Below are 230006 nucleotides of genomic sequence, written 5' to 3'. Positions count from 1 at the left end.
CGCAATTGCTCTGCAGCGATGGGCCGCGTCGGCTGCGTCAAAAGGTCGTTGCGCCGGAACTTCCTTTAGGACTAACCTTTCCCTTCGCGGGCGCAACATCACGCCCGTGATCCATCGGCATCCGTCGAGAAGGAAGCATTCACATGAAAAAAACTGTTGTCATTACCGGCTCCACCAGTGGGATCGGCCTTGGAATCGCCCGTGCCTTTGCCGCTGAAGGGGCCAATGTCGTGATCAACGGCTTCGGCGATGCCGCCGAAATCGAGAAGGCGCGCAAGTCTCTGGAAGCGCATGGTGGTAAGGCGCTGTACCACGGCGGCGACATGACCAAGCCGGCCGAGATCGCCGACCTGATCGCCACCGCCGAGAAAACCTTTGGCGGCGTCGATGTGCTCGTCAACAATGCCGGCATCCAGCATGTCTCCCCGGTCGAGGACTTCCCCATCGAGAAATGGGACCAGATCATCGCGATCAACCTGACCAGTTCCTTCCACACGGTGCGGGCGGTCGTGCCCGGCATGAAGGCGAAGAAAAAAGGGCGCATCATCAACATCGCCTCGGCCCACGGCCTCGTCGCCTCGCCCTACAAGTCCGCTTATGTGGCAGCCAAGCACGGCATTCTCGGCCTGACGAAGTCGGTCGCGCTCGAAGTCGCCGAATTCGGCATCACCATCAACGCGATCTGCCCCGGTTACGTGCTGACACCGCTTGTGGAAAAGCAGATCCCGGACACAGCCAAGGCCCGCGGCATCTCCGAAGAACAAGTGAAGACCGAGGTCATGCTGCGCCTGCAGGCCACCAAGGAATTCGTGTCGATCGACGAGGTCGCCCAGACCGCGATCTTCCTCGCCAGCGACGCTGCCCGCCAGATCACCGGCACATCGATCTCCATCGACGGTGGCTGGACCGCACAATAGACTTGAAAGATAACGCTGTGCCGCCCACCATTGGTCACGTGGTCGGCGCAGCGCCGGCGTTCGCAGCGAGGACGTCTCCAGGGGGACAAAAGACATAGATGGCAGACAGCATTCGTTTCATCCTGAACGGCGAGGAGATCGCCCTTTCCAGCCTCGATCCGACCGAGACGCTGCTCGACTTCCTACGGCTCAAGCGCCGGCTGAAGGGCTCCAAGGAAGGCTGCGCGGAAGGCGATTGCGGCGCCTGCACGGTGCTGGTCGGCCGGCTGGTCGGCGGCAAGCTGAGTTATGAAACGGTCAATGCCTGCATTCGCTTCGTCGGCTCGCTGAACGCCACGCATGTGGTGACGGTCGAGCACCTGGCCGCCAGGGACGGCACATTGCACCCGGTGCAGCAGGCCATGGTCGACTGTCATGGCTCGCAATGCGGCTTCTGCACGCCTGGCTTCGTCATGTCGCTCTACGGGTTGTGGCTGACCTCGGAGAACCCCAACCGTGCCCAGATCGAACGTGCACTGCAGGGCAATCTCTGTCGCTGCACCGGTTACGAGCCGATCGTGAAGGCCGCCGAACAGGTTGGCCACATCAGGCCCTCCGCCCTTTTCGACCCGCTGGAGCGTGAACGCGCCAATATCATCGCGCGGCTGGAAGAGTTGGCGACCCGCGAGACAATCGCGCTGTCAGGTCCCGATGGTCGCCGTCTCGTCGTGCCCGGCAGCGTCGAAGGCCTGGCCGAAACCTTGGCCGCCCATACCAAGGCAACCGTGGTTGCCGGTGCGACCGATGTCGGTCTCTGGGTCACCAAGCAGATGCGTGTCCTCGACCCTGTCGTCTTTATCAACCACCTGGAAGAGCTGCAGAAGATCACGGTCACGCCTGAAGGCATCACCATGGGCGCCGGCGTCAGTTACTCAAGCGCTCTGGACGTCTTGAGAAAAGAAATCCCCGCCTTCGGTCGCCTGATCGAACGCATCGGCGGCCAGCAGGTGCGCAACATGGGCACGATCGGCGGCAATGTCGCCAATGGCTCGCCGATCGGCGACAGCCCGCCGGCGCTGATCGCGCTTTCTGCCACCGTAACCCTGCGCTCAGCCTCGGGCATCCGCACCATGCCGCTCGAGGATTTCTTCATCGACTACGGCAAGCAAGACCGCCAGCCGGGCGAATTCGTCGAAAGCATGTTTGTGCCGCGCCCAAAGGCGGGCAGCCACGTGGCGATCTACAAGATCACCAAGCGCCGCGACGAGGACATCTCCGCGCTCTGCGGCGCGTTTCATATGAAAACCGATGCTGACGGCGTGGTCACCCATATCCGCATCGCATTCGGCGGCATGGCGGCAACGCCGAAACGCGCTCGCGCCGTCGAGGCAGCGCTTTACGGGAAGCCCTTTACGCAAGCGACGGTGGAAGCCGCCCGCGACGCCTTCGACCTCGACTACAAGCCGCTCACCGACTGGCGCGCAACAGCCGAATACCGCCAGCTGACGGCGAAGAACCTGCTGACGCGGTTCTTCCTCGAAGTGTCAGGCACGCCGCAAGAACTACAGCGCTTCGCGACGGAGGAGGCGTGATCATGGATAAGGCGACCTACGAGACGACCAAATACATCAAGGGGCCGATGCACCAGTCGCTCCGGCATGATTCAGCGCACAAGCATGTCGCCGGAAGTGCCGAATATATTGACGATATTCCGGAACCCGCCGGCCTCCTGCATGGTGCGCTCGGCATGGCGGACCGCGCCCATGCGGAGATCCTGTCGATCGACCTCTCGGCGGTGAAGGCCTATCCGGGCGTCGTCTGCGTGCTGACGGCCGACGACATCACCGGCGTCAACGATGTCTCCTCCGGTGGCCGGCATGACGAGCCGCTCATTGCCACCGACAGAATAGAATTCCACGGCCAGACGATCTTCGCCGTGATCGCTGAAACCCGCGATGCTGCCCGGAAGGCCGCCCGCCTCGCCAAGGTCGAATATCGCGACCTGCCCTTCTGGACCGATATCGACGGCGCACTCGACAATGGCAGCCCGCTCGTCACCCCCGGCATGACGCTGAAGCGCGGCACGCCGGAGACCGAACTCGACAAGGCGGCCCACCGCATCCAGAGCTCGATGCGCATTGGTGGTCAGGAGCATTTCTATCTCGAAAGCCACATCGCGCTCGCCATTCCCGGCGAAGACGACGACGTCACTGTCTGGTCCTCTACCCAGCACCCCTCCGAAATCCAGCACATCGTCGGCCATGTGCTCGACATCCCCTCCAACGCCATCACCGTCAACACCCGGCGCATGGGCGGCGGCTTCGGCGGCAAGGAAACCCAGGGCAACCAGTTTGCAGCCCTTGCGGCCCTGGCCGCCAAAAAGCTCAATCGCGCGGTGAAATTCCGCCCGGACCGCGACGAGGACATGGGCGTCACCGGCAAGCGCCATGACTTCAAGATGGATTTCGACGTCGCCTTCGATGGCGACGGAAAGATCCATGCGATCGAGGCCAACTTCGCCGCCCGCTGCGGCTATTCCTCCGACCTCTCCGGCCCGGTCACCGACCGCGCCCTCTTCCATGCCGATTCCAGCTATTTCTATCCGCATGTGAAGCTGACCTCGCAGCCGCTCAAAACCCACACCGTCTCCAACACCGCCTACCGCGGCTTTGGCGGCCCCCAGGGCATGCTGGGCGCCGAACGGGTGATCGAGGAGATCGCCTATGCGCTGGGCAAGGACCCGCTCGAGGTCCGCAAGGCCAATTTCTACGGCGAGAAGGGCTCAGGCCGCGACGTCACCCCCTACCACCAGCAGGTGGAAGACAACATCATCCTGAAGGTCGTCGAGGAACTCGAAACCTCCTGCGACTACCAGGCGCGCCGCCAGGCGATCATCGACTTCAACAAGACGAGCCCGGTCATCAAGAAGGGCATTGCCCTCACCCCGGTGAAATTCGGCATCTCTTTCACCATGACAGCCTTCAACCAGGCGGGCGCGCTCGTCCATATCTATCAGGACGGCTCGATCCACCTGAACCATGGCGGCACCGAGATGGGCCAGGGCCTCTATACCAAGGTTGCCCAGGTCGTCGCCGACTGTTTCCAGGTCGATGTCGACACGGTGAAGATCACGGCAACGACCACGGCCAAGGTGCCGAACACCTCCGCCACCGCCGCCTCGTCAGGCTCGGACCTGAACGGCATGGCGGCATACGACGCCGCTCGCCAGATCAAGGAACGGTTGGTCGCCTTTGCCGCTGAGAAGTATGTCGTGCCGGCCTCGGAAGTCGAGTTCCTGCCGAACCGCGTACGCGTTGGCGAGCAGATCTTCACCTTCGGCGATTTCGTCAAGCAGGCCTATTTCGGCCGCGTCCAGCTGTCTGCGGCCGGCTTCTACAAGACGCCGAAGATCCACTGGGACCGCGCCGCCGGTCGCGGTACGCCGTTCTACTACTACGCCTATGGCGCCGCCTGCACGGAAGTCTCGATCGACACGCTGACCGGCGAATATCTGATGGACCGCACCGATATCCTCCACGATGTCGGCAAGTCGCTGAACCCGGTCATCGACATCGGCCAGATCGAAGGCGGCTTCGTCCAGGGCATGGGCTGGCTGACGACGGAGGAACTCTGGTGGGACGGCAAGGGACGGCTGCGCACCCACGCCCCCTCGACCTACAAGATCCCGCTCGCCTCGGATCGGCCGAAGATCTTCAACACGCGGCTGGTGCCTTGGTCTGAGAACGCCGAGCCCACCATCGGACGCTCCAAGGCCGTCGGCGAGCCACCGTTCATGCTGGCGATCTCGGTGCTGGAGGCGCTGTCGATGGCGGTGGCCTCGGTTGCGGATTACCGTGTTTGCCCGAGACTGGATGCGCCGGCCACCCCGGAGCGAGTGCTGATGGCGGTGGAGAGGTTGAAGCGAGCCTGAAAGCTCAGCGCAGGGCGGATCGCATCAGGTACAGCATGGCTGCAAGGATCAGGATCGGCAGCACGAGCAGCTTGACCAGATAGGCCGTTGCAATGCCGATCGAGGCGGCAAACAGATCCGTCGAGATCGCGACGCCATCGCGGATGATCTGCGCATTCGCCGCAGCCGTGGCCGCCATGTCGGAAGCGGCCTGCAGGGTGCCCGTGAATGCCGTGCCGAGACGGTCAAACATGCCGTCCTCTGCCGGCGGGATCCGATCGGTGGGTGTAAGGGCGCCAGCCATTCCTGCGGCCTCGTCATCAAGGCCCGCCGCTGCATGCTGACCGCGCATCTGATCGAAAACCTCGGTCGCATGGGTCCAGGCCCGATCAGTGATTGCATCGCCGGCATAGAAGGCGATTGTATAGGATGCCGGCAACAGAACGGCGCCGAGGACACCCAGCACCATGACCGACCGCGTCAGGCGCTCCAGCATCGGCGGTACCCGCCGGGCGGTCAGCGTCATGCCGGCACAAAACAGCGCGCAGGCAGCAAGCCCGATGGAGGCGACCTTCGCCACGGGCACCAGCACCAGCGACAGGATGCCGGACACGATGGCAAGCCCGAACAGCAGATCAACCATCCGCTCGATCGTGTTGATCACGGGCTGCAGCAATTGTCCGGGGCTGGCGGTGACGGAGGCGACACCCACCCCGCCGGTGATATCCGCATCACGCGCCACGCTCATCACCGAGTTCGCCACCCGCAATGTCGTGTAAAGCGCGCCGCTTCCGAGCGTGACATCTCGGCTGAACCTCGCTGCGATATCCGCCAGCGGATTGACGAGGAAAAGCGCCCCGGCGAAAGCCGCGACAAGCAGCCATACGATCAAGCCTGTGGTTCTAGTCATTACCGCTCCTGAGCTTGCCATGCCGGACCATAACACGGCAGACATGTTACAGGTGCGGTGAAACCTTGGTGGATTAAACCCGAAGCCCTGCTGTCCAGTTCCCACTGCCTGGTGCTAGGATCAGCCCATGATAAGTGTCGCCACCCTCCCCGCCTTCCTCGTTTCCCATCCTGACGCCATTCTCGTAGAAGTCGTCGAGGCCAAAGGCTCGACGCCGCGCGAGGCCGGCACGCTGATGCTGGTGGCCGAAACAGCACTCTGGGGCACGATAGGAGGCGGCTATCTGGAATTCATGGCCATCGACTGCGCCCGCAGGATAATGGCGGGTGAAACGGTGCAAACCGAGCTGGATGTGCCGCTCGGCCCTGAAATCGGCCAGTGCTGTGGCGGGCGGGTACGCCTATCCCTCCGCAGGATCGATCCGACCGTCCCGGAGGCACTTTTGCAACGCCTCGCCGAAGAGCGGGCGCATTTCCCCGAAGTCATGGTCTTCGGCGCCGGCCATGTCGGGCTGGCACTGGCGCAGGCACTCGCCCCTCTTCCATTGAACGCCATACTGATTGACTCACGGCCGCAGATCGATGGTGACGTACCCGAAGGCATCACCTTCCGCCGCGTCGCGATGCCCGAGGCCGAGGTGGCAAAGCTGAAATCGGGCGGTGCCGCCGTCATTCTCACCCACGACCATGCATTGGATTTCCTGATCGGAAAGGAAGCGCTGGGGCGTACTGACCTCGCCTATATCGGCATGATCGGCTCGAAGACAAAGCGCGCCACCTTCGCCTCGTTTCTGGACCGTGAGGGAATTGGCCGGGCGGCAACCAAACGCCTGATCCTGCCCATTGGCGGCAGCACGGTGAAAGACAAACGTCCGGCGGTGATTGCGGCGATGGTGGCGGCTGAATTACTCGCTGTGTTGCTCCCCTGAAGCGACATCCGAACAAGCGGAATCATATCTGCAGAAATGCGTGCCAACCTGCTCTATCTATTGACCTTACATTCACAGGGCCCCGGACCGCATACGATCGAGCAGCAGCCTATGTGACTGTTCCAGCCGACGCTGCATGTCACCCTTGGCCTCCAACCCCACGTCACGTCGCAGGTCCTCCGGCAACGCATCCACGGAGAACCGCCGGCGCCGTTTGCCCGGCGAGAAGACTGCCCGCAGCCATTGTCTGATACCCTCTGATCCGGGCATGAACCGTCCTATCGCGGACACCATATCTGCCTCCACGCGCATGAATTCGTTTCTATCTGATGCGCAGATCATGCCGCCGATTGCCCGCCGGATCCAATTCAATTACGCTGGCTATGCATAAAGAGAGTTGATCCATGAAGCTGTCGCGCCAACTTCCGCTAAACGCCCTTCGTGTCTTTGAGGCCGTGGCGCGCCTGTCGAGCTTCACCAAGGCCGGCGAGGAACTGGGCATGACCCAGACGGCGGTCAGCTACCAGATCAAGCTCCTGGAGGAGCATTTGGGAGAAAGGCTTTTTCTACGTTTGCCACGCCGGATAGAAATGACCGCCACCGGCGAACGTCTCCTGCCTAAGGTGTCCGACGCCTTTACCTTGCTCCAGGAAGCAATGTCAGGCGCAGCACGCGGCGACGACGAGATCCTTGAAATCCACTCCTCGCCCACATTCGCGTCGCAATGGCTGGCCCGCACGCTTGGGGCCTTTCAGTTGCAGCATCCCAACATTGCCGTGCGCCTTTTGCGTGGATCGATCCTCACGGACTTCAATCGTCAGACGGCCGATGTCGCCATCAGGGTCGGCCAGGGTCCCTGGCCTGGCCTCACCTGTCGCGAATTGATCCGGCTTGACTACACGCCCATCCTCAGCCCCAAGCTTGCAGAGACAATAGGCGGGGTAAACGAGCCGGCAGATCTTCTGAAGCTGCCCTGGATCAGCCACGATGACCTTCGGTGGCGCTACTGGTTTCAACTCGCCGGCTTAGAAGCGCCGGCAAAATCCGCGCGACGGCTCGATGCTCTCGGCGTCCTTGATCTCGAAGCCGGTGCCGCCCTTGCCGGCCACGGCGTGGCAATGCTGAGCCCGTTCTATGTGCAGGATGATCTGTTGTCCGGCCGCCTGATTCGGCCTTTCGACATCAGCTGGACCGACGAAAACACCTATTGGCTCGTCTATCCACAGACACGCGGCAAACAGCCCAAAATCAAGGCCTTCGAGACATGGCTTATGGCCACGCTCGAAGCCGAAAAAGCGCCCTGATTTCACGGACTTCTCGGTAAGAAAAGAATCTCTGCATAAATCGCCCTGCAAGGCCCTCCCCGCGTTCGCGAGGGCTTCCCTTGCAGCGCAATATTTTCCACAGTGTCTCGCCGGGAGGACGATAAGGGGAACTTGGAATGTATGAATATGCCATCGCCTGGGAATGGCTGAACTTTGCTGTCCGCTGGCTGCATGTGATCACAGCCATCGCCTGGATCGGCTCGTCCTTCTATTTCATTGCGCTCGATCTCGGCCTGGTGAAGCGCCCAGGCCTGCCCGTCGGCGCCTATGGCGAGGAATGGCAGGTGCATGGCGGCGGCTTCTACCATATCCAGAAATATCTGGTCGCGCCCGCCTCGATGCCGGAGCATCTGACCTGGTTCAAATGGGAGAGCTACGCCACCTGGCTCTCGGGCTTTGCCCTGTTAGCCGTGGTCTATTACGGCGGCGCCGATCTGTTCCTCATCGACCGCACGGTCCTGGACATTGAACCCTGGCAGGCCATCTGTCTGTCGCTGGCGTCGCTGGCCGTCGGCTGGATCCTCTATGACCTCTTGTGCAAATCGCCGCTGGGCAAAAACACCTGGGGCCTCATGGCCTTCCTCTATGTCGTGCTGATCGCCATGGCCTGGGGCTATACGCAAGTGTTCACCGGCCGCGCCGCCTTCCTGCATCTCGGTGCGTTTACCGCCACGATCATGTCGGCCAATGTATTCTTCATCATCATCCCCAATCAGAAGATCGTCGTCGCCGACCTGATCGCCGGCCGCACGCCCGATCCGAAATACGGCGTGATCGCCAAGCAGCGCTCGCTGCACAACAACTACCTCACGCTGCCCGTCATATTCTTCATGCTGTCGAACCATTATCCGCTGGCCTTTGCCACCGAGTTCAACTGGGTGATCGCAGCGCTCGTCTTCCTGATGGGCGTCACCATCCGCCACTGGTTCAACACCACCCACGCCCGCAGGGGCAAGCCGACCTGGACCTGGCTGGTGACGGTGCTGATCTTCATCGTCATCATGTGGCTGTCGACGGTGCCGAAAGTGCTGACGGGCGAGGAAGAACAGGTGGGGCTTTCGACCCGTGAACAGACCTTTGTTGCAAACGGCCATTTCGAAGCGGTGCGCGATGTCGTACAGGGCCGCTGTTCGATGTGCCACGCAGCCGAGCCCGTCTGGGAAGGCATTGCGCGGGCACCGAAGAACGTGAAGCTGGAAACGGACGGCGAGATCGCCGCCCATGCCCGTGAAATCTATCTCCAGGCCGGCCGCAGCCATGCCATGCCGCCCGGGAACATCACCGATCTCTCGCCCGAAGAGCGCCAGTTGCTCGTCGCCTGGTACGAGACGACGGTCGAAGGCAAATGATGACAACTGAGACCCTGATCCGCGGCCGCCTCCTCTCTTTCAACCGTGCACCTGAGCATGCCGGCGACAGCGAGAGCTATCTCTACGAGGAAGACGGCGCGCTGCTGGTCCTCGATGGCAAGATTACGGCTGTAGGCGCCTATGCCGATGTGAAGTCCAAGGCGGGTGCTGATGCGACCGAGATCGACCATCACCCGCATCTGATCCTGCCCGGCCTGATCGATTGCCATGTGCATTTCCCGCAGATGCAGGTAATCGCCTCCTATGCCGCCAATCTGCTGGAATGGCTGAACACCTATACCTTCCCCGAGGAATGCCGTTTCGTCGAACGCGCCCATGCCGAGCGGATCGCCACCCAATTCTTCGACGAATTCCTGCGCCAGGGCACGACCACGGCGGTCGCCTATTGCTCCGTGCACAAGGCCTCCGCCGATGCCTTCTTTGCGGAAAGCCTGCGTCGCGGCACGCTGATGATCGGCGGCAAGGTAATGATGGACCGCAACGCCCCTCAAGGCCTCTTGGACACACCGCAGCTCGGCTATGACGAGACCCGCGCCGTCATTGAGCAATGGCATGGCAAGGGGCGCAACCATGTCGCCATCACCCCCCGTTTTGCCATCACCTCGACGCGCGAACAGATGGCAATGACGCAGAAGCTGGCAGAAGAATTTCCGGACCTGCATATCCAGACGCATCTCTCGGAGAACAAGGACGAGATCGACTTCACCTGCCAGCTTTATCCCGAAGCGACTGACTATACCGACATCTATGCCCGCTATGGCCTGCTCCGGAAAAAGGCCCTCTTCGGCCATGCGATCCACCTGTCGGAGCGCGAGGCGGATGCCATGGCGGAGAGCGGTGCGGTCGCGGTCCACTGCCCGACTTCGAACCTCTTCCTCGGCTCCGGCCTCTTTCCGCTGAAGGCAATCCAGCGGCGGGAGAAGCCCGTGACCGTCGCGGTCGCAACCGACATCGGCGGCGGCTCCAGCTATTCCATGCTGAAGACCATGGACGAGGCCTACAAGATCCAGCAGCTGTTGGGCGAGCGGCTGAACCCGCTTGAAAGCTTCTATCACATGACCCTCGGCAATGCAGTGGCACTCGATCTTGCAGACCGAATCGGCACGCTGGACGAAGGCACGGACGCCGATATCGTCGTGCTCAATGCCGCCGCGACCCCGGCCATGCGGCTCAGGATGGAAACCGTAACATCACTTACGGAAGAACTCTTCCTGCTGCAGACGCTGGGCGACGATCGCGCGGTGGTGGAAACCTATGTGGCAGGCAAGGCCTCGAAGCCCCAATCCGGCCTTTGAAGCAGCCCCGAGGGAGGGTGGGAATCCATGCTGTTGACCAACCTCGCGCTAGGCACGCTGATGATCTCCCTGACCGTGGTGATCCACACCTTCGGCCTGATGGGCGTCACACATGTCATGGCCTGGGTCACCGACCGCATTCGCTTGAATGGCCATAGAAGCCGTCTGCTCGCCATGAACACCGTTGTCATCGGCGTGTTTGCGGTTCTCACAGCCGAAGTCTGGCTTTGGGCCGCTGCCTATAGCGTGATCGGCGTCGTCGACGGTTTCGAGACAGCCCTCTATTTCTCCACCACGACCTTTTCCACCGTCGGCTTTGGCGACGTGGTCCCGCATCCGGAATGGCGCATGCTGGCAGCTCTCGAAGGTGTCAACGGCTTCCTGCTGATCGGCTGGTCGACGGCCTATCTCATTGCCGCCGGCATCCGCGTCGGACCGTTTCGCTTGGGCGAGCATTTCTGACCAGACCAAGAGGTAAAATAGTTTTACCTCTTGGTCGCAATCTCTGTTCCCAGCCGCCTTGCGGCCATGATATGGCGATGAGCAGACTTTTCCGGAGAACCTGTCGCATGGCCCCGATCCTCGAAATCGCAGATCTGAAAACCCTTGCGCGCAAGCGCGTGCCGAAGCTCTTCTTCGACTATGCCGATAGCGGCTCCTATACCGAGAGCACCTACCGGGCGAATGAGAGCGACTTTGCCAGGATCAAGCTGCGCCAGCGGGTACTCGTCGACATGAGCGGCCGCACGCTCGAAACGACCATGGTCGGCGAGAAGGTGAAGATGCCCGTGGCGCTTGCTCCGACCGGTCTCACCGGGATGCAGCATGCCGATGGCGAGATGCTGGCGGCGAAGGCGGCGGAAGAATTCGGCGTTCCCTTCACGCTCTCGACCATGAGCATCTGCTCGATCGAGGACGTCGCCTCCGTCACCACCCGCCCCTTCTGGTTCCAGCTCTATGTGATGCGCGACCGCGATTTCGTGATGAACCTGATCGAGCGTGCCAAGGCCGCCAGATGCTCCGCCCTGGTTCTCACCGCCGACCTGCAGCTGCTCGGCCAGCGCCACAAGGATATCCGCAACAGCCTCGCCGCCCCGCCAAAGCTGACGCCGAAACATCTCTACCAGATGGCGATCCGCCCCCGCTGGTGCTGGAACATGCTGCAGACCAACCGCCGCACCTTCCGCAACATCCACGGCCACGCCAAGAACGTGACCGACCTATCGTCTCTGCACTCCTGGACCGCCGAGCAGTTCGATCCCAAGCTCTCCTGGAAGGATGTCGAGTGGATCAAGAAGCAGTGGGGCGGCAAGCTGATCATCAAGGGCATTCTCGACGTCGAGGACGCCAAGATGGCGGCAAAGACCGGCGCTGACGCAATCGTGGTCTCCAACCACGGCGGACGCCAGCTCGACGGCGCGCATTCTTCCATCGCCATGTTGCCCAAGATCGTCGAGGCCGTCGGCCACAAGATCGAAGTGCATATGGATGGCGGCATCCGCTCCGGCCAGGACGTGCTGAAGGCAATCGCCCTGGGGGCCAAGGGCACCTATATCGGCCGTCCCTTCCTCTATGGCCTCGGCGCCATGGGCAAGGAGGGCGTGACCAAGGCGCTGGAGATCATCGCCAAGGAGATGGACGTGACGATGGCGCTCTGCGGCAAACGACAGCTTGCCGATGTCGACAAGTCGATCATCGCGGAATGCCCGTTCTGAGCTTGCCTCAGGCGATCCAGCCGCTGGAAAGCGCACTCACCCAATCCATCATGCCATGGCGGCGCGCAAGCTCTGCCATGGCGAGATTATCGTAGCGGACCAGCCGGAAACTCGGCTGCCAGCCGCGCTTCGTCTTCTCCAGGATTGCATAGCTGGCAAACGGCGTTGCCGCCTGAGCCTTGTGATAGACGGGCACATCGTAATCGAAGCCGGGGCAGCCGACACTACCGGGATTGACGATCAGCCTGCAATCGCTGAGTTGCACGGCACGCGGAATGTGGCTGTGTCCGCAGAGCAGAAGCCTCGCATCGATACCGTCCGCCAAGGCCTCGATCTCGGCCAGCGGCTTCAGGTGGAAGATGCCGTCGGCCGACAGCGTCTCGGTCCAATAGGTGTTGTCGTCCTCAGGCGTGGCGTGACAGAGGAACACTTCGTCGTCCATGCGCGCCGTTTCCGGCAAGCTCCTGATCCAGTCGAGATGCGCGGCGGACAATTGCGGATAGCTCGGCTTCTCCCAGTCCCCCATCGCCTCGAAGGGACGATCGATGAGCGCTCGATCATGATTGCCGCGCACAGTCAGCGCATTGAGCGGCAGCAGCAGATCGGCGGTGAGACCTGCCTCGAGCGGCCCCGAGAAACAATCGCCCAGATTGAAGACCGTATCGATCCCTTGAGCCTTGATATCGGCAAGCACCGCTTCCAGAGCCAGATGATTGCCGTGCACGTCGGCGATGGCGGCAAAACGCATGTGTCTCAGCTTCCGCGATAGGTGGAGTAGCCATAGGGCGAGAGCAACAATGGCACGTGATAATGCGCCGAGGTGTCGGAGATCCCGAAGCGGATCGGGATCACGTCAAGGAAGGGCGGATCCGTGAGCGTGGCTCCCGTCCCTTTCAGATAATCCCCGGCATGAAAGAGGAGTTCATACTGCCCGATCTGAAATTCCTCGCCGATCAGCATCGGCCCGCCATCGACGCGACCGTCGTCATTGGTGAAGACGGTCTTGATCAGCTCCGCCTCCTCGCCATTCATCCGCATCAGCTGGATGCGCAAGCCCTGGGCGGGCTTGCCGAGGGCCGTGTCGAGGACATGGGTGGTGAGGCCGGTCATATCTGGGGCTCCCGAATCACGAAAGGGGTCTCGAAGAAGAATTCCTCAAGATTGTTGCCGGGTCCGTCACGATCCACAACCAGGAAATCGCTGATCTCGCCGATCGCCATCAAGGGATGGTGCCAGGTGTTGCGCCGATAGTTCACGCCCTGATGCGCGCTCGCGAGAAACACCTGCGGCGCACCGGGCTTGCCGTCCTCATCAGGCGACACCGCGACAAGGAACGGCCGCCCCGACAGCGGTGAAAAGCTCTGGCTGCCGAAGGGATGGCGCTCCATCATGCCGATCTCATAGGGAAAGGCGCGCGGCTGGCCGCGGAAGATGTTGACGATCACCCGCGCCCCCTCGCCCGCAATCTCCGGCGAAAACAGGCCGTGAAACCGCTCGGTCGTGCCGCCATTGATCAGCCGCATGGTCGAAGGATCGGCTTCGATGACCTCGCCGAAAGGCGCGAAACTTTGAGCCGTCAGGGGACGGATGGAGAGCTCGATGGGCAAAGGGGTCTTCTCCCTGGAGATGCGGGTGGCAGCATGTCGGCGGCAAGAGCTCTTTTCCAGCCATCGCACACGATGGGAGGATCAAGACTCGCCGCCGCACCTTCGTCAACCGACAATGCGCGTCAGGCTGTGGAATCGCCAGACCAGTGCCGATGTCGCCAGTGCCAATGCGGATAGGAAGCCGAGCCAGACACCTTGCGGCCCGAGGCCGAGCGGAAAAGCGAGAGCCCATCCAAGCGGGATCGCGACAGGCCAATAGGCGAGGATGGAGATCACCGACGGGATTGCGGTATCGGACATGCCGCGCAGGGCACCCACAAGCGTCGACTGAAGACCGTCGACGACCTGGCTAAGCGCGAAAACAAAGAAGAGTGCGGCAGCCAGTTCGATGACAGCGGGATCTGACGAGATCAGGGCCGCAACCTCGGCCCCGTAGAGACCGAGCAGCAAGGCCGCCCCGGTCAGCCAGACCGTCCCCATCCCGAGCGCCGCAAAGGTGACGCTGCGGACCCGATCAAAGCGCTTCGCGCCCGCCGCCTGGGCGACACGAATGGCAACGGCTCCGGCAATCCCGAGTGGCACCATGTAGAGCAGGGTTCCGACGGAGAGCGCCACCTGATTGGCAGCGAGCGCAACCGATCCAAAGAGACCGATGAGCATGGTCGCGACCGCCATCGCAGCCGTTTCCGCAATATACATCAGGCCGAGCGGAGCCCCCTCCCGCACGAGGGACACCGTATTGACAGGGGTACGCTCGCTTCTCGTCCGCAACCGGACAGTCGACATCGACCATCGCCAGTAGGCAAAGGCCGCAAGCAGCGCAATGCTCTCGGCGACCAGTGACGCAATACCTGCCCCGACAAGGCCGAAGGCCGGCAGAGGTCCAACGCCGTAGATCAGGCAATAGTTGAGCGGGATGTTCAAAGCACAGGCGAGCGCTCCGAAACTCACCCCCATCCAGGGGCGATCAATGGCCTCGAAGGCCGATTTGAAGATCGTAAGGACCGCATAGGGAATGAGAAAGGCTGCGATCAGATGCCAGTAGGCAGTGACCTGCGAGAGCACATCGGCCGGCTGTCCGAAATAGGGCATCAGAAGGAGCGAGGCACTCATCAACAAAGCCGCGCCAGCGCCAGTCACGGCCCCCAGCACCAAACCGGCCCGCAGGAAGGCCGCCACCTGACGACCCTGGCGCGCCCCGAAAGCCATCCCGATGCGGACAGAAATCACCGACAGAAAGCCGTAGATCGCCGCCAGCATGACGGTCGCAATCGCACCCGCAAGGCCCACGGCAGCCAGGGGCACATGCCCGAGCGGCGCGATCATCAGGGAATCCGTCACGGTAATCACGGCACCGGTGCTCAGGCCCACCACGATGGGCACGGCCAGACGCGCGATATCCTTGAGTTCAGTCAAAAAGCTGGGAGTCATGGGAATTGTGTCGTCACGTTCAGGAACATTCAAGACTGCCGCGTGCCTTCTTCAGCAGACGGTCAAGGTCTTCGAGTTCGTCGGGGGTCAGCGCGCGGGAGATGCGATCAGCTGTCTCGGCATAGATCGATTTTTCTTCTGCAATGAGCGCGCTGCATTTGGCCGTCGGTGCCAGAAGCACAGAACGTCCATCGGCACTGTCAGAGAGCTTGTCGAGATAGCCAGCAAGATGCAGCTTGCGCACCATCACCGATGCGGAAGCCCTGCTCACCCGCATCTGATCGGCCAGATCTGCAAGCCGCAGCGGCTTCTCGGCAGCAATCACCAGATAGAGATAGTCGAGTTCCGTTGCGGTCAGGTCCATGGAGCCACTTTTTCGCGACTCCTCTCGCCATCGGAACCACATATGCCACTGCAGGCAGCGCAGACTTTCTTCCAGGTCCATTTCGCACACTCTATATAGTTAGACTAACTAACTATATAGAGTAGATCCGTTTCGCAAGCCCCTGCCCCAAGGATGGACTCGAACAAGCGCGACAAACGAAAACAGCGCCGGTGCTTCCACCGGCGCTGCAATCTTTGAACCTTCGCCTGAAATCAGGCGGCGTTCTTGGCGTAATCGGCCGTCGGCACTTCGGCGATCGTCTTCAGGACGACGGAAGCGATCTGGTAGGGGCAGCCCTGAGAGTTCGGGCGGCGATCTTCCAGGTAACCCTTGTAGCCGTTGTTGACGAAGGAGTGCGGAACGCGGATCGAAGCGCCACGGTCGGCAACGCCGTAGGAGAACTTGTTCCACGGAGCCGTCTCATGCTTGCCGGTCAGGCGCAGATGGTTGTCCGGACCGTAGACGTCGATGTGCTCCTGCCAGTTCTTGGCAAAGGCCGCCATGAGGGCTTCGAAGTATTCCTTGCCGCCAATCTCGCGCATGAAGGTGGTCGAGAAGTTGCAGTGCATGCCCGAGCCGTTCCAGTCGGTGTCGCCGAGCGGCTTGCAATGGAACTCGACGTCGATGCCGTAGGTTTCGCAGAGACGCAGCAGCAGGTAGCGGGCGATCCAGATCTGGTCGGCAGCCTTCTTGGAGCCCTTGCCGAACACCTGGAACTCCCACTGACCCTTGGCCACTTCGGCATTGATGCCTTCGTGGTTGATGCCGGCTTCGAGGCAAAGGTCGAGATGCTCTTCGACGATTTCACGGGCGATGGAGCCGACATTCTTGTAGCCGACGCCGGTGTAGTAAGGGCCCTGCGGAGCCGGATAGCCCTGCTCCGGGAAGCCGAGCGGACGGCCGTTTTCGTAGAAGAAGTATTCCTGTTCGAAGCCGAACCAAGCGCCTTCGTCGTCGAGGATCGTGGCGCGGCTGTTGGACGGATGCGGGGTGACGCCGTCAGGCATCATGACTTCGCACATGACGAGAGCGCCGTTGGTGCGAGCCGGGTCGGGATAGATGGCGACCGGCTTCAGCACGCAATCCGACGAGTGGCCTTCGGCCTGCATCGTGGAGGAGCCGTCAAAGCCCCAGAGCGGCAGCTGTTCCAGGGTCGGGAAGCTGTCGAATTCCTTGATCTGCGTCTTGCCACGCAGGTTCGCTACCGGCTTGTAACCGTCGAGCCAGATATACTCGAGCTTAAACTTGGTCATGGTGCTCTCTCTTCAGTCTCGCGCCATTCATGCGCAACAGAGGGGTGATTCTCCGGGTGCCCGGGAGTCGGACGATAAAAAGCAGGAAGCGTGCCAGTTTGCAGGCCGACAGCGAAATGCGGCCATTTTGTCGCAGGCGACCCACCAAATCGCCGGCATTGCAGGCCTTTCTTTAACAGATTGAGTGCATACTCATGGAACCACAGGCGCGTGTCCGGTGTTGTCAGGCCACCAACGATCACGAAAGCGCTGTGATGATTTTAAATTCATCACTTTTTCTGCTTCCATATTGCCCACAAAATAGGCATTTTGCACTTTTCGTGTGCATTTCAGTTTCAGACGTGGTAGGCATGAACCATCGAGACAACACTCGGTGAAACGAGAGGTAGTAGCATGACAACGAACATGGTTCGGGAATCGGCGAAGATCTACGAATTCCCGGTGCGTGACCTGGCCCGGCTGAACGCCATGCGTGAGCGCCAGACGCCGAAACCAGTGATCTATGAGAGCGGTTCGGCAAGCTGGTATCACGAGGAAGCGATCCGCGAAGCCGAACGGGCGCCGAAGCAGTAAGGGCGAAAGCCCAACAAGAAAGCCGCCCGCATTGCGGACGGCTAAGAGCATGCGACGAGCGGGCCTTTGCCCGCTCTTTTCGTATCTACCCTACATTCAGGCCTTGGTGCCGAACAGGCGCAGGCGCATGACGCCGCCGTCGGGATGCACGCCGATCCGCACATGCGTAACCGGACCAATCTTCTGGAGCTGGTCGCCTTCATAGAAATGCTCGGCATCCATATGCATCTTCTGTCGCGTCAGGATCGGCTTCCACTGTTCGGATGCGGCAATCTCTGCCTCACTAAAGGTATCACCTGCGTCAGGCAGATAGGCGCCGAGCAGCTCGCAGGTATCAGGATAATTGCCCTTGTAGAAATGCGTATCGATCAGCACCCGGTTGATCACGCCCGGATGGCCGAGACGGATGATCGCCCAGTCATGGCCGGGGCCACGACGACGCTTGGTTTCCCAGCCATCGCCCATATTGGTGCCGCGACCGGGCGACAGGATCTTGTCGGGATGGCCATAATGGGCATCAGACCAGGCCAGCGACTTGGCGCCATGGAAGATATAGGCGAGATCGATCTCTTCGGTTGCGCCAAACTTCGACCAGTCGAAATGGGCAGCACCATAGACACGCAACCGCGCCACGCCGCCATCCGGATAGATGTGCAGGCGCAGATGCGTCCAGACCTTCGACGTGTCGGAATTGGCAAAGAAATGCTGGGCAGACGCACCGAGTGGCGACTTGGCCACCAGTTCGGTCCAGACCGTCGCGTCGGTCGGATCGCCGCGTTCAACGAAAGCCGCCTCGATCGAGCCATGCGGTGGGTAGTTGCCGGTAAAGAAGCGCGTATCGACATCGAAGCCGAAGATGCGGCCCGGCATGGCAAGGCGGATGATCGCGTAGTCATGGCCCGGCACACGCTTGCGACGGCTTTCCCAGCCATCCATGTATTTGCCGTTGTCGTCGTAAAGGTCCGGATCGAAGGTTGCCGGATCGTCGTTCAGCATGCGCGACACCGGCGCGAAGAACTCGTCGGTCGAGTAAATGCCCACGGCACCAAGGCGGGCCGAGGCGAGATTGACGGCACCGGCAGCGAAATCCGGCAGGACGACGGTCGAGGTCTCAAGCATATCAGTGTGTCTCCGGAAGCAGGGCTTCAAGGCGAAGCCTGGCGATTTTTTCCACCTGCTGGCAGGCGGTGTCGAATTCCTGATCGCGGTTATTGGCGATACGCGTTTCGAAAGCGGCGAGAATGTCGTCCTTCGTCAGCCCTTTGACCGCGATGATGAAGGGAAAGCCGAACTTTTCGACATAGGCCGTATTCAGCTCGGTAAAGCGGGCATGCTCGTCAGCGCTCAACCGATCAAGACCGGCACCGGCCTGTTCGCGTTTGCTGTCTTCGGTCAACTCGTCGGCAACGGCGAGCTTGCCCGCCAGATCGGGATGCGCACGCAAGACGCCCAACCGCTCCTCTGCGCTCGAGGTGCGGAAGATCATCGCCATAGCATCATGCACGTCGAGCGCCGTCAGCGGCGCCTCGATCATGCCGGCGTCGAAGGCACGTTCCGCAATGAAGGGCGAATGTTCGAACACCCCGCCGAAACGCTGAACGAAGTCCGCTCTGTCCATGCCGTCAATCCAATATCATGTGAGGCCGCAGCTGTAACAGCGGCGAGGAGGGCCTGCCCGCGCATCCCGCGAAGCAGTTGATGACAAGAATTAGCCGAGCCCCCTCGTCTTGTCGAGTTTCCGAAGCCGACAGGCACTTTCAACGCAATCGCCAGGGTCCTTCGCTTGCAGGCGCCCCGGATCGACCTATCTACAGCACGCTTCTCCCATGACTTTTGAAAGGATACCCCATGCCGATTGCCAAAGGCTATGCCGCAACGGATGCCTCCAAGCCATTGGTTCCCTTCACCTTCGAGCGTCGCGAACCGAACGCCGACGACGTGGTGATCGAGATCAAGTTCTCCGGCATCTGCCATTCCGACATTCACCAGGCCCGCAACGAATGGGGTAACTCGACCTTCCCCATGGTCCCCGGCCACGAGATCGCCGGCATCGTGACAGCAGTCGGCTCAAGCGTTTCGAAATACAAGGTCGGTGACCGCGTCGGCGTCGGCTGCTTCGTCAATTCCTGCCTGCATTGCGAACGCGATCTCTACCGCGAACAGTATATGCCTGGCCTCGTCGGCACCTATAACTCCACGGAAGTCGACGGCGTGACCCCGACGCAGGGCGGCTATGCCGACTCCATCGTCGTGCAGGAAGACTATGTCCTCTCAATCCCGGACAACATCCCGCTCGACAAGGCAGCCCCGCTGCTCTGCGCCGGCATCACGCTTTACTCGCCGCTCAGCCACTGGAAGGCCGGCCCCGGCAAGAAGGTCGCCGTCATCGGCATGGGCGGTCTCGGCCATATGGGCGTCAAGATCGGCGCCGCCATGGGTGCTGACGTCACGGTACTCAGCCAGAGCCTGTCGAAGAAGGAGGACGGCCTCGCCTTTGGCGCCAAGGAATATTACGCCACCTCGGATCCGGAGACCTTCAAGACGCTCGCCGGCTCCTTTGACCTGATCCTCTGCACCGTCAGTGCCGAGATCGACTGGAACGCCTACCTGAACCTTCTGAAGGTCGACGGCACCATGGTCCTGCTCGGCGTGCCGGAAAACCCGGTCCCCGTGCATGCCTTTGCCCTGATCGCCGGCCGTCGCTCGCTCGCCGGCTCGATGATCGGCTCGATCAAGGAAACCCAGGAAATGCTGGACTTCTGCGGCAAGCACGACATCACCCCGGAGATCGAGATCATCGACATCGCCCAGGTGAACGAAGCCTATGAGCGCGTCATCAAGAGCGACGTCCGCTACCGCTTCGTCATCGACATGGCGACGCTCGACAAGGGCTGAGCTTCGAAGACCGAATGAGAAGGGCCCGGCATCGCTGCCGGGCCCTTTGTCGTTTCAGACCTGCAACTGATACCCGTTCCGCTCCGGAAACGGCCAATCCACGAGCAAGGCCATATCCGGCCGGTAGATCTCCACCTTCAGCGGATAGCACTTGGCGACGTCACTCGAATGGCTGGTGCTGCAATCGCCACCCGGACAGGCCGAGAGCGCGCCCAAGAGATCAATCTCCGCGAACATTTCAAGAAAGTCGCCGGGACGAACCGGGCTCGCCTTCATGAAATACTGCTGGGTATCGCGGGTGAAACCGGTGCACATGAATACGTTCAGCACGTCATGCACATGCGGCTCGACTGACTTGATGTCGGAACCGGCATGATGCGCCAGTGCGCGGCAGAGGTTGGAATGGCAGCAGTGATGATAGTCGCCGCCTGAGAGCAGCCGGTTGGTATAGGGGTCGCAGCGCGTGCCGATCACGTCATGTACCCCGCCGCCGAATTCGTCGAAGCCGTACCAGCCGAGCGTATCATGGCTGATCGTCGCCATGGGGCGAAGCGACGGCAAATTGCTCCAGAGACGGTTGCCGGTCGTCACATGCGTCGCATGCAGCGCCCGCGTCTTGCCGGAGAAGAAGCGCTCAGAGAGATCGTTGGCGTTCCAAAGGTTGAGGTCGCCAACCTGCGGCCCCTCGACGCTGACGATGCGGAAGAAATGCCCCTTCGGCACCTCAAAGGTATTGCCCTCTCGCGGCGGAACGATCACTTCGCCGACCTTCTCCATCGTCGCGCGCGCCCGTTCCAGAATGCTCATGTCAGGAGCAACAAGCGACTCGACCGGATAGCACACGACCGGCTTCACGGCGCGGCGGGCAGCCGCATCGGCGGGAACGGGGATGTTTGCGTTAAAGGAAGACATGCGCGGCTCCGGAGTGGGCATCAAGATTTGATCCCCAAGGTGCCCCACCTGCCCCATCAAGACAACTGCCTCTCTTCTTGCCCCATGACCAAGTCTGACTTAGTCATAGAGTCATGAAACTGCCACCGCTCCCGACACTCCGCGCCTTCGAAGCCGCCGCCCGCCGCGAGAGCTTCCTGCAGGCTGCGACCGAACTCGGCATGACGGCAACCGCCGTCAGCCAGCATGTGAAGGCGCTGGAGGATTGGCTGGGCCTGGCCCTCTTCGAACGCCGCCCACGCGGCGTGCGCCTCACCGCCGACGGACGCGAGCTCGGCGCCGCCTGCTCGGAAGGCCTCGGCCACATCGCCCGCGCCGCAGAGCGGCTGACCGGCCGCAAATCCTTGGCCCGCGCCAGCCTCGCCTGCATGCCCTCGGTGGTCACCCACTGGCTCGGCCCCCGTCTGCCCCGCTTCCGCGCAGCACATCCCGATATCCAGGTCTCTATCGTCTATCCGCTCGGCGCATTGACCCCGGACGAAGCCGGCGCAGATCTGCTGATCTGTCATGGCACCCGTCCGCCGGGTCGCGCCGAGCGTATTCTGGACGCCGCCACCCGCCCGACCTGTGCGCCGAGCTATCTGGATCGACATGGACCGATTACAACACCCGCCGACCTCCTGAAACAGGACCTGCTGCACGACGCGACCGAGGCCGCCTGGCAATCCTGGCTCGCGGCACGTGGCGTTGGAGGCTCGACACCCTCGGGACCGCTCTATGCCGATTTCAATCTGCTGGTCAGTTCGGTGCTCTCGGGCCTCGGCATCGGCCTCTGCCCGACAGCCCTGATATCAGACCATCTGGCAGCGGGCACGCTGAGCGTGCTGTTCGATGAAGCCGCCGATGAGGACAAGGCCTATTGGCTGCGATCAGGCACGGACCTGTCCGAGCCAGCTGCGGTGTTGCGGGATTTGTTGCTGACGGAAGCCGCGAGTTCGGCTTCGATCGCCTGATACTCGACGCAGGCCTTCTCATACTCGGCACGGAATGCCGGGGAATCCATGAGCTTGGACTTGAGGTCGCCGAGTGTTGTCATCAGGCCCTCACCACGCCGGTTTGTGATGCTTGTGCCAGTGTTCCGCAATCTCGATGCGCCGGGGCACCCAGACCTTCTCGTGGCCAGTCACATAATCGATGAACCGCGCCAGGGCCGCCGCCCGCCCGGGACGTCCGACGAGGCGGCAGTGGAGGCCGACGGACATCATCTTCGGGCTGCCGTTTTTCCCTTCCTCGTAGAGCACGTCGAACGCGTCCTTGAGATAGGTGAAGAACTGGTCGCCGGTGTTGAAGCCCTGCGGCGTGGCAAAGCGCATGTCATTGGTTTCGAGCGTATAGGGGATGATCAGGAAGGGTTTGCCGTCGAGATCCGGCACCCAGAACGGCAGGTCATCGGAATAGTTGTCCGAGGAATACAGGAAACCGCCTTCCTCCATCACGAGGCGCAGCGTGTTGTCAGAAGGCTTGCCCTGATACATGCCGAGCGGATGCGAGCCGGTCAGTTCCTTGTGCAGGCGAACCGCCTCGCGGATGTGCTCGCGCTCGACGTCTTCTGGGAAATCCTTGTATTCGAGCCAGCGATAGCCATGGCTGGCGATTTCCCAGTCGGCTTCCTTCATCGCGGCAACGGCTTCCGGGTTGCGCGCCATGGCGAGCGTCACGCCATAGACGGTGACCGGAACCTTGCGCTCGGTGAACATCCGCCAAAGCCGCCAGAAGCCCGCGCGTGAGCCGTATTCGTAAATCGACTCCATGTTGAGATTGCGCTGGCCGGCCCAGGGCTGTGCGCCGACGATTTCCGACAGCAGGCATTCCGAAGCTGGATCGCCGTCGAGAATGCAGCTTTCGCCGCCCTCCTCGTAATTCACCACGAACTGCACCGCGATCCGCGCATCATCAGGCCATTTCGGATCGGGAATATCGCGGCCATAGCCGATCAGGTCGCGGGGATAAGGAGCAGTCGTCATCGGTTCACCTCTCGTGTTTTGACGCGAGGCTATTGGCGAGGGCGGCGCCTGTCGAGATGGAAAACACGCATTTTGCTGCAGCGCACAGGCGTCAGGCGATCTTGCGGCTAGAAACCCGGCCCAGAGGATGCAGCGAATGTACGGTAAACGGCGCGCCACGTTCAGTTTCGACAAACAGCGCGAGATTGGTCACCACAACAGGCTCGGCCAGCACGGGATCGAAATGCGCCTTCAAGCCCTGCTCGATTCGCGGGAAATCGCGCGCCAGAAGCGGCCCCGTCAGTGTCATATGGAAACGGTATTCGTCCATCACATAAGGATGGCCCCAGCGGCTGAGATTGCTGAACTGCGGCGCAGACAAGCGGTCGGGATTGCGCCGTTCGATCTCGACTTCGGAAAGCGGCGCACGAAAACCATCAAAGGCCTGCACAACGGAGGCCGCGAGATGATCGACCTCCGGGCAGGGCCGCTGCAGGATGAGCCCGAAGACGTCGCCGATCCGGCCAACCGAAAGTCCGCGCAAGACGACCGGGTCCATCCGGCCGGCGAAATGCATCAGGTCACGTAGCAGAGAGGCCTCGTTCGAACCTTCGCTAAGGCGGAATGGCGCCTTGAAGGTCGCATGAAAACCGAAGCGTCGCGGAAGGGCCGTGTGAAAGGCAATCTCGTGCACACCAAGGCCCTTCAGCCCCGGATGCTCCTCCGCCTCGCCGGAGAACACGTTGCGGCCAAGCCAGCGCGCCGCTGCATCGGCGAGCGGATCACGGGCAGGCGGCGTAAAGCAGATGGCATAGCGCATGTCGAGCACCTCGCACTGGCTCGCGACGGCACTTTAGCAGTTGCCGTTACAACCCGGTGGATAGGTGATTTGCATGACAGTATCACGAAGCGCGCGAGGCAAATTCGCGACAGGACCCGGAGACACCCCCTTTGATTTCAGGGTATTTCGGTAAATTGCTCATCGCCTGCGCGACGCGCAGCCACTGAAAGGTGATGGGCAAGGGCAAAACCGTGAGGCAGAGATAAGGCCTCACCGCCAATCGAATCGAGAGCGGCATCCGCCAGCCGGTGCGCGATACCGAAACTCACCTTGAAGCCGCCGGTCAGCGCATGCACTTGCGGATGGTCAGGATGGGGCCCGACCATCGGATCCCGATCCACTGCCTTGGGGCGAAGCCCCGCCCAGCATTCGACCACCTCGGCTTCCCGCAGCACCGGTGCAAGCTCCCTCGCCTCGGCGATCAGAGCATCCAGCTGCGCATCCGTCGAGAATGGATCCTCGAAGGTATTTTCGCTGGTGCTGCCGATGGCGACGAGCCCGCCTTCATGCGGCACCACATAGAGACCGTCGAGATAGAGGAGCGGCAGATCCGCCGGCAGGTCCAGTTTGAGCAGCGCCGCCTGACCCTTCACACCCCGTCCGAGCGGCTTGCGAAGCGTAGGTCCGATGGCTTCGAGCAGCGGGAAGGACCCGACACCGGCCGCGACCAGCAGATCCCCGTATCCGATGACCGTCCCGTCGGCGAGCTTCACCTGGCTTGCCGGCGCATCGATCGATTGCACGGCGGCCCCGACCAGCAACCGCACACGCCCCGATCGTTCGAGACGCGCCCGGATCGTGGCCGTCAAAGCACGCGGCGAGACACGGGCCCCGAGGCGATCGAACACGACGCCGGCCTCAGAAAAATTCCGCGACGGCCAATCGGCAAAGGGGCTCTCGTCCAGGACGTCCCAGTCAAAGACCCTGCCCTCCTGGTTCCAGTTCGTCGCCGCCTCTGCCGAATGGCGTTCGGCAATTGGTCTCAGATGCGGCTTCGGCAAGGGGATAAGACGACCACAACGCCGATAGCCGGCCGAGAGCCCCGTTTCGCTCTCAAGCGCAGCAATCTCCGCCTCGAGCGACAACAGCCCCTCAAATTGCAGCTGCTTCTTCTCGTTCCACCGATCCGGCATATGCGCCATCAAGGCGCCGAGCAGGCCGCCGCTCGCACCGCTCGCAATACCGTCACCGTCGATCAGGATCGTATCGATGCCACGGCGCTCTGCCTTCAGCGCCGCCCAGAGGCCCATGATGCCGCCACCGACGATCACGAGATCGGCGCGCAATTGACCTGACATCGCAGCCGTTTTATCGGACATCACCATGACCCATTCAAATTATCCGCCAGGCACCGGCGACACTCAGGCACCGCTGGCCTGGCACGACGGCGATATGCCCTTTTCCACCGCCTTTGGCGATCATTTTTATTGCCAGACCGATGGCCGGCTCGAATGCGGCCACGTCTTCCTGGCCGGCAACGGACTGCCGGAGCGCTGGCAGACGACAGAGAGCTTCACCATCGGCGAACTCGGCTTCGGCACCGGGCTGAATGCCTGCGAGACCTGGCGGCAGTGGAAGGAGCATCGTCGTCCCGGCGCTCACCTCCACTTCGTCTCCTTCGAGCTCTTCCCCATGCAGGCGGAAGAGATCGACCGCGCACTCGCGCGCTGGCCGGAGATCGATGCCGAGCGGCAGGCGCTGGTCTCGCTCTGGCCGACGGATCCTTCAGGCGTCGTTGAAATAGATCTTGATGACAAGACGCGTCTGTCCGTCGTCTGCGGGGATGCGCTGGAGAACCTGACGGCAAGCACACTGACCTTCGATGCCTGGTTCCTCGACGGTTTTGCGCCGTCGCGCAACAGCGCCATGTGGTCGGCGGAATTGATGCAGCGGGTCCACGACACGACGAGAGAGAGCGGCAGCTTCGCGACCTATGCCGCAGCAGGCTTCGTCCGGCGCAACTTGATCGCGGCGGGTTTCGACGTCGAACGACGACCGGGTTTCGCGGGCAAGCGGGAAATGCTGTCCGGCGTCAGGCGCTCGGCCTAATCAGCCTTCGACGGCGATCCCGGTGACGGGTCTGCTGCTCCATTGCTCGATCTTGCGCATCAGAAGTTCCGGCGAGATCGGCTTGGAGAGATAGTCGTCCATGCCGGCGGCAAGGCAAGCCTCACGGTCGCTGTCGAGCGCATGGGCGGTCACGCCGATGATCGGGATCCGTCCTCCGCCGCGCGTCGCCTCTTCCGCCCGGATCGCGCCGGTCGCCTGGTGGCCGTTTATGACCGGCATCGAGACATCCATCAGAATAAGATCCGGCGGCTCGCTGCGCCAGGCCTCGACGGCCTCCTCCCCATTGCCCACAATGCGATAAGCGATGCTGCTTCCGCTGAGGATCTGCCGGAAAACGATCTGGTTCACCGCATTGTCCTCGGCGATCAGGACTCGTAGCGCACCATCATCGCGAGCGGCGACAGGCGCTGGCCTGGGCTCCACCGGCAGAGGCGCGCGGGGAGCAAGCAGCGCAGGTGACGACATACTACGCAAGCGAGGCGAGTTCACGCCATGAACGCGCGCCGTTCGCACCACATCGATGATCGCACCGCGAAGCACATTTGCCCGCGCAGGCTTCATCAGATGCGCCTGGATCTTCAGGCTTTCGAACAGCCTGTCATCGCCGACCATGTCCATCGAGGTCAGGAAGACCAGGGCAATATCGTCGAAGCGACGATCGCTGCGGATCGCCTTCGCCACGTCGATGCCGTTCATGTCGGGCATCTGGTAGTCGACGACGACGACATCGATCGCGAGCCCCTCAGCATGAGCGGCACCGAGAATATCGATGCCGGTCAGCCCGTCCGGTACAGCCAGACCGTCGAAACCCCACATCTCCAGTTGCTCGGTGATGATGCGACGATTGACGGCGTTATCATCGATGACCAGCACCCGCGCATCCTTGACGGTAGCAGGCAGTTCCTTCTGGCCGCGGCGCTCGGCAACAATGGCGAGCGGCAATTCGACGGTGAAGGCCGAGCCGCGCCCGACCTCGGATTCGACCTGCAGCTTGCCCCCGAAGAGGCGCACGAGACCGCCGGTGATCGCGAGCCCGAGACCGGTACCCTCGTGGCGACGGGTCGAAGATGTATCGACCTGTGAGAATTTTTCAAAGATCTTCGCCTGCATGTCCTGGGGGATGCCGATGCCGGTGTCCTCGATGCGCAGCTTCAGGATCGCCTGCCCCTCCGCTATGGCGTCCGCGGACACCTCGACATGCACGTGGCCCTTCTCGGTGAACTTGATCGCATTCCCGAGCAGGTTCGTGACGATCTGCCGGAAGCGCCCCGGATCGCCCATGAAGGTGTGGCGCACCTTCTGGTCACCGGAGACCACGAGTTCGATATCCTTTTCGGCAGCCGCGGCAGACAGCAGCGTCGCCACATCCTCGATGGCTTCCACCGGATCGAAGGGCGATTTGCGCAGCTTCAACTGTCCGGCATCGATCTTCGAGAAATCAAGAATGTCGTTGATGATGGTCAGCAACGCATTGCCGGACTTCACCATGATGTCGACGAAGGTCTTCTGGCGGCTGTCGAGTTCGGACTTGGAGAGCAGCTCCGCCATGCCGAGAACGCCATTCATCGGCGTGCGGATCTCGTGGCTCATATTGGCGAGGAAGTCGGACTTCGCCTTGTCGGCCGCCTCGCTGCGCGCAAGCAGGACCTCGAGCTTTGCTTCGCGCTCCTTGAGCTCAGTAAAATCGGTCAGCACCACGACGCAACTGCGGTTGCCACCGAAGGTCGCTTCCAGCTTGACCCAGGTCTTGCCATCGACGAGGAAATTGGTCGAGACGGCGTTTGCGCTCTGGAGCGCCGATTGCCACTGCTGCAAGATGCTGCTTGCATCGTCGCCGAAATCGCCGCGCGCCGCACAGTACTCGAAGATCGGCCGCCAGTTTGCGCCAGAGGTCACCAGGCTCTCGGGCAGATCCAGGATGCGGCTGAAGGACGGATTGACCTCCGCGATCCGGCCTTGCTCGATCATCATCAGGCCCTGCGTCATCATCCGCATGGATTCCTGAACGAAGCGGCCGAGCCGCTCCAGCTTTTGCTGTGCCTCGTCGATCTCGCGTTCGCGCTGGCGCATTTCGGTGAGATCGGAATAGGTGAGCAGAATCTTGCGGTCATGCAAGCGCGTGATCGTTGCCAGAACGAACTTGCCATCGTCATAGGCGAGTTCGTTGACATGCGAGCCTTCCAGCGCCTCGAACTGCGCTATGCGCGCGCGATAGCCCTCCTCGAACTCGACACCCGGCCAGGCATAGCCGAGCTTGTGGTTCTGTTCGCAATAGGACCGGAAGCTCAACCCGCTCAGCTGCATGTCAGCCGGCCAACGCCAGATGTCCCGGCACTTCTCGTTGGCGAACTCGACCATGTAGTCGGAATTGATGATCACCACGCCAACTGGCATGACCTGCAGCATCGAGACGATATCGGCGTAGAGCGCCTCGGCGCGCGCCTGTGCCGCGACCAGAGCCTCCTGCCCCTTCTTGAGCATCGAGATGTCGTTGACCGAGCCGACGAGGTAATGCTTGTTCTGCGCCGTGGTGATCCGGCTCAGGCGCGTGATGACCGAGATTTCCTGACCGTCGCGGACGACGACTTCCCGGTTCTTCTCGATCATTTCACCGGTCGCAAAGATCCGGAGGTTTTCCTCCTTCATGATCTGACCATTCTCTGGCCAGAGTTCTTCTTCTGTCAGCCCGTAGATATCTTCCCGACGCTGGCCGTGAAGGTCCTCATAGGCCTTGTTCACATAGATCATCCGGCGATCCGGATTGCGGATGAAAACAGGCACCGGCATCTGCTCGAGCGCCGCGCGATAAAGCAGCGTCTCTTCTTCGCGCTGATAGATGTCGGAGACGTCGGTATAGGTCAAAAGGATGCGTCCGCCCTCAAGGCGGCGGCTTCCGCCGGCAAGCGCCCGCCCCGACGGCGTCTTCACGTCGACCAGCGGCCCCTCGGCGAGACTGAGCACCTGTTCGATGCGATAGGCGACGCGCTCGTCGATTTCTTCCGAAGGAAGGTTGGGCATGGTGCGGACCATCGCCCGCGTCAGGAAATCCCGATAGGACATGCCCTCCAGTTTCTGCGAGGCATCGAATTCCGTCATCTCGACGGCCGCCGCATTGGCGAAGGAAATCTGCAAATCGGGATCGAGGACGATGATGCCAACCGGCAACGACGCCATCAGGCTATGAAGCTGCGATTGCAATGCTTCTGATTCCTGCCGGACGCTCTCCAGCTTCTCCTGCTCGTCCCTGAGTGGCGATAGGTCGGTGATAGAACCGACGATATAGCGCTCGCCATCCGGTCCCGTGACAGCCCCGGTGCGGCTGAGTACGGGGATTCGCGTTCCGTCAGCCCGGATGAAATTGTCCTGATATTCCTCTGTCACACCGCATTCGAGGACACGCTGGTTGCCCTCGAAATATTCCTGGCCGAGCTCGGGGAAGTTTTCTTGTTCGGTACGGCCCAGGAGATCCTCGATGGGCCGTCCGACCATCTGCGAATAGACGCAATTGGCAAAGAGCAGCCGGTGATCGGCGCTGCGAACATAGGTCGCGATGGGATATTGCTCGAGAACGGCCTGAAAGAGCGCGATGGAGGGCAGCCTGCCGAGAGCCGCGGGATCGGCCGATGGGCCGGATGGTGTCGCGGCTCTCTTCTCCTCCATGAAAGCGAAGAGATAGATCCGGTCGTCGTCGTCAAAGAAACGTTCTATATGCAGGACCCGCGTCGGTCCGCCCGGTTCAGCCCGCAGCTGCAGCGCCTCGTCTTCCCCGAACACGAGAACCCGCCGCTCGCGATCGTCGCGCAGGGCGTCCAGATCGCCGCCTAAGATTTCCCGATCGCTGCGACCGACGAAGCTCTCGACCGACAGGTTGTGCAGGTCGGCAAAGGCCGCATTGACTGCGACATAGCGCAGCTCGCTGTCCTTCACGTAGGAAGGCAGATCGAGCACCGCGATCTTGTCGCAGACCAAGTCCAGCAAGTCGCTTCCCCGGATCAAATCAGTTTCTCCCTCCTCCGATCAATGACGCGGAATGGTAAACAGCGGGTAAGCGAGCCACCATCCAAAGCTTTAAAAGCGAAGCAGAATGAACGCGTATCGCTGACCGGTCACCTCAGCCGCACCACTGTTCCAGATGAGCCGGTTTTTCGTCGCAAACGGCAATGCCTTTTGGCTTCCGAACCTGCGAGACTTGATGTCGAGATTGACACAATGGATCGACCATGAGCGACATTAGCACTCCCGCCTTGTCCGAGACTGAAACCCCATCTGCCGGCGGAGAACGCCGCAGGCGCACCGGCGGTCGGGGCGGCGACAGAAGCCGCACGGGTACTGCCGGCAAGTATCGCAATCTCGTCAATCGCCTGACCAAGACCGAGCTTCTCGATCCCGCAGCCCTCGACGACATGCATGAGGCATCGCTCACCATTCTCGAAGAGATCGGCATGGACATCATGCTGCCCGAGGCGCGCGCCATTATGAAGGCGCATGGCGCAGAGGTGACGGAGGGATCGGATCGCGTCCGCTTCGACCGCAACCTGATCATGGACATGATTGCGTCCGCCCCGCGCGAATTCCAGATGTTCGCCCGCAATCCAGAGCGCAACGTCAAGATGGGCGGCAACAATCTGGTCTTCGCCCAGATCGCTTCCGCCCCCTTCGTCGCGGATCGCGAAGGCGGTCGCCGCGCCGGCAACCAGGAAGACTTCCGCAAGCTGGTCAAACTTGCTCAGTGCTACGACGTCATCCACACGACCGGCGGTTATCCGGTCGAGCCGATCGACATCCACGCCTCGGTCCGCCACCTCGACTGCCTCTCCGACATGGTGAAGCTGACCGACAAGGTGTTCCACTGCTATTCGCTCGGCAAGCAGCGCAATCTCGACGCCATCGAGATCGCCCGCATTGGCCGTGGCGTCTCCATGGAGCAGATGGAGACCGAGCCCTCGCTCTTTACCATCATCAACTCGTCTTCGCCGCTCCGCCTAGACGGCCCGATGCTTCAGGGCATCATCGAAATGTCGTCGCGCGGCCAGGTCGTCGTCATGACGCCGTTCACGCTCGCCGGTGCCATGGCCCCCGTCACGATTGCCGGCGCTGTCGTCCAGCAGAATGCCGAAGCTCTGTGCGGCATCGCCTTCACCCAAATGATCAAGCGCGGCGCCCCTGTTGTCTATGGCGGCTTCACCTCGAATGTCGACATGAAGACCGGCGCACCGGCCTTCGGCACGCCCGAATACATGAAGGCCGTGATCGTCGGCGGCCAGCTCGCGCGCCGCTACGGCATTCCCTACCGCACCTCGAATACCAACGCTGCCAACACGCTGGACGCCCAGGCAGCCTATGAGAGCGCCTTCTCGCTCTGGGCGCTGACGCAAGGCGGCGGCAATTTCATCATGCATTCGGCCGGCTGGTCCGAGGGTGGCCTGACGGCTTCGTTCGAAAAATTCATTCTCGACGTCGACATGCTGCAGATGGTGGCGGAATTCCTGACGCCCCTCGATGTCAGCCAGGATGCGCTGGCGCTGGATGCCGTGCGCGAAGTCGGCCCGGGCGGGCACTTCTTCGGCACCGCCCACACGCTGGCCCGCTACGAGACGGCCTTCTATTCGCCGATCCTCTCGGACTGGCGCAATTTCGAGACCTGGACCGACGCCGGCCGGCCGACCACTTATGACCACGCCAACCGCGTCTTCAAGGAGAAGCTCGCCACGTACGAGCGCCCGCCGATCGACCCGGCCGTCGAGGAAGAACTCGACGCCTTCGTGGCGAAACGCAAGGCCGAGGGCGGGGTTGCGACGGATTTCTGAGGAATGGAATCCAACCGGGAAACGCGAAGATTTCCCGACAGACAAAAGCCCCGACCCGTTAAGGTCGAGGCTGCTTGGTTTTGATGTTCGAACAAGGGCTTCCGCCTAACGGAGGTCCCCTGCCTGCTACGCGGAGCGACGCATCCCAGATGCATAGCCTCTGTCGACTTGGGCATTGTTGTTGACGGCACTGATCTCAAAACGCTGAACCAGTTGGCGCAGGCGCGTACTTTCAGTGGCAAGGCCAGCACTCGCAGCACTTGTCTCCTCGACCATTGCCGCGTTCTGCTGAGTGAACTGGTCCATTTGATTGACGGCCGTGTTGACTTCGGCCAGTCCGGTCGCCTGTTCCTTTGCAGCTGTGGCAATGGCGTTCATCTGAACGTTGACGGTCGTGATAAAGCTCTCGATCGTCTTCAACGCGCCACCGGTATCGCTGACCAGTTTTACGCCATTGGACACTTCCTCGGTCGAAACCCGTATCAGGTCCTTGATTTCACGAGCAGCTTGCGCTGACCGCTGTGCAAGTTCGCGGACTTCCTGGGCGACAACCGCAAATCCCTTGCCGGCGTCGCCGGCACGGGCCGCTTCAACGCCCGCATTGAGGGCCAGAAGGTTGGTCTGGAAGGCAATCTCGTCAATCACACCGATGATGTTGGAAATCGACTGAGACGACTGCTCGATACGTCCCATGGCTTCGACGGCGTTGGCAACAACGGTGCCGGAAGTCTCGGCACTGTGTGCGGCATCCGATGCAGCGGCGCGGGCCTCCTCCACGCGGTTTGAAGCATGACGGACATTGACCGTGATTTCGTCGAGCGCAGCCGCCGTCTCTTCGAGCGATGCAGCCTGCTGCTCGGTGCGTCGTGACAGATCATTCGTGCTGCCACTGATCTCACGGCTACCAGTGTCGATCGAGTTCGTAGCGTGAGCGACGGCGGAAAGTGTTTCGGCAAGCTGCGAGACGGCTTCGTTGAAGTCCTTGCGCAATGTCTCGAATTCCTCGGCGAAAGGCTGCTCCAGGCGGACCGTGAGATTGCCCTTTGCGAGTTCTGCCAGACCGCCTGCCAAGGTTGCGGTTGCCTGGGTCATCGTCTCGGAGCGAGCCTGATCCAGTCTTGCCCGCTCGGCGCGTTCGGCCTCGGTCAAGGATTGCTGCTGCTTCGAATCGGCCTCGAGTTTCCGGGCAGCAATTGCGTTGGCGCGGAAGACTTCCACTGCGGCGGCCATGGAGCCAAGCTCATCACGACGCCCCATCGCAGGAGTGTCGATGGCGGTGTCACCTTCAGCCAGCTTGCGCATGGCGACAGTCATGCCGCGAAGCGGGGTTGCGAGGCTGCGTATCAGGAGGATGCCCATGGCAACGGCGATGAGGGCAGCGGTCAGCCCCCCGGCAATCAGGGTCTTGGTACCCGTCTCGAACGCCGCGTTCAGTGAAGCCGTTCGTTCGTCGGCAACTTTCTGGCTCGCTTCGTCGAGAGCCGTGAGCGCCTTGCGGATGTCGCTCAGGCGTGCGGTGGTCGCAATCTTGCTGCGGGTCTCTTCAATCGTCGCGGGATCGCGTGCGTTGGCGACCGTCGCATCGAGCTGAGCGTAGAACGTCTGTATCGCCTGGCGTGCCGGCGGGAGATAGGTTTCGGCTTCCGTTTTGCTGAGCTTCTGCTCAAGCTCAGTCATGAGCGGCGGCACAGCATCGCCATACTTTGCCATGCGCTCGATGAATTCCTCATTCAGACTGGCGACAAAGCCTCGCATGGCATTCTGGTGCTCGACCAGCGTCGCAAGTATCTGACTTGATAACTTCAGGACCGACTGCGTCTGCTGATTGGCCAGTGTCGCCTCATGGATCCGCTGCATCGACACAAATGCCACGGAGCAGAAGGCGATGACAACGAACAGGACAGAGGCGAATGCCAAAGTCAGCTTGCGGGAGACTCTCAGGTGTTTCATAGGCGTCTTTCGGGAGTTGCTTTCGTGCCTCCACCTATCTGCTCAGACCTGTTGATTTTTAGGGAAATTAGGAGATCTGCATAAAAAAATTTCTGCTCTGCAGCAAAACTCAGCTGAGCTGCTTCACATAAGCCTGGTATGTCTGATGCGGCTCAGGCTCGAAACGGTCCGGCATCACTTTCCAGTCCTCGACCCGGTCGAGGCGGAAGTCGCGGAAGCCGGCGCGCATCTCGCACCAGGCCGTCATCACCCAGATCGCGCCGAAGGCGGCGAGCCCCAGCGGCCAGACGACACGCTGGCTGCGCTCACCGGGCAGCGAGTGATAGGCGATCCAGACCTTGCGCTTGGCCGATAGCGCCGAGCGGACATCGCCGAGGCAGGCCGGCACCTCCGGCTGGGCCGATGACCGGAAGGCGTGGATCGGCGCGGAGATCAGCCGTTCGGCGTGCTCCTTCGGCAGCATCGCCAGCATCTTGTCCTTCGCCTCCCGCGCCGCCTGGCCGAGCCTCGGATCGCCAAGCATCTCGACGGCGCGGAGCCCAAACGCCAGCGCCTCCAGCTGCTCGAAGGTGAAGGTGAGCGGCGGGGCATCGAAGGCCTCGCGCAGCATGTAGCCGACGCCGCGCTCTCCTTCGATCGGAGCGCCCGAGGCGATCAGGTGATCCATGTCGCGGTAGATGGTGCGTGGCGCGACCTCCATCTTCTCGGCGATCTCGGCTGCCGTCATGGCGCGACCCGTCGCGCGCATAAGCTGAATGATCCGGAACAGGCGGTCGGCGGGGCGCATGTATGCCTCCCTCGAAGGTAATGGCCAGAAGGTTGTCAGTTGGGTCGTGTTAGGTCAAGCCGTGACCAACCACGGGAGAGCCAGATGACCACGAACACCATCCTCGAAATCGCCGTCTGCACCGTAACCGACAGGCCGGCGGCAGACCAGGCACGACGTGCCGCTATGGCGGCAGTCAACACCTATCCCGGCTTCGTCAGCTGGCGGGCGCTGAACTCTCTGGACCAGCGCGACATGATCGTCGATCTCGTCGAATGGACCGACAAGGAAAGCGCCGACGCGGCAGCCGCGAAAGTTCAGGCCGACCCGGCCTTCGCCCCTTACATGGCCGCGACCACGGGTGTTACCCTGATGCAGCATTTCGAAACCAAGGGAACGATCTGAGCGATCATGGCCGAGCCGCTGAAACACCTGATCGGCCCCCACACCGCCCGCGACACGGCTGATGCCCTTGCGCGGGCCTGGGGCCACTTCGATCAAGCCGCCTTCCTCGACGACATCCTGCCTTTCATCGACGGGCTGGAACTGATGCAGCGCGGCCAATGCATTGCCGATGCCCTGCACCGACATCTGCCTTCTGATTTCGATCAAGCGGCCACAATGCTGCACGCCTGCCTGCCGGCACCGGATCGCGCGGGCCTCAGCGGCTGGGCGCTCCTCTCCTTCAACCAATATGTCGCCGCCCACGGCCGGGGTCATCTGAACGCCGCACTCGGCCTCCTCAAGGCGCTGACGCCGCATTTCACCGGCGAATTCGGCATCCGCCCCTTCATCGCCGAGGAACAGGAAAAAGCGATGGCGATCATCGCCGGCTGGGTGAGCGACCCGAACCACCATGTCAGGCGTCTCGCCAGCGAAGGCACCCGCCCCCGCCTGCCCTGGGCCATGCGCCTGCCCGCCCTGGTGAAGGACCCGAAACCGATCCTGCCGATCCTCGAAGCCCTGATTGACGACCCCGAGGACTACGTCCGGCGCTCGGTCGCCAACAGTCTCAACGACATTGCCAAGGATCACCCGGATCTGGTCGCCGATTTCGTCGAGCGCCATAAGGTTGATGCTTCAAAAGATCGGCTCTGGCTGCTGAAGCACGCCTCGCGCACGCTGATCAAGAAGGGCCATGGCAAGGCCCTCGCCAACTTCGGCTTTGCGCCACTCACCGACGTGACGGCAACGCTCAGGCTCGAGAAAGACCATGTGGCTTTCCCAGGAGAGCTCGGCTTCGAGGTGCACCTCCGCAACAGCGGCAGCGAGGCACGCACGGTGCTGGTCGACTACGCCATCCATCACCAGAAGAAGGACGGATCGCTTTCGCCCAAGGTCTTCAAGGGCAAGAGCCTTCAGCTGAAGCCGGGTGAAAGCGCGACCATCGCAAAGCGCCATGCCTTTCGGCCGATCACGACGCGCGTCTATCACGCCGGAACACATGCGCTGGAGATCTTCCTCAACGGTCGCTCAGCCGCGCGGCAATCCTTCGAAGTCCATCTCGAAAATTGAGCCTCCGGAAACGGGAAAGGGCCACCCAAAGGGCGGCCCTCATTAATGTCAGGCTTCCGAAAAGCTGGCTCAGTCGTCGTGATGAGCCAGCAACGCACCGGTGACGGGATGGTAGACAGCCTCGACCCGCAAGCCGTCGCGGACACCCTTGACCTCCCAGCAACCGTCATCGAGCTCGATTTCGCGCGTCTCGATGCCCTCTGCCGCCGCTCTCTTCTCGATTTCGGCAAGCGAAAGGCGCACTTCGCCAGTGCCGAGGCGGCAGCGACGGTCGTCATCATCGGCATGAACGAAGCCCGCGCTTGCGAGGACGGCAAATGTGGATGCGGCGATCAAGATCTTCATGGTTGTCTCCTTTGTTTTCATTCAACAGGTCCGCGTGTCGCTCGAACCATGCCGTGAAGGTAGAAGACGCTGCCTGAGTGATAACTGACGCCGGATGTCAGCCAATCGTCAGCTTCACACGGCTAAACTCCGCCTATGAGTATCCGCGCGCCCACATTCCTGAACCGCTCTCGTGCCCTTGCCGTCGCCCTGCTCTGTTCTGCGCTGCTCGTGCCAGGCGCAAAGCAGGTCTTCGCCGATGACGACGACGAAAAGCTGCGTGACAAGCTGCGCGACGCCGTGGAGCGCGGCGAGATCCTGTCCCTGTCTGAGCTCCGCAGCATCGTGACTGCACGGGTTCCCGGCCGGATCATCGATACCGAACTGGACGAAGACGACGACCGGCTTATCTATGAGTTTCGTGTCCTGACCCCAAGGGGCCTCGTGGTGGAAGTCGAGGTGGACGCGGCAGAAGGCCGGATCCTGGAGATAGACGAAGACTGATGCGCATCCTCCTTGTCGAAGACGACCCACGCATTGCACGTGATGTCTCCCTGCATCTCGAACGAGCCGGATATACGGTCCTGCATGAGTGCGATGGGGAGGCTGGCCTGTTTTCCGGAATGGAGGAAGAATTCACCGCCGTGATCCTGGATCTCGGCCTTCCCGGTCTGGATGGCCTGTCGATCCTGCGACGCTGGCGGGCGGAGGGCCGCACCATGCCGGTCCTCATCCTGACGGCACGCGGCACGTGGCAGGAGAAGGTCGAAGGCATTGATGCCGGTGCAGACGACTATCTGCCGAAACCATTCCAGATACCGGAACTGCTTGCCCGGCTGCGAGCGATCGTCCGGCGAAGCGCAGGGCATGCCTCGGCGGTTTTCGATTTCGGCGACATCACGATCGACATCCGCACCAAGTCGGTCAGCCAGTCAGGGCTCCCGGTCGATCTGACACCGATGGAGTATCGCTTTCTCAGCCATCTGGCGCTGAACGCCGATCGCCACGTGTCACAGGCCGAACTGACCGAGCAGCTTTACGCCCAGGACTTTGAGCGCGACAGCAATTCGATCGAGGTTCTGGTCGGGCGTATCAGGCGCAAGCTGGGTCGTGATGTGGTTACAACGAAGCGCGGCTATGGATATCGGATCGGTGGGGCGACATGATGCGCTCGATCCGGGCGCGGTTTGTTGTCCTTTCGCTCGTCAGCGTCGGACTGCTACTCTTCCTGGCAGGGCTTGTTTTTGTGGATCTGTTCGGTCGCAGTCTCGAGCGGCGCGTTGTCGAAGAACTGGATCGCCACACAGTAGAGGTGATCGGCAACCTTCGGCTGACGCCGCAAGGCGCGCTTTCCCTGAGTGAGAGGGCGCAAGACTCACGTTTCCAGGAACCTCTGGGCGGTTTGTATTGGCAGGTCACCGACGAACGCGGCGCACTCCTGCGTTCGCCCTCGCTCTGGGACACGGAATTGGCCCTGCCGGCCGCTGAAGCTGATCCCGGTGTGCAGCGGCAGTACACCCTCTCCGGCCCTGAGGACACCGTGCTGCTTGCGCATGAGCGTGTCGTCAGCTTCGGCACCGGATCCGACACACGGATTGTGCGAACAGTCGTCGCCATCGATACAGCAGGGCTGGTGGCGGCCAGCAGAGCCTTCACGGTCGATATCATTCCCTATCTGGCTATCCTCGCAATTCTGCTCGTTGGCCTGTCACTGCTACAGCTGACTGTCGGCCTGAGACCCCTCGCCCGGCTCAATCGGGGACTACATCGGGTCAGAAGTCGACAGGCCGAGCGGTTGGAAGGGCAGTTTCCGACAGAGCTCGATGCCACGGTCGAGGCCTTGAACCGCTTGCTCGATGAGCAGCAGCGCGCCATCGACAAAGCCCGCGCGCGCGCAGCCGACCTCGCCCATGGCCTGAAGACTCCGCTCACCGTTCTGTCGAACGACGCGCAAACGCTGATTGAACGGGGCGACAGCGACCTCGGAGGAGAACTGGCCCACATTGCCCAGGTCATGGAGGCGCATGTCCAGCGTGAGTTGACGCTGAGCCGGATCGCCACCAATCGCACCGTTCGCCGAGATGACAGCTTCATTGCGCCGACTGTCGCCAGCATCGTCCGCACGCTGCGCCGCACGCCGAATGGTGAGCACCTTGATTGGATTATGGACATCCGGGACGACATCAAGGTTCCGCTGGACCGACAGGATCTCGGCGAACTGCTGGGCAACATCCTGGAAAATGCCGCAAAATGGGCGAGAACCAGCGTCCTAATCGCTGCGCGGTCAGACGCTAAGGGCCGTGTCCTGACGATATGTGATGATGGCCCGGGTGTCGCCGATGGCATGCTCGATCAGTTGAGCACGCGCGGCCTGCGCCTCGACCTGCAGACACCAGGCCATGGGCTCGGCCTTTCCATCGTTCAGGAGATCGTCGAGGTCTACGGTTTGGAGATCAAGCTTCGCAATCGAGAGACGGGTGGACTAGAAGTGGAGCTCCACTTCTGAGCGCGGATTTGTGCATTGCACTTGACTTCTCAGGCAAAAGGGATCATTAGCAGGTCAGCTTTTACCTTCCGGCCGCCGCGTGAGCGTGCCCAGCGACAACTGAGACGCGACGAAGGATAAGGCGCATGACATCCGGGCGGACATTCCGCCGATGCGCTTGGAAAGCTTTTTTTCCAACTTACAAGTTCCCAAATCACGCGGGGTTCTTGACGCCAATGCCAACCGGCTCGCGAAGAACGCGTTCCGGGGTTTGTGCATTTGGCGCCCCGAAAGGTATGACTTTGACAACTTTCGATGATCTTGGCCTCTCCAAGAATATCGTCGCGACGCTGACGACGCTCGGCTTCACGACCCCCACTCCGATCCAGGAGAAGGGTATCCCCGTCGTTCTCGGCGGTCGTGACCTGATCGGTCTCGCACAGACCGGCACCGGCAAGACAGCCGCCTTCGGCCTGCCGATGATCGAGATGCTCCTCAAGGATGAGAAGCGTCCCGACAACCGCACCACCCGTGCACTCATTCTTGCCCCGACCCGCGAACTGGTGAACCAGATCGGCGACAACCTGCGCAGCTACCTGCGTCGCCTGCCGCTGAAGATCAACCAGGTCGTCGGTGGCGCCTCGATCGGCAAGCAGCAGCTGCAGCTCGAAAAGGGCACCGACATCCTCGTCGCCACCCCGGGCCGCCTGCTTGACCTGATCGCCCGCAACGCGATCTCGCTGCGCGCCGTGCGCTACCTCGTTCTCGACGAAGCCGACCAGATGCTGGACCTCGGCTTTATCCATGACCTGCGCAAGATCTCGAAGATGGTCCCGCCGAAGCGCCAGACGCTTCTGTTCTCGGCCACCATGCCCTCGGCAATCGCCGATCTCGCATCAAGCTTCCTGACCGACCCGATCAAGGTTGCCGTGTCCCCTCCGGGCAAGGCTGCCGACAAGGTCGAACAGCACGTGCATTTCGTCGCCGGCCAGAACGCCAAGACGGAGATGCTGAAGAAGATCCTCAACGACAACCCGGATGGCCGCTCCATCGTCTTCCTGCGCACCAAGCACGGCGCGGAAAAGCTGATGAAGCACCTCGACGCCACCGGTTACTCGGTCGCCTCGATCCATGGCAACAAGAGCCAGGGCCAGCGCGAGCGCGCCTTGAAGGGTTTCCGTGACGGCGAGATCAAGACGCTGATCGCCACCGACGTTGCCGCCCGCGGCATCGACATCCCGGCCGTATCCCACGTCTTCAACTACGATCTGCCGGAAGTCCCGGATGCCTACGTCCACCGCATCGGCCGTACGGCCCGTGCCGGCCGCGACGGCATTGCGATTGCGTTCTGCGGTCCCGATGAAGGTCGTCTGCTGCGCGACGTCGAAAAGCTGATGGGCATCGACATTCCGGTCGCCTCTGGTGAACCGCCGGCAAACCTCGCACGCCCGGCCCGTCCGCAGCGTCGCGCTGGCGGCGGTGGCGGCGGCAACAACCGCAACCATCAGGCACCCGGCCAGGGTCGCGGCAAGTCCGAAGGCGGTGCCAAGGCTGACGGTCGTCCCGCCAAATCCGGTCACCGCAAGGGTGGCAATGGCGGCGGACAGAACCGCAGCGCCAATGGCGGCCAGGGTCGTCCCGGCAATGGCGGCCAGGGCCGTCCGGCCCGCTCGGGCACTGCCGGCGGACGTCGTCGCGAAGCCTGAGTTTCGCGCTCGCGCAAAACCTTGACAGTCAAAATGGCGCGGTCCCCACCGCGCCATTTTTCGTATGATCAGTCTTTGACGATGATCGGCTCGGCCGCGCTCTTGCGGTTGATCAGATAGACCCCGACCATGACCACGCAGGTGCCGATCATCATTGGCACGGTAAGCTCTTCGCCAAAGGCGATCGCAGCTTCGAGCGCTGCGAGCGGCGGCACGAGATAGATCAGCGACGCCGCCTTCGACACGTCCCCGCGACGGATAAGGTAGAGCAGCAGCGCAACAGCCCCCATCGAGATGCCGACCACCGACCAGGCGAGCGTGGCGAAGAAACCGAGGCTCCAGTCGATTCGGAGGTTTTCCAGAGCGACGGCCGCCGGAATGGTGACGATCAGCGCTCCGACATATTGCAGCGTCGCCACCGACCGGAGGTCGCCCTCTTTGACGAAACGCTTTTGGTAGAGCGTGCCGGCGGTCACGCAGGCCATGGCGAGCACGTTCACCGCAACCGCATAGGCCGGAATGCTCGAGGCATCAATGATCAGCACCTTCGGCAAGACGGCGATGGCCACACCGAGGAAACCGATCACGAGGCCCGCCCTTTGCCAGGCATTCAGGTTCTCGCCGACGAGAAAGGCCGCGGCGATCCCGGTCATCAGCGGCTGAAGGCCGGCAATGATCCCCGAAAGGGCCGCGGGCACCCCCTGCCCGATCGCCCACCAGACCATGCCGAGATAAAGGCCGTGCAGGAACATGCCGGATACGATGGCATGCAGCCAACCTGACCTCTCTTTCGGCCAGGAGACGCCGCCAATCCGACAGACAAGATAGAAGAGGACGACGGCCGTGCCGTAGCGCACCACGAGGAACGTCAGCGGATCAGCAAAGAATGTCGCATATTTGGCGGAGATCCAGCCGGTTGACCACAGGAGAACGAAGAGGACGGGCGCAAGCCGGGCAAGGGTCATGGAGAACTGTCTTTCGTGGACCGGATCGTAGCAGCCGGCGGAAAGCTTCGATACTGCGGCACCGGGCAGCGGTCAAAAGAGTTTTCCTGCAGGCAGCAGTGAATTCCGTTCAAGCCCATCTGCGGAAAAAATCTATCAAGCCTGCTTGCTTATTTTTTTGGCAGTGGCGAGCAGATTATGCCTTCCGAATTTCACGTTATGCCAAATCACGCGGGAGTAGAGCCGCCAATATCCGCAAAATAGCCGGGAACCTGCACAGGCTTTACGCGATTGCCCCATTCTCGATCACACGCGGCATGCTCTAATTATGCGACCGGAGCCCGCGAACGACCTTGCATTGCCCAATTGGTTGTATTCAAATGAACAAAAAAGGGGATGGCGCCATTGGCATTTGATGAAATGATCGCTGCGGACAACGATCCGCGTGCACCGTACCAGAACTACTTCGATTGGTATTCCAGCCAGGATCCGGCAAGGCTTCTGGCGAAGTCGCGAGATGCGGAAAACATCTTCCGCAAAACCGGCATCACCTTCGCCGTGTATGGGCATGCCGACAGCGCCGAAAAGCTGATCCCCTTCGACATCATCCCGCGCATTATTTCCGGCCGTGAGTGGCGCAAGCTGGCCCAAGGGATCGAGCAGCGCGTGCTCGCCCTCAACGCCTTTCTGGACGACATCTACCACAAGCAGGAGATCATCAAGGCCGGCCGCATTCCGCGCCAACTGATCGAGAAGAACGTTACCTTTCTGCCTGAGATGATTGGTTTCCGCCCACCGGGTGGCGTCTACACACACATCGTCGGCACCGATATCGTGCGCACTGGCGAAGACCAGTTCTACGTTCTCGAAGACAATGCCCGCACGCCCTCCGGCGTCTCCTATATGCTGGAGAACCGGGAAACCATGATGCAGATGTTCCCGGAGCTCTTTCAGCTCAACAAGGTCCAGCGCGTCGAGGACTATCCCTATCTGCTGCGTCAGTCGCTCGCATCGCTCGCCCCTCCCGGCTGCAAGGGCAAGCCGCGTGTCGCGGTCCTCACCCCCGGTATCTATAACTCCGCCTATTACGAACACTCCTTCCTCGCCGACATGATGGGGGTCGAACTGGTCGAAGGCTCGGATCTGCGTGTCATCGACGGCAAGGTGAAGATGCGCACCACGCGCGGCTACGAGGCCATCGACGTGCTCTATCGCCGCGTCGACGACGACTTCCTCGATCCGCTCACCTTCCGTCCCGATTCGGCGCTCGGCATTCCCGGCATCATGGATGTCTACCGCGCCGGCAACATCACCATCGCCAATGCGCCCGGCACAGGCATCTGCGATGACAAGGCGATCTATTCCTACATGCCGGAGATCGTCGAATTCTACACCGGCCGCAAAGCGCTACTCGAGAACGTGCCGACCTGGCGCTGTTCGGAAGCAGACAGCCTGAAATACGTGCTCGAGCACCTGGAAGAGCTGGTGGTCAAGGAAGTCCACGGCTCCGGCGGCTATGGCATGCTGGTTGGCCCGACGGCATCCAAGAAGGAGCGCGCCGAATTCGCCGAAAAGCTGAAAGCCCGCCCCTCCAACTACATCGCCCAGCCGACGCTGTCGCTCTCGACCGTTCCGATCCTCGTCAACAAGGGGATCGCGCCCCGCCACGTCGACCTACGTCCTTATGTCCTTGTCTCCGACAAGGTGCAGATCATCCCCGGCGGCTTGACCCGCGTGGCCCTCAAACAGGGTTCGCTCGTGGTCAATTCCAGCCAGGGCGGCGGCACCAAGGACACCTGGGTACTGGAGGACTGACATGGTCATGCTCGGAAGAACTGCCAACGGTCTTTTCTGGATGTTCCGCTACATCGAGAGAGCCGAAAACATCGCCCGTCTCGTCGATGCGGGTCTGCGCATGTCGCTCACACGCTCGGGCGCCTCGGACGAGGATTGGGACGCGGTCCTGAAAAGCGCCGACGTCCGGCCGCTGTTTGCCGAACGCCACGGCAAGGTAACGGCCTCTGATGCCATCGACTTCATGCTGCGCGATACCGCCAACCCGTCGAGCGTCATGTCCTGCATCGACGCTGGCCGCAACAATGCCCGCATGGTGCGAACCGCGCTCACCCGTGAGACCTGGGAAGCGACCAACGAATGCTGGATCGAATTGAAGCAGATGCTCGCCCGCAAGCTGAAGTCGTCCGACCTGCCCGAGGTCATCGACACCGTGAAGCGCCGCGCCGGCTTGATCCGCGGTGCGTTCCACGGCTCGATGCTGAGAAACGAGCTCTACAACTTCGCCCGCATCGGCACCTTCATCGAGCGGGCCGACAACACCAGCCGCATCCTCGATGTGAAATACTACGTGCTGCTGCCGGCGATCACCCATGTCGGCTCCTCGCTCGACAACATGCAGTGGGAATCGATCCTGCGGTCGGTCTCCGCCCATCGCTCCTATCGCTGGGTGTATGACGGGGAATACAAGGCGGCAAACATTGCCGACTTCCTGATTCTGAGCGGCCAGATGCCGCGCTCGCTTGCCTATTGCTACGAGAAGATCGTCTCCAATCTCGTTTACATCGGCAAGGACTACGGCGAGCGCATCGCGGCACACGACACCGCCGACACGGTCTTGGCCACCCTTCGGACGACCAGCATAGATCAGATCATGGATCAGGGGCTGCACGAGTTCCTCGACAATTTCATTGCCCTCAACAACAAGCTGGGCAGCGAGATCACCGAGGGCTACAGGTTCTACAGTTGAGCAGGATTGAGCGCATGCGTCTCCGGATTACCCACACCACCGAGTATCGCTACGACGATCCCGTTCAGTACTCTTTGCAGCGCCTGCGACTGAGCCCACAGGATGGCCCGAGCCAGAAGGTGCTGTCGTGGAATATCGTCGTCGATGGCGCGAAGGTCGAAGCGGGTTTCAAAGATCAGTTCGGCAACCACACACACCTCGTCTCCACCGAAGGCGATAGCAACAGCGTTCACATCGTCGCTTCGGGCGAGGTCGAAACAGAAGACCGGGCCGGCGTCTTCGGCCCGCATCAAGGCTACGTGCCGCTCTGGCTCTATCTGCGTGATACGCCCCTCACCAAACCGGGCAAGCTCATCCGCGAGCTCGCCCGCAGCCTGTCGGGCGACGACGAACTGGCGAAGATGCATGACCTGATGGGCAAACTCAACACACAGGTCGCCTATGAAACAGGAACGACCGGCACGGAAACCACTGCCGAGCAGGCGCTGGAAGCCGGCCACGGCGTCTGCCAGGACCACGCCCATGCCTTCATCGGCGCGGCACGGGTCTTGAGCCTGCCGGCCCGCTATGTCTCAGGCTATCTCCTGATGGACGATCGGCTGGAGCAGACGGCAACCCATGCCTGGGCGGAAGTCTATCTACAGGGCCTCGGCTGGGTCGGTTTCGACGCCGCCAACAACCACTGCCCCGACACACGATACGTCCGGATAGCAACAGGCCTGTCTTATGCCGATGCAGCCCCCGTCTCCGGCATGCGCATCGGGCTCGCTGGCGAAGACCTGACGGTCAAACTGATGGTCGAGGCGACGCAGAGCCAGAGCCAGTCCCAGAACTGATCCTCCGTGCGCGGGGATGGCTGGGACTACTCGGCGCAAGCCCCGCACCACGTCGGCCTGTTTTCCTGCAGGGAAAGCGCGGCACGGTGACCGCAGCGGAGATCTTTGCACGCATGCTGTTCGGAAAGTCGCTCTTCCAGTCGGTCGTCGACCGGCTAGATGCCGAGGCGGAGAAAGCAATTCCGGCAGAAGAATCAACGTTCCGAATCAATGGCCTGTCGACGAGTTTCCTGCCAGAGACGCCCGAGCAGGCGCCGATTCTTTCGGAACCGAGCGCAGATCCCAGGCTCGATGCCTATCTGTCCCTGATGTCCGACGAGATCCCGCCGGCAGAGCCTGAACCGCCAGCCGCCCCCCTCGAGCCCATCCCTCCGCCACCACCAGCCTGGCTGGATCGGCTTTCTCCCGAGGAGGTTGTCGAAGATCTCGGCCTCGAGCCATCGGACGATCGCGAGCGCTTACAGGAGCGCCGACGCGCTTTTGCCCGCGACAATCATCCGGACCGTCTGACCGAAGTTTTCCGCGAACAGGCAACAATCCGGATGAAAATCGCCAATCGCCTGATAGACGAGGCGATCAAGCGATATGATCTGGGATTTGGACGCTGAGAATCAGTCGTAGAGACGCCTGAGCAGGCGGTTCACCGTATCGCGCTCGGCAACGCCGCCGAGTTGCTCCAGCACCCAGCGCTCGTGATCGATCCAGATCGGCATCAACTCTTCGAGATAGGCCTCGCCGGCCGGCGTCATGTAGAGCGACTGGACTCGGCGGTCGGTTTCCGACTTGCGGCGCTCGATGTAGCCCTTGTTTTCCAGACCATCGACGATCGCGACAAAATTCGCCCGCTGGATGCCGAGCGCCTCGGCCACTTCGCTCTGCTTGGCACCCTGGTTGTCGGTCAGAAGAAGCAAAACCGCGAAGTCGGTCGGGCGAAGACCTTTTGAAGAAAAAGCTTCATTGAAATGCTGAAAAACGGCAAGCTGCGCCCGCCGCAGTCGATATCCCACAGCATCGTCCATGACTGAAAAGTCTAGCCCGGACGTGTTGGGTACCAATTCATCCATAGTAATTTCCGGCATTTCCCCGCCACTGTCATAATTGCCCCCTCGGGCGACCGCTGCCCCCGACAACGACCTTCCTGCAACGATACTAACCGTTTAAGCCGTTGCCACAAGGGCGCAAACAGCTTCAGAACGGTGTGACGAGCAATTTTTGAACGTCTAACGTTCATTTCCCCCAGGTTTGGTCAGGGTTGCAAAGGCAGGCGCAAGCATTTGATCGGCATTTGCCCACTTCGGCCGTCTCGCAACCGACGTCCCTTGATTTACCTCCTGCCGTCGACTGTTTTTCGGATTGATGCGCGCGAGCGACTGCGCTATGACCGCTCTTGGAACGGCGAGTCATCTCGCCCTCGGATGCACCCGTAGCTCAGCTGGATAGAGTGTTGGATTCCGATTCCAAAGGTCACAGGTTCGAATCCTGTCGGGTGCGCCATTTTCCACAAGCCACAAGCATTCTGCCAGCATAGGCAGACTCAGCGTGTCTTCATCAGACCGCGCCGATGAATAACGCGGACGTGATGGGGTTTCCCGAGCAAGGCGGCGCTCCTTGGCACAGCTACTCGGCCAAGCCCCCGAAAACGCTGGACTTTGACCACGGAGAAATCCATCCTCCACACGTCAAAGAGAGCCGGAATCGCTTTTGCACCCGGCCCCGAGACAGTGAAGCGCCGAAGAGCGCACCGGGGGGAGACGATATGGAACACATTTTCACGCCGCCACGACCGTGGCTGGCGGCTTACGGCACAGGCATCCCGCAGGAACTTGGCGATTTGCGCTACCGCAGCATTGCCGAACTGGTGGATCGGTCCTGCGCCGAGAACGGTCCGCGCAAGGCTTTCACCTGCGTTGTACCGAACGGCATGAACGGCAGCCTCACCTATGACCAGGTCGGCGAGATGTCTGATGCCTTCGCGGCCTTCCTTCACCATGATTGCGGCTTGCGTGCCGGCGACCGGGTCGCCGTGCAACTGCCGAACGGCCTGCCCTATCCCGTGGTCGCCTTCGGCGTCTTCAAGGCCGGCTGCATCCTCGTGAACACCAACCCGCTCTACACGCCGAGCGAAATGATCCATCAGTTCAACGATTCCGGGGCCAAGGCGCTGGTGATCGTCGACATGTTCGCCGACAAGCTGTCGGAAGTCGTGCCGAAGACGGGAATCAAGACCGTGGTTCTCGCCGGCGTGCCGGAATTCTTCCCCAAGCTGCCCGAGATCATTATTCGCGGTGTCCAGAAGGTCTGGAACAAGGTTCTCCCGCCTATCCCGAACATCGGCGTTCCCGTCCTGCGGATCAAGGAAGCGCTCGCCAAGGGCCGGGTTCACGGCGCAGACGTGAAAGCCATGTGGGCCGCGTCCGGCCCCGACGACCTCGCCCTGCTGCAATATACGGGTGGCACCACCGGCGTCGCCAAGGGCGCCATGCTCACCCATGGCAATATTCTGACCAATCTCGACCAGGTGCGTGCAGTATCCGGCGGCGTGATGGCCCGCGAGGATCAGGTGCTGACGGCGCTTCCGCTCTATCACATCTTCGCCTTCACCGCGAACCTGATGACCTTCTTCGAACTGGGCGCACGCAACATCCTGATCCCCTCGCCCCGCCCGGTACAGAACCTCCAGCGGGCGATCGAAAACTACCCGATCACCTGGATTACCGGCGTCAACACGCTGTTCAACGGCTTGATGAACGAAGAATGGTTCGCAGCTTATCCACCTAGGAAGTTGCGCGCAGCGATCGCCGGTGGCACGGCGCTGCACGAGGCAGTCGCAACCCGCTGGCGGGTGATGACGGGGACCCCGATCGCCGAGGGCTACGGGCTTAGCGAGACCTCTCCGCTGGTCAGCTTCAACCCCCTCGATGATCGTGCCAAATCCGGCAGCATCGGCATTCCTGTGCCTGGCTGCGACGTCATTCTGGTGGATGGCGACGGGAAGCTCGTTTCATCGGGCGAGCCGGGTGAACTTCTGGTTCGCGGCCGCCAGGTCATGCTCGGCTACTGGCAGCGCCCGGACGAGACGGCGACAGCCCTGCAGAACGGCTGGTTCGCCACCGGCGACATCGCCGTGATGGATGACGAAGGCTTCTTGAAAATCGTCGACCGCAAGAAGGATCTGGTCCTCGTCTCCGGCTTCAACGTCTATCCCAACGAGGTGGAGGACGTGCTCGCCAAGATGGATGCAGTCCTCGAAGCCGCCGTCGTTGCCATTCCCGACGCCAAGACCGGCGAAGCCGTGCGGGCCTATGTCGTCAAGAACCCGGATCACGACGGCGAGCTCACAGAGGAGGCGATCCGCAGCCACTGCAAGACCCTGCTCAGCGACTACAAGGTGCCAAAATCCATCGTCTTCCGGGACACGCTGCCAAAGACGCCGATCGGCAAGATCCTGCGCAAGGATCTGAAGGCCGAAGTGCAGAGCGAATTCAAGAAGTGAGGGGCAGCCACCATGTTGACGGAACTTGAAACCACCCTTCTCGGCATCATGATGATGGTGATCATGCTCGGCATGGGCGCCTCGATGACCTGGCGCGACTTCTTCATCGCCTTTCGCAAACCCAAGGGCATTCTGGTCGGGCTGCTCAGCCAATACCTGATCATGCCCTTTCTGGGTTATGCGCTGGCGATCATCCTCGGCCTTCCGGCCGGCATGGCGGCAGGCCTGATCCTGATCGCCTGCATGCCAGGCGGCACCACAAGCAACATCTTCGCCTATTTCTCCAAGGGCGTTCTGGCGCTGTCGATCATGATGACGACCGTCTCGACACTCGTCGCCGTCGTCACCGTCCCCTTTCTGCTCAGCTTCTATAGCGGCCTCGCGGGCCTCGGCGGCGACTATGTGATCCCAGCCGGCAATGTCGCGCAGGTGCTCGTGGTGCTGCTCGTGCCGACCGTGCTTGGCATGTTCCTGCGCAAGATGAACGCCAATGTCGGCGCCACGATCGAGATGATCGGCTCGCTGCTCGGCGTTGTCGTCATCCTCTTCCTGATCGCCTCCTGGGTGCCGCGCAACTACCAGATGCTGCTCGACACCCCCTTCCCCGTCTATATCGCGGCAGTCGGGATCGGGCTGACGGGAATGCTGCTCGGCTACTGGCTGGCCCGGGCGCTCCGCCAAGACAGCAACCGTGCGCGAACGATCAGCCTGGAAACAGGCATCCAGAACGGACCGCTCGCAGCACTGATCGTGACACTCTCCTTCACCGGTATTCAGCAGCAGGAGGTTCTGTTCATCCCGATCCTCTACAGCCTGTTCATCGTCATCACCTCGTCCTTCATCACCATGTTGTATCGACGAAGCGCGACAGCCGAGGCTTTGGCCCGCGATGCCGCGAAGGTTCGGGTCTGACAGCAAGAAGGCGGGTTGAGGCAACCCAGGCTGGACTAGAGCTTACCCACACGATCCAGAGTGACGCCCGTCAGCTTTTCAAGTTGGCGGGCTTTTCCATGTCCGCAAATGCGCCTGTCTTTACAGGCCCGGCTTTATGGACGTCGGCCGACAGGACGACCTCAACGAAATCTGACAGATCAGCCAAAACGAAAAGCCCCACCGCGATGGGTGGGGCTTTCCTAAGTAGTCGGTGGGAAGAAGCGCTGAGCGCCTCCCCGGATCAGAGCGACTGGTAGGCTGCGATGACCGCAGCGACCTGATCGTCGTTCAGCGCCTGGATCTGTGCCGAGGTCAGCGACTGCAGCTGTTCGCTGCTGAGATCGTCGATGTCCTGCGTAGACAGGCCAGCCAGGGCTGCCGTGTTGATCGCGGCGATATCGTCGGTCGAGAACTCGGCCAGATCTTCGCTCGACAGAGCGTTGATGCTCGCCGAATTCAGAGCCGCAACCTGGGTCGCAGTCAGAGCCTCGACCTGGTCCGTGGTCATTGCCACCAGCTGATCGGTAGAGAGGGCCGCAATGGCGCGGGTGCTCAATGCCATCACCTGGTCGGTAGTGAACGAGGCGAGATTATCGGTCGACAGCGAGCGGATCTGGCTCGATGTCAGCGCACCAATCTGGCCTGAGGTGAGACCGTCGATCTGGTCCGACGTCAGGGCGGTTACCTGGCCGGCAGTGAACGCAGCCACCTGAGCGGCGCTGAGGCCGGCAAGCTGAGCCGAGGTCAGTTCGGCGAAGTTGTCGGTCGACAGAGCTGCAATGGTCCGCGTGCTCAGCGCACCGAGTTCATCCGACGAGAAGGTCGCCATGTCTTCGGTTTCGAGACCGGCAATCGCTGCGGTGCTCAGCAATGCCAGCTGACCGGACGACAAGACGTCGATCTGGTCGGTCGTGAGCGCCGTCACCTGACCCGAGTTGAGGCTTGCGAAGACCCTGCTCGAGAGCGCCGCAATCTGCTCCGTAGAGAAGGATGCCAGGTTGTCGGTCGACATCGCGGCGATCTGGGCTGACGTAAGCGCTCCCGCCTGGCCCGGCGTCAGACCGTCGATGTCATCCGTGGTCAGAACATTGATCTGCGCGGTCGTCAGGGCTGCCACCTGGGTGGAGGTCATCCCGGCGAGCTGCGTCGAGTTCAGGGCTGCGAAGTTCTCCGTAGACAGGGCAGCCAGCGCCCGGGTGTTCATTGCCGCGAGATCCGTCGGTGCAAAGGTCGCGATATCGTCGGTCGTCAAGCCGGCGACACCCACGGAGCTGATCGCCCCGATCTGAGCGGTCGACAGGTAGTCGAACTGGTCAGACGTCATCGCTGCGATCTGGGCCGAGTTCAGGCTGGCAACACCCGAGGTCGAAAGACCCGGAAGCTGGTCGGACCGCAGCGCGGCGAGCGCCGTGTTCGACAGAGCCGCAACCTGCCTTGAGTTCAGGGAAGCGATCTGGGTCGAGGAGAGACCGGCGATCGTATCGCTGTTGAGCAGCGACACCTGGTTGGTGGTCAGTGACGCCAGCTGGCCACTCGTCAGACCCGAAAGCTGGGTCGAGGTGAGAGCCACGAAGTTGTCAGTGCTGAGAGCTGCAATGGTGCGGCTCTGCAGGACGGCAAGCTCGGCGGAGTCAAGGGTTGCGAGGTCATCGGTTCCGAGACCGGCGACTGCAGCGGAGCTGATCTGGGCCAACTGATCCGTCGAGAGCGCTGCAAACTGGTCCGTATCGAGTGCTCCGATCTGCGCCGAACTCAGGGCGCCGACCGAGCGGCTGTTAATCGCTGCAACCTGAGCCGTATCGAGACCGGCGATGGCGTCTGCCGACAGGCCGGAGATCGCGGCCGAGCTGATCACCCCGATCTCGGCAGCCGTGAAGGTGGCGATATCGTCAGACGACAGGGCAGCGAGGTCAGCCGAGCTCAGCGCGGTGATCTGGGTCGAGGTCAGTGCCTCAACCTGGTCGGTGCTCATGGCGGCGAGCTGTGTCGCTGTCAGGGCGCCGATGGCTCTGGAATTCAGCGAGGCCACCTGCTCGGTCGACAACGATGCAATGTTGTCGGTCGACAGGGCGACGATCTGGGCAGACGTCAGTGCAGCTGCCTGGTTCGGCGTAAGACCGTCGATCTGATCGGAGTCGAGGACCTCGAGCTGGCCGGTTGTCAGGGCGACGATCTGACCCGTCGTCAGACCGCTCAGCTGGAGCGAGTTGAGGGCGGCGATGTTGTCAGTCGACAGAGCAGCCAAAGCGCGAGAGTTCAGCGCCGCCAGATCGGTCGATTCGAAGACTGCCACGTCGTCGGTCGCAAGGCCGGCGACCGCTGCGGATGTCAGGGCAGCAAGCTGGTTGGTGGTCAGCACGCCGATCTGATCGGTGGACAGGGCGGCGATGGCGTCAGAGCCGAGGGCGCCGATGGCGCGGCTGCTGATCGCAGCCACCTGAGCCGTGTCAAGCGATGCCAGGGCATCGGTGGTCAGCGCCCTGACCTGCGAGCTGGAGAGCATCGCAATGAGGGCACTCGTCAGACCATCCAGCTGATCACTGACAAGGGTCTCGATCTGAGCCGTGGTAAGAGCTGTCACCTGACCGGTGGTGAGGCCAGCCAACTGAGACGAGTCGAGCAGCGCGAAGTTGTCGGTGCTCAGCGCCGCCAGAGTTCTGGAGTTGAGCGCCGCGAGTTCGGTCGAGGTCAGCGTGTCGATGGCAGAGGCATCGAGGCCGACGATGGCCGCAGATGTCAAAGCCGCAAGCTGGCTGGTTCCAAGCATCGCAAACTGGTCGGAGTCGAGTGCCCCAAGCTGGCCGGAGGACAGGCTGCCGATGGCGCGTGAGCTGAGAGCGCCGACCTGCTCGGTCGAGAAGGATGCAATCGCGTCCGTATCGAGGGCGCGGATCTGTGCACTGCTCAGTGTGGCGATCTGTCCGGCCGTCAGACCGTCGATCTGACCGGTCGACAGGCTGCCGACCTGCAAGGTGGTCAGCGAAGCCATCTGTCCGGTGGTCAAACCAGCGATCTGGTCAGAGCTGATCAGGGCCAGGTTGTCGGTCGACAGAGCGGAAATTGTGCGAGAGTTGAGAACCGCGAGTTCAGCCGATGTCAGGGTGCCGATTGCATCGGAGTTGAGGCCGCGGATGGCTGCCGACGACAAGGCCGCCAACTGTCCGGTTCCAAGTGCCGCGAACTGGTCGGAGGTCAGCACGTTCAGCTGGTCCGACTTGAGCGAAGCGATGGCGCGGGAGCTGATGGCACCGACCTGCTCGGTGGTCATCGACGCGATGCTGGCCGGGTTGATGGAGGCAAGCTGCGAGGAGGAGAATGTCGCGACCTGCGCTGCGGTGAGGCCATCGATCTGGTCGCTTGTCAGCGAGCCGACAAGCAGCGTCGACAGCGAGGCGATCTGCGCGGTCGTCAAACCGACGATCTGATCCGAACCGAGGGTGGCGAAGTTGGTGCTCGACAGGGCCGCCAACGAACGTGACTGCAGGGCAGCGAGTTCGGTCGAGGTGAAGGTGGCCACATCCTCGGCTTCGAGGGCCGCGACGGCGACCGAGGTCAGTGCTGCAAGCTGGCCGGTGGACCAGACGGCGATCTGATCCGAGGTCAAGGCGGCGACCTGAGCGGATGAGAGCGCGGCCACGGCGCGGGTGTTCATGACGGCGACCAGGTCGGTCGAGAGTTCGCCGATCACCGAGGCTGAGATGCCGCGGATGGCTGCCGAGCTGATGATCGCGAATTCGTCAGTGCTGAAGGTGTTGATGTCTTCAGACGAGAGCGCCTGCAGATCAGCCGACGAAAGTGCAGCGATCTGCGTCGAGCTGAGGGCTTCGATCTGATCGCTCGTCATGGCGGTCAGCTGGGCTGCCGTCAGGGCGCCAACCGCGCGGCTGCTGAGCGAAGCGACCTGTTCGGTGGAAAGAGAGACCACATTGTCCGTACCGAGCGCGATGACCTGGGCAGAGGTCAGGGCGCCGACCTGCGAGGGGCTCAGGCCGTCAAGCTGATCGCTGTCCAAAACAGCCACCTGCGCGGTCGTCAGCGAGGCGATCTGGCCGCTCGACAGAGCCGTCAGCTGGGCAGATGTGAGGCTCGCAATGTTGTCGGTGGAGAGGGCTGCAAGTGCACGCGAGTTGAGCGCAGCGAGTTCCGTCGACGTGAAGGTCGCGAGATCTTCAGTCTGCAGACCCTTGACGGCGACAGAGCTCAGCGAAGCGAGCTGCATCGTGGACAGAGCAGCGACCTGTTCGCTGCTCAGGGCAGCCACCTTGGCAGAGTTGAGGACTGCGATGGTGCGGCTGCTGAGCGCGCCGACCTGATCGGTCGAGAGCGACGCCAGCGTGTCCGTGGTCATCGAGTTCATCTGGGCGCTGGTCAGGCCAGAAATCTGGGTGGGGGTGAGGCCATCAGCCTGATCGGAGCTCAATACGCCGATCTGTGCTGCTGTCAGCCCAGCAATTTTCGCCGATGTCAGCCCGGTCAGCTGGTCGGAGCTGAGAGCTGCGAAGTTCGTCGTCGAAAGAGCGGCAAGCGTTCTGGAGCTGAGAGCTGCCACACCGTCCGAGGACAGCACGGCAACGTCGTCGGTACCGAGACCGGCGACGGCCGCGGAAGTCAAGGAAGCGAGCTGGCCGGTGGTCAGGACATCGATCTGGTCGGTCGAAAGCGCGGCGACCTGCGTCGCCTTCAGCACCGACAGTGCCCGGCTGTTCAGAGCAACGATCTGCTCGGTCGAGAAGGAAGCGAGGCTATCGGTCGTAAGAGCGGCAATCTGGCGCGAGTTGAGGGCCGCGATCTGCGACGCGTCCAGGCCGTCGATCTGATCCGACGTCAGCGTTGCAATTGCAGCGGTCGACAACGCAGCGACCTGGCCGGTGGTCAGGCCGGAAAGCTGGCTGGAGGTGAGTGTTGCAAAGTTGGCGGTAGAGAGCCCGCCGAGAGCGCGCGTGCTGATGACGGCGAGTTCGGCCGATGACAGAGTCGCGACGTCGTCGGTCTGGATGCCGGAGAGGGCGGCGCTGCTGAGTGAAGCGAGCTGGGTGGGCGTCAGCGCCGCGAACTGATCAGACGTCAGGGCCGTCATCTGGGTAGAGCTCAGCGCACCCAGTTGCCGGCTGCTCAGGGCCGTCATCTTGGCGCTGTCGATGACGGACAACTGGTCCACCGTCAGGCCGCGGATGCCGACGCTTGAGATCGCACTGAGCTGGTTGGCGTCGAACTGATCGATATCATCGGTCTGGAAGGCTGAAATCTGCCTGGACGAGAGCGCGGCGACCTGAGCGGAGCTCAGCGCGGCAACGTCGTCGCTCGTGAAGGAAGCGATGGTCGCCGTAGACAGCGACTTGATCTGGGTGATGCTCAGAGAAGAGATAATCGAGGTCATTTGACGCGCGCCTTCAACGTTAGCGATTGGCCGTTGCATTCCTTTGCCACCGGTCGGGGGAGCACGTCGGGTGCCTCACCGCGCGACCCAGGGAGCATCCTGCACCCCGAATGGCCACAATCCGAACGCAAGCGCAGATCGATCGCGCTTACGGTGCGGTGTCCTTACGGACGAAAGTTTTTAAGTGGAACATGGCTCGACCGAGCCTGGCGTTGGAGAGGGCATCATGCAGCAGAGCTGATCTCTGCTTCCCACACCTTTTGGAACGTCTACCCCCCGGACCCGGGAGACGACCTTGCCCCATCATTCTGCAAACACAGAAATACGATGAGACGAGTCTTGCCCAGATGATTAGGGCTCACACTCTAATTTTCTATTAACGGGCGCCCCCGGAACTCACCTGTCTATTCTTGGTAGAAAGCTACCTCGGCGCCTCTTAAGCTGAGATGCTATCACCAATAGGGACTGATTTGGCAAGTCCTAAGATAAGGCGGCCGCCCCCACGCAAGCCCAAAGCAAGCTAGGCTGATTAGGAGTTTTCTACACGCCGCTCCGCGGGAACGTAACCCGGCCCCTGGCCGATGAGAGATGTCATGTCGATGGTGATACATACCGCATTCGCCCCGGAGCAGAACGCCCAGCTCGCAACGGCTCTGGAGAAATCGAGACGCCAGCAGCTTTCGCTGCTCGACGCCCTGCAACTGGCGGAACGGTGGTCGGCGGCGGGTCAGTTCGCGCTTTCCGCCGAACTCTACAAGACCTGGACGGCTTTCAACGATCAAAGCCCGCTGCTTCACCTCGCCTTCTTCAACTATTCTGTGACGCTCAAGCAACTCGGCGACACCGCAGGCGCGGTCAACGCGTTGAAGGCAGCGCTGAAGGCTCAACCCATGATGGGTCAGGCGCACATCAATCTGGGCAGAACCTATGAGGATAGCGGTTTGGGCGCTCAGGCGATCCAGCAGTGGCGGAGCTACGTGGAGTCGACCGCCGAAATCACCCCCGACAAATCGGTTCATCGTCTGATGGCCCTGCAGCATATTGGCCGCGTCATGGAAGGCGCCGGCCTTCTGGAGGATGCCGAGAATGCTCTCTGGCAGGCAATCGAACTGCGCCCCGACAAGCCGGAAGCGGGCCAGCACTGGATCTCGGTCCGCCAGCACCAGTGCAAGTGGCCGGTGGTCCAGGGATCGGAATATGTGACGAAGCGGCAGATGCTGGACTCGATCTCGCCGCTCCCGCTCGCCTGCTATGCGGACGATCCGCTCTACCAGATGGCCAAGGCCTTTCGTTACTTCAAGATGCTCGCCGGCCGCCCGGATGCAGCACATCTCAACAAGCCTGTCCCGCGCAAGAAGGTCGGCACCGGCCAGCGTCTGCGCGTCGGCTACGTCTCCTCGGATCTGCGCGACCATGCCGTCGGCTTCGCCCTGAGTGAGGTTCTCGAACTGCACGACAAGGCGTCCGTCGAAGTCTATGCCTATTACATCGGCGAGCCGCGCACCAATGATGCGACTCAAAACCGGATGAAGGCCGTCATCGATGTCTGGCGCGACATCACCGCGCTTTCGGATCTCGATGCCGCCAAGCAGATCATGGCCGACGAGATCGACGTCCTCATCGACGTCAACGGCTATACCAAGCTTGCTCGCACGAAGATCTTCTCCTACCGCCCTGCCCCCGTCATCGTGAACTTCTGCGGCTATCCCGGCACGATGGCGAGCCCGGTCCACCAGTACATCATTGCCGACGAGCAGATCATCCCGCCCGGCAACGAACTCTACTACACCGAAAAGGTGCTCCACATTCCCTGCAACCAGCCGGTCGACCGCAAGCGCGCAATCGGGCCACGCCCGACGCGGACCGAAGCCGGCTTGCCGGAAAACGCTTTCGTCTTCGCCTGCTTCAACGGCATGCAGAAGATCACCGCACCCGTTTTCGCCCGCTGGATGGCAATCCTGACGGCGACCCCTGGCAGCATTCTCTGGCTGCTCGGCGGCTCCGATATCGTCAATCAGCGACTGCGCGACCTTGCAAAATCGGCAGGCATTGACCCGGCCCGCATCTACTTCGCCTCCAAGGTGGCAAATCCGAACCATCTGGCCCGCATCGCGATTGCAGATCTCTTCCTCGACACCTTCCCTTATGGCGCCCACTCGACGGCGTCGGATGCGCTGACGATGGGCCTGCCCGTGCTGACGCTTCCGGGCAAGGGCTTCGCCTCGCGCTTCTGCAGCAGCATCGTCAAATCGGCTGGCATTCCGGAACTGATCTGCGCAAGCCCTGAGGACTACGTCCGCAAGGCGGTGGCCCTGGCAAACGACAAGACGGGACTGGCAAGGATCCGCGCCTCCCTGCAGGCCCAGCGTGACACCTGCGCGCTTCGCGACATCCCACGCCTCGTCCGCCGGCTGGAAGAACTCTACTGGCAGATGCAGGGCGAGCGCGAGCGCGGCGAGACGCCTGTTCCGGATCTTTCCAACATGGAGATGTATTACGAAATCGGCTCGGAAGTGATGATGACCGAAGTCGAGTTCGAAGACGAGGCCGCCTATCGCAAGCGCTATCGCGACCGCATCTCCGCCTGGCACGATTTCCACCCCGTCCCAACCGACACACGTCTGTGGACGTGATGGTAGTGACGAAAGACTGCGGGCAAAGACCGAACTGGGCTGGGAGATAACTGTGGCGCCTGTAATACTAGTAACCTTTGCCGGCCGGGAACACCGGATGCAGATCCTCAACAGCTATGTCCGCAGAGCCATGGCCGATGGCCTAATTGACGAATGGCATATCTGGGACTTCACGCGGGCGGCCGCCGATCACGAATGGGTCACGCGTGAGTTCGGCCCGCTTCGCTTCATGGGCGATGCAGTGGGCTACCAGGCCTGCGGGACAGCATCCGCCCGGTCTCCGCTGCGGCTCGATGCCAGGATCAGCAACGACCTGCATCTGGCAATTTTGCCAAAGCATGACCCGGACACCTTCTACGAGGTCGTCATAGGCGGCTGGAACAATCAGCAGTCCGTCATACGCAAAGCCCCCCGTGCTCGGCTCAATGATGCAGACCGAAGCGACGCCCCGACTGTCTGGGCGAAGCTGACCCCGAGCGTTCTATCGCCAGGCCGGGCGAACGAGGTCGTCGTCTCGATCGACCACTCCGGCACACCCGAACTGATGGTCAATGGCGTCGTGCTCGGCCGTTGGCCGGACATTGCGCTGCCTGCGGGGGCCGACGTGATGGCCCGCGGCGGCTGGGGCGCCACGCTCGAACTCTGCCATGTCGACGCGCAGGTGCGCCGATACGTCGGGAACCCCGGCGAACAGATGCCCTATTTCCAGGCTTATCAGTATTACGCCCGCCGTCTGGAGGATTTCGCAGACGCACTCTTCCTGAAATGTGACGACGACATCGTCTACCTGGATCTCGACGGCCTCGCAGGCTTCATCGACCACCGTCGCAAGAACCCGCATTACTTCGTGACCTCGGCGAATGTCGTCAATAACGGGGTGTGCGCCTACTTCCAGCAGGTTTCCGGAGCGCTCCCCGCCTCGCTCGGCCATTTCGAGCGTCCGCCGGGTGGCTTCGGCGGCACGCTCTGGACCGATCCGGACAAGGCCAACAAACTCCACGATTTCTTTCTGGCGTCGCCCAACAAGGAGTTGCCGCTTCCCACCAAGGTGGTCGACTGGCAGGAACGCCAGTCGATCAACTTCATCGCCTGGCTCGGCCGCGATCTGCAGCACATGGCGCTCGCCAAGGGCGACGACGAAAAGATGCTGACGGTCGACCTGCCGGCCTTCCTGGAACGCCCGACATGCATCTATTCTGACTTCACCGTCAGCCATCTGAGCTTCGGACCGCAAGAGACCGGCGTCGACGTCAACAGGCTGATCGCCGCTTATGACACGCTGATGCGCGAGAAACTCTTGGCCTGACCACTTCATGATTCGGCCGGCGGGCAACCGCCGGTCTCTTTGCAATTGGGCAAGATGCGGCAGGCCTTGCGGCTGGAACCGCACCCGCCCCTTAAAATCGAGGAACACCCCCGGATGGCACAGGGTCAGAAAATCGGAATTGTCGGCGCGGGCCTGTCCGGCGCCGTCATCGCACGCGAACTGGCGGAAGCCGGCTTCGAGGTCGAGGTGTTCGACACGCGCCCGCATATCGGCGGCAATTGCCACACCGAGCGCGATGCCGACACGGGCGTCATGGTCCACATCTACGGCCCGCACATCTTCCATACCGATGACGCGGAGGTCTGGGACTACGTCAACAGCTATCAGACCTTCCTGCCCTACAAGAACCGGGTAAAGACGACGAGCCAGGGCCAGGTCTATTCCCTGCCGGTCAACCTGCACACGATCAACCAGTTCTTCGGCAAGACCTTCCGCCCGGAAGAGGCGCGCGCCTTCATCGAGGAACAGGCCGACAAGACCATCACCGACCCGCAGACATTCGAGGATCAGGCGCTGCGTTTCGTCGGTCGCGATCTCTACGAGGCCTTCTTCAAGGGCTATACCGAAAAGCAATGGGGCTGCTCGCCGACCGACCTGCCGGCCTCGATCCTGAAGCGGTTGCCGGTGCGCTTCAACTACGACGACAACTACTTCTTCCACAAATTCCAGGGCATGCCGGAAAACGGCTACACCGACATGATCGAGAAGATCTTCGATCATCCGAAGATCAAGGTGACGCTCGGCCAGCACTTCGATCCCCGCGCCCCGCACGACTATGCCCATCTCTTCTATTCCGGTCCGCTCGACGGCTATTTCGCCTACGAGTTCGGCCGCCTCGGCTATCGCACGCTGGATTTCGAGCGCTTCACCTATCAGGGCGACTACCAGGGCTGCGCGGTCATGAACTACGGCGATGCCTCGGTGCCCTATACCCGCATCACCGAGCACAAGCATTTCTCGCCCTGGGAAAGCCATGAGGGTTCGGTCTGCTACCGCGAATTCTCGCGTGCCTGCGGCGAAGACGACATACCCTATTATCCGATCCGTCTCGTCGAGGAAAAGGCGCAGCTCGCGGACTACGTCGCTCGCGCCAATGAAGAGAAGGCCGTGACCTTCGTCGGCCGGCTTGCGACATATCGCTATCTGGACATGGACGTGACGATCCGCGAAGCGCTCGACACCGCCCGCCTCTTCCTGGCCAAGACGAAGGATGAGGCAGCGATGCCGGCCTTCGTGCATGCCCCAATCTGATCAGAGAATGACCATGACTGCCACCCCCATCCTCGTCGTCGGCGGTGCCGGCTATATCGGCTCGCACACCTGCCTCGCGCTTTCCGAGCGCGGCTATCTGCCTGTCGTCTACGACAACTTCACCTCGGGTCATCCGGGATTCGTCAAATGGGGCCCGGCCGAACAGGGCGACATCAGAGACAAGGCGCGCCTGAAGGAAGTGCTCGCCAAATACCAGCCGAAGGCGGCCATGCACTTCGCAGGCCTGATCGAGGTCGGCCAGTCCTTCAAGGAGCCGGAGCACTTCTACGACGTCAACGTATCGGGCACGCTCAGCCTGCTGCAGGCCCTGAGCGAAGCCGACATCCGCAACTTCGTCTTCTCCTCGACCTGCGCCACCTATGGAGCGCCGGAATATCTGCCTCTGGACGAGAAGCACGGCCAGAAGCCCATCAACCCCTACGGCCGCACCAAGCATATCGTCGAACAGGCACTCGGCGACTTGAACCTTTGCGGCCGTATGCGCTCCGTCATGCTGCGCTATTTCAACGCCGCCGGCGCCGACTTCGAAGGCCGCATCGGCGAATGGCATTCGCCGGAAACCCATGCCATTCCGCTTGCAATCGAGACGGCGCTTGGCCGCCGTGAATTCTTCTCGATCTTCGGTGAGGACTACGACACCCGCGACGGCACCTGCATCCGTGACTACATCCACGTCAATGATCTCGCCGACGCCCATGTGCGCGCGGTAGAGTATCTTTTGAACGGCGGCGAGACGATCGCCATCAATCTCGGCACCGGCAACGGCACAACCGTCAAGGAACTGATCACGGCCATCGAGACGGTCTCCGGCCGGCCGATGCCGATCAAGCGCACCGAGCGCCGCCCCGGCGATCCGCCCGGCCTCGTCGCCAGCAACACGCTTGCCCGCGAGGTTCTCGGCTGGGACCCAAAGCACGGCATCGACGACATCATCCGCTCCGCCTGGACCTGGCACTCGACCTTCAACGGCCATTCGAGCTGAACGCAGACGCCACAGATCGAGCTTTCCCTAAAAAGGCGCGTGAACGGAAGGTGTTGCAGCCTGGAACCCCTTGACGCGCCATGTTCCTTCAGATTTTCGTCCTGCAGATTTTGCAGGAACCAGAACGATGACCGACAGACTGAAGACAATCCTCTCATCGAATGCGTGGGAGCGGTTCATCATAGCCGTCATTCTCATCAATTCGGTCACCTTGGGCCTTGAGACATCACCCGCGGTCATGCAGGTTATGGGGCCGTTGCTGCTGACGCTGGACAGGCTCATCCTGGCGATTTTCGTCATCGAGATCGCAGCCCGGCTCTATGCCTTCCGCCTCGCCTTTTTCCGCGATCCCTGGAGCATTTTTGATTTCTCGATCGTCGCGATCGCGCTAATCCCGGCTACCGGCCCCTTCCAGGTCCTGCGTGCGCTTCGCGTCCTGCGTATCCTGCGCCTGATTTCCATCGTGCCGTCGCTGCGGCGTGTCATCGGCGGCCTCATTGCCGCCCTTCCCGGCATGGGCTCGATCATCGTGCTGTTGGTGATGCTGTTCTATGTCTCGGCCGTCATGGCGACCAAGCTCTACGGCGCGACCTTCCCGGATTGGTTTGGCAACCTCGGCGCCTCGACCTATTCACTCTTCCAGATCATGACGCTCGAAAGCTGGTCCATGGGCATCGTCCGGCCGGTTATGGAGGTCCATCCCTATGCCTGGCTGTTCTTCGTGCCCTTCATCCTGCTCAGCACCTATTCGGTCTTGAACCTCTTCATCGGTGTCATCGTCTCCGCCATGCAGGAGCAGAGCATGGCCGACACCGACGCGGACCTGAAGTCCCTGCATGTCGACAATGGCGATTTGCTGCGCGAAATGCAGGCTCTGCGATCCGAGATTGCCGCTCTGCGGGCCGAGAGAACGGCAACTGGCGCCTAAACCGAAGCCGATATTGCTTGCCGGGCCTCAGCTTCTGAGGCCCGGTGCCTCGTGGCCCGTGCGCTCGACATACTCCGTATAGCCGCCGCCATACTGGAAGACGCCTTCGGGCGTGATCTCCAGAACGCGGTTCGACAGGGCACCCAGGAAGTGGCGGTCGTGGCTGACAAACAGCATGGTGCCTTCGAACTGCGAGAGCGCCTTGATCAGCATTTCCTTGGTGTCGAGGTCAAGGTGGTTGGTCGGCTCGTCGAGGACGAGCAGATTCGGCGGATCGAACAGCATCATCGCCATCACGAGCCGCGCCTTTTCACCGCCCGAGAGCACCCGCACGCGCTTGTCGATATCGTCGCCTGAGAAACCGAAGCAGCCGGCAAGCGCCCGCAGCGGTGCCTGACCAGCGCGCGGGAAACTCGTTTCCAGCATTTCGAAGATCGTCATGTCGCCGTCGAGCACATCCATCGCATGCTGGGCGAAATAGCCCATCTTGACGCTGGCGCCGATCGACACGGTGCCCTCGTCCGGCTTGGAATCGCCGGCCACCAGCTTCAGGAGTGTCGACTTACCGGCACCATTGATGCCCATGATGCACCAGCGCTCGCGGCGGCGGACCATGAAGTCGAAGCCGTCATAGATGACCTTGTCGCCGTAGCGCTTGGAGACGTTCTTCACGCTGACCACGTCTTCGCCCGAGCGCGGCGCCGGCTGGAATTCGAACGCGACGACCTGGCGACGCTTCGGGGGCTCGACCCGGTCGATCTTTTCCAGCTTCTTCACCCGGCTCTGCACCTGCGAGGCATGAGAAGCGCGCGCCTTAAAACGCTCGATGAACTTGATTTCCTTGGCGAGCATCGCCTGCTGGCGCTCGAACTGCGACTGCTGATGCTTCTCGTTCAAGGCACGCTGCCCCTCATAGAAGACATAGTCGCCGGAATAGCTGTTCAGCTGACCGGCATCGATCTCGATGATCTTGTTGACGATGCGGTTCATGAACTCGCGGTCATGCGAGGTCATCAGCAGCGCGCCCTCGTAGCCTTTGAGGAACTGCTCGAGCCAGATCAGGCTTTCGAGATCGAGATGGTTCGACGGTTCGTCGAGCAGCATCACGTCGGGGCGCATGAGAAGAATGCGGGCAAGCGCCACGCGCATCTTCCAGCCGCCCGAGAGCGCGCCGACATCGCCGTCCATCATGGCTTCCGAGAAGGAGAGACCGGCCAGCACCTCGCGGGCGCGGCCATCCAGCGCATAGCCGTCGAGTTCTTCGTAACGCGCCTGCACCTCGCCGTAGCGCTCGATGATCGCGTCCATCTCGTCCATACGGTCGGGATCGACCATGGCTGCCTCGAGTTCGCGCAGTTCGGCCGCAACTTCGCTGACCGGTCCTGCCCCGTCCATGACCTCAGCGACAGCCGAGCGCCCGGACATCTCGCCGACATCCTGGCTGAAATAGCCGATCGAGACACCCTTATCGACGGAGACCTGGCCCTCGTCCGGCTGTTCATGCCCGATGATCATCCGGAACAGCGAGGTCTTGCCCGCCCCGTTTGGTCCCACGAGACCGATCTTCTCGCCGCGATTGAGCGCGGCGGAGGCCTCGATAAAGAGGATACGGTGGCTGAGCTGCTTGGAGATGTTTTCGATACGGATCATGGACAAGGGCGCCTGCTGGAAATCGGCGCCCTTATGGCATGTCGAAGGCCCACTGTCCCCTGCTTTTGTTGCAAGGCGGCATCGCGGCTGCGCTGGATTGCCACGGGAACGCCACGCTGGTTGCAAGAGGGTGCCGAAAGCGCGAAAAGACCTGACGCAAGGACGACAGCATGAGTGATGAGACGATAACCCTCTACGAAGCCATCGGCGGCGACGCGACCGTCAAGGCCCTGACCCGGCGCTTCTATGAGTTGATGGACACCCTGCCCGAGGCCGCCCGTTGCCGGGCGGTTCATCCGCCGGATTTGAGCGCCAGCGAAGAGAAGTTTTACGAGTATCTGACCGGCTACCTTGGCGGTCCGCCCATCTACATGCAAAAGCGCGGCCATCCGATGCTGCGGCGTCGTCATTTCGTGGCCGAGATCGGCCCGTTGGAACGGGACGAATGGCTCTTATGCTTTCGCCGCGCGCTGGACGAAACCGTCGAGCATCCGAAACTGCGCGAACTCATCTGGCCGCCGATCGAGAAGCTGGCCTTTCACATGCAGAACAAGGAATAACGCGGATGGCAAGCGTGCAGAATTACCGCTGGGCGACCGTCGCGGCGGGATTGATCGGAGCGGCCGGTGTCGGGCTTGCCGCGGCCGCAAGCCATGCCGGTGGCGAAGCGCTCCTGCGCCCCGCTTCGATGATTTGCCTCGCCCATGCCCCGGCACTCGCAGCACTGTCCATAGCTGGCGACCGGATCAGAATGTCGGCACTGGCAGCGCTCGGCATGACGCTCGGCACATTCCTGTTTGCGGGCGATCTGGTCGCCCGGCACTTCATTGGAAGCGGGCTGTTTCCGATGGCAGCCCCAACAGGCGGGATGACGCTCATCGCGTCATGGCTGCTGCTGAGCGCAGGAGCTCTGCTTCCGGGACGCCACTGAAGCCGGCCGACCTCTGCCGGAGCTTAAGGGCCGACATCAACACCCCGAAATCAAAGTATTTGCATAGCTCAATGGGCCATGGAGGCGGAAACGGTCCCACCGAACATCAGCAGATTGCCGTGCGGATCGCGGATGTGGAAACGCACGGCTCCGCCGCACTCTCCTGAATGCTCAGAGGCACGGATCGCTTCGATGCCGCGATCACAGAAGTCCCGGTAGATCTCTGTCGGCGCTTCGGCCCTGAAGAACACCGAGCTGTTCTGGCACTGAAACGGATCGTCGCTCAGCCAGAAATGCAGTTCCATGCCACCGCGGCGGACAACGAGGTAATCAAGCCCGTCGAAGCCAACATCCTCGAAACCGAGCGTGTCGACGTAAAAATTGCGTGTTTCCGAAAGGTTAAGGGATGGGAGGATGGGCACGGCATTGAGGATCGTCTTCGCAACAGGTTGCTGAGCGTTCATGCGGAAAGTTCCTCTGCTCCCCACATCAGACTGACTGGCAAAACGGCTACGATCTGGCGTCGGCGTTTCGCTGCCATCTCGGCGCGGGAAAATCGATAACAAGGGCGGGGGCCCGGTTCAATTCAGCGTACATGGTAGCAGGTTTGCGCTCGTGCAAGCCCGGCAAAGTGATGATTTCGCAATTCATCACTTCACTTTCCTGCGAGCGTTGCAACATTGCCGCGGCGAGCTCCGGTAAAAGCCCCTCGCCGCGCTGACGTGCAAGCTCGTGGAACGAGCTGATGCCACCCTTTTCCGATCCGTCTCTGCTCATGCTTCGGTGTTCCTTTCATTCAGTGTCTGCAACGCACGCTCGAGACTGGATTTCGAGCCGTTTCGCAGTGGAATGAAAGTCTTGCCGAACTTCTTGCAACCGCTCTTCACGCGCAGACAAGCATCGTGACTGATACAGTCGATAGGGCAGAAGACGCAGTCGACCGAGGGAAGCACCGTGTCGATACGCGAAACCGCTTCGCGTAAACCCCCATCATGGTGAATTAGTTCCGCACCAAAATTGCTGGCGATCTGACGAAGATGGGCGACCTGGCAATCACGGCCGCCGACATAAAGAAAGCTGCGAACTTCCGCTTGCGTTTTCGCGGGGGAGGCCGTCGCGGAAACCTCCGCACCCGACTTCTTCGCAGCCTGCTTTTTCTTCTTCGCCATGACGTCCTGTCTCCTCGAATCCGATCAGAGGCTGCGGTTGCGAGCCCCATACAGACAGGCATACAAAACATGACAAAAAGAGTAAAGTATATAGTTGAAGTTTTCAGTCATGTTTTAACGGAGCGATATGTGACCCGATCCGGGCAAGGTGTTCGGGATTGACAGCGATCAACTTCCCATGATTTTCAGGGGTTCTGCGGCGCCAAGAGCAATTTTTTACCGTTTGATAAAAGTTTGATCCTGAGTTACGTTTCTCTGCATCGCTTCGAATATAAAAGAGGGAACTGCGATGCGAAGACTGGAACCAGGCCTCAAGGCCGGGCGGCTGGACGCTGCCGATTATGCGAAGAATTTCTCTGACCTGCATCCCCGCCTCGGCGGCCATGAGGCGCTTGTCGCCTCCGACAGATGCTACTTCTGTCACGACGCGCCGTGCATGACGGCCTGTCCCACCGCCATCGATATCCCGATGTTCATCCGGCAGATATCGACTGGCAATCCGCTCGGCGCCGCCAAGACAATTTTCGACCAGAACATTCTCGGCGGCATGTGCGCCCGCGTCTGTCCCACCGAAACGCTCTGCGAGGAAGCCTGTGTGCGCAACACGGCTGAAGAGCGCCCGGTCGAAATCGGCCGCCTGCAACGCTACGCCACTGACATCGCCATCGAAGAGGGCCGCCAGTTCTACCATCCGGCAGCGTCCTCCGGCCACACGGTGGGCATCGTTGGCGCCGGCCCCGCAGGCCTCGCCGCTGCTCATCGCCTCGCCATGCACGGCCACCAGGTCACCATCTACGAAGCGAAGGACAAGGCCGGCGGTCTGAACGAATATGGCATTGCCGCCTACAAGACCCCCAACGATTTTGCCCAGAAGGAAGTCGACTACATCCTGTCGCTCGGCAATATCGACGTGCTGGATGGCCAGATGATGGGGCGCGACTTCACGCTTGCCGACCTCCAGGCGAAACACGACGCCGTCTTCGTCGGTGCGGGTCTCGGCAACGTCAACGGGCTGAACATCCCGGGCGCCAAAATCAACGGCGTGCTCGATGCGGTCGAATTCATCGCACACCTGCGTCAGGCGGATGCCAAGGCCGATGTTCCCGTCGGCCGCGACGTCGTCGTCATCGGCGGCGGTATGACCGCGATCGATGCCGCTGTGCAGGCGAAGCTCCTTGGGGCGGAAAACGTCACGATCTGCTACCGCCGCGGCAAGGAGCACATGAACGCCTCGGAATTCGAGCAGGATCTAGCGACGTCCAAGGGTGTTAATATCCGCCATTGGCTGCAGCCGAAGGAAGTGGCCCACCACGCCGGCCAATGTTCGTCGATCACCTTCGAATACACCCATCTCGAAAACGGCATGATGAAGGGCACCGGCCACACGACCGAAATCAAGGCCGACCAGATCCTCGTCGCAGTTGGCCAGAAGCTCGACGGCCACGGTCTGGACGGGCTGAAGCTAGAAGGCGGCAAGATCGCCGTCGATGCAGAAGGTCGAACCTCACTGCCGGGCGTCTGGGCTGGCGGCGACTGTGCCTTCGGTGGCCAGGACCTGACGGTCTCTGCCGTCGCCATGGGTCGCGATGCGGCCGAAAGCATCAACCGCTCTCTCGCCGTTCAGACGGCGGGCGCAACCGCAGTCGCATGACGCACCGCTCTCGAGAGGATTTGAAACATGGCTGATCTTCGCAATAACTTCGTCGGCATCAAGTCGCCCAACCCCTTCTGGCTGGCTTCGGCCCCGCCGACCGACAAGGCCTACAATGTCGAGCGTGCCTTCAAGGCAGGCTGGGGCGGCGTCGTCTGGAAGACACTCGGCTCCGAGGGACCGCCGGTCGTAAATGTCAACGGCCCGCGCTACGGCGCGATCTGGGGTGCTGACCGCCGCCTTCTCGGCTTGAACAACATCGAACTGATCACCGATCGCCCCCTGCAGGTGAACCTGCAGGAGATGAAACAGGTCAAGATGAACTGGCCGGACCGGGCGCTTGTCGCCTCGATCATGGTCCCTTGCGTCGAGGAAGAGTGGAAGGCGATCCTGCCGCTCGTGGAAGAGACCGGTGCTGATGGCATCGAGCTCAACTTCGGCTGTCCGCACGGCATGTCCGAACGCGGCATGGGGGCCGCCGTCGGACAGGTACCGGAATATATCGAAATGGTCGTTCGCTGGTGCAAGCAGTATACCCGCATGCCCGTCATCACCAAGCTGACGCCCAACATCGCGGATATCCGCAAGCCGGCGCGTGCGGCAAAGGCGGGCGGCACGGATGCCGTCTCGCTGATCAACACGATCAACTCGATCGTCTCTGTTGATCTCGACAGCTTTGCCCCCTCGCCCACCGTCGGCGGCAAGGGCACCCATGGCGGCTATTGCGGTCCGGCGGTGAAGCCGATCGCGCTCAACATGGTCGCCGAGATCGCCCGCGATCCGGAAACCTATGGTTTGCCGATCTCAGGCATCGGCGGTGTGACAACCTGGCGCGATGCGGCTGAATTCCTGGCGCTCGGGGCCGGCAATGTGCAGGTCTGCACGGCGGCCATGACCTACGGCTTCAAGATCGTCCAGGAGATGATATCAGGCCTCAACGACTGGATGGATGCCAAGGGCCATGCCAGCCTCGACGACATCTGCGGTCGCGCAGTGCCCAACGTCACTGACTGGCAGTATCTCAACCTCAACTACATCGCCAAGGCCCATATCGACCAGGACGCCTGCATCAAATGCGGCCGCTGCCACATCGCCTGCGAGGACACCTCGCACCAGGCGATCACGAGCATGGTCGATGGCGTCAGGCATTTCGAGGTGATGGAAGACGAATGCGTCGGCTGCAATCTCTGCGTCAACGTCTGTCCCGTCGAGAACTGCATCACCATGGTCGAACTGCCAACCGGCGCCCTCGACCAGCGTACCGGCCGCCCTGTCGATCCGAATTATGCCAACTGGACGACCCATCCGAACAATCCGATGGCCGTGCAGGCGGCAGAATAGTCTCGGTCAAGCAAGTCCGGCCCGCTTGCGGGCCGGATACCTTTCGGCAGAAGAAAAACTCGAACTTTCGCCCACACCTTCAGAAATTATTCAGCGCTATACTCCACCATCCCGCCATCGGGACTGACCGCATATTCGTCAGACCGGGCCAGCCGGGCAAGGAGACCATGGCGATTAAGAGCAAGAATACGGATGGTGGATCGAGCCTGCGATCGCGCCTGCAGATCCTCATTCCGAGCGCCATCGTCCTCGTCGGCGTCGCCGTGTCTGCCTTGTATGCCGACCTTCAGCAGCAGCGATTAAGCCGCGAGGCGGCCCGCAATGCGGTCGAGGAAAACCTGGGCCTGATCCGCACCAAGCTCGAAGCCAACATCAACGCCAATATAAAGCTTTTGCAGGGCATGGTCGCGGTGATCGGGACCGAGCCTTATGTCACGCAGAGGCGTTTCGAGGCGCTGGCATCCAGCCTGCTTTCGACGCCCTCCCAGATCGGCAACATCGCCGCGGCGCCGAACTTGATCACGAGTTTCGTCCACCCTTACGAGGACAACAAATCCTTCATCGGGCATTGGATACTCCCGCCACCGAATGGCGAGGAAGAGGCGCGTCAGTTGCGCGACGAGGGCAGGACCATCATCAGCGGCCCGCTGCCGCTCAAGAATGGCGCCATGGGCCTCATCATCACACTGCCCGTGAAGATGACCAATGACGAGGGCAACCGGGTCTTTTGGGGTGGCTTGGCGGGCGTCGTCGATGTCGCGAGGCTCTATGACGACAGCGGGCTCAGAGCCCCCGATCTGCCGCTCGCCATTACCATTACCGATGACAGTCAGAAAACGGGAAGCCGGGCCGTCATCTACGGCGACAGCCACATCCTGACCGACGATCCGGTCACAATGACCGTAGATTTCGGCAACGAGAAATGGTCCATTTCGGCAGTGCCCAAGGGTGGCTGGCACGCGATGAGCCGCCCCGACATCCTGATCCGCGGCATGATTGCCGCCATGTCTGCGCTGATCGCCGGCAGCGTCATCTGGGTGGCCGGCCTGATGCGGGAGCGGCAGCGCAACTATGCGGCTTTGCGGCAACGCGAGGAGCAGTTGACAGCGGTATCACACCGATTGGGTCTCGCGCTGGACGCCTCGCGGATCGGGATCTGGGAGCTTGATCTCGCCTCCGGCCAGATCACCTGGGATGAGCGAATGTACCAGATCTATGGCGTCAACCGCGATGTTGCGGCCTGCTACGACGTCTGGAAATCCTGCGTACACCCCGACGACCTAGCCGCATCGGATGAAGCGCTCGCGAAGGCAATCGAGAAAGACACTCTCTACGAGACCCAGTTCCGCATCATCCGCGACGGCGGTGAAATCTGCCACATCCGAACCGTTGGCGCGATTTCCAGAGATGAAAAAGGACCGGTCAGCGTGCTAGGCGTTAACTGGGATGTCAGCGCCGACATCAATCTGCAGGAGAACCTCCGCAAAGCGCAGCGCGAGACGGCACAGCGCAACGAGGAACTGGAAACCGCACGGCAGCGGATGGAATACAATTCGCTGCATGATGCGCTGACTGGCCTGCCCAATCGCCGCTATCTGGACCAGCGCCTTGAGGCACTGGTTGCAGGCGCGGATCGGCCCGGCGGGAGGCTGACCGTGCTCCACATGGATCTGGATCGCTTCAAGGAAATCAACGACACGCTTGGCCATGGTGCCGGCGACGCCATTCTTCGCCATGTCGCGCAGGAACTGCAGAGCATGGTCGGTGAATGCGATTTCGTCGCGCGCATCGGCGGCGATGAATTCGTCATCGTCTGCCAGGGCTGCGATCTCTCCGAAGGCTACGAGGCCATGGGGTCGAACCTGATCTCAGCCGTTAACCGGCCCATCGTCTACAACGGACACGAATGCCGTGTCGGCGCATCGATCGGCATCGCCGACAGGATCGAGCCCGAACTGACCGCCGAACAGCTCCTCGTCAATGCGGACATCGCGCTCTACGAGGCAAAACGCCGTGGCCGCAATCGCGTCGAGCGCTTCAACGACCAGCTGCGCGCCCGTACGATCAACATCAAGCGCACCGCCGACGCCATTCTTCGATCCTTGGGCGATGACGATTTCATAGCCTGGTATCAGCCGCAATTCGATGCCCGAACGCTGGCGATCAACGGTGTCGAGGCGCTTGCCCGCTGGCGTCACCCGGAAAAAGGCATCCTCGCACCCAACGCATTTCTCGAAACGGCCGAAAACCTCAATGTCGTGTCCCAGATCGATGCGAGTATTCTCGATCAGGCACTCGAGCAGCTGGCGCACTGGAAGACCGAGGGCTTGGGCATCGAGCATGTCTCGGTCAACATCTCTGCCCAAAGGCTGTTCGAGGATAAGCTGCTTGACCACCTGACCAGGCTAGACTTCAAGCCGGGCAGCCTTTCATTCGAATTGCTGGAATCGATTTCCTTCGACGACAAGGCCGACGCCGTGGCGGAGAGCCTCGAGCGCATCCGCACTCAGGGCATTGCCATCGAAATCGATGATTTCGGCACCGGTTACGCCTCAATCCTCTCGCTGATCAAGCTATCGCCGAGCCGCTTGAAGATCGACCGGCAACTGGTGGCCCCGATCGTCAACAGCCCGGCGCAGCGCAAGCTGATCAGCTCGATCGTTGATATCGGCCGCTCCTACGGGATCGGCATCGTCGCAGAGGGCGTGGAAACCATGGAACATGCGGCGATCCTGCGCGATCTCGGTTGCCAGACGCTGCAGGGCTACGCGCTGGCGCGGCCGATGAGCCCGGACAGTTTCATCGATTTTGCAAGGAAACATGCCCTGCAGCGCGAGGACCTGCTGCAGCGAAGCGCGTGAACCGTGCTGAGGCGATGGATCAACCGAGCAGGCTCTGGCCGGCGGCGAACCCGGCATAGGCAAGCGCCGAGAAATAGACGAGCGTCAGCAGCACCATCAGGTGTCCCATGGCAACGACAATTCCGTCCCGTTGAGAAATGCCCGTCGACAGAAGCAGGATCGCCACACCGGGCAGCGTGTTCGAGAACGGAATGAAGCCGAGCGGCATCATCAAGAGCACGCCGGCGGCCGTCAGAACGACACCGTTGATACGGTTGACCAGCGCCCCGTGCGTTAGGCCCAGCAAGCGGGGACGGACATAATGGTCGACCTTTCTCAGGATCTTGAGACCTCGCTCCAGAACTGGGACGAGGCGCGCCCGATCGAGCTTGCGGTCGGCCACCTTCTTCGGCAGCCACGGAAAGCGGTTGAAGGTGATCGCGATCCCGATCAGCACGATGCCGGCACCGAAGACAGTCGAGACACCCGGGATCGAAACAGGCACCAGGAAGGGGAGAGACAACAGGCCGCAAAGCAGCAGTAGCCCGCTTTCACCCATCTTCTGAAGGATCTGCCGCAGCGTGACGTGATCCTCATCCATCGAGTCGATCACATCCTGCAGCACCGCACTGGTGCTCTTGTCGGTATCAGTGAAGCCGATCATCGTTGTCATAAGGTCCGCTTTCGATTAACTGCCGGAAGGATCTAGCGGGGCGGCGCATGGTGCGCGCATCCGCCGGGATCGCAGATGAATGAGAAAGACGGTCGGGTCAAGTCACGCAAACGGCGAGACGGGCTTGGAGCCGAAAGACATCCGATGACAGAGCAAGCCCCACCCGTCACCTCCTCCGTGAACCGACATACCGTCCATGCCAAGGGCCGGGAAAAACTGAAGGCGCATGCGGCGATGCTGCTCTTTGCCGCCCTGATCGCCGGGTCCTTCTCCTTCGGCGGCATGGCGGCGCAGCACATGAATGCCGGTCCGCTGACCCTCTGGCGTTACCTGATGACGGTCGTCGTCATGGGTGTCCTGACCTTCGGCATCCTGCGCGTTCCGTTCCGAACACCGCAGCGGATCTGGCGATTCGCCCTGCTCGGCGGCCTGATCGCCGTCTACATGCTGACCATGTTCGTGGCGCTGGAATTCACCAGCCCTGTGCAGACAGGTGCCGTCTTCACGCTGATGCCATTGATCAGCGCCGGCTTCGCGCTTCTCTTCATCGGGCAGAAAACTCGCCCGGAGGTGTTCATTGCACTCGTGATTGCAGCCCTCGGTGCGATCTGGGTTATCTTCCGCGCCGACGTCCAGGCGATCCTGTCCTTCGATGTCGGACGCGGCGAACTGATCTTTTTTGTCGGCGTCATCTGCCACGGTGCCTATGTGCCGCTGATCCGCAAGTTCAATCAGGGAGACAACCCGGTTGCCTTCGGTTTCTGGGTCGTGGTCTTTACCATCCCCTGGCTCCTGCCAACCGGTGCCGTACCACTCGCAACGGCGGATTTTGTCAGCCTGCCTCCCATGGTCTGGGCGACGATCGCCTATTTGTCGATCGTGACGACAGCGCTCACCTTCATGCTGCTGCAATACGCTTCCATGCGCCTGCCGGCACCCAAGGTTTTGGGCTACGGCTATCTAACGCCGACCTTCATCATCCTGCTGGAAGGCCTCATAGGCCACGGCTGGGCAAGCCCGGCCGTCTTCCTTGGAGCACTGGTGACAGCGGCCGGACTTCTGGTGATGGGTCTGCTCAGGGACTGACGTCAGGCTTCAGGATGAGGCCGTGCACGAAGAGACCTTCGAGGAAGGACGCGGCCGTCTCGAAGCGGTGCTCGCCTTCGCGGCCCGCTCCCAGCACGGACCGGACCTGGACGTCGAAGTCAGCATAATGCTGCGTCGTCGACCAGATCGAGAAGATCATGTGATGCGGGTCGCATTCCCGGATCTTGGCCGCGGCAATCCAGGCCCTGATGACCTCGGCCTTCTCGTCCACGAGCTCCTTCAACGGCCCTTCGAGCACGCCGGCGATATGCGGCGCACCCTGCAGGATCTCGTTGGCAAACAGCCGGCTTTCGCGCGGGAACTCCCGCGCCATCTCCAGCTTGCGGCGTATATAGGACCTGATCTCGTGTTCGGGGTCGCCGTCTGCGTCGAAGGCCTGCAGTGGCTCCAGCCAGTTCTCCAGCACACGGTCGATCAGCGCCCGGTGCATGGCTTCCTTGGTGCGGAAATAGTAGAGCAGGTTGGGCTTCGACATGCCCGCGACCTCGGCGATCTGGTCGATCGTCGAGCCGTGGAAACCCCGCTGCGAGAACACCTCCAACGCCGCCTCCAGGATGAGCTCCTCCTTCTCCTCCTGGATTCGCGTCCGCCTCTGGGTTTGCGCCGCTCTCGGTATTGCCATCTTAGAGTTGTTCCCCGCCTAAGATACTGAACTCGCTCAGCAATATTGAAGCCCAAAATCTGGGCATCTGCTTTATTTTTTGTCGCAGAATTTTGCCGATTTCGTCTTGAGTGCCGTGATGGAAGTTGTAATGTTTTACCAGTCGGTCAAATTATTGGACAGATGTCAAATAAAGGCAACTGCCGATACGACAGCGGAAAAAACAACACAAGCCGCTGCTGCTGACCCCGGGGAACATGGGAATCGGGCGGAAGATCCGGTTCTGACAAACAGGTGAGGATCTGCAATGACGGCGCAACCCGGCAACAACCTTCGCGTGAACGGCGATCGTCTGTGGGACATGCTCATGGAGATGGCGAAGATCGGCCCCGGCATTGCCGGCGGCAACAATCGCCAGACCCTGACCGATGAAGACGCCGAAGGCCGCCGCCTCTTCCAACGCTGGTGCGAGGATGCGGGGCTGACCATGGGCGTCGATACCATGGGCAACATGTTCATGACCCGCCCCGGCACCGACGCCGACGCCCTGCCCGTTTATATCGGCAGCCATCTCGACACCCAGCCGACCGGCGGCAAGTATGACGGCGTGCTCGGCGTGCTGGCAGGCCTTGAAGTGATCAGGTCGATGAACGACCTCAACATCAAGACCAAGCACCCCATCGTCGTCACCAACTGGACCAATGAGGAAGGCGCCCGTTTTGCGCCCGCCATGCTGGCATCCGGCGTCTTCGCCGGCGTGCTCACCCAGGATTACGCCTATGCCCGCAAGGACATGGACGGCAAGACCTTCGGCGACGAGCTGAAGCGCATCGGCTGGCTGGGCGACGAAGTGGTCGGCGCCCGAAAGATGCACGCCTATTTCGAGTACCACATCGAACAGGGGCCCATCCTCGAAGCCGAGGACAAGCAGATCGGCGTCGTCACCCACTGTCAGGGCCTGTGGTGGCTGGAGTTTACACTCACCGGCCGCGAAGCCCATACAGGCTCCACCCCGATGAACCTGCGCGTCAATGCCGGCCTTGCCATGGCCCGGATCATGGAGATGGTCCAGAACGTCGCGATGAGTGAACAACCCGGCGCCGTCGGCGGCGTCGGGCAGGTGAAATTCTCGCCCAACTCCCGCAATGTGCTGCCCGGCACTGTTGTCTTCACCGTCGACATTCGCACGCCGAGCCAGGAGAAGCTCGACCGCATGCGCTCGACGATCGAGGCCAAGGCCGCCGAGATCTGTTCGGCGCTCGGCGTCGGCTGTTCGGTTGAGGCCGTCGGCCATTTCGATCCGGTCACCTTCGACGAAAAGCTCGTCGCCTCCGTCCGCAAGGCGGCCGAAGACCTCGGTTATTCCCACATGAACATCATCTCCGGCGCCGGCCACGACGCCTGCTGGGCGGCCAAGGTCGCGCCGTCGACCATGATCATGTGCCCGTGCGTCGGCGGATTGAGCCACAATGAAGCGGAGGAGATTTCCAAGGAATGGGCGAGCTCGGGATGCGACGTGTTGCTGCGGGCGGTTCTGGAGACGGCGGAGATTGTGGCGTAGGATCAGGGCTTGCGAACAGTCCTGAACGGGAGCGAACCATGGGACGACCGAGGGAATTGTCACAGGAAGAGCGGGCTGACCTGTTGCGGCGTGGCTATCGAGCGATCGAACTCTGGGTGCCCGATCTCGATAACGAAACCATGCGAGCCCAGCTCGAAGAGGAGGCGCGAAGAATCGCTGAAGGTGAAGATCAGGACGACGTGACCGACTGGATCCAAGCCGTCGGCCCGATCGACTGGGACAAGCTGTGACGCTGACGCGAGGGGACATCGTGATCGCAGTCTTTCCGGGGGAATTGGGCAAACCAAGACCCGCGGTGATCCTTCAGAGGGATGAACTCCTCGGCCTATTCAGCACGATCCTCTGCTGCCCGATGACCACGCATCTGATCGACGCTCCAACGCTTCGTCCGATCATTGTTCCAAGTCCTGAGAATGGTCTGCAAGAAATCTCGCAGATCATGGTCGAAAAACTCTGCCCCTTGAGGCGGGATGTGATCCGGCAGCAGATTGGAAGACTTACGACCGGCGAATTGAAGCGGCTCGAAACCGCTCTGATCCACATTACAGGCCTCGGTCTGGCCAGCGCGCCGAGAAACGAAGGCGAAAACGGAGGAAAACAACTGCCATGACCACCACAGTCATCAAGGGCGGCACCATCGTCACCGCCGATCTGACCTACAAGGCCGACGTCAAGATCGAGGGCGGCGTGATCGTCGAGATCGGGCACAACCTCTCCGGTGACACCGTGCTGGATGCGGCCGGCTGTTACATCATGCCTGGTGGTATCGACCCGCATGTGCATCTCGAAATGCCCTTCATGGGCACTTATTCGGCGGATGATTTCGAAAGCGGCACGCGCGCCGGCCTCTCTGGCGGCACGACCATGGTTGTCGATTTCTGTCTGCCGGGGCCGGATCAGTCGCTGCTCGAAGCGCTCCAGATGTGGGATAACAAGACATCCCGCGCCACGGCCGACTATTCCTTCCACATGGCGATCACCGGCTGGAACGAACGCGTGTTCGACGAGATGAAGACGGTCGTCCAGGATCGCGGCATCAACACCTTCAAGCACTTCATGGCCTACAAGGGCGCGCTGATGGTGAATGACGACGAGATGTTCGCCTCCTTCCAGCGCTGCGCCGAACTCGGCGCGCTGCCGATGGTGCATGCCGAAAACGGCGACGTCGTCGCCTCGATGACGGCCAAGCTGCTCGCCGAAGGCAATAACGGTCCGGAAGCCCATGCCTATTCCCGTCCGCCTGAGGTCGAGGGCGAGGCCACCAACCGTGCGATCATGCTGGCCGACATGGCCGGTGTTCCGCTCTATGTGGTGCACACGTCATGCGAACAGGCGCATGAAGCCATCCGCCGCGCCCGCCAGAAAGGCATGCGCGTCTATGGCGAGCCGCTGATCCAGCACCTGACGCTCGACGAGAGCGAATATTTCAACAAGGACTGGGACCATGCCGCCCGCCGGGTCATGTCGCCCCCCTTTCGCAACAAGCAGCACCAGGATTCACTCTGGGCTGGCCTGCAGTCGGGTTCGCTCTCTGTCGTCGCCACCGACCACTGCGCCTTCACCAGCGAACAGAAGCGCTTCGGCGTCGGCAACTTTGCCAAGATCCCGAACGGCACCGGCGGGCTTGAAGACCGTATGCCGATGCTCTGGACCTATGGTGTAGCAACCGGTCGCCTGACGATGAACGAATTCGTCGCGGTCACGTCGACCAATATCGCCAAGATCCTCAACATCTACCCGAAGAAGGGCGCCGTCCTCGTCGGCGCCGATGCCGACCTCGTGGTCTGGGATCCCAAGCGCTCCAAAACCATCTCCGCCAAGTCCCAGCAATCTTCGATCGACTACAATGTCTTCGAAGGTAAGGAGGTCACCGGCCTGCCGCGCTACACGCTGACCCGTGGCTATGTCGCGATCGAGGAAAGTGCTGTAAAAACCCGCGAGGGCCACGGAAAGTTCGTCAAGCGCGAGCCGTTTACCGCCGTGAACAAGGCACTCTCCACCTGGAAGGAACTCGTGGCGCCGCGCAAGGTGGAACGCACGGGCATTCCGGCGACGGGGGTGTGAGGGTGAGGGTGACGCCAGCAAACAGGACATGGTTGCTGAAGACTGCCCGTTTCGGCCTTGGCTACGCGGCTGCCGTGTTTGTCGGCGTCATGGGCATCTGGGCAACCCTGGAGGTGACAGATGCGTTCACTTACGGCCGCCTGCCGCGCTTCATGCTCTTTCCGGGTTCGATCCTGCCGGTCCTTCGGCTGACCCTGGAGATCCTGCCGGTTGCCTTGTTGCTGGCTGCCCCTTTCACCTTGCTGGCGACCTGGGTGCTGCTGCGAATGCGTTGGAACCGCTGGTGGCATTTTGCCATCGCGGGTGCCGCCTGCCCCCTTTCCGGCATCGTCCTTTTACAACTGGCAACCTGGGGCCGCTTCTTCAATCAGAACGAGGCATCAATGGCGATGTCGCTCGCTCCGACAGGCATGATCTGCGCGATCATCTACAGGTGGATCGCCCTGCCCCAGACAGAAGGTCTGGCCAGATGAACACTGCGCTACACCTCGACCAAGCCATCCAGTTCCGGCAGCAGAACCACGCTCTCCTGCTCGTTCGGGTCGGTGCGCGCGATGATCGCCGTGCAGGGCGCGTTCGACAGGTTCGCCGGCAAATGCGGCACGCCGGCCGGAATGTAGAACAGCTCGCCCGCGTGAACCACGACATGGTTCTCCAGCCGGTCGCCATACCAGGTATGTGCCTGGCCGGAGAGCATGTAGATCGCCGTCTCGTGGCTCTCGTGCAGATGCGCCTTGGCCCGCGCGCCGGGCGGCATGGTCAGCACATGCATGCAGATGCCCTTGGCGCCCACAGTCTCGGCCGCAATGCCCTCGAAATAACTCAGCCCCTGCTTGCCCTCATAGGTGTGGCCGGGCTTCACGATCCGGCAGGTGGGCTTTGCTGATGCGTCCATTGACCTCTCCTCCTCCGTCTGGCGGCAAGTCCGCCACTCCCAGTCCGCTGCTCCCGAGCGGCCGCATGTCAAAAGAATGCAAGAGGCAGGCTGCCTTTGCAACAAACCCGATTGGTCCTAGCGCATGAATGCACCCTACTCCGTCGTCTCGGCCAAAAACCTGAGCCTCACCTTCGAGACCAATGACGGGCCGGTCCACGCCCTGTCGAATGTCGATCTCGAGGTGAAGAAGGGCGATTTCGTCTCCTTCATCGGCCCCTCCGGCTGCGGCAAGACCACCTTCCTGCGCGTCATCGCCGATCTGGAAAAACACACCGCCGGCGAGATCACGGTCAATGGCATGACACCGGAAGAGGCCCGCAAGGCGCGCTCCTACGGCTATGTCTTCCAGGCAGCGGCCCTCTATCCCTGGCGCACGATCGAAAACAACATCGCGCTCCCGCTCGAAATCATGGGCTACAGTGCGGCGGAAAAGAAGAAGCGCATCGAGCAGACGCTGGAGCTGGTCAACCTCTCGGGCTTTGCCAAGAAATATCCCTGGCAGCTCTCAGGCGGGATGCAGCAGCGGGCCTCGATCGCCCGCGCGCTCGCCTTCGACGCCGACCTTCTGCTGATGGACGAACCCTTTGGCGCGCTCGACGAAATCGTCCGCGACCACCTCAATTCCGAGCTCCTGAAGCTCTGGGACCGCACCAACAAGACGATCTGCTTTGTAACCCATTCGATCCCCGAGGCCGTCTACCTCTCCACCAAGATCGTCGTCATGAGCCCTAGGCCCGGCCGGGTAACTGATATCATCGAGTCGACGCTACCCAAGGAACGCCCGCTCGACATCCGCGAGACCCCGGAGTTTCTCGAGATCGCCCACCGGGTACGCGAGGGTCTGAAGGCGGGGCATAGCTATGAGGAATAGTTCCGTGATTAAGGGGATTACCCCATGAACCCCACCTTCCTCCTCTGGCTCGGCGCCGCCATGGCGACCTTCCTCGGTGCCGCCACCGTCTCCCGCGCCTATGTCGACAACGGCAAGCTCTGGGTGCTCGCAGCCTCTCTTGCCCTCTACTGCGTCGGCAACCTGATGATGGTGAAGCTGATGCGTGAGGGGGGCTTGGGGCTTGCCATCTCCGCCTCGGCCATCGCCCAATTGGTCCTCATCAATGTCATCGCCTTCTTCCTCTTCGGTGAACGGCTGAGCGTCGTTCAGATGGCAGGCGTGGCACTCGGCGTCGTCTCCATGGCCCTGATGCTCTTTCCTGCAAAAGGAGGCGCCTGATGACCCCGGCTCCTTCCGCATTCCGAGACAGAATCCTGCCGGTCCTGACGGTCCTCCTGGCGATCCTCGTGATCTGGCATGTCTTCGTCGTCTATCTGAACGCGCCCTTCGTGCGCGACCAGGCGGCACGTGCCGGCGAGACGATCACCTTCTCCCAAATCGTCGAGCGAACCTTCGCCCAGGAGCGCCCCGTCCTGCCGGCCCCGCACCAGATCGTCGCCGAGCTCTGGGATACGACGATCAACAAGGCCGTCACCTCCAAGCGCAGCCTTGTCTACCATGCCTGGATCACGCTTTCCGCCACGCTGATGGGCTTTGCCATGGGCACCGTGCTCGGCATCGTGCTCGCCATCGCCATCGTCCATAACAGGGCGATGGACAAGTCGCTGATGCCCTGGGTGATCGCCTCGCAGACGATCCCGATCCTCGCCATCGCGCCAATGATCATCGTCGTGCTGAATTCCATCGGCGTCTCGGGTCTCATGCCCAAAGCGCTGATTTCCACCTATCTTTCTTTCTTCCCGATCGTCGTCGGCATGGTGAAGGGCCTGCGCAGTCCGGACATCCTGCTCCTCGACCTGATGCACACCTATAATGCCAGCCAGTCTCAGACCTTCTGGAAGCTCCGCTGGCCGGCTTCGATGCCCTACCTCTTCACCTCGCTGAAGGTGGCAATCGCCATTTCGCTGGTCGGAGCCATCGTCGGTGAGCTGCCGACAGGCGCCGTCGCCGGTCTCGGTGCCCGACTGCTGTCCGGTTCCTATTACGGCCAGACCATCCAGATCTGGGCAGCGCTCTTCATGGCGGCCGGGTTGGCTGCGCTGCTCGTCTCGATCGTCGGCATGGCCCACACTCGGGTGCTGGCACGCATGGGGGTCAAGCCATGAACGGTTATCTCGTCTTCGCCTTCCTCTTCTGGCTCGGTGCCTGGGGTCTGAACCAGTGGCTGGTGGCTCGGCGTCCTAAGGACCCGTCCATCCGCCGCGCGATCGGGCTGGCCGTCCCCCTGATCTTCGGGATCACCCTGCTCGTGATCTGGGAATGCATGGTGCGCGGCTTCGAGATCCCCTCGATCCTGCTCCCTGCCCCCTCGATGATCTGGGCGCGTATCCTCACCTCCACCCATATCCTCTGGGCGGATTTCCAGCAGACCTTCCTGAAGTCTGTCATCACCGGTTATGTCGCCGGCTGCGGCCTCGGCTTCATCGTTGCCATCCTGATCGACCGCTCGCCCTTCCTGCAGAAGGGCCTGCTGCCGATCGGCAACTTCGTCTCGGCCCTTCCGGTCGTCGGCATAGCCCCGATCATGGTCATGTGGTTCGGCTTCGACTGGCAGTCCAAGGTCGCCGTGGTCGTCATCATGACCTTCTTCCCGATGCTGGTGAACACCGTGCAGGGCCTGGCCGCCGCAAGCCATAGGGAGCGCGACCTGATGCACACCTATGCCGCCTCCTGGTGGCAGACGCTGGTGCGCTTAAGGCTTCCCGCCGCCTGGCCTTTCATCTTCAATGCGCTGAAGATCAATTCCACTCTCGCGCTGATCGGTGCGATCGTGGCAGAGTTCTTCGGCACCCCGATTGTCGGCATGGGCTTCCGTATCTCGACCGAGGTCGGACGCTCGAATGTCGACATGGTCTGGGCCGAGATTGCGGTCGCCGCACTCGCCGGCTCGGTCTTCTACGGATTGGTGGCACTGGCAGAACGCCGGGTCACCTTCTGGCATCCGTCCGTCCGTGGTGGACGGGCGTGAACTGAACCAACAAAAAAAGAGGGAACTGAAATGACTGTCAAACTCACATCCATGCTGCTGGCTGCTGCGGTCTCGCTGACCGCCATGCAGGCCGCCGCCGCCGACAAGGTGACCCTCCAGCTGAAGTGGGTAACCCAGGCCCAGTTCGCCGGCTATTACGTCGCCAAGGACAAGGGCTTCTACGAAGAAGAAGGTCTCGACGTTGAAATCAAGCCGGGCGGCCCGGATATTGCTCCGCCGCAGGTTCTGGCCGGTGGCGGCGCAGACGTGATCGTCGACTGGATGCCGTCGGCTCTGGCTACCCGCGAAAAGGGCGTTCCGCTCGTCAACATCGCCCAGCCCTTCAAGTCCTCGGGCATGATGCTGACCTGCCTCAAGGAAACCGGCATCACCAAGCCTGAGGATTTCAAGGGCAAGACACTCGGCGTCTGGTTCTTCGGCAACGAGTATCCGTTCCTGTCATGGATGAGCACGCTCGGCATCAAGACCGACGGTTCGGACGGTGGCGTGACTGTCCTCAAGCAGGGCTTCAACGTCGACCCGCTGCTCCAGAAGCAGGCCGCCTGCATCTCGACCATGACCTACAACGAATACTGGCAGGTCATAGATGCCGGCATCAAGCCGGAGGAACTCGTGACCTTCAAGTATGAAGACGAAGGCGTCGCCACCCTCGAAGACGGTCTCTACGTGCTCGAAGACAAGCTCGCCGACCCGGCCTTCAAGGAAAAGATGGTCAAGTTCGTCCGCGCTTCGATGAAGGGCTGGAAGTATGCCGAGGAGAACTCGGACGAAGCGGCTGAAATCGTGCTCGAAAATGATGCGTCCGGCGCTCAGACCGAAGCCCATCAGAAGCGCATGATGAGCGAAGTCGCCAAGCTGACAGCCGGCTCTGCCGGCGCGCTCGACCAGGCCGACTATGACCGCACGGTCAAGACGCTGCTCGGTGGCGGCTCGGACCCGGTCATCACCAAGGAGCCGACCGGTGCCTTCACGACCGAGATCACCGACGCGGCCCTGAAATAGTCTTGGCGGACCACAGCGAATAAAGGACACGGGGAGCAATCCCCGTGTCTATTTGGAGGTTTTACTGATCAATTTCTATGGTCGAAACTGGCAAATCGGCAACACCATCGTTCTATATTGAACTATTTTCACGAGCGTATCGCAATTGGCCTTTAAGGCTCTTGCAAGGGGTTTTGCGATCCCCCACCTCTTCATCTGGGTTCAGATGCCGAAAAGTTGAAAACAGCGTATGAATGTCGGTAACATCGACGCTGTGAGCCGATCCGGCTGACACGACGTAATGCTTTCATAGTTGCTTTTATCATCCTCTGGGAAGGGTCTCATGTATCGAATCGCGAGCGCGAAGTCCGTGCTGATGGCTGCCACTCTGTCGCTGGCGGCCTCGGTTGCCATTGCTCAGGAACAGCCAGCAGCCCCAGCGCAGAACCTCCCGGCCATCATCGTTACCGCGGCTGAGAGCCGTGACCTCGTCGACAGGGTCGTCTCCACGGGCACGCTTCGCGCCGAGGAGGAAGTGCAGATTCAGCCTCAGGTCGAGGGTCTGCAAATCCAGTCCCTGAACGTCGATGTGGGCGACACGGTCCAGGCTGATGCGGTCGTCGCGAAGCTGAGCGAGGATACCCTCCTGCTTCAACGCAGCCAGTCTCTGGCCAACCGTGCAAAGGCAGAAGCCGCCCTTGCCCAGTATCAGGCGCAGCTGGTGGAAGCCGAAGCGAGCCTGAACGACGCCCAGCGCCAGTTTGAACGTGCAACGCGCCTGGTCTCATCAGGTTCCGTCTCCACGTCCCAAAAAGAGCAGGCGGAAACAGCGCTCGCCAGCGCCACGGCCCGGGTCGAGACCGCTCGCCAGGCAATCACCGTCGCCGAAGCAGATATTAAGGTCGTCGACAGCCAGCTTGCCGATACGGACCTTCGGCTCGCCCGCACCGATATCAAGTCGCCCGTCACAGGAACGATCTCCGTTCGCAATGCCCGGATCGGCGCCATCGCATCCGGCGCCGGCCAGCCGCTGTTCACGGTCATCCGCGACGGGCAGATCGAACTGGTGGCGGATGTCACGGAAAGTGATATCCTGCGCCTCAAGCCGGGCCAGAAGGCGGCCGTTACGATTGCCGGCAGCACCGAACCCCTGACGGGTTCCGTGCGTCTGATTTCTCCGGTCGTTGACCCCGTCACCCGTTTGGGCGCGGTTCATATCGCACTCGACGACGATCTGGCCGCCCGGTCGGGCATGTATGGCAGCGCGGCGATTATTGTCAGCGAAGCAAAGGGGATTGCCCTTCCGCTGTCCGCGATCACCACCGAAGGCGGCAAGACGACGGTGCGTAAGGTTTCCGATGGGACCGTCCAGATGGTGGAGATCCGCACCGGCATTCAGGACGGCGCCTATGTTGAGGTGACCGAAGGCCTTGATGAAGGGGACAAGGTGGTGGCCAAGGCGGGCGTCTTTGTCCGTGACGGCGACCGCATCAATCCCGTGGAAGAAACCAGCAGCGTTTCCAACTGAGAGGCGACGACGCCATGAATTTCTCTGCATGGTCCATCCGCAATCCGATTGCGCCGATACTCGGCTTCTTCCTGCTGATGGTCGTCGGCATCCAGTCGTTTTATGCACTGCCGATCACCCGCTTCCCGAACATCGACGTGCCACTTGTGGCGATCACCGTCGGCCAGAGTGGCGCCTCCCCGGCTGAACTCGAAAGCCAGGTGACGAAGGAAGTCGAAGACGCGGTGGCCTCGATCACCGGCGTCGACGAAATCAATTCGACCGTTACCGACGGCATGTCCCAGACGGTCGTCATGTTCCGCATGGAAGTGCCGACCGAACAGGCGGTGCAGGACGTCAAGGACGCGATCGATCAGATCCGTGGCGATCTTCCGGCCTCCGTCGAGGAGCCGATCGTCACGAAGATCGACGTCGAGGGCCAGGCAATCCAGAGCTTCGCCGTCTCCTCGCCCAACATGAACCTTGCCGAACTTTCCTGGTTCGTCGACGACAGCGTCAAGCGCGCCCTGCAGGGCCAGCCGGGCATTGGCCGCGTTGACCGCTACGGCGGCGCGGATCGCGAGGTGCGCGTCGAACTCGATCCCAACCGCCTCGATGCGCTGGGCGTCACCGCCTCCGACATATCGGGCCAGTTGAAGGGCACAAACGTCGATCTCGGCTCGGGCCGCGGCCAGGTGGCCGGCGCCGAGCAGTCGATCCGCACGCTCGGTGACAACCGCGACGTCGAGAGCCTTGCCAACACCACAATTGCGCTCCCCGGCGGCCGTTTCGTCAAGCTTTCCGACCTCGGCCGTGTGTATGACACCTATGAGGAACAGAGGTCCTTCGCCCGTCACGACGGCAAGCCGGTCGTGTCCTTCGCCGTGTTCCGTGCCAAGGGCGCCAGTGAAGTGACGGTGGCAGAAACCGTGGCCGAGAGCCTCGCCACGGTTCGCGCCGAGAACCCCGACGTCCAGATCGAGATGATCGACGACTCGGTCTACTTCACCTACGGCAACTACGAAGCCGCGATGCACACCCTCGTCGAGGGTGCGATCCTCGCCGTCATCGTCGTTCTGCTCTTCCTGCGCAACTGGCGTGCAACCCTGATCTCGGCCGTAGCGCTGCCCCTCTCGGCCATCCCGACCTTCTGGGTCATGGACATGATGGGCTTTTCGCTGAACCTCGTGTCCTTCCTGGCGCTGACGCTCGCGACCGGTATTCTCGTCGACGACGCGATCGTCGAGGTCGAAAACATCGCCCGCCACATCAAGATGGGCAAGACGCCCTATCGCGCGGCGATCGAGGCGGCAGACGAAATCGGTCTCGCCGTCATCGCGACCACGTTTACGATCATCGCGGTCTTCGTGCCGGTGTCGTTCATGCCGGGCATCCCGGGCCAGTACTTCATCCAGTTCGGCCTGACGGTGGCCTTCTCCGTCTTCTTCTCGCTGCTTGTGGCGCGTCTCATCACGCCGATGATGGCCGCTTATCTCATGCGGCCGGAAGACGCGATGGACGACCATCACGACAACGACAGCCTGCCGCTGAAGCTCTACACCAAGCTCGTGCGCTTCACGACACGCCGCTGGTATTCCCGCCTTGGCACGCTGGTTGCTGCGATCGCCTTTCTGATCGGCTCGATCATGCTTCTCGCAGGCGTTCCCGGCAGCTTCATTCCGCCGGAAGATGCAGGTCGTATCGTGCTCTCCGTCGAGCTTCCGCCAAATGCGACGCTCGACGAAACGGAACGCAAGACGGACGAGATCTACGCGGCCATCCAGGACGTGCCCGATGTCGCCAGCATCTTCATCCTGGGCGGCTCCTCGCCGCGCGGTGATCTGGAGCTGCGCCGTGCCAGCGTGACGCTGAACCTCGACCGGATCGAGCATTCGCTTGCCAAGACGCTCGTCAATGGCGGCCTTGGCAACATTCCGCTGATCGGCGAATATCTGCCGAAGCTTCCCGAAAACGGTCGTATCCGTCCGCAATGGGATGTCGAGGAAGAGGTCTTCGCCAAGCTTGCCGGGATTGCGGATATCCGGGTCACCAAGCTCAATGACCGCGGTGAGCGCGACATCACCTTCAACTTCCTGTCCAAGAACGAGGAAGAGTTGAACCAGGCTGTCGGCATCCTCGAAGCCAAGCTTCGCCAGGTGCCGGAACTCGCCAATGTCAGCGCCGACGGCGCCCTGCCCCGTCCGGAACTGCAGATCCGCCCTCGCGCCGATGAGGCAGCCCGCCTCGGCATCACCGCGCAGCAGATCGCCCAGACGGTTCGTGTGGCAACGATCGGTGACGTCGACGCAGCCCTGCCGAAGATCTCGCTCGACAACCGCCAGATCCCCATCCGCGTCCAGGCTTCACTGGACCTGCGCACGGATCTTGCCGCCATCCGGTCGCTGAAGGTGCGCACGGCAAGCGGCGCGACCGTACCGCTCTCCAGCGTCGCCGACATCGACTACGCAGAAGGCGTTTCGTCGATCAAGCGCAACGACCGTAACCGCGTCGTGTCGATCGGTGCCGGCCTGCCGCAAGGCGTCGCTCTCGACACCGCAACGGCTGCCTTCCGCACGACGGTGGAGAATGCCGAGATCCCGGCCAGCGTCCGCCTCGCTGAAAGCGGCGACGCCAAGATCCAGGCAGAGATGCAGCAGAGCTTCGTCAACGCCATGATCCTCGGCCTGCTCTTGGTGCTGACGGTGCTGATCCTGCTCTTCAAGGACGTCATCCAGCCCTTCACCATCCTGTTCTCGCTGCCGCTCGCGATCGGCGGCGTGGCGGTCGCGCTGATCATCACCAACAACGCGCTCTCCATGCCGGTCCTCATCGGCATCCTGATGCTGATGGGCATCGTGACGAAGAACGCCATTCTGCTCGTGGACTTCGCCATCGAAATGCGTCGACAGGGCATGCACCGGCTCGAGGCGATGGTTGAAGCGGGCCGCAAGCGCGCCCGGCCGATCATCATGACCTCTATCGCCATGTCGGCGGGCATGTTGCCCTCGGCGCTCGGTGTCGGCGAAGGCGGCTCGTTCCGCGCGCCGATGGCGATCGCTGTCATCGGCGGCATCATCGTCTCGACGGTGTTGAGCCTTGTGGTTGTGCCGGCCTTCTTCCTGATCCTCGACGACGTCTCCCGTCTCTTGGGCTGGATCTTCAGCCGCCTCGTCGGCAAGAAGGAAGAAGAGGAAGAGCCGCTCACGCCGGAAGTCCTTTCCTTCCTGGCGCGTCAGAACGTTCAGGCGCTGGAAACCATGGACCGCCGGGTCGCGGCTGTCGAACGCAGCCAGCCGGTTACGCGCAAGGGCGATGGCAACGGCAACGTCATCAACCTGCCGCCGCTCGCAGCAGAGTAGGACCGACGCTGGGTGATCAAGAAAGGCCGGGCCCTGTGCCCGGCCTTTCGCGTTTTGCAAACCGCCGGATCAGATTAGACAAACCTGATTTGCCGTTGCGCGGTTGATCGAAATCAATCCGATCTCCCCCCGCTCGCGATATTGTGACCACCAATGGAAAGGGCACGATCACCCGGACCTGCAGGCGGCGTGCACATCCGGCGAGGCGGACCTGAGCACGACGACGGCAGCGGTGCATGCCCTGATACCGCGATGGATGGGGAGCCGTGAAGACCGTGAACAAGATCCTGAGACTGAACCCGCGCGACAAGAACACGCTATTGCGGACGTCGTTCTTGTCACAACTGGGCCCCACGGCGATGGCCTCGATGATGGAGATCGCCAATATCTCCACCTACGAGGCGCGCGAAGTCCTGTTCCGCGAAGGAGAGCCCGCCGACAGCTTCTACAGCGTGCTGAGCGGCTATGTGCGGCTGTACCGGCTGAACAAGGACGGCCGCGAAGCCGATATCCGGATCTGCGGTCCCGGAGATACGTTTGCCGAATGCCTGCTGGCGATCGGCGACAAGTATCTCTACAACGCTCAGGCGGCTGAAACGGTGACGCTCGCACGCTTTGACCTGCAACGCGTCAGTGCGCTTGCCGAGCAGGAAAAGGATGTCGCAAAGGCAGTCATCCGCTGCCTCTCCGACCATCTGCGCACGACCATGGACTGTATTGCCAATGACCGGCTGCAGACCGCCCCGCAGCGCGTCGCGCATTATCTCCTGACCCATTGTGAAGCCGAGGGCGGCCCAGCCTCTATCCGCCTGCCCTTCCAGAAGAGCCTGCTCGCGGGCAAGCTGGGTCTGGCACCCGAAGCACTGTCACGAGCCTTCTCGACGCTCAAGCGCGTCGGCGTCGTGGTGCGCGGACGCACGATCCAGATCAGCGACGTCAACGCCCTCAGACAGATCTGAGGGCATCGGCACCCTGGACCCTTTGCTTCTGCTCAAAGCCCCCCACTCTGCTGCAGGAAGCTGACGATCTTTTCGACACCGGCACCCCGCTTCAGATCGGTGAAGACGAAGGGGCGCTCAGAGCGCATCCGCCCCGCATCCCGCTCCATGACCTCGAGATCGACACCGACATGCGGCGCGAGATCCGTCTTGTTGATCACAAGCAGATCCGACCTCGTGATGCCCGGCCCGCCCTTGCGCGGGATCTCCTCGCCCTGACAGACCGAGATCACGTAGAGGGTGATGTCGGCGAGGTCGGGTGAGAAGGTTGCCGCGAGATTGTCGCCGCCCGATTCGATGAAGACCACATCGAGATCGGGTATGCGGGCATTGAGGTCGGCAATGGCTTTCAGGTTGATCGAGGCATCCTCACGGATTGCCGTATGCGGACATCCGCCCGTTTCGACGCCGACGACGCGATCCGAGCTCAGGGCCTGCATGCGGATCAGCGCATCGGCATCCTCGCGCGTATAGATGTCGTTGGTCACGACCGCGACCGAATAGGTGTCGCGCATGGCCTTGCAGAGTTTCTCCGTCAGCGCCGTCTTGCCGGATCCGACGGGCCCGCCGATACCGACGCGGAGGGGACCATTCTTCGATTTCATCATCTTCGTCCTGTGTAACCGCTTTCGCCTAGGATTGGAAAAGCCGTGAGTATTGCGTCTCGTGCCGCAAGCTGAGCGTATCAGCGATGACGGTCGCCGATCCGAGATCGTCGAGGCCGAGCTCGGAATATCGGGAGGCGGCATCGAGAATGCGGCTTTCCGATGCAGCGAGGATCGCCACCCCGCGCGTCTGGCCGATCACGCCGAGGCGGATCGCGACCGAAACATATTGCGACACCTGCGCATGCAGAAAGGCAGCAAGCGCATCGGGTCGTTCGACCTCATGGGCTGACGCCACCGCACCGATGGCAACGCTGTACGGCACAGGCCCCGCCAGTGCCTCGATCACGGGATGCGGCCAGGCGGCCGCCGCCTTGACGAAGGCCTCGCCAAGCCTGGTGATTTCAGCATGGCGCTCTGCGGACCCCGCCAACGCCGTCGCGAGTGCAATGAGGTCGGCAAGAGCCCGCCCCTCACTCTGGCAGCGATGCGCTTCGGAGAGCAGGATTGCATCATTGCGCAGCCCGCCGTCGCTCATCAGCATCTGAAGCCAGGCCTCGACCGCGTCACCACCGACGACATGGCCCTCAACCACCGCGCTCTCAAAGCCCGCAGAATAAGAGAAACCGCCAACCGGAAAGGCCGGTGACAGCCAGGCCATCAGACGCAGAAGCGCCTGGCGTCCGGCAAGGCCGGCGGCGCCCAACTCAGCCGTGGCCGGCATCGTGGTGCCCCCCATGGGAACCGTGGCTACCATGCGCATGATAGGCGCCGCGCACCGGCTGGAACGGCTCGACCACCTCACTGACCTCGGCCCCGAGCCCGGCCAGCATATCGCGGATGACGTGATCGCGCTGGATCAGAATACGGTCTGCCTCGATCTGGGTCGCCAGATGCCGGTTTCCGAGATGCCAGGCAAGTTCGATCAGATGCAGAGTATCGCGCGCGCGGATCTCGAACAGCCGTTCCTCCGCCGCCTGGATCTCGATGGTCGTGCCATCGTCGAGCACGAGTCGGTCTCCATGATGGAACAGCACAGGTTCCTTAAGGTCGAGCATGACCATCTCGCCATTGTCGAGATGCAGAAGCTTGCGCCGCAGATGGCGCCCGTCATGGGGAAGAACAACGACCCCATCAGGCGCATCGGTGAGGAAACCGGCGGGTTTGAAAGACGTTGCACGCTGCATGAAAACTCCGGCATGGCTGTTTTTTGAACCATGCACAGGAATAAGGCAGACAGCAAGATCGTTCTTCAGCCCCGGCGTCCAATGGCAGCAAAAAGCTGAGCATCATCAGGGGCATGATCGCCGGGAAAAGCCTCCACAAGGGCGAGCGAATTTTCGTGGAAAACGCAATCCCGTCCGCTTTCCTTGGCAAGATACAACGCCTTGTCTGCCCAGGCATAGACGCTTTCCGGCCGCTTGCCGGGCGTAAATTCGGCAACGCCGGCGGAGACTGTGACGTGAAGCTCCGTGTCCTGGAACACGATCGTTTCGGCCGCCACACGACGTCTCGCCTGCTCGACAAGGGCGAGCCTTTCGGCAACGCTGCCGCCCCTGATGATGACGCCGAATTCCTCCCCGCCGAGGCGGGCGACGAGATGCGCTTCGCCAAAGACCTCCTTCAACAGCGAGGAGATGGACTGGATGACGCGATCCCCCGTCTGATGGCCGTAGCGGTCATTGATCGACTTGAACCGGTCGATATCGATGATCGCCAGGGAAGCTTCCCGATCCACGGCAATTGACGCCTCGTTGAAAGCACGGCGGTTGGCGAGCCCGGAAAGGGTATCGGTGCGACTAAGGCGCTCGAACTTTCGCCGCGACAGCAGAAGTTCACGCAGCACATGGCCGGCGACGAACGCGCAGGCAGCCGAAAGCACGCCGCCGAAGAGCCAGGAAAAGGCCACCATCAGTCGCATCGTCTGGTCGATCGGAGTGGCGACGACCTTGAGGACATAAAGGAGTGGCAGCAAAACGAGGCCTGCCAGACTGGTCACGATCACCGCCCGGAAACCAACCGACAGGGCAAAGCGACGGACCGCGCCGGCGCTGTCCAGCGCCCCCACATCGACCTGCCGCCAAAGCCATTTGCTGCCGCGACTCAACCGCCCGCTCCTTCATGAAGATGCCTATTGGATTAGGCAGTGTCGCTTCCTCAATCCCTAATCGAATCGCTAAAATGCGATCGATCGCCGGATTGACTTCGGAAGCACCTAAAATGGACGACAATGTCATCCGATGACGCGTGGTCAGGCGGCGATGGCAACGTTTCAGGCGCCGTGATGAAGATCGATGGAAAGATCGAGCAATTGCGGCAAGGGCGTCCACCAGCCCGTACGAACCCCACCTGCCCGCAACACCGCAGCCGTCCAGGTGTTGCAGCCGATGAGCGCGTTGAACGCGCCCTTTGCCTCAAAGAAGGCGTCGTCGAAACCATAGGCCGCACCCGGAATGCCAACCGGCAAACCGCCATCGCGAATGAAGCTGTCACGGATCGCAGCGATCATCCGTTTGCGCCCCTCTTGCGTCACCACGAGCGGGCGCACCGTGGGATGGGCAGGATCGATCGTACCGGCAACCGAGACATGCAGCACGGAGCGATCGATGGTCAGCGCCTTCAGGACCGGCAGCGGCCGGATGTCACCCCAGGTCGGCGTCTCGATGTAGAAGGACCGCCCACCCCAACCGATGATCAGATACTCGACACCGGGCATGTCGACCGGCAGGCCGGAGGGAACGAGATCAGCAAAGGCGGCCCTGATTTCGTCATCGACTGGCAGCGCGATATCGGTATGGATCGGATTGGCGAGCAGCAGGATCTGGCTCTCGCCGCCGACGGATGCCTCCGCAGGCGAGGTCAGCGGGCGGGGCACAACTGTTCCCGACACAAACAACAGGGCCAGCAAGGCGAAGCCCGAAATCAGCCATCTCAGAAGCTTCCTCACGATCGGGGCATCTCAGTCCGCAAGGTCAAGCCTGTGCTCAATTCTCCGGACCTGTTCAACCAGACGATCAAGGCGCACCCCCATCTCGGCAACGCCTCCGACATCCGCACCTTGATCGCGGCGCAAGCCGGCTAGACCAATCTCCATGCGTGTCAGGCGCTGTCCCTGTTCCTGCCTCGTATCGCGCATTCCGCGCAAATCGGCACGGATAGCTCGCAAATGCTCCAACACCAGATTGTTCACATCCTCAACCACGATGCATCTCCCGACATCATCAGGAAATGATACACCAGCCTTGAAAAGCTGCAACTCAGAATGGGTCAACGCATCAGAACAGGAAATACCGCTGCGCCATCGGCAGCTTCGTCGCCGGTTCGCAGATCAGAAGCTCCCCATCGGCGCGCACTTCATAGGTCTCCGGATCCACTTCCACATGCGGCGTCAAGTCGTTGTGGATCATCGACTTCTTCGAAATTCCGCCACGGGTGTTTTTCACCGCGACCAGCTGTTTGGCGACACCGAGACGGTTGCCAAGGCCGGAATCAATCGCGGCCTGGCTGACGAAGGTGACGGAGGTGTTGGTGCGTGCCTTGCCATAGGCGCCGAACATCGGACGGTAATGCACCGGCTGCGGCGTCGGGATCGACGCATTCGGGTCGCCCATCGGAGCGGCCGCGATCATGCCTCCCATCAGGATCATGTCGGGCTTCACGCCAAAGAAGGCCGGGTTCCAGATCACGAGGTCGGCGCGCTTGCCAACTTCAACCGACCCGATTTCATGGCTCACACCGTGAGCGATCGCCGGGTTGATCGTGTATTTCGCGATATAACGCTTGGCGCGCATGTTGTCGTTGTCGCCCGTCTCGGACGGCAATGCGCCGCGCTGGCGCTTCATCTTATCAGCTGTCTGCCAGGTGCGGATGATGACTTCTCCGACGCGGCCCATGGCCTGGCTGTCGGACGAGATGATCGAGAAGGCGCCAATGTCGTGCAGGATGTCTTCGGCCGCGATCGTTTCCTTGCGGATACGGCTTTCGGCAAACGCAATGTCTTCCGGGATGGAGGACGACAAGTGGTGGCAAACCATCAGCATGTCCAGATGTTCGGCGATCGTATTGACCGTGTAGGGCCGCGTCGGATTTGTCGACGACGGGATGACGTTCATCTGGCCGCAGATCTTGATGATATCAGGCGCATGCCCGCCACCTGCCCCTTCCGTATGGAAGGCGTGGATCGTGCGGCCACGGATGGCGTTAACGGTATCCTCGACAAAGCCGCTTTCGTTCAGCGTGTCCGTATGGATCATCACCTGGACATCGTACTGGTCGGCAACCGAGAGGCAGCAATCGATCGCACCCGGGGTCGTGCCCCAGTCTTCATGCAGCTTAAGGGACGTGGCACCACCCAGCACCATTTCTTCAAGCGCGCCCGGAAGCGAGGCATTGCCCTTGCCGGCAAAGGCGAGGTTCATCGGGAAGGCATCGGCTGCCTCGATCATCCGCGCGATATGCCAGGGGCCGGGTGTGCAGGTGGTGGCAAGCGTGCCATGCGCCGGCCCCGTGCCGCCGCCCAGCATGCAGGTGAGGCCCGACATCAGCGCCTCCTCGATCTGCTGCGGGCATATGAAGTGGATATGCGCGTCCATGCCACCGGCAGTGATGATTTTTCCTTCACCCGCTATCGCTTCGGTGCCCGGACCGACGATGATGTTGACGCCGGGCTGGGTATCCGGATTGCCGGCCTTGCCGATCGCGACGATGCGGCCGTCCTTGAGGCCGATATCGGCTTTCACGATGCCCCAGTGGTCGAGAATAAGGGCATTGGTAATGACGGTATCGACAGCGCCGTCCGCTCGCGTCACCTGGCTCTGGCCCATGCCGTCACGGATGACCTTGCCGCCACCGAACTTCACCTCTTCGCCATAGGTGGTGAAATCCTTCTCCACCTCGATGAACAGTTCCGTATCTGCAAGACGCACCTTGTCGCCCGTGGTCGGACCGAACATCGAAGCATAGGCGGCGCGGGACATCTTGTAGGACATGGGCGTCAGGTTCCTTGGGAGAGGGAGGAAGCAAAGAGAGGTTGCAGCCGCATCACGCGACCGCTGGCAATATAACGGTCCACCAGGCGGCGTTCGGCCTCGAAGGGATGACCGTCCCAGCCACTGTGGCCGAAGCCGGCGAGAATGATAGTGTCCTCGGCATGCCGGGGATCCGTGAGCAGCGCCTGGATCACCACCATGCCGCTCGACGGCACGACATAGGGCTCGGCATCAAGCGCCAAAAGTGTTGCATCCAGGGCCGTATGCACATCGGCATGGATGATCCTGTGCTGTTTGCCATTGGCTGTGGCAAAGGTCGCAAAACCATCGGTGTAGTCGTCACAGAAATCGTCGAGCTCGGGATGGCTGATCGCCAGCTGCGGCTTGAGTTCGGCGAATTTATCGGGATCACGCACGGACCAGATCGCGGCGGTACGGCGGACGGCCTCACTATCGCGCCACTCTGGATCCGCGAGCATGACAGCCCCCGGACGGCCAGTGTTGCAGACGGCGATGATGTCGGTCTTTTGTCCGGCTGAACCAAAATTCCGGCTGCCGTTGAAGCGGATCACCAGATCGGCCCCGTCGATCAGAGGCGCTGCCCCCGCATCAACAGGTCCATTGCCGACGATCATGATCTGTCTCGCCTGAGCCATCGCGTCACACCCTCAATAGAGCCCGACCAGCGATTTCAGCGCCTCGGTGCGGCGCCTGGTCAGCTCCGCAAGGCAGGATGAAATCACCAATGGCTGCATCGAACCACCTTCGACCGAGTAACCTTCGACATCGCAGGCCGTGTCGCGATAGGCGAGCCAGGCACGCTGCGAAGCCAGAAGCCGCTTGGCTGCTCCATTGTCGTCCGAGGGTGGCGTGGCCTTGTCCCATGCGAGCATGGCGGCGCGCGTCTCGGCCCATTGGGCATTCATCGCGGCATCGGCTTTTCGATAGTCCTCGGCCGCACACTGGTTCATGTCGGCCTGGGTCTGGGCATTGTTGCAATCGACGTCCCGCACGTCCTCACCCGAGGCCGGCGCGTCTTGCAGCAATACGCAACCGCACAGCATCAGGATCACGCTCCAGTTCATCGCTCGCCCCATGCCCCCGCCTCGCCCATATCAGAGGCTGCCCATGACCTGCTGGCGGAAACCGTAGACCTCGCGCTTGCCCGAGAGCGGGATCAGCGTCACCTGACGTGTCTGCCCCGGCTCGAAGCGCACGGCCGTTCCAGCTGGAATGTCGAGCCGCATGCCACGCGCCTGTTCTCGCTCGAAGATCAGCCCGGCATTGGTCTCGAAGAAATGGTAGTGACTGCCGACCTGCACCGGGCGATCGCCGCTGTTCGACACCTCGATCGTGACCGTCGGATGGCCGGCATTCAGTTCGATTTCGCCTGGTGCGGCAATGATTTGACCGGGGATCATCGATCTCTCCTTCAAAGGGTTCAGGCAGCACGCGAGGGCTGGCAACCCTCGGCCTTGAGGACGCGCCTGGTCGACGCCGGATTGTTGGCAAGCTTGGCGGCAGGACGGATCGGCCGTCGAACCAATTCACCCCCGCAATTCGGGCAGATGCCGGCAAGCGTGGTTTCGGCGCAATCGGCGCAATAGGTGCATTCGAAACTGCAGATCATCGCCAGGCTCTCGGGCGGCAGATCCTTGTCGCAGCATTCGCAATTGGGTCGAAGTTCCAGCGCCATGTCCAAGTCCTCAGCGAATGGGTTCGTGCACGGTCACGAGCTTCGTGCCGTCGGGGAAAGTCGCTTCGATCTGCACGTCGTGGATCATCTCGGCAATGCCCTCCATCACCTGGTCGCGGGTGATGACATGGGCGCCCGCCTCCATCAGATCCGCCACCATGCGGCCGTCACGCGCACCTTCAACGACGAAGTCGGTGATCAGCGCGATCGCTTCCGGATAGTTGAGCTTCACGCCCCGTTCCAGCCGACGACGGGCCACCATGGCGGCCATCGCGATCAGCAGTTTGTCCTTTTCCCGCGGCGTCAGATTCATGCGTGCTCCAATGGCGTGATCGTCAGAGATTCCAGACTTTTGGCACAGACGCGCCCCCGCGCAAGGCCGAAATGACGGGCAACAGGATTTTTCTCAAGGCAAAGCCGTCCGAGGCAGCCACACGGGCAACAAGCTTGCCTTGCCAATGACTTACGCCGCCCATTTCTTCACCGATATGCTCACGAATTGGGCGGATCAGCGCTTCAGCACGCGGGCTGACGAGGATCAGCGTGGCAAAGGCAACGCGCCCGGCCAACACCGCCGGAGATGTTACGAGGTTAGCGACATCCCCATCGAGCTTCAGCTCTTCGGCATGCAATAGCTGACCCCCACGGCGGATCCGCCAGCGGTCGCGAACCAGACCGGCAGTCATCGCCTCGCCCATGGCCTTGCGCCCGAGCAGGATCGCCTCGACGGCCAAGAATTCGGCGTCCTCGGCGAGGTCGACCTCCAGCCGGCGCGTCAGCGATGCGTTGTCGAAGAGAATGCTTTCCTGCGGCAGCCAGTGCATGCGGGCACCCTCGCCCACCTCGATGCGCGTGGTGATCTGGCCGGTACCGGCAGAAGCCTTGTAGATCTTTTCGCAGGCCTGTGTGGTCGCGGTTAGGAAGCACCCGGGACCGGCCCTGAAATTCCAGTCGAACTGGTCACCGCCGGTGATGCCGCCGGCGGTATTGATGATGACGGCCTCAAGCTCGTCGCTAAAGGTCTCAGGTAGGCGGATCTTCGCCGCCCCCTCCTGATAAAGCTCGGCGATGCGCGTGCGCCCGCCGAGCGACTTCGTTACAAGTCGTCCGACACCAACGGCGCGTTGCTGTCTGGTTTGCTGGATGGGCTGCACCTTGTCCCCTGCCCGCCATCGCTGATCCCGGCGGTTTTCTGTTTGTCGCCGCAGGCAGCATCGACCGCGACTGTCGCAATCATCTCGCCGCCCGAGGCCTTGAAGAACTCCCACATTCTATCGGTCGCATCAACCTCGCGGATCGCCTTGTCGCCATTGGAGGCGAGGCGGAAGCGCACCGTGCGGGCCGGCCAGGCGTGGTCGGCGCTGGCAATCACATAGGAGACCACGCTGGTGCCTGCCCGGCAGCCTGCATAGGTGGCCACGTCGGCATTCTCGCCGGTCTCGAGATTGGCCCGCGTCTCGCAGCGGTTCAGCTCGGCCCAGCGGTTGAGCGCCACTTCACCGCCATAACGCCAGTAGGCTCGGCCACCGCCCTCGAACGGATTGACGTGATCCTTCTTGCCCGAGAAGGCGATGATCGAGACCGGCCGGCTCGGCTGGCAACTTTCCCGCCGCGGCTGCCAGACACCGTTTTCTTCGACCGGTGTGCCGGCGCGCAAGCCCATGACGAAGCCGGCAGCGGCGAAATCGCCGAAGCCATTGCAGATATATTGTGACAGCATGCGCCCGCCGCCGGAATAGCCCGAGGCGTAAACCTTGGTGGCGTCGATGCAGAGCTTATCTTTTGCGATCTTCAGCGCCTCACGAATGGCGGCGGACTCATCCGCGCCCTCACCCGCCGTGACACCGGGCACGTTCCAGGCATAGGTGTTCGGCAATTCGCCCTTCAGGCTGCCGGCCAGCGCCATAACGACGAAGCCTTCGCGCTCGGCAACCTCGTTCCAGTGGCTGCGGCCGAGCTGGACCTTGGGATTGCTGTTGGAGCCGTGGAAGTCGAGAACCAGCGGAACCTTCTTTTTGCCCGAATAGCTCGACGGAACGATATAGATCGCCTCGCGCTCCACACCACCGGACTGGAAAGTGAGGCCATATTGGCCGGGCTCGATCGGGCTGCCGCAAGTGGCCGCCTCAGCAGCAACGGCCGAGAAGCCGAAGAGAAAGAGCCCCGCGACCGCACGAGCAAATACGCCCGTCCGAGCGCGGTGGGATACCGTGCTGGTTGTCATGGATGTGCCTTCTGTTCGCAGATGCGCGTTCAATACCACGCGTGTCCCCAGCATCAACCCGACTTCGCTAATAAATCATCAACCCTGTCTTGCAAAATTACACGGTCAGGTGACGCCGCGCCTCCGGCGTATCGAGCGTCTCCGCAGCACCCTGGTGCACGATCTCGCCGCGATCCATGATGTAAACGTGATCGGCAAGCTCCCGGCAGAAATCGAGATACTGCTCGACCAGCAGGATCGCCATGCCGGTCGTGTCGCGCAGGTAGCGGATCGCCCGACCGATATCCTTGATGATCGACGGCTGGATGCCCTCGGTCGGTTCGTCCAGCACCAGGATCTTCGGCCGCGTGACCATGGCACGCCCGATAGCCAGCTGCTGCTGCTGCCCACCGGACAAGTCGCCGCCGCGCCGCGACAGCATCGTATCCAGCACCGGGAAGAGCGCGAAGATATCATCCGGGATAAAGCGGTCTTTGCGCTCCAGCGGCGCATAGCCGGTCTCGAGGTTTTCCCTGACGGTCAAGAGCGGAAAGATCTCGCGACCCTGCGGCACATAACCGACGCCGGTCCGCGCCCGGTTGAACGGCGCCATGCCGTTGAGCTTTTGGCCGTTGAAGGTGATCGTGCCCGCCGACACCGCATGCTGGCCGGTGATGGCGCGCAAGAGCGACGACTTGCCCACCCCGTTGCGGCCGAGCACGCAGGTGATCTTGCCCATCTCGGCATTGATCGAGACGCCGCGCAGCGCCTGGGCGGCACCATAGTGAAGATTGACGTTTTCGACTGTCAGCATGGGTTTGTCCCCCGTTGTCATGTTCCGACCTCCCCTTGAGGGGGGAGGTCGCAGCGAAGCTGCGGGTGGGGTTGATCCTTGTACGACCGGTCACCCCACCCCGGCGCCTTGCGCCGACCCTCCCCCTCAAGGGGACGGTGAGCGATCACCGCCCCAGATAGTTCTCTATGACCTTCTGGTCATTCGAGACGAAATCGATCGAGCCTTCCGCCAGCACCGATCCTTCCGCCAGACACGTCACCTTGACGCCGAGGTCGCGGATGAAGCCCATGTCGTGTTCGACGACGACGACAGAGCGGGTCTTGGCGATCTCCTTGAGGAGAATGGCCGTCTCCGCCGTCTCGGCATCGGTCATGCCAGCAACGGGTTCGTCAACGAGCAGCAACTTCGGCTCCTGGGCGAGCAGCATGCCGATCTCCAGCCACTGCTTCTGTCCATGCGAAAGGTTGGCGGCGAGTTCATCCTTGCGATGGGTCAGGCGTACCGTCTCCAGGATCTCCTCGATGCGCGCCTTGTCCTCGGACGACAGGCTGTAGAACAGCGTGGCAAAGACACCGCGCTTGCGGTTCAGCGCCAGCTCCAGATTGTCCCAGACAGTATGGCTTTCGAACACCGTCGGCTTCTGGAACTTGCGGCCGATCCCGAGCTGGGCAATCTCGGCCTCGTCCTTCTTGGTGAGGTCGATCTTGCCACCATCGAAAAAGACCTCGCCGCTGTCCGGCCGGGTCTTGCCGGTGATGATGTCCATCATCGTCGTCTTGCCGGCACCGTTCGGGCCGATAATGGCTCGGAGTTCCCCGGGCTCGACGATGAAGGAGAGCGAGTTCAACGCCTTGAAGCCGTCGAAGGAAACGGAGACGCCGTTGAGATAGAGCAGGCTGGACGTGGTCTGGTCGCTCATCACATCACTCCGCAGCCACGGGGGCCGATTGGGGTTTCACGTCGGTGTTGGCTGCATCCTTGTCCGCCTCGCGGGCATAGTCCTTGCGCTTGGCAAGATAGGCCTGGACGGTGCCGACGATGCCCTTGGGCAGGAACAGCGTGACGAAGATGAAGAGGCCGCCCAGCGCAAACAGCCAGAGGTCTGGGAAGGCACCGGTAAAGTAGCTCTTGCCGACATTGACGAGAATTGCCCCGATGATCGGCCCGATCAGCGTCCCGCGCCCGCCGACAGCCGTCCAGACGACCACTTCGATGGAGTTGGCAGGCGCGAATTCGCCGGGATTGATGATGCCGACCTGCGGCACGAAGAGCGCACCGGCAATGCCCGCCATCATCGCCGAGACGACGAAGGTGAAGAGCTTGATGTTCTCCACACGGTAGCCGAGGAAGCGCACGCGGCTTTCCGCATCACGGACCCCGACCAGCACCTTGCCGAATTTCGAGCGGGTGATGCCGGACGCAATGACCAGGCAGAGCGAGAGGAAAATCGCCGAGAGCGCGAAGAGCACCGCGCGCGTGCCATCCGCCTGGACGGAGAAGCCGAGGATCTCCTTGTAGTCGGTGAGGCCGTTATTGCCGCCGAAGCCCATGTCATTGCGGAAGAAGGCGAGCATCAGCGCATAGGTCATCGCCTGGGTTATGATCGAGAGATAGACGCCGTTGACGCGGGACCGGAAAGCAAACCAACCGAAGACGAAGGCGAGCAGGCCGGGCACGATCAGCACCATCGCCATGGCAACGGGGAACATGTCCATGCCATGCCAGAACCAGGGCAGTTCCTTCCAGTTCAGGAAAACCATGAAGTCCGGCAGGATGGGATCACCGTAGACGCCGCGGGAGCCAATCTGGCGCATCAGATACATACCCATCGCATAGCCGCCGAGCGCGAAGAAGGCGCCGTGGCCGAGCGAGAGGATGCCGCAGTAGCCCCAGACGAGATCGAGCGCCAGCGCTAGCAGCGCGTAGCAGAGATACTTGCCGAGCAGTGACATGACATAGGTCGGCACATGAAGCGCGCTGTCGGGCGGCATGAGCAGGTTGAGCGCTGGAATGAGCAATGCGAAGGCGACGAGGATGCCGGCGGCAATGAGGATCTTGCCTTCGAGTGCGCGCAGAATGAAGCCGGTAATCATGCTTCCACCGCCCTTCCCTTAAGCGCGAACAGGCCGCGCGGTCGTTTCTGAATGAAGAGGATGATCAGCACGAGCACGAGGATCTTGCCGAGCACGGCGCCGACCGAGGGTTCGAGGAACTTGTTGAGGATGCCGAGCGAAAGTGCTCCGACCAGCGTGCCCCAGAGATTGCCCACCCCGCCGAAGACCACGACCATGAAACTGTCGATGATGTAGGACTGGCCAAGGTTGGGCGAGACATTGTCGATCTGGCTGAGTGCCACACCGGCAATTCCGGCGATGCCCGAGCCGAGCGCGAAGGTGAAGGCATCAACCCAGGGCGTGCGAATGCCCATGGACGAGGCCATGCGGCGGTTCTGGGTCACGGCGCGCATCTGCAGGCCGAAGGCGGAGCGCTTCATCAGCGCCAGAAGCGCAAAGAAGATGGTGAGCGAGAAGAGCACGATCCACATGCGGTTCCAGGTGATCGTCAAACCACCCAGCGCAAACGAGCCGGACATCCATGACGGGTTGCCGACTTCCTGGTTTGTCGGGCCGAAGATCGTGCGGATGGTCTGCTGCAGGATCAGGGAAATGCCCCAGGTGGCCAGCAGGGTTTCGAGCGGTCGGCCATAGAGAAAGCGGATCACGCCGCGCTCGATGACAAGCCCGATCGCGGCCGTCACCAGGAAGGCGACGGGAAGCGCGATCGCCAGCGACCAGTCGAACAGTCCAGGATAGCTGGTGCGGATCACCTGCTGCACCATGAAGGTGGAATAGGCGCCGATCATCACCATCTCGCCATGCGCCATGTTGATGATGCCCATGACACCGAAGGTGATGGCAAGGCCGATGGCGGCGAGCAGCAGCACCGAGCCGAGCGAGATACCGTACCAGACATTCTGGCCCATATCCCAGAACAGCAGGCTGTTCTCGATCTTGGCAATCGCCGAGTCGAGATCGGGCTTGAGGCTTTCGTCGAGGGTGGACGACACAGACATCAGGATGCTGATGGCTTCTCGTCCGCCAAGCGAGGCGACAGTCTCGATCGCCCCACGCTTCTCATCAACCGAGCGGTCGGAGGCGAGCACGGAGACGGCCCGCGCCTCTTCCATGCGCGCCTTGACTTGCGAGTCCTGTTCCGTGGCAAGGGCCGTTTCGACCAGGTCGAGATTTTCCGCACTCGGCGACTGCAGCACCGCCTGGGCTGCTGCCAGCCGGACGCTGCGGTCGGGGCTGAGCAGTGTGAGCCCGCCCAAGGCCGATCGGATGGCGCGGCGCAGAGTGTTGTTGACCCTGATCTTGGTAAAGGCGCCCTTCGGCTCCTCGGCGATCGTCTCGCCCGAGAGGGGATCGATGGCTGCGAGATTGCTGCCCGCAGCCTTGGTGATGACCACCTGATTGTCCGACTTGCGCAGATAGAGATCGCCTTCGGCAAAGGCTTCGAGTGCCGGCACGACACGCGGATCGCCGGTGGCGGCGATCTGGCCGAGCAGCTCTTCGGCCTGCTTGAAATTGGCCTTGCCGAGAGCGTTAAGCAGGTCCTTGGCATCGCTCTGCGCCATGGACGGCGCGGCGAAGCTGAAAAAGATGAAGAGCAGTGTGATGAAACGGATAAGCATTCTGTTGTCCCCCGGTTGGCGGGGCGGCGGAGCTTGAAAAGCCCCTCATCCGCCTGCCGGCACCTTCTCCCCGCGAACGGGGAGAAGGAGTAGTTCCGCTATGGGCGGTTCGCGAACACCCTCCCCTTGAGGAGGAGGGTCGAACTGAAGGTTCGGGGTGAAGTGAGACCTTGAATGACACCACCCCCACCCATCGCTCCGCGATGACCTCCCCCTCAAGGGGGAGGTGGGAGAAGGCTGTTATCAGCTACCCTTGCCGCCGCACTTGCCAGTGGCGACGTTGAAGTTGCCGCATTCCATCGGCTTGCGCCAATCGGAGATCAGGTCCTTGGAGTCGGGCAGGTAATCCGACCATTCGTCACCGACAACGGACGGGGTCTGCTGGACGATTTCGAACTGGCCGTCGGCCTGGATTTCACCGATCAGCACCGGCTTGGTGATGTGGTGGTTGGGCATGACGGTCGAGGTGCCGCCAGACAGGTTCGGAACGGCAACACCGATGATGCTATCGAGAACCGCGTCGGTTTCGGTCGTGCCGGCAGCTTCGACAGCAGCAACCCAGGCCTGGAAGCCGATATAGGCTGCTTCCATCGGGTCGTTGGTCACGCGCTTGTCGTTCTTGGTGAAGGCATGCCAGGTCTCGATGAACTCGGCATTGACGGGGGCATCGACGGACTGGAAGTAGTTCCAGGCGGCGAGATGGCCGACGAGCGGTGCCGTGTCGAGGCCGGCGAGTTCTTCTTCACCGACGGAGAAGGCGACGACAGGGATGTCTTCGGCCTTGATGCCCTGGTTGCCCAGTTCCTTGTAGAAGGGAACGTTGGCGTCACCGTTGATCGTCGAAACGACGGCGGTCTTCTTGCCTTCCGAGCCGAACTTCTTGATGTCGGAGACGATCGTCTGCCAGTCGGAATGACCAAACGGCGTGTAGTTGATCATGATGTCGGCTTCGGCAACGCCCTTGGACATCAGATAGGCTTTGAGGATCTTGTTGGTCGTCTGCGGATAGACGTAGTCGGTACCTGCGAGAACCCAGCGCTCGACGCCTTCGTTTTCGGCCAGGTAGTCAACGGCCGGGATTGCCTGCTGGTTCGGAGCAGCACCGGTGTAGAAGATATTGCGCGAGGATTCTTCACCCTCGTACTGGACCGGGTAGAAGAGGATCGAGTTCAACTCTTCGAAAACCGGCAGGACGGACTTGCGCGAAGACGAAGTCCAGCAACCGAAGACGGCCGCGACCTTGTCCTTTTCAATCAGCTCGCGGGCCTTTTCCGCAAACAGCGGCCAATCGGAAGCCGGGTCGACGACGACGGCTTCGAGCTTCTTGCCGAGAACGCCACCCTTCTTGTTCTGCTCTTCGACGAACATCAACATGGCGTCTTTCAGCGTCGTTTCCGAGATCGCCATCGTGCCCGACAGCGAGTGGAGAACGCCGATCTTGATCGTCTCTTCCTGCGCGAATGCGCCATGGAAAGCTGTGGTCGACAGCATGGCGCCGAGAAGCGCGCCTGTCAGTTTCATCTTCATGGACATTGTTGTGATCCCCTCTTCTTGGTCGCAACCGGTCGGTTAAAGAGTGTTAACCGTTGCTGAAGGGGACTATCCGATGCCGCAGTGCAAAACCGTATACGTCGTTTGACGTAGGTCGGGGGGTAAAAGAGGGAACACGTATGGCGGACCGATCGCAGCCTTACAAGTTCAGGGTTGTACAGATCAAAACACCACCGATATAGAGGGGCGTGTCTAGAAAGGATTGCAATGGATTTCCCGCCCCGTCGGACTGCTCTCAAAGAGGCGACTGCCGACGCTCATGCGGCGCTCGATAGCCTCGTCGGCAGTTTCCGGACCCTCGATGACTACAAGTGTTATCTGGCCGGTATCGCCGCATTCCGCATGCCGGTCGAAGCCTGGCTCTCCGAGATCGAACTACCTTTGGACCTCAAGGGCTACGAGCCTCACCGTGTCCATGCCGAGCTGGAGGCCGATCTTTCCGACCTGAACACCCGCCCGCCAACCAACCAGCCGGCGTTCACGCCCCCGGAGGGCGACGGGATCGTCGGGCTGCTTTATGTTCTGGAAGGTTCGGCGCTCGGCGCCCGCCTCCTCGCCAAGCGCGCGGAAACACTCGGTCTTTCGGCCGATTTCGGCGCGCGACATCTTTTTTCTCAAGCACGGAACTTTTCCAGCTGGCGTGCGTTGACTGAGCATATGGAGAACGTGCGTGTATACGACAACCGAGCCGCTGCGAGTTGGGCAAACACCGCTTTCGACTATGCCCGTAGTGCCTTCGAAAGCGCCCTGAATGCAGAACGTTCCATCCGTAGACCTCACCAATTGTGATCGCGAACCCATCCACATCCCCGGCTCCATCCAGCCGCACGGATGTCTCCTTGCCTGCGACCCCGGCATAAGTTCGATCCGGCTTTATTCGGCGAATGCTCCGGAAATGCTGGGCGCTGAGGGACCGATGGACGGGCTCTGGATTGCCGATCTGCTCGGCGAGGACGTGATCCATGACATCCGCAACGCCGTGGCCGCCGCACCCGAAGCCAGCCGCCCGGCAGTGATCGCCCATATGCGCCTGCCGACGGGGCAACACTTCGATATCGCGGTCCATCGCCAGAAACAGGGAGCCATCCTCGAATTCGAGCCCTCGTTCCGACGCACCCAGCCGCTGCAGCTCGCCCGTGAGATGATCGGACGAGTGAAGGATATCAACGATATCGATCTGCTGATTTCGGCATCCGCCAAGCTGGTTCGCACCGTGCTCGGCTACGACCGCGTCATGGTCTACCGCTTTGAGGAAGATGGATCGGGCAAGGTCGCGAGCGAAGCCAAGCGCCACGATCTGGAGAGTTTTCTCGGCCAGTATTTTCCGGCGACCGATATCCCGCGCCAGGCGCGCATCCTCTACATGCAGAACCCGATCCGCGTCATTTCGGATGCGAGGGGTCTGCGCGTCGATCTGCTGCCGCAGGCTGAAGAACGGGCAGCGCCACTCGATCTTTCCTTCGCCCACCTGCGCAGCGTCTCGCCGATACACTGCGAGTATCTGCGCAACATGGGCGTTTCGGCCTCCATGTCGATCTCGATCATCGTCGACGGCAAGCTCTGGGGCCTGATCGCCTGCCATCACTATGCGCCCAAGACCCTGACCATGTCCGAGCGCATCGCGGCAGAAATGTTCGGCGAGTTTTTCTCGCTCCATCTTCTGGCGCTGAAGCAGAAACGCAAGCTGGATATCTCCAACGAGGCGCGGCGCTCGCTGGACAGGTTTCTCCAGGCGGCCTCGCATCGCTCCGATCTCGACGACATCCTCACCGCCGCTCTGCCCGAGTTCCAGACACTGTTCGCCTGTGACGGCGTCGGCCTGTTGATGAATGGCCGCTGGACGGCCATCGGCAGCACGCTGCCGCCGGGCGCGGAGGAAGACTTCACTCGCTTCATCGCCGAGGTGGCAGATGGACGTATATGGTCGACAAAGGCGCTGTCTGAGGAGTACCCGCCAGCCGCCGCTTTCTTCGAAGATGTTTCCGGCGTCATGGCGGTTCCCGTCTCGCATTTGCCGCGCGACTACATCTTCTTCTTCCGTAAGGAGCGCCTGCAGACGCTGGACTGGGCCGGCAATCCGGACAAGTCCTATGAGACAGGCCCGCTTGGCGACCGCCTGACCCCACGCAAGAGCTTTGCCCTGTGGAAAGAAACGGTTCAGCGCCAGGCGACGCCGTGGCGCGACAGCGATTTCGAGATTGCCGAAGCGATCCGTTCGGCGACCGTCGAGATCGTGCTGCGTCACAACGAGCTGATGCAGGAGGAGCGCAACAAGTCCGACGTGCGCCAGCGCATGCTGAACGAGGAGCTGAACCACCGGGTGAAGAACATCCTGGCCGTGATCAAGTCGCTGGTGGCGGCGCCCTCGCAGGACCAAGTGCAGATCCAGGACTATATCGGCTCGCTGCGCGGCCGCATCCACGCGCTGTCCCATGCCCATGACCAGCTGACGCGGGGTGGTGGTGGCGGCACGCTGAACGACCTTCTGCAGGCAGAGCTCCTGCCCTATCGCGCTGGTCGTAGCGTGATCGAGGTGAACGGCCCCTCCGTCACGCTCGACGCCCGGGCCCATGCCGTGGCAGCACTGGTCATCCACGAGATGTGCACCAATGCTGCAAAATACGGCGCCCTTTCGCGCGACGGTGGCTCGCTTTCCATTTCCTGGGAGGAAACCGGAGACGGTGACTGCCGACTGCACTGGCGCGAAAGCGGCGGACCGACCATTGGCCCCATCGGCCGCAAGGGCTTTGGCTCAGCCCTCATCGAGCGTAGCATTCCCTACGACCTTGGCGGCACGAGCCGGGTCGATTATCGTTCCGAGGGACTGGATGCAGAGTTCCGGCTGCCAGGCCGATTTCTGAGCTGGGAGGCTGAAGCCGTGAGCGAAGAACCCAACCCGCATGCCGAGGCCGAAGTGGCCAGTCATCCGACCAGCATCGCCGGAATACCGGTCCTGCTGGTTGAGGACCAGGTTCTGATCGCCATGGATGCCGAAATGATGCTCGCCGACGCCGGCATCGACAATATCGTGACCGCGAGCTCGAGCAGCGACGCCTTGAACCGCCTCAAGAGTTTCACCCCGGTCATCGCAATCCTCGACATCAATCTTGGCAGCGACACATCGGTGCCCGTCGCCCTGGAGCTCATACGTCGGGGCATTCCCTTCGTCTTTGCCACGGGTTACGATGATCGCTCCTCTGTTCCAGAGGAATTGCTGTCCGTGCCTGTCGTGCGCAAGCCCTATGATGCCGGCGCCCTCGTGAAAGCACTTTCCGATCGGCTGGCCGCCCAGGTTCCGGCGGAATGATCCTCTGAAACCGTCGCAACCCCTGCGTTGCTAGGGTTGCCGGGCCGGCCCGAAGCCAATACGTTCTCATTATGTTCCGACATAAGGGAGGCGACCGTGGAGGCTTTGGAGCGTTTCATCATTGAAGCCAAGGCCGTGACCTATGTCAGCGGCAAGGTCCTTGCCCCCTCGGCAAGCCGTGCGGGCGCCAAGGACATTTCCTATGAGCGCGGACGCTTTCGTTATCTCGACAGCCATTTTGGCGGCACCGATTTTCTCGGCCAAGAAGTGGTCTGGCAGGACGAGATCCCGGTCTGGGCCATGAACTATTATGGTCGCATCCTCGATGCCGAGCGTTTCGACGGCGGGCGGGCCGGCACCGTCATCAAGCAGGCTCTGACGGCCCTTTATCAGGAAAAGCGCTTTCTCGGCGGCTTCACCTATCTGCACCCGCTCGGAGAATATGTCGACCAGTCGGTCGGGGACTACAGCAGTTTCCTCGGTGTCGAACGCATCCGAATGGGTGAGCGCGTGGTCTATCAACTCGACTATCAGGGTGGCCTCATCAAGCCCTGACGGGCCTTGCTATTCTGGACAATCGCGTGAAAATGCCTAAAGGAAAGCCACTCACAACAAGGCGCTAGAATTTAGGCATGGCCGCACGCCAACGCATCATCCCCGTTCGCCGCGAATACAATCGCTGGGTTGCGAACCAGACGCTGGAAGACTATGCGCTGCGCTTTACGGCGAAGAGCGCTCGCAAATTCTCCTCCAGCCGTATTTCACAAACCGCAATCGGCGCGATTAGTTTTCTGGCACTCGAAGCGATCGGCGGTACGATCACCATCGCCTACGGCACGACCAACGCCTTCTTCGCCATCATCGTCGCCGCGATCCTGATGCTGCTCGTCGGCATACCGATCAGCCGCTACGCAATCCGCCACGGGGTCGATATCGATCTTCTGACCCGGGGCGCCGGCTTCGGCTATATCGGATCGACCATCACCTCGCTGATCTATGCAGCCTTCACCTTCATGCTCTTTGCCATCGAGGCTTCGATCATGACCAAGGCGCTCGAGCTCGCCTTCGGCATTCCGCTCTGGCTCGGCTACATCATCTCCGCTGTCGCCGTGCTGCCGCTGGTGACCTACGGCATCCGGATGATCTCGAAGTTCCAGCTGATCACCCAGCCCTTCTGGATCGTGCTCAACATTCTGCCCTTCGTCTTCATCGCCTTTCTCGATTGGGAAAAGATCGACCTCTGGCTGGCTTTCGCCGGTGTCGGCCATTCCAACGCCCATCTGGGCGAGACCGCCCCCTTCAATCTCCTGGAATTCGGCGCCGCTTCAGCCGTCATACTGGCGCTGATGCCGCAGATCGGCGAGCAGGTCGACTTCCTGCGCTTCCTGCCCCCGGAAGGGCCCCGCAAACTGCACCACCGCATCGCGATCTTTCTTGCCGGCTCTGGCTGGGTCGTGCTCGGCGTTCCGAAACTGCTCGCCGGCTCCTTCCTCGCGGTATTGACACTCGCCACCGGCGTGCCGATCAGCGAGGCCGCCGATCCCGCCCACATGTATGTCGCGGCCTTCGGCTACATGATCCCGAATGAGATGGCCGCCATGCTGCTGATGGCAGGCTTCGTGGTGATCTCCCAGCTCAAGATCAACGTGATGAACGCCTATGCAGGCTCGCTCGCCTGGTCGAACTTCTTCTCGCGTCTGACCCACAGCCATCCGGGCCGCGTCGTCTGGCTGGTCTTCAACGTCGCGATCGCCCTGCTCTTGATGGAACTCGGCATCTATGGCCTGCTCGAAGAGACGCTCGGCATATTCTCGATCATCGCCATGAGTTGGCTTTGCGCCATCTCAGCCGATCTCTTCGTCAACAAGAAGCTGGGCTTGTCGCCGCCCGGCATCGAGTTCAAGCGCGCCCACCTCTACGACATCAATCCCGTCGGCTGCGGCACCATGGCGCTCTCGGCAGGCCTTGCCCTCGCCGCCCATTTCGGCGCCTTCGGCTCGACCATGGCTTCCCTATCGACCTACGTGACGCTGGTCGCCTTTGTGATCTCACCGCTGATCGCCTGGGCAACCGACGGCAAGTTCTACCTGGCGCGCAAGCCGCGCGACAGCTGGAAGAACCAGACCGGCATCACCTGTTCGATCTGTGAGCACCCGTTCGAGCCGGAGGACATGGCCTGGTGCCCCGCCTATGCAGCCCCGATCTGCTCGCTCTGCTGCACGCTCGACAGCCGCTGTCACGACATGTGCAAGCCGCACGCCAAGATCAATGCGCAGGCCGCGACGGTTGCCCGCGCCCTTCTGCCCGACGCAGTGATCGAGACCTTCTCGACCCGTCTCGGTCGCTACGCGCTGACCGCCATGATTTCGATTTCCGTCATCGGCATCATCCTTGCGGTCATCGCCCATCAAGTGAATGCCGCGACCCCTGCGATGACCGGTGTGGTCAACCGCACGGTCACCGTCGTCTTCTTCATCTTCGCCATCATCGCTGGCATCGTCTCCTGGTTCTACGTGCTCGCCCATGACAGCCGAGTGGTGGCGGAAGAAGAATCCTCCCGTCAGAACACGCTGCTGCTCAAGGAAATCGCCGCACACCGGAAGACCGATGCCGCACTTCAGAATGCTAAGGAGACGGCAGAAGCGGCGAACCGGGCAAAGAGCCGTTATGTCGTCGGCCTCTCCCACGAGTTGCGCACGCCGCTCAATGCCGTGCTCGGTTATGCCCAGATCCTCGAACGCGACGAGACGATCCCAGTGCCGCGCCAGTCTGCGATAAAGGTCATCCGTCGCTCCGCCGACCATCTGTCCGGCCTGATCGACGGCCTCCTCGACATCTCAAAGATCGAGGCAGGCCGCCTGCAGGTCTTCTCCAACGAGGTCAACATCCAGGATTTCCTAGACCAGCTGATCGACATGTTCGCCCCCCAGGCGGCAGCCAAGGGCATTCTCTTCGAGCACCAGCGCGCGCGCGCCCTGCCGCTCTACGTGCGCACGGACGAGCGGCGCCTGCGCCAGATCCTCGTCAATCTGCTATCGAACGCCATCAAGTTTACAGAAGAAGGCACGATCCGCTTTGCCGTGGACTATCGCAGTCAGGTTGCGACCTTCACCGTCAGCGACACCGGCCGCGGCATCTCGGAAAAGGACCTTAACCGCATCTACGAGCCCTTCCAGCGCGGCGAGGCAGACAACATACGACCGCAGCCGGGCCTCGGCCTTGGCCTCACCATCACAAAGCTCCTGACCAACACGCTTGGCGGCGAGATCTCGGTCACCAGCGAACGCGACAAGGGCTCGACCTTCAAGGTGCGCCTGATGCTGTCGGCCATCGACCGGCCGAACACAGCGCCTGCACCGGAGCGCAAGATCGTCTCCTATACCGGCCCGCGCCGCACGATCGTCGTCGTAGACGACAACGAGGACCACCGCGAACTGATGCGCGAGGTGCTCGCCCCGCTCGACTTCGTCGTGCTGACAGCCGGTGGCGGGCCCGAATGCCTGACACTCATCGAAGGCGTGAAGGCCGACCTTTTTCTTGTCGACATTTCGATGCCGGGCATGAATGGCTGGCAACTCGTTGAAAAGCTGCGTGACGCCGGCCAGAAGGCGCCGATCCTGATGCTCTCGGCAAATGTCGGCGACGCCCCTGCCCCCGGCGGCGAGGGCCATGACGACGCCATCACAAAGCCGGTCGACATCACCCGTCTACGCGACAAGCTCGCCCGCTTTCTCGGCCTCGACTGGATCTATGCCGACGACCCACGCCTGCTTCAGCCGGCAGCGCCACCGGAGCGGCCGGTCTCGCCGGGGGCGATGCATGTCGAGGAGTTGATCAGCCTCTGCGATATCGGCTATGTGCGCGGCATCGAGGCGAAGCTTGCCGAACTCGGCGGGCTGGGCAACACGACGGCCTTCGTCGACGCGGCACGCGCCTATCTGCAGGCCTTCGACCTCGCCGGCCTGCGCAGCTTCCTGACCTCATTCGAAACCGGCAGGGAGCCGATCCATGGCTGAGGCGAACCGCCGCGATATCGTGCTTCTGGTGGACGACAGTCCCGACGCGCTCGGCTTCCTCACCGAAGCGCTGGAAGCCTCTGGCTATTCCGTCCTGATCGCCACTTCGGGCCATGGCGCCCTCTCGATCGTTGCCCGCATCAGCCCCGACCTCATTCTGCTCGACGCTGTCATGCCCGGCATGGACGGGTTCGAGACCTGCCGCACCTTGAAGGCCGATCCGGTGGTTGCTCAGGTCCCGGTCATCTTCATGACCGGGCTCACTGAGACCGAACATGTGGTCAAGGCGCTGGAATCAGGCGGCGTAGACTACCTCACCAAGCCGATCAATATCGACGAGTTGCGCGCCCGCATCCGCGTTCACCTGTCGAACGCCCGCTCGGCCCAGAGCGCCCGCGTCGCCCTCGATGCCGCCGGGCGCCATCTGCTCGCCATCAGGGGGGACGGTCAGGTGCACTGGACGACGCCGCAGGCCAACCGTCTGATCGAGACGGCGATCGGTCATGCCGACGGCATCGGCAATGTGGCGAAGGCCGCCGCCGAATGGCTGGCCCATCGCCGAACCGGAACACCACAACGGGTGGAAGTGAGCTTTGCCTTTCCGGGCGCAACCGGGCTGCCGCTGACGCTGTCATTGCTCGGCACGATCGGCGCTGACGAATATCTCTTCCGCCTCACCTCAGCCAACAGGCAGAGCGAAGACGAAATGCTGCGCGAGAGCTTCGGCCTGACGCACCGGGAAAGCGAGGTCCTGCTCTGGATCGCCAAGGGCAAGGCCAATCGCGATATCGGCGAGATCCTCGGCCTGTCCTCGCGCACGGTGAACAAGCATCTGGAGCAGATCTATTCGAAGCTCGGGGTGGAGAACCGTGCATCGGCGGCTGTGAAAGCAGCGGATGTGTTGCGGGGAACGTGAGCGGCAGTAGGCAGTAGGCAGTAGGCAGTAGGCAGTAGGCAGTAGGCAGTTAAAATCGGCAAGGCGATCCGATCTTGCAAGAACCAGCTCTCAAGTCTTCGCTGTCACGCGCGACACGAGATACAAATGCCGACCTATTGGCTATTGGCTAATTCCTAAATCCTCCCCAAAACGCAGAAAGCCCGGCGCGAGGCCGGGCTTTCCGTCGGTCCGATGAAGGATCGAATTAGTCCTGGAAGTACGAGTACTTGCCGTCCTCGCCCTTCTTCCAGGTGTACATGACGTAGTCCGGACGGGTGATGTCGCCCTTGGCGTCGAACGAGAGTTCGCCGATGACGGTCGTGAACGGACCCTTTTCCTTCAGAGCCGTAGCAACGGCTTCCGAGTCGGCCGAAGCTGCAGCCTTGGCGGCGTCAGCAATGACCTGGAGGGCAGCGTAGGAGTACAGCGTGTAGGCTTCAGGCTCGAAGCCAGCATCGCGGAACTTCTTCACGGCGTCGGCAGCGTTCGGGTTCTTGCGCGGGTCCGGCGGGAAGGTCATGAGCGTACCGTCGACTGCGTCACCGGCGATCGAAGCAAGTTCGTTCGAGGTGATGCCGTCGCCAGACATCAGGGTCGCTTCCAGGCCCTGGCTGTCCATCTGACGCATGATCAGGCCGGCTTCCGTGTGCAGACCGCCGAAGTAGACGACGGTGACGCCGGCTTCCTTCATCTTGGCGATGAGGGCCGAGTAATCCTTTTCGCCGGCAGTGATGCCTTCGTAGATCACTTCGGTGATGCCCAGTTCGTTCATCGCCTTCTTGGTTTCGTCGGCAAGACCCTGGCCGTAAGGCGTCTTGTCGTGAACAACGGCAACCTTGCCGTCCTTGAAGTTGTCGGCGATGTACTTGCCGGCAACTGCGCCCTGCTGGTCGTCACGACCGCAGACGCGGAAGGTGTTCCACAGGCCGCGCTCGGTGTAGTTCGGGTTGGTCGAAGCAGGCGTGATCTGCAGGATGCCGTTTTCGGCATAGACTTCAGACGCCGGGATCGAAACGCCCGAGTTGAAGTGACCGATGACGAACTTGACGCCGTCGGCGACGAATTTGTTGGCGACCGAAACGCCCTGCTTGGCGTCGGAGACGTCATCGCCGAGCACAACCTTGATCATTTCGCCGTTGATGCCACCAGCTGCGTTGATGTCGGCAGCAGCCTGCTCGGCACCCTTCTGCAGCTGCGCACCGAAGGCAGCGTTCGGGCCAGTCAGCGGGCCGGCGACGCCGACCAGGATCTCGGCATACGCGCTGCCGCTGAAGGCAACCATGGCCGTCAGCGCAACTGCCGAAAGAAGAGACTTCTTCATATTGTAGCTCCCAAGTTTTTTGTGCGGGTTTAGGATAAAAACCCTGCGCAATACCCGCTGTGACTGCGCCGGAAAACTGTTCCACTCTTTTGTATCAGGCCGAGGCCTTGTTTTATGCCATGCCGTAGCCCTCTGTCGCCAATCTGCGACAGAAAACAACAACTTGTCAATCTTTGTTCTTCCACGAGAAATACGAAGTTCTCTCGTAGAGCCAGTAATAGTTGTCGACCATCTGCGTGGTACGGCGCGCCTGGAAACCAGCCGCTGCAAACGCCATCAGGATTACGACGTCGACGATGTAATAGAAGGGGCTCAGGAACGGTCCGGCAAACAGCGAATAGTGCAGGAAACGCATGGCAAAACCCAGCCCGAGCACATAGACGAGAACCGTGCCATAGCCGTCCCAGCCTTCCGCTGCGGCCTTGCCCGTGCGCCAGGCGGTCCAGAAGCCGAGGAGCAGAACGAGGAAACGCAGCACGAGACGAACTGTCGTGTCGCTTTCGAAAAACAAACCTTGCATGTCAAATACTCCCCGCGCTCAGTGATGGCCGCCTTCGAGATAGGCCGCGCGAACCGACGGATCGGCCAGCAGTTCCTTACCCGTACCACTCATCGTCACCTTGCCATTGACCATGACATAGGCACGGTCGGACAGCTTCAGTGCGGCGAAAGCATTCTGCTCGACGAGGAAGACGGTCAGGCCTTCTTCCTTATTGAGCCGCTTGATCTGCTCGAAGATGCCCTTGACGATCAGCGGCGCAAGACCGAGCGACGGCTCGTCCAGGAGAAGCAGCTTCGGACGCGACATCAGAGCGCGACCGATCGACAGCATCTGCTGCTCGCCACCGGAGAGCGTACCGCCGCGCTGGCTCTGGCGCTCCTTCAGACGAGGGAACATGGTGAACACCTTCTCCACGTCCTCCTTGAAGTATTTCAGGTTGTCGAGGCCGGCGCCCATCTGCAGGTTCTCGAGCACGGTCATGCGCGGGAAAATGCGGCGGCCTTCCGGCGACTGCGCAATGCGACGACGGGCAATCAGGTGCGTCGGCATCTCGGTGATGTCTTCGCCGTCGAAGACCACCTGACCGGCACGCGCCTGCGGGCTGCCGCAGATGGTCATCATCAGCGTCGACTTGCCGGCACCATTGGCACCGATCAGCGACACGATCTCACCCTTGTGCACTTCGACATCGACGCCCGCGAGCGCGCGAATGTTGCCGTAATAGGTTTCGACGCCGGAAACCTTGAGAAGCGGTTCAGAGGACATCAGTGCTCTCCTCCGGCAATCGCTTCGACTTCGTGGATCACTTCTTCCAATTCTTCATCCTCGACACCCAGATAGGCCGCGATGACCTTCGGGTCGTTCTTGACGTGATCAGGTGTGCCGTCGGAGATCTTCTGGCCGTATTCCAGGACGACGACGTGATCGGAAATCTCCATGACGACTGACATGTCGTGCTCGATGAGGAGCAGCGAGGTGCCTTCATTGCGGATAGCGCGCAACAGCGTGTTGAGCGCCAAAGACTCCTTCGGGTTGAGACCGGCAGCCGGCTCATCCAGGCACAGAAGCTCCGGACCCGTGCACATGGCACGGCAGATCTCCAGACGACGCTGGGCGCCATAGGGCAGATCGCCAGCCGGATCATCGGCGCGCTCGACCAGATCCGCTTTCTCGAGCCAATAGCGAGCCTTCTCGATCGATTCAGACTCGGCCTTCTTGTAGGCCGGCAAGCCGAGCAGGCCGAGTACGGTGTAACCGGATGCCTTCATCAGGGCATTGTGCTGCGCCACCAGAAGGTTTTCGAGAACCGTCAGACCGGAGAACAAACGGATGTTCTGGAACGTCCGCGCCACCTTTGCCTTCTTGGGGATCTCGAAGTCTGGCAGCCGCTCGAGGAGATGGCGGTCACCGGATTTCTGGATCAGGGTGATCATGCCCATGGTCGGCCGATAGAAGCCGGTGATGCAGTTGAAGACCGTGGTCTTGCCGGCACCGTTTGGCCCGATCAGCGCGGTGATTTCGCCGCGCTTGGCTTCGAAGGACAGGTCGTTGATGGCCATGAGGCCACCAAAGCGCATCGACAGATGCTCGACTTTCAGGATCGTGTCATTGCTCATTGTCGTGTTCCCGGAGGCCATTAGCCGTGACCCTCCTTGGTGAAGCTGCCCGAGACGGCCTTGCGTTCCTTGAGGAAGGCCGTCGGTTCTCTGCTGCCGACGAAACCGCGCGGCTTGAACAGCATGACGATCACCATGGCGAGGCCGAAGAGGATCATGCGGTACAGTTCCGGTGTAAATTCGGGGCCGAAGATGACCTTGAGGAACTCCATCTCACGCAGAGCTTCGGTGCCGCCGATCATAACGATCGCCGCAATCGCGATGCCCGTCAGCGATCCCATGCCGCCGAGAACGACGATGGCAAGGATGACGGCAGATTCGAGGAACACGAAGCTTTCCGGCGAAACGAAGCCCTGACGTGCAGCGAAGAAGGAGCCAGCGAAGCCGCCGAACATCGCACCGATCGCGAAAGCCGTAAGCTTGGTCGTGACGGTGTTGATGCCGAGCGAGCGGCAGGCGATCTCGTCTTCACGCAGCGCTTCCCATGCACGGCCGATCGGCATGCGGCGAAGCTTGATCGTGACATAAGCCGTCAGGCAGCACAGCGCCAGGATCACATAGAACAGGTAGATCTTGTAATAGGCTGATGACATCGGCAGGCCGAAAGTCTTGGCAAAACCGCCGGCCGAAGCATCGAAAGGCATGCCGAACAGCGTCGCCTTCGGAATGCTGGAGATACCGAAGGTACCCTTGGTAACGTCCTGCCAGTTGATCAGCACCAGTCGGATGATTTCCCCGAAGGCGAGCGTCACGATAGCCAGATAGTCCCCTCGGAGACGCAGCACCGGGAAGCCCAGGATGATACCCCAGAAGGCGGCCAGGATACCGGCGAGCGGCAGAAGCAGCCAGAAAGACAGGCCGAAATTCTGGGCAAGCAGTGCGTAGGAATAGGCACCGACTGCATAGAAGGCGACGTAACCGAGATCGAGCAGGCCAGCGAGACCGACAACGATGTTGAGCCCCCAGGCAAGCATGACGTAGATCAGGATCTGGATGCCGAAGTTATCGACATACTTGAGAGAACCCTGAACCCCGGTCAGCGCAACGATGACCGGCGGGTAGAGGATCAGCGCAAGCAGCGCGATCTTCAGGAAATGCGTCTTGAAGAATGACGGCTGCGCATCAATCTCGTGCACGGGAACGGAAGCGGACTTCTTTTCCCGGCGGGCCGCGAACCATGGCGCAATGAACGCCACCATCGCGAAGCGGCCGACTGCGGCGATCACTACGAACACTGCGAGCAGGCCGGGACGCGTGTACCAGATCAGTTCATTCGCCATATTCTGATCGGTCTTGATGCCGATGTAGAGGCTGAACAGACCAAGTGCGATGATACCGGCGAACAGGCCTTCCTTGATGGCGCGCGCCAGGGTGCCGGACGACGCGGCACCATTTACGTTTTCAGAAGTAGTCATGGGATCAAACCTTCTCGACTTCCGGACGTCCGAGGATGCCGGTGGGCTTGAAGATCAGCACGAATGCCAGGATGCCGAAAGTTGCGACATCCTTGTAAGCGATGCTGAAATAGGCGGACCAGAGCGACTCGATCAGACCGATGAGCAGACCACCAAGCACGGCGCCCGGCAGGGAACCGATGCCGCCGAGAACGGCCGCGGTGAAGGCCTTGACCCCCGGAATGAAGCCGTCGTGGAACGATGCGACACCGTAATACATCAGGTACATCGTGCCAGCGACTGCAGCGAGTGCCGCCCCCATCACGAAGGTGATGGAAATCGTCCGGTCGACATCGACGCCGAGCAGTGCCGCCATCTTGCGGTCCTGCTCCGTGGCGCGCTGAGCGCGACCCAGCGGTGTCTTGTTGACGATATACCAGAATGCGGCGAGCAGGACGACAGTCACCACGACGATGATCACCTGCTTCAGCGCGATGGTGATATTGCCGAAATGCAGAACATCACTGACCAGCGGCGGGATCGGCTTGTTGCGCGGACCCTGCGAGATCTGGATGAAGTTGGACAGAACGATCGACATGCCGATCGCCGTAATCAACGGCGCGAGGCGGAAGGAACCGCGCAGCGGCCGATAGGCGACCCGCTCGATGACCCAGTTCCACAGGCTGGTCATCAGCATCGCGACGATCAACATCACAAACAGGGCGACCGCCACGGGAACGCCAGCAAAGAAGGATGTCAGGACCAAGAATGCGATGAGAGCGGCAAAGCCGCCAAGCATGAAGATATCACCATGGGCAAAGTTGATCATGCCGATGATGCCGTAGACCATCGTATAGCCGATAGCGATAAGGCCATAGATGGAACCAAGAGTCAGCCCGTTGATGAGCTGCTGGGCAAAGTACTCCATATATTATCCCCCGGACGCGCCTTGCTGTTGCGTCTCATTTTGTTATCCCTTGCGGGCATAGGCGTCGGGGGATTCCATATCGCTTTGTCCGAAAATGTGAAGCCAAAAAGGCAGGCGTCAGACAAAATGTTACTGTTAACAGGCGCTTTCGCCCCAGAGATAACAGGTCACACAAAAAAGCAGCAGAAAAAGCTTACGAAATCAGCAGGTCGCGGGCGCGACCTGCTTTCTATTGGATGGAACTAAAGCAAGCCCATTTATGTCGAAAACGGTTCAGTTTCTCATTCGCGACCCGTTGGCGTCAAAAAGCGACTGAGGCTGGAGCCTGGCCGGCAAGATTTCCCCAAGAATCTCCACTTCCCAGCCGTCGATTTCGTCTGCGATCTCCTTCGGAACATAGCCGATTGCGACCGAGACCCCGCTCGGATGGGCAAAGCCACCCGACGTCACCCAGCCGCGCACCTCCCCCTTGTAAGAGATAGGCTCGTCACCGATCACATCCGCATCCTTAGCATCGATAATGAAGGTCCGCAGCCGGAGCGTACCGCCGGACAGCTTCTCCTCCATTGCCGCCTGCTTGCCGATGAAGCTCGCCTCTTTCTTGAGCGCGACGAAGCGCGACAGCCCCGCTTCAAGCGGCCCGTAAAGCGGACGATATTCCCGCGACCAGCTGCCGAAGCTCTTCTCCAACCTGAGTGCATTCAGCGCGCGCAGACCGAAGAGCGTGATGCCGAACTCCGCCCCTGCCTCCATCAGCGTATCGAAGACGTAGCGCTGGTATTCGGGGCGCATCCAGATCTCATAGCCGAGATCGCCGGTATAGCTGACGCGGCCGAGCATGACTGGCGCCATGCCAAGATCCATCTCGCGGATCGCCATGAAGGGCAGTGCGGTGTCGGACACTTCGAGATGGGTGAGCTTGGCGAGCACCTCGCGCGACTTCGGTCCTGCGATCGACAAGCCCACAAGGCTGAGGTTGAGGGCCTCAATATCGACGGAACCATCCTCCGGCAGATGGCTCTCGAACCAGCGCATATGATAATCCTCGGCGATGCCGGAGCCGATGATCAGGAAATCCTCGTCATCGAGATTGGCAACCGTGAAGTCACCGATCAGCTTGCCCGCCTCGTTCAGCATCGGCGCCAGCGCCATGCGGCCGACTTCCGGTAGCTTGCAGGCCAGCATGTGATCCAGCCAGGCGCGTGAGCCCACCCCGCTCACCATGTATTTGGCAAAGCCCGAGGTCTCCATCAGGCCGACGCTCTCGCGCACGGCTTTGGCCTCACGGCCCACAGCCTCGAAATCGGTGGAGCGACGCCAGGAAAAGGCGTCCTCGACACCCTCAGGTGCAAACCAGAGCGGAGTTTCCAGACCATAGGACGCGCCGAACACGGCACCGGCCGCCTTCAGCTTATCGTAGACAGGCGTTGTCAGCAGCGGGCGTGCGCCCGGAAGCTCTTCGTTCGGATAGCGGATCGAGAAGCGGCGGGAGTAATTCTCGCGAACCTTGGCGTTGGTATAGGCAAGTGTCGCATAATCGCCGTAACGGCAGACATCCATGGCAAACACATCAAAGCCCGGATCGCCCTCGATGATCCAGTTGGCAAGTGCCAAGCCCACGCCGCCGCCCTGAGAGAAGCCGGCCATGACCGCACAGGCCGACCAGAAATTCGTCATGCCGCGCACGGGGCCGACCAGCGGGTTACCGTCCGGCGAGAAGGTAAAGGGGCCGTTGATGATTTTCTTGATACCGGCATTGTTGAAGGCCGGGAAATGCCGGAAGCCGATTTCAAGCTCGTTGGTAATGCGCTCGAGGTCTTCCGCCAGAAGCTCATGGCCGAAGGTCCAGGGTGTCTCGATCGGCGACCAGGGACGGCAATCCTTTTCATAGGTGCCCATCAGCATGCCGTTGCGCTCCTGTCGGATATAGATCTCGCCATCGAAATCGACGCAGTGCATCAGCTCCTTGCCGGTCGTCTTGTTGAATTCGATGACCTCCGGCATGTCCTCGGTGATCAGATACATGTGCTCCATGGCCAGCACCGGCAGTTCCAGCCCGACCATGCGGCCGACTTCACGCGCCCAGAGGCCGGCGGCATTGACGACATGCTCGGCCCGGATCTCGCCCTTATTCGTGATCACCCGCCAGGTGCCGTCTTCCAGCTGCACCAGATCCTCGACCTTGGTGTGCAGATAGATCTCGGCACCGTTCTTCTTGGCCGACTTCGCATAGGCATGGGTGGTGCCATAAGGATCGAGATGGCCTTCATGCGGATCAAAGACCGCGCCGACAAACTGCTTGGGGTCGAGCAGCGGCATCATCTCATAGGCTTCCTGCGCCGAAATCAGCGTCGCCTCGCCGCCGGCATACTTGCCCTTGGCAAGCAGCGACTTCATCCAGTCGAAGCGCTCCTTGGTGGCCGCCAGCATCAGGCCCGAGGTCATGTGCAACCCGATGTCCTGGCCGGAATATTCCTCGATCTCCTTGTAGAGCTCGACCGTGTATTTCTGCAGCTTGGCGACGTTCGGATCACCGTTGATCGTGTGCATGCCGCCGGCCGCATGCCAGGTCGAGCCGGAGGTCAGCTCCGAACGCTCCAGAAGCACCACGTCGGTCCAGCCGAACTTGGTCAGGTGATAGAGGACCGAACACCCGACGACACCCCCGCCGATGACGACGACACGCGCATGGCTCTTCATGGAAAACGCTCCCTTGGCGGCAAAGATTGATCCGACAAAGCTAGATTGCCCGCATGAAAGCCAGAAGACCATGCTGCGACGAAACATGTCGCATCGATAACAGCGAGTGTTCTCTGGACGGCGTCGCAACCAGCAAGAAAACTGTCAACCCAACGCGACACCAGCCCCATTTTTAAGGCTTCAGTAAGTTAGCAGATATAATCGTTTCAAAGCGGCAGGTTTGCGTAGCCGCTCCAAAACTTAGAGATTTGCATGTCCCTTTTCGCCTTTGGCAGCGATGCCCGGTCCATCCTCAACGCCCTCGAAAAATCCCAGGCCATCATCGAGTTCGACCTCGAAGGCCGCATCCTCCACGCAAACGAGAATTTCCTGAAGGCGATGGGCTATCAGCCCCACGAGATCGTCGGTCAGCATCATCGCATGTTCGTCACGAAGGCGGAGGCCGGTTCCGCTGAATACAAGCAGTTCTGGCGCAATCTGGCAGCCGGCAATTTTGACCAGCGCCAATACAAGCGGGTCGCCAAGGGCGGCCGTGAAATCTGGATCGAGGCGACCTATAATCCGGTCCTCAAGGGCGGCCGCCCGCACAAGGTCGTCAAGTTTGCCACCGACATCACCGCGATGAAGCTGAAGTCGCTGGATGCCGAAGGCAAGCTTGCAGCCCTTGATCGCGCCCAGGCGATTATCGAATTCACGCCGGAGGGTGAGATCCTGCATGCCAATGCAAACTTCCTCGGCGCCATGGGCTACTCCCTGTCCGAAATCGTTGGACGCCATCATTCCATCTTCTGCGATGGGGACTATGCCGCCTCCGGCGAATACCGCGATTTCTGGCGTGGCCTTGGCGAAGGCCGGTTCGTTGCCGACCAGTTCACCCGTTTCGGCAAGGGCGGAAAGAAGATCCATATCCAGGCCTCCTACAATCCGATCATGGATGTGGACGGCAAGGTGCTGAAGGTGGTCAAGTTCGCCACCGATGTCACGGAGCGCATTCGCGTCATCGAGGAGCTTGGCGCTGGCCTCGGCCGTCTCGCCGAAAGCAATATCCGTGTTACCCTCGACCAGCCCTTCAGCACTGAGTTCGAACCACTCCGGCGTGACTTCAACGCATCGATCAGCGCCTTCCAGCAGACGCTATCCGGCGTGCTCGATCAGACCCACGAACTGGCCCGCAACGGCAGCACGATGAAGAACTCAGCCGAAGAGCTGTCCGACCGGACTCACCAGCAGGTCGTCGCTCTCGAGCAGACGGCAGCGGCCCTGTCAGAAGCGACAGTCAAACTGAGGACGGCGACCGAACAGACGCGGGAGACCCGCCAGATCGCAACGGAAGCGCGCGCCGCCGCCACGTCATCGGTTGCCGTGGTAGGCGACACCGTCAGCGCGATGCAACGGATTGAGGATGCGTCCAACGAGATCGGCAAGATCATCGGCGTGATCGACGAGATCGCCTTCCAGACCAATCTGCTCGCGCTCAATGCGGGCGTCGAGGCGGCCCGTGCAGGTGAAGCCGGCAAGGGCTTTGCCGTCGTCGCCCAGGAGGTGCGCGAACTCGCCCAGCGATCGGCCAATGCGGCGAAGGAAATCAAGACGCTGGTCAGCACCTCGGCCAACGAGGTCCAGGAAGGCGTCCGTCTTGTCGGCGAGACGGGCCGCGTGCTTCAGGAGATCGAGAAATTCGTATCGGCCATCGACAAGAATGTCGATCGCATCGCCACCTCTGCGGCAGAAGAGACGGCAGCCCTTGAAGCGATCAACGGTGCCGTCAGCGACGTCGACGGCATGACGAAGGCGAACGCCGCCATGGTCGCCCAGTCGACCGAGATCAGCCGAGCGGTATCGGATGGCGCCTCGGTGCTTGCCGAACTCGTCAATCGCTTCAAGCTCAACCGCCGCAGCGAGATCCGCGACGGCGGCAAGGAGGTCTGGACACCGGCCGAACGGGCAGCCCGGATGCGGACCACCTCCTACCGCGCTGCATCCTGACGCCTGCTCGCCAATCCTGCGAACAGAGAACGCCTCCGTCGTAACTACAAGCCGCCCGCGCTCTCCGGCGCGGGCGGTTCTCGTGTCCCTGCCCGCTCAGCCGCGCCTGAGCGTGAATTCGGTCAGTTCAGACGGCACGCCGAGGCGCAACGCGAAACCAGGCCAGAGGCCCGTACCGTTGTTGACGTAGAGCTGCATGCCGCCAATCTGGTAGAACCCCGAGACATAACCATTGTTGGCATTGGCCACGAGACGATCGAGCCCACGCACCATGCCGCCATGAGTGTGACCCGACAACTGCAGCACGACGCCGAGTTCGGCCGCACGGTCCGCCATCTTCGGTTGATGATCCAACAGAATGACCGGCACTTCGGCGGGCGCATTGCGGATCGCCGCGGCGACATCGGGCGCCGGGGCACCGGTGCGCGACGCCGACAGATCCGTGACACCGGCAACCACCAGCTGCCCCTCGCCGCGGGTGATCACCCGATGCGAATTCGACAGGATCTGCATGTTCTGGCCGGCGAAATGCGCCATCCAGCGATCGACATCGAAGAAATACTCATGATTGCCCGGAACGGTCAGAACGCCATCCCGTGCGCGCAGTTCGGCCAGTGGGCGCACATCCTCACGCCTCAGTTCGACGCCCCCGTCGATCAGGTCGCCGGTGATCACGATGAGATCCGCGTCCAGTTCATTCGTCCGTGCAACGACCGCTTCCGCCCAACGGGCCGGAAACAGGCGACTGATATGCATGTCCGTGAGCTGTATGAGCCGATACCCATCGAACTCGGGCGCCAGTCCCGGGATTTGAACATCGATGCGCTTGACCGGCGGCACACTGATCGCCTGGGCGACGCCGAGACCGGCCATCCCCAGGGCGAGGCCACCCATGGCGTAGCGCAGGCCGTTCGGCAGCACGGGAAAGCCGCCTTTGACGAAAAAGATCAAGAGGCCAACGAGATCCGCCAGCAATTGCATCACCGCCAGGAAGACCATGGCACCGAAGAGCAGGTTGAAGCCGATTACCAGTTCCCTGGCGAACTCCGGCGCGAAGACCGAGCCCGACGAGAGGCGACTGAAGAAATGATACTGCGAAGCGGCGAGCAGGATGAGCGCAAGAAGCAGTTTTGCCGGCCAGGGCCATTGCAGCGGCAGGATGAAGCGGGTCGCGACAACCAGCCAGGGCAGAGTCAGTATCAGATGAAACATCGATGGAACCAGATTTCGTTTTGATGCACGACAAATGCCAGAAGGATCCGGATCATCGTCGCAAAGGCGAGGAAGCTCCTATCAAATGGGGCCAGGGATCGCCGTAGCAAACACAAAACGAAGAAATGCCGTAAAATTTACGGGCGTCAGTGGCGACGAGGCTGCGTACGCCTTCAGGCGAAACCCGCCGTCAGTGCATATTCCCGCCCCATCTCGCGGATCTCGTCGAACAGGAAGCCCGCAAAGCTGCGCATGACAATGATCTCGAACGAGTCCTGACCTGTCCGGGAGAGGTTGGCGGCGACATGGCAGATCTGACAATTGGTCGACTGGCCGATTTCGAAGAGATCGGCATGCAGGTCGAGTGCCGTGCACTTGGCAAGGATCGCCCGGACCTTTGGCCCCTGGATGCGCAGCACCACGCGACTATCGCTCTGATCGACGAAGGACGCGCGGCTCGACCCGAGATCTGCCAGCTGCCGTGCGATCGTGTCGGCAGCAACCGTCTCGCTGACGACGAGCCATTCGCCGGGTCCGCAGACACGGACTGCCACGTCTTCGAGATTGGTCAGCGCCTCGTCGATATCGACCTCATGCCCCGGATGGGCGAGCACCGAAAAGACGGAGACGGCTCGCAGGATCGCGAGATGATGCGGATTGGGCGTCGCTTCGAAACCGGAAATGTGGTCCTCGAGCACGTGACTGATGGCATAGGTCACCGGCATGGCAGGATCCTCACAGGTTCAGTTTCTTGTTGTCGGGGTCGTAGAAGACGGGGCTGACGACCTCGGCCACGACTTCCGAGCCGCGCAAGCCGTCCCAGACGACGATCTTCTCGCCCAGCCGCTCCCGGCCGGATTTGAGGAAGGCAAGCCCGATCGTGTGCCCGAGTGTCGGCGAATGGCAGACGGAGGACACCCAGCCCTGGTCGTTCAGCGTCGATGGCTTGACGTTTTCCTTCAAGAGATGCGCGCCGGCAGCAAAGCTCTTGTCGCGATCGACAGGCTTCAGGCCGACAAGCTGCGGACGATCGGCAGCGGTGAGGCCGAAGCGGCTCGACAGCCGCTTGCCAATGAAATCCGCCTTCTGCGTCGAGAACATTTTGCCCAGGCCCACATCGTCGGGCGTCGTGCGCCCGTCGATTTCGCTGTGGGTGATGAAGCCCTTTTCGATGCGAAGCACGTTGAGCGCCTCAACGCCGCAAGCGCAGATGCCGTGCGGCTTGCCGGCCGCCATGATCGCATCGGCGACCGCCTCGCCTGTATTCGCCGGCACCGCCACTTCGAAGGCGAGTTCGCCGGAAAACGAGATGCGGAAGAGCCGCGCCTTTAAGCCCCCCTTGAGCAGCACTTCGCGGGCAGAGAGGAACGGGAAGGCCTCGTCGGAGATGTCGTCTTCGATGATCTGCTCGAGGATGATCCGCGCCTTCGGACCCGCGACCGACATCTGCGCCCACTGGTCGCTGGAGGAGACGAAGCGCACGTCGAGATCCGGCCAGAGAACCTGGGAGCAGAATTCGAGATGCGTCATCACCTCGCCGGCATAGGCCGTCGTCGTGGTCATGAAGAAATGCTGGTCCGCGAGACGGCTGGTCGTGCCGTCATCGTAGATCATCCCGTCTTCGCGCAGCATCAGCCCGTAGCGCGCCTTGCCGACCGGCAGCTTGAGGAAGGCGTTGGAATAGATACGGTTCAAGAATTCCGCGGCATCTTTGCCGAAGATTTCGATCTTGCCGAGAGTGGAGACATCGCAGATGCCGGCATTGGCGCGGACATTCAAGACTTCCCGGTCGACCGCCTCGCGCCAGGTCTTCTCGCCATCGCGCGGGAACCAGGAGGAGCGATACCAGAGGCCGGATTCGACGAAGACGGCGCCGTTTTTCTTCGCCCAGCCATGCAGCGGCGAGGTGCGCACGGGCCGCGAGTGTTCGCCCCGCGAGGTGCCGGCCATCGCGCCGAAGGAGACAGGCGTGTAGAAGGGACGGAATGTCGTGGTGCCGATCTCGGCCGGCGAAACGCCGCGCATGCCGGCCATGATGCCGATGGTAGCGACATTGCCGAGCTTGCCCTGATCGGTCGCCATGCCGCCGGTGGTGTAGCGCTTGCTATGCTCGACATGGCCCATCGCCTCGCGCTGGGCAAGGCTCAAGTCCTTCACATGCACGTCGTTCTGGAAGTCGACAAAGGCCTTGGACTTGGCGCCCGGTACATACCAGAGCGGCGCAAAGCTCGCATCGAATTCACCCTCGACCTCGGGCAGGTCGACATTGCCGACGAGGCGACCGAGATCACCGATCGCCTCATGCGCCTTGTCGGCGCCGTCACGCAGAACAGCGGCAAGCGAGGCATGACCGGCAGCGGAGCCAGCAATGCGGAGCCCCTGCCCCACATCGGGCGCCAGGAAGGCCTGGTACTCGTCGGACCAATAAGGCTTGGCGCCGCGTTGGCAGGCCAGATGCACGATCGGGCTATAGCCGCCGCTCATGGCGAGCGCATCGCAGGCGACCTCTTCCTGGTGGCCGACGCGTTCGACGAGCAGGCTCTTGATCCGAAGACGACCGCTCGTATCGATGACCGAGCCGCCTCTGACTACCCGCACGCCATCAGGCGCAACATCGGAAGACTTTGTTCGCCCGTCGATAACAGCAGCGACACCCACACCGGCAGCGACAAGATCGGCCGCCGTACGATAACCCGCACCGCCATTGGTGAAGATCGCGACGTTCTGGCCGGCGGCCACGCCATAACGATTGAGATAGGTGCGCACGGCACCCGAAGTCATCACACCCGGCTTGTCGTTGCCGCCGAACACCAGCGGCCGCTCTTCGGCACCCGAAGCCAGGATCGCTCGCTTGGCAACGATGCGCCAGACGCGCTCGACCGGCAGATCGCCCGAAGGCTGCGCCACATGCTTCTGCACTTTTTCGACGGCGCCGAAGACATTGTCGTCGTACCAGCCAAACACTGTGGTGCGCGGCATCAGCGTGACATTCGAAAGGCTCTTCAGCTCCTCGACGACGGAGGCGGCGTACTCGGCCGCCGGCACGCCGCCGACGGTGACGCGCTCGTTGAGCAGCGATCCGCCAAGTCGGAAGCCTTCATCCGCCAGGATGACGCGAAGCCCAGCGCGCGCCGCCGCCCGTGCCGCCATCAGGCCGGCCGGACCGGCGCCGATCACCAGAAGGTCGCAATGCGCCCAGGCTTTTTCATAGCGATCGGGATCGGCGATGAACGGCGTCTTGCCGAGGCCGGCGGCTTTCCGGATGATCGGCTCGTAGAGCTTTTCCCAGAAGGCTTTCGGCCACATGAAGGTCTTGTAGTAGAAGCCGGCGGACAAGAACGGCGACAAGAGGCTGTTGACCGCACCGATATCGTATTTCAGCGACGGCCAGCGGTTCTGGCTGCTGGCTTCCAGCCCCTGATAGAGCTCGGCGACGGTGGCGCGCGTATTCGGCTCTGTGCGACCGTCGGTGCCGATTGTCACCAGCGCGTTCGGTTCCGCCGAGCCTGCCGTCACGATGCCGCGCGGACGGTGATACTTGAAGGAGCGACCGATCAGCAGCTGGTCGTTGGCGATCAGGGCCGAGGCCAGCGTGTCGCCTTCATAGCCGGTATAGGTCTCACCATCGAAGGTGAAGGAGAGCGTGCGGCCGCGATTGACGAGCCCGCCGGAGGAAAGCCTGTGGCCTGTCATCGCGCGACCTCCTCTGCGTAAGCGCTCGCATCGGTGACGCTGTAGACCTCGTGACTCCCAGCATTGTCGCGCTCGACCACCAGCCACCGACGGCAGCCGGCCGAATGGTGCCAGTGCTCGATGATCCGGCCCTTCGGGTTGTCGCGGAGGAAGACGTAAGCGTTCCAGGCGTCGTCAGTCGCTGTGGGCGCCGGGCGCACCGGGCTCGCATCGCCGCGAATGCTGAACTCTTCCTTGGGACGGACGCCGCAATGCGGACAGGTGATCAGGCTTGCCATGGCGATGTCTCAATGCAGGTTCGGTTGGGGGCCCTTGCCGCCTTCGTCGACGGCAAAGCCGCGTTCGAAGCGATCAAGGCGCAAGAGGCGAGCCACGGGATGGGCCTCGTTCTTCGCGATCAGATGGGCAAAGCAGAAGCCGGAGGCCGGCGTCGCCTTGAAGCCGCCGTAACACCAGCCGCAATTCAGGTAGAGATTGTCGATCGGCGTGCGGTCGATGATCGGCGAGCCATCCATCGACATGTCCATGGCGCCACCCCAGGACCGCAGCACCCGGACCCGGGAGAGACCCGGGATCAGCGACACGCCTTCCTCGATCGTATGCTCGACGGTCGCGAGATTGCCGCGCTGGGCATAGGATGAATAGTAATCGATGTCGGCCCCGAAGACCAAGCCGCCCTTGTCGGACTGCGAGATATAGAAGTGTCCGGCGCCATAGGTGATGACGTTGTCGATCACGGGCTTGATCCCTTCCGAGACGAAGGCCTGCAGCACATGCGTCTCGATCGGCAGATCGAGCCCCGCCATTTTGCCGGTGACGGAGGTGTGGCCGGCAGTCGCCAGCGCCAGCTTGTTGCAGCCGATGAAACCCTTGCTCGTCTCGACACCGGTCACCTGGCCGAGCTCGTCGCGCCGGATGCCGGTCACTTCGCAATGCTGGATGAGATCGACGCCGCGCTCGTCCGCACCGCGCCCATAGCCCCAGGCAACGGCGTCATGGCGAGCCGTGCCGCCGCGCTTCTGCAAGAGACCCCCGAGGATCGGGAAACGGGCATGGTCGAAGTTGAGATAAGGCATCATCTGGCGCACCTGCTCGCGGTCGAGCAGTTCGGCGGCCACACCATGCATCATCATCGCATTGCCGCGCCGCGCATAGGCATCGCGCTGGCCGTCGGTATGGAAAAGATTGACGATGCCGCGCTGCGAGACCATGGCATTATAGTTGAAGTCCTGCTCGAGGCCTTCCCACAGCTTCATCGACAGTTCGTAGAAGGGCTCGTTGCCCTCCAGCATGTAGTTGGAGCGGATGATCGTGGTGTTTCGCCCGACATTGCCGCCGCCGAGATAACCCTTCTCGATGACCGCGACATTGGTGATGCCGAATTCCTTGGCGAGGTAATAGGCGGTGGACAGACCGTGCCCGCCACCGCCGACGATGATGACGTCGTAATGCGGTTTCGGCTGCGGCTCGCGCCACATCGGCGCCCAGTTCCGGTTGCCGGAAAGCGCCTGGCGGAAGATCGAAAGGGCGGAATAACGCATCGAACAACCTCTGCAAATGTCGCGTCACATTCGCATAGGCGTCACAAAGAGCAAGCGCGATCAGGACAAAATCTATGCTGTTTGAGACATGGAACACAGGTTTGATCGCAGTGCAGCACAGAAACATCACACCCCGGCAAGAGCTTGCGACATCGAGCACTTCCAAAGCGTGGGAGACGGGGATAAACCGGAGAGGATGTGATCGGGAGCCCGGTTCAGGTGCGTGACAGGCAGGACATTCTGAAGCTGTTCGAGACGAGCGCGATTGCCGCTGGCCGCGTCATTCTCGACATCTACAAGGCGGGTGCAGAGGTGCGCCTGAAGGGCGACAAGTCGCCAGTCACCGAGGCGGACGAGGCCGCCGAACGCCTGATCCTCGAGGCACTTGCCCACGCTTTGCCCGAAGTCCCCGTGGTTGCCGAGGAAGAGGTCGCCGCAGGGCGTATTCCCGACGTCAGTGGCGGGCGTTTCATCCTGGTTGATCCGCTCGATGGCACCCGCGAGTTCATCGGTGGCCATGACGACTTTACCGTCAACATCGCGCTGATCGAAGCCGGCATACCGGTCCTCGGCGTCGTCCATGCGCCAGCACTCAACACGCTTTATCTCGGCGGCGCCGGCAAGGCGGAGAAGGTGAAGCTTGATGAAAACGACAGGGTCGTGGCCCGCATGCCGATTGCTGCGCGCTTGAAGGGGACTTCCCCGTCAGCCCTGGTTTCGCGCTCTCACAATTGCGATGCGACCGACGCCTATATCCGCAAGGCAGAGATCCTGGAGCGCAAGACCGTCGGCTCCTCGCTCAAGTTCTGCCTGGTGGCCGAGGGCGTCGCCGACCTTTACCCCCGCTTCAGCCCGACCATGGAATGGGACACGGCTGCTGGCGATGCCGTGCTTCGGGCAGCCGGCGGCATGGTTGCGACCGAAGACGGCGCGCCGCTCATCTATGGCAAACGCTTGCCCGGGCTGCGCACCTTCGAAAACCCACCCTTTCTCGCCACCGGACGCCCCTCCGAGCGGGGATGAGTTTCGAAAATTCTTAAGGCTTTTCAACGGGGCGATGCGCTTTTCATCCCCCTCCTCTGCGCCTGGCTCACACTCTCCGCTTTAACCCGCGCTGCCCCGGCAGCCGAACGCGAAGGAGAAACCATGCCAGACACGACCCCCAATCTCGCCCTGCCCTTCATCCTGCCGGCGCAGGCCCAGAAGCACGTGACCCACAATGAAGCACTCCAGCGGCTCGACGCGCTGGTACAACTGGTAGTCGCCGGCAATGCGACGAGCCCACCTGCCGATCCAGCCGAAGGGGAGATCCATTGGATCACGGCACCGGACGCCGGCCTGTGGACGGGACATGCCGGGCAACTCGCCCTGCTTCAGGATGGCGCCTGGGTCTTCATGACCCCAAGGGCCGGCTGGACCGCCGTTTTCCTCGACGAGCAAAGGTTGAAGATTTTCGACGGCACGGACTGGCTCGTGCCCCCGCTGGCGGAGGAAGCGCGCTTTGAACGTCTGGGGATCGCCGCCGATGCAGATGGCCACAACAGGCTCTCCCTCTCCTCGCCAGCGGCCCTGTTCAATCACGCCGGCGACAGCCACCGGCTGGCGATCAACAAGGCGGGAACCCCGGATACGGCAAGCCTGGTCTTCCAGTCCAACTGGCAGGGTCGCGCAGAGATGGGCCTTGCCGGAGAGGATCGCTTCTCGCTGAAGGTCAATGGCGACACGACCGGCTGGCGCCAGGCCGTGAGCGTCACCCCGGAAGGCTATGTGCGCCACGACCAGCGGCCGCTGGCCCGCGCCGCCCTCACCACGACAACACTCACACCGACGGCCGGCAGCTTTACCGGCTTTGACGATCTGCACCTCTTCGGTGGCGACATGACCCTGGGCGCGCCGCTTGCATCTGGCCAAGGTCGGCCACTCGTGGTCGCCGTATCGGGTTACTATCTGCTGTCGCTCAGCGTCTCTGCCGTCAGCGCCGGTAACCACACGGTCCATGTCAGCCGCAACGGCGCCGCCGATATCGCAACCCATGTCGGTGGCGCCGGGACCTCGAGCACGGTCGCCCTGGTCTGGCTCGATGCCGGCGACACCCTGGCGCTTCGCCATCTGGGCACGATCCAATACCAATTCGGATATGGCAAGACCGAGCTCAGCCTCGCCTTTCTCTGACGACCAAAACGACGAAGGGCGCCGCTTCAACAGCTGGCGCCCTGGTTCATCTTTTGAGGATTCGGCAGTCAGAGAAGCCGATAGCGACAGGCCCGCGCCACCGCCTGCATGCGGTTCACCGCCTCAAGCTTGCGCATTGCACTCTTCAGATAGCTAACGACCGTATGGCTCGAAATGTCGAGGATGATGGCGATTTCATCGCTGCTCTTGCCGGCAGCCGACCATCGAAGACATTCGATCTCGCGCGCCGACAGCTTTTCCTTCGGCCCGAGCCGCGGCACGAGTGCCTCGATGCCCGAATCCAGGAGCTCCATAGCACTCAGCTGCAGAGCTGCGATTTCCGGACGCTCTGGCGCATGGTCACGGCCTGAAAAGACTAGCACATACTGGGTCTGGTTACGGTCGTTCAAGTTGAAGACCAGAGAACCGCCCATCTCAAACTGCTGGAAAAGCGGGGCAAGCGGCTGGCGCGCCTCCGATCCAGGCGTGCCGAGAAACAGATTGTCATGCGTGAAGAGCGGAAGGATAGACTGCTTGATCCGCGCGATCAGCAGGCTGCCGGCATAGACCTCTGCCGCCTCATAGCCAAGGCGCAATTCGTCAGGCCAGGTACAGAGGATCAGATTGGCCGAAAACTCCGGACTATCCGCCTTTGGAACCCGCGCAAGCAGCGTGTTTCGAAAGCCATGGCTGCGCCCGAGCGCAGAGAACTCTCGTCCCCATGGGCCGGTAGAGAGCGCTTCGCTCTGGAAAACGGCATCACCGTCACCAAGACCGTGACTGCCCGTCACATCAGTTGGCCTGAACATAAAACTCCTTTCGACCGGACGTTCGTCCGATCGGGATTTCGAATGTTTGTGGACATTGAATCGCTCCATGGGGAACGAGTATCAGCTGGGCCTGTCGCCGGTCTTGCGGTCCCCTAAGGAACCGCGATGCTCGACATCTGCCCTTCCGATCGACGCATCGATCGAGTTATCAGTATGCTAGGCAGCCCAATGCCACAGATCGCTTATAGGCACCAGTCGCAGTCCTCGCATAACTCCTATGCATTTGCCGCAAGTTTAATCAACTTGTCCGAAACGCGACGGCTCTCGCCCCAGCCTGATCGGGAAAATTATTATCAAATGCTTACAATGGGCTTAGGCAAATTTTAAAGCATCGGTCCTAGTATGAGGGTGTGTGGTCTTGAGTTTGTATAGAGAGTCCAATGACCGAAATGATCCGCCCACGAGTGAAATATGTCATCGGCCCCGATGGCAGCCCCCTTACGATTGCCGATCTTCCGCCGGCCAATACACGCCGCTGGGTGATCCGCCGCAAGGCTGAGGTTGTCGCGGCTGTGCGTGGTGGCCTGTTGAGCCTGGAAGAAGCCTGTGAACGCTACACCCTGACGGTCGAGGAATTCCTCTCCTGGCAGTCGTCAATCAATGATCACGGCCTGCCGGGCCTGCGCACCACCCGTATCCAGCAGTATCGCCATTAGTCCATTTTCGTACCGGCTCTCCCGGTATACTTCCATTTGCATCAGACCCATACCTGAAACCGGCAAGGCCCAGCCTGCCGGTTTCATGTTTTTCGGGCAAAGCGTCCCGCATTCAAGCCACTCAGCGCTGCAACCGCCAGGCTGGATCCGGCGTAGAACCAGAGCCCGGGCTGCGTGAAGGCTTGAGCCAGCCCGCTGGATTTCGTCGCGAAGATGACGATGGCGACCAGCAACACATCCATCATCGACCATTTCGACAGCACCGGGATTAAACGCCCAAGCATCCCCTGCCCCGGCTGCGCCTCGCCCGCGATCTCCTCGGCCGCAAGAAGCAGCAGCTTGATCAGGGGAAAGACGATGGAAACGAGCCCGACCAGAAGCGCAAGCACGCCGTCTCCGTCACCATAGAGTGAGACGATCACCTCGATCAGTGAAGCATCGGTGGAAAAGACGTAAAAACTTTCGAACCGCATTAGCGGCAGGCTAACGCCGAGCGCAATCGAGATTGAGGCTCCGACGAGGAGGAGCGCCTTCAACCAGACGACCACAATGGCTCCCTTCCTGACATCGAACACAGCGTATCCGGCAGTTGGCTTCCCGGTCGGCTCTGCCCGATGTTAAACAGAACCATCGAAACGCGGCAACAGGAGGCGTCAATGCACATCACCAGTGAGGAAGCAGGATCGGGCGGACGCTATGTCGGCCGTATCGAGGGCATCAGCGAAACTGCCGAAATGACGTATTCCCGTGCCTCCGCCAGCCTGATCATCATCGACCATACGGAAGTCCCGGGCACCATGCGCGGACAGGGCGCCGGCCAGGCGCTCGCCGAACATGCCGTCGCTGCCGCGCGTGAAGGCGGCTGGAAGATCATACCGCTTTGCCCGTTCATGAAGGCGCAAATGGACCGGCACCCGGATTGGAACGACGTGCGCAAGTGAGCACAGGCCAGTCACGGTCCAAGACGAACGAAGGCGGACGCAGAGTAACCCGCGCCCGCCTTCCTGTTTGAAATCTCAACCAGACTGAATAGCGTTATTCAGGCCCGGACACGCATCTGGCCATCGCGCTCTTCGAGAGCCGCCGCCTTCTGGTATTCCGCTTCAGCCTCTTCCAACGCCAGTTCTGCCGCTTCCTGCTGGACTTTCAGTTCCCGGATCGAGACCTGAAGATTGTCCGCGCGCTGGCGTGCCGCCTTGGCGAAGGTGGGATAGGCGAAATGATTGGGATCGGTGATGCCCGATTTCTTTTCCTCGATGCCGATCTGAGCTTCTAGCTCCTTCGCCATCCGTTCGAATTCCGACATCATTGACTGCAGCTGCTGCAATTGCCGACGCTTTTCGGTAACCTGAAATCCCTTCAGGCGTACCAGGCTCTCACGCGACTTCATACGCAATACTCCCGTGATGCGAGACCCCCCGCCACACTTGCTACTCAACACGCCCGCCACCGATTCGTCCAAAAAAAGTCCGCGGCGTTAACAAAAAGCTACCTTTGGTAACCTTTCGTTTACGGGCATCGTTAATGATAAGCCCGATCACTTAAGGGTCAGTAAATGCCAGAGCCCGAAAAGAGCTCGTGACAATGATGAGTCAAATGAATCGGTTACGGGGTTTCCCTGAGGCGCAGATTCAAGTGTGGCGATGACCGAAAACACATGAAGAATCAGGAGGCTAAAATCTTTGCTTAATAAATTCGATACACCTTGCCAGAGGGAATCAGAATTTGTTAACCAATTGGTGGCAGCCTTCAAATCAGGCAACGACTGGATCCGTATCGCGTAGGGGGCCATTCCAGACCTTTCGGCGGCGGTAAAGGGGATAAATATGCGGGTTCTACTCATTGAAGACGATAGCGCAACGGCGCAGAGCATCGAACTGATGCTCAAGTCGGAGAGCTTTAACGTCTACACCACCGATCTCGGCGAAGAAGGTGTCGATCTCGGTAAGCTCTACGACTACGACATTATTCTGCTCGACCTGAACCTGCCAGACATGTCCGGTTATGAGGTGCTGCGTACCCTTCGCCTGTCCAAGGTGAAGACGCCGATCCTGATCCTGTCCGGCATGGCAGGCATTGAAGACAAGGTGCGGGGCCTCGGCTTCGGCGCCGACGACTATATGACGAAGCCGTTCCACAAGGACGAACTCGTTGCCCGCATCCATGCGATCGTCCGCCGCTCGAAGGGCCATGCCCAGTCGATTATCATCACCGGCGAACTGATCGTGAACCTGGACGCCAAGACGGTCGAAGTCGGCGGTCAGCGCGTTCACCTGACGGGCAAGGAATACCAGATGCTGGAGCTGCTTTCGCTCCGCAAGGGTACCACGCTCACCAAGGAAATGTTCTTGAACCACCTCTATGGTGGCATGGACGAGCCGGAACTGAAGATCATCGACGTCTTCATCTGCAAGCTGCGCAAGAAGCTCGCGAACGCTGCCGGTGGCGCCAACTACATCGAAACCGTCTGGGGTCGTGGCTATGTGCTGCGCGAGCCGGATAGTGCGGAATACATGGAAACGGCGTAAGCCCATTTCCACTCCTTCAAAGAAGCCCGCGTCGACGACGCGGGCTTCTTGCATTTTGGAGCCGCAAAACGAGGGCTTCCCCGACGGCGCACGGCCGAAATGCAAAAGGCGGCGCCCCTGGGCACCGCCTCGTCACAGATGTCGTTTAGCCCCGGCAGGGAAAATCAGGCGGCAATAGCCTTGTCGCCAAAGGTCTTGGTGAGGATTTCCCGGTCGAACGGCTTCAGCAGGAAGTCGCTGGCGCCGGCCCGCTTTCCGGCCATCATCACCTTCAGTTCGGCTTCCACCACACAGTAATAGATCTTGACCGCCTTGCCTTCCGGCAGCGCACGAACATTGGAGATCAGATCAAGAGCGTCATTCATGCCGGCATCGACGATCATCACATCGGGAAGTTCGCGCTCGCAGCGAGACAGTGCCTCGCGACCGGAAGCGGCTTCCGTCACCTGGTAGCCGAGCTCCGACAGGATCTTTTTGCCGACCTTGCGAACGATGTCGGATCCATCTGCGATCATCAGGCGCTTCATGGTGGACTCCCCTCCCCAGATACGGGGGATCTGAAATGTAATGGACACCTTAACGGACCGCGCCTAAGGAAAGGTTACCGGTTGCAGCACCCGCGCGTCCCGAATCAGGACAGCTCAGCCGATCAACTCGGCAGTGAACGCGATCTCGCCTTCACTCGGCACGCATTTCAGCTCCATGCCGCATTCATCCGCGAGAAGCACCGTGTAATACGGCTGGATGGTATGGGCATCGACGGCTTCTTCGAGATGACCGGACAGGATTTCCTGGTATTTCGGCGGGACCCGAAGCATGCGCCCCTTGGCGACGATCTTGAACTTCGCGTCCGTCTCCGGGTTTTCGAGAGAAATGTCGAGCGAACCGCCACGCGGAATAGCACCATAAGCAACAAGGAAGAGGTTGAGCAGCAGCTTCACCCGGTTCTTGGCGATGATCGCGCGCGGGCCGCTCCAGGTCACCTCGGTCTTCTTCTCTGCCTGGGCGAAATCCTTTGCCGCCTTCTCCGCCTCGCCGGTATCGATCGAAGCACCGACCGAGCCGGATGCGCCGAAGGCGAGACGGGCAAATTTCAGCCGCACCGAAGCGTTGAGCGCGCTGGTCCGGATCAGGTCCATCGCATCCGCATCAGCGCCGCCTTCATCAAGCAGTTCCAGGCCGTTGTTGATCGCTCCGACAGGCGAGATCACGTCGTGGCAGACACGGCTGCAAAGCAGCGCAGCAAGATCAGGGCCTGCAAGCGTGAGGTTGGGGTTCTTCGCCATGGTCTTCTCCAGAAGATGTGGACCCTCGCAGCAACAGTCGGACATACGTCGGCTGGCTACGACTTGGTCGGATGCCGTTCGGCCATAATGACACCATATTTGGTAAACCGATTATTAAGACGATGCTCGCTAGGTTTAAATACCCCCAAGGAAGATGCCGAATCCGTCGGCATCGCATTTAGGAGGCACTATGCGTCACCTGCCCCACCGCTCCCTGCCGTTGCTGCGGTCGCTGGCCGTCGCCATTCTGGCAACGATCAGCCTCGTTTCGGCTCTGCGTCCCGCCCATGCTGCCGGCGAATACTCGATCCAGGAAGTGGTCGACGCAGGCCATGGCTTCTTCGGCGAGACCAGCGGAGCGCTCGCCAAGGTGATCGAGCAGGCCTTCGAGCAGAATGGCCTTCCCAACGGCTATATTCTCGGCCAGGAAGGTTCAGGCGCCCTCATCGCTGGCCTGACCTATGGCGAGGGCACGCTCTACACCAAGAATGTCGGCCAGCACGACGTCTTCTGGCAGGGCCCCTCCCTCGGCATCGACTACGGCGGCAACGGCACCCGCACCATGATGCTGGTCTACGACCTGCCGGATGTCGACACGCTGTATGCGCGCTATGGCGGCGTCAGCGGCTCGGCCTATATCGTTGCCGGCGTCGGCATGACGGTATTGAAGAGCCGTGACGTGGTCCTGGTACCGATTCGCACCGGCATCGGCGCACGCCTCGGCGTCAATGTCGGTTATCTGAAGCTGACCCGGACGCCGACCTGGAACCCTTTCTGACCAGCCTCGCCTTAAACCTTAAGGCTGAAGCAAGCTCGATCTGCTCTGCCGTTAGCTATATTGGTTGAAGGACGTCGCGCGTCAGGCTGTTCTGCTTGCCGGGCGACATCGTGCATGCTTAACTATCTGCTAATGCTTCCCTAGTGCTGTGGCGCCGTCGTGATTGAATATACCCTGATATTCGCAATGGGATTTATGGCGGCAGCGCTGCTTGTGATGCTCGTTGCCCCGGCCGTGCACCAGCGCGTGGTGCGCTATACGGAAAACCGGCTGAAGGCCACCATGCCGCTCAGCCCGCAGGAGATCCGCGCCCAGAAGGACATGGTGCGCGCACTCTACGCAGCAGAAAACGCCAAAACCCAACATGATCTGACCCGTGAGCGTGAAAAAACCATTGGCCTGACGCTCAAGAACGAGACACTCAGCGGTGAAGCAGCACGCCTCGTCGCGGAGGCGAAGGAGCTCAAGGTCCAGATCGAAGACATGAGCACGGAAGCCGCCGATTTGCGCTCGCGTCTGCGGCGCAGCGATGTGGAAATGTCCACGATGCGCGAGACATTGAAGCGTGTGGAGATTTCTACAGCTGCCAAGGATGTGCAGCTCGAGGAACGCGCCCATCGCATGGCCCGCCTGATCAGCGACATGGACACCATGCGCATCGAAGCCATGAGCCGCGACACCGAGATCGACACGCTTAAGACCCGCATCCAGGGCATGCGCGACGAACGCGAAGACTTGCGACGGGAAAACAAACTGCTCGGCAAGCGCGCCAAGGATGCGGAACTGCGCCTGGCTCAGGAAGAACACAAGGTTCTGCGCCTCGAAGACGTTCTGGCCCGGGATGCCGCGGAAAGAGCCGACGCAAGTTCGCTCGTCGAGCGCCGCACTCGCGAACTTCGCGATCTGCGCGCCAAGCTGAAGACGGCCAATGCCCAGCTCCGCGAAGCCCAGCGCGCCCTTCGGGAAGCCGGCATCGCGATACCCGACGCCAAGGATACGCCGATGCCAGAAGACGAGATCGCAAATTCCAACCTCGCGACCGATACGGCCGCCCTGGAAAACGACATTCGCCGGAGCCAGACGGCCCTGACCGAGCGCCTGTTGAAGGCGAAGGCATCGACCGAAGACGATGCACTGCGTGAAGAGCTCGGCGACATCGCCGCCAAGATGATCGTTCTGACAGCCGCCCGTGAAGGCGAGCAGAGCGTGATCACGGACTTTGTCGCGCCGCAACCGAAGAGCGCCGACAAGCCGAAGAGCCTGGTCGACCGGGTACTCGCCATGGACCCGTCGATCGGTCGCGGCGCCGGCATGGCAACACCGGCCGAATAAGCCGACTGTCTCGGCGATCTGAAACCGCACTCCGGAACCCGGATTAGCCGAGGCGTCCCATGGCGCGGGCAATGGCGTAGAGGGCAATGCCGCTGGCCGTGCCGACATTCAGGCTGTCGAGGCCCGGAGCCTGGGCGATGCGGGCCGATCGGAAACGATGAAGGATGGCAGCCGGAAGCCCCTCCCCCTCTGTTCCCATCACCAGCGCCACGCGCCGGCCCGGCGCAATGGCGCCGATTTCGACCACACCAGCCGGCGACAGCGCCCAGATTTCGAACCCCGCCGTGGCAAGTGCCCCGAGCACCTCTTCGGCGCTCCCTTGCCGCGCATAGGGAACCGTCAGAACCGAGCCGACAGAAACACGCAATGCCTTGCGATACAGTGGATCGCAGCAGGTTTCATCAAGGAGGACGGCATCGGCGGTGAAACCCGCTGCATTGCGGAACAGGGCACCGATATTGTCATGGTTCGAGATGCTGCACCCGACCAGCACCAGAGAGCTCTCCGGCAGGCGAGCGACCAGATCGCTGAGTTCGGGTGCCGCAGAACGGCTGCCAAGCGCGAGAACCCCGCGATGCAGGTGGAAACCGGCAATCGCATCGAGAACCGCAGCCTCGGCGACATAGATCGGAATATCAGCCGCAAATTGACCGATCAGATCGGAAAGGCCAGCGACCCGGTTCTTCAGAAGCAGAAGCTTTTCCGCCCGCACCGAGCCACCACCGGCATGTGCCTTCGCCAGCATCGAGAGCACTACGGTGCCCTCGGCGACGAATTGACCGTGACGTCCGGTCAGGTCGCGTTCGCGGATCGAGGTGAACTCGGCGATCCTCAAATCGCCGGGATCGGTGATCTCGATGAGGCGCCCCGGCTCCACGCCTGCCTCAATTGCCAGCAAGCGTGACGTCGGCAATGATACGTCCGAGCGAAAGATCGAAGACGAAGGCCTTGCGTGCGCCCTCAGCTGTTTCGCCGTAGATCAGCATCTGGCTGCCGGACAGCGAGGTCTGCACGACACGGAAGCCGGCCGGCAGGTTGGCGGTCAGGCTGAGCGGCTGATCGGATGGGACCGCGAAAGGCTGCGACGTCGTGGCGACCGGCTGGGCACCGCCTTCGTCGCGCGTCAGCTTGTAGACGATCGATACAAGCACCGCGAGGAAGAGCACGGCCATAATGCCGCCCGAGATCAGCTGCAGCTTGACCATCTTGCGGCGCACACCTTCCATGACGGGATCAAGCGGCTTGTCTTCCGGGTTCTCGTCGTCGATATGAGCCATGGCAGCAGTCGTTTCCAATCCAGGTTCGCGCTGATTTGCATGCCTTCCCCGATGCGAACGAGCCGGAGAAAATTGCCGGGTCTACCGGCTGTCGATTGTCGAAGACCCCGGTCTGTGCCAAATGGCAGCGACAAAGGCCGAGACCCTGGCCGCCGTAAGACGGGATGACATGATGACCGACCCCTTTAACGAAGCCGCCGCATCAAGGAAAGAGCTGATTGCCGAAGACGATGCCTCAGGCCGCATCGATGCCTGGCTAACGGCAGCGCTCGGTCAGGAGTTTTCCCGCAACCGTGTGAAGGCGCTGATCGAACAGGGGGCGGTGCAGCTCAACGGCAATCTGCTCGACAGTCCGAACCGCAAGATCAAGCCGGGCGACAGCGTCGTCATCGACCTGCCCGAGCCGGAAGATCCGCAGCCGAAAGGCGAGAACATCCCTCTCGAAGTCCTCTACGAGGACAAGGACCTGATCGTGATTGCCAAGCCGCCGGGCCTCGTCGTCCATCCCGGCGCCGGCAACTGGCATGGCACGCTGGTCAATGCGCTGATCTATCATTGCGGCGACACACTTTCGGGCATCGGCGGCGTCAAGCGGCCGGGCATCGTACACCGCCTCGACAAGGACACGTCGGGCGTCATGGTCGTCGCCAAGAACGACATCGCCCACCGCCATCTTGCCGACCAGTTCGCCGATCACGGCCGCACTGGTCCGCTGGAGCGCGCCTACCGTGCCGTCGTCTGGGGCCGCCCTCGTACACTTGCCGGCACGATCGATGCCGCGCTGGGCCGCTCCGGCGCCGACCGCACCAAGCGCACGGTAAAGCGCGAGGACACCGACGACGCCCGCGAGGCGATCACCCATTACACCGTGCTGGAGCGCTACGGCGAAAAGCCGGATGCCACCTGCCTTGCCTCTCTGGTCGAGTGCCGCCTGGAAACGGGCCGCACCCATCAGATCCGCGTGCACATGGCCCATATCGGCAATCCGCTGATCGGCGACCAGGAATATGGCGCCGCCTTCAAGACCAAGGCGAACCTCCTGCCGGAGGATGCCAAGCGCGCGGTGAACAAGTTCCACCGCCAGGCGCTGCATGCCTACCTGCTCGCCTTCGAGCATCCGACCACAGGCAAAACCATGCGCTTCGAAGCCCCGATCCCGGCGGACTTGCAAAAGGTGATCGATGCGCTGAAGGGGATGTGAGCCCCTGACGCTCTCAGCCTGACCGTTCCATATCGGTTGACACTCCGTCACGGCCTCGTGACGGAACACAAATCTTGTATCGCCGTTTTGCCATACTTATCTGTCATACGGATTTCTGTGGGATAGAGAGATCCACGGAGATGGGGCTCGCCGGAATTGGGAGCCCGCGAAGAAAGAGGGGTGCTATATGGCCCGCAGCAGTTTGCCATCGATCACAGCCGGAGAAGCCGGCCTCAACCGTTACCTGGACGAGATCCGCAAGTTCCCAATGCTGGAACCCCAGGAAGAATATATGCTTGCCAAGCGTTATGCCGAGCATGGCGACCGTGACGCGGCGCACCGGATGGTGACGAGCCACCTGCGTCTGGTTGCGAAGATTGCCATGGGCTATCGCGGCTACGGCCTGCCGATCGGCGAAGTCGTCTCGGAAGGCAATGTCGGCCTGATGCAGGCTGTCAAGAAGTTCGACCCCGAGCGTGGCTTCCGCCTGGCGACCTATGCCATGTGGTGGATCAAGGCCTCGATCCAGGAATACATCCTGCGCTCCTGGTCGCTGGTGAAGATGGGCACGACCGCCAACCAGAAACGCCTTTTCTTTAACCTGCGCCGCCTCAAGGGCAAGATCCAGGCAATCGAGGAAGGCGACCTGAAGCCAGACCAGGTCACCGAAATCGCGACCAAGCTGAAGGTGTCCGAGGAAGAGGTCATTTCGATGAACCGTCGCCTCTCCGGCGACGCATCTCTGAATGCACCCTTGCGCGCCGCCGAAGGCGAGAGCGGCCAATGGCAGGATTGGCTCGTCGACGACCACGAGAGCCAGGAAGCCGTGCTGATCGAGCAGGACGAGCTGGACACCCGCCGCAGCATGCTGAAGCGGGCGATGAGCGTGCTGAACGAGCGCGAGCGTCGCATCTTCGAGGCCCGACGCCTCGCAGAGGATCCCGTGACGCTGGAAGACCTCTCCACCGAGTTCGACATCAGCCGCGAGCGCGTCCGCCAGATCGAGGTCCGCGCCTTCGAAAAGGTCCAGGAAGCCGTCCAGAAGGACGCTCTTGAGCGCGCCAAGGCCTTGCGGGTAGTAGAGGCTTAAAGAGCCTGCAGTCCTGAGATAGTTGTTGAAGCCGTCCGGTCAACCGGGCGGCTTTTCCTTTGGGGAGTGGCCCTTTCTACTCCGATGCCAGTTGCTGCCGCGAGAAGACAGCGAGTCCAAGTCCCGTCAATACACAGAACCAGCCGACAAGCACTGCCAAACCAAGCAGCGCCGCCACCGGCGCACCTCCCGCCAGCAACCAGTCCCGCAGGGCCTGTGCCGCATACCCCGGCAAGGGCAGCCGGTCTGCATCCGCTCCCAAGTAGAGCTGGAGCAGTGTCGACCCGATCGCCAGCAGAAAGGCCGGGACAACGGCCGCGATCATCGACCGAAAGGCAACCACGAGCAGGGCAGCGAGGCACGCCAGAACCGCAAGCTCAAGAAATGCGATCCCGAATGCCGCCAGAAGCGCAATGAGCGAGGACGCCGTGATGTCGAGACCTTGCCCCTGCAAGACGCCAAACAGCACAGTCAGCACAATATCGCCGGCAGCAGCCAGCAACAGGGCGAATGCGAGCCATGCGAGGCAGACGAGCAGCTTGGCGACGAAGAGGTGCATGCGCGGATGCCTGGGCACCAGCAACCGCCAGGTGGAATAGCGATATTCGAGAAAGAAGACCGTGGCGATGCCGAGCGCAAAGAGCAGGTGGCCCAGCGAGTTTCCAGAGAGACTGAGGCTCTTCGCCGCCGACAGGAACACGTCGACATCGCCCGACTGCCGCCCCAGACGCAGATAGATGAAGCCCGTGATGACCAGTTTGACCAGAAGTGCCGCGAGAGGCACGGCCAGGAAGCCCCAGAAGAGTATGCCCGGCTGACGGACAAGCTTGAGCATTTCGGCAGAGAGAAGCGGGCTCATGAGCGCACCTCCCGCGTCTCTGACAGGAAAACGGTTTCCAGATCCGGCTTGATCCACTTGGCCTCGTGTATGCGAACGCCGGCATTGGCGAGCGACAGGATGAGCTCCGGAACCTCCGTCCGCTCGATCCGCACGTAAACGCCTCCGTCAGCTTCCTCGGCCTCGTCACCGAGACGGGCAAGCACCGCATCAGGCTGGTCCACCTTGAGCCAGAAGCGCCCGTCACGATCCAGCAAATCGACAACCGCACCTTCGGCGACCAGCGTCCCGCGCTGGAGGATCGCGACCCGGTCGCAGACCCGCTCCACCTCGTCCAGCAGATGGCTGGATAGAAGCACAGTCAAACCATCGCGATGCGCCAGTTCGTCGATAAGCGCCCGCATCTCCAGAATGCCATCGGGATCGAGCCCGTTGGTCGGCTCGTCGAGGACCAGTGCCTCCGGCTGCCCGATCAGCGCACAGCCGATGCCGAGCCGCTGCTTCATGCCAAGCGAGAAACCAGAAACGGCCTTGTCGGCCGCCTTTTCAAGCCCGATGCGCCGCAAGATCGGCTCCACAAGCGTTGCGGTACCCGTGGCGCGCGACAACATCTGCAAATGCTCGCGGGCCGTCAGGAAGGGGTAGAAGCTCGGCGCTTCGATCAGCATGCCGAGACGGCTGCGCTGGGCGGGGCCGGCGGGCTCGCCGAATATCCGAATCTCGCCGCGATCGGGCCTGACCAATCCAGCGAGAATGCGAAGGAGTGTGCTCTTGCCCGCCCCATTCGGACCGAGCAGGCCATAGACGACACCCTGGGGGATGGAAAGGCTCAAACCATCGAGCGCCTGGATGGCCCCGTTTCCACGCCCGAAACCCTTGCTGACGGACAGGAAGGCAATCGCGGGATCATCGCTATGATCACCAAGGGGAATGGTCGAAACTCGCTGCGACTGTACTGACATCACATCGTCCCTGCATTGGTCGCTGGCGCAAAAGACTTCCGCTGCCCTGACCCTGAACTCGAAAACAAAAATCCGCCGGGCATGCCCGACGGATCCTTGGAAAGCAGATAAAGACGCGCCTCAGTTCGCGGGCGCGGCGGGCGTCAGCGCCGCCCATTCGCGCATGACCTGCTCGAAGACATTGCCACCGGTCGTGCCTTTGTCGAGCGTGATCAGCGCGCGTCGACCATTGCGGTAGGTGACGGGAATGTCGATCCAGCCGCGCGTGGACAGAAGGTCCATATTGCGCTTCACAACATCCTCGAAGTCGTTGAGCGCCACGAGATAGGTGTCGTCGGTCACCTTGGCCGTGACGGCCACGAGCGGGTCGCCACGGTCTTGCTCGGTGCGCTTCATCGCGATCCGCTGCAGGTTCTCGACCGCACCACCCTCGAAATCCGCAGGCACGGAGAACACAACTTCGATGATGTGGCTCGCCGGCAGCGAATTGTCGGTGTTGCGCTTGAAGGTCAGGAGCGCCGAGATACCGCGCTCCGGCACGTTGATACGGCCCTGGATCTGCGGATCAGGTCGGCCGTCCGCACCGTTTTCACGCACCGCTGACCATGTGATCGAACCGGGGACCGCGACAGGCGTCGCCTGGCCAAGGCGCTCCTCGTAAAGGAAGAGCTTTTCCCCGCCGGCTACGGCTGCCGTGTTGGTCGCGGCTCCCGGCGTCTGCGTGGCAGCAGCGCCACCGGCAGCAGCCGGCGCATCGGTCGGCTCGACTGTGGACGCCACGGTCTGGGCAGAAACCGAGCGACCTTCGGCAGGCGCTCCCTCGATGGGCGCCGATCCGGCACCAGCATCGATTTCCGTTCCGTCCGCCTGCAGTCGCTGTGTGAATTTCTGGCTGCCGTCGTCGACTGCAGGTGTCGCCACTTCCGGCGCAGCCGCCGTGTCGGTCGGTGCCTCCGGCTGCTCGGCAGGTGTCGCCACGGGCGCTTCTGCGGTCTCCTCTGTCGGAGCGACTTCGCCCGTCAGGTTGGCGACCATTCCGCCGATCTGATCACGCATGCTCCAGGCGAGATAACCGCCGGCGCCGAGCACAACCAGAACCAGCGCAGCGACGATGATCGGGGCCGGATTGCGACGCTTCTTCGGCTCGAGTCGATAGGCAGGCTGCTGGCCGTAACCACCGACAAGCGCTTCCATGCCATCGGCCTGGCCCGCAACTTCGACCTGCGCACCCTTGGCGCTGGGTGCAAAGCTGTCGATATGCTCGTCCCATTCGCTGGCCGCAGGGGCGGCGGAAGCAGACGCCGGATCGCCATTGCCTTTCCGGGTTTCGCCCTGATCGACATGCTCCTGGAACCACTGGCTGAAGTCATCGGCGTCGATTGCCGGCGCCGCAGAACCGGACGCGATCTTGCCAAGCACGACCGGGTCGGCATCGGGAAGGCTCAAGCCCTCCGGCGCGACATAGTCGTTGCTGGCCTCGACGTGTACAGGTTCCTCATAGGCAGGGAACTCGTCGGTCGGCGTGTAGGAAACGGCCGGCGGCGCGGTGTCGATTTCCGGCAGCTCGGGGACGCGATTGGCGGCTGTCTCAGTCGCAGCCGGCAGGTCCCAGCTTGCGGAGGGGATGACCGGGGCCGGATCGAGTGCGCGGCTCTGCAGCCAATCCTCGACAGAATCCACCCGAATGCCAACCTCCGGCGCCTGCGGTGGGATATAAGGCTCGACCTCGACTGCCACGTCCGAGGCAAGGGGCCCTTCGGCCACAGGCTCGGCCTCGACAACAGGCACGGCATCCCAGGCGGGTGCAGCCGTTTCCGGCTCGTCACCCCGAGGCCAGGTCTCTTCGGCGGTCGGCCCTTCGCCGTAGGGTCCAGCGGCTGCGACCGTTTCGACTTCGTCCCTCGCCTCCGGCGCCGGTTCGTACTGCGGCTCCGGCTCGACGGCAGGAGCATCGTCTTCACGGCTCTCGTAGAGCCGCGCATAGTCGTTCTCCGGCTCCTGAACCGCAAAGGGTTGGTCCTGCCAGGCGGTTTCCGCCGGCCGCATCGGTTCGACGGCCTGTTCCGGAACAGCCTCTTCTACGGGCGTAATGGTTTCTTCGGCGACGTAGGCTGGTTCTTCGGGGACGTAGGCTGGCTCCTCTACCGGCGCAGGGGCCGCAGGCTCGGCCATATGCGCATCCGCCCAGTCATCACCGCTCACCCCCGCCGGTTGAGGCTCGACCGACTGTGCGGCCGGAGCAGCGTCTTCCGCCGGTTCCTGCGCCACGATGTCCTCGTTCGAAGAAGGCGCGTATTCGGGCTGCGGCTCGGCCCAGGCGGGCGCAGAGACAGCCGCTGCCGTTGCCACACCGGCAGACGCGGCTGCAGGCATGGAAGGTTCAGGCGCCTCGTCGAGCGGCGGCAAGGCATCCGCATGTTCCGCTTCGACTTCACGGATCGCCGCATCGAGCTTGTCGAGCTGACGCTGCAGCATATGCTCGGGCGGGCGCGGTGACATGTTCTCGAGCTGCCGAACGACAGCGGCGCGAGCCTTTTCATAGACCCGCGCGCGCATCTCCGGAGTATTGTTCGACAGGCCGTCCACGGCCCGTCGAATCACAGCGATAAAGTCAGCCATCAGCACTTTCTCTTGAGAGCCGGCCCGCCGCGCCGGCAAAATTTCAATAAAATCCTAGATTAATCCTCGAAGGGGTCCGTCACAAGTATGGTGTCGTCCCGTTCCGGACTTGTCGACAGAAGTGCGACCGGCGCACCGATCAGTTCTTCGACCTGACGGACATATTTGATCGCCTGAGCCGGCAGATCCGCCCATTTCCGGGCTCCGACGGTCGATTCCTTCCAGCCTTCAAGCGTGATGTAGATCGGCTCGACACGCGCCTGGGCAGCCTGCGCTGCCGGCAGATAGTCGATTTCCTGACCGTCCAGCTTGTAGCCGACGCAGATCTTCAGCTCTTCAAGACCATCCAGAACGTCGAGTTTGGTCAATGCAATACCGGTGATTCCATTGGTGGCGACCGACTGGCGCACGAGCGCCGCGTCGAACCAGCCACAACGGCGCTTGCGGCCCGTGACGGTGCCGAACTCATGCCCCTTCTCACCGAGGAACTGGCCGATCTCGTCATGCAACTCGGTCGGGAACGGACCTTCACCGACACGCGTGGTGTAGGCCTTGGTGATGCCCAGGATATAGCCGAGCGAGCCCGGGCCCATGCCGGAACCGGCCGCGGCCTGACCGGCGACGGTGTTTGACGAGGTGACGAAGGGATAGGTGCCGTGATCGATGTCGAGCAGGGAGCCCTGAGCACCTTCGAACAGGATGCGCGAGCCCTTGCGGCGCTCCTTGTCGAGCAGCACCCAGACCGAATCCATGAACGGCAGAACGCGATCGGCGATCGAGGTCAGTTCCTCCATGATCGTCTTGTGCTCGATTTCGGCAACGCCGAAACCGCGACGCAGCGCGTTGTGATGGGTCAAAATACGTTCGACCTTGCCTTCCAGCGCATCGAGATCGGCAAGATCCATGACGCGGATCGCGCGACGACCGACCTTGTCCTCATAGGCCGGGCCGATGCCGCGGCGTGTCGTACCAATCTTGGTGCCGCTGTTGGAGGCCGCATCTTCGCGCATGCCGTCCAGTTCGCGGTGCAGCGAGAGAATCAGCGTGGCGTTTTCGGCGATGCGCAGATTGTCCGGCGTGACCTCGACGCCCTGATCCTTTAGGCGGCCGATTTCGGCGATCAGCGCGTGCGGGTCGACGACGACGCCGTTGCCGATGACGGCCTTCTTGCCGGGACGCACGACGCCCGAGGGAAGCAGGGACAGCTTGTAGGAAACGCCGTCAATGACGAGCGTGTGGCCGGCATTGTGTCCGCCCTGGAAGCGGACCACGATGTCCGCACGTTCGGAGAGCCAGTCGACAATCTTGCCCTTGCCCTCGTCACCCCATTGCGAACCAATCACCACGACATTCGTCATCACATAATCCTGTATATTGCGCAGTGCCTGCGCCTACCCAAACCCGCGCATCTATACTGTGTTGTTTTTGGGAAATCGACCCGTCTTGACGGGCGATTTGGCTTTTTACGTGACAAACCACCCCCCCTCGCCTATTTCGGAGGCAATTCGCGCCGTGACGGACCGGGAGGAGACGGGTTCGGCAGCGGCCTCCGCATGCAGGGAAGAGCCGCCTTTGCCCATTCGCGCTTACACGTTTCTCGTCATCACCACTCTGCTCTGGGGCGGCAACACCATCGCCGGCAAGCTCGCACTTGGTCATGTGAGCCCGATGGTTCTGAGCTTTGGCCGCTGGGCGCTCGCGACCCTTGTCATCGCATCGATTGCAATCCCGCAGATCCGCAAGGACTGGGAGGTCCTGAAAGCCAACTGGAAGCTTCTGATCTTCTACGGCGCGGTGGGCTATGCCGCCTTCAACGGCTTCCTTTACACGGCGCTCAAGTATACGAGCGCCGTGAATGGCGCGATCGAACAAGGCGCCATCCCGGTCCTGATCTTCGTCATCAACTTCCTGCTGTTTCGCATTGCCGTCTCCGCGGTCCAGATCCTGGGCTTCATGATCAGCTTCATAGGGGCTGCCGTCACCGCCTCCCATGGCGATCTCCAGACCTTGCTCACCCTAACGCTGAATTATGGCGATCTGCTGATGCTGTTTGCCGGCATCGCTTACGCCATCTACACCGTGTCTTTACGCTGGAAGCCGCCCGTCCACTGGAAGAGCCTGATGGCGGTGCCGGCACTCGCCGCCGCCGTTACCTGTCTGCCGCTTCTCTGGTGGGAAGCGGGCCGAGGCGAACTCATCCTGCCCGATACACGCGGCTGGCTGATCATACTCTATGCCGGGCTGTTCCCCTCGTTGATCTCCCAGATCCTCTACATCAAGGGCGTCGAAGGCATCGGCGCCAACCGCGCCGGCCTCTTCATCAATCTCGTGCCGGTCTTCGGCACGCTGCTATCGGTCACCATTCTCGGCGAAAAGCTGGAAGTCTTCCATGTCGTGGCGCTGGTTCTCGTTCTCGGCGGCATCGCCATCGCCGAATGGGGCAAGCCTGCCCCTGACAAGGCTCCGCGCTGACAAGCTCAAGCAAGGTTAGCCGACCGAGAGGATTGTCACGTCTCCAGCAACAACACGCGCCGCTGTCAGCCGCCCGCTGCGATAGCAATGCGTGTCGAGACTGACCCGATCCGGACCGACATGGGCTTCCCGCATCGGCGTATGCCCGTGAAAGACACGCACAGGCAGGCCAGGACCGAGATCGAGGAAGGATCGCCTGATCCACATGAGATCGTCATCGGTCTGCTCGGAAAGCGGTCGTCCCGGCTTTAGACCGGCATGGGCGAAGACATCCGTACCCATGGTGAGCAGCACCGGCAGCGAGCGGAGAAACGCCACATGGCTGCTGGGAACTGCATTCCTAATGGCCTCGCGTAATGCAAATCGGCCCGCAGGCAGGTTGAAGCCGTCTACCTCGACCCCATAGGAGGCCAAGGTCGTCTCCGCACCATGGTCGAGCACCCAGTCACCGGCCGGATCACCGTCGAGAAAGGCGAGGAAGGCATCGTCGTGATTGCCGCGCAGGCAAATGCGTTCGAAGCCTGAGGGCGGCGACGCGGTGAGATGATAGAGGACGGCAGCGGATTTCGGGCCACGATCGACATAGTCGCCGAGCATCACGATCAGCTTGCGCCCCTCGATCGACTGCGCGTCCTCGCGGATCATGTCTTCCAGCTCCAGAAGCGCATCGAGACAGCCATGCACGTCACCGATTGCGTAGACAGCCGGATAGTCGGAAGGATCGATGACGAGACGTGGTGCGCGACCTGTGTCAGTGCTCATGAGCCCCTCATCACCCATTGGACGTTCTCCTGTCCTGTCGCTGCGCTGCACGCGTCCAGAGAAAAGCGTATCGGCACGAAAAAGGCCAGCCCCCAAAGGGGCCGGCCTCTCAGTGCATTGGCACACCGATTAAGGTGTTGTGGTCGCCGGCGGCGTATCGGTGGCACCACCGGTCGGAGCAGGTGCGGCCGGAGCCGGATCGGTTGCGGCCGGCGGGGTAACCGGATCAGCAGCCGGGGGCGTTGCAGAACCGGCAGGCGGCGTAGTCGTGTCAGCCGACGGAGCGGCCGGAGCATCGGCCGGCGGAGCTGCGGGCGCGCTGCTTTCCGTGGCGGGCGTAGCAGGCGTTTCGGCAGTGTCATTGCCACCGAAGACGAAGTATGCGCCGGCTGCGATCACCACGATCAGCAGGACTGCGATGCCCCAGGTCGCGCCGCCGCCAGAAGTGGTCTGCTGGGTGACGTGCGGACGCTGGTCGAGGCGGGGATCAGGACGTTGGTCCATGGTATTTCCTCCTGGTTTGAGCGACCGACCGCTGCGCGGCCGGCCGATAGCTTGCTTATTTATAAGGCTGGGAATCGGCGCTTACTGGACGACGCCGACGACGACGTAAGTCTGCGGGTCGACGATGACGCGCTGGTTGTTGACCACGGCATAGGCGTAAGTCGGATCCTCGGGGATCGTCGTCAGGACGACTTCCTGCGGAAGAGGTTCACCAACGACCACCTGCCGCTCGATCACGACCGGCTGGGCCGGGACCGGCTGCTGCTGGACATAGGTGACAACCCGGTCCGGCGGCGGGGCGACTGCGGTGCCGGCAATGGCGCCGACGACGCCACCCACGGCGGCACCAACGGGACCGCCGACAATGGCACCGGTCACAGCACCACCGGCAGCACCTGTGACCGTACCTTCCTGCGCCAGGACAGGAGAAGCGACGGCACCAAGTACGACTGCGCCAAGAGCGATAATCTTCGTATTCATGACTTGATCCTTTCCGTTGACTGCCATTGACGGAAAGAACGGACTTCACGCGAAATTGTTCCGCGCACCTGTCCTAAGGCTCTACTGCAAGCCTTTGGAAAAATTGGCAGAAATTAGGCAAAGAGATAACAACTGAGGCAACATTGACTGCAGGTGGCAGTTAGACAGCAGCCGCCTGCGAGGTAATCCAGGGCAGAAACTCACGAGGTCCAAGGCGCGTTCGCAGCAGGAAAGGCGGCGTCATGCTGATGTGGAAAGCCGCTCAGGCGCCCCAGCCGACGATGCCCTTGATCTCAAGAAAGTCGTGGATACCCCAGTCGGCATATTCCCGGCCATTGCCGGATTGTTTGTAGCCGCCAAACGGCGCGGACGTGTCCCAGTCCGGATAGTTTAGATAGACGGAACCCGCGCGCATCTGCCCTGCAACCCGCCGCGCATGGTCGATATCCTGCGACTGAACATAGGCAGCGAGGCCATAAACGGTGTCGTTGGCGATCTCGATTGCCTGCTCTTCCGTCTCGTAGGGCATGATCGACAACACCGGGCCGAAGATCTCTTCGCGAGCGATCGTCATATCCGGCGTCACATGGCCGAAAACTGTCGGACGGATGTAATAGCCGCGGTTCAGACCCTCTGGCCGCCCGGGACCGCCAGTGACCAGCAGCGCGCCCTCTTCGATCCCCACTTCGATCAGCCGCTGGATCTTGTTGTATTGAACGTCGCTGACGACAGGACCGAGAACAGTATCATCGGCCAGCGGGTCGCCAACCGTGTGAGCGTCCGCAGCTTCCCGTGCGATATGCAGCGCCTCGTCATGGCGATCGGCCGGGACTAGCATCCGGGTCGGCGCATCGCAGGACTGTCCCGAATTCCCGAAGCAGCCCTCCACGCCCTTGCGCACGGCAGTTTCGAAATCGGCGTCAGGAAGAATGATGTTCGCCGACTTGCCACCCAGTTCCTGCGCCACACGCTTTACCGTATCCGCCGCCGTCTTGGCGACGATGATGCCGGCGCGGGTCGAACCGGTGAACGACACCATGTCAACATCGGGATGGCCTGCCATCACCTGACCAACTTCGGGGCCGCGGCCGTTGACCAGGTTGAACACCCCATCAGGCGTCCCAGCCGCCGCCATCACCTCGGCAAAGATCAGCCCCGAGACCGGCGCGATCTCCGAGGGCTTGAGCACGACGGTGCAGCCGGCGGCAATAGCCGGCGCAACCTTGCAGACGATCTGGTTGAGCGGCCAGTTCCAGGGCGTGATCAGCGCACAGACGCCGATCGGCTCCTTGACGATGCGGGTCGAGCCGCGCTGCTCCATGAATTCGAAGCTCTTGAAGGCGGCAATCGTGGCCTCGAGATGCGCTCGTCCGGCCCAGGCTTGAGAGTCCCGTGCGAAAGTAAGCGGCGCCCCCATTTCACGGCTGACCGCCTGGGCAATGTCGTCGAAGCGCTCATTGTAAACAGCAAGGATGCGTTCGAGAAGCGCCAGACGCTCTGACCGGTCGGTCAGCGAGAAAGTGGCAAAGGCTTTTCGGGCGGCTGCCACGGCGCGGTCGACATCGCCGCGTCCGCCGATGGAGATCGTCGTAAAGGGCTCTTCGGTGGACGGATCGATTACGTCCAGAACCGCAGGCTCCAGCGGATCGACCCACGCACCGTCTATGAAGAACTTCAGATGGTTGGACATGCGGGCTCCAGCGGAGTGAAAGTAAGGTGTTTGGCACTATTGGTCACATGCCGGATCACGGCAAGCATGCAAGACGGCGTGATCAGGCTTTCCCCAACCTGAATGCGGGGATCAGCGTTCCAGTCCATCGAGCAGTCGATACCAGGCAAGATGAGCAGCGACACCGAGACGCCGGAAGCGATGCAGCGGAATGGGAACCACGGGCGTCATCGGCAGTGGCAGTGCCTCGCGGCTCCCCTCGGCCAGATACCGCGCGAGAGCCTGACCGAGCGCCATCATTAGCCCGATGCCGCGCCCCTGGCAGCCGGCCGCCATCAGAAGTCCCGGATGAGGTTCATGAAGATGCGGCAGATGGTCGGGCGTCATCGCGACACGGCCGAACCAGCGCTGTTCGATCCGCACCGAGCCAAGCATGGGAAAGAGCCGAAGCATGGCCCGCTCCAGATGCAGCCAGTCGTCGCTCGAACGCGGCACGCGCATTGCCCCTCGGCCACCGAGCACCAGACGACCGTCTGCGCTGCGGCGATAATAGACGAGGATCCGCCGGCTGTCAGAGACCGCCTGTCCGCTTGGCAAGACGAAATCGAAATCCGCCGGCAGCGGATCCGTGGCAATCTGGAAGGAATGCAGCCAGACGAGGCTCTGGGCAAGATTCGGGACCAGCCCCTTGGAATAGGCGTTGGTCGCGACAAGGACTTTCGGCGCCCGGAACGAGCGGCCGGATTGCGTTGTGACTTGCCAGAACGCTCCGTCCCTCTGCAGCGACATGGCGGCATCATTCAGAACAAGCGCCGCGCCGGCTTCCGTTGCGACACGCGCCAGTTCATGCAAGAGCGCCCGCGGATTGACGACACCGGCGCGACGGTCAAGAAAACCGCCGCGATAACCTTCGGCACCGGTCAGGAGCGCAATCTCTGCCGGATTGAGAAGCGCGACATCCGCCCCTTGCGCCCGCCATTGCCGATTGCGCTGAGCGGCCGCCTGCATGGCGGTCTCGGTATGCGCCGCCTGGATCCAGCCGGAACGCGTATGCTCGACGTCGAGACCTTCGCGGGCGATGAGATCGAAGACAAAATCTGCTGTCCGCGCCGAAAACTCAATCAGCCTTCGACCGGTCCCTTCACCGAAAAGCGCAAGCAGCGTTTCCGGATCCTGCTTCAGTCCCGGGATCACCTGGCCGCCATTCACCCCGGATGCACCGTCACCGATCCCGCCGGCTTCGATGACCTGAACCGAAAGCCCGGCCCGCGCCGCATGCAGCGCTGTCGAAAGACCCTGATACCCGGCACCGATGATAACAAGGTCGAGATCGCCCTCTTCACAGCGACAAACAAGCGGCGAAACGGGCCTTCGCCAAACGGACGAAACCGGAATTGCGGACTGCATAAAGGGAAGACCTGAACACGATTGAAAAAGCAGCGCCAATTTGCCCGTCCGCAATAAAGCGCACAATAAACGTCAGGCTGTATTTTGACCGACAGGTAGAATAACGGATTACTACTTAAGCCGTGATGGATGGTAGAACATCAGAACATTCTCATGCCTCATTGGGCAACTGCCAATCAATCGCGTTTCTGTCCTTGGAGAGAAGATACTCATTGGCTTGCGAAAAATGCCGACAGCCGAAAAAGCCGTTATATGCCGAAAGCGGCGAGGGATGCGGCGCCTTCAAGACCAGATGGCGGGACCGATCGACAAAGTCAGCCTTCTTTTGCGCATAGGAACCCCACAGCATGAAGACGACATGCTCGCAGTCCTCGTTCACGGCACGGATCACCGCATCGGTAAACCGCTCCCAGCCTTGCCCCTGATGGGAAGCAGCCCGCGCCTCCTCGACCGTCAGCACGCTGTTGAGAAGCAGTACGCCCTGTTGCGCCCAGTGCTCCAGGAAGCCGTGCCGCGCCGGCGCAATGCCGAGATCGCTCTGCAGCTCCTTGTAGATGTTGACGAGCGAAGGAGGGATGCGGACACCCGGTTGGACACTGAAGCAGAGCCCGTGTGCCTGCCCTGCCCCGTGATAGGGATCCTGGCCGAGGATCACCACCCGGACTTCGTCGAGCGGCGTCAGATCGAGCGCGCGGAAATACTCCGCCCCCTTGGGGAAGATCTGCTTGCCGGCAGCCTTTTCGGACTGCAGGAAATCCTTGAGGTTGCGCATATACGGCTGTTCAAACTCGTCTCCCAGCACCGCTTTCCAGCTATCTTCGAGCCTGACACCCGCCTCCGCCATTGCCGCCGCTCCTCGTTCTCGCTTACATGCCTTAAGACGATAGAGAGCCGGCAACCGGACCTGTCAACCTCAACCCGACCCGAGCACACAAGAGAACCGTGAAGTCATTCCTGAAACTCTGGCGCCGGCAGCGCATTCTGACCTCTGCCTTCCTGCTGGCGATGGCGCTTGCAATCTTCTTCGCCGGGCGCACGATCTTCTTCGTGGCCTACTGGAACGACCCCGCACGCCAGGACCTCCCGCCCGAGCCCTGGATGACGATCGGCTATGTCGCCCATTCCTGGCATGTGCCGGTTGAGAAGCTTGCCCGCGACCTCGATCTGCCACCGCCGCCAAAGGATGGCCCACGCCCCTCACTGGAGCGGCTGGCCGAAGAGCGTGACCAGGACTTTGAAGAGTTCAAGGCCGAGATAGAAGCCTCCCTTGCCGAACTGCGCCGGCAGGGGCCTGCGAGATGACCCTGACCGAGACGCTGCTCGCATCGCTGCCGTCCTATGGCCTGCTGCTGCTTGCGCTGGTCGTCGGCATCAGTTGCCTCGGCGCGCCGCTGCCCGCCTCGATCGTCATGATGCTGATGGGCGCATTGGCGGCCGCCGGAGACTTCACGCTGGCTTATGTCATTGCCGTCGCACTCGCCTCGGCCGTGGCGGGAGACCAGATCGGCTACATGCTGGGGCGCCTCGCCGGACAGCGCCTTGTCCCGATCGTCAGCCGCGAGCCGGCGCGCCGCAAAGCGATAGAGCGGGCGCAGCACGAGATGGATGCACGCGGCAATCTCGCCGTCTTTCTCACCCGCTGGCTGCTTTCCCCGCTCGGCCCCTATCTTAACCTGCTGGCCGGAGCCTCAGGCTTTTCCTGGGCGCGCTTCACGCTGGCAGGCCTCCTTGGAGAGATGGTCTGGGTCGGCCTCTATACCGGTCTCGGAGCGGCCTTCAGCGAGAGTGTCACGGAGATTGCCGAAATCAGCGGCAGCATCAGCGGCTTCCTCGCGGCCGGTGCCGTCGCCGCATTCCTGGGTTTCAAACTGCTTCGCACCCTCCGCAGCAAGGACTGAAGCCGCATAGCGCACCCGGCGAGGCTTCGCCGAACTGTCACACTGCGGTGCTAACCGGATACCAAAATCCGGAGACTCGCCATGACTTTTCTGATCTGGTTTGCCGCGATCGCGCTTCTCGCACAGCTTGCAAGCATCGCCGTCGTCCTCTCCGTCAAGCTGCGCCAAAAAAACCGAGAGGCTGCGCCGACGCCGCGCCCGCCGGTCACCCTCATCCGCCCGATCTGTGGACTGGAAAACAATCTCGAGCGCTGCCTCGCATCCTCCTTCCGGCTCGATTGGCCGACCTATGAAATTCTCTTTTGCGTCGCGAGAGCCGACGATCCGGCAGCATCCCTTGCCCGTCGCCTGATGGCCGAGCATCCCGACGTCCCATCGACACTTCTCGTTGGCGATGATCCCTTCAGCGCCAATCCCAAGCTGAACAACGTGGTCAAGGGCTGGCGCTCCGCCCGCCATGACTGGATCGTCATGACCGACAGCAACGTGCTGATGCCTGCAGACACCATCGAGCGCATGATCGCCCGCTGGGACAGCCAGACCGGCCTCGTCTGCTCGCCACCGGCGGGAACCGAGCCGGAGAACGCTGGCGCCCTTCTCGAAAGCGCCTGGCTCGACAGTTTCCAGGCCCGCTGGCAGCTCTTCGCCGACGCCTGTGGCTTCGGCTTTGCTCAGGGCAAATCGATGCTGTTCAACCGTCACGTGATGACGCAGCTCGGTGGTTTCGAGCGACTGGGCGACGAGGTCGCCGAGGATGCCGCCGCAACACTGCTGATCCGCAATGCGGGCCTCAAGGTCCGGATCGTTCACGAGCCCTTCCCGCAGCCGCTCGGCAAGCGGGATATCGCCGCCGTCTGGAAGCGACAGCTGCGCTGGGCGCGCCTGCGCCGCGCCTCTTTCCCGCTCTATTTCCTGCCGGAAATCCTGACAGGCGCAGCCCTTCCAATGACAGCCATGATTGCGCTCGCGGCGACAGGAACACTGCCGCTTCTCGCCCCGCTCACCTATCTTGCCGCCTGGTATGGCGCAGAAGTGCTGCTCGCCAGAACCTATGGCTGGCCGAACGGCTGGCGGATCGTTCCGGCCATGCTCGCCCGTGATCTGCTTTTGCCGGCTCTCTTCGTCGCCGCATGGTTCGGCAGCGGTTTCGAATGGCGCGGCAATGCGATGACGGTCGCCGACAACGACAACAGCCGCAGCGCACGCATCCGCGAGGCCGTTCTCCGCACCCGCAACAAGGCACGCGAGAAAGCCCGCGCACTCGTCGCCGCCCGCAGCCACTGAAGCTCTGCACTCCACGAAAAAGCGGGCAGGACCGCTCGTCGCGATCGCTGCCCGCAAGAGGGAGGTAGTTCCGCCGCTCAGATGGTGCCTTGGCCCATCTGCTCGGCGATGTAATCCGCCTGGCGGATCGCAAGAGAGACGATCGTCAGGGTCGGATTTTCGGCCGCTCCGGTGGTGAACTGGCTGCCATCGGAGACGAAAAGGTTGCTGATGTCGTGGGTCTGGCCCCACTTGTTGACAACACCGTCCTGGGCTTTCTCGCTCATGCGGTTGGTGCCGAGATTGTGGGTCGACGGATAGGGCGGCGTCGGGAAGGCACGGGTTGCACCCACCGCCTCATAGAGGGCCACGCCCTGCTTGTAGGCGTGATTGCGCATCGCCTCGTCATTCGGATGATCGGTAAACCAGACGTCCGGGATCGGCATGCCGTATTTGTCCTTGAGCTCGGCATGCAGCTTCACGGCATTCTGCTCCTGCGGCATGTCCTCGCCGACGATCCAGAGACCCGCCATATTGGCATACTGGTCCATGGCCGAGGCAAACGAGCGGCCCCAGCCACCCGGATCGAGGAAGGCCGCCATGAAGGGCACGCCGAGCGCCAGCGTCTCAAGTTCATAGCCACCGACGAAGCCGCGTGACGGATCGTGACGTGCCTCGTCCTGGATGATCCCGGCCATGGTCGTGCCGCGATAGAAATGCACCGGCTTGTCGAAGACGGCATAGACCGAGCCGGTCGTATGACGCATGTAGTTCTTGCCGACCTGGCCGGAGGAGTTGGCGAGGCCATCCGGGAACTTCGACGAAGCGGAGTTGAGCAGCAGGCGCGGGCTTTCGATCGAATTGCCGGCAACGCAGATGATGCGGGCCTTCTGGCTTTGGAGATTGCCATCCTTGTCGGCATAGACGACGGCGGTCACCTTGCCCGTGTCATCATGCTCGATCTTGACGACATGCGAGTTCGGCCGGACTTCGAGCTTGCCGGTCGCCTCGCCCTTCGGAATTTCCGTGTAGAGCGTCGACCACTTTGCGCCCCACTTGCAGCCCTGGAAGCAGAAGCCGGTCTGCTGACAGCTCATGCGGTCATCGCGATCGGCCGAATTGATCGCCATGTTGCCGGTGTGGCACTCCTTGTAACCCAGCTTGTCGGCGCCGGCCTTAAGGATCTTGAAGTTGTTGTTGCCGGGCAGGCCCTCGATCCCATTGGTACGGGTGACGCCCATCTTGTCTTCGGCCTTGGCATAGTAAGGCTCGAGATCGGCGAGTGTGATCGGCCAGTCGAGGAGATTGGCGCCCTCGACCTTGCCGTAATGGGTGAGCGTCTTGAACTCGTGCTCCTGGATTCGCAGCGAGGCACCGGCCCAGTGGGTGGTGGTGCCGCCGACGGCCTTGACGATCCAGGCCGGCAGGTTGGGGAAGTCCTTGGACACTCTCCAGCCGCCACCGGTGGTGCGGTTGTCGAGCCAGGCGAGCTGGGAGAAACTCTCCCATTCGTCGTTAATGAAGTCTTCATGTTCGATGCGGGCACCGGCTTCGAGCACGACCACGTCGATGCCCTTCTGGGCAAGCTCGTTGGCGAGCGTGCCGCCGCCTGCACCGGAACCGATGATGACGACCACGCTGTCGTCGTTGAGATCATAGGGTGCTGCCATGTTTTCCTCCCGGGAAATCGGTCAATTTGGGTAAGCGCCGCCGTTCCCATCCGCGATGGGCCTCCTTCCGGCGACGATGAATGCGTGTCTGGGGTAGCTCAGAGCCAGGTGATGTCGTCGAACCCGCGCTCGATATAGCCGCCCTTGGAATAGGACTCGCCCTCGTAGCCGAAGATCGGCCAGATCTCCTTCTGGTTATAGAGGCTGACCACGAGGTCGCCGCGCACCGCCTGGAAGAAGGGCGTCGTTTCGATGTCGCGCAGGATCGCCACGCGATCATCCTCCCAGCCAAGGCCGCGATAGCCGCCGGCACCGGCGCGTTTGTCGAGATCGGCGATGCCGTCCTCGATCAGCGCCTTGTGCTTCTCGTCCTTGCCCGCCATCGTGTCCTGCCCCTTGACGGCTGCCGCATAGAAGCGTTCGGCGAGCTGGTCATGCGGGTAGACGTCACGCGCCATCTTGATGAGCGTCGCGAGCGTATCCGGCTTCAGGGCTGTCGCCTCCAGGCCCCAGGCCTGGTCGGGACAGATTACGGCAGTGCCCGTAATCATCAGCACGGCACTCGCCGCACCGGTCTTCAGAAGCTGGCGACGGGACATGCCCCCGGTCTTGTCGAGTATCGTAACCACGTCATTCTCCTCCCATGAGATGATGCGCAACGGCGTTTTGCCGTCACCCTTGGAAGGCGCGCTGCCGCGCCCGCCGGCTGCGAAAACATACGACCGAGGGCTCCTCTTCCCCCGGCCATACGATCATTTGTACCGTCCGTGCCGCTGCAGGACCTCGATCTTGTAGCCATCGGGATCGGTGATGAAGAAGAAGCGGGCAAGCAGCGCCCCGTCGCGGTTGAACTCGACGATCTTGCCCGGGTTAAGGCCGAGATCCGTCAACCGCTTGTGTTCGGCGTCGAGGTCCGAGACGCTGACCGCAAGATGGCCGTAGCCGGTCCCAAGGTCATAGGCCTCCTCGCGGCCCTTGTTGACCGTGAGTTCAAGCTCGAACTCGCTCTCCGCATTGCTGAGATAGATCAGGGTGAAGGTCTCGAAATCGAGACGTTCTGCGACTTCCAGACCGAATGCCTGCACGTAGAAGGAAACGGATCGGACCTCTTCCAGAACTCGGATCATCGAATGGATCATTTTGGCCAATGGGCTGTTCCTCGCATGCTGACAGATGTCATGCAGAGAGGATGTCGCTATTTTCCGGACGGCTGGTAGCAGCCCATTACCGCAGCCGATTTTTTTCGCCGGCAGATGTGGCCATTCTTCGCAGCCGGGCGAGGCAGTTTAGGAAAGACGGAAATTGACCAGAGCTGCGGCGCGCAACATAATGCCCCAAAAGACCGAAAACCTAAGAAACGAAAACCAGGGAGGAGCATGCCATGTGTGAAGTCTTCGCAGGACAGGACCCGGGCCGATATCGCGCGGTGAACCGCTCCGTCCGCATCGGTGGTCATTCCACCAGCATCCAGCTTGAAGCCGCCTTCTGGGTGCTGATCGACGAGATCGCAGCCAGCCAGAATTTCTCGACATCCCGCTTCCTGTCGACGCTCCACGACGAAGCACTGGAGATCAACGGTTCGGTTTCGAACTTTGCATCCCTGCTTCGGACGAGCTGTCTGATCTACTTGATGAGCAAGGCGCAGAACCCGGCACAGCCGCCCGAATTCCACATCATCGCCGCCGAGTAGAGGCAAACAAAAAGCGCGGCCCGATGAATACCGGGCCGCGCTTCAGTTCCGATCGCCGTCTTGGGTCGGCGCGGAAGTATTATTCTGCCGGCTGCAGTTCCGGCTGGATGTCGTCCTCTTCGAGGACCTTGCCACCGAGTGCTGCATGGAAGAGCGTCTGGTCGAGTTCACCTTCCCAGCGCGCGACGACCACGGTTGCCACCGCATTGCCGATGAAGTTGGTGAGCGCCCGGCATTCCGACATGAAGCGGTCGATACCAAGGATCAGCGCCATGCCGGCAACCGGCACCGCGGGCACGACCGAAAGGGTCGCAGCCAGCGTGATGAATCCAGCGCCGGTGATGCCAGCAGCCCCCTTCGAACTCAGCATGGCGACGGCCAGCAGCAAGATCTGGTCGCCGAGCGGCAGCTGGATATCGGTCGCCTGGGCGATGAAGAGCGCCGCCAGCGTCATGTAGATATTCGTGCCGTCGAGGTTGAAGGAATAGCCGGTCGGGATGACGAGACCGACGACCGAGCGCTTGCAGCCGGCCTTTTCCATCTTGTTCATCAGGCCCGGAAGGGCTGCTTCCGACGACGACGTCCCGAGAACGAGCAGAAGCTCTTCCTTGATGTAGCGGATCAGCGCCAGGATCGAGAAGCCGTTGTAGCGGCAGACGGCGCCGAGGATGACCGCCACGAACAGGAAGGACGTTATGTAGAAGGTCCCGATCAGCATGGCGAGATTGGTGACCGAGCCGATGCCATACTTGCCGATGGTGAAGGCCATGGCGCCAAAGGCACCGATCGGTGCTGCCTTCATCAGGATGGCGACGAGCTTGAAAACGGGCGCGATAACCGCCTGCAGGAAGTCGGTGACCGGCTTGCCGCGCTCGCCGACAAGCGCCAGCGAAATACCGAACAGGATCGAGAAGAACAGCACCTGCAGGATATCGCCATCCGCAAACGCTCCGACGATCGTCGTCGGGATGATGTTCATCAGGAAGCCTGTGATCGACGAGTCATGCGCCTTCTCTGTATAGGTCGCAACGGCCGCAGCATCGAGCGTGGCCGGATCGATATGCATGCCCGCACCGGGCTGCACGACATTGGCGACCACGAGGCCGACGATGAGCGCAAGCGTCGAGAAGGTGAAGAAGTAGAGCATCGCCTTGCCGGCGACGCGGCCGACCTTCTTCATATCGCTCATGCCGGCAATGCCGGTGGCGACCGTCAGGAAGATGACCGGAGCAATGATCATCTTGACCAGCTTGATGAAGGCGTCACCCAGAGGCTTCAGCTGTGCGCCGATCTCGGGATAGAAATGGCCGAGCAGGATGCCAGCGACAATCGCGGCGAGGACCTGAACATAGAGAAGCTTATAGAAGGGCTGCCGGCCCTCGGGCGCGTGCTCTGCGGTGTCGATATGCATGTTTTCCTCCATGGTCGCCCTGACGGAACGAGTTCCGGCCTCCCGGGCGGTGGCTCAACTGACTGGGAAGCGGCGTGGCCGCTTGGAACAAAGGTTAGCAAGGCGCGTGCCACACCGAGGAAATGGATCTAAAACTCTGAAAGAACTGGATTTTATCCGCATACAGACTTGATTCACTGAATCAAGACGTGCGGTATTCCGCACAGACTTGATATGTTAGGATGCGATCTACCGCACACCTTACCAGGACCTACACACGTGATGCCGCCCTTTCGAAGCTCAAGTCGCACACTCTGGCTCATTTGTGCCGTTGTGGCAGTTCTGCTGTCAGGCCTCGCATTGTTCTACGCCGGCGAGAGGGGCAAGATCCTGGCTCTGAACAAGGTGGCAGAAGACGCGCAGACCGACGCGGAGCTGAAGCGCGCATTGTTGATTGCCGTGCTCGACCGGTCACGCACCCTGCCCTACGTGCTGGGCACGGACGCCGAACTGGCCGACACATTGCAGACACCCGGCCCCGGCAGCGTCAACCGCCTGAACGAAAAGCTGGAGGCCCTGCACTCGGGAACCGGCGCATCCGTGATCTATGTCGTCAACACCGAGGGATTGACGATCGCCGCCAGCAACTTCCGTCAGCCCGACAGCTTCGTCGGCAGCAACTATGCCTTCCGCGAATACTTCACCGGGGCGATGGCGAGCGGCACGGCCGAACAATATGCGCTGGGCAATGTCAGCCGCAGGCCGGGGCTCTACCTTTCCCGCCGCGTCGATGACGCTGCCGGTAAGCCGCTGGGCGTCGTCGTCGTCAAGGTCGAGTTCAACGAGCTGGAGCAGGACTGGCAGCGGTCCGGGCGCCCGACCTATGTCACCGACACCAGAGGCATCGTCCTGATCACCAGCCGTCCGGACTGGCGCTTTTTCACCATCACCGACATCCCGCAGCAAGATCGGCTGGCAATCCGCGACAGCCTGCAATTTGGCGAAGCCCCGCTTTTGCCAGTCCCGATCTGGTCGCTCTTCGACCTTGACGGACACACGATGGTGGCGACCGACACCTCCGGCGCTCTTCCACGCCAGCCGCATGTCGCTGAGACCCTGCCGGTGCCCGGCACGCCCTGGACCTTGCACCTGCTGGCGCCCGCCGCAGCAGCGATGGATGCCGGCACCTTGCAGGGGCGCACCACTGCGGTCGCGTTTGGCCTGCCCTTGCTCGCCGCGGCTGGCTTTTTCCTCTATCGCAGCGGTCGTGCTGCCCGCCGCACAGCAGAGGCGAAGGCCGCGCAGGCGGAACTTGAACGTCAGGTGACCCTGCGCACGGCAGAACTCACCGAAGCCCGCGACCGCCTTGAGGCCGAGATCGCCGAGCACCACGCAACCGACATCCGCCTGCAAGGCGTGCAGCAGGATCTCGTCCAGGCCAACCGTCTGGCGATCCTCGGCCAGGTAGCAGCCGGCGTGGCGCATGAGATCAACCAGCCCGTGGCCACCATCCGGGCCTATGCCGACAATGCCAAAGCCTTCCTCGATCGAGGCAAGGCAGAGACGGCAAAAGAGAATCTTGGGCTGATCGCGGAGCTCACCGACCGCATCGGCGCGATCACCGGCGAATTGAAGGGGCTTGCCCGCAAGGGCCGGCAGGCGGCCGAGCCCGTCGAACTCAAGGCCGCGATCGACGGCGCCCTCTTCCTGCTCAAGAGCCGCTTTGCCGGCAGCTTCGATCGCCTCACCATTGGCGACGTCCCCCCCGATCTCCAGGTGCTCGGCCAGCGCATCCGCCTTGAACAGGTTCTGATCAACCTCCTGCAGAATGCGCTCGAAGCTATTGAAGGCAAAGCAAATGGCGCGATCACCATTGAGCTGACGCGCCTCACCGACGACGAGCTCGATCTTGCCCTCAGCGATACTGGCCCCGGCCTACCGGCTCACGTTAGGGACAACCTGTTCATACCTTTCACCACCTCCAAGGAGGCAGGGCTCGGCCTGGGCCTCGTGATCGCCCGTGACATCGTCACTGAATACGGCGGCCGGCTTTCGGTCGAAACCAGCGCTGCAGGCACCACCTTCACCATCACCTTCAAGAGGGCACGGGCATGAGCAACGGCATCGAGATCATCCTTGTCGACGACGACCAGGCTTTGCGCCGCGCCACGCGCCAGACTCTGGAGCTGGCCGGATATGCCGTGCGCGATTTCGGCGCCGCTGCCCAGGCACTGGCGCAGCTGTCGCGGGACAGCGAGGCTGTCGTCGTCACCGACATCCGCATGGCCGGCATGGACGGGCTGGAACTCTTCGCCCGTATCCAGAGCCTCGATCCGGATCTGCCGGTCCTGCTGATCACCGGACACGGTGACGTCGACATGGCCGTAAATGCCCTCCACGACGGCGCCTACGACTTCATCGCCAAACCCTTCCCCGCCGATCGGCTCGTGCAGAGCGTTGCCCGGGCCGCCGAAAAACGTCGGCTGGTTCTCGAAAACCGCCGCCTGCGTGAGGCGGCCACGGCCACACCCGACGATCTGCCGCTGATCGGCCAGACGCCGGCCATGGAGCATCTGCGCCAGACGCTGCGCCAGATCGCGGACACCGATGTCGACGTGCTGATCGCAGGCGAAACCGGCAGCGGCAAAGAAGTGGTGGCGACTCTGCTGCACCGGTGGAGCCGCCGCGCCCGCGGCAATTTCGTGGCGCTGAATTGCGGCGCACTTCCAGAGACCGTCATCGAAAGCGAACTCTTCGGCCACGAGCCGGGCGCTTTCACCGGCGCCCAGAAGAAGCGGATCGGCCGGATCGAACATGCGAGCGGCGGCACGCTGTTTCTCGACGAGATCGAGAGCATGCCGCTTTCCACCCAGGTGAAAATGCTGCGGGTTCTGGAGATGCGCGAGGTAAGCCCGCTCGGCACCAACGTGGTGAGGCCCGTGGATCTGCGCGTCGTCGCCGCCGCCAAAGTCGATCTCGGTAACCCGGCCGAGCGCGGCGAATTCCGCGAGGACCTCTATTATCGCCTGAATGTCGTGACGATCTCGATCCCGCCGCTTCGCGAACGCCGCGCTGACATCCCGCTGCTCTTTGCCCACTTCATGACTCGCGCCGCCGGACGCTTCCGCCGCGACATACCGGTCATGACGACCGAGGTGCGCCGACATCTGGAGAGCCACGAATGGCCGGGTAATGTCCGCGAGCTCTCGCATTTTGCCGAGCGTGTCGTGCTTGGCATTACGCCGCCGCCGAAACAGACGTCAGGGACACCCGCACCGGGCCTCACCCTGCCTGAGCAGATGGAACGCCACGAGGCTGAGCTGATCCGCGAAGCACTGCGGTCGACGAAGGGCGACGTGCGCTCTACGATCGAGACGCTCGGCATTCCGCGCAAGACCTTCTACGACAAGCTCCAACGCCACGGCATCAACCGCGCTGATTTCGAATAGCTAAAGATCGTCATGTCCCGTCAGGCGATCGCCCGGATGGCCGCGACCACGTCGTCGTCGATCACGACGCCTTCGGCTTCGGCGACACGAGCCAGTCCCTGCCCGCGCCGCCCGGGAATGCGCGCGCCTTCCTGCGCCCCGATTTCATCCGCCAGCAGCGCCAGCCGAGAGAAGACGCCAGGGCCACCTGTCGCCGTTGGATCGATGGCGATGATCGTCTGGCCGAGCGCCACGGGCGGCCCCTTGTCGTCGAACAGGGACGAGGCCTCGAAAGCGTAGTTGGCACCGATCAGGCCCGCCGAGAGAATCTCGACCATCATCGCAAGCGCTGCTCCCTTCGCACCGCCGAGCGGCGCCATGAAGCCGTCCATCGCACGGTTGGCGTCCGTCGTCGGCTGGCCATCGGCATCAAAGGCCCAATCATCGGGGATGGCCTCGCCCTTTTGCCGCGCCGCCATGATCTTGCCGCGCGCCACCTTGGAGAGCGCCAGATCGACGACAATGGGCTCGCCATCCTCGATCGGCACGGCAAAGGCAATGGGGTTGGTGCCGTAAAGCGCCTTGTTGCCGCCCCAAGGGGCCATGGAGGCCGGGGCATTGGCAAACATCAGCGCCGCCAGCCCGCGCTCTGCGAAACGCCCGACCGTCAGCCCCATCACACCGGCATGGTGCGAGCGGTAAATGGTGGCGATCGCAATACCCTGCTCGCGCGCGATGCCGGGCAACATCTCGACGGCAAGATCGAGCGCCGGATAGGCGTAGCCGTTCATCGCATCGATGGCGACGACGCCCGGCCTTGGTCGCGACGCCTGCGGCTTGGCCAAGCCATCCACCTTGCCGGCCCGCGCCTGGGAACTATAGGCCTCGACCCGGCGCAAGCCGTGACCGCCTTGTCCGGCGGCTTCGGCGGCCACAAGCGCACGGGCCACGGATCGCGCATTGGTTTCATCCACGCCAGAACGGTTCAGCGCGTCGGCGACCAGCGCCTCGGCTTCTACAAGTGTGAGCTTCATCGAAGAACCATGAGAGTATCGAGGGAAAGCAAGCTCAACCGCGCATCGACGCTGCAAGATTGGCGGCGGCAGCGGAAAGCAGGCTGACATCGGTCGAAGACGCGAAGAAACGAATGCCGGCCTTGCGCGCCATCGCAAGCATGGCCGGATCGCCGGACATGATGCCGACCGGTTTGCCGGCAGCGACACCCTTGCCGATCACGGTTTCGACGGCCTGCATGACCTCTGGATGCGTGGGGTTGCCGCGATGGCCCATGTCTGCCGCAAGGTCGGCCGGCCCGATGAGGATTGCGTCAACACCCGCAATCGTGATGATGGAATCGGCGTTCTCGACGCCGAGACGGCTTTCGATCTGCGCGATCAGGCAGACCTCGGTATTGGCCGTCTCCGCGTAATCGGCGATCCGCCCGAAATCCGAGGCACGACCGAGGCTCGCCCCCATGCCGCGGATCCCCTCCGGCGGATAGCGCAGAGCCTTGGCCAGGCGCTCTGCCTCTTGCCTCGTCTCGACCATCGGGATCATCACGGTCTGCGCGCCGATATCGAGCGCCTGCTTGATCAGCCAGCTTTCGCCGACCGGCAGCCTGACGACGGGATGCGCCGGATGCCGCGCCACCGCCGCCAATTGCGCCGCCATCAGCGGAATATCGTTCGGTCCATGCTCGCCATCAATGAGAATCCAGTCGAAGCCGGCCCCGGCACAGACTTCTGCGACATGCGGGCTCGCCAGCGCCACCCAGAAGCCGACAAGCAGTTCGTTGGTGTCATAGAGGGCGGCTTTGAAGGCATTCTTGGGGGCGGGCATGGGCATTCTCCAACTGCAGGACGTGTCGACGCGGCGTGTTTGACGCTGAAGATGCGCTCTGGCGGACGCAAACCGCAAGGCCCAATCAGACGGCTTTGGTACGGATGCCGGGGCGAAGCAGGAGTTGAAGCCGAACGGTCCGTCATGATACGGGCAGAACCTTCAAGCGCAGGAATTGACCCATGCTCCCCTGGATCCAGCTCGACACGGCCAAGATACCCGGCGGCGGCGAATTGCGCCTGAAGAGCCGAGGATCAGAATTCTCCATCATGCTCGGCACCAACGAGCTGATGAACAGCCGCCTCAGCGGCTCCGAAGAAGCACTCGCCACCCTCGCCTTCGAGCGGATCGCGACCCACAAGCGCCCACACATCCTGATCGGCGGCCTCGGCATGGGCTTCACGCTGCGCGCCGCCCTCGCTGTCTTGCCTCAGGATGCGAAGGTGACCGTGGCCGAACTCGTGCCCGCCGTCGTCGACTGGGCACGCGGCCCCATGGCCGAGATCTATGCCGGCAGCCTCGACGACCCCCGCGTTGCAATTCACGTCGGCGACGTCGGCGCGCTGATCGCCAAGTCGAAGGGCCACTTCGACGCCATCCTGCTCGATGTCGATAACGGACCCGATGGCCTCACGCGCGAGGCGAATGACGGCCTCTATTCCCATGACGGGTTACGCAAATCCAAGTCGGCCCTCACCCGCGGCGGCGTGCTCGGCGTCTGGTCACAGGGTCCAGATCCCTACTTCACGCGCCGCTTGAAGGACTGCGGCTATGGCGCAGAAGAGATTCCCGTCCGCGCGGGGAGAACCGGTCGCGGCAAGAAGCATGTGATCTGGATGGCGAAGAACGGGCCGTTTGCTCCGAAGAGCTGAGCCGACACGCCAACATACCCCCTCTGGCCTGCCGGCCATCTCCCCCACAAGGGGGAAAGGACGCGCGGATGCACTTCCACCAGCTTGAGCGCAAACAACCTTCTGCCGATGGCAAAGCGGTCAACTAGAGGCGCAGACGGCAGGGCTGGGTTAAGCCCTCCCCCTTGTGGGGAGGGTTTGGGAGGGGACTTTCTTTAGCCCCACAGCCCACGCAGCGGCAGCGGCATGATCGCGCCGTCATAGGCAATCGAAGGCTCCCGATCCCGCGCCAGAAGCAGCGGCCCGTCGAGATCGACAAAAGCAGCCCCCTGGCCGATCAGAAAGGCCGGGGCCATGGCAAGCGAGGTGCCGACCATGCAGCCGACCATGATTTCGAAACCTTGTGCGACCGCCGCATCGCGCATCAGAAGCGCTTCCGTCAGCCCGCCCGTCTTGTCGAGCTTGATGTTAACAGCATCATACTTGCCCTTCAGCGAGGCGAGCGACGCCGTGTCATGGCAGCTCTCGTCAGCACAGACGGGCAGAACGCGGTCCAACCCAAGCAGCGCATTATCGGAACCCGCCGGAAACGGCTGCTCGACCAGCTTCACCCCGAGATCGAGAAAGACAGGCGCCAGCGCCTTGTATTGCTCAAGGCTCCATCCTTCATTGGCATCGACGATGATGGCGGAGTTCGGCGCACCCGCCCTGACGGCACGAATGCGTTCCACATCCCCCTCGCCGCCGAGCTTGACCTTCAGAAGCGGCCTGTGCGCCTCCTTCTCCGCCGCTGCCTGCATGCTCTCAGGCGTGCCGAGCGACAGCGTATAGGTCACCGACAGCGGCGTAGGCTCTTGTAACTTCAGAAGTTGCCAGACTGGCTTGCCCGCCCGCTTGGCCTCCAGATCCCAGAAAGCGCAGTCAAGCGCGTTGCGCGCAGCCCCCGGCTTCAGCCGGTCCTGCAGCCCAACCCGATCCAACCCTTGCGCCACCTCCGGCACGAGCGCCGTCAGCACCTCGACGACACTCTCGACCGTCTCGCCATAACGCGCATAGGGCACGCATTCGCCCTGCCCCACATGCACGCCGTCCGTCAGCCGTACGACGACTACCTTCGCCTCGGTCTTCGACCCGCGCGAAATCGTGAAGCTGCCTGCAATCGGAAAGCTCTCCGGTGTGACGGTCATCTGGATGGGCATAGTGGGGACCTCCCTGCGGGACACGCCGCGAATCGCTGCTCTTGCATGAACAAGCAATCCTTTCTATATCCGTCAACAATCAGACCGGCAGCCGCCGTGGGTGAAAAGCCCCGCAACGCTTGGCCAGGATCCCCTGAAGTGGGGGACATGATCCGGTCGCATGAAGCACAGAGACGAAGCCCGTGAACACGCTGGATTTTGACAAGAGACCGGAAGATACGCGCGTTGTCGTCGCCATGTCGGGCGGCGTGGATTCGTCCGTCGTCGCCGGCATCCTGAAGCGCGAGGGCTATGACGTCCTCGGCATCACGCTGCAGCTCTATGACCATGGCGCTGCCGTCCATCGCGCCGGCTCCTGCTGCGCCGGCCAGGACATCGACGATGCCCGCCGCGTCTGCGAAACGCTCGGCATTCCCCATTACGTGCTCGATTACGAACAGCGTTTTCGCGACACCGTGATCAACCCGTTCATGGAAAGCTATGTCGCCGGCGAAACGCCGATCCCCTGCGTGGCCTGCAACCAGACGGTCAAGTTCGCCGATCTGCTGACGACCGCACGGGAACTCGGCGCCGATGCGCTGGCAACCGGCCATTACATCCGCTCGAAGTCCGTGCCGCTCGCCAATGATCCCGGCCACCGCGCCCTCTTCCGCCCGATCGATAGCGAACGCGACCAGAGCTATTTCCTCTTTGCGACCACGCAGGAGCAGATCGACTATCTGCGCTTCCCGCTCGGCGCCATGTCGAAGGCGGAAGTCCGCGTGCTTGCCGAAGAGATGGGCCTCGTCGTCGCCCAGAAGGCCGACAGCCAGGACATCTGTTTCGTGCCCCAGGGCAAATATGCAGACGTGATCAACAAGCTGAAGCCGAATGCAGCTTTGGCCGGTGACATCGTGCATCTCGATGGTCGGGTGCTGGGCAACCACGAAGGCATCCTGCATTACACGATCGGCCAGCGGAAGGGTTTGGGCGTCGCCACCGGCGAACCGCTCTACGTCATCTATCTCGACGCCCGCTCGCGCCGCGTCATCGTCGGCCCGAAGGAAGCGCTGGAAACCCACCGCGTCTATCTGCGCGACATCAACTGGCTGGGCGACCGCACGCTGGCCGAAGACGCCGCAGACGGCATGCCCTGCTTCGCCAAGGTGCGCTCCACCCGCCCGCCGACGCCTGCCGTCCTGCATGCCGACGAGCGCGGCGTCTATGTCGATCTCGAAATCGGCGAAGCCGGTGTCGCCCCCGGCCAGGCCTGCGTGCTCTATTCGGCAACCGGCGCCGATGCCCGCGTCTATGGCGGCGGCTTCATCGAGCGGTCGGAACGCTCCGGCACCGCGGAAGCTTCGCTGAAGGCGCTTCTCGCCAGCCCCGTGGCGGCCTGAAGCAACGGCTTTCGGGCCGCTGTCAGGCTCTTCGGCCAAGCCGGTGGAAAGCCACGTTGTTTTTGGCCAGACCGCGCTTGACTTTGATCGGACCCTCGCCTTATAAGCCGCCCATCGCTTCGGACGGCGACGGCCTCAAGGCTAAAGTGTCCGATGTGTGGCGGGGTAGCTCAGGTGGTTAGAGCGTGGGATTCATAACCCCAAGGTCGGCGGTTCAAGTCCGCCCCCCGCTACCAAAATTTTCCTATTTCACTGATGCTTGAGATGGCCGATTGCATCGGCGCTACGTTAGATCGCTAGTCATCCTCTGCCATTCTTGACGCCCAACCGATTTCCCGCAAAGATTGCACCAGTCATTGTGGATACGCGATTGGATGACATGAGATGGCCAGCAATACGCCGAAACGCCGCGTTCCGATGGCAGGCGCCTTGAAAGACAGCGATGGCGGTGGCACATTTGAAGCCATGGAACAGCGCGTCAAAGCCCTAGAAGACGATATGAAGCGGGTCCTGCAGGATACCGCCGAGATCAAGGGCATGCTGCGCGCAGCACCCTCCGCGATCGAGTTCGGCGAGCTGAAAGGCCGTGTCAACAGCCTGCCGACCATGGGCAAGGCGGCCGCCATGCTGTCGATCGCCACGGCGGTGATTGTCATTCTCAACAACTGGACGGCAGTGCGGTCCTGGCTCGTCGGCTAATACGCCCTCACCGCGCCGCCCAAACCAACCCTCTCCGCACAATCTCCCGCATCTGCGGCACCTCGAACTCCGCCGCCTGATGGCCGAGGGAGGAGTAGAACACCCTGCCCTGCCCGTGGCGGCGCTTCCAGACGACCGGCATCACATGCCCGTCGATCCACTCATCGTGCTCGCCGGTAAAGGTGGTCGTCGCCAGCACTTCGTTGTTCGGGTCGACATGCATGTAATACTGCTCGGAGCGATAGGGGAAATCACTGACGCCTGTTACGAGCGGGTCGTCGGGTTTCACGATATTGACCGTGTAATCATAGATGTTGCCGGGATGGGCGACCCATTGGCCGCCGATCATGTATTGATACTGGACGCAGTCACGAAAGCTGTCGCCCGCCTGGCCGTGGAAGCCGCCGAGGCCGACGCCGCCGCGAATGGCAAGCTCCAGGTTCTCGATTTCCGGCTTCTCGATCCTGGTCATCGTCAGCATCGGCACGATGAGGCTGTAGTCGCGGATGACGGAATCGGCAAAGGCCTCGGTGCCCGCCTCGACGCGGACGGTAAAGCCTTCCGCCTGCAGCATGTCGGCGACGACGGCGGCGCATTGTTCGGGCTGGTGCCCGTCCCAGCCGCCCCAGCAAATAAGAACCTGACGCATGTGAACTTCCCTGTTGTTGTGTTCAGCGGCCGATCAGGCCATCGATGAGCGACTGTTCGAGCGGCGCCGGCCGCTCCACAGTGGTGCTGATGCCAACCGTCTCGCCCCGGTCGGAAGCCGTCTGGAAGGCTTCCATGACTTCGAGCACATGCAGCGCCAGATCCCCGTTCGCCCGATGCGGTCGGTCAGACAGGATGGCATGCGCCATGTCGGCGACGCCAAGCGAGCGCCAGTTTCCGTCGGCATAGGGAAACGTCACCGGCTTGCCTTGCGCCTCGCCCGTCAGCGGCAGGACAAACACGTCGCCGCCGAAATGATTGGGATCGGGCACGATCAGCGTGCCCTCGGTGCCATAGACCTCGAGCGGCTTGTGCCAGTGGGCCGCGACATCGAAGCTCATGGAGATCTGCACCACCGCGCCATTGGCAAAAGACATCAGCCCCGCGACATGCGTCGGCACATGCACGGGGATCGTCTCGCCCCGGCGCGGCTCGCTGCCGATCTTTCTGCTGTCCCGCACCTTGGTGGCAAAGCCCGCCACCTTCTCGACAGGGCCGAAGAGATTGACGAGATCGGTGATGTAGTAAGGCCCCATGTCGAGCATCGGCCCGCCACCGGCCTCGTAGTAGAAGTCCGGATTGGGATGCCATCGCTCATGGCCGGGGCACATGAAGAAAGCCGTGCCGCCGATCGGCTGACCGATCACACCCTGATCGATCAGCCCGCGCGCCGTCTGATGGGCGGCGCCGAGAAAGGTATCGGGGGCGGAGCCGACACGGAGATCGAGCGATCTCGCCGCCTCCACGAGCCGCTTGCCCTCGGCAAAGGTGACGCCGAGCGGCTTTTCCGAATAGACATGTTTGCCAGCGGCAAGCGCTTTCAGCCCCACCTCGACATGCGCCTTGGGGATCGTCAGGTTGACGATGATGGCAACCTCGGGATCGGCATGCAGCTCGTCGATGGTGCGCGCCGGCACGCCGAATTCCGCGGCCCGCGCTTGCGCGAGCTCTGCATTGAGGTCGGCAATTCCGCAGACCTTGAGAATGGGAAAATGCTGGAGCGCCTTGAGATAAGCGCCTGAAATATTGCCGCATCCGATGATGCCGATGCCGACCTGCTGCATGCTCTGGAAATCCTCGCTCCCGGACGAATGTCCACCTGCGATCGCCGGGCAAGAACGCAACCGTTCCTCCTCGCTGCCTAACGATCGCCCGGCAGACTGGTGGCAAATGCGACTGACGTCAACGCCTGTTTCTCGCCAGGCGAGCATGCGGGGCAGCCCTCCACCGACATCCCCACCCCTGATTGGGGGATGCGAGATCCGGGGGCGGTTAAGAAAACCTTTCGTTAAATTTTAATGAATAGGATGGTGGGCCTGTAGCGAGGTTTTGTCATGCGTACCGCTCTCATATCTGCCCTCGGCGTCATGCTGATGCTGTCGGCCTGTGCCAAGCCGCCATCCCAGACCCGCAATGCCTGCGCGATTTTCGAGCAGCGCGACGGGCTGTTCAACAACTGGCGCCGCGCGGCAATCGCCGCCGAGCGCGAATATGGCGTGCCAGTCCCGATCCTGATGGCGACGATCTATACGGAATCGAGTTTCCGCCACAACGCCAAGCCGCCGCGCAAGAAGATCCTCGGCTTCATCCCCGGCAAGCGCCAGTCGACCGCTTATGGCTATTCCCAGGCCCTCGACGGCACCTGGGAACGCTACCAGCGCGAAACCGGCCGCTGGGGCGCCCGCCGCACCGACTTCGCCGACGCCATCCGCTTCATCGGCTGGTATCACCGCGAGAGCGCGACGAAGGTCAACATCCCCTTGAACGACCCCTACAAGCTGTATCTGGCCTATCACTCCGGCCATACCGGCTATCTGCGCGGCGCCTACAACAAGCGCCCGGAGGCGCTGAGGGGTGCGAAGCGGTTTACCGACATCACCTATACCTACGCCAAGCAGTTGCAGCAGTGCCCGGGCTGAGGGAGAGCTGATCGGGCGGTTCGGCCATTCAACACTTGAGGCTAAACGCCTCAAGGTCTAAAGCTTCAGGATCGTCAGCGAGAAGGAGTTTGATGCGCAGTAACGACAGCCTTTGAACCCTATGGGAACGGCTCGACAGCCGAACGCTGTCGCATGCGCATCAACAACACGACTGACGGAACAATCATGAAATACGACCTGAAGATCCGGGCTTTTCTGCCCGAGGATACCACGCGCCTCGTCGCTATCTGGCGTGCGGCATCTGAGAAAGGGCATCCCTTCCTCGCCCGAGAGCAACTGGACGTCCAGGCGACCCTCGTGGCCGACCATTACTTGCCCCTGGCGGAGACCCATGTGGCGCTGCGGAACAGCGAGATCGTCGGCTTCATCAGCCTACTGGACCAAACCATCGGCGGCCTCTTCGTCGACCCGAGCCACCATGGGACGGGCATCGGCCGGCATCTCGTGGAGCATGCCTCGCAACTCCGCTCAAGTTTGGAGCTGGAGGTATACACCCTCAATGAAAGCGCCCGCCGCTTCTACGACCGGCTTGGGTTCATGGAGACAGGCCGCCGTCCGAACGACGACAGCGGACTTCCCTTCGAGTTGATCAAGCTCGTGCGCTGACGCAAAAAAGGCCCGGCCGAAAGGCCGGGCCCCAACATGTTTTGGGTTGCAGAGTGCCGACGCACTCAGCCTTGTTCGACACCCTGGATCGCCGAGATCTGCCACTTCGTGGCGGGACGCCGCGCGAAGGTCCAGAGCTCAACCGATTCGGTGGGCGTGTTCGGATCGCCCTCGACCACGTCGCCGCTCTGGCGGTCGACGACATAGTCGATCGCCTCATAGCGCATGGCGACGGTCGCATATTCCATCTTGTCTTCGGCCCAGCTCTCAGCCACGTCGCCCTGCACAAGGTGCACGTCGCGCACCTCGTTCTTGACACCCTTGGTGGCATTCTCGCTCAGTTCCTCGGCGAGATAGGACATGGCTTCCGGCGTCGTGATGCGGCGCAGCGAACCATAGTCCTCGGCCGCATAGGCGCGCTGCATCTCCTGCAGCAGCTCCTCGAAGCGCTCGAGATCCTGCGGCGTGATGCCGAGTTCGTCGGACTGACCGGACCGGCGAGCGGAAGCCATGGACGATACGCCGCCGCCACCGAGTTTCGGGATCTGGAAGCTCGGACGAGCCTGATCACCGCTCTGGTTGTCACGCGCCATGCCGCCAAAGCCGCCGAAACCCGGCGCATTGCCCGGACCGGACGCCGTCGCCTGCCGATTGGCAAACATGCGCATCGCAAAGCGGATCAGGAAGAAGATCAAGAGGCCCTGCAGGAGCAGGCCAAGGATGCCGAAGCCGCCGCCGAAGCCCGTGCCCATCAGCATGCCGAAGAGGCCGCCGAGCAGCAGGCCACCCATCAGACCGCCGGCGAGACCGCCGAACAGACCACCCGGACGCGCAGCCTGATTGGCCGCCGTCGACTGGGCAGCACCGGGCTGGTTCGCATTGGTGCGCGGTGTCATCGTCCGTTCGATCGGCGCGGCCGGAGTTGGCGCGGTGCGTGTTGCCGCAGGAGCGTCAAAAGTGCGCGTGCCGCGGCTGCCGAAGCCGCCGCTGGCGCGACGCGCTTCGGCAAAGTCGACGGCCACCAGCGTGACCATCATGCCAAGCGCAAGCGTCGCGAATGTTTTTGCGTATTGCCGCATCGTGTTTCCTGTCCTCCTCGAAACAGTCTTGAATGCCTTTTCAGGCTTGTCTCTCATATGGAGAGAGTTCGCTCTCTTTTGAAGAGAGAGCGAGCCGATTTCCATTGAATTTCAGGTGATCGAACTCAGGCTCCAAGCCAGAACTTGATGATCAGTCCGACGATCGTGATCGCCATCACGCCGCCGGCCCAAAGGCCGACGAACCACAGCAGGCGGCTGGCAAAGAGGCGTTTGTCCATCAGTGATAGCCCTCGTCAGGATTGAGCTTTCCACGGAAGACCCAATAGGCATAGGCCGTGTATCCGAGGATCATCGGCACGAGGATAACGGCACCGTAGAGCAGGAAGGCAAGGCTCTCGTCGGGTGCTGCAGCCTCCCAGATGGTCAGCGATGTCGGCACGATATAGGGATAGAAGCTGATCCCGATACCAGCATAGCCGAGGACGAAGAGGCCGAGTGCAGCCAGGAAGGGCCGCGCGTCATGGCCTTTGCGCAACCCGTTGACGATCACGTATAGGCAGCCGAGCACCAGAACCGGAACGATGATCGAGAAGATCAGCGTCGGGAACTTGAACCAGCGCTCGAAATAGAGCGGTTCGAGCCAGGGGGTCCAGAGGCTGAAGACGCCCATCGCCCCGACTGTGGCAAACGACAGAGGCAGCGCGAAGGACCGCGCCCGATCGGAGATCTCGCCTTCCGTCTTCATCACGAGCCAGGTCGCGCCGAGAAGCGCATATCCGATGACAAGAGCGGCACCGGTCGCCAGCGAAAACGGCGTCAGCCAGTCCCACCAACCGCCGGAATAGGCACGGTTCTCGACAGGGATCCCCTGAACCAGGGCACCAAGTGCCACGCCCTGGAAGAAGGCCGCGACGAAGGAGCCACCAGCAAAGGCCCAATTCCACAGATACTCCGCGCGCTGCGTACGCCAGCGGTATTCGAAGGCGACGCCCCGGAAGATCAGCCCAAGCAGCATGATGATCAGCGGCGCGTATAGGGCGGGCAGGATCGTCGCATAGGCGAGCGGGAAGACCGCGAGCAGCCCGCCGCCCCCGAGCACCAGCCAGGTTTCGTTGCCGTCCCAGACGGGCGCCACCGAGTTCATCATCAGATCCTTCTCGTGCTTTTCAGGAAAGAAGGGAAAGAGGATGCCCACGCCGAGATCGAAACCGTCGAGGATGACATAGGCAAGCACGGCAAAGGCGATGATGCCGGCCCAGATGAAGGGAAGATCAATGGGCATGTCTGCCTCCATGGTGTCCAGGCTGGGCGGCCGGCGTGATGCCGGAGGTGCGGATCGGGCCATCGTCGAGATCCGGCATCGGATCGCGCGGCAATCGTCCCATCAGGCGCAGGATGTAGAAGGTGCCGGCACCGAAGACGATGAAATAGACGACGATGAAAGCGATCAGCGAGGCCGCGACCGCGGGAGCTGCGATCGGCGAGATCGAATCGGCCGTTAGCAGATGGCCATAGACCGTATAGGGCTGACGCCCGACCTCGGTGGTGATCCAGCCGGCGAGCACGGCGACGAAACCCGAGGGTCCCATGACCAGGGCCGCGCGATGCAGCCATCCACTGGAATAGAGCGTGCCCTTCCAGCGACACCAGAGCGAGAAGAGACCGACACCCAGCATCGCAAAGCCAATGGCGATCATGACACGGAAGGACCAGAAGACGATGGCGACTGGCGGTTCCTTGTCGTCGGGGATCGTATCGAGGCCCGCAAGGGGGGCGTTCAAATCATGCTTCAGGATCAGGCTCGAAAGTTTGGGGATCTGGATCGCGTAGTCGATCCGCTTCTCTTCCGTATTCGGAATGCCGAAGAGGATCAGCGGCGCACCCTCCGGATGGCTGTCGAAATGGCCTTCCATGGCCATGACCTTGACCGGCTGATACTCCAGCGTGTTGAGGCCGTGCATGTCGCCAGCAAAGATCTGGATCGGCGCAACGATCGCTGCCATCCACATGGCCATGGAGAACATCTTGCCGGCGCGGCGCGGCGCCGTGCGCTTGACGAGATGCCAGGCTCCGACCGCGCCGACGACGAAGGCAGTGGTCAGATAGGCGGCGATGACCATATGAACAAGGCGATAGGGGAAGGACGGGTTGAAGACGATCTTCCACCAATCAACAGGCACGAACTGCCCGACATCGTTCATCGCGAAGCCTGCAGGCGTCTGCATCCAGGAATTAACCGAGAGGATCCAGGTTGCCGAGATCAAGGTTCCGAAGGCGACCATCAGTGTCGCGAAGAAGTGCAGCCCCGGCCCGACCCGATTGCGACCAAACAGCATGACACCGAGGAACCCCGCCTCCAGGAAGAAGGCGGTCAGGACCTCGTAACCCATCAAGGGACCGATGACCGGCCCGGCCTTGTCGGAGAAGACCGACCAGTTCGTGCCGAACTGGTAGGACATCACGATGCCCGAGACGACGCCCATGCCGAAAGCGACAGCAAAGATGGTCTTCCAGAAGTCGAAGAGCTCCAGATAGACCTTGTCCTTCTTCCAGAGATAGAGGCCTTCAAGCACGGCAAGGTAGCTCGCAAGCCCTATGGAAAAGGCGGGAAATATGATGTGGAACGACACGGTGAAGGCAAACTGTATGCGTGCCAGGAGTTGTGCGTCGAAGTGCTCGAACATGGGATGTCCCTTCCTTCTCTCCTCCCGGAGATGATAAACATCAACTATACCCTCGCACTGCATACGCAATGCGACAACCCGCCATGCGTCAGTTCAACGCATATATTTTTCCATATGTAACTTTGCGTTTGGCCGAAAGCAGCCGAAAAACAAAGACGGCGCGGGTTTGATCCCGCGCCGTCTTCGTCGATGATATCGAGAACGTCGATCAGTCTACGTTGAACACCAGAGGCTTGGCCTGCTTGACGGCCGGATTGGCGGTCAGCTGATCGAGAACCGCCTGCTCGACGGGACCGTCGACATAAAGAAGGGCGATGGCGTCGCCACCTTCCTTGTCGCGACCGAGCTGGAAGTTCGCGATGTTGACCTTGGCATTGCCGAGCGTGGTGCCCATGAAGCCGATCATGCCGGGAACGTCGGTGTTCGAGATGTAGATCATGTTCGGACCGACATCGGCGTCCATGTTGATGCCCTTGATCTGGATGAAGCGCGGCTTGCCATCCGAGAAGACAGTGCCGGCAACCGAGCGGGTCTGCTTCTCGGTGGTGACGGTGAGCTTGATGTAACCGTCATAGACGCCGGTCTTGTCACGCTTCACTTCCGAAACGATGACACCCTTTTCCTTGATCATGATCGGAGCCGAAACCATGTTGACGTCGGCCACCTGCGGGCGGATGAGACCGGCCAGCAGCGCAGACGTCAGCGCCTTGGTGTTCATGCCGGAGGTCACGCCGTCATAGAGGATCTCGATTTCCTTGATCGGATTTTCGGTCATCTGGCCGGCAAACGAGCCGAGCACGTCGGCGAGACGGATGAACGGCTTCAGGATCGGCGCTTCCTCAGCCGTAATCGACGGCATGTTGATTGCGTTGGAGACGGCACCCTTCATCAGATAGTCCGACATCTGCTCGGCAACCTGCAGAGCAACGTTTTCCTGGGCTTCCGTGGTGGAGGCGCCGAGATGCGGGGTGCAGACGACGTTTGGGAGGCCGAAGAGCGGGCTCTCGGTCGCAGGCTCGACTTCGAAGACGTCGAAGCCGGCACCGGCGACATGGCCGGACTTGATGGCGTCGGCAAGGGCTGCCTCGTCAACCAGACCGCCACGGGCGCAGTTGACGATGCGGACACCCTTCTTGGTCTTGGCAAGCGCTTCCTTCGACAGGATGCCGCGCGTCTTGTCGGTCATCGGCACATGCAGGGTGATAAAGTCAGCCTTGGCGAGCAGCTCGTCGAGTTCGACCTTGGTGACGCCCATTTCTTGGGCGCGTTCGGTCGACAGGAAGGGGTCATAGGCCAGAACATGCATGCCAAGGCCGATCGCCTTCTTGCAGACGATGCCACCGATATTGCCGGCGCCGATAACGCCGAGCGTCTTGCCGGTGATTTCGACACCCATGAACTTCGACTTTTCCCACTTACCGGCCTGGGTCGAGACGTCGGCCTGCGGGATCTGGCGTGCAACAGCGAACATAAGTGCGATGGCGTGTTCGGCCGTCGTGATCGAGTTGCCGAAGGGCGTGTTCATCACGATGATGCCACGCTTGGAGGCAGCCGGGATATCGACATTGTCGACGCCGATGCCGGCGCGGCCGATGACCTTGAGGTTGGTCGCAGCAGCGATCAGCTTTTCCGTCGCCTTCGTGGCTGAACGGATGGCGAGACCATCGTAGTTGCCGATGATTTCGGCGAGCTTTTCCTTGTCCTTGCCGAGCTTCGGCTGGAAATCCACTTCGACGCCGCGATCACGGAAGATCTGGACGGCGGTTTCAGACAATTCGTCGGATACGAGAACGCGAGGTGCCATGACGAGGCCTCCTTCAGAGAGTTCGTTTGAAGAAAATGAGGAGAATTGCTAGGCTCCGCCGGTCAGGCGGAGCCGAATTGATCAAGGATCAGGCAGCAGCCTTGGCCAGAGACGCCTTCTGCGTCTCGTAGGCGAAGGTGAGCCACGGCATCAGCGCCGCCATGTCGGCAGTCTCGATCGTGGCACCTGCCCAGATGCGAAGGCCGGCCGGTGCATCGCGATAGGCACCGATGTCATAGGCGACACCCTGCTTCTCGAGAATGCTGGCAATACCCTTGGCAAAGGCGGCCTGGGCATCGGCATCGAGTGCCGTGACTTCGGGATCCACGATCTTGACGCAGACCGAGGTGTTCGAACGTGTCGCATCGTCGACGGCGAGATTGGCGATCCAGTCATTTTTCTCGATGAAGTCGAAGATGACCTTGGCGTTGGCGTCGGCACGGGCGATCAGGGCTTCGAGGCCACCGATCGACTTTGCCCACTTCAAGGCATCGACATAGTCTTCGACGCAGAGCATCGACGGCGTGTTGATGGTTTCGCCGACGAAGATGCCTTCAATCAGCTTGCCGCCCGAAGTCATGCGGAAGATCTTCGGCAGCGGCCAGGCCGGAACGTAAGTCGTCAGGCGCTCGACGGCGCGCGGGGACAGGATGATCACGCCGTGACCGCCCTCGCCGCCCAGAACCTTCTGCCAGGAGAAGGTGGTGACATCGAGCTTGGAGAAGTCGAGGTCCTGCGCAAAGGCAGCAGACGTGGCGTCGCAGATCGTCAGGCCCTTGCGGTCAGCCGGGATGAAGTCGGCGTTCGGAACGCGCACGCCCGAGGTCGTGCCGTTCCAGGTAAAGACGACATCGCGGTCGAAATCGACTTCGGCAAGGTTCGGAAGCAGGCCGTAATCGGCATTGAACTTGCGGACATCGGCAAGCTTCAGCTGCTTCACCACATCGGTGACCCAGCCGGCGCCGAAGCTTTCCCAGGAGAGCATGTCGACGCCACGTTCGCCGAGCAGCGACCACATGGCCATTTCAACGGCGCCCGTGTCAGAGGCCGGAACGATGCCGATGCGGTAGTCAGCGGGAACGTTCAAGATTTCGCGGGTAAGGTCGATGGCCAGCTTCAGCTTTTCCTTGCCGACCTTGGCGCGGTGCGAGCGACCGAGCGGGGCATCGGAGAGAGCATCGAGCGACCAACCGGGGCGCTTCGAGCAGGGGCCAGACGAAAAATGAGAATTTGCCGGACGCGCGGCGGGGGCGACGATATCAGCCATATAGATACCCTTCCAGGTAATTAGCCTCTCGTTGGGGAGAGGTGTCCCGCCGTCGGAACTACTCCTGTCGCCCCAATCAGTCAAGCGGGTCCACGTCGCATCAGGAGAAATTTTTGTTCCGTCTGCGCCGCCTCGACTATGGGCTGCAACGCAAAAGGGCCGCCCGAAGGCAGCCCTTTGCTTGATCGTTGAATGGATCTTACTTGTAGACCGGCAGCTCTGCCGGCGGCTCGTAGGCCACGGGCGTTTCGCAGCCACCGAAGACATAACGCGCGCCAGCATGGACGCTGTGGCTATTGAAGCCCTTGTCGTAGCCAGGGCCGCCGTTCAGAGCGTAGCCGAACATGTCGCCGCCAGCGGTGTGGCGGAAGCGATAGCCAAGGTCAGCCTTGACGTTGCAGGTCACATCAATCGAGGCGCCGGCCATCAACTGATAGGCGAAGCGCCAGCTGCCCTTGCCTTCATGCTCAACGGTCGTGTCGCAGTTGGACGAGTTGTTGTCCGCGCAGGATGTATTGCGAAGCTTGTCCCACTTCACGTAGGAGCCACCGATACCGCCACCGATATAGGGCGTGAAGTAGGCATACGTGCCGAGGTCAACATAGGCGTTGGCCATCAGCGTGTAGGCGCGCATGGCCGTTACGTCCCGCGAGGTGCAGGCGGTGGAAACGCCGCAGGAGCCGCGGGTCGAACCGTGGAAGTCGGCCTTGGTCAGGTAGTCAAACGTCAGGTCCGTGCGCAGATAGCTGTTGACCTGGTAACCGACACCGCCGCCGACCCAGAAGCTGTCCTTGATCGAGGACGTGGCAAAATCGACCTGGTTATTGTTGCTGCCCTGAAAATAGTTGGCGCCGCGCAGCTTGTTGAAGCTGTAGCCGAGATCGCCGCGCAGATACCAGCCAGAGGCTTCCGCAACGGCAACCTCGGGAGCATCGACATAAACGGGCTGCGGTTCAGGCTGATAGACATCGGCGGCATAGGCGGCCGAGCTGGCGAGCAGTGCGGCCGTTGCCACGGCAAGAATGGTTTTCGTCATAACAGGATACTCCAAATCCCAGCGTTGTCGCGTCAGGCTGTCGCAGACCCAACATCCTGAATTGGGACAGATAATGGAGTGGAAAGGTTAAGTTCGGATTAACTACAGATCTTAACTTTAGACATTATCTATTTGCTTACCTTGATACTTGTGGCGAGACGACAGAGCGGAAACAAAATGCGGCCCCGCAGGGCCGCATTTCAGTATCTCGCCGGTGTGTCCGCGGAATGCTCAGGCAGCGTGGCGCGCCGTGCCGGGGCGCTCGCCCCCGAGGTTGAACAGGCCCAGCCGCTGGTCCATTTCGGCCGCCTCGCCCGCGAGGCGATGGATGGCAGCAGTCGTCTCCTCGACCATTGCGGCATTCTGCTGCGTCATCGCATCGAGCTGGTTCACCGAAGTGTTGATGTCGACGAGCGTTTGCGCCTCTTCTCGGGTGGACTCCATGATCTCGGCGATATGGCTGTTGATCGACAGCACGTGCGAGCCGATACCATCAAGGGCATTGCCGGCCTTTTCGACCAGCTTCACGCCGTGATCGACTTCGCCGCGTGACTTGGAGAGCAGACCCGCGATCTCCTTCGCCGCATTCGACGACCGCTGGGCGAGCTCGCGAACCTCCTGCGCGACAACGGCGAAACCCTTGCCGCTCTCGCCCGCACGCGCCGCCTCCACGCCGGCATTGAGCGCCAGCAGATTGGTCTGGAAAGCGATTTCGTCGATCACCGAAACGATCTTGTTGATCTCCATCGATGATCCCTGGATCGCCTCCATCGCCGCTATGGTATCGCGCATGATGTGGCCGGACATCGCGGTATCGTCCCGCGCGGCCCGGGCGATCCGCTCGGCTTCCTCGGCCCGCGCAATCTGTACCTTGACCGCACCGGTGATCTCCTGGATTGCCGTGGCGGCCTGCGAGATCGCAGCCGCCTGCCGCTCGGTCCGTTCGGCGAGCTGGTCGGCACCCGCCCGCATCTCCTCGGAGCCTTCCCGGACGGCGACCGAATTGCCGCCGATGCCGCCAAGCGTAGCGCTCAGCGTTTCGATCGCTTTGTTGAAGTTGGAACGCAAAGCTTCAAGATCCGCCGGGAAGCGGCTTTCAATACGGAAGGCGAGGTCGCCCGCAGCCAGCCTGTCCAGCCCCTGATCGAGGGTTTCGACCACCTCCTGCAGGGTTCTAGCCTCGCTGTCGCGCTCTTCCATCCGCTGGCGGCGTTCCTCTTCGGCGCGCGCCCGTTCTTCCCGGCGCTCGGCAGATTGCCGCTGCTGCTCGATCAGCGCCAGGCGGAAGCGTTCGAGCGCCCGCGCCATGCTGCCGATCTCGTCGCGCCGCTCCTGGTTCGCCACGGGATAGTCGATCTCGCCGTCGGCAACGGCACCGGTAAAGGCGACAAGGCGCTCGAGCGGCGCAAACAGGCGGCGGGTAAAGACCCAGGTTGCGGCGGCAAGCACGCCGAGCGCGATCAGACCGGTCACGAACAGGATCGTCGCAATGCGGATCGAACCGGCTCCGAGCTCTGCCATGGTCAGGCTTTCCGTCACCACGAAGCTCTGGTCACCGAAGCCAATGCGCCGGCCATAGACCATGGCCGCACCTTCGGGACGCTCGCCGGACTGCACGGAAACGCCATCGCCCGACATGGTGAAATCAGCCTTGATGTCGGTGAGTTTGCCGGAGGCGTCAAGCGCGATCCCGGTCCCCTCGCCTGAAAGAATGGCGGCCTTCTGGCTGCTTCCGGCGACAATGCCCTTGGACAGGAGGTTTTCGAAGACATCGGCCTTGACCTGGAACATCAGGCTGCCCTTGTAACCACCAAGCTTGACGAAGGGCACGGCGAAATAGATGTCCGGCGCAGCGGGATCTGCACCGACCGAAAGGCCGGAGAAGTTGACGCCGACGACATCATCGACCGCTGCTGCTGCCGCCTGCACCGACTGCTGGAACACGCGCCCGAGGTTCGTCGCGGCAAAACTCCCCTCCGCGAGATTTTCCCCGAAGGCAGCACCCTTCCTGAAGGAATAGATGACATTGCCGTTCTGGTCGGCGATCAGCATGTCGCTGAAGCTCGTCCCTTCGAGATAGGCGGCAATCTGGGCCTGCGTGGTCTCGTGCGTCGAATAGTAGAAGCCACTCGGCCCCTCGGGCTTCAAAAGCTTCTCGCGCTCGCCGGGCGGATTGGGATTTTCCGTGACAAAGACCCGCTGCAGTTCGGCTTTCGCATCGCCTGTGCTCTTGCTGATGGTGTTCCAACCGCTCTTCAGCCCGGTCATCGACTGTTGCAGTGTCTCGATCTTGGCGATGGAGGCTGCCTGGTTTTCAAGCGCCTGGAGTTTCTCTGTCAGCATGTCGCCTCGGAAGGTCAACATGCTGGTCATCGCCTTCTCGGTCTGCTCGCCGAACAGCGCGCTGGAGCTGCGATAGGCAAAGACATTAAGGAGCGCGACGGTGATGAAAGTCAGAACGAGAAAGACCGCAATGACTTTGAACGAAAGCGAGTGGATGCGAGCTGTCATGATTGTTGTTCCCCTGAGCAGCCCGGCCAGAAGACCACGCGCCCATAGTTCATGGCCTGCCAATTCGAGTCGGCAGGCTCCCCTTATGCGGGAACAATCACCCTCGGCGCTTAATCGGGGGTAAAGATCTCAGGCTAAACCCTGTAATCCAAGGGGTCAGGCCGTCTGCTCGACGCCCTGCCTGAGACCTGCAAACAGTTCGACCGAGCGCAGGCGGGCATCAAGGTCGTGTACCGGCGTCGAGACGATCACCTCGTCGGGACGAACCGCCGCGATGAAGCGCTCGAGTTTGTCCGATGCGGTTTCCCGCGAACCAACGATCGCATAACGCAAGGTATGTTCGACCCCGATGCGCTCGATATCGGTCCAGAAGCCCTCCATGGTATCGACAGGCCGCGGAAAAGGTCCCCGGATGTTGCGTCGCAGATTGACGAACTGCTGTTGTGCAGAGGTGAAGAGATGCGACGCCTGCGTATCCGTCTCGGCAACGGCGGCCATGACGCCGACCATGACATACGGCTTCTGCAGGCCCGCCGATGGCTGGAACCGTTCGCGATAGATCTCGACAGCTTCGAGGAGTTGATCGGGCGCAAAATGCGAGGCGAAGGCATAAGGCAGCCCCAGTGCCGCGGCGAGATGCGCGCTGTAGAGACTGGAACCGAGGAGCCAGATCGGCACATGACTGTTCATGCCGGGCACAGCGATCAACCCACTCTCTTCATCCGGAGTCCCGAGCAGCCGCTGCAATTCGATGATGTCATGGGGGAAGCTCTCAGCGCCGGCTTCCATGTTGCGGCGAAGGGCACGTGCCGTACGCATGTCGGTGCCCGGAGCTCGACCGAGACCGAGCTCGATGCGGCCGGGATAGAGTGCCTCCAGCGTTCCGAACTGTTCAGCGATGACGAGCGGCGAATGGTTGGGCAGCATGATGCCGCCCGACCCCACGCGGATCGTCTCGGTGCCTGCCGCAACATGGGAGATAACGAGTGCCGTCGCCGCACTTGCAATGCCCGGCATGCCATGGTGCTCGGCCAGCCAGAATCGACGGTATCCGTTTTTCTCGGCAACCTGAGCAAGCCGCCGCGATGCATCCAGCGCTTCGCGCACACTATGCCCCTCAGCAATGGGGGAGAGGTCAAGAATGGAAAACGGGATCATGGTGGCAGCCTTCGGTCTGTGAGACCTATCATGTAGGGAGGGCCGAACAGGCGCCCAAGAGGTGACGATGATAAATTATAATCACTTCGTATGTTTTTGTTTTGTTCACATTTCAGTGGCACTCCTCCCCTGACCTGCACTAGGATTTGCCATGACTTCAACGATTCGCATCATCGGCATCGATCCGGGCCTTCGCCGCTGCGGCTGGGGCGTGATCGAGACACTCGGTAACTCGCTGCGTTTCGTCGCTTCGGGTACGGTCACCTCCGATGGAGACATGGACCTGGCATCGCGCCTTTGCCAGTTGCATGACGGATTGGCCGAAGTGGTCCATGCCTACAAGCCGGACGAGGCAGCCGTCGAACAGACCTTCGTCAACAAGGACGCGGTGGCCACCCTGAAGCTCGGCCAGGCCCGCGGCATTGCCATGCTGGTTCCCGCCCGCGCCGGTCTGCCGGTTGCCGAATATGCACCGAATGCTGTGAAGAAAGCCGTCATCGGCGTTGGCCATGGCGAAAAGGCACAGATCCACATGATGCTCAAGATCCTGATGCCGAAGGCCGAATTCAAGGGCAATGACGCCGCCGATGCCCTCGCCATCGCCATCTGCCACGCCCATAACAGAGGCGGCGACCGCATGCGCAAGGTACTGGCCTCCGCCTGATTTGTTCTTGACTTGTTCCGCCAGTAAGATTTATTCTTACCTAATCGGAGGCGAGCCATGCGTGTGACATCAAAAGGCCAGGTAACCATTCCCCGCGATCTGCGTGAACTCATCGGCATTGAGCCGAATTCCGAAGTCGTGTTTACCGTCGAGGACGGCCGCTTGATGCTCACGCCGAAAAATGGAGCTGAGGCCCAGCAGGAAAAGATGCGCTTGGCAGGCCTGATGAAAACATTGGCGCGGCTGGAGGGGACCGGTGATCCGGAACTCGATGCAGACGCCCTGATGCAGATGACCAGAGATCGCTGAACGATGGCTGTTATGGTCGATACAAACGTGCTGGTCGACGTCGCCGTCCGCGATCCACAATGGCTCGCGTGGTCGCGTGGCCAGTTGATGCGGCTGGCAAAAGACGAGCCGCTTGTGATCAACCCGATCATCTATTCGGAGTTTTCGGTACGGTATTCCGATCGCGATGAAGTCGAGGAATTGCTTCCGCCGTCAGATTTCCATCGGGAAAACCTGCCCTGGGCAGCCGCCTTCGCAGCCGGCGTGGCCTTTCGCGTTTATCGCCGCGCCGGCGGCGGACGTGATCGGGTTCTCCCCGATTTCCTCATCGGCGCGCATGCCGCCATTCGCAATCACAAGATCCTGACACGGGACCCGAAGGGCTATCGCACATACTTTCCCGACGTGCCTCTCATCTCGCCCGAAACCCATCCCCTGTAACGCGACGGACGCTCCCATGATCGGCAAACTCAAAGGCACCATCGACGAGATCGGCGACGACTACGTCCTCGTCGATGTCCACGGCGTCTGTTACGTCGCGCATTGCTCGGCCCGCACCCTGTCGCGCATCGGCTCTGCCGGTGAAGCCGTCGTGCTGTTCATCGAGACATATGTGCGCGAGGATCAACTGAAGCTCTTCGGCTTCATGAGTGCGCTGGAGCAGGAGTGGTTCAACCTCCTGCAGAGCGTCCAGGGCGTCGGCGCCAAGGTGGCACTTGCCGTACTCTCCACCCTTACCCCGTCGGAACTGGCGAATGCGATCGCGCTGCAGGACAAGGCCGCGATCTCCCGCGCGCCCGGCGTCGGCCCGAAGGTCGCGCTGCGCCTGGTTACGGAGCTGAAGAACAAGGCACCCGCATTCGCCGGCGAGGCCGCCGCCAATATCGGCCTCAAGCAGGAACTTGGCGAAGGCGTGGCCTCCGCCCCCGTCGCCGATGCTGTCTCTGCACTGACAAACCTCGGTTATTCCCGAGACCAGGCCGCCAACGCCATCGCCGCAGCTTTAAAGAACGGCGGCGAAGGGGCGGACAGCGCCAAGTTGATCCGACTGGGGCTGAAGGAGCTGTCACGGTGATCATTCTGACAAAATTGATGCCTTCGGAAATTTCGAGTACAGTCGGAAAAATCGAAAAATGTCGGAGCGCTCGATGAAAGTCTGGGAAGCGACCATGTCGGCCAAGGGCCAGATCACTATTCCCAAGGAGATGCGTGAGCTTTTGAAGCTGAACCCAGGAGATCAGATGGTCTACAGCGTTGTCGACGGAGAAATCGTCATCACGCCGAAGAACATCGACATGAAGGATCTGGCGGGTTTTCTGGGGAACCCGCCCAACGGGCGCGCGACATTGGAAGAGATTGACGAAGCGATCATCCGGACGGCGGGCGCAAACGCACTGCTCACCGGAGGCGACGATCCCTCGGACATCGCGGCATGACCCTGGTCGGCATCGACACCAACATCGTTATCCGGCTTTTGACCAATGACGATCCTGACCAAAGACGACTTGCCTTGCGTTTCGCCGAAGGGCTCGGGAAGGACTATCTCGCCTTTCTCCCGCTGATCGGCGTATTGGAACTGGACTGGGCACTGCGCTCGCAACTCGGCTATTCGAGACGGGACGCATCAGCGGCCATCGCCAAGCTCCTGCAGGTTCGGGGACTGACGGTTGAAAGTCACGATCTGGTCGTAAAGGCGCTGCGACACGTCGAACAGAAAAACGCCGACTTTGCCGATGCCTTGATTGCGGCCCGATCTCTTCAAGAAGGCTGCGCCTCCATAAAGACCTTCGACAAACGCGCCGCCTCCCGCGTGCCCGGCATGGAACTTCTCGCATGAACACAAACAACCCGATCCTGACGCCGGAAAAGCGTGGCGAAGACCTGGACGCGGCGCTGCGCCCGCAGACGCTCGACGATTTCACCGGTCAGGCCGAGGCGCGCGCCAATCTGAAGATCTTCATCGAGGCGGCAAAGAACCGAGGCGAGGCGCTGGACCATGTGCTCTTCGTTGGCCCTCCCGGTCTTGGCAAGACGACGCTTGCCCAGATCATGGCCAAGGAGCTCGGCGTCAACTTCCGCTCGACCTCAGGCCCTGTGATCGCCAAGGCGGGTGACCTCGCAGCGCTTCTGACCAATCTCGAAGAGCGCGACGTGCTTTTCATCGATGAAATCCATCGCCTGAGCCCCGCCGTCGAGGAAATCCTCTATCCGGCCATGGAAGACTTCCAGCTCGATCTGATCATCGGCGAAGGCCCGGCTGCCCGCTCGGTTAAGATCGACCTGTCGAAATTCACGCTGGTGGCCGCAACCACGCGCCTTGGCCTTTTGACGACCCCGCTGCGCGACCGCTTCGGCATCCCGGTGCGCCTCAATTTCTACACCGTCGAGGAACTGGAATCGATCGTCCGCCGTGGCGCTCGCCTCTTGAACCTGCCGATGACCGAGGACGGCGCCCGCGAAGTCGCCCGCCGCGCGCGTGGTACGCCGCGTATTGCTGGTCGTCTGCTCCGCCGCGTCCGCGACTTCGCCGAAGTCGCGCGCGTCGAAGCCGTCACCCGTGAGATCGCCGACGAGGCGCTGACCCGGCTCAACGTCGACAATATGGGCCTCGACCAGCTCGACATGCGGTACCTTTTGATGATCGCTGTCAATTTCGGCGGCGGCCCCGTCGGCATCGAGACTATCGCCGCCGGCCTGTCGGAACCACGCGATGCGATCGAGGATATCATCGAGCCCTACATGATCCAGCAGGGCTTCATCCAGCGCACCCCGCGTGGCCGCGTCTTGACGGCCACCGCCTGGAAGCACCTCGGCATGACCCCGCCAAAGGATCTAGAGGCCGCACAATTCCGGCTGACGCTTGAGGATGACTGAACCCGTGTCGAAACGCACCCTGATCACCATCAAGGACGGCAAGCGGCGCTTTAACCATCGCATCGCGGGCCTTGCCTTCCGCGACGGCCATGTGCTGGTCCACCGCGCCACGCACGAGACCTTCTGGACCTTTCCGGGCGGTCGGGCAGAGATTGGCGAGACCTCGTCCGAGACGCTGGTGCGTGAAATGCAGGAGGAGCTGGGTGTGACCGCAGAGGTCCGCGAACTGCTCTGGATCGTCGAGAACTTCTTCGACTACGAACAGAAAGCCTGGCACGAACTCGGGCTCTACTATCGGATGGAGATCCCCGAAGCATTCCCCTTCCATGAGACCGACATCATCCACCGCAACGAGGATGGCAAGAACAGCCTTGAGTTCAAGTGGGTGCCGGCCACGCGGGATGCGCTGATCGCACTCGACATACCCCCCTACTTCATCGCCGACGAGATCGAGAGCCTGCCGGCGTCTCCAAAGCACATCGTCTGGCACGACGGGGATCTTGACCGGTCATGACCGCCCTTCGCTTTGTCCGCAAACTTGCCTATGCCAACATGCTGGCAAACGACCGCCTGCATGAGGCAGTCTCGCAGCTAGAGGCCGAAGAATTCGAGGCTCCCCGCACGGGCTTCTTTCCCTCGCTCGCCGCGACCCTCAATCATATCCTGATCATCGACTGGTTCTATGTCGACGCCCTTGAAGGCGGTGATCTTGGCCCGAAAGCATGGGCCAATCAGATCCCATTTCCGAACCAGGCCGAACTCCGCGAAGCGCAACTCGCATCCGACCGGCGGCTGCTCACCTTTTGTCTGGCCCTAAACCATGAAAACCTTGACCGCCCTGTGAGTATTCACCGCGCAGGGCGCATCCAGGTGGAGCGCTGCGACGACGTGCTCTCCCACCTCTTCCAGCACCAGACACATCATCGAGGCCAGGCGCATGCCATGCTGGCCGGCACCAGTATCAAGCCACCGCAGATCGACGAATTCATCGTCGCCGATGACGCGACAAGTCGTTCAGATGTTCTTCAGCGGCTGGGGATATCGGAAGCGCAGGTCATGAACCCGAGCAAAGCCTGACAACGCGGAAACACTGGATCTGCGGGGCGCGTTCATCAGACAATCCGCATATCATAATGACGCCACATGCCAGCCCCTTTTCCGTCCACATACGCCAGTAATGAGGCGGCGGACCTAAGGTTAAGTGCGGCCCCTTAAGTCGACGCGATGAGTAATTCCTAATTTCACAGTCAGCATACGCTCGGCGTTTGCGGAAATGGTTCCGCACGTCTGTAAAACTGGACAGAAGGAGGAAGTGGGGGCCTCGCACAACCTGAAGGATTCCCGTTATGGGCCTCATGTACCTTATCGATACTCTACGCCTCGATCCCGTCGCGTCCATCAAGACGGGATTGCGCATCGTCCACTTCATAGGCCTTGCCTTGGGCCTGGGGGCGGCAACCGTTCTCGACCTGATGATCCTGAAGTTTTTTCTAAAGGGCAAGGTGACGAGCGACCAGTGGAACGTCTTCCATTTCGGTTCCCGCATCGTCAATGCCGGCTTGATCCTCCTGTGGATCACAGGCCTTGGCTTTCTCGCCTATTACAGCGCCTTCGATCCGATCCGGCTCGAGAATGAAAAGGTCTGGGCCAAAATGACGATCGTCCTCATCCTGACGATCAACGGGGTCTTCCTGCATCTGGCTGTGCTCCCCAAGGTAAAAGCGCAGATCGGGCGCTCCCTGCTCGAAGGAATGTCGACCGGACAGCGCAGTCTGTTCTTTGCCTCAGGCGCCCTGTCGGCCACCTCCTGGTACGTCCCCCTGCTTCTCGGGGCGATGCCGCAGCTCAATTTCGTCGTCCCGATGACGACGATCCTGCTTGCCTATGCACTGCTGCTCACGCTGGCCTTGCTGGCGACGCAGCTCATGCTTCTGGCATTCGGTGACGACCAGCGATCCGAACACCCATCCAGCCTGCGCGATCGGTCGGAACCCGTCATGGGGCTTGCCTGATCAAGACTGAAACGAAAGGCCGGCGCTGAAGGGCCGGCCTTTCTATCTGGCGCAAGCGGACAGCCCAAGCAGGCGCAATCCCGGTTTGCGAAGCTCCCGCACTTTCTGCTATGCGCCTGAAGACAAAATCACCGGGGCAGGCACCAAGCGGTGCACGCCCATGCAGGACCAGGGACGGCAATGTCTTCGATGGAAATATCGCTCTCCGGCAGACTGGCAGCAGACGGTCATCACCTGATCCAGAGGGTCTACTACGAAGACACCGATTTTTCCGGCGCTGTTTATCACGCCCGTTACCTGCACTTTATGGAGCGCGCCCGGACCGACTATCTGCGCTGCCTCGGCGTCGAGCAATCGACCCTTTTCGAGACATCCGACGAGGGCCTCGCCTTCATGGTTCATCGGATGGAGATCGACTTCAAAGCCCCTGCCCGCATGGATGACATCATCACGGTCGTGACGCGAACGGAGAAGGCCGGGGGCGCCAAGATGATCCTGCAGCAGGAGATCCGCCGCACGGATCAGTTGCTGATCGCAGCAAAGGTCGTGATCGCTGTCGTCAATCGCAACGGCCGCCCCAGACGCCTGCCGGACGATCTCGCCAGGCAGTTCCTCACCTGACTTCACAATGCCCTGAGCGAGCTCTGCGGTAACCCCTTTTTAACCTTAATCGGGTCTTACTCGGAGGCTGGAAGTTTGTACATCGCACGCCTTCCTTTGACCAAATTTTCATACCAGAAGCACTCTGGGAGCTAAGGCGGGAAAAGGGTTTCGGCGGCTGCGACCGCACAGATTTTCCACCAGTAGAGCTCATGTCACCGCCCGGTCCAACCCACCGGGCGTTTGGATTTCGGGGAATTGAAGGCGATGGAACAAGTTGGAATGGCTGCAGCAGCGCATGATGTGAGCCTTTGGGGCCTCTTCATGCAGGCAGGCCTGATCGTCAAGCTGGTCATGATCGGCTTGGTGGCCGCCTCCGTCTGGACCTGGGCCATCGTCATCGACAAGTATGTGAGCTATGCCCGCGCCCGGCGCCAGTTCGACCAGTTCGAACAGGTCTTCTGGTCCGGCCAGTCGCTGGAAGAGCTCTACCGCACGCTTGCCGAGCGCAGCAATACCGGCCTCGCCGCCATCTTCGTCGCCGCCATGCGCGAATGGAAGAAGAGCTTCGAGCGCGGCGCCCGTTCGCCGATCGGCCTGCAGATGCGCATCGACCGCGCCATGGATGTGACCATGGCACGCGAATCCGAAGCGCTCGAATCGCGCCTGTCGTCGCTGGCCACCATCGGTTCGGCCGGCCCCTTCATCGGCCTTTTCGGTACCGTCATCGGCATCATGACCTCCTTCCAGGCCATCGCCGGCTCGAACAATGCAAGCCTTGCAGTCGTCGCCCCCGGTATCGCCGAAGCACTGCTTGCAACCGCCATCGGCCTGATCGCCGCTATCCCGGCCGTCATCGCATACAACAAGTTCTCCGGTGAGGCCGGCAAGCTCGCATCCCGCATGGAAGGCTTTGCAGACGAATTCTCGGCCATCCTCTCGCGCCAGATCGATGAGAAGCTGCAGCCGCGCCAGGCAGCACAGTAAGGCCCGGAAGGCAGGAGACGCATCATGGGTATGTCGGTTGGATCAGGGAGCAAGGGTGGCGGACGCCGCGGACGGCGGGGCGGCAAGCGCGCGCTCGTCAGCGAAATCAACGTCACGCCCTTCGTCGACGTCGTTCTCGTTCTGCTGATCATCTTCATGGTCGCAGCCCCGATGATGACCGTTGGCGTGCCGATCGACCTGCCGCAGACCCAGGCCCAGGCGATGAGCAGCGAAAATCAGCCGATCACCGTCTCGGTCAATCCGGAAGGCGAGATCTACCTGCAGGAAACGGCGATCCCGATCGAGGAAGTCGTCCCGAAACTGCAGGCGATCGCCACCACCGGCTACAGTGAACGCATCTTCGTGCGCGCCGATACCGCCGCCACCTACGGCATCGTCATGCAGGTCATGGCGCGGATTTCGGCCGCAGGTTTCACCAATATTGGTCTTGTGACCCTGCAGGAACAGCAGAACTGATCGGACGGACATGAAGGGCAGCCTCTTCACATCCTCGCTTCTGCACACTCTGGCGCTCTCGGCAGCGCTGGTGAGCCTCGGCTCGCCCGCAAAACTCGAATTCGCTCCCATGGAGACGCTCCCGGTCGATATCGTTCCGATCGAGGAGTTCACCCAGATCCAGAAGGGTTCGACAGACGCGCCGCTGGCGGAGAAATCCGCACCCGTGCCGACCCAGAAGCCGGCGATTGCCGAGCCCGCCGAGAACATCGGCGACAACGACGTCGATCTGAAATCACCACCGACCCCCTCCAAGCGTCCGGTCGAACAGGAAGTCGCGGCCGCGCCAAAGAAGGTCGAGACACCGGCGCCGACGCCTGATCCGAAGGCGAACGAGGTGAAGGAAGTGGTCAAGGAAGATACGGCCCCGCCGCCGGAGCCGGAACCTCAGCCCACTGAGCCCCAACCAGCGGAAGAAGCTGTAGCCGAAGAAATCCCCCTGCCCGAGCAGGCGCCGATCCCGGCTGCCCGCCCGAAGCCCGAGATCGCCAAGCCAGCGGAAAACAAGCCGGCGCCGAAGCCTGATGCAAAGCAGGACACCAAGGCGCAGGAAACGGCAAAATCCAAGCCGCAGATGGAAAGCGACTTCAACGCCGACGAGGTGGCAGCCCTTCTCAACAAGACGGATGCTGCCGGCGGTGGTGCTAAACGCTCCACCGATCAGGAAGCACTCGGCGGCCGCACCGATACAGGCGGCTCGAAACTGAGCCAGAGCGAACTGGACGCGCTGCGTGGCGTCATCCAGGACAACTGGCTGATCACGCCGGGTATGGCGGATGCCGCCGATGTGCGCGTCCGCGTCACCTTCCGCCTCGACCAGAATGGCGCCCTGATCGGCGAACCAGAGGCGACTGCGACTGGCGGCTCGCCCTCGGCCCAGCAGGTCCTCATGAGCGGCGCCGTGCGCGCCGTGCGCAAGTCCGCCCCCTTCACCAATCTTCCCCCGGACAAATACGACGCTTGGTCTGAAGTTGTCGTCAATTTCGACCCCAGCGAACTGATGTAAGAGCTGAAAGGCTTGATAAGCATGAAAACTCTCCTCCTCCGAATTCTGCTGGTCTGTGCCGGCATGGCATCTGCCTTCGTGGCGCCTGCAAACGCAGCCGTTGAAATCAACATCAACCGCGGCAACGTCCAACCGCTGCCGATTGCGATCACCGACTTCATTTCGGCAGACGGCATCGGCGCGCAGATTTCTGCGGTCGTGGAAGCCGACTTGAAGCGCTCGGGCCTCTTCGCCCCGGTCAACCGTGCCGCGTTCATCGAGCAGATCCAGAACCCCGACCAGGCGCCGCGCTTTCCCGACTGGACAGCCCTGAAGGCCGAGGCCCTGGTTGTCGGCCGCATCGTGCGTGAACCCGATGGCCGCCTGCGCGCCGAATTCCGCCTCTGGGATACCTTCGGCGGCCAGCAGATGACCGGTCAGCAGTTCTTCACCGATCCGAAGAACTGGCGCCGCGTCGCCCACATGATCGCCGACGCGATCTATGAGCGCATCACCGGCGAAAAGGGCTATTTCGACACCCGTGTCGTCTTCGTCTCGGAGAGCGGCCCCAAGACCGACCGCAAGCGCCAGCTGGCGATCATGGACCAGGACGGCGAGAACATCCGCATGCTGACCAACAGCAACGACATCGTCCTGACGCCGCGCTTTTCGCCGAGCCGCCAGGAAATCACCTACATGTCGTTCGAGGGCCAGCAGCCGCGCGTTTATCTCCTGCAGCTGGAAACCGGCGCCCGCGAAGTCGTGGGCAATTTCCCCGGCATGACCTTTGCGCCGCGCTTCTCTCCCGATGGCCAGCGGGTCATCATGAGCCTGCAGCAGGACGGCAACGCCAACATCTATACGATGGACCTGCGCTCGCGCACCACGACCCGCCTGACCAACACGGCCGCCATCGACACATCGCCGTCCTATTCGCCTGACGGAAGCCAGATCGTCTTTGAAAGCGACCGTGGCGGCCGCCAGCAGCTCTATGTCATGGGTGCCGACGGCTCCGGCCAGCGCCGCATCTCCTTCGGTGACGGTTCCTACTCGACACCGGTATGGTCGCCCCGCGGCGATCTGATCGCCTTCACCAAGCAGTCCGGCGGCAAGTTCTCGATCGGCGTCATGAAGACGGACGGTTCCGGCGAGCGCATCCTGACCACGGGCTTCCACAACGAAGGCCCGACCTGGGCACCGAACGGCCGCGTGCTGATGTTCTTCCGCCAGAACGCTGGCGCCGGTGGACCGCAGCTCTACTCGATCGACCTTACGGGCTACAACGAGCAGCTGGTGAAGACGCCATCCTTCGCCTCTGACCCGGCCTGGTCGCCGCTGATGGAATAGTGACTGGAAAGAGGCGCATTTGCGCCTCTTTCTCGCCTCAAAGGCCCTGCAATTGCGCTGCTTCTGACGAGAATTAACGCTTCGTTCACCATAATTGTTGGAAGCCGGTTAACCGCGATTGGTTATGCTCCGGCAACCCTAACAGAGAATTCAAGGAGACCGGCGATGAGCCGCATTCATTCCCCGGCCAAGAGCCGCCTGCAGAAGATGGCAACCAATCCGGCCATGGTCGCATTTGCCGTGGCCCTCGCTCTTGCCGGCTGTGCCAACAAGAAAAACCTGCCGAACAGCGCCGGCGAACTCGGCCTCGGCGCCGGTGGCGCTGGTGCCGCCACCCCGGGCTCTGCCCAGGACTTCACCGTCAACGTCGGCGACCGCATCTTCTTCGACACCGACTCGACCGCGATACGCGCCGATGCCGCCCAGACGCTCGATCGTCAGGCACAGTGGCTGCAGCGTTATCCGAACTACGCGATCACGATCGAAGGCCATGCCGACGAACGCGGCACCCGCGAATACAACCTGGCACTCGGTGCCCGCCGTGCAGCCGCGACCCGCGACTACCTCGCACAGCGCGGCATTCCGGCTCAGCGCCTGAAGACCATTTCCTACGGCAAGGAACGTCCGGTCGCCGTTTGCGACGACATTTCCTGCTGGTCGCAGAACCGCCGCGCGGTCACCGTTCTGGGTGGCGCCGGCATGTGATCCGGTTCACTCCGGTATCACCAGAGCTTGAAGGCGGCCCTTGGGCCGCCTTTTACATTTCTCCATACTTTGGCCGAACTTGGTTGCTTTTTGCAGGCAATTGGGAAAACTCCTGTCGGCGCTGGTTCGGCGCAATTCGTCGCGAAAACAGGAAGAAGGAACATGAACAAACTTGTGATGGCCGCTCTGCTTGCGACGGCCTCGCTGACGGGACTGAGCGGAACTGCAAACGCATTTCAGCTGTTTCCGAATGTACAGCTCGGCCAGAAAGCTGCGCCCGAGCATACGCCGAAGGCCGAAGTCCAGTTCGCTCAGGCGACGGATCCGACCTTGCGTGTCCAGCAGCTTGAAGAAGAGATCCGGGCCCTGAATGGCCGGATCGAGGAAATGACATTCCAGCTTCTGCAGATGCAGGAAGCCATCCGCAAGCAGCAGGAAGACAACGAATTCCGCTTCCAGGATCTCGAAAAGAAGAGTGGCTCGCTGACCCGTCCTGGCAACGGCGGCGGACAGCAGGATTCGGTTGCTGAAATCATCACCGAAACCCCGGACGTCGGCGTAACCGCCGACGCTTCCGGTCTCGGCCAGTCGTCGGGCACGGCACCCGGTGAACAGACGCTGGGTTCCATTGCGCTCGACGAAAACGGAATGCCGGTCACGGCCACGCTCAACCAGGATGCGCTGAACAACAGCTCAACCGCCTTGCCCGGCGTCGATACCGGTGTGACCGCGCCTTCCGCGACGCCGCAGTCCGCGCCGCAGCAGACCGCCTCGCTCAACTCCGAGAGCGATGTCTACCAGATTGCCTATGCCCATGTTCTCTCGGGCGACTATTCGCTGGCCGAAAGCGAGTTCCGCGATTTCATCGCGGCCTATCCGAGCAGCGCCAGGATCGCCGATGCCAATTTCTGGCTCGGTGAAGCGCTTTACTCCCAGGGTAACTTCAACGAGGCGGCCAAGACCTTCCTCAACGCCCATCAGACCTACAACACCTCGCCAAAAGCGCCTGAGATGCTGCTGAAGCTCGGCATGTCGCTCGCCGCCCTCGACAATACAGAGACCGCCTGCGCCACCCTTCGCGAAGTCTCCAGGCGTTACCCGAAGGCTTCCCGCGCCGTCGTCTCGAAAGTCGCGAGCGAGCAGAAGCGCCTTAGCTGCTGATGAGCACCCTGCTCGTGGCAGGATCTTATCTGCCCGAACTCTCGCCCGAAGCAGCGATCCAAGAATTTCTCCTCTCGCTCAACCGTCCCATGCGCCTTCTCGTTGCCGTATCCGGTGGTAGCGATTCGCTCGGGCTTCTCTTGTTCCTGAAGCGCGCGATCGACGGGCAGACATATCCACACCGCCACATACTCTGCGCCGCAACCATCGATCACGGCCTGAGGCCGGAAGCTGCCAAAGAGGCCGGCGAGGTCGCCGAGCTCTGCCGAGAACTCGGCATCTCTCACCGGATCGAGCGCTGGACCGGCGAGAAACCCAAGAGCGGCCTCTCCGCCGCAGCGCGCGCGGCACGTTATCGATTGCTCACCCATGCAGCAGGCATCCTCAAGGCCGACGCGATCGTCACCGGCCACACGCTGGACGATCAGATAGAGACCGTGGCCATGCGCGCGGATCGCTCCGCAGACGCAGCCCTTGGTCTTTCCGGCATGGCGCCGGCCACGCTTTATGCCGGCCGCCTCTGGATCCTCCGCCCGTTTCTGCGCACACGCCGCCCCGCGATCCGCAGCGGCCTTGCAGCCGATGGCCGGACGTGGATCGACGACCCGAGCAATGACGATCCCCGCTACGAACGGGTCCGGACCCGGCGCGCGGCTCCGACGCGCGATGCAGCCACGATTGAGGTTGCCGCCCGACAAAGAACTTCCCTTTCGGCACAAGCGGCAGACTGGCTGAAACGCCATGCGACTGCCGGCCCCGGAATGTCGGTGAGCGTGTCGCTGGATACCTCCGGACATTTGGAGAAAGGGATGCGCGATCACGCCCTCGGCACGCTGGTCGCCGTGCTCGGCGGCAAGCCACATCGTCCCGGTGCCGATAGCCTCGCACGGCTGAGCCTCAAACTGGACGAAAGCTCCGATTTTCGCCTGACACTGTCGGGTAGCCTGGTCCTTCGGCGGCGAGATCGGCTCTATCTGGTGCGCGAGAGGCGCGGTCTTTTGCCGCTATCGCTTTTGCCAGGGGCTGTCGGCATCTGGGACGGCCGCTACACAATCGTGAATTCGAGCGACAACGCGATCACGGTCACGGGCGGTCCAGCAACCGCGATTGACACTACCTTGCCCGGCTCGATCCGCTCCGCACTGCAGGGAAACGCGCCACAAATCATTGAAAACAATGAAGTTCGATACCATCAGGACACAGCGGTGACGACAACCCCGCGCCTCTCGCTCTATGCCGACTTCATGCCCTGTTTCGACCAGCCCTTGGCCGACACCATTGCCGCACTGATCGGCGCGAAACCGAGTGCCAGCTGTCCCATTTAAGACTTATTGACGGAAAACGATCTGCGACGGCCCGTTTGCCTTGGCAAGGATGCGGCGTGATCCTATGTTAGAGAGTAATTCTGCGGGGCTTCGTCCCGCACCACAGGTTCGGGGAGTTCAATGAACCCAAATTTTCGCAATTTCGCGCTCTGGGCGATTATCGCACTGTTGCTGATCGCGCTCTTCAGCATGTTCCAGACCTCGCCGTCACAGACGGCCTCCAGCGAGGTTCCCTACTCGCAGTTCCTCCGCGAGGTGGACGCGGGGCGCGTGCGTGAAGTGACGGTCACTGGCAACCGCGTTCTCGGCAAATATGTCGAGTCTGGAACAGCGTTCCAGACCTACGCCCCCGTGGTTGACGACAACCTGTTGACCAAGCTGGAAGCCAAGAACGTCATGATCGTGGCCCGCCCCGAAACGGACGGCTCCTCCGGTTTCCTGAGCTATATCGGCACGCTTCTCCCCATGCTGCTGATTCTCGGCGTCTGGCTCTTCTTCATGCGCCAGATGCAGGGTGGCTCGCGCGGTGCGATGGGCTTCGGAAAGTCCAAGGCGAAGCTGCTCACCGAAGCGCATGGCCGCGTCACCTTTGATGACGTCGCTGGCGTCGACGAAGCCAAGCAGGACCTGGAAGAAATCGTCGAATTCCTGCGCGACCCGCAGAAGTTCCAGCGTCTCGGCGGCAAGATCCCGCGCGGCGTGCTGCTCGTCGGCCCTCCGGGCACGGGTAAGACGCTGCTCGCCCGCTCGGTTGCCGGCGAAGCCAACGTGCCCTTCTTCACCATTTCCGGTTCTGACTTCGTCGAAATGTTCGTCGGTGTCGGCGCAAGCCGCGTCCGCGACATGTTCGAACAGGCCAAGAAGAATGCGCCCTGCATCATCTTCATCGACGAAATCGACGCCGTTGGCCGCCATCGTGGCGCCGGTCTCGGCGGCGGCAATGATGAACGCGAACAGACACTGAACCAGCTGCTGGTCGAGATGGACGGCTTCGAGGCCAACGAAGGCATCATCCTGATCGCCGCGACCAACCGTCCCGACGTTCTCGACCCTGCCCTTCTGCGTCCGGGCCGTTTCGATCGTCAGGTCGTCGTGCCGAACCCCGACATCATCGGTCGCGAGCGTATCCTCAAGGTCCATGCTCGCAACGTGCCGCTGGCACCGAATGTCGACCTCAAGGTTCTCGCGCGTGGTACCCCAGGCTTCTCGGGTGCCGACCTGATGAACCTTGTCAACGAAGCAGCCCTCATGGCCGCACGCCGCAACAAGCGCGTCGTCACCATGTCGGAATTCGAAGACGCCAAGGACAAGATCATGATGGGCGCCGAACGTCGCTCGTCCGCCATGACCGAGGCCGAAAAGAAGCTGACCGCCTACCACGAGGCCGGCCATGCAATCACCGCTCTGCAGGTGCCGGTGGCAGACCCCCTGCACAAGGCAACGATTATTCCCCGCGGCCGTGCGCTCGGCATGGTCATGCAGCTCCCCGAGGGCGACCGTTACTCGATGAGCTACAAGTGGATGGTCTCGCGCCTTGTCATCATGATGGGTGGCCGCGTCGCTGAAGAACTGACCTTCGGCAAGGAGAACATCACCTCCGGCGCGTCTTCCGACATCGAGCAGGCAACCAAGCTGGCCCGCGCCATGGTCACCCAGTGGGGCTTCTCGGATATCCTCGGTCAGGTCGCCTATGGTGAAAACCAGCAGGAAGTCTTCCTCGGCCATTCGGTTTCGCAGTCGAAAAACGTTTCGGAATCGACCGCCCAGAAGATCGACATGGAAGTGCGCCGCCTGATAGACGAAGCCTATACCGAGGCCCGCCGGATCCTGACCGACCACCATGACGCGTTCGTTGCGATCGCCGAAGGCTTGCTCGAATACGAGACGCTCTCGGGCGAAGAGATCAAGGGGCTGATCCGCGGCGAGAAGCCGTCGCGCGACAGCGGCGACGACAGCACACCGAGCCGCGGTTCGGCCGTACCCTCGACCGGCCGCAAGGATGCGCCCAAGGGCGGCGAACCGGAAGGTGGCCTGGAACCCCAGCCGCACTGATCGGACGCGATAGAGATCAAGCGAAAGGCCACCCTAGACGGGGTGGCCTTTTTTGTATGAAACGGGATAAGCCGCAAAATCCGGTGGAAGACCCTTCCGGCAGTAACGCCATGTAATGAGTTTTAGCGCTATTTTACGTGTTCTTCGTCGCGTTCTGTGGCATGAGCAGCCAACCGCGGGCCCCTGCACGATCGCCTGTGCTGATCACGTGCGGCGACCGCCAGCGAAATGGACTTGAAGGAACACTTGATGACACGTCGTTACTTCGGCACGGACGGTATTCGCGGCCTCTCCAACCGCTTCCCCATGACACCCGACCTCGCCATGCGTGTCGGCATTGCGGCTGGCACAATCTTCCGCCGCGGCGGACATCGCCACCGGGTGGTGATCGGCAAGGATACGCGCCTCTCCGGCTACATGCTGGAAAACGCGATGGTCGCGGGTTTCACGGCAGCCGGTCTCGACGCCTTCGTTCTGGGCCCGATCCCGACGCCTGCGGTTGCCATGCTGACGCGTTCGCTCCGCTGCGACCTCGGCGTGATGATCTCCGCCTCTCACAATCCCTTTGCCGACAATGGCATCAAGCTCTTCGGCCCCGACGGCTACAAGCTGTCGGACGAACTTGAGCAGCAGATCGAGGAACTGCTCGAGAAGGACCTTTATGGCCAGCTCGCAGCCCCCAACGACATTGGACGCGCCAAGCGCATCGACGGCGTACATGACCGCTACGTCGAATTCGCCAAGCGCACCCTGCCCCGCGACGTGACCCTGCACGGCCTGCGCGTTGCCATCGACTGTGCCAACGGCGCTGCCTACAAGGTGGCACCCGCAGCCCTCTGGGAGCTTGGTGCTGACGTGGTCACCATCGGCGACGAGCCAAACGGCACGAACATCAACCTTGAATGCGGCTCGACCCATCCAGACGCCCTGCAGAAGAAGGTCCATGAAACCCGCGCCGACATCGGCATCGCACTCGACGGCGACGCAGACCGCGTCATCATCGTCGACGAAAACGGCACCGTCATCGATGGCGATCAGCTGATGGCGGTCGTTGCCGAAACCTGGGCGCAGGACGGGCTGCTGCGCGGCGGCGGCATTGTCGCGACTGTGATGTCGAACCTCGGCCTCGAACGCTTCCTCGGCGACAAGGGCCTGACGCTCGCACGCACCAAGGTCGGCGACCGCTATGTCGTCGAGCACATGCGCAACCACGACTTCAACGTTGGCGGTGAACAGTCCGGCCATATCGTTCTCGCCGATCACGGAACCACCGGTGACGGCCTCGTGGCTGCCCTGCAGATACTGGCAGCGGTCAAGCGCACCGGCAAGACGGTCAGCCAGCTCTGCCACCGTTTCGAGCCCGTGCCGCAGCTCCTGCGCAATGTCCGCTTCTCCGGCGGCAAGCCTTTGGAAGACGCAATCGTCAAGCAGGCGATCGCTGATGCGGAAGCCGAGCTCGCCAAGTCCGGCCGTCTGGTCATCCGCCCCTCGGGCACCGAGCCCCTGATCCGCGTCATGGCCGAAGGCGACGACCGCGCTCAAGTCGAGCGCATCGTCAACGAACTCGTCGATGTCATCGGCAGCGTGCGCAGCGCCGCTGCCTGAGCCGACGGAGAAACGCTCAATAGCAAAAAGCCCGGCTGCGATGCAGCCGGGCTTTTGTTTGTCTCGATCGGTCCAGACGATCAGGCCGACAGCTTGGCCATGACTTCGTCAGAGACTTCGAAGTTTGAATAGACGTTCTGCACGTCGTCATCGTCTTCGAGTGTGTCGATGAGCTTCATCAGCGAGGTCGCCTTTTCTTCATCGACTTCGATCGTGTTCTGCGGCTTCCAGATTGCCTTCACCGATTCCGCGCCACCGAGCACGGCTTCGAGCGCCTTGGACACTTCGTTCATGTCTTCGAAGGCACAATAGATCGTGTGGCCGTCTTCATCGGACACCACGTCCTCGGCACCGGCTTCGATCGCCGCTTCCATGACCTTGTCGGCGTCACCGACAGAGGCTTTGTAGGTGATCTCGCCCACATGGTCGAAGGAGAAGGAAACAGAACCGGTCTCGCCAAGCGCACCGCCAGCCTTGGAGAAGGTCGAGCGAACGACGGACGCGGTGCGGTTGCGGTTGTCGGTCAGCGTCTCGACGATGACGGCGACGCCGCCCGGACCATAGCCCTCGTAGCGGATCGCGTCATAGGTCTCGGCATCGGCGCCCGACGCCTTCTTGATCGCGCGCTCGATATTGTCCTTCGGCATCGACTGCGCCTTGGCGTTCTGCACGGCGAGGCGAAGTGCGGCATTCATCGTAGGGTCGGGCAGACCGGTCTTTGCGGCAACGGTGATTTCGCGCGCGAGCTTGGAGAACATCTTCGAACGGATACCGTCCTGCTTGCCCTTGCGGTGCATGATGTTTTTGAACTGTGAATGGCCAGCCATGGCACCCCTGATCAGGTCTGTTTGTGGGAATGGCCGCCTTATAAGGGCGAAAGCCAGCTGTTTCAAGGCCGCTACAGCGGTTCGAAAGGCCGGAACAAGTGCCTGCCCAACTCGTTGCTGTCAGCGAACACGACAAGGAGATAGAACATGGCAAGTTTCAGCGAAGCCCGCGAAAATCCCGTCGAACAGCTTTGGGATGAAATCGATAACATCCATGCCGGCATGCTTGGCCTGATGGGTGGCAACATGCATATGCAGCCGATGGCACCGAATGCGGATCGCAAGCGTAACGCCATCTGGTTCTTCACCAAGACCGATAGCCATCTTGCGCAGGCCCTGCGTCCCGGCAGCCGCGCGCACTTCTGCGTCGTCGGCAAGGATCACGACTATCACGCCTGCCTCGCAGGCACGCTGGTCGAGAACAAGGATCCGGCGAAGATCGACGAATACTGGAACACGGTCGTTGCTGCCTGGTACGAGGGTGGAAAATCCGATCCGAAGCTGACGCTTCTGGAACTCAAGCTGGACGACGGCGAAATCTGGGCTTCCACAAACAGCTCGCTCAAGTTCGGCTGGGAAATCGCCAAGGCGAACATGAGTGACGATAAACTGCCTGACGTCGGCGTGCACCGCGAGGTGCGCTTCGCCTGAGGTCCATAGGGGGTCCTAAACCCCCTGCAAGACCAGGATCAGCGGCTTCTTCGGCAATGTCCGCATGGACACCGTGAAGCCGCGGTTTTCCGAGATCTGCGTATCGAAACTGTCGTCGAACATCGACAGGAAAGTCTCGATCGGCGGACCACGACGATGCATGGGCAGGATCACTGCGGAGCGCAGACGCTTCACGATCCGGCTCATGCTGTCGGCCCCAAGCGTCAGCCCCCCATCCACCGGCACCATGACGATATCAAGTCGGCCGATCTCGCCGTAATGGGTGTCGGTCAATTCGTGATGCAGATGCCCGAGATGGCCAATGCACAGGCCGGCGACCTCGATGATGAAGATCGAGTTGCCGTTCGACTCCATGGTGCCGCCCCAGCTTCTGATGTCCGTCGGCACGTTTCGGACATAGGCATCGCCAACGACCAGGCGATGCTCGATGGGTTCGCCCGGCTGGGCTTCGTTCCAGCCTTGCAGGACAGCCCCGATCGCCGGATCCGGGTTGAGGGTATAGTGGCTCGAATGCGCCTTGTTCATCGTCACCACGTCGGGCGTGCGCGACGTACGGAGCCAGCCGTTGAAATCGGTGGCAATCGAAATGCCGGCCGGCGTGTCGATCTGGAAGGTCGAGTGGCCAACGAAGGTGATGACAACGTCCTCCTGCACCTGCGCCAGGGTCAGTGCTGGAGCACCGGAGGCTGAGGGTGTGAAGTTGGCGTACTGAACCTTGGGAATTTTCTCGGCAATTAGCTGGCACTGGCTGACCTGCGGTCGCTGTGCCTCTTGCGCCAAGGCACCACCGGTCAGAACCGACAGTACCATCGTGGACAACACCAGTCTCAGCATCATGCCGCTCCCTGCATCCCATCCAGATCAGGAGTGGGAGCATGAGGCAGCGCTGGGAAAGCGTAAAGCGGCCTCCCCCTCTCTAAGCGTCACAATGGCGTTATCGCCGGGCCGTCAGGCCCAGAAGGGTGGGATCGTCTCGGCGAGCCGCGGCCCGAGCCGGAGTGGTGCAATCTTTTCGGCAAGCCCCGTGTTGTCGGAGATCTCGACACCGACGCCACAGATCGTGGCAGGACCGCTTGCCGCCTCGAAGCGGCCCTTGGGCATCTTCGAGATGAAGCGGTTGAGCGGCTCTTCCTTCTCCATGCCGAGCGAGGAGTCGTAGTCGCCGCACATGCCGGCATCCGACATATAGGCCGTGCCGCCGTTCAGGATCTGGTGGTCGGCCGTCGGCACATGGGTATGGGTACCGACGACGAAGCTCGCGCGACCATCGACGAAATGTCCGAAGCACTGCTTCTCGCTGGTCGCCTCGGCATGGAAATCGAAGACGATGACGTCGGCCTGCTCCTTCAGCGGGGCGGCCGCCAGGATCGTCTCGGCGGACTTGAATGGATCGTCCAGCTCTGGATGCATGAAGACGCGGCCCATGATGTTGGCGACGAGCACGCGCGCACCGTTGCGGGCGTAGAAAAGACCGGAGCCCTTGCCGGGCGTGCCGGCCGGATAGTTGGCCGGTCGAAGGAACTGGTCGTGCCGGGTGCAGAACGACACCGCCTCCTTCTGGTCCCAGACATGGTTGCCGGTCGTCACCACATCGGCACCGGCGTTGATCGTCTCGAGATAGATGTCCTCGGTGATGCCGAAGCCACCAGCGGCGTTCTCGCCGTTGACGATAACGAAATCGAGCTTCAGGTCGGAGATCAGGCCCGGCAACCGCTCCCATACAGCCGTACGTCCGGTCTTGCCCACCATGTCTCCGAGGAACAGAAGTCGCATTTTCGTCCAATCACTCCATGAATCTTCTAAGGCCGCTCTCGGTCAGCACGGCTTCCAGCCGGACGTCATGGGCCTCATAGGGCACTTCTGCCACCTCCTGACAGTCGAATGCAATGCCGATCAGCCGCGGATGCCGGCCTTTTTCCCTGAGACGGGCAATCGCGCGGTCGTAATGACCGGCACCATAGCCGATCCGGTTGCCACGAGCATCAAAGGCAGAGAGCGGAACCAGAAGCAGATCGGGATCAAGCACCGCAGCTTCAGGGCCTGGGCCCCGGGTGCCAAAACCGGTATCGACGAGCTCCGCGCCGGCTGCGAGTTCACGGAAGACGATCGTCTCCTTGTCGAGAACGACAGGCAGGCAGAGCCGCGCACCCCGGGCCTTGAGCCGCGCCATCAGCGGGCGAATATCCGCCTCGGATCGGATCGGGAAAAAGCCTGAGACGACGAGACCGGGCTCCAGCGAAAGATCGTCTCCCGCAAGCTCCGCCATGGCGAGACTGTGCTCCAGCCTCGTCTCCGCCGGGATCGCGTCCCGCACCGCCAGCCGCGCCTTCCGGATCTCGGCCTTCAATGCCCGCTTTTCCACCATCAGAAGGCTTTCTCCTTTCAACCACCCCAGATTTGGGGAGGCTCCCCAACAAAAAATCGTGTTTTTGCCCTTCGTCAACTCGGATTCGAAAACCCCTGCAAAACCAAGGATTAACTCAAAGCGCTTAGACTAACGTCCAAGTCAACGTCCAAAGGGCATTTTATAATGCAGTTCTTCTCGCGCTTCGGCATCACGAAAACAATCACTGCCACGACAGTCCTGATCCTGATCGCGGCGCTCGGAGCCGTGGCCTGGGTCATCTCCGGCAGCATCGAAACCCGCATCCAGCAGCAGGCAATTGCCGGCCAGGATGCAAGCCTTCGCACGGCGGCGACGATCATTGAACGGGATCTGCCCGGCACGACCGTGACATGGGCCGCAGACGGGAATGTCCAGCGCATCGTCATGGAAGCCATTCCGTCCGAGTTCACTGAGCACGGCATGATCGACGTCATCGGCCGCATGACCGGCCAGACGGCCACGATCTTTGCCTGGGATGCCGAAAGCAAGGACTTCTGGCGCCGCACCACCAACATCATCAAACCGGATGGCAACCGCGCCGTCGGCACCGCACTCGGCCAGACTGGCGCCGTCTACCCCTATTCCGTCAAGGGCGAGGTCTATCGCGGCGAAGCCGTCATCCTGGAGACGCCATACTACACGATTTACCAGCCGATCTTCTCGCCAGCCGGTGATGTGCTCGGCATTCTCTATGCCGGCGTGCGCAAGGCCGACATCAACAGCATCGCAACCGAGATGACCTATGCGATCGGCACCACTGCGCTGATCGTGCTTCTGATCGCCGCAACGCTGATCGCCCTGCTCGTCCGTCGCATCGTCGGCTCCTTGCCGCGCCTGACGGCCGTCGCCGATCGCCTCGCCTCCGGCCAGCTCGAAACTGAGGTGCCGGATCAGGACCTGAAGAACGAGGTCGGCGCACTTGCGCGGGCAATCAACGTCTTCCGTGAAAGCGCGATCCAGAAGATCGAGATCGAACGCCGTGCTGCCGAAGCAGCAGCCCAGGGGGATCAGGAACGTGCAGCGCGGGAAGTCGCCAAGGCTGAAGATGCCCGCCAGGTGCAGGAAGCCGTCGATGCTCTCGCCAACGGACTGAACCGTCTGAGCGACGGCGATCTGACAGTGCGCATCGATCGCGCGTTTACCGGAAACCTCGACCGTCTGCGCATCGACTTCAACGCCTCCGTCGAGAAGCTCAGCAGCACGCTCGCCGAGATCCGCGACGAAACCTCCGGCATCGAGGCGAGCTCGGCCGAGATGCGCTCCGCGACCGACGACCTGTCGAAGCGAACCGAACAGCAGGCCGCCTCTCTCGAAGAGACGTCCGCCGCCCTTGAGGAGATCACATCGACCGTGCGTGGCTCGTCGGCCAAGGCAGACGAAGCTGCAACCATGGCGACCAAGGCTCGCCAAAGCACGGAGAGCTCCAGCAAGGTCGTGTCCAACGCGATCGAGGCCATGAGCCGCATCGAGCAGGCGTCGAGCGAGATCTCGAAGATCATCAACGTCATCGACGAGATTGCCTTCCAGACCAACCTGCTGGCGCTCAATGCCGGCGTCGAGGCAGCGCGCGCTGGCGAAGCCGGCAAGGGCTTTGCCGTCGTTGCCCAGGAAGTCCGTGAACTCGCCCAGCGTTCCGCAAATGCGGCCAAGGACATCAAGGCGCTGATCAACAAGTCGGGTGAAGCCGTCGCCGGCGGTGTGTCGCTGGTTCAGCAGACCGGCAGCGCGCTCACCGAGATCTCCAACCAGGTGGCCGTCATCAACGACCATATCACCTCGATCGCCTCGGCTGCCCGTGAGCAGTCTACCGCGCTGAACGAGATCAATGGCTCGGTCAACCACATGGACCAGTTCACCCAGAAGAACGCCGCCATGGTGGAAGAGGCGACCGCCGTGACCCACCGTCTGGCCGATAGCGCTCGCAATCTGGGTGGCCTTGTCGCGCAGTTCCGTGTTGCTGCAGGAGCCGTCACTTCGAACCGTGCTCCAGCGCCGAGCTATACTGCACCGGCACCGACGGCCCGCCCGGCAGCACGCCCAGCCGCCGCTCAAGCCGAGACGCGCCCCGTAGCCTCACCGGCGCGCCGCATGGTCGGCAACCTCGCCAAGGCCTTTGGTGGCGGCAGCACGGCAGCCGCTGCCTCACAGGACAACTGGGAAGAATTCTGATCCCAGGAACCGATCAAAGAGAAAAGCCGTCGCGAGTGATCGCGGCGGCTTTTTGCATCATGTCTGATGAGAAGGGGAAGGTGCGATCCACGGCAACCGATGGAGATTTACGATCCTGGGTGCCTACAAACGTAGGTGGGCGCCATATGTCCGAGCCCACGGGCCCGGCCAGGGACAGCTCCCTTTGGATCGAGTATGGCCCCAGGGATTGTGGTTCCTGTCGTGAGGCGCAGATCGCAATTCAGATATAGGCGCTTCGCGGTCGCTGCGCCAGTGGGCTCGAAAAATAGTCCTCAAGCCTGAGGCTGGGGAGCGGGCCGCTGGGTCAGTTTGCGGGTGATGCCGTTCAAGCGATCTGCAAGGTCTGATATCGCATGCGCCACGGCTTCCTCGCGATGATGCACGCCGGAAAGGGCTGTATCGCGCCCCTCGCGGAAACCGGCAAGCTCCTCCTCGGCTGCAGCAAGCCGACGATTGATCTCGGCCATCTCGTCCATGACCATGATCCCGGCCATGACGGTAATCCTCAGATCGCCGATCTCACCGAACTGTCCCTTGAGATGGCCGACATAACGATCGAACTCGCTTGCAAGCTCCGTCAGATGGGCTTCCTGCCCCTCCTCGCACGCCATGCGATAGGCTTTTCCGTCGATCGTGACTGTGACCTGCGCCATCGGCGTTCCAACTCTCTTCTACGCGTGGTGCTCCCGCACCGTATGCAAACATGCGCCCCGCGGCCCGAATTTTACCGATCGAGCACCGCCCGGATCGTTTCCATCGCCGTCACCAGCCGACGCGAGACCTCGCGGTTGACCTCTTCGAGCCGGTTGGCCCTGAATTCCGACTGGTCAAGTTCCTGAGCAAGGCGGGCGCGATCGGCATGCACGCGCCGCACCTCGCCATCAATCTCCGTACTCTCGCGCTCCGCTTCGAAACGCATGTCGACGGCGTTCTCGAGCCCGGCGACAGCCTGCCGCAGCGCCGCGAGCGCGGCATCCACCGAATTTTCCGCCGGCATTCTCTTGCCCCTGCCTCAGTGAAGTCTGTTCGCTACACGAATCGTCATGGCCGCCCCGATCATGTGAGCCGGGACAGTAAGCCCCGCCCTTGGCACGCGTCAATAAAGCGCACGCCTCCGGAAGAAGCCAATTCTGTGGAAGACTGTCTCGTTCTTGCCGCTCCGTAAGTCATCCGGCGCCGTCGCACAGGAAAGAGGCAAAGAGATGTTTTCTTGATCCAGGAAACGCCGCAACCCGGGCCATTTGTTGACTTGCGCGATGCACCTGCTAAGGATCACCCCCGTTCAGACGGCCCGTCTCGGCGAGCCGTGTCTCGAAGCCCCGGAACAAGCGGAAAAGCCATGATTTCTCCCGAAAAACATCAACGGATGGCGAATGCGATCCGTTTCCTCGCCATGGATGCAGTGGAAAAGGCCAATTCCGGCCACCCCGGCATGCCCATGGGCTGCGCCGATGTCGCGACCGTTCTCTTTACCCGCTATCTGAGCTTCGACCCCAAGAACCCGCTGTGGCCAGACCGCGACCGCTTTGTCCTGTCGGCCGGTCACGGCTCGATGCTGATCTACTCGCTTCTCTATTTGACCGGCTACGAGGACATGACGATCGAGGACATCAAGTCCTTCCGTCAGCTCGGCGCCAAGACCGCCGGCCACCCGGAATACGGCCACGCCTCCGGCATCGAGACGACCACGGGTCCGCTCGGCCAGGGCATTGCCACGGCCGTCGGCATGGCGCTTGCCGAAAAGAAGCTCGAAGACGAGTTCGGCTCCGAGCTGCAGAACCATTACACCTATGCGCTGGCCGGTGACGGCTGCCTCATGGAAGGCATCAGCCAGGAAGCGATCACGCTCGCCGGCCATCTGAAGCTCAACAAGCTGATCGTCTTCTGGGACGACAACGGCATCTCGATCGACGGCGCGATCTCGCTGGCCGACTCGACCGACCAGCATGCCCGCTTCCGCTCGGCCGGCTGGAACACGCTCGCCATCGACGGCCATGATCCGGAAGCGATCGCCGCTGCCATCGAGACCGCCAAGAAGTCCGACAAGCCGACCATGATCGCCGCCAAGACCGTCATCGGCTTTGGCGCCCCGAACAAGGCCGGCACCCACAAGGTTCACGGCTCGCCGCTCGGCGCCGACGAGATCGCCGCCACCCGCAAGGCGCTCGGCTGGGAAGACGAAGCCTTCTCGATCCCCGCTGACGTGCTCGACGCCTGGCGTCTGGCTGGCCTGCGCTCGACCAAGACGCGCAAGGACTGGGAAGCCCGCCTTGCTGGCGCCGAAGCCGAAAAACGCGCCGAGTTCAACCGCCGCTTCGCCGGCGAACTGCCGGGCACGCTCGCCGGTGCCGTCGACGCCTACAAGAAGAAGCTCGCTGAAACCAAGCCGACGGTTGCAACCCGCAAGGCTTCGGAAGATGCGCTTGAAGTCATCAATGGTGTCGTCACCGAAACACTCGGCGGCTCCGCCGACCTGACCGGCTCGAACAACACCAAGACCAGCCAGACCAAGTCGATCACACCGACCGACTTCTCTGGCCGTTACATCCATTACGGCATCCGCGAACACGGCATGGCGGCTGCGATGAACGGGATTGCGCTTCATGGCGGTCTGATCCCCTATTCCGGCGGCTTCCTGATCTTCTCGGACTATTGCCGTCCGTCGATCCGTCTGGCTGCCCTCATGGGCATCCGCGTCATCCACGTCCTGACCCATGATTCCATCGGTCTGGGCGAAGACGGCCCGACCCACCAGCCGGTCGAGCACATGGCAGCCCTCCGCGCTATCCCGAACCTCCTGATGTTCCGCCCGGCCGACGCCACGGAAACGGTGGAATGCTGGCAGGTGGCACTTGAAACCAAGGATCGTCCGTCCGGCATCGCCCTCACGCGTCAGAACCTGATCCCGGCCCGCACCGAGTATGAAGAGCGTAACCTCTGCGCCCAGGGTGCTTACGAGCTGATTTCGGCAAGCGACGCCAAGGTCTCGATTTTCGCCTCCGGTTCGGAAGTGGAAATCGCGATGAAGGCGCAGCAGCAGCTGGAAGCCAAGGGTATTCCGGCCCGCGTCGTTTCAGTTCCCTGCTTCGAACTCTTCTTCGAGCAGGACGCCGACTATCAGGAAGCGATCATCGGCCACGCGCCGGTCAACATCGCCGTCGAAGCCGGCATCCGCCAGGGCTGGGACGCCATCATCGGTTCCGCCGGCACCTTCATCGGCATGAAGTCCTTCGGCGCCTCCGGCCCGGCCAAGGAACTCTACAAGCACTTCGGCATCACGGCTGACGCCGTCGTCGCTGCCGCCGAAGCCAAGCTTGCCTGACACAATCCCGCCAGGGCGTCGCCAAAGGCGCCCTGACATTGCCCAAGAGCTCAATATTCAATCGGGAGTGCATCAATGACTGTGAAAGTTGCCATCAACGGCTTCGGCCGTATCGGACGTAACGTTCTCCGCGCCATCGTCGAATCCGGCCGCACCGACATCGAAGTCGTCGCGATCAACGATCTCGGCCCGGTCGAGACCAACGCGCATCTGCTGCGTTACGACTCGATCCACGGCAAGTTCCCGGCCACGGTAAAGGTCGAAGGCGACACGATCATCATCGACGGCGGCAAGCCGATCAAGGTCACCGCGATCAAGGATCCGGCAACGCTTCCGCACAAGGAACTCGGCGTCGACATCGCCATGGAATGCACGGGCATCTTCACCTCGCGTGACAAGGCTGCCCTTCACCTCCAGGCTGGCGCCAAGCGCGTCATCGTTTCGGCACCGGCCGATGGTGCTGACCTCACCGTCGTCTTCGGCGTCAACCATGACCAGCTGACCAAGGACCATCTGGTCATCTCCAACGCATCCTGCACGACGAACTGCTTGGTTCCGGTCGTCAAGACGCTGGATGACGCCGTCGGCATCGACCACGGCTTCATGACCACGATCCACTCCTACACCGGTGACCAGCCGACGCTCGACACCATGCACAAGGACCTCTACCGCGCCCGCGCGGCAGCGCTCTCCATGATCCCGACCTCGACCGGTGCCGCCAAGGCTGTTGGCCTGGTCCTGCCGCACCTCAAGGGCCGTCTCGACGGCACTTCGATCCGCGTGCCGACCCCGAACGTCTCGGTCGTCGATTTCAAGTTTGTCGCCAAGCGGAACACCACGGCTCAGGAAATCAACGACGCCATCATCGCCGCCTCGGATGGCGCGTTGAAGGGCATCCTCGGCTACACCGACGAGCCGCTGGTTTCGCGCGACTTCAACCACGACAGCCACTCGTCAATCTTCGCCCTCGACCAGACCAAGGTTCTCGAAGGCAACTTCGTGCGCATCCTGACCTGGTACGACAACGAGTGGGGCTTCTCCAACCGCATGTCGGATACGGCAGTGGCACTGGCCAAGCTCATCTGATCTCAATCAACTGATCTCGCATGCAGGCGGGCCAGCGATGGCCCGCCTTTTTTTGTTTCGGGCAGACCCCCACAGGCAGGAAAAAAATCGTTCCCCACGGGAACAATAGGCCGCCTCGTCAGTTGCCCCTACGAATTGTGGCGCAAATACGGCCACCCTTGTGGTCGCTTCACCACATTCTGGCGCAGAACCTGCGCCTTCTCCGGGGGTTGTTTTGCCCCTGATGACATCGAAAGGATACCGGACCATTGGCTCTCACAACGACCGATCCCCAAACAGCCGTCGCCGAAGATGCGATACCGGCGCCCGAAGGGCGGACCGAAATCATCGACACTGATTATGAGATCGGTCAGGACAACATCAACTTCCGCCGCCGTTTCGTCTTTGAGCTCGACATTCATAATGTCGTCTTCAGCGTCTCGGCTCTGTCAATCGTACTCTTTACCTTCCTGACGCTGGCCTTCCAGACCACGCTCGAACCGGCCTTCACGGGTCTCAGGAACTTTCTGACGAGCAATCTCGACTGGTTCTTCCTGCTGACAGGCAATGTCTTCGTACTCGTCTGCATCGGCCTCATCCTGTCACCGCTCGGGCGCATCCGTCTTGGCGGACCGGAAGCAACACCGGACTACGGCAATCTCGCTTGGTTCTCGATGCTCTTTGCCGCCGGCATGGGCATTGGCCTGATGTTCTACGGGGTCTCCGAGCCCATGGGGCATTTCACGGCAGCGCTTGGCGGACCGGTTTTCGAAGACGGCGTTCGCACGGACTGGTCACCGCTGAATGGCGCTGTTGGCGATCCTGAAGCCGCCCGTCGCCTTGCCATGGCCGCCACGATCTTCCACTGGGGCCTGCATCCCTGGGCGATCTATGCCGTCGTCGCGCTTTCGCTCGCACTCTTCTCCTTCAACAAGGGCTTGCCGCTCACCTTGCGTTCGATCTTCTACCCGATCTTCGGCGAGCGCGTCTGGGGCTGGCCGGGCCATGTAATCGACATTCTCGCGGTCTTTGCCACCATCTTCGGCCTGTCGACTTCGCTCGGCATCGGAGCGCAGCAGGCAAGTGCCGGCCTGGAATTCCTCTTTGGCATTCCCTCGACCGAAACCACGATGATCCTGCTCGTGCTCGCCATCACCTGCATTGCCATCGCATCGGTGGTTGCCGGCATGGACAAGGGCGTGAAACTGCTGTCGGAGGTCAACCTCGGTCTGGCAGCCCTGTTGCTGGTCTTCATCATCGCCGTTGGCCCGACCATGCAGATCATCCAGGGCTTCTTCCTGAACCTCAAGGCCTATGCGACCTATCTGCCGGCTCTGGCCAATCCGTTCGGTCGTGAAGACACGAACTTCTCACAGGGCTGGACGGCTTTCTACTGGGCCTGGTGGATCAGCTGGTCGCCGTTTGTCGGCATGTTCATCGCCCGCGTCAGCCGTGGTCGCACGGTTCGCGGCCTTCTGACCGCAGTCCTGCTCATCCCCTCGCTCGTCTCCGTCCTCTGGATGACGGCGCTCGGCGGCACGGCGATCAGCCAGCTCGTCAACGATGGCCTGACCAGCGTTCAGGATGCAGCCCTTGAACTGCAGCTCTTCGAAATGCTGGCGCATCTGCCGATCACGGCGGTGACCTCCTTCATTGGCATCGTGCTCGTGATCGTCTTCTTCGTGACCTCGTCGGACTCCGGTTCGCTGGTCATCGACACGATCTCCGCGGGCGGCAAGGTCAACGCACCGGTTCCCCAGCGCGTCTTTTGGGCGACTTTCGAAGGCCTGGTAGCCGTTGCACTGCTTCTCGGCGGAGGGCTCGTGGCGCTCCAGGCCATGGCGGTCTCCACCGGCCTGCCCTTCGCGATCGTCTTGCTTGGCGCGAGCTATGCCTTGATCAAGGGCCTCTTGTCGGAACCCAGATAAAACTCTGTTGGGGCGGATTTAAAAATTTAAATCCGCCCTAATATCATCATGATCCCATTCCATTTTCTTCCTGCCATCCGGCAAATCTGAGTTTCATGAAATTGTCAGCCTGTAGGCATGTCGCTCGCGCAGACGCAATCGGTCTGACAGTCGCCATGCCTGTCGCAGAGCGGGATCTCGGGGATTGGAAATAGGGCGAGAGGGGAAGAGGATTGAGTGAGTTCTATGCGGTCACGCTGGTTGCGACAGCCCTGGTTTTCCTGGCCGCTTTTTCGAGCCTCATAGCCTTCCGCTTCGGTGCTCCCCTTCTCCTTCTGTTCCTGACCATCGGCCTTGGTGCCGGCGTCGATGGTCTCGGCATCGAGTTTTCCAACTTCCCGCTTGCCTACGTGATCGGCTCGCTCGCTCTGGCGGTCGTTCTTTTCGACTCCGGTTTCGGCACCTCGCTCCAGTCCTTCAGGCTCTCGGCGGGCCCTGCCCTCACTCTGGCGACACTGGGAGTGCTGCTGACCACACTTCTCGTCGGGGTCGCCGCGCATTTTCTGTTCGGCCTCAGCTATCTCGAAGGCATGTTGCTCGGCGCAATCCTTGGCTCCACCGACGCCGCAGCCGTGTTCTTCCTTCTCCGTATCGGCGGCATCAACATCCGCGACAGGGTTCGGTCCTCCCTGGAAGTCGAATCCGGCACCAACGACCCGATGGCGATCTTCCTCACAATCGCGCTTGTCGAACTGATTACAACCGGCAGCGGCTCCGAAGGGCTGTCGCTCGAACTGCTCAGGCTCTTCGTCGAACAGATGGGCATAGGTCTGATCCTTGGTCTCCTCGGTGGCGCGTCGATCGCCTTCATCTTGCGCAAGCTGCAGATCGAGCAGGGGCTCGCTCCGATTTTCATGCTGGCGATGGCGCTGATGATCTTCGCCTTCACAGGCCTGATCGGCGGCAGCGGCTTCCTCGCCGTCTATGTGGCCGGCATCTACGCAGGCTCTCGGAAATTGCCTTCAACGGTCTCGATCAAGCGCTTCCAGGACGGCATGACCTGGCTTGCCCAGATCATCATGTTCCTGGTCCTCGGACTGCTGGCGACCCCGTCGCAGTTCCCAGAAATCCTGCTGCCGGCAGTTCTGCTCGCTCTTTTCCTGGTCTTCATCGCCCGACCGATCGCTGTCTGGCTTTGCCTTTTGCCCTTCGACTTTACCCAGCGCGAAACCGGCTTCATCGCATGGGTGGGCCTGCGCGGCGCCGTCTCGATCCTGCTCGGCATCGTGCCGGTGGTCGGCAACATGGAAAACGGCCAGACCTTCTTCAACACGGCCTTCATCGTCGTCATGATCTCGCTCGTCCTGCAGGGCTGGACCATCAAGCCGCTCGCCAAACGCCTCGGCCTGATCATCCCGCCGCGCATCGGCGCGATCGACAAGGTCGAACTCGACCTGCCGGGGACGGCCAATCATGAACTGCTGGCTTATCGTGTGGTCGCCGGCAGCCCCGTGTTGGGAGGCGAGCGCGTTCCCCGCTGGGCCATGCCTTCGCTGGTCATTCGTGACGGCAAGTCCATGCGCTATCAATATGCCGGACGCCTGCGCGAGAATGATCAGGTCTATCTCTTCATTGCGCCGAGCTACTCGAAGCTCCTCGACCGCCTCTTTGCAACCGAGGCACCCGTCGAAGAGGACGATGGCGAGTTCTTCGGCACTTTTGCCATTTCGCCCTCCACCCATGTCCGCGACCTCGACGAAGCCTATGGGCCCCTGTCGATCACGGACAGTGAACGGGGCAAGACGGTTGCCGAGATGATCACCCAGCGTCTCGGCGGTCGCGCCGATTATGCCGATCGCGTCCGTCTCGGCACCATCGTGCTCATTGTTCGCGACATCGACGAACATGGCCATATTGCCACGGTTGGCGTTTCGATGGAGCCGGTGGAGCCTGCGACCACCTGGCCGATCTTTCTCAACCTGCGTGAACTTGCCCACGCGACCCGCGATTACCTGCGCCGCAAGCGGGCTGCCGCAAGAGGCGAAGTCGGCGGCGAAAAATGACGGCGCTTGCCTTGCGCCGTCACGCAAGCGGTGTAAGGTCCGGCCCGTCAGCCCCATTCAACAGCATTCAAGACGGGTAATTCCATGCCGGCTTTCAAGACACTCGACGATCTCACCGACATCGCAGGCAAGCGCGTGCTTGTCCGCGTCGACCTCAACGTGCCCGTCACCGACGGCAAGGTTTCCGACACGACGCGCATCGAGCGCGTGGCGCCGACGATCCTCGAACTGTCTGAAAAGGGCGCCAAGGTCATCCTGCTCGCACATTTCGGTCGCCCAAAGGGTGAACCGGTTGCCGACCAGTCGCTGTCGCTGATTGCACCCGCCGTCGAGGAAGTGCTCGACCAGCGCGTTGCTTTCGCCTCCGACTGCATCGGCGCCCCGGCAGCAGACGCTATCGCCAAGATGGAAAATGGCGACATCCTGCTTCTCGAAAACACCCGCTTCCACAAGGGCGAAGAAAAGAATACCCCCGAGTTTACCGCGGAGCTCGCGAAGAACGGCGACATCTACGTCAACGACGCCTTTTCAGCCGCCCACCGCGCGCACGCCTCGACGGAGGGGCTGGCCCATCACCTTCCTGCCTATGCCGGCCGCACCATGCAGGCCGAGCTTGAAGCCTTGGAAAAAGGTCTCGGACAGCCGACACGCCCGGTCGTCGCTATTGTCGGCGGTGCTAAGGTCTCGACCAAGATCGACCTCCTGTCCAACCTGGTGACCAAGGTCGATGCGCTCGTCATCGGCGGTGGCATGGCCAATACCTTTATCGCCGCCCAGGGCATTGATGTCGGCAAGTCGCTTTGCGAGCACGACCTCGCCGAGACCGCCCGCTCGATCATGGAAACGGCGAAGACTGCCGGCTGCGCGATTGTGCTTCCGGTCGACGGCGTTGTCGCTCGGGAATTCAAGGCAAACGCCCCCAACGAAACCGTCGAGATCAACGCCATCCCGGCGGATGCGATGATGCTCGATGTCGGCCCGAAGTCGGTCGAACTGATCAGTGGCTGGATCGGCAAGGCCGCGACGCTGGTCTGGAATGGCCCGCTGGGCGCCTTCGAGATCGCTCCCTTCGACAAGGCAACGGTGTCGGCCGCCTTGCACGCAGCCGAGCAGACCAGAGCCGGCAAGCTCGTTTCCGTCGCTGGCGGCGGCGACACTGTCTCGGCGCTCAACCATGCCGAGGTCGCCGACGACTTCTCCTATGTGTCGACGGCCGGCGGCGCCTTCCTGGAATGGATGGAAGGCAAGGAACTGCCGGGCGTGGCTGTCCTCACCAAGGGCTAAACGACGGCGGCTCAACCGCCCGATATCTCAAATGAACCGCGTGCCTCCCGGGCGCGCGGTTTTTCCGTGCGTCATTTGGCCGTCGACAGAGACGTGTTACCATCCCCCAAGGGAACCTCCGGCACACGCGATGGGTTTGTATCGTGAAGAACCGGATCGCGAAGAAGGCATGGGCGGACCGCGCAACGCACGTCAATTGAAAGGGATTTAAAAATCTTTGAATTTTCAAACGATTGAAATGATTTCAATCGTTTCAATAGCTTAGCAGCCCATTTTCCCCTTGGGGAAGTTCTGTTATCGCCGATGTCACCACGGTCCTGAGAGGCCGAAGAGGGTCAGGGAGTGCCCGGACGGCCAGAGTGTCCGTCCTAAGAGCAAGACAACAGTCCGGCGCCATGCGCGCCATGATCGGGATAGGAGTGAGTTATGGTGGACGCAAAGATGTTGAACAAGATCACCTCAGCGCCGGGCTTCATCGCTGCGCTGGACCAGAGTGGGGGTTCGACACCCGGCGCCCTGCGCCTCTACGGCGTTGCCGAAACCGATTATGACGGTGACGACGAGATGTACCGCCTGATCCACGCCATGCGCGTGCGCATCATGAAGGCACCGGCCTTCTCTGGCGACAAGGTCATCGGCGCCATCCTATTCGAGCGCACGATGGACGGCGACGTCGACGGCGAACCCGTCCCCTCCTTCCTCTGGGAAAAGCGTGGCGTCGTGCCCTTCCTCAAGATCGACAAGGGACTTCTCGACGAAGAGAACGGCGTCCAGTTGATGAAGCCGATGCCCGACCTCGACACGCTCCTGACCCGCGGACGCGACAAGGGCATCTTCGGCACCAAGATGCGCTCGGTCATCGCCCATGCCGACAAGGCCGGCATCGCCGCCGTCGTCAAACAGCAATTCGAAGTCGCCCGCCAGATCATCGGCCAGGGGCTTGTTCCGATCGTCGAGCCGGAAGTCTCGATCAAGAGCGCGACCAAGGCCGAGGCCGAGTCCATCCTTCGCGATGAAATCGCTGCCGAGCTGGACAAGCTGCCATCAGGCGACAAGGTCATGCTGAAGCTGACCATTCCGACGGTGGCCGATTTCTACGCCCCGCTGATGTCCCACGCTGCCGTCGTGCGCGTCGTCGCACTGTCCGGCGGTTACAGCACCGTGGATGCCTGCGAGAGACTCAGCCAGAACCACGGGATGATCGCAAGCTTCTCGCGTGCCCTGGCCGAGAAGCTGCGCGTCTCGATGAGCGATGCCGAGTTCAATGCGAGCATCGCCGCAACCATCGACCAGATTTATGCCGCAAGCGTCAAAAAGGTAGGCGCGATGGCTGCCGAGTAAGCGGCGGTCACGGCCTCCGGTTGATCCGGTGGCGCACGCGAAATCTTGTCATCAGGACACGAAAGCCCGGCCATGTGCCGGGCTTCTTGCGTTATCAGGATGTTCTAGAATCCTCTGGAGCCATCATGCCGTCCCCTTCCCGCAGCATTCCCTTCGTCACCCTCGACGTTTTCACCGACACCCGCTTCTGCGGCAATCCGCTTGCCGTGATCACCGACGCCCGGGGCTTGAGCGACAAGGAGATGCAGGAGATCGCGGCCGAGTTCGGCTATTCCGAGACCACCTTCGTGCTGCCGCCTCAGGATCCAGGCAACACAGCAGAAGTCCGCATCTTCACACCGGTCACGGAAGTGCCCTTTGCCGGACATCCCAATGTCGGCACCGCGCACGCGCTGGCCATCGAAGGCAACGTCTTCGGCAAGCCTGTCGCAGATCGCATCCGATTCGAGGAGAAGGCGGGACTCGTCGAGGTGAGCGTGAACCGTGGCGCAGACGGCACGGTGACGGCAACAACAATCCGGGCACCCGGCCCCCTGACAACAGGCACATCGGTTCCACCCGAGATCATGGCACCATGCCTCGCCCTCGCCTCCGACGACATTGTCACCAGCCGACACCAACCCACATTCGCAAGCGTCGGCCTGAAATTCATTCTGATCGAGGTGGCAAACCTCGACGCGTTGGCACGGGCTGCGTCTCGTCTGGAGCCGCTGACGGCCCTGAGGCAGATGCATGCCGGCGAAGATTGCGACTGCGCGACCTTTCTCTATACTTGGGTCGGTCCGGATCATCTGCGCGCACGCATGTTCGCGCCTTTTGACAATGTGATCGAAGACCCGGCGACCGGCAGCGCGTCAGCTGCCCTCGGCGCCTTCCTGACGACGCTCGCACCTGGACCGGAAGAGAGACACATTGTTGTCGAACAGGGCGTGGAGATGGGACGCCGCAGCCTGATCAGCCTGGCCGTACGGACAAACAACGGGGCCTTCGACCATGTCGAGATCACCGGAAGCTCCATCGTTGTCATGCGGGGTCAGCTGGCGCTCTAGTCTCCTGGACAATAATAACCGCCGAAAACTTCGACGAGCGTACCTTGCCGCCTCCGCGCCACACGACTATATCAACCTTCGAGGACGACCTCCCCACAATGGGCCTGATTGACTGCGGGACGACCCGCCTGTTTTCCCGGAGGGAAGAACATGCGGAAGACCGCAGATCGTATTCGTCACGCCATCAGCTTTGAACTCATTGGACTGGCCCTGATCGTCCCGCTGGGCACCCTGGCATTCGCAATGCCTGCCAAGGACATCGGTGTCGTCGGTGTCGTCGGCGCGACCCTCGCGACCTTCTGGAACTACATCTACAATCTCGGCTTCGACCACCTTCTGCGCCGCCTCACCGGCACGACGCTGAAGACTGTGCCTGTGCGTCTCGGTCACGCCGTCCTCTTCGAGGCCGGCCTGCTGATGATCCTGATGCCGTTCATCGCCTGGTATCTGCAGATCAGCCTCTGGCAGGCCTTCGTCATGGATGTGGCCTTCGCCCTCTTTTATCTGGTCTATGCCTTCATCTTCAACTGGGCCTATGACCGCGTCTTCCCGCTGCCGGAATGGAAGACAGAGAAGGCCGCCGCGCCCCAGTGAAAAAAGATCTCAGGGTCGAACCAGAAGCGCCACCGACCAGGTGACGAAGGCGACGATGGCGATCTTCCAGAAATCGCTGCGTCGCCTCAGGCCCGGAAGGCCGAGCGGCTTGATGATCTGCACGATCATGGCAAGGATCAGGAAGGCGGATATGGCCTTGGTCATGGAATTTCCCTGTGGAGCCCGGACGGGTTGCCGCGCCGACGGCTCTTGATGCAGCTTTGCGCCAAATCTCTACCCAGGAATGTTCCCGTCATGGAGACTTGGAGGGGCAGCCACACCACTGTCACTTTTGCCCGGCAGAAGCGTATCCTGCAAGCACCAAGGTCGCATTCAGACAACGGTAGGAAGATCCTTCTATTGTGATTCTGCCGTGCTCCTCCGATTCGGGCGCCCTCCACACCAATCGACAAGAATGCCATGAGACGTAATCTTCTGCCGGTAATGGCCCTGCTTCTGGGCACGCTCTTCCTCTTCCTCGGAAATGGCCTGCATGGTCTGCTCCTGCCAGTGCGCGGGGCAGCCGAAGGCTATTCCAACGAAGTCCTCGGCCTGCTCGGCACCACCTGGGCTGCCGGCTTCGTGCTCGGCTGCTTCGTGGCACCCAAGCTGGTCGTGCGGGTCGGCCATGTCCGGGCCTTCTCGACCTTCGTTGCCCTTATTCTGGTGAACGCGCTCCTGACCGGCATCGTTGTGGATGCGACCTGGTGGGTCGCGCTGCGCGTCATCACCGGTTTCTGTACCGCAGGCACATCGATGATCATCGAGAGCTGGCTGAACGAGCGCGCGACCAATGAGAGCCGCGGCATGATTTTCTCGTTCTACATCTCGATCACGCTGATCGGTGTGGTGGCAGGACAGATGCTGGTGGGTGTCTTTGACCCGGCAACGACCGTTCTCTTCATGATCTGCGGCATCGTCTACGGCTTCGCGATCATGCCAACCTTGATGTCGACCGCAGTCACGCCGCAGCCGCTCCGGTCCATCAAGCTCGACTTGCCACTGCTCTATCGCAACTCACCCGTTTCCTTCGTCGGGATCCTCATGATCGGCATCGCCAATGGTGCCTATGGCACGCTCGGGGCCGTCTTTGGATCACGTGTCGGCCTCGACCCATCAACCATTGCTCTGCTTCTGTCGGTCACGATCTTCCTCGGCGCCATCATGCAGTTTCCGGCCGGCAAGCTCTCCGATCGCATCGATCGCCGCTACGTCTTGGCAGCACTCTCGGCACTCGCCGCCTTCGCGGCCATCGCCATGGTCGCCATCATGCCTTCTGATCCGCTTTGGATCTTCATCTTCGTCGGCATCTACGGCGCAGCCGCCAATGCGCTCTATCCGATCGCCGTTGCCCACGCCAACGACTTCGCCAAACCCGACGAGTTCGTGAAGGTGTCCGGCGGCCTGCTGCTGCTCTTCGGCATCGGCACGATCATCGGACCGACGCTCGGCGGCCCGGTCATGACGGCGGCCGGCCCCTATGCACTGTTTGCGGTGACCGCAGTCGCGCACCTGCTGATTTCGGCCTATGCGATCTATCGCAGCCGGACACGCGCCGCGATCCCGGCCGAGGATCGTGAGAATGTGCCGAACCTGCCGATCTCGGCCTCGCCGATGAGCAGCACGCCGGAAGGCTTGAGCCTCGATCCGCGTGCTGCCCCCTTGCCGGAGCAGGACGAATTGGACGACACTCCTCCAATGGAGGCACGCACATGATCATTGATGAAGAAGCACGCAAACGCAGCACCGGCCACGAGCTTGGCTGCGAGCTCTCGGCCATATCGGCTGACGAACTTCGCCACCGCATTTCGCTTCTGGAGACCGAGATCGACCGAATCAGAGCGGAGATCAATCGCAAGGAAGCCGGCAGGAAAGCCGCCGACAGCCTATTTGGACCGAGATCTTAGCCGTCAATATTCGGTGAAACGCCTGTGATGTCTTGAAACGATCTGAATCTGATCTTGGCGTTTACCGTTTGTTAAGCCATTTCAGGGAAACTACAGTCACCCCGATCTTCGGGCTCAGCTGGTTGGTTTCATGGAAACTCCTTCTGATTTCTCCCTGTTTTACCTTGAGAGCCGCATTTGCGGCTCTTTTTTTGCCCAAAATGGCAAAGGTTTCACGAAAGTGTGGGAATTAACCCTTCCTTAAGTTTCGCCTTGCGGATTTGGGCTATTGGTAGCATCGTAGCTTCACAAAATGCGGCAGGAACAAGTTTGTAGCGCTGTCGTTACATGCCTAAGTGATGCGTTTACAGGGAAACATCCATGTCTGAACTCGGTATGAATACGGTTAGCTTTGCCGGTCGTGTGGCAGCGTCCAGCCAGTTCAAGGCGACCTATGCCGAGGGCATGGGCCTTGTTGAGGAAACCGCCGCCTATCTCGACGGCCCGGGCCGCGCAGCCGCAAAGGTATTGCCGCGCCAGGCTTCCGTTCTCTACGCGGCGGAATCGATGCGCCTGACCACGCGCCTCATGCAGATGGCCTCCTGGCTGCTGCTTCAGCGCGCCGTCAACAATGGCGAGATGAGCCGCGATCAGGTGCTCTCCGAAAAGAGCAAGGTGCGTCTTGACGGCTTCAACGTCGATCGCGCCGCACCTGGCTGGAACGACCTGCCGGAAGCCTTCCGCGATCTCGTCGAGCGGTCTCTGCGCCTGCAGAACCGCATCGCTCTGCTCGACCGCGAAATCTATCGTCCAGCGAGCGAAGAAGAATTCCAGCCGGACAACGAAAACAGCGTTCAGGCACAGCTGAACCTGCTCCGCACCGCTTTCAACGCAGGCTGATCACGCCTCAAGCACGACCTCGACCCGGCCAGCGAAAGCTGCGCCGGGTTTTTTCATGCTTGAACAAAATGGATTGCAAAGATTCACATTTACAACCTTAAATATTGTGCGACACTCTCCTGAACAGGGGGGGGGTTGAGCACATGGCAAGGTTCATTCTTTCGATTGATGGCGGCGGCATCAGGGGCACGATCCCGGCCGCTGTCCTGACCGTTCTCAAGGACAAGCTCGAGAAGCGGGACAAGCGCCTGCCACTCCATCGCTATTTCCATCTAATCGCCGGCACGTCGACCGGTGCGATTATCGCGGCGGGTCTGACCTGCCCGAAGCCAGGAAAACCCGCTGAGCCGGCCGCCGACCCCAGGACACTGCTCGATCTCTACAAGCGCAAGGGCGCCGAAATCTTCAACATCGGCCTCTTCCGCAAGATCGCCAATTTCGGCGGATTGTTCGAGGAACGCTACGATGCCGCACCGCTCGAAAAGATTCTTCGTCAGATGCTTGGGGAACGGACTGAGATCAAGGATGCGCTCGGCAAGGTGCTGATCACCGCCTATGACATCCATGCGCGGCGTGCGGTCTTCATGACCAATGCCGACAAGGATCACGAACGCTTCCTCTTCTGGCAGGCGGTGCGTGGCTCGTCGGCCGCACCGACCTATTTCGAGCCGGCAATGGTCGAGGACCTTGCCGGCCAAAGCCATGGACAGATCCCGGCCATCCCGCTGATCGATGGCGGCGTCTTCGCCAACGATCCGTCCATGGCCGCCTATGTCGAAGGCTGCAAGCTCGGCTGGCGCGACAACGACCTGGTCATCCTATCGTTGGGAACAGGCTCGGCCAACCGCAAGATCCCCTACCAGCAAGCCAAGAACTGGGGCGCGGGTGGCTGGATCAGTCCGGCCAATGACACGCCGCTGATTTCCGTGCTGATGCAGGGCCAGTCGAGCACCACATCCTATCAGCTGAACAAGCTGTTGAACGCAGACCCGCCCCGTTTTTCTGATGGTGCGACGGTGGTCACGACGGCGAACCGAAAGACGCTCAATTATTTCCGATTGGATGCGCCGCTTGTCGGGGTCAACGACGCGCTTGACGACGCGACGCCTGAGAACATTGCGAAGCTGGAGCGCTTCGGTCTGACGCTCGCTGAAAAACACGATCTCGCGCTCGAAGAGATAGCTGATCGGCTTGCAGCCATCTGATCGGCTCGGCGGCACCAGCCATAAATACAAAGAAGCCCGGCACGACGGCCGGGCTTCTTTGTATGATATCGTTCGAAACGGTCAGAGGCCGAGGCCGCCGAAGCGCTTGTTGAACTTCGAAACGCGGCCACCGCGGTCCAGCAGCTGCTGGTTGCCACCGGTCCAGGCCGGGTGCGAGGTCGGGTCGATTTCGAGGTTCATGACGGCGCCTTCCGAACCCCAGGTCGAACGCGTCTCGTATTCGGTGCCGTCGGTCATGACGACCTTGATGACGTGGTAGTCGGGATGGATGTCAGCCTTCATCGCTCTATTCCTGCTGTGCCGTGGGGTCCAAATGCCGCAATTGCCTCGGCAGGACCTATTAAATAGATGAAGCCGCAGTCCGTCTGAGCTACGGCTTCCCAATTCGATGCCGTGCCTATACATGAAGGACGCAGGGATAACAAGTGCCATGGTGCGAAAGCACCTGGGCACTGAAGGAGCATGACAGAGTGACCTTGGAAGCCGATACCACAGACAAGAAACGACGCTCTCTGAAGCCTCTGACCAGCCTCTTTCCCTATCTCAAGCGCTACCGGGGTCTGGTTGCCGGCGCGCTGATCTTCCTTTCCCTCGCGGCTGCAACGACGCTTGCGCTGCCGATCGCCATCCGTCGCATGCTGGACCACGGCTTCCAGGCCGCAGACAGCGAATTCATCAACGCATACTTCGCCATGATGATTGTCATGGCGCTCGTCCTCGCAGCCGCCAGCGCCCTTCGATATTACTACGTCATCACCATCGGCGAGCGCGTGGTCGCGGATCTGCGCCGCGACGTCTTCACCCATGTGACGAAACTGTCTCCATCCTTCTTCGACATCAACCAGTCCGGCGAGATCGTCTCGCGCCTCACCGCCGACACGACTCAGCTGAAATCGGCCGTCGGCGCCACCGCGTCGCTGGCGCTCCGCAACACGATCCTCTGTCTCGGCGCCGTCGTCATGATGATCGCGACAAGCCCGAAGCTCTCGATCATGGTGCTTGCGGCGATTCCCGTCATCGTCTTCCCGCTGGTCGGTTTCGGGCGCTCGGTCCGTCAGCGCTCGCGCGCCGCCCAGGATACGCTCGCGGAAGCCTCGTCCTATGCCGGCGAAGTCATCAGCGCCGCCCGCACCCTCCAGGCCTTCAATGCCGAGGAAGCCGCACGCACGCGTTACTCTTCCTCCGTCGAAAGTGCCTATGAAGCAGCGCGCTCCGCGATCCGTTCCCGCTCGCTCCTGACCGGCGTCGCGATCGCCCTCGTCTTCGGCAGTGTCGTCGGCGTCCTCTGGTACGGCGCGCAAAGCGTGCTCGCAGGGACGATGAGCGGTGGCACGCTCGGCCAGTTCCTTCTCTACTCGCTGATTGCTGCCGGTTCGCTCGGCACGCTTTCGGAAGTCTGGGGCGAGCTCTCCCAGGCCGCCGGTGCAGCAGAACGCCTGCATGAGCTTCTCGCCGAGCATCCGGCCATCGCGGCACCAGCCATGGCCAAGGCCCTGCCCGACCCCGCGCAAGGCAGCGTCACTTTCGAGGACGTGCACTTCAGCTACCCTTCGGCAAGGACGAAGTCCGCCCTCAACGGTCTTTCCTTCTCGGTCGCCCATGGCGAGACGGTCGCCATCGTCGGCCCCTCCGGCGCCGGCAAGAGCACGATCTTTTCGCTGATTCTGCGCTTCTACGATCCGGTATCCGGCACCATCCGGCTGGATGGCGTCGACATCCGCGAAGCTGATCCCGAGGCCGTGCGTGCCCGGATCGCCATCGTCCCGCAGGACACCACGATTTTCGCCTCGTCGATCCATGACAACATCGCCTTCGGCACGCCCAACGCCTGTCGCGGCATGGTGGAAGTTGCAGCGGAAGCGGCTCAGGCGAGCGAGTTCATCGGCCGCCTAGAGAATGGCTTCGATACGATCGTCGGCGAACGTGGCGTGACCTTGTCGGGTGGTCAGCGCCAGCGCATCGCGATTGCCCGTGCCCTGCTGCGCGACGCCCCTCTCCTGCTGCTCGATGAAGCGACGTCAGCCCTTGATGCGGAGAGCGAGACACTGGTGCAGAAGGCGCTCGATGGCCTGATGCGCGACCGCACCACGATCGTCATCGCCCACCGACTTGCAACCGTACTAAAGGCTGACCGCATTCTCGTGCTCGACGATGGCCGCATCGTTGAGGAAGGCACCCACCAGAGCCTCATCCAGCAGGGAGGCCTTTACGCCAAACTTGCCCGTCTGCAGTTCGAGACGGGTGGCCGCGACTTCACCGTAGCCGCGCAGTAAGGCCAGCCGGCTTTACCGGCCGACACTTCTTCCTGCCACGCGGCCGGAGAACAGGCAGCCACCGAGGAAGGTCCCCTCGAGCGCATTGTAGCCGTGCATGCCACCACCGCCGAAACCGGACACTTCGCCGGCGGCGTAGAGCCCCGGCACCGGCTTGTTCTCGCGGTTCAGGACGCGCCCCTCAAGATCCGTATGCAAGCCGCCCAGCGTCTTGCGGTTCAGGATGTGCAGGCGCACACCGATCAGCGGCCCGGCGGCCGGATCGAGCAGCCGGTGCGGCTTGGCCGTCCGCATCAGCTTGTCGCCGAGATAATTGCGGGCGCCACGGATCGCGGTCACCTGCGCGTCCTTGGAGAAACTGTTTCCCATCTCCCGGTCGCGCGCTTCGATCTGCGCGCGCAGATGGTGGACGCCGAGCCTGTGCTCGCCACTGAGTTCATTCATCCCAGCGACAAGATCTTCGAGATTGTCGCGCACGACAAAATCCTCGCCCTTATCCATGAAAGCCTGAACCGGGCCCGGTGGATTCTTGCCGAGACGCTTCAACAGCAGGGGAAGGTTCTTGTCCGTCAGATCGGGGTTCTGCTCCGAACCGGAGAGGGCGAACTCTTTCTTGATGATCGCCTTGTTCAGGATGAACCAGGAATATTCATGCCCGCGCGCCCGGATTGCCTTCAGGGTTCCGAGCGTATCGAAGCCAGGCATGGCCGGCGCAGGGAAACGGTTACCGTCGATATCGCACCAGAAGGAGGATGGCCCCGGAAGGATGCGAATACCATGGTTCGGCCAGATCGGATCCCAGTTCTTCAGGCCTTCTGTGTAGTGCCACATCCGGTCGCCATTGATGATCTCGCCACCGACCGCCTGGGTGATCGACAGCATGCGGCCATCAACGTGGGCCGGCACGCCTGCGACCATGTGTTTCGGCGGCGGCCCCAGGCGCTCGACCGGCCAGCTCTTGCGGACGAGATCGTGATTGCCGCCGATACCGCCCGAAGCCACGATAACGGCTCCGGCCTTGACCTCGAAGTCGCCGACGACGTTGCGGGAACTCGATCCGCCGCGCGGCGTCGCATCACCGGCCAGAAGAACGCCGGTGGCACCTGTCACCACGCCGTTGGCAACGGTCAGACGGTCGACCTGGTGGCGGAACAGGAAGGTAAGTTTGCCCTCGTCCGATGCCGCCTTGGCTCGGCGCACGAAGGGCGCGAGCACGCCGGGGCCCGTGCCCCAGGTGACATGGAAACGCGGCACGGAATTGCCATGCCCATCGGCGTGACCGCCACCGCGCTCGGCCCAGCCCACCACCGGAAACCAGCTGACACCTTGGGCTTTCAGCCAGCTACGCTTCTCGCCGGCGGCAAATTGCAGATAGGCCTCCGCCCATTGGCGAGGCCAGAAATCCTCGGTGCGGTCAAAGCCAGCCGAGCCGAACCAGTCCTGCCGTGCCAGTTCCAGACTGTCGCGAATACGCATCCGCCGCTGTTCGGGACTGTCGACAAAGAACAGGCCACCCAGTGACCAGAAAGCCTGCCCTCCGAGGTTCTGCTCCCCTTCC

The 230006-nt window shown here is 61.7% G+C and carries 213 protein-coding genes, 2 tRNA genes and 1 other RNA gene (1 of these 216 running past the window's edge); 114 read left to right on the top strand and 102 right to left on the bottom strand.

Annotated features, from left to right (window positions below):
- Nucleotides 1-143 precede the first annotated feature (143 nt).
- The 3 genes from BW978_RS09475 to xdhB all read left to right on the top strand — a co-directional run bounded on the left by BW978_RS09475 (nt 144) and on the right by xdhB (nt 4827).
- Nucleotides 144-917 carry a 3-hydroxybutyrate dehydrogenase gene (locus BW978_RS09475; RefSeq protein ID WP_076394368.1) on the top strand — a complete coding sequence of 258 codons (774 nt, stop codon included), beginning with the start codon at nt 144-146 and terminating at the stop codon, nt 915-917.
- Nucleotides 918-1015: 98 nt separating this feature from the next.
- Complete coding sequence (gene xdhA / locus BW978_RS09470; protein ID WP_076394366.1) at nt 1016-2488, top strand: xanthine dehydrogenase small subunit; 1473 nt, start codon at nt 1016-1018, stop codon at nt 2486-2488.
- 2 nt (nt 2489-2490) lie between these two features.
- A complete protein-coding gene (gene xdhB, locus BW978_RS09465) occupies nt 2491-4827 on the top strand; it encodes a xanthine dehydrogenase molybdopterin binding subunit (protein ID WP_076394364.1) in 2337 nt (778 codons plus the stop codon).
- Nucleotides 4828-4831: 4 nt separating this feature from the next.
- On the opposite strand, the gene BW978_RS09460 is transcribed toward xdhB, so the two are convergent.
- Nucleotides 4832-5716 carry a hypothetical protein gene (locus BW978_RS09460; RefSeq protein WP_139330414.1) on the bottom strand — a complete coding sequence of 295 codons (885 nt, stop codon included), beginning with the start codon at nt 5714-5716 and terminating at the stop codon, nt 4832-4834.
- 127 nt (nt 5717-5843) lie between these two features.
- Here BW978_RS09460 and xdhC point away from each other — a divergent pair, with 127 nt between their 5' ends.
- The 6 genes from xdhC (at nt 5844) to BW978_RS09425 (ending at nt 12349) form a co-directional block, all read left to right on the top strand.
- Nucleotides 5844-6644 (top strand): xanthine dehydrogenase accessory protein XdhC, encoded by an 801-nt coding sequence (gene xdhC / locus BW978_RS09455; protein ID WP_076394361.1) that lies wholly within the window; start codon nt 5844-5846, stop codon nt 6642-6644.
- A gap of 404 nt (nt 6645-7048) precedes the next feature.
- Nucleotides 7049-7948, top strand: a complete 900-nt coding sequence (locus BW978_RS09445) for a LysR substrate-binding domain-containing protein (protein ID WP_076394359.1) — start codon at nt 7049-7051, stop codon at nt 7946-7948.
- Nucleotides 7949-8085: 137 nt separating this feature from the next.
- Nucleotides 8086-9318 carry a urate hydroxylase PuuD gene (gene puuD, locus BW978_RS09440; RefSeq protein ID WP_076394358.1) on the top strand — a complete coding sequence of 411 codons (1233 nt, stop codon included), beginning with the start codon at nt 8086-8088 and terminating at the stop codon, nt 9316-9318.
- On the top strand, nt 9318-10634 hold the full coding sequence (guaD, locus tag BW978_RS09435; RefSeq protein ID WP_076394357.1) for a guanine deaminase: 1317 nt from the start codon (nt 9318-9320) through the stop codon (nt 10632-10634). Before puuD ends, guaD begins: the two co-directional genes overlap by 1 nt.
- A gap of 27 nt (nt 10635-10661) precedes the next feature.
- Nucleotides 10662-11096, top strand: a complete 435-nt coding sequence (locus BW978_RS09430; protein WP_076394356.1) for a potassium channel family protein — start codon at nt 10662-10664, stop codon at nt 11094-11096.
- A gap of 107 nt (nt 11097-11203) precedes the next feature.
- Nucleotides 11204-12349 (top strand): alpha-hydroxy acid oxidase, encoded by a 1146-nt coding sequence (locus tag BW978_RS09425; RefSeq protein ID WP_076394355.1) that lies wholly within the window; start codon nt 11204-11206, stop codon nt 12347-12349.
- A gap of 7 nt (nt 12350-12356) precedes the next feature.
- On the opposite strand, the gene BW978_RS09420 is transcribed toward BW978_RS09425, so the two are convergent.
- The 6 genes from BW978_RS09420 to BW978_RS09395 all read right to left on the bottom strand — a co-directional run bounded on the left by BW978_RS09420 (nt 12357) and on the right by BW978_RS09395 (nt 17025).
- Entirely contained in the window at nt 12357-13097 is a 741-nt protein-coding gene (locus BW978_RS09420; protein WP_076394353.1) for a metallophosphoesterase family protein, read from the bottom strand.
- A gap of 5 nt (nt 13098-13102) precedes the next feature.
- The gene (gene uraH, locus BW978_RS09415) at nt 13103-13459 is read right to left on the bottom strand and encodes a hydroxyisourate hydrolase (RefSeq protein WP_076394351.1); all 357 of its coding nucleotides are present in this window, start codon (nt 13457-13459) and stop codon (nt 13103-13105) included.
- Complete coding sequence (locus BW978_RS09410; protein ID WP_076394349.1) at nt 13456-13956, bottom strand: ureidoglycolate lyase; 501 nt, start codon at nt 13954-13956, stop codon at nt 13456-13458. Before BW978_RS09410 ends, uraH begins: the two co-directional genes overlap by 4 nt.
- A 105-nt stretch (nt 13957-14061) precedes the next feature.
- Entirely contained in the window at nt 14062-15387 is a 1326-nt protein-coding gene (locus tag BW978_RS09405) for an MATE family efflux transporter (RefSeq protein ID WP_076394347.1), read from the bottom strand.
- A 19-nt stretch (nt 15388-15406) separates the two neighbouring features.
- Nucleotides 15407-15751 (bottom strand): MarR family winged helix-turn-helix transcriptional regulator, encoded by a 345-nt coding sequence (locus BW978_RS09400; protein ID WP_210216982.1) that lies wholly within the window; start codon nt 15749-15751, stop codon nt 15407-15409.
- A gap of 233 nt (nt 15752-15984) precedes the next feature.
- A complete protein-coding gene (locus BW978_RS09395; RefSeq protein WP_054148429.1) occupies nt 15985-17025 on the bottom strand; it encodes a glutamine synthetase beta-grasp domain-containing protein in 1041 nt (346 codons plus the stop codon).
- 393 nt (nt 17026-17418) lie between these two features.
- On the opposite strand from BW978_RS09395, the gene BW978_RS09390 reads away from it, so the two are divergent.
- Entirely contained in the window at nt 17419-17598 is a 180-nt protein-coding gene (locus tag BW978_RS09390) for a DUF2735 domain-containing protein (RefSeq protein WP_054148428.1), read from the top strand.
- Between the two features lie 96 nt (nt 17599-17694).
- Here the strand turns inward: BW978_RS09390 and alc are convergent, their stop codons facing one another.
- Together alc and uraD are read right to left on the bottom strand one after the other, a co-directional pair.
- The gene (gene alc / locus BW978_RS09385; RefSeq protein WP_076394343.1) at nt 17695-18717 is read right to left on the bottom strand and encodes an allantoicase; all 1023 of its coding nucleotides are present in this window, start codon (nt 18715-18717) and stop codon (nt 17695-17697) included.
- Between the two features lies 1 nt (nt 18718).
- Nucleotides 18719-19216 carry a 2-oxo-4-hydroxy-4-carboxy-5-ureidoimidazoline decarboxylase gene (uraD, locus tag BW978_RS09380; RefSeq protein ID WP_076394341.1) on the bottom strand — a complete coding sequence of 166 codons (498 nt, stop codon included), beginning with the start codon at nt 19214-19216 and terminating at the stop codon, nt 18719-18721.
- A 230-nt stretch (nt 19217-19446) separates the two neighbouring features.
- Here uraD and BW978_RS09375 point away from each other — a divergent pair, with 230 nt between their 5' ends.
- A complete protein-coding gene (locus tag BW978_RS09375; RefSeq protein WP_076394339.1) occupies nt 19447-20493 on the top strand; it encodes an NAD(P)-dependent alcohol dehydrogenase in 1047 nt (348 codons plus the stop codon).
- A gap of 54 nt (nt 20494-20547) precedes the next feature.
- Here the strand turns inward: BW978_RS09375 and BW978_RS09370 are convergent, their stop codons facing one another.
- The gene (locus BW978_RS09370; RefSeq protein WP_076394337.1) at nt 20548-21405 is read right to left on the bottom strand and encodes an urea carboxylase-associated family protein; all 858 of its coding nucleotides are present in this window, start codon (nt 21403-21405) and stop codon (nt 20548-20550) included.
- Nucleotides 21406-21518: 113 nt separating this feature from the next.
- Here BW978_RS09370 and BW978_RS09365 point away from each other — a divergent pair, with 113 nt between their 5' ends.
- Nucleotides 21519-22397, top strand: coding sequence for a LysR substrate-binding domain-containing protein (locus BW978_RS09365; RefSeq protein WP_076394335.1), 879 nt, complete (start codon nt 21519-21521; stop codon nt 22395-22397).
- 90 nt (nt 22398-22487) lie between these two features.
- On the opposite strand, the gene puuE is transcribed toward BW978_RS09365, so the two are convergent.
- From puuE to BW978_RS09350, 3 genes are all read right to left on the bottom strand, one after another.
- Nucleotides 22488-23408, bottom strand: a complete 921-nt coding sequence (gene puuE / locus BW978_RS09360; RefSeq protein ID WP_076394333.1) for an allantoinase PuuE — start codon at nt 23406-23408, stop codon at nt 22488-22490.
- A 91-nt stretch (nt 23409-23499) separates the two neighbouring features.
- A complete protein-coding gene (locus BW978_RS09355; protein ID WP_076394331.1) occupies nt 23500-24207 on the bottom strand; it encodes a DUF1045 domain-containing protein in 708 nt (235 codons plus the stop codon).
- Between the two features lie 137 nt (nt 24208-24344).
- On the bottom strand, nt 24345-25553 hold the full coding sequence (locus BW978_RS09350; protein WP_076394329.1) for an NAD(P)/FAD-dependent oxidoreductase: 1209 nt from the start codon (nt 25551-25553) through the stop codon (nt 24345-24347).
- Between BW978_RS09350 and mnmD the strand changes: the two genes are divergently transcribed.
- Nucleotides 25552-26277 carry a tRNA (5-methylaminomethyl-2-thiouridine)(34)-methyltransferase MnmC2 gene (gene mnmD / locus BW978_RS09345; protein WP_076394327.1) on the top strand — a complete coding sequence of 242 codons (726 nt, stop codon included), beginning with the start codon at nt 25552-25554 and terminating at the stop codon, nt 26275-26277. The genes BW978_RS09350 and mnmD overlap by 2 nt on opposite strands.
- Here mnmD and BW978_RS09340 read toward each other — a convergent pair whose 3' ends face one another.
- Nucleotides 26278-30276, bottom strand: a complete 3999-nt coding sequence (locus tag BW978_RS09340) for a response regulator (RefSeq protein WP_076394325.1) — start codon at nt 30274-30276, stop codon at nt 26278-26280.
- 242 nt (nt 30277-30518) lie between these two features.
- On the opposite strand from BW978_RS09340, the gene BW978_RS09335 reads away from it, so the two are divergent.
- Nucleotides 30519-32105, top strand: a complete 1587-nt coding sequence (locus BW978_RS09335; protein ID WP_076394323.1) for a trimethylamine methyltransferase family protein — start codon at nt 30519-30521, stop codon at nt 32103-32105.
- Between the two features lie 126 nt (nt 32106-32231).
- On the opposite strand, the gene BW978_RS09330 is transcribed toward BW978_RS09335, so the two are convergent.
- Together BW978_RS09330 and BW978_RS09325 are read right to left on the bottom strand one after the other, a co-directional pair.
- On the bottom strand, nt 32232-34055 hold the full coding sequence (locus BW978_RS09330) for a methyl-accepting chemotaxis protein (protein ID WP_076394322.1): 1824 nt from the start codon (nt 34053-34055) through the stop codon (nt 32232-32234).
- A 109-nt stretch (nt 34056-34164) separates the two neighbouring features.
- Nucleotides 34165-34842 (bottom strand): helix-turn-helix transcriptional regulator, encoded by a 678-nt coding sequence (locus BW978_RS09325; RefSeq protein ID WP_076394321.1) that lies wholly within the window; start codon nt 34840-34842, stop codon nt 34165-34167.
- 84 nt (nt 34843-34926) lie between these two features.
- Here BW978_RS09325 and BW978_RS09320 point away from each other — a divergent pair, with 84 nt between their 5' ends.
- Complete coding sequence (locus BW978_RS09320; protein ID WP_076394320.1) at nt 34927-35226, top strand: hypothetical protein; 300 nt, start codon at nt 34927-34929, stop codon at nt 35224-35226.
- Between the two features lie 6 nt (nt 35227-35232).
- Nucleotides 35233-36336, top strand: coding sequence for a DNA alkylation repair protein (locus BW978_RS09315; RefSeq protein ID WP_076394319.1), 1104 nt, complete (start codon nt 35233-35235; stop codon nt 36334-36336).
- A 69-nt stretch (nt 36337-36405) separates the two neighbouring features.
- Here BW978_RS09315 and BW978_RS09310 read toward each other — a convergent pair whose 3' ends face one another.
- Nucleotides 36406-36681 carry a PepSY domain-containing protein gene (locus BW978_RS09310; RefSeq protein ID WP_076394318.1) on the bottom strand — a complete coding sequence of 92 codons (276 nt, stop codon included), beginning with the start codon at nt 36679-36681 and terminating at the stop codon, nt 36406-36408.
- A gap of 135 nt (nt 36682-36816) precedes the next feature.
- Between BW978_RS09310 and BW978_RS09305 the strand changes: the two genes are divergently transcribed.
- The 4 genes from BW978_RS09305 to BW978_RS09290 all read left to right on the top strand — a co-directional run bounded on the left by BW978_RS09305 (nt 36817) and on the right by BW978_RS09290 (nt 40851).
- Nucleotides 36817-37164: a PepSY domain-containing protein gene (locus tag BW978_RS09305; protein WP_076394317.1), complete on the top strand. Its 348-nt coding sequence runs from the start codon at nt 36817-36819 to the stop codon at nt 37162-37164.
- Nucleotides 37164-37826 (top strand): response regulator transcription factor, encoded by a 663-nt coding sequence (locus BW978_RS09300; RefSeq protein ID WP_076394315.1) that lies wholly within the window; start codon nt 37164-37166, stop codon nt 37824-37826. Before BW978_RS09305 ends, BW978_RS09300 begins: the two co-directional genes overlap by 1 nt.
- Nucleotides 37823-39166 (top strand): sensor histidine kinase, encoded by a 1344-nt coding sequence (locus BW978_RS09295; RefSeq protein ID WP_083697547.1) that lies wholly within the window; start codon nt 37823-37825, stop codon nt 39164-39166. The genes BW978_RS09300 and BW978_RS09295 overlap by 4 nt, the downstream gene beginning before the upstream one ends.
- A 275-nt stretch (nt 39167-39441) precedes the next feature.
- Entirely contained in the window at nt 39442-40851 is a 1410-nt protein-coding gene (locus BW978_RS09290; protein ID WP_076394314.1) for a DEAD/DEAH box helicase, read from the top strand.
- A 68-nt stretch (nt 40852-40919) separates the two neighbouring features.
- On the opposite strand, the gene BW978_RS09285 is transcribed toward BW978_RS09290, so the two are convergent.
- Nucleotides 40920-41816 carry a DMT family transporter gene (locus tag BW978_RS09285; protein WP_076394313.1) on the bottom strand — a complete coding sequence of 299 codons (897 nt, stop codon included), beginning with the start codon at nt 41814-41816 and terminating at the stop codon, nt 40920-40922.
- A 384-nt stretch (nt 41817-42200) separates the two neighbouring features.
- Here BW978_RS09285 and BW978_RS09280 point away from each other — a divergent pair, with 384 nt between their 5' ends.
- From BW978_RS09280 to BW978_RS09265, 4 genes are all read left to right on the top strand, one after another.
- Nucleotides 42201-43610, top strand: a complete 1410-nt coding sequence (locus BW978_RS09280; protein WP_076394955.1) for a circularly permuted type 2 ATP-grasp protein — start codon at nt 42201-42203, stop codon at nt 43608-43610.
- Nucleotides 43611-43617: 7 nt separating this feature from the next.
- Nucleotides 43618-44559 carry an alpha-E domain-containing protein gene (locus tag BW978_RS09275; RefSeq protein WP_076394957.1) on the top strand — a complete coding sequence of 314 codons (942 nt, stop codon included), beginning with the start codon at nt 43618-43620 and terminating at the stop codon, nt 44557-44559.
- Between the two features lie 14 nt (nt 44560-44573).
- A complete protein-coding gene (locus BW978_RS09270; protein WP_076394312.1) occupies nt 44574-45395 on the top strand; it encodes a transglutaminase family protein in 822 nt (273 codons plus the stop codon).
- Between the two features lie 86 nt (nt 45396-45481).
- Nucleotides 45482-46003, top strand: a complete 522-nt coding sequence (locus BW978_RS09265) for a hypothetical protein (protein ID WP_244551922.1) — start codon at nt 45482-45484, stop codon at nt 46001-46003.
- 3 nt (nt 46004-46006) lie between these two features.
- On the opposite strand, the gene BW978_RS09260 is transcribed toward BW978_RS09265, so the two are convergent.
- Complete coding sequence (locus BW978_RS09260) at nt 46007-46459, bottom strand: MarR family winged helix-turn-helix transcriptional regulator (RefSeq protein ID WP_139330410.1); 453 nt, start codon at nt 46457-46459, stop codon at nt 46007-46009.
- A 353-nt stretch (nt 46460-46812) separates the two neighbouring features.
- Here BW978_RS09260 and BW978_RS09255 point away from each other — a divergent pair.
- The 3 genes from BW978_RS09255 (at nt 46813) to BW978_RS09245 (ending at nt 49800) form a co-directional block, all read left to right on the top strand.
- Nucleotides 46813-46889: transfer RNA gene (locus BW978_RS09255), tRNA-Arg, on the top strand.
- Between the two features lie 262 nt (nt 46890-47151).
- On the top strand, nt 47152-48888 hold the full coding sequence (locus BW978_RS09250) for an AMP-binding protein (protein WP_076394310.1): 1737 nt from the start codon (nt 47152-47154) through the stop codon (nt 48886-48888).
- 12 nt (nt 48889-48900) lie between these two features.
- Nucleotides 48901-49800, top strand: a complete 900-nt coding sequence (locus BW978_RS09245) for a bile acid:sodium symporter (protein ID WP_076394309.1) — start codon at nt 48901-48903, stop codon at nt 49798-49800.
- Between the two features lie 262 nt (nt 49801-50062).
- Here the strand turns inward: BW978_RS09245 and BW978_RS09240 are convergent, their stop codons facing one another.
- Complete coding sequence (locus BW978_RS09240; protein ID WP_076394308.1) at nt 50063-55198, bottom strand: beta strand repeat-containing protein; 5136 nt, start codon at nt 55196-55198, stop codon at nt 50063-50065.
- 599 nt (nt 55199-55797) lie between these two features.
- Between BW978_RS09240 and BW978_RS09235 the strand changes: the two genes are divergently transcribed.
- The 5 genes from BW978_RS09235 to BW978_RS09215 all read left to right on the top strand — a co-directional run bounded on the left by BW978_RS09235 (nt 55798) and on the right by BW978_RS09215 (nt 62340).
- Nucleotides 55798-57831, top strand: coding sequence for an O-linked N-acetylglucosamine transferase, SPINDLY family protein (locus BW978_RS09235; protein WP_076394951.1), 2034 nt, complete (start codon nt 55798-55800; stop codon nt 57829-57831).
- A gap of 97 nt (nt 57832-57928) precedes the next feature.
- Nucleotides 57929-59137 (top strand): DUF6250 domain-containing protein, encoded by a 1209-nt coding sequence (locus tag BW978_RS09230; RefSeq protein WP_083697546.1) that lies wholly within the window; start codon nt 57929-57931, stop codon nt 59135-59137.
- 114 nt (nt 59138-59251) lie between these two features.
- Complete coding sequence (glf, locus tag BW978_RS09225) at nt 59252-60409, top strand: UDP-galactopyranose mutase (RefSeq protein ID WP_076394305.1); 1158 nt, start codon at nt 59252-59254, stop codon at nt 60407-60409.
- Nucleotides 60410-60422: 13 nt separating this feature from the next.
- Complete coding sequence (gene galE / locus BW978_RS09220) at nt 60423-61412, top strand: UDP-glucose 4-epimerase GalE (protein ID WP_076394303.1); 990 nt, start codon at nt 60423-60425, stop codon at nt 61410-61412.
- Between the two features lie 127 nt (nt 61413-61539).
- The gene (locus tag BW978_RS09215; RefSeq protein ID WP_076394300.1) at nt 61540-62340 is read left to right on the top strand and encodes an ion transporter; all 801 of its coding nucleotides are present in this window, start codon (nt 61540-61542) and stop codon (nt 62338-62340) included.
- Nucleotides 62341-62367: 27 nt separating this feature from the next.
- On the opposite strand, the gene BW978_RS09210 is transcribed toward BW978_RS09215, so the two are convergent.
- Nucleotides 62368-63990 (bottom strand): ABC-F family ATP-binding cassette domain-containing protein, encoded by a 1623-nt coding sequence (locus BW978_RS09210; protein WP_076394299.1) that lies wholly within the window; start codon nt 63988-63990, stop codon nt 62368-62370.
- A 170-nt stretch (nt 63991-64160) separates the two neighbouring features.
- Here BW978_RS09210 and BW978_RS09205 point away from each other — a divergent pair, with 170 nt between their 5' ends.
- Together BW978_RS09205 and BW978_RS09200 are read left to right on the top strand one after the other, a co-directional pair.
- Nucleotides 64161-64550: a globin domain-containing protein gene (locus tag BW978_RS09205; protein ID WP_076394297.1), complete on the top strand. Its 390-nt coding sequence runs from the start codon at nt 64161-64163 to the stop codon at nt 64548-64550.
- Between the two features lie 5 nt (nt 64551-64555).
- The gene (locus BW978_RS09200; RefSeq protein WP_076394295.1) at nt 64556-64921 is read left to right on the top strand and encodes a DUF423 domain-containing protein; all 366 of its coding nucleotides are present in this window, start codon (nt 64556-64558) and stop codon (nt 64919-64921) included.
- Between the two features lie 68 nt (nt 64922-64989).
- Here BW978_RS09200 and BW978_RS09195 read toward each other — a convergent pair whose 3' ends face one another.
- The 3 genes from BW978_RS09195 to BW978_RS09185 are packed head-to-tail and all read right to left on the bottom strand — an operon-like array spanning nt 64990 to nt 66090.
- Nucleotides 64990-65385 carry a VOC family protein gene (locus BW978_RS09195; protein WP_076394294.1) on the bottom strand — a complete coding sequence of 132 codons (396 nt, stop codon included), beginning with the start codon at nt 65383-65385 and terminating at the stop codon, nt 64990-64992.
- Between the two features lie 46 nt (nt 65386-65431).
- Entirely contained in the window at nt 65432-65698 is a 267-nt protein-coding gene (locus BW978_RS09190) for a hypothetical protein (RefSeq protein WP_076394293.1), read from the bottom strand.
- Nucleotides 65695-66090: a DUF2325 domain-containing protein gene (locus BW978_RS09185; RefSeq protein ID WP_076394292.1), complete on the bottom strand. Its 396-nt coding sequence runs from the start codon at nt 66088-66090 to the stop codon at nt 65695-65697. The genes BW978_RS09190 and BW978_RS09185 overlap by 4 nt, the downstream gene beginning before the upstream one ends.
- A gap of 289 nt (nt 66091-66379) precedes the next feature.
- Between BW978_RS09185 and BW978_RS09180 the strand changes: the two genes are divergently transcribed.
- The 3 genes from BW978_RS09180 to BW978_RS09170 all read left to right on the top strand — a co-directional run bounded on the left by BW978_RS09180 (nt 66380) and on the right by BW978_RS09170 (nt 71943).
- Nucleotides 66380-67741, top strand: a complete 1362-nt coding sequence (locus BW978_RS09180) for an NAD(P)-dependent oxidoreductase (RefSeq protein WP_076394291.1) — start codon at nt 66380-66382, stop codon at nt 67739-67741.
- A 27-nt stretch (nt 67742-67768) separates the two neighbouring features.
- Nucleotides 67769-69082 carry an NAD-dependent dihydropyrimidine dehydrogenase subunit PreA gene (gene preA / locus BW978_RS09175; protein ID WP_076394290.1) on the top strand — a complete coding sequence of 438 codons (1314 nt, stop codon included), beginning with the start codon at nt 67769-67771 and terminating at the stop codon, nt 69080-69082.
- A 167-nt stretch (nt 69083-69249) separates the two neighbouring features.
- A complete protein-coding gene (locus BW978_RS09170; protein ID WP_083697545.1) occupies nt 69250-71943 on the top strand; it encodes a bifunctional diguanylate cyclase/phosphodiesterase in 2694 nt (897 codons plus the stop codon).
- A 19-nt stretch (nt 71944-71962) separates the two neighbouring features.
- Here the strand turns inward: BW978_RS09170 and BW978_RS09165 are convergent, their stop codons facing one another.
- On the bottom strand, nt 71963-72595 hold the full coding sequence (locus BW978_RS09165; RefSeq protein WP_076394289.1) for an exopolysaccharide biosynthesis protein: 633 nt from the start codon (nt 72593-72595) through the stop codon (nt 71963-71965).
- A 144-nt stretch (nt 72596-72739) separates the two neighbouring features.
- Between BW978_RS09165 and BW978_RS09160 the strand changes: the two genes are divergently transcribed.
- Nucleotides 72740-73681 (top strand): DMT family transporter, encoded by a 942-nt coding sequence (locus BW978_RS09160; protein ID WP_076394947.1) that lies wholly within the window; start codon nt 72740-72742, stop codon nt 73679-73681.
- Here the strand turns inward: BW978_RS09160 and BW978_RS09155 are convergent.
- The gene (locus BW978_RS09155) at nt 73671-74324 is read right to left on the bottom strand and encodes a TetR family transcriptional regulator C-terminal domain-containing protein (protein ID WP_076394288.1); all 654 of its coding nucleotides are present in this window, start codon (nt 74322-74324) and stop codon (nt 73671-73673) included. The two genes, BW978_RS09160 and BW978_RS09155, sit on opposite strands and share 11 nt — an antisense overlap.
- A 286-nt stretch (nt 74325-74610) precedes the next feature.
- Between BW978_RS09155 and BW978_RS09150 the strand changes: the two genes are divergently transcribed.
- Genes BW978_RS09150 through BW978_RS09130 form a run of 5 tightly spaced genes read left to right on the top strand, consistent with a single transcriptional unit; the run spans nt 74611 to nt 78422 of the window.
- Nucleotides 74611-75864, top strand: coding sequence for a Zn-dependent hydrolase (locus tag BW978_RS09150; RefSeq protein WP_076394287.1), 1254 nt, complete (start codon nt 74611-74613; stop codon nt 75862-75864).
- Nucleotides 75865-75902: 38 nt separating this feature from the next.
- Nucleotides 75903-76115 (top strand): antitoxin MazE-like protein, encoded by a 213-nt coding sequence (locus BW978_RS09145; protein ID WP_076394286.1) that lies wholly within the window; start codon nt 75903-75905, stop codon nt 76113-76115.
- A 20-nt stretch (nt 76116-76135) separates the two neighbouring features.
- A complete protein-coding gene (locus BW978_RS09140) occupies nt 76136-76495 on the top strand; it encodes a type II toxin-antitoxin system PemK/MazF family toxin (protein ID WP_175616862.1) in 360 nt (119 codons plus the stop codon).
- Nucleotides 76492-77949: a dihydropyrimidinase gene (gene hydA, locus BW978_RS09135; protein ID WP_076394275.1), complete on the top strand. Its 1458-nt coding sequence runs from the start codon at nt 76492-76494 to the stop codon at nt 77947-77949. The genes BW978_RS09140 and hydA overlap by 4 nt, the downstream gene beginning before the upstream one ends.
- A 32-nt stretch (nt 77950-77981) precedes the next feature.
- A complete protein-coding gene (locus BW978_RS09130; protein ID WP_076394273.1) occupies nt 77982-78422 on the top strand; it encodes a hypothetical protein in 441 nt (146 codons plus the stop codon).
- 8 nt (nt 78423-78430) lie between these two features.
- Here BW978_RS09130 and BW978_RS09125 read toward each other — a convergent pair whose 3' ends face one another.
- Complete coding sequence (locus tag BW978_RS09125) at nt 78431-78844, bottom strand: cupin domain-containing protein (protein ID WP_076394271.1); 414 nt, start codon at nt 78842-78844, stop codon at nt 78431-78433.
- 124 nt (nt 78845-78968) lie between these two features.
- Between BW978_RS09125 and BW978_RS09120 the strand changes: the two genes are divergently transcribed.
- From BW978_RS09120 to BW978_RS09085, 8 genes are all read left to right on the top strand, one after another.
- The gene (locus tag BW978_RS09120) at nt 78969-79757 is read left to right on the top strand and encodes an ABC transporter ATP-binding protein (protein WP_076394269.1); all 789 of its coding nucleotides are present in this window, start codon (nt 78969-78971) and stop codon (nt 79755-79757) included.
- Nucleotides 79758-79781: 24 nt separating this feature from the next.
- Entirely contained in the window at nt 79782-80117 is a 336-nt protein-coding gene (locus BW978_RS09115) for a hypothetical protein (protein ID WP_076394267.1), read from the top strand.
- Entirely contained in the window at nt 80117-81004 is an 888-nt protein-coding gene (locus BW978_RS09110; protein ID WP_076394265.1) for an ABC transporter permease, read from the top strand. The genes BW978_RS09115 and BW978_RS09110 overlap by 1 nt, the downstream gene beginning before the upstream one ends.
- Complete coding sequence (locus tag BW978_RS09105) at nt 81001-81867, top strand: ABC transporter permease (protein ID WP_076394263.1); 867 nt, start codon at nt 81001-81003, stop codon at nt 81865-81867. Before BW978_RS09110 ends, BW978_RS09105 begins: the two co-directional genes overlap by 4 nt.
- Nucleotides 81868-81897: 30 nt before the next feature.
- Nucleotides 81898-82890 (top strand): ABC transporter substrate-binding protein, encoded by a 993-nt coding sequence (locus BW978_RS09100; RefSeq protein ID WP_076394261.1) that lies wholly within the window; start codon nt 81898-81900, stop codon nt 82888-82890.
- A 322-nt stretch (nt 82891-83212) separates the two neighbouring features.
- Nucleotides 83213-84397, top strand: a complete 1185-nt coding sequence (locus BW978_RS09095; RefSeq protein ID WP_076394259.1) for an efflux RND transporter periplasmic adaptor subunit — start codon at nt 83213-83215, stop codon at nt 84395-84397.
- Nucleotides 84398-84411: 14 nt separating this feature from the next.
- Entirely contained in the window at nt 84412-87735 is a 3324-nt protein-coding gene (locus BW978_RS09090; protein WP_076394257.1) for an efflux RND transporter permease subunit, read from the top strand.
- Between the two features lie 275 nt (nt 87736-88010).
- Entirely contained in the window at nt 88011-88694 is a 684-nt protein-coding gene (locus BW978_RS09085; protein ID WP_076394943.1) for a Crp/Fnr family transcriptional regulator, read from the top strand.
- Between the two features lie 32 nt (nt 88695-88726).
- On the opposite strand, the gene ureG is transcribed toward BW978_RS09085, so the two are convergent.
- The 19 genes from ureG to urtA all read right to left on the bottom strand — a co-directional run bounded on the left by ureG (nt 88727) and on the right by urtA (nt 104248).
- Nucleotides 88727-89338, bottom strand: a complete 612-nt coding sequence (ureG, locus tag BW978_RS09080) for an urease accessory protein UreG (protein ID WP_076394255.1) — start codon at nt 89336-89338, stop codon at nt 88727-88729.
- 28 nt (nt 89339-89366) lie between these two features.
- Complete coding sequence (locus BW978_RS09075; RefSeq protein ID WP_076394253.1) at nt 89367-90062, bottom strand: urease accessory protein UreF; 696 nt, start codon at nt 90060-90062, stop codon at nt 89367-89369.
- A complete protein-coding gene (gene ureE, locus BW978_RS09070) occupies nt 90046-90525 on the bottom strand; it encodes an urease accessory protein UreE (RefSeq protein ID WP_076394251.1) in 480 nt (159 codons plus the stop codon). The genes BW978_RS09075 and ureE overlap by 17 nt, the downstream gene beginning before the upstream one ends.
- Nucleotides 90526-90590: 65 nt before the next feature.
- Complete coding sequence (locus BW978_RS09065) at nt 90591-91445, bottom strand: GGDEF domain-containing protein (RefSeq protein ID WP_076394249.1); 855 nt, start codon at nt 91443-91445, stop codon at nt 90591-90593.
- 165 nt (nt 91446-91610) lie between these two features.
- The gene (locus BW978_RS09060) at nt 91611-92288 is read right to left on the bottom strand and encodes a TIGR02117 family protein (RefSeq protein ID WP_076394247.1); all 678 of its coding nucleotides are present in this window, start codon (nt 92286-92288) and stop codon (nt 91611-91613) included.
- Between the two features lie 9 nt (nt 92289-92297).
- Nucleotides 92298-92540 carry a hypothetical protein gene (locus tag BW978_RS09055; protein ID WP_076394245.1) on the bottom strand — a complete coding sequence of 81 codons (243 nt, stop codon included), beginning with the start codon at nt 92538-92540 and terminating at the stop codon, nt 92298-92300.
- Between the two features lie 73 nt (nt 92541-92613).
- A complete protein-coding gene (gene ureC / locus BW978_RS09050; protein WP_076394244.1) occupies nt 92614-94326 on the bottom strand; it encodes an urease subunit alpha in 1713 nt (570 codons plus the stop codon).
- 5 nt (nt 94327-94331) lie between these two features.
- The gene (locus BW978_RS09045; protein WP_076394243.1) at nt 94332-94982 is read right to left on the bottom strand and encodes a glycosyltransferase family 29 protein; all 651 of its coding nucleotides are present in this window, start codon (nt 94980-94982) and stop codon (nt 94332-94334) included.
- Between the two features lie 12 nt (nt 94983-94994).
- A complete protein-coding gene (locus tag BW978_RS09040; RefSeq protein ID WP_083697542.1) occupies nt 94995-95423 on the bottom strand; it encodes a lysozyme inhibitor LprI family protein in 429 nt (142 codons plus the stop codon).
- Between the two features lie 18 nt (nt 95424-95441).
- Nucleotides 95442-95747 (bottom strand): urease subunit beta, encoded by a 306-nt coding sequence (locus BW978_RS09035; protein WP_076394241.1) that lies wholly within the window; start codon nt 95745-95747, stop codon nt 95442-95444.
- 20 nt (nt 95748-95767) lie between these two features.
- A complete protein-coding gene (locus BW978_RS09030; protein WP_076394240.1) occupies nt 95768-96022 on the bottom strand; it encodes a DUF1272 domain-containing protein in 255 nt (84 codons plus the stop codon).
- Between the two features lie 10 nt (nt 96023-96032).
- On the bottom strand, nt 96033-96335 hold the full coding sequence (locus BW978_RS09025; protein ID WP_054148370.1) for an urease subunit gamma: 303 nt from the start codon (nt 96333-96335) through the stop codon (nt 96033-96035).
- A 22-nt stretch (nt 96336-96357) separates the two neighbouring features.
- Nucleotides 96358-97176 (bottom strand): urease accessory protein UreD, encoded by an 819-nt coding sequence (locus BW978_RS09020; RefSeq protein WP_076394239.1) that lies wholly within the window; start codon nt 97174-97176, stop codon nt 96358-96360.
- Nucleotides 97119-98246 carry a CE1 family esterase gene (locus tag BW978_RS09015; protein ID WP_076394238.1) on the bottom strand — a complete coding sequence of 376 codons (1128 nt, stop codon included), beginning with the start codon at nt 98244-98246 and terminating at the stop codon, nt 97119-97121. The genes BW978_RS09020 and BW978_RS09015 overlap by 58 nt, the downstream gene beginning before the upstream one ends.
- A 97-nt stretch (nt 98247-98343) precedes the next feature.
- Complete coding sequence (gene urtE / locus BW978_RS09010; protein ID WP_076394237.1) at nt 98344-99039, bottom strand: urea ABC transporter ATP-binding subunit UrtE; 696 nt, start codon at nt 99037-99039, stop codon at nt 98344-98346.
- A gap of 145 nt (nt 99040-99184) precedes the next feature.
- The gene (urtD, locus tag BW978_RS09005; protein ID WP_139330403.1) at nt 99185-99940 is read right to left on the bottom strand and encodes an urea ABC transporter ATP-binding protein UrtD; all 756 of its coding nucleotides are present in this window, start codon (nt 99938-99940) and stop codon (nt 99185-99187) included.
- 4 nt (nt 99941-99944) lie between these two features.
- Nucleotides 99945-101114: an urea ABC transporter permease subunit UrtC gene (gene urtC, locus BW978_RS09000; protein ID WP_076394233.1), complete on the bottom strand. Its 1170-nt coding sequence runs from the start codon at nt 101112-101114 to the stop codon at nt 99945-99947.
- Complete coding sequence (gene urtB, locus BW978_RS08995; protein ID WP_076394231.1) at nt 101111-102715, bottom strand: urea ABC transporter permease subunit UrtB; 1605 nt, start codon at nt 102713-102715, stop codon at nt 101111-101113. The genes urtC and urtB overlap by 4 nt, the downstream gene beginning before the upstream one ends.
- A 243-nt stretch (nt 102716-102958) precedes the next feature.
- The gene (gene urtA, locus BW978_RS08990; RefSeq protein ID WP_076394229.1) at nt 102959-104248 is read right to left on the bottom strand and encodes an urea ABC transporter substrate-binding protein; all 1290 of its coding nucleotides are present in this window, start codon (nt 104246-104248) and stop codon (nt 102959-102961) included.
- A gap of 225 nt (nt 104249-104473) precedes the next feature.
- Between urtA and BW978_RS08985 the strand changes: the two genes are divergently transcribed.
- The 5 genes from BW978_RS08985 to BW978_RS08965 all read left to right on the top strand — a co-directional run bounded on the left by BW978_RS08985 (nt 104474) and on the right by BW978_RS08965 (nt 112505).
- Nucleotides 104474-105055 carry a biliverdin-producing heme oxygenase gene (locus BW978_RS08985; RefSeq protein ID WP_076394227.1) on the top strand — a complete coding sequence of 194 codons (582 nt, stop codon included), beginning with the start codon at nt 104474-104476 and terminating at the stop codon, nt 105053-105055.
- Nucleotides 105018-107573 carry an HWE histidine kinase domain-containing protein gene (locus BW978_RS08980; RefSeq protein ID WP_076394225.1) on the top strand — a complete coding sequence of 852 codons (2556 nt, stop codon included), beginning with the start codon at nt 105018-105020 and terminating at the stop codon, nt 107571-107573. The genes BW978_RS08985 and BW978_RS08980 overlap by 38 nt, the downstream gene beginning before the upstream one ends.
- Before the next feature lie 105 nt (nt 107574-107678).
- Nucleotides 107679-108128, top strand: a complete 450-nt coding sequence (locus BW978_RS08975; protein WP_083697562.1) for a DUF5680 domain-containing protein — start codon at nt 107679-107681, stop codon at nt 108126-108128.
- A 77-nt stretch (nt 108129-108205) separates the two neighbouring features.
- Nucleotides 108206-111589: a hybrid sensor histidine kinase/response regulator gene (locus BW978_RS08970; protein WP_076394221.1), complete on the top strand. Its 3384-nt coding sequence runs from the start codon at nt 108206-108208 to the stop codon at nt 111587-111589.
- A complete protein-coding gene (locus BW978_RS08965; protein ID WP_076394220.1) occupies nt 111582-112505 on the top strand; it encodes a response regulator transcription factor in 924 nt (307 codons plus the stop codon). The genes BW978_RS08970 and BW978_RS08965 overlap by 8 nt, the downstream gene beginning before the upstream one ends.
- Nucleotides 112506-112731: 226 nt before the next feature.
- Here BW978_RS08965 and BW978_RS08960 read toward each other — a convergent pair whose 3' ends face one another.
- From BW978_RS08960 to BW978_RS08930, 7 genes are all read right to left on the bottom strand, one after another.
- Nucleotides 112732-113847: a branched-chain amino acid ABC transporter substrate-binding protein gene (locus BW978_RS08960; RefSeq protein WP_076394219.1), complete on the bottom strand. Its 1116-nt coding sequence runs from the start codon at nt 113845-113847 to the stop codon at nt 112732-112734.
- Between the two features lie 166 nt (nt 113848-114013).
- A complete protein-coding gene (locus tag BW978_RS08955) occupies nt 114014-114367 on the bottom strand; it encodes a DUF6867 family protein (RefSeq protein ID WP_054148355.1) in 354 nt (117 codons plus the stop codon).
- Between the two features lie 18 nt (nt 114368-114385).
- On the bottom strand, nt 114386-115114 hold the full coding sequence (locus BW978_RS08950) for an ABC transporter ATP-binding protein (RefSeq protein WP_076394218.1): 729 nt from the start codon (nt 115112-115114) through the stop codon (nt 114386-114388).
- Nucleotides 115114-115986, bottom strand: a complete 873-nt coding sequence (locus BW978_RS08945; RefSeq protein ID WP_076394217.1) for an ABC transporter ATP-binding protein — start codon at nt 115984-115986, stop codon at nt 115114-115116. Before BW978_RS08945 ends, BW978_RS08950 begins: the two co-directional genes overlap by 1 nt.
- Nucleotides 115986-117380 carry a high-affinity branched-chain amino acid ABC transporter permease LivM gene (gene livM / locus BW978_RS08940; protein WP_076394216.1) on the bottom strand — a complete coding sequence of 465 codons (1395 nt, stop codon included), beginning with the start codon at nt 117378-117380 and terminating at the stop codon, nt 115986-115988. The genes BW978_RS08945 and livM overlap by 1 nt, the downstream gene beginning before the upstream one ends.
- A gap of 4 nt (nt 117381-117384) precedes the next feature.
- On the bottom strand, nt 117385-118287 hold the full coding sequence (locus BW978_RS08935) for a branched-chain amino acid ABC transporter permease (RefSeq protein WP_076394215.1): 903 nt from the start codon (nt 118285-118287) through the stop codon (nt 117385-117387).
- Between the two features lie 273 nt (nt 118288-118560).
- Nucleotides 118561-120987: a GcvT family protein gene (locus tag BW978_RS08930; RefSeq protein WP_076394214.1), complete on the bottom strand. Its 2427-nt coding sequence runs from the start codon at nt 120985-120987 to the stop codon at nt 118561-118563.
- A 252-nt stretch (nt 120988-121239) separates the two neighbouring features.
- Here BW978_RS08930 and BW978_RS08925 point away from each other — a divergent pair, with 252 nt between their 5' ends.
- The gene (locus BW978_RS08925) at nt 121240-122973 is read left to right on the top strand and encodes a methyl-accepting chemotaxis protein (protein WP_076394213.1); all 1734 of its coding nucleotides are present in this window, start codon (nt 121240-121242) and stop codon (nt 122971-122973) included.
- A 96-nt stretch (nt 122974-123069) separates the two neighbouring features.
- Here BW978_RS08925 and BW978_RS08920 read toward each other — a convergent pair whose 3' ends face one another.
- From BW978_RS08920 to BW978_RS08900, 5 genes are all read right to left on the bottom strand, one after another.
- On the bottom strand, nt 123070-124185 hold the full coding sequence (locus tag BW978_RS08920; protein WP_076394212.1) for a metallophosphoesterase: 1116 nt from the start codon (nt 124183-124185) through the stop codon (nt 123070-123072).
- A 173-nt stretch (nt 124186-124358) separates the two neighbouring features.
- Nucleotides 124359-124910, bottom strand: coding sequence for a sarcosine oxidase subunit gamma (locus BW978_RS08915; protein ID WP_076394210.1), 552 nt, complete (start codon nt 124908-124910; stop codon nt 124359-124361).
- A gap of 10 nt (nt 124911-124920) precedes the next feature.
- Nucleotides 124921-127878: a sarcosine oxidase subunit alpha family protein gene (locus BW978_RS08910; protein WP_076394208.1), complete on the bottom strand. Its 2958-nt coding sequence runs from the start codon at nt 127876-127878 to the stop codon at nt 124921-124923.
- Nucleotides 127875-128156 (bottom strand): sarcosine oxidase subunit delta, encoded by a 282-nt coding sequence (locus BW978_RS08905; RefSeq protein WP_076394206.1) that lies wholly within the window; start codon nt 128154-128156, stop codon nt 127875-127877. Before BW978_RS08905 ends, BW978_RS08910 begins: the two co-directional genes overlap by 4 nt.
- A gap of 9 nt (nt 128157-128165) precedes the next feature.
- Complete coding sequence (locus BW978_RS08900) at nt 128166-129419, bottom strand: sarcosine oxidase subunit beta family protein (protein ID WP_076394204.1); 1254 nt, start codon at nt 129417-129419, stop codon at nt 128166-128168.
- 219 nt (nt 129420-129638) lie between these two features.
- Here BW978_RS08900 and cysQ point away from each other — a divergent pair, with 219 nt between their 5' ends.
- Nucleotides 129639-130442, top strand: coding sequence for a 3'(2'),5'-bisphosphate nucleotidase CysQ (cysQ, locus tag BW978_RS08895; protein ID WP_083697561.1), 804 nt, complete (start codon nt 129639-129641; stop codon nt 130440-130442).
- 123 nt (nt 130443-130565) lie between these two features.
- On the top strand, nt 130566-131591 hold the full coding sequence (locus BW978_RS08890; protein ID WP_076394202.1) for a DUF2793 domain-containing protein: 1026 nt from the start codon (nt 130566-130568) through the stop codon (nt 131589-131591).
- 68 nt (nt 131592-131659) lie between these two features.
- Here the strand turns inward: BW978_RS08890 and BW978_RS08885 are convergent, their stop codons facing one another.
- Nucleotides 131660-132400, bottom strand: coding sequence for a helix-turn-helix domain-containing protein (locus BW978_RS08885; protein WP_076394200.1), 741 nt, complete (start codon nt 132398-132400; stop codon nt 131660-131662).
- A gap of 401 nt (nt 132401-132801) precedes the next feature.
- Here BW978_RS08885 and BW978_RS08880 point away from each other — a divergent pair, with 401 nt between their 5' ends.
- On the top strand, nt 132802-133077 hold the full coding sequence (locus tag BW978_RS08880) for a CtrA inhibitor SciP (RefSeq protein ID WP_006725852.1): 276 nt from the start codon (nt 132802-132804) through the stop codon (nt 133075-133077).
- Nucleotides 133078-133160: 83 nt separating this feature from the next.
- Here BW978_RS08880 and BW978_RS08875 read toward each other — a convergent pair whose 3' ends face one another.
- On the bottom strand, nt 133161-133652 hold the full coding sequence (locus BW978_RS08875) for a paraquat-inducible protein A (RefSeq protein ID WP_083697541.1): 492 nt from the start codon (nt 133650-133652) through the stop codon (nt 133161-133163).
- A gap of 81 nt (nt 133653-133733) precedes the next feature.
- Here BW978_RS08875 and BW978_RS08870 point away from each other — a divergent pair, with 81 nt between their 5' ends.
- Nucleotides 133734-134018 carry a GNAT family N-acetyltransferase gene (locus tag BW978_RS08870; RefSeq protein WP_076394198.1) on the top strand — a complete coding sequence of 95 codons (285 nt, stop codon included), beginning with the start codon at nt 133734-133736 and terminating at the stop codon, nt 134016-134018.
- A gap of 98 nt (nt 134019-134116) precedes the next feature.
- Here BW978_RS08870 and BW978_RS08865 read toward each other — a convergent pair whose 3' ends face one another.
- Nucleotides 134117-134467, bottom strand: coding sequence for a hypothetical protein (locus BW978_RS08865; protein ID WP_054148339.1), 351 nt, complete (start codon nt 134465-134467; stop codon nt 134117-134119).
- Nucleotides 134468-134903: 436 nt separating this feature from the next.
- Between BW978_RS08865 and ctrA the strand changes: the two genes are divergently transcribed.
- A complete protein-coding gene (gene ctrA, locus BW978_RS08860; RefSeq protein WP_015916946.1) occupies nt 134904-135605 on the top strand; it encodes a response regulator transcription factor CtrA in 702 nt (233 codons plus the stop codon).
- Nucleotides 135606-135769: 164 nt separating this feature from the next.
- On the opposite strand, the gene BW978_RS08855 is transcribed toward ctrA, so the two are convergent.
- Both BW978_RS08855 and BW978_RS08850 read right to left on the bottom strand, forming a co-directional pair.
- Nucleotides 135770-136132, bottom strand: coding sequence for a response regulator (locus BW978_RS08855; RefSeq protein ID WP_076394196.1), 363 nt, complete (start codon nt 136130-136132; stop codon nt 135770-135772).
- Between the two features lie 114 nt (nt 136133-136246).
- Entirely contained in the window at nt 136247-136891 is a 645-nt protein-coding gene (locus BW978_RS08850; protein WP_076394194.1) for a histidine phosphotransferase ChpT, read from the bottom strand.
- Between the two features lie 190 nt (nt 136892-137081).
- Between BW978_RS08850 and BW978_RS08845 the strand changes: the two genes are divergently transcribed.
- Together BW978_RS08845 and BW978_RS08840 are read left to right on the top strand one after the other, a co-directional pair.
- Nucleotides 137082-137669 carry a DUF1134 domain-containing protein gene (locus tag BW978_RS08845; RefSeq protein WP_076394192.1) on the top strand — a complete coding sequence of 196 codons (588 nt, stop codon included), beginning with the start codon at nt 137082-137084 and terminating at the stop codon, nt 137667-137669.
- Nucleotides 137670-137855: 186 nt separating this feature from the next.
- Nucleotides 137856-139001, top strand: coding sequence for a coiled-coil domain-containing protein (locus BW978_RS08840; protein WP_244551921.1), 1146 nt, complete (start codon nt 137856-137858; stop codon nt 138999-139001).
- A gap of 43 nt (nt 139002-139044) precedes the next feature.
- On the opposite strand, the gene BW978_RS08835 is transcribed toward BW978_RS08840, so the two are convergent.
- Together BW978_RS08835 and BW978_RS08830 are read right to left on the bottom strand one after the other, a co-directional pair.
- On the bottom strand, nt 139045-139878 hold the full coding sequence (locus BW978_RS08835) for a TrmH family RNA methyltransferase (RefSeq protein WP_076394188.1): 834 nt from the start codon (nt 139876-139878) through the stop codon (nt 139045-139047).
- A gap of 7 nt (nt 139879-139885) precedes the next feature.
- Nucleotides 139886-140278, bottom strand: a complete 393-nt coding sequence (locus BW978_RS08830; RefSeq protein WP_076394187.1) for a hypothetical protein — start codon at nt 140276-140278, stop codon at nt 139886-139888.
- A gap of 172 nt (nt 140279-140450) precedes the next feature.
- Here BW978_RS08830 and BW978_RS08825 point away from each other — a divergent pair, with 172 nt between their 5' ends.
- Together BW978_RS08825 and rpoH are read left to right on the top strand one after the other, a co-directional pair.
- Nucleotides 140451-141479: an RluA family pseudouridine synthase gene (locus BW978_RS08825; protein ID WP_076394937.1), complete on the top strand. Its 1029-nt coding sequence runs from the start codon at nt 140451-140453 to the stop codon at nt 141477-141479.
- Between the two features lie 187 nt (nt 141480-141666).
- The gene (gene rpoH, locus BW978_RS08820) at nt 141667-142569 is read left to right on the top strand and encodes an RNA polymerase sigma factor RpoH (protein WP_076394186.1); all 903 of its coding nucleotides are present in this window, start codon (nt 141667-141669) and stop codon (nt 142567-142569) included.
- A gap of 76 nt (nt 142570-142645) precedes the next feature.
- Here the strand turns inward: rpoH and BW978_RS08815 are convergent, their stop codons facing one another.
- The 4 genes from BW978_RS08815 to BW978_RS08800 all read right to left on the bottom strand — a co-directional run bounded on the left by BW978_RS08815 (nt 142646) and on the right by BW978_RS08800 (nt 148346).
- Nucleotides 142646-143428, bottom strand: a complete 783-nt coding sequence (locus BW978_RS08815) for an ABC transporter permease (RefSeq protein ID WP_076394185.1) — start codon at nt 143426-143428, stop codon at nt 142646-142648.
- Complete coding sequence (locus BW978_RS08810) at nt 143425-144369, bottom strand: ABC transporter ATP-binding protein (protein ID WP_083697540.1); 945 nt, start codon at nt 144367-144369, stop codon at nt 143425-143427. Before BW978_RS08810 ends, BW978_RS08815 begins: the two co-directional genes overlap by 4 nt.
- 120 nt (nt 144370-144489) lie before the next feature.
- Nucleotides 144490-146988 carry a hypothetical protein gene (locus tag BW978_RS08805; RefSeq protein WP_076394184.1) on the bottom strand — a complete coding sequence of 833 codons (2499 nt, stop codon included), beginning with the start codon at nt 146986-146988 and terminating at the stop codon, nt 144490-144492.
- Between the two features lie 59 nt (nt 146989-147047).
- Nucleotides 147048-148346: an adenylosuccinate synthase gene (locus tag BW978_RS08800; RefSeq protein ID WP_069043514.1), complete on the bottom strand. Its 1299-nt coding sequence runs from the start codon at nt 148344-148346 to the stop codon at nt 147048-147050.
- Nucleotides 148347-148560: 214 nt separating this feature from the next.
- On the opposite strand from BW978_RS08800, the gene BW978_RS08795 reads away from it, so the two are divergent.
- Nucleotides 148561-149460 carry a DMT family transporter gene (locus BW978_RS08795; protein WP_076394183.1) on the top strand — a complete coding sequence of 300 codons (900 nt, stop codon included), beginning with the start codon at nt 148561-148563 and terminating at the stop codon, nt 149458-149460.
- A 15-nt stretch (nt 149461-149475) separates the two neighbouring features.
- Here BW978_RS08795 and BW978_RS08790 read toward each other — a convergent pair whose 3' ends face one another.
- The 6 genes from BW978_RS08790 to ung all read right to left on the bottom strand — a co-directional run bounded on the left by BW978_RS08790 (nt 149476) and on the right by ung (nt 155126).
- Entirely contained in the window at nt 149476-150222 is a 747-nt protein-coding gene (locus tag BW978_RS08790) for a metallophosphoesterase (RefSeq protein WP_175616861.1), read from the bottom strand.
- A gap of 129 nt (nt 150223-150351) precedes the next feature.
- Nucleotides 150352-150726 carry a hypothetical protein gene (locus BW978_RS08785; RefSeq protein WP_076394181.1) on the bottom strand — a complete coding sequence of 125 codons (375 nt, stop codon included), beginning with the start codon at nt 150724-150726 and terminating at the stop codon, nt 150352-150354.
- Nucleotides 150727-150807: 81 nt separating this feature from the next.
- Nucleotides 150808-151206, bottom strand: a complete 399-nt coding sequence (locus tag BW978_RS08780) for a DUF1236 domain-containing protein (RefSeq protein ID WP_054148521.1) — start codon at nt 151204-151206, stop codon at nt 150808-150810.
- A 262-nt stretch (nt 151207-151468) separates the two neighbouring features.
- On the bottom strand, nt 151469-152896 hold the full coding sequence (locus tag BW978_RS08775; protein ID WP_076394180.1) for an aldehyde dehydrogenase family protein: 1428 nt from the start codon (nt 152894-152896) through the stop codon (nt 151469-151471).
- Nucleotides 152897-153007: 111 nt separating this feature from the next.
- Nucleotides 153008-154282, bottom strand: a complete 1275-nt coding sequence (locus BW978_RS08770; protein ID WP_076394179.1) for an NAD(P)/FAD-dependent oxidoreductase — start codon at nt 154280-154282, stop codon at nt 153008-153010.
- A 151-nt stretch (nt 154283-154433) separates the two neighbouring features.
- The gene (gene ung, locus BW978_RS08765; protein WP_076394178.1) at nt 154434-155126 is read right to left on the bottom strand and encodes a uracil-DNA glycosylase; all 693 of its coding nucleotides are present in this window, start codon (nt 155124-155126) and stop codon (nt 154434-154436) included.
- 98 nt (nt 155127-155224) lie between these two features.
- Here ung and BW978_RS08760 point away from each other — a divergent pair, with 98 nt between their 5' ends.
- The 3 genes from BW978_RS08760 to BW978_RS08750 all read left to right on the top strand — a co-directional run bounded on the left by BW978_RS08760 (nt 155225) and on the right by BW978_RS08750 (nt 157464).
- Entirely contained in the window at nt 155225-155584 is a 360-nt protein-coding gene (locus BW978_RS08760) for a hypothetical protein (RefSeq protein ID WP_076394176.1), read from the top strand.
- Nucleotides 155581-156180: a DedA family protein gene (locus BW978_RS08755; protein ID WP_083697539.1), complete on the top strand. Its 600-nt coding sequence runs from the start codon at nt 155581-155583 to the stop codon at nt 156178-156180. Before BW978_RS08760 ends, BW978_RS08755 begins: the two co-directional genes overlap by 4 nt.
- An 81-nt stretch (nt 156181-156261) precedes the next feature.
- Nucleotides 156262-157464: a ceramide glucosyltransferase gene (locus BW978_RS08750; RefSeq protein WP_076394174.1), complete on the top strand. Its 1203-nt coding sequence runs from the start codon at nt 156262-156264 to the stop codon at nt 157462-157464.
- Nucleotides 157465-157541: 77 nt separating this feature from the next.
- Here BW978_RS08750 and BW978_RS08745 read toward each other — a convergent pair whose 3' ends face one another.
- From BW978_RS08745 to BW978_RS08735, 3 genes are all read right to left on the bottom strand, one after another.
- Nucleotides 157542-159113, bottom strand: coding sequence for a GMC family oxidoreductase (locus BW978_RS08745; protein ID WP_076394172.1), 1572 nt, complete (start codon nt 159111-159113; stop codon nt 157542-157544).
- A 98-nt stretch (nt 159114-159211) separates the two neighbouring features.
- Nucleotides 159212-159742, bottom strand: a complete 531-nt coding sequence (locus tag BW978_RS08740; protein WP_076394170.1) for a Twin-arginine translocation pathway signal — start codon at nt 159740-159742, stop codon at nt 159212-159214.
- Between the two features lie 123 nt (nt 159743-159865).
- Entirely contained in the window at nt 159866-160261 is a 396-nt protein-coding gene (locus BW978_RS08735) for a VOC family protein (RefSeq protein WP_076394168.1), read from the bottom strand.
- Nucleotides 160262-160494: 233 nt separating this feature from the next.
- Here BW978_RS08735 and BW978_RS08730 point away from each other — a divergent pair, with 233 nt between their 5' ends.
- Entirely contained in the window at nt 160495-160803 is a 309-nt protein-coding gene (locus BW978_RS08730) for a ribbon-helix-helix domain-containing protein (protein WP_069044070.1), read from the top strand.
- 79 nt (nt 160804-160882) lie between these two features.
- Here BW978_RS08730 and BW978_RS08725 read toward each other — a convergent pair whose 3' ends face one another.
- A complete protein-coding gene (locus BW978_RS08725; RefSeq protein ID WP_139330401.1) occupies nt 160883-162214 on the bottom strand; it encodes a dicarboxylate/amino acid:cation symporter in 1332 nt (443 codons plus the stop codon).
- Between the two features lie 312 nt (nt 162215-162526).
- Between BW978_RS08725 and BW978_RS08720 the strand changes: the two genes are divergently transcribed.
- The gene (locus tag BW978_RS08720; protein ID WP_083697559.1) at nt 162527-164308 is read left to right on the top strand and encodes a sensor histidine kinase; all 1782 of its coding nucleotides are present in this window, start codon (nt 162527-162529) and stop codon (nt 164306-164308) included.
- Nucleotides 164305-165642 (top strand): sigma-54-dependent transcriptional regulator, encoded by a 1338-nt coding sequence (locus BW978_RS08715; protein ID WP_076394162.1) that lies wholly within the window; start codon nt 164305-164307, stop codon nt 165640-165642. The genes BW978_RS08720 and BW978_RS08715 overlap by 4 nt, the downstream gene beginning before the upstream one ends.
- A gap of 20 nt (nt 165643-165662) precedes the next feature.
- Here BW978_RS08715 and BW978_RS08710 read toward each other — a convergent pair whose 3' ends face one another.
- Nucleotides 165663-166655 carry an Ldh family oxidoreductase gene (locus tag BW978_RS08710; protein ID WP_076394160.1) on the bottom strand — a complete coding sequence of 331 codons (993 nt, stop codon included), beginning with the start codon at nt 166653-166655 and terminating at the stop codon, nt 165663-165665.
- 34 nt (nt 166656-166689) lie between these two features.
- Entirely contained in the window at nt 166690-167460 is a 771-nt protein-coding gene (locus BW978_RS08705) for an HpcH/HpaI aldolase family protein (protein ID WP_076394158.1), read from the bottom strand.
- A 182-nt stretch (nt 167461-167642) separates the two neighbouring features.
- Between BW978_RS08705 and BW978_RS08700 the strand changes: the two genes are divergently transcribed.
- Nucleotides 167643-168332 carry a spermidine synthase gene (locus BW978_RS08700; protein ID WP_076394156.1) on the top strand — a complete coding sequence of 230 codons (690 nt, stop codon included), beginning with the start codon at nt 167643-167645 and terminating at the stop codon, nt 168330-168332.
- Nucleotides 168333-168526: 194 nt separating this feature from the next.
- On the opposite strand, the gene dgcA is transcribed toward BW978_RS08700, so the two are convergent.
- On the bottom strand, nt 168527-169510 hold the full coding sequence (gene dgcA / locus BW978_RS08695; RefSeq protein ID WP_175616860.1) for an N-acetyl-D-Glu racemase DgcA: 984 nt from the start codon (nt 169508-169510) through the stop codon (nt 168527-168529).
- 182 nt (nt 169511-169692) lie between these two features.
- Here dgcA and mnmA point away from each other — a divergent pair, with 182 nt between their 5' ends.
- The 3 genes from mnmA to BW978_RS08680 all read left to right on the top strand — a co-directional run bounded on the left by mnmA (nt 169693) and on the right by BW978_RS08680 (nt 171588).
- Nucleotides 169693-170889 (top strand): tRNA 2-thiouridine(34) synthase MnmA, encoded by a 1197-nt coding sequence (gene mnmA, locus BW978_RS08690; RefSeq protein WP_076394154.1) that lies wholly within the window; start codon nt 169693-169695, stop codon nt 170887-170889.
- Nucleotides 170890-171048: 159 nt separating this feature from the next.
- Nucleotides 171049-171125 (top strand) — tRNA-Met (locus tag BW978_RS08685).
- Between the two features lie 148 nt (nt 171126-171273).
- Complete coding sequence (locus BW978_RS08680; RefSeq protein ID WP_076394152.1) at nt 171274-171588, top strand: hypothetical protein; 315 nt, start codon at nt 171274-171276, stop codon at nt 171586-171588.
- Nucleotides 171589-171595: 7 nt separating this feature from the next.
- Here BW978_RS08680 and BW978_RS08675 read toward each other — a convergent pair whose 3' ends face one another.
- The gene (locus BW978_RS08675) at nt 171596-172237 is read right to left on the bottom strand and encodes a ThuA domain-containing protein (protein WP_076394150.1); all 642 of its coding nucleotides are present in this window, start codon (nt 172235-172237) and stop codon (nt 171596-171598) included.
- Between the two features lie 22 nt (nt 172238-172259).
- Nucleotides 172260-173360: a Gfo/Idh/MocA family protein gene (locus tag BW978_RS08670; RefSeq protein ID WP_076394148.1), complete on the bottom strand. Its 1101-nt coding sequence runs from the start codon at nt 173358-173360 to the stop codon at nt 172260-172262.
- A 270-nt stretch (nt 173361-173630) separates the two neighbouring features.
- On the opposite strand from BW978_RS08670, the gene BW978_RS08665 reads away from it, so the two are divergent.
- Complete coding sequence (locus BW978_RS08665) at nt 173631-174215, top strand: transglycosylase SLT domain-containing protein (RefSeq protein ID WP_076394146.1); 585 nt, start codon at nt 173631-173633, stop codon at nt 174213-174215.
- A gap of 186 nt (nt 174216-174401) precedes the next feature.
- Nucleotides 174402-174842: a GNAT family N-acetyltransferase gene (locus tag BW978_RS08660; RefSeq protein WP_076394930.1), complete on the top strand. Its 441-nt coding sequence runs from the start codon at nt 174402-174404 to the stop codon at nt 174840-174842.
- Nucleotides 174843-174907: 65 nt separating this feature from the next.
- Here BW978_RS08660 and BW978_RS08655 read toward each other — a convergent pair whose 3' ends face one another.
- The 8 genes from BW978_RS08655 to BW978_RS08620 form a co-directional block, all read right to left on the bottom strand.
- Nucleotides 174908-175921 carry a Tim44 domain-containing protein gene (locus BW978_RS08655; protein WP_076394144.1) on the bottom strand — a complete coding sequence of 338 codons (1014 nt, stop codon included), beginning with the start codon at nt 175919-175921 and terminating at the stop codon, nt 174908-174910.
- Between the two features lie 238 nt (nt 175922-176159).
- Nucleotides 176160-177164, bottom strand: a complete 1005-nt coding sequence (cydB, locus tag BW978_RS08650; protein ID WP_076394142.1) for a cytochrome d ubiquinol oxidase subunit II — start codon at nt 177162-177164, stop codon at nt 176160-176162.
- Nucleotides 177154-178566, bottom strand: coding sequence for a cytochrome ubiquinol oxidase subunit I (locus BW978_RS08645; RefSeq protein WP_076394140.1), 1413 nt, complete (start codon nt 178564-178566; stop codon nt 177154-177156). The genes cydB and BW978_RS08645 overlap by 11 nt, the downstream gene beginning before the upstream one ends.
- Before the next feature lie 208 nt (nt 178567-178774).
- Entirely contained in the window at nt 178775-180370 is a 1596-nt protein-coding gene (serA, locus tag BW978_RS08640; RefSeq protein WP_076394139.1) for a phosphoglycerate dehydrogenase, read from the bottom strand.
- A gap of 88 nt (nt 180371-180458) precedes the next feature.
- Nucleotides 180459-181637, bottom strand: a complete 1179-nt coding sequence (locus BW978_RS08635; protein WP_076394137.1) for a phosphoserine transaminase — start codon at nt 181635-181637, stop codon at nt 180459-180461.
- A 199-nt stretch (nt 181638-181836) separates the two neighbouring features.
- On the bottom strand, nt 181837-182673 hold the full coding sequence (locus tag BW978_RS08630; RefSeq protein ID WP_076394135.1) for an outer membrane protein: 837 nt from the start codon (nt 182671-182673) through the stop codon (nt 181837-181839).
- A 231-nt stretch (nt 182674-182904) separates the two neighbouring features.
- Nucleotides 182905-185184 carry a methyl-accepting chemotaxis protein gene (locus BW978_RS08625; protein ID WP_076394133.1) on the bottom strand — a complete coding sequence of 760 codons (2280 nt, stop codon included), beginning with the start codon at nt 185182-185184 and terminating at the stop codon, nt 182905-182907.
- A gap of 156 nt (nt 185185-185340) precedes the next feature.
- On the bottom strand, nt 185341-186342 hold the full coding sequence (locus tag BW978_RS08620) for an LLM class flavin-dependent oxidoreductase (RefSeq protein ID WP_076394131.1): 1002 nt from the start codon (nt 186340-186342) through the stop codon (nt 185341-185343).
- A 151-nt stretch (nt 186343-186493) separates the two neighbouring features.
- Here BW978_RS08620 and ruvC point away from each other — a divergent pair, with 151 nt between their 5' ends.
- The 20 genes from ruvC (at nt 186494) to glmM (ending at nt 203463) form a co-directional block, all read left to right on the top strand.
- Nucleotides 186494-187006 carry a crossover junction endodeoxyribonuclease RuvC gene (ruvC, locus tag BW978_RS08615; RefSeq protein ID WP_054148296.1) on the top strand — a complete coding sequence of 171 codons (513 nt, stop codon included), beginning with the start codon at nt 186494-186496 and terminating at the stop codon, nt 187004-187006.
- A 57-nt stretch (nt 187007-187063) separates the two neighbouring features.
- On the top strand, nt 187064-187315 hold the full coding sequence (locus tag BW978_RS08610; RefSeq protein WP_076394129.1) for an AbrB/MazE/SpoVT family DNA-binding domain-containing protein: 252 nt from the start codon (nt 187064-187066) through the stop codon (nt 187313-187315).
- A gap of 3 nt (nt 187316-187318) precedes the next feature.
- Entirely contained in the window at nt 187319-187735 is a 417-nt protein-coding gene (locus BW978_RS08605; RefSeq protein ID WP_076394127.1) for a type II toxin-antitoxin system VapC family toxin, read from the top strand.
- A 16-nt stretch (nt 187736-187751) separates the two neighbouring features.
- Nucleotides 187752-188369, top strand: a complete 618-nt coding sequence (gene ruvA, locus BW978_RS08600; protein WP_076394125.1) for a Holliday junction branch migration protein RuvA — start codon at nt 187752-187754, stop codon at nt 188367-188369.
- Nucleotides 188370-188442: 73 nt separating this feature from the next.
- Nucleotides 188443-188730, top strand: coding sequence for an AbrB/MazE/SpoVT family DNA-binding domain-containing protein (locus tag BW978_RS08595; protein WP_076394928.1), 288 nt, complete (start codon nt 188443-188445; stop codon nt 188728-188730).
- Nucleotides 188727-189131 (top strand): type II toxin-antitoxin system VapC family toxin, encoded by a 405-nt coding sequence (locus BW978_RS08590; protein WP_083697538.1) that lies wholly within the window; start codon nt 188727-188729, stop codon nt 189129-189131. Before BW978_RS08595 ends, BW978_RS08590 begins: the two co-directional genes overlap by 4 nt.
- Entirely contained in the window at nt 189128-190168 is a 1041-nt protein-coding gene (gene ruvB, locus BW978_RS08585) for a Holliday junction branch migration DNA helicase RuvB (RefSeq protein WP_076394123.1), read from the top strand. Before BW978_RS08590 ends, ruvB begins: the two co-directional genes overlap by 4 nt.
- 4 nt (nt 190169-190172) lie before the next feature.
- Complete coding sequence (locus BW978_RS08580; RefSeq protein WP_076394924.1) at nt 190173-190682, top strand: NUDIX hydrolase; 510 nt, start codon at nt 190173-190175, stop codon at nt 190680-190682.
- Entirely contained in the window at nt 190679-191245 is a 567-nt protein-coding gene (locus tag BW978_RS08575) for a DinB family protein (RefSeq protein WP_076394121.1), read from the top strand. Before BW978_RS08580 ends, BW978_RS08575 begins: the two co-directional genes overlap by 4 nt.
- Nucleotides 191246-191514: 269 nt before the next feature.
- Nucleotides 191515-192180 carry a hypothetical protein gene (locus BW978_RS08570; protein WP_076394119.1) on the top strand — a complete coding sequence of 222 codons (666 nt, stop codon included), beginning with the start codon at nt 191515-191517 and terminating at the stop codon, nt 192178-192180.
- Between the two features lie 180 nt (nt 192181-192360).
- Nucleotides 192361-192801: a tol-pal system-associated acyl-CoA thioesterase gene (ybgC, locus tag BW978_RS08565; RefSeq protein ID WP_076394117.1), complete on the top strand. Its 441-nt coding sequence runs from the start codon at nt 192361-192363 to the stop codon at nt 192799-192801.
- A gap of 246 nt (nt 192802-193047) precedes the next feature.
- A complete protein-coding gene (gene tolQ / locus BW978_RS08560) occupies nt 193048-193767 on the top strand; it encodes a protein TolQ (protein ID WP_054148287.1) in 720 nt (239 codons plus the stop codon).
- A gap of 24 nt (nt 193768-193791) precedes the next feature.
- Nucleotides 193792-194244 (top strand): protein TolR, encoded by a 453-nt coding sequence (tolR, locus tag BW978_RS08555; RefSeq protein ID WP_076394115.1) that lies wholly within the window; start codon nt 193792-193794, stop codon nt 194242-194244.
- 10 nt (nt 194245-194254) lie between these two features.
- Nucleotides 194255-195289 (top strand): cell envelope integrity TolA family protein, encoded by a 1035-nt coding sequence (locus tag BW978_RS08550; RefSeq protein ID WP_076394113.1) that lies wholly within the window; start codon nt 194255-194257, stop codon nt 195287-195289.
- A gap of 21 nt (nt 195290-195310) precedes the next feature.
- Nucleotides 195311-196615 carry a Tol-Pal system beta propeller repeat protein TolB gene (gene tolB, locus BW978_RS08545; RefSeq protein WP_076394111.1) on the top strand — a complete coding sequence of 435 codons (1305 nt, stop codon included), beginning with the start codon at nt 195311-195313 and terminating at the stop codon, nt 196613-196615.
- A 165-nt stretch (nt 196616-196780) separates the two neighbouring features.
- Nucleotides 196781-197320, top strand: a complete 540-nt coding sequence (gene pal, locus BW978_RS08540) for a peptidoglycan-associated lipoprotein Pal (protein WP_076394109.1) — start codon at nt 196781-196783, stop codon at nt 197318-197320.
- A gap of 162 nt (nt 197321-197482) precedes the next feature.
- Nucleotides 197483-198481, top strand: coding sequence for a tol-pal system protein YbgF (gene ybgF, locus BW978_RS08535; protein ID WP_076394107.1), 999 nt, complete (start codon nt 197483-197485; stop codon nt 198479-198481).
- Nucleotides 198481-199806 carry a tRNA lysidine(34) synthetase TilS gene (gene tilS, locus BW978_RS08530; RefSeq protein ID WP_076394105.1) on the top strand — a complete coding sequence of 442 codons (1326 nt, stop codon included), beginning with the start codon at nt 198481-198483 and terminating at the stop codon, nt 199804-199806. Before ybgF ends, tilS begins: the two co-directional genes overlap by 1 nt.
- Before the next feature lie 120 nt (nt 199807-199926).
- Nucleotides 199927-201858: an ATP-dependent zinc metalloprotease FtsH gene (gene ftsH / locus BW978_RS08525; RefSeq protein ID WP_076394103.1), complete on the top strand. Its 1932-nt coding sequence runs from the start codon at nt 199927-199929 to the stop codon at nt 201856-201858.
- 249 nt (nt 201859-202107) lie between these two features.
- A complete protein-coding gene (gene glmM / locus BW978_RS08520; RefSeq protein WP_076394101.1) occupies nt 202108-203463 on the top strand; it encodes a phosphoglucosamine mutase in 1356 nt (451 codons plus the stop codon).
- Nucleotides 203464-203543: 80 nt separating this feature from the next.
- Here glmM and BW978_RS08515 read toward each other — a convergent pair whose 3' ends face one another.
- Complete coding sequence (locus BW978_RS08515; protein WP_076394099.1) at nt 203544-204290, bottom strand: YebC/PmpR family DNA-binding transcriptional regulator; 747 nt, start codon at nt 204288-204290, stop codon at nt 203544-203546.
- Between the two features lie 147 nt (nt 204291-204437).
- Here BW978_RS08515 and BW978_RS08510 point away from each other — a divergent pair, with 147 nt between their 5' ends.
- The gene (locus tag BW978_RS08510) at nt 204438-204941 is read left to right on the top strand and encodes a pyridoxamine 5'-phosphate oxidase family protein (protein WP_076394086.1); all 504 of its coding nucleotides are present in this window, start codon (nt 204438-204440) and stop codon (nt 204939-204941) included.
- Between the two features lie 15 nt (nt 204942-204956).
- On the opposite strand, the gene BW978_RS08505 is transcribed toward BW978_RS08510, so the two are convergent.
- From BW978_RS08505 to BW978_RS08495, 3 genes are all read right to left on the bottom strand, one after another.
- A complete protein-coding gene (locus BW978_RS08505) occupies nt 204957-205799 on the bottom strand; it encodes an MBL fold metallo-hydrolase (protein WP_076394084.1) in 843 nt (280 codons plus the stop codon).
- Nucleotides 205800-205910: 111 nt separating this feature from the next.
- Entirely contained in the window at nt 205911-206735 is an 825-nt protein-coding gene (locus BW978_RS08500) for a TIGR00282 family metallophosphoesterase (RefSeq protein WP_076394082.1), read from the bottom strand.
- A gap of 10 nt (nt 206736-206745) precedes the next feature.
- Complete coding sequence (locus BW978_RS08495; RefSeq protein WP_139330446.1) at nt 206746-207324, bottom strand: 5-formyltetrahydrofolate cyclo-ligase; 579 nt, start codon at nt 207322-207324, stop codon at nt 206746-206748.
- A 168-nt stretch (nt 207325-207492) separates the two neighbouring features.
- Here BW978_RS08495 and BW978_RS08490 point away from each other — a divergent pair, with 168 nt between their 5' ends.
- Nucleotides 207493-209517 carry a methyl-accepting chemotaxis protein gene (locus tag BW978_RS08490; RefSeq protein WP_076394078.1) on the top strand — a complete coding sequence of 675 codons (2025 nt, stop codon included), beginning with the start codon at nt 207493-207495 and terminating at the stop codon, nt 209515-209517.
- A gap of 80 nt (nt 209518-209597) precedes the next feature.
- On the opposite strand, the gene ssrS is transcribed toward BW978_RS08490, so the two are convergent.
- From ssrS to BW978_RS08475, 3 genes are all read right to left on the bottom strand, one after another.
- Nucleotides 209598-209756, bottom strand: a non-coding RNA gene (gene ssrS, locus BW978_RS08485) — 6S RNA.
- A 54-nt stretch (nt 209757-209810) separates the two neighbouring features.
- Nucleotides 209811-210191, bottom strand: a complete 381-nt coding sequence (locus BW978_RS08480) for a cell division protein ZapA (RefSeq protein WP_076394076.1) — start codon at nt 210189-210191, stop codon at nt 209811-209813.
- Between the two features lie 71 nt (nt 210192-210262).
- Nucleotides 210263-210535, bottom strand: coding sequence for a DUF4164 domain-containing protein (locus tag BW978_RS08475; RefSeq protein ID WP_076394074.1), 273 nt, complete (start codon nt 210533-210535; stop codon nt 210263-210265).
- 342 nt (nt 210536-210877) lie between these two features.
- Between BW978_RS08475 and tkt the strand changes: the two genes are divergently transcribed.
- The 8 genes from tkt to BW978_RS08435 all read left to right on the top strand — a co-directional run bounded on the left by tkt (nt 210878) and on the right by BW978_RS08435 (nt 222163).
- On the top strand, nt 210878-212860 hold the full coding sequence (gene tkt, locus BW978_RS08470; RefSeq protein ID WP_076394072.1) for a transketolase: 1983 nt from the start codon (nt 210878-210880) through the stop codon (nt 212858-212860).
- 75 nt (nt 212861-212935) lie between these two features.
- A complete protein-coding gene (gene gap / locus BW978_RS08465) occupies nt 212936-213946 on the top strand; it encodes a type I glyceraldehyde-3-phosphate dehydrogenase (RefSeq protein WP_076394070.1) in 1011 nt (336 codons plus the stop codon).
- Nucleotides 213947-214194: 248 nt separating this feature from the next.
- Nucleotides 214195-215853: a BCCT family transporter gene (locus BW978_RS08460; protein ID WP_076394068.1), complete on the top strand. Its 1659-nt coding sequence runs from the start codon at nt 214195-214197 to the stop codon at nt 215851-215853.
- 212 nt (nt 215854-216065) lie between these two features.
- A complete protein-coding gene (locus tag BW978_RS08455; RefSeq protein ID WP_076394066.1) occupies nt 216066-217895 on the top strand; it encodes a potassium/proton antiporter in 1830 nt (609 codons plus the stop codon).
- Nucleotides 217896-217979: 84 nt separating this feature from the next.
- A complete protein-coding gene (locus BW978_RS08450) occupies nt 217980-219179 on the top strand; it encodes a phosphoglycerate kinase (protein ID WP_076394064.1) in 1200 nt (399 codons plus the stop codon).
- Between the two features lie 426 nt (nt 219180-219605).
- Nucleotides 219606-220520, top strand: a complete 915-nt coding sequence (locus BW978_RS08445; protein WP_076394062.1) for a fructose bisphosphate aldolase — start codon at nt 219606-219608, stop codon at nt 220518-220520.
- A gap of 125 nt (nt 220521-220645) precedes the next feature.
- Complete coding sequence (locus BW978_RS08440) at nt 220646-221569, top strand: PhzF family phenazine biosynthesis protein (protein WP_076394060.1); 924 nt, start codon at nt 220646-220648, stop codon at nt 221567-221569.
- 150 nt (nt 221570-221719) lie between these two features.
- The gene (locus BW978_RS08435; protein ID WP_076394058.1) at nt 221720-222163 is read left to right on the top strand and encodes a PACE efflux transporter; all 444 of its coding nucleotides are present in this window, start codon (nt 221720-221722) and stop codon (nt 222161-222163) included.
- 9 nt (nt 222164-222172) lie between these two features.
- On the opposite strand, the gene BW978_RS23520 is transcribed toward BW978_RS08435, so the two are convergent.
- On the bottom strand, nt 222173-222328 hold the full coding sequence (locus tag BW978_RS23520) for a hypothetical protein (protein ID WP_175616859.1): 156 nt from the start codon (nt 222326-222328) through the stop codon (nt 222173-222175).
- A gap of 255 nt (nt 222329-222583) precedes the next feature.
- On the opposite strand from BW978_RS23520, the gene BW978_RS08430 reads away from it, so the two are divergent.
- From BW978_RS08430 to BW978_RS08415, 4 genes are all read left to right on the top strand, one after another.
- Entirely contained in the window at nt 222584-223879 is a 1296-nt protein-coding gene (locus BW978_RS08430) for an MFS transporter (RefSeq protein WP_076394057.1), read from the top strand.
- Nucleotides 223876-224070 (top strand): DUF1192 domain-containing protein, encoded by a 195-nt coding sequence (locus BW978_RS08425; RefSeq protein ID WP_076394056.1) that lies wholly within the window; start codon nt 223876-223878, stop codon nt 224068-224070. The genes BW978_RS08430 and BW978_RS08425 overlap by 4 nt, the downstream gene beginning before the upstream one ends.
- Before the next feature lie 360 nt (nt 224071-224430).
- Entirely contained in the window at nt 224431-224949 is a 519-nt protein-coding gene (locus tag BW978_RS08420) for a protease adaptor protein RcdA (RefSeq protein ID WP_054148260.1), read from the top strand.
- Between the two features lie 143 nt (nt 224950-225092).
- Nucleotides 225093-226154: a patatin-like phospholipase family protein gene (locus tag BW978_RS08415; RefSeq protein ID WP_076394055.1), complete on the top strand. Its 1062-nt coding sequence runs from the start codon at nt 225093-225095 to the stop codon at nt 226152-226154.
- Nucleotides 226155-226235: 81 nt separating this feature from the next.
- On the opposite strand, the gene rpmE is transcribed toward BW978_RS08415, so the two are convergent.
- Nucleotides 226236-226457: a 50S ribosomal protein L31 gene (rpmE, locus tag BW978_RS08410; RefSeq protein ID WP_006726858.1), complete on the bottom strand. Its 222-nt coding sequence runs from the start codon at nt 226455-226457 to the stop codon at nt 226236-226238.
- Between the two features lie 188 nt (nt 226458-226645).
- Here rpmE and BW978_RS08405 point away from each other — a divergent pair, with 188 nt between their 5' ends.
- On the top strand, nt 226646-228448 hold the full coding sequence (locus tag BW978_RS08405) for an ABC transporter transmembrane domain-containing protein (RefSeq protein ID WP_076394054.1): 1803 nt from the start codon (nt 226646-226648) through the stop codon (nt 228446-228448).
- Between the two features lie 12 nt (nt 228449-228460).
- Here BW978_RS08405 and BW978_RS08400 read toward each other — a convergent pair whose 3' ends face one another.
- Nucleotides 228461-230006 carry the 3' portion of an FAD-binding dehydrogenase gene (locus tag BW978_RS08400; protein ID WP_076394053.1) on the bottom strand. Its footprint extends 101 nt past the window's final position, so only the last 1546 of its 1647 coding nucleotides appear in the window; the start codon falls outside the window, past its right edge — the gene reads right to left on this strand; its stop codon occupies nt 228461-228463.

The organism is Rhizobium sp. RU33A, assembly GCF_900156055.1.
Taxonomy (GTDB): Bacteria; Pseudomonadota; Alphaproteobacteria; order Rhizobiales; family Rhizobiaceae; genus Allorhizobium.
Note: the sequence above shows the minus strand (reverse complement) of the source record. Positions and strands in the feature narration are given on the sequence as shown.

What these genes read in the sequence shown, in the direction of transcription:
- BW978_RS09475 (WP_076394368.1), top strand. Translation starts at nt 144, where the DNA reads ATGAAAAAAACTGTTGTCATTACCGGCTCCACCAGTGGGATCGGCCTT.
- xdhA (WP_076394366.1), top strand. Translation starts at nt 1,016, where the DNA reads ATGGCAGACAGCATTCGTTTCATCCTGAACGGCGAGGAGATCGCCCTT.
- xdhB (WP_076394364.1), top strand. Translation starts at nt 2,491, where the DNA reads ATGGATAAGGCGACCTACGAGACGACCAAATACATCAAGGGGCCGATG.
- BW978_RS09460 (WP_139330414.1), bottom strand. Translation starts at nt 5,716, where the DNA reads ATGACTAGAACCACAGGCTTGATCGTATGGCTGCTTGTCGCGGCTTTC.
- xdhC (WP_076394361.1), top strand. Translation starts at nt 5,844, where the DNA reads ATGATAAGTGTCGCCACCCTCCCCGCCTTCCTCGTTTCCCATCCTGAC.
- BW978_RS09445 (WP_076394359.1), top strand. Translation starts at nt 7,049, where the DNA reads ATGAAGCTGTCGCGCCAACTTCCGCTAAACGCCCTTCGTGTCTTTGAG.
- puuD (WP_076394358.1), top strand. Translation starts at nt 8,086, where the DNA reads ATGTATGAATATGCCATCGCCTGGGAATGGCTGAACTTTGCTGTCCGC.
- guaD (WP_076394357.1), top strand. Translation starts at nt 9,318, where the DNA reads ATGACAACTGAGACCCTGATCCGCGGCCGCCTCCTCTCTTTCAACCGT.
- BW978_RS09430 (WP_076394356.1), top strand. Translation starts at nt 10,662, where the DNA reads ATGCTGTTGACCAACCTCGCGCTAGGCACGCTGATGATCTCCCTGACC.
- BW978_RS09425 (WP_076394355.1), top strand. Translation starts at nt 11,204, where the DNA reads ATGGCCCCGATCCTCGAAATCGCAGATCTGAAAACCCTTGCGCGCAAG.
- BW978_RS09420 (WP_076394353.1), bottom strand. Translation starts at nt 13,097, where the DNA reads ATGCGTTTTGCCGCCATCGCCGACGTGCACGGCAATCATCTGGCTCTG.
- uraH (WP_076394351.1), bottom strand. Translation starts at nt 13,459, where the DNA reads ATGACCGGCCTCACCACCCATGTCCTCGACACGGCCCTCGGCAAGCCC.
- BW978_RS09405 (WP_076394347.1), bottom strand. Translation starts at nt 15,387, where the DNA reads ATGACTCCCAGCTTTTTGACTGAACTCAAGGATATCGCGCGTCTGGCC.
- BW978_RS09400 (WP_210216982.1), bottom strand. Translation starts at nt 15,751, where the DNA reads ATGGACCTGACCGCAACGGAACTCGACTATCTCTATCTGGTGATTGCT.
- BW978_RS09395 (WP_054148429.1), bottom strand. Translation starts at nt 17,025, where the DNA reads ATGACCAAGTTTAAGCTCGAGTATATCTGGCTCGACGGTTACAAGCCG.
- BW978_RS09390 (WP_054148428.1), top strand. Translation starts at nt 17,419, where the DNA reads ATGACAACGAACATGGTTCGGGAATCGGCGAAGATCTACGAATTCCCG.
- alc (WP_076394343.1), bottom strand. Translation starts at nt 18,717, where the DNA reads ATGCTTGAGACCTCGACCGTCGTCCTGCCGGATTTCGCTGCCGGTGCC.
- uraD (WP_076394341.1), bottom strand. Translation starts at nt 19,216, where the DNA reads ATGGACAGAGCGGACTTCGTTCAGCGTTTCGGCGGGGTGTTCGAACAT.
- BW978_RS09375 (WP_076394339.1), top strand. Translation starts at nt 19,447, where the DNA reads ATGCCGATTGCCAAAGGCTATGCCGCAACGGATGCCTCCAAGCCATTG.
- BW978_RS09370 (WP_076394337.1), bottom strand. Translation starts at nt 21,405, where the DNA reads ATGTCTTCCTTTAACGCAAACATCCCCGTTCCCGCCGATGCGGCTGCC.
- BW978_RS09365 (WP_076394335.1), top strand. Translation starts at nt 21,519, where the DNA reads ATGAAACTGCCACCGCTCCCGACACTCCGCGCCTTCGAAGCCGCCGCC.
- puuE (WP_076394333.1), bottom strand. Translation starts at nt 23,408, where the DNA reads ATGACGACTGCTCCTTATCCCCGCGACCTGATCGGCTATGGCCGCGAT.
- BW978_RS09355 (WP_076394331.1), bottom strand. Translation starts at nt 24,207, where the DNA reads ATGCGCTATGCCATCTGCTTTACGCCGCCTGCCCGTGATCCGCTCGCC.
- mnmD (WP_076394327.1), top strand. Translation starts at nt 25,552, where the DNA reads ATGACCCATTCAAATTATCCGCCAGGCACCGGCGACACTCAGGCACCG.
- BW978_RS09350 (WP_076394329.1), bottom strand. Translation starts at nt 25,553, where the DNA reads ATGGTGATGTCCGATAAAACGGCTGCGATGTCAGGTCAATTGCGCGCC.
- BW978_RS09335 (WP_076394323.1), top strand. Translation starts at nt 30,519, where the DNA reads ATGAGCGACATTAGCACTCCCGCCTTGTCCGAGACTGAAACCCCATCT.
- BW978_RS09330 (WP_076394322.1), bottom strand. Translation starts at nt 34,055, where the DNA reads ATGAAACACCTGAGAGTCTCCCGCAAGCTGACTTTGGCATTCGCCTCT.
- BW978_RS09325 (WP_076394321.1), bottom strand. Translation starts at nt 34,842, where the DNA reads ATGCGCCCCGCCGACCGCCTGTTCCGGATCATTCAGCTTATGCGCGCG.
- BW978_RS09320 (WP_076394320.1), top strand. Translation starts at nt 34,927, where the DNA reads ATGACCACGAACACCATCCTCGAAATCGCCGTCTGCACCGTAACCGAC.
- BW978_RS09315 (WP_076394319.1), top strand. Translation starts at nt 35,233, where the DNA reads ATGGCCGAGCCGCTGAAACACCTGATCGGCCCCCACACCGCCCGCGAC.
- BW978_RS09310 (WP_076394318.1), bottom strand. Translation starts at nt 36,681, where the DNA reads ATGAAGATCTTGATCGCCGCATCCACATTTGCCGTCCTCGCAAGCGCG.
- BW978_RS09305 (WP_076394317.1), top strand. Translation starts at nt 36,817, where the DNA reads ATGAGTATCCGCGCGCCCACATTCCTGAACCGCTCTCGTGCCCTTGCC.
- BW978_RS09300 (WP_076394315.1), top strand. Translation starts at nt 37,164, where the DNA reads ATGCGCATCCTCCTTGTCGAAGACGACCCACGCATTGCACGTGATGTC.
- BW978_RS09295 (WP_083697547.1), top strand. Translation starts at nt 37,823, where the DNA reads ATGATGCGCTCGATCCGGGCGCGGTTTGTTGTCCTTTCGCTCGTCAGC.
- BW978_RS09290 (WP_076394314.1), top strand. Translation starts at nt 39,442, where the DNA reads ATGACTTTGACAACTTTCGATGATCTTGGCCTCTCCAAGAATATCGTC.
- BW978_RS09285 (WP_076394313.1), bottom strand. Translation starts at nt 41,816, where the DNA reads ATGACCCTTGCCCGGCTTGCGCCCGTCCTCTTCGTTCTCCTGTGGTCA.
- BW978_RS09275 (WP_076394957.1), top strand. Translation starts at nt 43,618, where the DNA reads ATGCTCGGAAGAACTGCCAACGGTCTTTTCTGGATGTTCCGCTACATC.
- BW978_RS09270 (WP_076394312.1), top strand. Translation starts at nt 44,574, where the DNA reads ATGCGTCTCCGGATTACCCACACCACCGAGTATCGCTACGACGATCCC.
- BW978_RS09260 (WP_139330410.1), bottom strand. Translation starts at nt 46,459, where the DNA reads ATGGATGAATTGGTACCCAACACGTCCGGGCTAGACTTTTCAGTCATG.
- BW978_RS09250 (WP_076394310.1), top strand. Translation starts at nt 47,152, where the DNA reads ATGGAACACATTTTCACGCCGCCACGACCGTGGCTGGCGGCTTACGGC.
- BW978_RS09245 (WP_076394309.1), top strand. Translation starts at nt 48,901, where the DNA reads ATGTTGACGGAACTTGAAACCACCCTTCTCGGCATCATGATGATGGTG.
- BW978_RS09240 (WP_076394308.1), bottom strand. Translation starts at nt 55,198, where the DNA reads ATGACCTCGATTATCTCTTCTCTGAGCATCACCCAGATCAAGTCGCTG.
- BW978_RS09235 (WP_076394951.1), top strand. Translation starts at nt 55,798, where the DNA reads ATGGTGATACATACCGCATTCGCCCCGGAGCAGAACGCCCAGCTCGCA.
- BW978_RS09230 (WP_083697546.1), top strand. Translation starts at nt 57,929, where the DNA reads ATGCAGATCCTCAACAGCTATGTCCGCAGAGCCATGGCCGATGGCCTA.
- glf (WP_076394305.1), top strand. Translation starts at nt 59,252, where the DNA reads ATGGCACAGGGTCAGAAAATCGGAATTGTCGGCGCGGGCCTGTCCGGC.
- galE (WP_076394303.1), top strand. Translation starts at nt 60,423, where the DNA reads ATGACTGCCACCCCCATCCTCGTCGTCGGCGGTGCCGGCTATATCGGC.
- BW978_RS09215 (WP_076394300.1), top strand. Translation starts at nt 61,540, where the DNA reads ATGACCGACAGACTGAAGACAATCCTCTCATCGAATGCGTGGGAGCGG.
- BW978_RS09210 (WP_076394299.1), bottom strand. Translation starts at nt 63,990, where the DNA reads ATGATCCGTATCGAAAACATCTCCAAGCAGCTCAGCCACCGTATCCTC.
- BW978_RS09205 (WP_076394297.1), top strand. Translation starts at nt 64,161, where the DNA reads ATGAGTGATGAGACGATAACCCTCTACGAAGCCATCGGCGGCGACGCG.
- BW978_RS09200 (WP_076394295.1), top strand. Translation starts at nt 64,556, where the DNA reads ATGGCAAGCGTGCAGAATTACCGCTGGGCGACCGTCGCGGCGGGATTG.
- BW978_RS09195 (WP_076394294.1), bottom strand. Translation starts at nt 65,385, where the DNA reads ATGAACGCTCAGCAACCTGTTGCGAAGACGATCCTCAATGCCGTGCCC.
- BW978_RS09190 (WP_076394293.1), bottom strand. Translation starts at nt 65,698, where the DNA reads ATGAGCAGAGACGGATCGGAAAAGGGTGGCATCAGCTCGTTCCACGAG.
- BW978_RS09185 (WP_076394292.1), bottom strand. Translation starts at nt 66,090, where the DNA reads ATGGCGAAGAAGAAAAAGCAGGCTGCGAAGAAGTCGGGTGCGGAGGTT.
- BW978_RS09180 (WP_076394291.1), top strand. Translation starts at nt 66,380, where the DNA reads ATGCGAAGACTGGAACCAGGCCTCAAGGCCGGGCGGCTGGACGCTGCC.
- preA (WP_076394290.1), top strand. Translation starts at nt 67,769, where the DNA reads ATGGCTGATCTTCGCAATAACTTCGTCGGCATCAAGTCGCCCAACCCC.
- BW978_RS09170 (WP_083697545.1), top strand. Translation starts at nt 69,250, where the DNA reads ATGGCGATTAAGAGCAAGAATACGGATGGTGGATCGAGCCTGCGATCG.
- BW978_RS09165 (WP_076394289.1), bottom strand. Translation starts at nt 72,595, where the DNA reads ATGACAACGATGATCGGCTTCACTGATACCGACAAGAGCACCAGTGCG.
- BW978_RS09160 (WP_076394947.1), top strand. Translation starts at nt 72,740, where the DNA reads ATGACAGAGCAAGCCCCACCCGTCACCTCCTCCGTGAACCGACATACC.
- BW978_RS09155 (WP_076394288.1), bottom strand. Translation starts at nt 74,324, where the DNA reads ATGGCAATACCGAGAGCGGCGCAAACCCAGAGGCGGACGCGAATCCAG.
- BW978_RS09150 (WP_076394287.1), top strand. Translation starts at nt 74,611, where the DNA reads ATGACGGCGCAACCCGGCAACAACCTTCGCGTGAACGGCGATCGTCTG.
- BW978_RS09145 (WP_076394286.1), top strand. Translation starts at nt 75,903, where the DNA reads ATGGGACGACCGAGGGAATTGTCACAGGAAGAGCGGGCTGACCTGTTG.
- hydA (WP_076394275.1), top strand. Translation starts at nt 76,492, where the DNA reads ATGACCACCACAGTCATCAAGGGCGGCACCATCGTCACCGCCGATCTG.
- BW978_RS09125 (WP_076394271.1), bottom strand. Translation starts at nt 78,844, where the DNA reads ATGGACGCATCAGCAAAGCCCACCTGCCGGATCGTGAAGCCCGGCCAC.
- BW978_RS09120 (WP_076394269.1), top strand. Translation starts at nt 78,969, where the DNA reads ATGAATGCACCCTACTCCGTCGTCTCGGCCAAAAACCTGAGCCTCACC.
- BW978_RS09115 (WP_076394267.1), top strand. Translation starts at nt 79,782, where the DNA reads ATGAACCCCACCTTCCTCCTCTGGCTCGGCGCCGCCATGGCGACCTTC.
- BW978_RS09110 (WP_076394265.1), top strand. Translation starts at nt 80,117, where the DNA reads ATGACCCCGGCTCCTTCCGCATTCCGAGACAGAATCCTGCCGGTCCTG.
- BW978_RS09105 (WP_076394263.1), top strand. Translation starts at nt 81,001, where the DNA reads ATGAACGGTTATCTCGTCTTCGCCTTCCTCTTCTGGCTCGGTGCCTGG.
- BW978_RS09100 (WP_076394261.1), top strand. Translation starts at nt 81,898, where the DNA reads ATGACTGTCAAACTCACATCCATGCTGCTGGCTGCTGCGGTCTCGCTG.
- BW978_RS09095 (WP_076394259.1), top strand. Translation starts at nt 83,213, where the DNA reads ATGTATCGAATCGCGAGCGCGAAGTCCGTGCTGATGGCTGCCACTCTG.
- BW978_RS09090 (WP_076394257.1), top strand. Translation starts at nt 84,412, where the DNA reads ATGAATTTCTCTGCATGGTCCATCCGCAATCCGATTGCGCCGATACTC.
- ureG (WP_076394255.1), bottom strand. Translation starts at nt 89,338, where the DNA reads ATGAAATCGAAGAATGGTCCCCTCCGCGTCGGTATCGGCGGGCCCGTC.
- BW978_RS09075 (WP_076394253.1), bottom strand. Translation starts at nt 90,062, where the DNA reads ATGCCGGCCACGGCTGAGTTGGGCGCCGCCGGCCTTGCCGGACGCCAG.
- ureE (WP_076394251.1), bottom strand. Translation starts at nt 90,525, where the DNA reads ATGCAGCGTGCAACGTCTTTCAAACCCGCCGGTTTCCTCACCGATGCG.
- ureC (WP_076394244.1), bottom strand. Translation starts at nt 94,326, where the DNA reads ATGTCCTACAAGATGTCCCGCGCCGCCTATGCTTCGATGTTCGGTCCG.
- BW978_RS09045 (WP_076394243.1), bottom strand. Translation starts at nt 94,982, where the DNA reads ATGGCTCAGGCGAGACAGATCATGATCGTCGGCAATGGACCTGTTGAT.
- BW978_RS09040 (WP_083697542.1), bottom strand. Translation starts at nt 95,423, where the DNA reads ATGGGGCGAGCGATGAACTGGAGCGTGATCCTGATGCTGTGCGGTTGC.
- BW978_RS09035 (WP_076394241.1), bottom strand. Translation starts at nt 95,747, where the DNA reads ATGATCCCCGGTCAAATCATTGCCGCACCAGGCGAAATCGAACTGAAT.
- BW978_RS09030 (WP_076394240.1), bottom strand. Translation starts at nt 96,022, where the DNA reads ATGGCGCTGGAACTTCGACCCAATTGCGAATGCTGCGACAAGGATCTG.
- BW978_RS09025 (WP_054148370.1), bottom strand. Translation starts at nt 96,335, where the DNA reads ATGAATCTGACGCCGCGGGAAAAGGACAAACTGCTGATCGCGATGGCC.
- BW978_RS09015 (WP_076394238.1), bottom strand. Translation starts at nt 98,246, where the DNA reads ATGACAACCAGCACGGTATCCCACCGCGCTCGGACGGGCGTATTTGCT.
- urtE (WP_076394237.1), bottom strand. Translation starts at nt 99,039, where the DNA reads ATGCTGACAGTCGAAAACGTCAATCTTCACTATGGTGCCGCCCAGGCG.
- urtD (WP_139330403.1), bottom strand. Translation starts at nt 99,940, where the DNA reads ATGAGCGACCAGACCACGTCCAGCCTGCTCTATCTCAACGGCGTCTCC.
- urtC (WP_076394233.1), bottom strand. Translation starts at nt 101,114, where the DNA reads ATGATTACCGGCTTCATTCTGCGCGCACTCGAAGGCAAGATCCTCATT.
- urtB (WP_076394231.1), bottom strand. Translation starts at nt 102,715, where the DNA reads ATGCTTATCCGTTTCATCACACTGCTCTTCATCTTTTTCAGCTTCGCC.
- urtA (WP_076394229.1), bottom strand. Translation starts at nt 104,248, where the DNA reads ATGTCCATGAAGATGAAACTGACAGGCGCGCTTCTCGGCGCCATGCTG.
- BW978_RS08985 (WP_076394227.1), top strand. Translation starts at nt 104,474, where the DNA reads ATGGATTTCCCGCCCCGTCGGACTGCTCTCAAAGAGGCGACTGCCGAC.
- BW978_RS08980 (WP_076394225.1), top strand. Translation starts at nt 105,018, where the DNA reads ATGCAGAACGTTCCATCCGTAGACCTCACCAATTGTGATCGCGAACCC.
- BW978_RS08970 (WP_076394221.1), top strand. Translation starts at nt 108,206, where the DNA reads ATGGCCGCACGCCAACGCATCATCCCCGTTCGCCGCGAATACAATCGC.
- BW978_RS08965 (WP_076394220.1), top strand. Translation starts at nt 111,582, where the DNA reads ATGGCTGAGGCGAACCGCCGCGATATCGTGCTTCTGGTGGACGACAGT.
- BW978_RS08960 (WP_076394219.1), bottom strand. Translation starts at nt 113,847, where the DNA reads ATGAAGAAGTCTCTTCTTTCGGCAGTTGCGCTGACGGCCATGGTTGCC.
- BW978_RS08955 (WP_054148355.1), bottom strand. Translation starts at nt 114,367, where the DNA reads ATGCAAGGTTTGTTTTTCGAAAGCGACACGACAGTTCGTCTCGTGCTG.
- BW978_RS08950 (WP_076394218.1), bottom strand. Translation starts at nt 115,114, where the DNA reads ATGTCCTCTGAACCGCTTCTCAAGGTTTCCGGCGTCGAAACCTATTAC.
- BW978_RS08945 (WP_076394217.1), bottom strand. Translation starts at nt 115,986, where the DNA reads ATGGCCTCCGGGAACACGACAATGAGCAATGACACGATCCTGAAAGTC.
- livM (WP_076394216.1), bottom strand. Translation starts at nt 117,380, where the DNA reads ATGACTACTTCTGAAAACGTAAATGGTGCCGCGTCGTCCGGCACCCTG.
- BW978_RS08935 (WP_076394215.1), bottom strand. Translation starts at nt 118,287, where the DNA reads ATGGAGTACTTTGCCCAGCAGCTCATCAACGGGCTGACTCTTGGTTCC.
- BW978_RS08930 (WP_076394214.1), bottom strand. Translation starts at nt 120,987, where the DNA reads ATGAAGAGCCATGCGCGTGTCGTCGTCATCGGCGGGGGTGTCGTCGGG.
- BW978_RS08925 (WP_076394213.1), top strand. Translation starts at nt 121,240, where the DNA reads ATGTCCCTTTTCGCCTTTGGCAGCGATGCCCGGTCCATCCTCAACGCC.
- BW978_RS08920 (WP_076394212.1), bottom strand. Translation starts at nt 124,185, where the DNA reads ATGTTTCATCTGATACTGACTCTGCCCTGGCTGGTTGTCGCGACCCGC.
- BW978_RS08915 (WP_076394210.1), bottom strand. Translation starts at nt 124,910, where the DNA reads ATGCCGGTGACCTATGCCATCAGTCACGTGCTCGAGGACCACATTTCC.
- BW978_RS08910 (WP_076394208.1), bottom strand. Translation starts at nt 127,878, where the DNA reads ATGACAGGCCACAGGCTTTCCTCCGGCGGGCTCGTCAATCGCGGCCGC.
- BW978_RS08905 (WP_076394206.1), bottom strand. Translation starts at nt 128,156, where the DNA reads ATGGCAAGCCTGATCACCTGTCCGCATTGCGGCGTCCGTCCCAAGGAA.
- BW978_RS08900 (WP_076394204.1), bottom strand. Translation starts at nt 129,419, where the DNA reads ATGCGTTATTCCGCCCTTTCGATCTTCCGCCAGGCGCTTTCCGGCAAC.
- BW978_RS08890 (WP_076394202.1), top strand. Translation starts at nt 130,566, where the DNA reads ATGCCAGACACGACCCCCAATCTCGCCCTGCCCTTCATCCTGCCGGCG.
- BW978_RS08885 (WP_076394200.1), bottom strand. Translation starts at nt 132,400, where the DNA reads ATGTTCAGGCCAACTGATGTGACGGGCAGTCACGGTCTTGGTGACGGT.
- BW978_RS08880 (WP_006725852.1), top strand. Translation starts at nt 132,802, where the DNA reads ATGACCGAAATGATCCGCCCACGAGTGAAATATGTCATCGGCCCCGAT.
- BW978_RS08870 (WP_076394198.1), top strand. Translation starts at nt 133,734, where the DNA reads ATGCACATCACCAGTGAGGAAGCAGGATCGGGCGGACGCTATGTCGGC.
- BW978_RS08865 (WP_054148339.1), bottom strand. Translation starts at nt 134,467, where the DNA reads ATGAAGTCGCGTGAGAGCCTGGTACGCCTGAAGGGATTTCAGGTTACC.
- ctrA (WP_015916946.1), top strand. Translation starts at nt 134,904, where the DNA reads ATGCGGGTTCTACTCATTGAAGACGATAGCGCAACGGCGCAGAGCATC.
- BW978_RS08855 (WP_076394196.1), bottom strand. Translation starts at nt 136,132, where the DNA reads ATGAAGCGCCTGATGATCGCAGATGGATCCGACATCGTTCGCAAGGTC.
- BW978_RS08850 (WP_076394194.1), bottom strand. Translation starts at nt 136,891, where the DNA reads ATGGCGAAGAACCCCAACCTCACGCTTGCAGGCCCTGATCTTGCTGCG.
- BW978_RS08845 (WP_076394192.1), top strand. Translation starts at nt 137,082, where the DNA reads ATGCGTCACCTGCCCCACCGCTCCCTGCCGTTGCTGCGGTCGCTGGCC.
- BW978_RS08840 (WP_244551921.1), top strand. Translation starts at nt 137,856, where the DNA reads ATGGGATTTATGGCGGCAGCGCTGCTTGTGATGCTCGTTGCCCCGGCC.
- BW978_RS08830 (WP_076394187.1), bottom strand. Translation starts at nt 140,278, where the DNA reads ATGGCTCATATCGACGACGAGAACCCGGAAGACAAGCCGCTTGATCCC.
- BW978_RS08825 (WP_076394937.1), top strand. Translation starts at nt 140,451, where the DNA reads ATGACCGACCCCTTTAACGAAGCCGCCGCATCAAGGAAAGAGCTGATT.
- rpoH (WP_076394186.1), top strand. Translation starts at nt 141,667, where the DNA reads ATGGCCCGCAGCAGTTTGCCATCGATCACAGCCGGAGAAGCCGGCCTC.
- BW978_RS08815 (WP_076394185.1), bottom strand. Translation starts at nt 143,428, where the DNA reads ATGAGCCCGCTTCTCTCTGCCGAAATGCTCAAGCTTGTCCGTCAGCCG.
- BW978_RS08810 (WP_083697540.1), bottom strand. Translation starts at nt 144,369, where the DNA reads ATGTCAGTACAGTCGCAGCGAGTTTCGACCATTCCCCTTGGTGATCAT.
- BW978_RS08805 (WP_076394184.1), bottom strand. Translation starts at nt 146,988, where the DNA reads ATGGCTGACTTTATCGCTGTGATTCGACGGGCCGTGGACGGCCTGTCG.
- BW978_RS08800 (WP_069043514.1), bottom strand. Translation starts at nt 148,346, where the DNA reads ATGACGAATGTCGTGGTGATTGGTTCGCAATGGGGTGACGAGGGCAAG.
- BW978_RS08790 (WP_175616861.1), bottom strand. Translation starts at nt 150,222, where the DNA reads ATGAGCACTGACACAGGTCGCGCACCACGTCTCGTCATCGATCCTTCC.
- BW978_RS08785 (WP_076394181.1), bottom strand. Translation starts at nt 150,726, where the DNA reads ATGGACCAACGTCCTGATCCCCGCCTCGACCAGCGTCCGCACGTCACC.
- BW978_RS08780 (WP_054148521.1), bottom strand. Translation starts at nt 151,206, where the DNA reads ATGAATACGAAGATTATCGCTCTTGGCGCAGTCGTACTTGGTGCCGTC.
- BW978_RS08775 (WP_076394180.1), bottom strand. Translation starts at nt 152,896, where the DNA reads ATGTCCAACCATCTGAAGTTCTTCATAGACGGTGCGTGGGTCGATCCG.
- BW978_RS08770 (WP_076394179.1), bottom strand. Translation starts at nt 154,282, where the DNA reads ATGCAGTCCGCAATTCCGGTTTCGTCCGTTTGGCGAAGGCCCGTTTCG.
- ung (WP_076394178.1), bottom strand. Translation starts at nt 155,126, where the DNA reads ATGGCGGAGGCGGGTGTCAGGCTCGAAGATAGCTGGAAAGCGGTGCTG.
- BW978_RS08755 (WP_083697539.1), top strand. Translation starts at nt 155,581, where the DNA reads ATGACCCTGACCGAGACGCTGCTCGCATCGCTGCCGTCCTATGGCCTG.
- BW978_RS08750 (WP_076394174.1), top strand. Translation starts at nt 156,262, where the DNA reads ATGACTTTTCTGATCTGGTTTGCCGCGATCGCGCTTCTCGCACAGCTT.
- BW978_RS08745 (WP_076394172.1), bottom strand. Translation starts at nt 159,113, where the DNA reads ATGGCAGCACCCTATGATCTCAACGACGACAGCGTGGTCGTCATCATC.
- BW978_RS08730 (WP_069044070.1), top strand. Translation starts at nt 160,495, where the DNA reads ATGTGTGAAGTCTTCGCAGGACAGGACCCGGGCCGATATCGCGCGGTG.
- BW978_RS08725 (WP_139330401.1), bottom strand. Translation starts at nt 162,214, where the DNA reads ATGCATATCGACACCGCAGAGCACGCGCCCGAGGGCCGGCAGCCCTTC.
- BW978_RS08715 (WP_076394162.1), top strand. Translation starts at nt 164,305, where the DNA reads ATGAGCAACGGCATCGAGATCATCCTTGTCGACGACGACCAGGCTTTG.
- BW978_RS08710 (WP_076394160.1), bottom strand. Translation starts at nt 166,655, where the DNA reads ATGAAGCTCACACTTGTAGAAGCCGAGGCGCTGGTCGCCGACGCGCTG.
- BW978_RS08705 (WP_076394158.1), bottom strand. Translation starts at nt 167,460, where the DNA reads ATGCCCGCCCCCAAGAATGCCTTCAAAGCCGCCCTCTATGACACCAAC.
- BW978_RS08700 (WP_076394156.1), top strand. Translation starts at nt 167,643, where the DNA reads ATGCTCCCCTGGATCCAGCTCGACACGGCCAAGATACCCGGCGGCGGC.
- dgcA (WP_175616860.1), bottom strand. Translation starts at nt 169,510, where the DNA reads ATGCCCATCCAGATGACCGTCACACCGGAGAGCTTTCCGATTGCAGGC.
- BW978_RS08680 (WP_076394152.1), top strand. Translation starts at nt 171,274, where the DNA reads ATGGCCAGCAATACGCCGAAACGCCGCGTTCCGATGGCAGGCGCCTTG.
- BW978_RS08675 (WP_076394150.1), bottom strand. Translation starts at nt 172,237, where the DNA reads ATGCGTCAGGTTCTTATTTGCTGGGGCGGCTGGGACGGGCACCAGCCC.
- BW978_RS08670 (WP_076394148.1), bottom strand. Translation starts at nt 173,360, where the DNA reads ATGCAGCAGGTCGGCATCGGCATCATCGGATGCGGCAATATTTCAGGC.
- BW978_RS08665 (WP_076394146.1), top strand. Translation starts at nt 173,631, where the DNA reads ATGCGTACCGCTCTCATATCTGCCCTCGGCGTCATGCTGATGCTGTCG.
- BW978_RS08660 (WP_076394930.1), top strand. Translation starts at nt 174,402, where the DNA reads ATGAAATACGACCTGAAGATCCGGGCTTTTCTGCCCGAGGATACCACG.
- BW978_RS08655 (WP_076394144.1), bottom strand. Translation starts at nt 175,921, where the DNA reads ATGCGGCAATACGCAAAAACATTCGCGACGCTTGCGCTTGGCATGATG.
- cydB (WP_076394142.1), bottom strand. Translation starts at nt 177,164, where the DNA reads ATGCCCATTGATCTTCCCTTCATCTGGGCCGGCATCATCGCCTTTGCC.
- BW978_RS08645 (WP_076394140.1), bottom strand. Translation starts at nt 178,566, where the DNA reads ATGTTCGAGCACTTCGACGCACAACTCCTGGCACGCATACAGTTTGCC.
- serA (WP_076394139.1), bottom strand. Translation starts at nt 180,370, where the DNA reads ATGGCACCTCGCGTTCTCGTATCCGACGAATTGTCTGAAACCGCCGTC.
- BW978_RS08635 (WP_076394137.1), bottom strand. Translation starts at nt 181,637, where the DNA reads ATGGCTGATATCGTCGCCCCCGCCGCGCGTCCGGCAAATTCTCATTTT.
- BW978_RS08630 (WP_076394135.1), bottom strand. Translation starts at nt 182,673, where the DNA reads ATGACGAAAACCATTCTTGCCGTGGCAACGGCCGCACTGCTCGCCAGC.
- BW978_RS08625 (WP_076394133.1), bottom strand. Translation starts at nt 185,184, where the DNA reads ATGACAGCTCGCATCCACTCGCTTTCGTTCAAAGTCATTGCGGTCTTT.
- BW978_RS08620 (WP_076394131.1), bottom strand. Translation starts at nt 186,342, where the DNA reads ATGATCCCGTTTTCCATTCTTGACCTCTCCCCCATTGCTGAGGGGCAT.
- ruvC (WP_054148296.1), top strand. Translation starts at nt 186,494, where the DNA reads ATGACTTCAACGATTCGCATCATCGGCATCGATCCGGGCCTTCGCCGC.
- BW978_RS08610 (WP_076394129.1), top strand. Translation starts at nt 187,064, where the DNA reads ATGCGTGTGACATCAAAAGGCCAGGTAACCATTCCCCGCGATCTGCGT.
- BW978_RS08605 (WP_076394127.1), top strand. Translation starts at nt 187,319, where the DNA reads ATGGCTGTTATGGTCGATACAAACGTGCTGGTCGACGTCGCCGTCCGC.
- ruvA (WP_076394125.1), top strand. Translation starts at nt 187,752, where the DNA reads ATGATCGGCAAACTCAAAGGCACCATCGACGAGATCGGCGACGACTAC.
- BW978_RS08595 (WP_076394928.1), top strand. Translation starts at nt 188,443, where the DNA reads ATGAAAGTCTGGGAAGCGACCATGTCGGCCAAGGGCCAGATCACTATT.
- BW978_RS08590 (WP_083697538.1), top strand. Translation starts at nt 188,727, where the DNA reads ATGACCCTGGTCGGCATCGACACCAACATCGTTATCCGGCTTTTGACC.
- ruvB (WP_076394123.1), top strand. Translation starts at nt 189,128, where the DNA reads ATGAACACAAACAACCCGATCCTGACGCCGGAAAAGCGTGGCGAAGAC.
- BW978_RS08575 (WP_076394121.1), top strand. Translation starts at nt 190,679, where the DNA reads ATGACCGCCCTTCGCTTTGTCCGCAAACTTGCCTATGCCAACATGCTG.
- BW978_RS08570 (WP_076394119.1), top strand. Translation starts at nt 191,515, where the DNA reads ATGGGCCTCATGTACCTTATCGATACTCTACGCCTCGATCCCGTCGCG.
- ybgC (WP_076394117.1), top strand. Translation starts at nt 192,361, where the DNA reads ATGTCTTCGATGGAAATATCGCTCTCCGGCAGACTGGCAGCAGACGGT.
- tolQ (WP_054148287.1), top strand. Translation starts at nt 193,048, where the DNA reads ATGGAACAAGTTGGAATGGCTGCAGCAGCGCATGATGTGAGCCTTTGG.
- tolR (WP_076394115.1), top strand. Translation starts at nt 193,792, where the DNA reads ATGGGTATGTCGGTTGGATCAGGGAGCAAGGGTGGCGGACGCCGCGGA.
- BW978_RS08550 (WP_076394113.1), top strand. Translation starts at nt 194,255, where the DNA reads ATGAAGGGCAGCCTCTTCACATCCTCGCTTCTGCACACTCTGGCGCTC.
- tolB (WP_076394111.1), top strand. Translation starts at nt 195,311, where the DNA reads ATGAAAACTCTCCTCCTCCGAATTCTGCTGGTCTGTGCCGGCATGGCA.
- pal (WP_076394109.1), top strand. Translation starts at nt 196,781, where the DNA reads ATGAGCCGCATTCATTCCCCGGCCAAGAGCCGCCTGCAGAAGATGGCA.
- ybgF (WP_076394107.1), top strand. Translation starts at nt 197,483, where the DNA reads ATGAACAAACTTGTGATGGCCGCTCTGCTTGCGACGGCCTCGCTGACG.
- tilS (WP_076394105.1), top strand. Translation starts at nt 198,481, where the DNA reads ATGAGCACCCTGCTCGTGGCAGGATCTTATCTGCCCGAACTCTCGCCC.
- ftsH (WP_076394103.1), top strand. Translation starts at nt 199,927, where the DNA reads ATGAACCCAAATTTTCGCAATTTCGCGCTCTGGGCGATTATCGCACTG.
- glmM (WP_076394101.1), top strand. Translation starts at nt 202,108, where the DNA reads ATGACACGTCGTTACTTCGGCACGGACGGTATTCGCGGCCTCTCCAAC.
- BW978_RS08515 (WP_076394099.1), bottom strand. Translation starts at nt 204,290, where the DNA reads ATGGCTGGCCATTCACAGTTCAAAAACATCATGCACCGCAAGGGCAAG.
- BW978_RS08510 (WP_076394086.1), top strand. Translation starts at nt 204,438, where the DNA reads ATGGCAAGTTTCAGCGAAGCCCGCGAAAATCCCGTCGAACAGCTTTGG.
- BW978_RS08505 (WP_076394084.1), bottom strand. Translation starts at nt 205,799, where the DNA reads ATGATGCTGAGACTGGTGTTGTCCACGATGGTACTGTCGGTTCTGACC.
- BW978_RS08500 (WP_076394082.1), bottom strand. Translation starts at nt 206,735, where the DNA reads ATGCGACTTCTGTTCCTCGGAGACATGGTGGGCAAGACCGGACGTACG.
- BW978_RS08490 (WP_076394078.1), top strand. Translation starts at nt 207,493, where the DNA reads ATGCAGTTCTTCTCGCGCTTCGGCATCACGAAAACAATCACTGCCACG.
- BW978_RS08480 (WP_076394076.1), bottom strand. Translation starts at nt 210,191, where the DNA reads ATGGCGCAGGTCACAGTCACGATCGACGGAAAAGCCTATCGCATGGCG.
- BW978_RS08475 (WP_076394074.1), bottom strand. Translation starts at nt 210,535, where the DNA reads ATGCCGGCGGAAAATTCGGTGGATGCCGCGCTCGCGGCGCTGCGGCAG.
- tkt (WP_076394072.1), top strand. Translation starts at nt 210,878, where the DNA reads ATGATTTCTCCCGAAAAACATCAACGGATGGCGAATGCGATCCGTTTC.
- gap (WP_076394070.1), top strand. Translation starts at nt 212,936, where the DNA reads ATGACTGTGAAAGTTGCCATCAACGGCTTCGGCCGTATCGGACGTAAC.
- BW978_RS08450 (WP_076394064.1), top strand. Translation starts at nt 217,980, where the DNA reads ATGCCGGCTTTCAAGACACTCGACGATCTCACCGACATCGCAGGCAAG.
- BW978_RS08445 (WP_076394062.1), top strand. Translation starts at nt 219,606, where the DNA reads ATGGTGGACGCAAAGATGTTGAACAAGATCACCTCAGCGCCGGGCTTC.
- BW978_RS08440 (WP_076394060.1), top strand. Translation starts at nt 220,646, where the DNA reads ATGCCGTCCCCTTCCCGCAGCATTCCCTTCGTCACCCTCGACGTTTTC.
- BW978_RS08435 (WP_076394058.1), top strand. Translation starts at nt 221,720, where the DNA reads ATGCGGAAGACCGCAGATCGTATTCGTCACGCCATCAGCTTTGAACTC.
- BW978_RS23520 (WP_175616859.1), bottom strand. Translation starts at nt 222,328, where the DNA reads ATGACCAAGGCCATATCCGCCTTCCTGATCCTTGCCATGATCGTGCAG.
- BW978_RS08430 (WP_076394057.1), top strand. Translation starts at nt 222,584, where the DNA reads ATGAGACGTAATCTTCTGCCGGTAATGGCCCTGCTTCTGGGCACGCTC.
- BW978_RS08425 (WP_076394056.1), top strand. Translation starts at nt 223,876, where the DNA reads ATGATCATTGATGAAGAAGCACGCAAACGCAGCACCGGCCACGAGCTT.
- BW978_RS08420 (WP_054148260.1), top strand. Translation starts at nt 224,431, where the DNA reads ATGTCTGAACTCGGTATGAATACGGTTAGCTTTGCCGGTCGTGTGGCA.
- BW978_RS08415 (WP_076394055.1), top strand. Translation starts at nt 225,093, where the DNA reads ATGGCAAGGTTCATTCTTTCGATTGATGGCGGCGGCATCAGGGGCACG.
- rpmE (WP_006726858.1), bottom strand. Translation starts at nt 226,457, where the DNA reads ATGAAGGCTGACATCCATCCCGACTACCACGTCATCAAGGTCGTCATG.